This is a genomic window from Candidatus Melainabacteria bacterium (assembly GCA_003963305.1).
Classification (GTDB): Bacteria; Cyanobacteriota; Vampirovibrionia; order Obscuribacterales; family Obscuribacteraceae; genus PALSA-1081.
In genome coordinates this window covers 1-230,686 of record RXJR01000009.1, presented here as the reverse complement: position 1 = coordinate 230,686, position 230,686 = coordinate 1, and the positions used below count along the sequence as shown (strand labels likewise).

Below are 230,686 nucleotides of genomic sequence, written 5' to 3'. Positions count from 1 at the left end.
GCTGCTTGAGCACGTTGTGATCGATGGCCAGGACTTCACTTTCTTTAGAATCTTTTGTGTCGGCTCCGCTCGTCTCGTCCTTTTCACTTTCTGGCTTTATTCCGCGCATTCTGCTTATCGAGTTTTTGTAACTCAAAGCTTCCGGCGAATGCGGGAAATTGGGCCAGATGCTAATTAATGACGTCAGTCGAATGCGCTCCAGGTTATCTAGATCTGAGGGCAGCGGCTCAGCAGAACTCATATATTTGAAAGACCCATTCTTAACAGTAAGAAGCACTTTTAACGCTTCATAGGCAGTGTAGTTGCCGCCTCTTATCGACGCACCTACAACGAAGGTGCTTTGAAATATCCCCACTTCTCCTTCGATGTTTCTATCAGCGTCAACTATGCGAAGAATTCCGAAAGTGATGGATCTCTCCTTAAGAACAGACCACAACATTTCTCGAGGTGTGGTGCCGTTCTTCAAAACACCACTCAAGACACAATCAAAATTTCTGGGCTTCTTGACCATTTTCAAGGGACTCCTGCTTTCCTTACTCTTCTATCAAACACCGACCACCCGTAAAGGCGCCGTAAAGATGAGCTGTGTGATTAACAGGCACATTCATAAAAGAGCTGCCAGTGGGGTTTTTGAAGATTCGAAATTTTTGTTAAAACCGGCTAATAGATCACTCGCAAAAGCGATATCCAAGACCAGGTTCGGTGATCAAATGTCTGGGATTAGCCGGGTCGACCTCGAGTTTTCGGCGCAACTGCCCCATATAAACCCTCAAGTAATGACCTTCTTTGGCATAACCAGGTCCCCATACTTCTCGCAGCAATTGTTGCTGACTGACAAGCTTGCCAGGGTTCTGCACGAGTGCAAGCAGCAACTTATATTCGTTAGGAGTCAGGTGCACCTCTGCATCATTTAGAAAGACGAGACGCTTAGCCATGTCGATACGAATTTGACCGGCCGCAAAAATAGGTTCCCGCTGATCCATCTTCGCCAGGCTGGCATGCCTGAGTGCTACTTTAATTCGGGCAAGCAACTCATAAACCCCGAAAGGTTTGGTTAGATAATCGTCGGCACCAAGGTCAAAAGCTCTGACCTTATCCACTTCCTGATTGCGGGCAGAGAGAACGATCATAGGCACGTGAGACCATTCTCGGACTTTCCTGGCGACGTCGCTGCCATCCATATCGGGCAATCCCAGGTCAAGGATGATCAAGTCAGGCGTCTTATCTGCCACTAGATTCAATGCTTCCTGCCCGCGAGTCGCCTCAGCCACCTGATAGCCATTGGTAGTCAGGCTAACTCGCAGAAAGCGACGAATCTCGGGTTCATCCTCAACAATCAGAATCAACGGCAGAGACTCAACCACTATTGTGCACCTCTTCAGCGACAACAGTCGGCGGCATCTCACTGGCAGGCAATGTGAAAACAAAACGTGTGACATTAGCTTGCACACGCTCAGCCCAGATTTTGCCTCCATGGAAGTGAATGATGCTTCGACAAATAGTGAGACCCAAACCGATACCAGATATAGTGTCGTTCGACCCCGAACGATAAAACTTGTCGAAAATTTTCTCTTCTTCGCCTTCCTCAATGCCCATTCCGTGATTGAGCACCGACACCTTCACGACTGCGTCTTCGATTTCAGCAGTCATGACAATCTCAGTACCGGAGATGGCATATTTAGCGGCATTGTCCAGCAAGTTGACCAGAACTTGCTCAATCAACAAAGCATCCATAAGAATGAGCGGCAAATCGGCGGGAATCTTAGTGACAATTTTGAATGGCGCAAGTTGTTCTCGAGTGCGGCTTATCGCAGCACCAAAACACTCTTCGATGCTGTTCCATTCTTTATGCAACCTGACAGAACCTGATTCCAATCTGGTCATGTCGAGCAAGTTCAAAAGAAATCTATTCAGGCGATCTGCTTCGCCGAAAATGGAAGCGCCCAGCTCGCGACTCACTTCGACCGTGACAGCGCCGCTGTCATCTTTCAATACACTGGCCGCCCCCATTATGGCAGCCAGGGGAGTGCGAATGTCATGCGAGACGGAGCTGAGCAAAGCGTTTCTCATCTTGATAGTTTCCATCAGGACTTTTCTTTTTTCGGCAGTGTCCCAGTGTACAGAACGCTCAATAGCAAGAGCTGCTTGATTTGCCAGCGTTTCAAGTAATCGGGTGGAATGGCTGGTGATTGAATCAAGTTCAGAGCCAGTCACTGCAAGTACACCAACAATTGAAAGCGAACCCTTCAGAGGCAAGTAAATGCCCTGGCTGTGCGTCTCACTGGAGCCAATTTTGCACATCTGTTTCTGCTCCAGGCACATTTTGGCAGCGGCCAGTTGATCGGCGGAAGCCTTAGTATGTTTACAGGGTTTCAGAACTCCGTCGTCAGCGAGAACAAACAAAAGGGTCGGTCTGTCGAAACTCCGGGTGATGTGATTGCAAGCAATTGACGCAAGTCGTTCTGCATCATGAGTGTTCGCCAGATCGCAACTCATGTTGTAGATCAATTGAGTTTCAGCTTCTTTCTCGACAGCTTCCGTAAATTCACGTCTAGTTGCGGAAGACATTCGCGCAATGACAACAGTGACTACGACAACACCGGCAATAGTAAACAATGAATCTCGGTCGAGCAGCGTTAATTGCCCGCGTGCAGACAGGAATAAAGTGTCATAGGCGATGAGACTGAGAAGACATGTGCAATATGTAGCGGTCTCACTAAATCTGGTGGCAGCATAGACGATGCCTATCATGTAAACGATCAGCAAAGTAGCCGGCTGATGTACATATTCACTCATAATCGCAGCGATGGCGCTGCAAAGAATAACAAGCACCAAACCGTATATGAATTCTCTTGGATTTTGCCCGAAGAAACGCATCTTCCCAATAATGAGGTCCTGACCAACCTGTGCATACTACCACCAAGAAGTGAACAGGAGAGCAACCGCCTGTCGCTGGGTATAAAAGAGGAAGAGATCTCACAAGGTGCGCCGTGGACACAATTCAGACCGACGCTGGTTCGAATGCGACCAACAATGCGAGTGCAGATGCGACTGAGCATGAAGACCGTGCTGCCGCAAACGGCGCCCATTCATCAGGTTCTGCCCCAACGTTCCCGTCGGAACAGTTCGGACCAGGGGATTGCATCGATGAGCGCTACCAGATCGTCTCGGTGCTGGGACGAGGTGGCTGCGGCTGCGTCTATAAAGTAATTCAAGTTGCCCTGAAAAAAGAGTTTGCCTTGAAAACCCTTAACCCTCTCAGTACCTCAGAAGTGACTACACTTAGACTGCACAAAGAGGCTCAAGCAGCAAGCCGCCTGCAACATCCCAACCTGGTTCGAGCCGTCGACTTCGGAATGATCGGCGGCACTCAGCCGTATCTCGTCATGGACCTCGTGGAAGGTCCGACACTGAGCCAATACTTGAAACAGCATGGCAAGACATCGGTTAAGGAAGCGCTTCAACTTTTCCTCCCCCTGTGCAGCGCCCTCGCCTACGCACATGAGCAGGGCGTTGTTCACCGAGACCTTAAACCCAGCAACGTCATTTTGTCTGGTGATTCATCGGGTTCTATGCAGTTCGTCCCGAAGATCGTAGACTTCGGCATTGCAAAATTGAAGTCATCCGATGCCACGCACGCAATGACACTGACTGCAACGGGCGACATTTTCGGCACGCCGCTCTACATGAGCCCTGAACAGTGCATGGGAACGGGAGTGGATGGTCGGAGCGATATTTACGCTCTGGGCTGCATGTTATTTGAAACTGTGACTGGTGCACCACCGTTTGCAGGAACTAACGCACTCGAAATTATGATGCAACACAATACGGCCAAAATGCCTTCCCTGAAGGAAGCGTCTCTCGGAGAGTCGTACCCACCAGCTCTGGAGAAAGTAATTGGTCGGATGCTCGAGAAAAATCCCAGAGATCGCTATCAAGATTGCACCGCCGTAGCAAAAGATCTGGAAGCGGTTGCCCGGGGAGACTTCAAAGGCATCAGTGTCTCGCCCGAATCCATCGCACTGCGCCAGAATCGACAGTTGCAATTGTCTACATCGCTGGTGAGCGCCGCCATAGGTATTATATTCGGTGCAATTCTCACTTTTGCCGCGCAACAGTACTTAAGCCCGACATCCACGCGTGAACATGACACTAAGACAACTGAGTCGACAGGTACAGGTGTATTCGACCTGGATACAGGGTTTTCATACTATTCAACTATCGCCGGGACCAACAAAATCTTCAACTTCCCAAGCTCACAAAAGCACAGCCTGGGCAAGATTTACTGGTGGGAAGCGGGCAAATTGAGAAGCGTCGAAGCCAGAGGACGTCAAACAGTACCGCGCGACGCGAAACTCATTTTTTCCGTAGATGGAGTTATTCTGGTTGCTCCGAACATCTGGCCTTGTTTTCATCCACGCGAGTTTGACGGTATAGTTCTCGCTCCTCACACTTGCTATGTCGATCCAGATCCACTCAATCAGTCTTTACGCGCCATATCTGAGCAAGACAAATTGAGAATCTTGACTCTATCCGAAAAATTGATGACGGCAAAATCCTTCTACAGTTTCGGCGGCCTTACTCACCTTCGCTGGCTGACTCTGCGAAACATACTGATAGATAACGTCGATGGCCCACTTAGCGGGTCAAAATTAGCGGAATTGGAAAATCTTCAACAATTACAAGTACTACAACTAGAGAACATTGTCGGCATAACGCCTGCTCTCAAGAAGCTAGCAGGTGGAACTGGCATACGCCGGCTCTCGATCATCGAATGCAAGCTGAACACAGACGACATAGCACTTTTACCCGAATTGCATTCTCTAGAAGTCTTAAATATGCACTCTGATACCATTCAAGAAGCTGATTTCTGGCGAGCAGTCATGAAAATGCCTAACCTGAAGCAGCTGATTCTTGAGGCAAACTTGGTGGAGAAACTCAATCCTGAAGCACTTTCCAAATTGCACCTGACTCTCGTAACCGATGTCGCCAAGTTGCCACCCTCTGTTAAGAAAGCAATTGAGAGCAACCATGCAATCAAACTCATAGATGATCCCGATGCTGTTAAATCTGGGGGCGATCTCTTTGATCCACTTAAATCTGATCCCGATGCCGTCTTGAGTCCAAGCTGACTTACTATCAAGTAAGATGAAGTAATGAAACTTTCGTCCCGAAACCTCATTCTCGCTTCAACAGCCATCGTGTTCGCATATCAGACCGGTCTGGTCCACCAAGTATTCGCACAGGCACCGGGTGTGTTCAATATAGAAATCAAACGACAATCCAAGAAAGAAACGTTATCGCAGCAGCTCTCTGAGATCTCCCGATCCTCGAAAATCGTTTCATCGAAAGTCACCTCACCCTCTAATCCGAAGTTCACTTATAACGTACCCTTCATAAGTAGTTTCGCCGGACAAGCAAATCTCACCGTTGAAACCAGCCTCGATGAAGTAGACATGCCATCTCAGCTTTTAGATGCGTGCCTGCGATCGGCCGTCTGCGTGCCTTATGAAAGTTTGAAACCGCTACATCTGTTGCCCATCGGCACAGTTAACATAATAGGTCCGACAGCAATAGTTTTGAACTTCTATTCAGGCGCACCAGACAGATTTTCCATCGGCAACAGCTGGTTTTCAGATCGTACCGGACCATCCAGCGAGATTGTTCAACTAATCCACAGCAGCGCACCACCTGGTGCCGACGAAACAATACTGGCGAAAAATTTCCATATCGACGGCGGCATTTCTCCAAAATGGTTTCAGCGGTACTGCCTCAACAACAAGACCATTGATGGGCGTGCTGTGAAAGTCAATATTGAAATAGTCGATAACAAAATCAAGCGTTGCTCTCCACCGTACATCGAGCAGGCCTTTTTCGACTAAAATTTGCTGGGCATCATATTCAATACCACTACCATTGCAATCAATTCGACATTTGGTAATTGATAGGCAACACAAATCTATTTCTCATTCCAGAGAAAAATGGAACGCCTCTCAGCAAGCACCTCTATACATATAAATGTAGACGCTCGAATTGAACCTGGCGATTAAAGCAGCCCTGGTGTAAATACGAAAAGCAGGCGCCTATCGCATTTTTTGAGCCCGTTAATCAAGTAGATTCTGTTAAAACTTCCAAAGAATCAAAATCCAGAATTGCGGAAAAGCTCACCAGTTGGCAGAATCCACAGTTGCACTAGTAATTACCGCAGCAGTTAAACTAGCTTAACACGATGCGCACGACCGCTTGAGCGCACTTATACTCATTTAGCAGTCGTTGCCAAGCAACGTCCTGCACCTGGCGTAATCCGAGATATAAAGAGGTTTTCAAGAGCTCATTCAAGTGCCGTTAACGACAAGTTTCGGCAAATCTGAAGGAACTGTATAGAAACCCCGAAACTGAAAATTACGCACATATGATACTGCCGCGGAGATTGCTACTGAAAACTCTTCATCCTGATAAACGGTCCACCTCGTTGGACAGACAAGTAAGCAAATAAACATCGGATGAACTAAGAGATTTCTAATAAGCAGCGCAGTAGACGCGTTCGCGTCATTTATTGTCAGAAGCTAAAACGAGGAACCTATGGCTAAAGCAAAATCCGGAGACAATGAAGGCAGAGGAATGGGCGGAGTTCTCGTAGAAGATGAGAACATCGCAAAGCGCAACGAACTAGAAGAGCTGGATCTCACCGACGAAACCGATGCATTTACGATCATCGATGACGAAGAAGATCACCTCGATGATGACGATGAACCAGTAGAACTGCCTTCAAGCAGAGAAATCGCCACAGAAGATTCCGTTCGTTTGTATCTTCGCGAAATCGGTCGCATTCAACTGCTCAAACCAGACGAAGAAATTGAACTGGCTCGTAAAATTCTCCAGGGCGACATGATCGCTAAGAGAAAGCTGGTACAAGCCAACCTTCGCTTGGTTGTCTCAATCGCAAAGAAATATATTGGAAGAGGCCTGTCATTCCTGGACCTGATTCAAGAAGGCAACCTCGGCTTGATTCGTGCCTCTGAAAAGTTCGACCACGAGCGCGGCTACAAGTTCTCAACTTATGCCACCTGGTGGATCAGACAGGCTATCACCCGTGCACTGGCAGACAAATCGCGCACAATCCGCGTACCTGTGCACATGGTCGAAACAATCAACAAGCTGAAAAAAGTAACTCGTCAATTGGCGCAAGAACTCAACCGCAAGCCGACCGAGCAAGAACTCGCGAAGTCCATGGATGTTTCACTGGTCAAGTTGCACGAAATCATCAAGGCAGCCAAAGAACCGATTTCGCTGGAAACGCCGATCGGTAAGGAAGAAGATTCACGACTCGGCGATTTCATCGAAGATGCTGAAACAGACAGACCTGAAACAACCGTGACCCACGAGTTGCTCCGTCAGGATCTAGCTAAGATGCTGAACGAACTGACTCCACGTGAGCGTGATGTTCTCCGTCTGCGCTTCGGTCTGGACGATGGACGCCAGAGAACACTGGAAGAAGTCGGTCAACTGTTCGCAGTAACACGCGAGCGCGTAAGACAGATCGAGTTCAAGGCACTCAGAAAACTGAGACAGCCAGGAAGATCTTCTCGCCTGAGAGAATATCTCTAAACTTCTGACTTGTAACGGCCCGAGTTTATTTCAACTCGGGCCGTTTCTTCTTTTATGGAGGTCTTGACGAGTGGCTTTTTCGGACGATTATGCCTCGACATTTTCAAATGACGAAAGTGGAGACATTTTTGACGCACCAGATGTAGTGCAGCAGTCTCCAACTACGACAGAGCGCGTCGTCGACACTCAATCAGGCTTCCTGGTCGTAATCAAACGAGTCGATTCGAGGTTCTCACTTTCGGTCAAACGCAGAATAGGCACTCCTCCGGCCAGCAGTATTCTTTTGACTCCTGATGAATCCGTCAAATTATCCAAAATTCTAGGCAGCGCCGGTGCAGAGTTTCGCGCTTCGAGCCGCGTCGGTCTTCACTCAACAGCTGACTCAGAAAGGTGGTCGACCCCTGCTGAAGAAACCTTATCCAGGAATCTAGATGACTTAGAAGCAGGGTCCCCAAGGGCACCCCATACCCGCGCCTATACTGCCAGACGCCCACGTAGCTCCCGTCGCAGGCCCACCGCTCCCCTCAAACTGCCTTTCAAACTGATCGGTATCGTCGCCGCCTGCCTGGTTCTCATTCCAGTATTAGCGACAGTCGGATACAAATTTATGACTGTCAGGCACCCCGCTCCGGCCCAGGCTGAAGTAAAACCGGCGGTTGACGTGGCAGCAATAGAGGCAGAACGCATCAATAAGTTCGCGCGCACTTTCGTATCTGACATGTTGGATTTCAACCCTGCCAGTTACCGGGTCTCTCAAGTTCATGCAATGGCGAATATGTCGCCGGAACTGCTCGAAAATTATTGGAAAGAGACGCACTTTCCGCTCTCACCGGAACAACTGAAGTCAACGCCGCAGGGTATGACGCTCATGATCACAAAGGTTGAGCAAGAGCGCATCGACGAAGCATCCAGAAAAGTGGACATTTTTGCTGAGCTGGTCAGCCCCAACAGCAAGCTAAGCAACCCAGTGCACTTGCAACTGAAAATTGCCACGAGCGATGATGGTCAACTGCGGGTTCTGGAACAGAAGGACTTGAGCGCAAAGAAGTAAGGTACCAGGAAAGCTGCAATTAGCGATCCGGCCATATCGACGGCGACATCCTGTATCTGAGCGCTGCGTCCAGGCACGAACGACTGGTGCCACTCATCGGTTGAGGCATACAGCAAGCAAATCAGAAAGGCAAACATGCCCGGCACTACGAAGCTCGGACGACGGATGGTCATAGAAGCCCACCTGGTCAGCCAGAAGAGCATCGCGTATTCGAACATATGAGCACATTTGCGGATCGGTACGTTCATATCGCCCAGAACCTGTTCGGTCATCTCACCTGAGTTCGCCTGGTTGGAAAAGGCGAAGATAACCCCCATCCAGGCAACTACGAGAAACCAGCGAAATGCGGGCTTGGAGTAAAGCGAAGTAAGCGCACATGTTGTCATTGGTCGGGTCTCCGTATCCGCCGCCCCTTGCTGAGACGGTCGTGCCGGACTATCTCTTCTTGCGTCCCGAAACATGCGGATGTCCTTTCAAATAGAAGCGCCATGGTCTTTCTGCAGCCAGCTTGATGCCAATCCGGGTGGAAACCTCGATGTCGCTTTTGTTCACTTTATCGCCTTTGCAAATGAAAAGCTCGGATTGTAAATCGCACAAATCCAGCCCATTGTGAGACTTATCGATCCCCCAGAGCCGACAAAGTTTGCCGGGTCCTTCACCGCCCGTTACACCTATTGCTCGAATCAGAACCGCTGCCGGTGTGTTTTCGGGCTCTGTGACGACATTCAGGCAAAAATACATGCCGTATATAAAATAGACATAGGCGTGCCCGGGCAGCCCAAACATCACCCTGTTGCGCTCGGTTAATCCGCGAAAAGCATGACAGGCAGGGTCATCTTCAGTGTATGCCTCCACCTCGACAATGGGTGCCTGCAGGACCGAGCCGTCCGGCAAACGCCTGCAAAGTTTCGTGCCAAGCAGCTCTTTGGCAACTATCAAAGTCGGCCGCTTGTAAAAAGCTCGATCAAATAACCTGAACTTGTCCACCAGGGCTAATTTTAGCAAAATCGATATCAACCAGGTGACGATTGAGATGCGCATCAGCTATGCCTTGATACAAGATCGTGTATGCCGCGTCTCAGGTCAAGGAAATGCGGGAATGATGTAAGGGAGGGGTAGTGTTGAGAGCAACACCTTCCGTCTGTTAGACTCAAAATTGATGCGAACATACTTCAGCACTGAATTTTAGCCGTGACCGCAAGTAAAAATTCTCAAGAGCAAGTGCTTCCTGAAAAGGAAGAATTTTTTGACGCAATCAGGCGGCACATTTGCCAGGCTCTTGGGTTCGACTTTGTTTTCGTAGATTACGTGCGCGAGCCCGAAATCATCAACTTGATCTCGTTTTCGGCAGAAGATGAAGATACGGAAGCACGAGAATTTGTCGGCACACTGAGTGATGAGAATCAGCAACCCCTCACTGTAGCGAACACTCACGTGGCGCAGGATGTGAAGAAGACCCAGCGTCCGTGGATTGGCAAGGCTTACATGGCATCAGGCGCGGTGCCCGCTGAACCAGAGTCGGAGCTCGACGATGACGACGAAGATTCTGATGGATTGTCAGCTGAGAAAGAAGGTTACCCTTACTCAATCGTTCCGATTCTCCAAACACCGCATGGCAATGCCGGCACGGTGCGGGGATTGATTCGCGTTCTTTCGTTTGATCCGACGCGCGAAATTACTCAGCAAGATCTAGCCACTTTGAAATTGATGGGCGAACATCTCAGCACCAAGATGTCACAGTTTGCACCCAATAGCGACGCGCAACCAGCGGAAGCCAACCGGGTATCTTTCGACAGCGAATTTGTACTGATTGTTCACTCGAATCGCCTCGTGCGCAGAAGATATTCTCGAATTCTAGGCGAGAAATACCAGGTACTCGAAGCAGACAGTGCGGACAAAGCGACGGAAGCTCTGCAAAACAATCGCGTTGACTTGATAGTCCTGGATTCCGAGGTGAAAGGCAAATCAGGCTACGCATTCTGCCGTGTCCTCAAGGAATCAAATCAATTCAAACACGTGCCTGTGATCTTAGTCACTTCCGACACCAATCCCACAGCCAGAGTGGATGGACTCAACGTCGGTGCAGATGACTGCTTATCAGAATCTTGCTTCGACTCCGAGTTACTCGCCCGGGTCAAATCGTCAATGCGTCACCGCAAAACTGAACGCGAGCTGGCCATTCAATTACAACTGCTCGAAGATTATGCTCAGCGTCTGGAGCAAGCAACCGAGCATCTCTCACAAGACAAGCAACTGCAACTAAAGCGAAACAGAGAGCTGGAGCTGCTTCGGTGGGAATCTGACATTTTACGTTCGCAGGATACCTTGCTGCATCGCATCAGCAACACAATCAGACAATCATTCAACATAACCGAGAACTTGCACAAAATGCTGGAGGCTTTCTCCGGCTGGTTCAATTTGGATTGCTGCTTTGTTGTGCTGCCGAGCGATGATGAGCCGGAAGATTCAATCAGATCAGAATATTTCGCCGACGAAGAATATCAACTGATGCAGCAAGATGTTGATTTGAGAACACTGGAAGTGTTCAAACAGCATTTCCAGGGCGAACAGCTGCTTATGGCTAATGATGCCGCGCACGATCGCCGTCTCGAGCCATTCCGCAAAGATGCTTTGCCAAACTATCACTTCTTTTCGCTGTTCTTCGTTCCTATTACGTATGAGCAGAAACTGCTCGGGTTACTGGGTGGTTACAAATGCGAATCGCAAGCGAACTGGAACCGCGACAATGAAGCATTCCTGAAATCAGTGGCAGACCAGGTGGCGACCGGGGTTACCAACGCCAGACTGTATGCCCGAGTGCAACGTCAAGCCACTACAGATGGTTTGACCGGGCTGTATAACCACCGCACCGGTCAAGAGAAACTGGCTGAACAGCTGCGTCTGGCAGAAAGATATCAGCGCAACCTGGCCGTGGTCATGTTGGATGTGGACCACTTCAAATCAATCAACGATAACTATGGACACCCTGCCGGCGACTCCGTTTTGAAGGCAGTGGCTAAGCTCGTAAAGAGCAATTGCCGAGACGTCGACTTGCCGGTGAGATATGGCGGAGAAGAGTTTCTCGTCGTGCTTCCCGAAGTTAATCAGGAAGGGGCGGCTGTAGTGGCGGAACGTATCCGCAAGAGCCTTTCGCAGGAAATTATTCACCACGAAGACATTCAGATCTCCGTCACCGGAAGCTTTGGTATTGCCGCTTTTCCAGAAGACGCGCACAACCAGCAGCACTTGCTTGACCTGGCTGATAAGGCTCTGTACCTCTCGAAGCGGCTTGGTCGAAACCAGGTTCATACTGCCGGCGACTTGATGTTCGAAGAAATCAGTCCCAGCAAGCCGCCGGAACAGCCGCCTCGTGCCGATACACAGCGTAAGAACGAAGCTGAATCGTCGGCTGATGAGACGACAGAAAAGTCGGGGCAGGAAAAGGATGTTTCGCCACCAGCAGTGGTGACCAACTCCGGTCAATTCACCTTGCCTCAGAATACATATGCTGATTTCGTTCCTACAGCAGTGTCTGCGGCTGCAGAACAGAAAGAGGAACTGGTCCCTGAAGTTGTCGACATGGTCAAAGCACTGGCCACCGCCCTTTACTCCAAATCTGATTACAACAAGCAACATCATCTGGAGACGGCACGACTGAGCGAACTCCTGGCGAAAGTAATGGGACTCAGCCAGCAGCAAGTGGAGCAAATCAGAGTCGCCGGGCTCTTGCATGACGTTGGCACGCTGTCGATTCCGGCTGATTTGATCAATAAACCAGGCAAATATAACGCCGACGAGCGCGAAATTATCAATCAACATGCAGTACTCGGTGCGCAACTGCTCAGACCGATTCGTGCTCTGCGCGACATATGCGAAATCCTCGAAAACCACCACGAACGTTGGGATGGAACGGGATATCCTCGAGGACTAAAGGGAGAAGAGATACCGCTACCCGCCCGCATCGTATCAATCGTCGATTCTTATCACGCCATGATTTCGGATCGACCTTATCGACCGGCAATGACTCGCGAACAGGCGATTCAAACATTGAAAAATGGTGCCGGTCTTCAATGGGATCCTTTCCTGGTCGACATCTTTGTTGCCGTGCTTGCCAGCTTGAACGATCCACGCTCTGCTCCGCTCTCAGCACCGACGCCTGCGACTCCGCGAGTCGAAGCACTGACGAATGACCAGTCGAAACCAGCACCTCAAGCCGCATCGAATTCGGCTCAGTCACTGAGCGTGCCCACCACCGAACAATCAGCCGACAGCTCTGTCAACCAGTCGCCGCTTGAATCAGCTGAAACAGCCAGCCACACTGTTGAGAAAGTTGAGGATGACGGCAGCGAACAACCAGTCCTCAATGCTCGCCAACGCCTTCTGCAACACAGCCAACAGCACCAACCCTTGCAATTGGCGCAGCAGGACTCTTCGGCATCCGGAGATAGAACAGATGCGAGCGAAACGCCTTCTCGCCCTGCTTCCGATATTGACACCAGCGATAACTTAACGCCTGTGTCCGGAAACATTTCCGTGACTGCGCAAGTTTCATCAGGAAGAGAAATTGACGACCTCAAAGACGAAGAATTCGGGGAATCTGAAGATGAAGAACAGGACGATGACGATGACTATGAGGATGAGGCAAGCCCAGCTTCACTAAGTCCTACCACTCAAAGTGCTCAGCCTCAAGGCACTCCAAGCGCTTTAGAACAACTCCGACGAATACCGCCTGAACAACAAGCTGCTATCTTCCATCAGGCCAGTCAAAGAGCTAGCGAATTGCCGGCTCACGCACAGCAAGGTCTGGCGCCCCAGCGCTCAGACAGCCAGGCGCCTATGAACCCAGCTACTCCTGTGCAAGCAGCTCCCACGCACACAGCCCCTCAATCTGCTTCCGCCCAAGCTCCCACTCAAGCACCCGCTGCGGTGCCGCATGCGCCAGCGACTCCGGTAGTCCAGAACGCATCAGCTTTGTTCAGTCGGGCTCCCTACGATGCATCCGCACAACGTCCACAGCCTCTTCCACAGCAGCAGGCTCCCGGGCAGAACATCTCGCAGCCACCGCCGCAGCAACCCGCTCCCGGACAACACATCTCGCAGCCACTGCCGCAGCAGCCCGCTCCGGCGCAGCACATCTCGCAGCCACTGCCGCAGCAGCCCGCTCCGGCGCAGCACTCTCAGCCAATGCCGCAGCCACAAGCTCCTGCGCAGCACATCTCTCAGCCTCTGCCACAGCAACAAGCTTCGGGACAGCACATCTCCCAGCCTCTGCCGCAGCAACAAGCTTCGGGACAGCATATCTCCCAGCCCCTACCGCAGCAACAAGCTCCAGCGCAGCACATCTCTCAGCCCCTGCCGCAGCAACAATCTCCAGCGCAGCACATCTCTCAGCCTCTGCCGCAGCAACCGCAGCCGAACTCACAATTCTCGCAACAGCAACGTGCGTTCCCCTCTCCGACTCAGAACCAGCAGCAAACAGCACAGCAACCATCATCTGCAGCACAGCCGGTCACACCGAATACGGTGCCCCAACCTACTGCACCGCAGACGCCACAAACACACAACTTATTTCCTCATCTACAGCAGCTGCAAAACCAACCCGGGCAGAACCCAGCGGTTTGGCAGCAACCGTATGCATCGCAGTCGCCATACGCAAATCCAACTGAACAAAAACCAGCCAGTCAGCCGGCGCAGCAAGAACTGTCCGCACAACAGCCGACTGCCGAGCAAGACTCAGAGCAATTCTACGAAGAGCCTTAGACTGGGGTAACCATCGGCGTAATATGGTGTGCCACCAGGCGTTCCGCATATTGCTTCTCATCTAATTCTTTCTGCAATTGCAGCTGCTTGAGGTAGAGATCGCGCTGTTCCTTCGCGACTTTGGCTAGTTGTTCCTCTTCCTTTTTCAGGCGCTCAGCAGTTTCCTTTTCTTCTTTCTTGCGTTGCTCTTCCTTTCTTTTGCGCTCTTCCTCTAACTCGATCTCCTTGCGTTTGCTTTCTTCAGCTCGTCGTTTATCCGCTTCGGCAGCGGTTTCATTAGGGTTGGTACCAGAGCCCGGTCTGAAGATTGTATCCGCCGTCGGTCTTCCAGCAGATATCCATTTATCCGGATTCGTTGCCTTATCAACCGCCGAATCCGAGACTACATCGAGATCTTTGTCCTTCGGCCAATTATTATCCAAACGGAATGATCTTGTGCGATCTTTATTCAAGGATATATTCATCGCGTGTAATCCATGCCCGTCCGCCCCGCCGCCCGGCAGATAAGGAGCGTCTACGCAAATCTGAGCCGATTGCCCTGTCTTTCCTTGAAAGTCAGCAAGCTTGTTGCGCAGATCGTCGGTGCCACTAAATGTGGTGATATGCAGGTCGGGTGGAAAGCCCTTTCCTGCTGGCGGTCTGTCTGAACCAGCCAATTTCTGATGAACGAAGACAGCACCATCATGTCCGCCAAGAGCTTTATTGAGATGCGCAACATCCCACAATGCCGCGCCCGGATTGTCTTCCTTAAATACATAACCATTACCGGACTTCTTGAATAAGCCTTCGCCAGTCTTAGTTTTGACGCCATAATTCTCCGAATGTGCAGCCATGTACACGTAGCTAGCTTTACCGATGCCGTCTGCTGATGTAGGAAGGCCCGCCCGCTCCGATTTCAAATCGGCCATAGTCTGTCCAGCAAGCGCATCCCAGACATGTCCAGCCGCTCCGCGCTTGCCTTTATCGCCATGATACTGGGGATTGAAGGCAAGACTCGATTCAGCATCAGGTTTGAAGCTGGAGCTATCGACGTGCACAATTCTCGTTTTGCCATCCAATTGCTTGACTTGCGCAAAGCCATTGTTCACTACAGAAGCAGTCAATTCCGCCACTTCAGCCACGTCCCCAGCTTCGAGCTTTTGCTTTAATTCCGACTCCAGGACACAGCTGAAGTGATCGCCTTGAACAACGAATCGCGGCGGATCGGCAATCCGACAGGCCAAATCCTTAACTGTGTTTTTGCGACCGAAGATTGTCGAATAATCAATTTGACCGTCGAAAAGTTTGCCGTCCTTAACGCCATTCTTGTCCAAGATGTCGCACATGGCTTTGTTAATACGAGCCAGTTGCTCCGCCGGAGTACCCCTGAGATGGTCATCGCCGCCGGCTTTTATAGACTTCAATCTGTCCATGCTTTTCAGAGCAAGGTCCTCTGCCTCACTCTTCGTAAATCCAGCGTTCCTCAAAGTAGACGTGTAATCAGCAAGGGCCTGCTTTTCCGAAATGCCTTTGAACTGTTCCGAACAATCTTTACCAGATTCTGGACTGCCATTGTAATTCGCCACATCGGAACTCTTCGGAAATCCTAATTTCACGACTTTCTTCTCTGCTTCGTCAGGCGAGAGACCAGCGAAAGCCTGACGATAAGAATCGTCTCCATGACCAGCAACGAGAGTATCTCGTACCGAGTTCAGATCAGGCTTATCCAGAGCCTGGTGCTGCTGCACCTCTTGAACTTTTTTCGGTTCAGCTGGTGCATCATTGGACATGAAAAAACCTCACGTGGAATCCAGCACCGTCACACGATGTGACAGTAGCCGAAGCAGATCTGCTAACCCTCGCTGTTGTGTCCTGAAAGGTAATCGCGAGTAATTAAGATCCTAAATGCCAATTGTGTCTATTTAGTTGCGAACAATTGCTACACTCGGCAGCTATTCTATTTCAACTGAGCTATTCTGCCGCCTCAGTACTGGGTCGACTTTTCCCAGCTCGACTAGCTGCTTGAAGTTATCCATCCATTGCGGCAACACTTCGCCAAATTTAGCCATCAAGAACAAGTGCATAGCTTCAGCAAAAAAGCCTTCCGCATTGATACGGAATGTCACCAATGTAAATCTGGCGGCACTCTCAAGGTGATGTTCAAATTCATATCGCGAACCAAAGAGCTTGAACTCACTTCTATAGAATGTTCCAGGCTCAAATTCGGTAATTACCAGTGTGGCGTTAAGACCCGGTCCGAGATTTATTTTTCCTTTCGAATGAAGCGCCAGCGGCTCCTTGAAGCGAATGGATTTCATCCCCTTATCCCACTTGGTCCAATTTTCCCAGTCGACAAGTTTCTCCCAAACCTTCTCGATTGGGGCATTGATTAATACCTTGTGAACCGCTAATTTCGTCATAAATACTCAATTCAGGGATAGTATTTTGCATTGCAGCGATACTATTAGTCAATGGAAAGACGCCAATCTTAATGCAATGCAGACGATTTCAGGAGCTTAGAGATGAGAACGATCGACCTTCGAAGCGACACTGTAACAGTGCCCTCGCCAGAGATGAGAAACGCGATTTTCAATGCAGAGGTTGGTGACGACGTTTACGACGAAGACCCAACGGTTAATGCCCTGCAGGAACGCGTAGCAGAACTGCTAGGTAAAGAAAAAGCACTATTCGTCAGCAGCGGCACGATGGGCAACTTGATATCGCTGCTGGTGCACTGCGGTCGCGGCGATCAAGCCATCATCGGCGAATCAAGCCATATCAACTTATGGGAGCAAAACGGCGCTTCCGTCCTGGGTGGGATCAGTTTGAAAACGCTTCCGAATCTTGCAGATGGTTCGATTCACACTTCAGCGATTGAAGCTGCGATTAATCCGGACAATATTCACTGTGCAAGAACAAAATTGATTTGCCTGGAAAACACCTGGAACGGACACCCAATCAAGCTTGATTATATTGAAGAAGTGCGGGGAATCGCCGATCGTCATCATTTGAAACTACATCTCGACGGCGCCAGAATGTTCAACGCCTGCTTGGCACTGAATATAACACCAGCACAATTAGCAAAAAACTTCGATTCTGTCCAATTTTGCTTTTCAAAGGGGCTGGCTGCTCCGGCGGGATCAATGGTTTGTGGAAGCGAACAATTCGTAAGGGAAGCCAAACGCATGCGTAAATTGCTTGGCGGTGGTATGCGTCAGGTTGGTATTCTGGCCGCAGCGTGCCATGTGGCGCTGGATAAAATGATAGACCGCTTGCCTGAGGACCACGAAACAGCACTGCGGCTTGCCAATGGTTTATCCAAACTGCCGCATATCAAAGTCGATCCCACTCAGACTAAAACAAACATGGTCTTTTTCGACAGCGCCATCCCGCATATAAGCAGGACTGCGCTCCAGCAACAACTGCAAGAGAGCGGAGTTCTGGTCGGCATAGAGCAAAGACTCGGCATTAGAGCTGTCACACACTACGGCATCTCTAACGCCGACATAGATGAGGTGCTCAGCCGTATAGCGGCACTGGCTGAGCAGACCCTTTCACCGGCCTGAGCATGCCGAAACTCCATTACATATCGCCACCGCTAATTTTTCCAACTGAACCGTAAAAGACTCGTAAGAAGATTTTGGTTCGGAGGGACGTATGAACCGCTTTAATGTGGTGATTTTGAGCATTATTTTTCAACTGGGCGCCTCAGGTGCGGTCAATGCTCAGCAGAGTTCACCCACTGCCTGCTACATGGAATTACACAAGAAAGAACTAGCGGCAACCAGCTACACAGACTTGTATCAGGTTCGATCGCAAACATCGATTGCACATGACAAACCCATGTCAAAAGAAGAGTTGAATTTCATATTTCCCCTGTTCAAAGCCAGTCTGCCAAAAGAGGTAATAGTCACCAGCGAACAGGTGAACGGCACCAGCGCGATTCTCAAGGCTATCGCCAAACCACGTGACACAGCCAAGCAAAACCCCAGATACAAGGTCAGTGAATCCACAACTGGCGAAATCGAACTGACCCTTGAAAATGGTCAGTGGAAGATAGAACATGAGAAATGGGATTCCAAGATCGTAATGCGGTAGCTTGCTCAAAATCTCCAAGACCCCTGGGAAATAACCGCACAAGTTCCGATAATCTGGGTATATTAGAGAAAGGCGGAAACTCCGGAGACCGACGATGAACATATCGGCAGACATGATTGCAATGGTGCTAACTGCTGCCGGAGACCTCGCTGCGCGTGGAGAAAGCTATCGCGAAGCCGAAAAGCTCTACATGGATGCGTTGTTCTATGCCGAAGAGTGCTGGGGTCCCAAGAGCTTTCAGGTCGCCTCTTTATACGCATATCTCTCAGATATCACGTCCAAACTGGGCAAAACCACTGAATCTGCTCTCTTTATGAATCGCGTCGAAGAAATCAACCGCATCTATAAGAAAGCCCACTCAGAGCCCGCCATTATGGACCTGCTTCACTCGTTTTGAGCTGTCGCTTGCTTACTTACTGCACTTGACCTATGTACACCCCAAATGGAGGCAGAGTCAGGTGGCTCAAACTGGCGCTGCTCGATTTGCTCCTGGGTGAAGCCAATAAAGTCGTCGCCGAGTTCGAATTGATACCAAAAGGTTTCAGATCATATTTCATGACTTTCGTTTCTGGTGTCATATTCAGTGCCACTAAGATGCTCTTCTTCTCACCGCGGCGCACGTAAGACAAAACTTCCTTGTCATCGTCGACTGCCCTGTAATCACCGTTGATGAGGGCATCTTCAGTTCTACGCAAACGAATCAACTCTTTGTAGAAGTTCAGAATTGAATTCTTGTCGGCTTCTTCAGATACAACATTGTATGTCTTGTAACTGTCTGGACAAGGCAACCAGGAGCGAGGACCGCTGGTAAACCCGGCATTCTGAGAAGTATTCCACTGCATCGGAGTGCGCTCACCATCACGACCGATCTCGTCCGGCCATCCCAATTTTCCAATCGGGTCCTGAACAGCTTCTTTCGTTTTTGGATCGTTGTTCTCCATGCCTAGCTCTTCGCCATAGTACAGAAGCGGTGTGCCCCTAAGCGTCAACAGCATGGTGGCAGTCAACTTAGCGATATCATCGTTGTGAACTTTGTCCCCATATCTGACGTAATGGCGAATCTGATCGTGATTGCTAAACAGGTAAACAGGCCATCCTTTAGAAGGATTCTGATCCCATTCGGCAATGCGAGCGCGGAAGTCGGGTGCGGAAAGCTTATTAATGTAGGCAAAGAAGAAATTCATCGGCAGTTGAATTTCATCCATGTTCTTTCCGTACGTCGTGCACAAATCAGCAATATCGCGTCCACCTGTCTCTCCGATAAGCACGCGATTATCTGGATAGGAGTCCACAACCTTGCGCAACTCCTTGAGTACATCGTGAACTTCGGGCAAACGATCGTTGTGAATCCAATCAGTATTTTGATCGCCAAACTTGTTCTTGCCCGGTAAAACAGGATTATCAGGCAGGTCTGGTTCTTCGAATAAGGCCATGATCGCATCCAATCTAAATCCGGCAACGCCACGATCCAACCAGAATCTGGCTGCATCATACATAGCAGTGCGAACTTCCGGATTGCGCCAGTTCAAGTCTGGCTGCTCTGGATAGAACAAATGGTAATAGTACTGGTTAGTTTTGGGATCAAATTTCCACGCAGAGTGCCCGAAGATAGAAGTCCAATTGTTAGGCGGTGTGGAATCTCCTACTCCATCACGCCAGATGTACCAATCACGCTTCGGATTGTCTTTTGAAGAACTTGATTCTAAGAACCATGGATGTTTGTCGGAGGTATGATTCAGCACCATATCCATGATTATTTTGATGTTTCGCTTCTTAGCTTCTGCAACCAGTTCGTCGAAATCAGCCAGAGTTCCATATTCTGGCGCAATAGCAGTGTAGTCGGAGATGTCGTAGCCAAAATCTACCTGCGGCGACGGATAACAAGGAGTCAACCAGAGGGCGTCTACGCCAAGGCTCTTGAGATAGTCCAGTTTCGACGTGATTCCCTTAAGGTCACCAGTGCCGTCACCGTTGGAATCACAAAAACTGCGCGGATAGATCTCGTAAATAACAGCATGCTTCCACCAGGGATCTGCGCCTTGTTTGGTGTCGGCAGCAGACTCTACAGCGAACGAGCGAGAAGCGCAGCTCATACTCATTACAAGCGCAAGCAAACCTGCCAAAAACTGGCGTTTCATCAACGTTTCTCCTGACATGCACGGACCAGACATGATCTTAGCAGGATGTTTTTGACGGAATACATCGATTTTAGTGAGTCACTTTTCGAACACAATTATCATTTAACATCGAAACATCAACCTAAAAGTTGCGTGGCGTGAGCGGACAAACTCAGGTAATTTTGCGATGGATTTAATCAACTTTGCCGATTCGACAATCTACCAAAGCGCTGATGGACAGCTCATCGGCGATGGAATGATTTTCTCAGGATACAAGAACAGGCATCTGGGGGCGATCCACACATTTCAGCTCCCGCACGGCTGGCGCGTTGCCAGCACCTCATTTTCACACGGTGGAGAGTGGATGCTGACTACCTTCAGCCCGATAGCTAATCCCAAAATCGAACTACGTGTCTTTTGTCGCGGCGATAAGGTCTCGATCAGCGACGCCACTTACTTCAGCACCCTTCTAAAACAAGCGTCTCAACATGTTATCGCGTTGAAATCGGAACACATTGTAGCCCTGCGAAACGTACTCGGACCAACGGTAGGCGACAATCAATATGTCAATTTAAACCCGCCTAAAAGCAGATACGCAGCACGCTGCAACCTTTTGCAGGGACGCGTATTGAACGTACAACAAAGACCAGTGATGATGATCGAAGGCTTGTTCAACGCGCACAACGAAGAGGAAGTGACCAAGTTTCTCAACGTCTACATCAATGTCAACAAAGGCGGTCAGGAGTTGCAGGAAGTGTTTTTCCAGGCTCCTCTAATGGCGTATCAGTCTTATTACAGGCAGGTCAGGATTGCGCTTGAATCTATCAAGTGGTTTGATTCGCAGGCCTTAACAGGTTAGTGAGTGATGCACTCGGGACGAGTGCGTTCCATTTGCACTCGGGACGAGTGCGTTCCATTTGCACTCGGGACGAGTGCGTTCCATTTGCACTCGGGACGAGTGCGTTCCATGCTGTACGCGACGGATTATATTAGAGTTCCTGCTTGTTGGAGTCTTTCGACTTGCCGGCCTTGACTGGCTTTTCCAGCTCAGGGAAAGGATTGTTGGCAGTCAAATCAGCCAGAGACTTTTCGCCAATCTCTTTGTAGATCTTGCCTTTTTTGTAGTCCTTATGGTTCACGTTGCCATTGCAGCTCTTCATCATCGATTCGCCTTTTGCAATCAAATCTTTGGCGTGCTTGACGTTATCTTTGTACTTCCTCTGCATGCGCTTTTCGTCGGAAGTGTAATCACCTCCGGTCGGTCCTGGAGCCAGACCGGGAGAGTTTGATGAGTTTGAAGAAGGCTTCGACAACGAATTGCTCGAGTTATTACCGGTGTCGTCACCATCCACATTGCCAACCGCACCTGGAGGAGTAGCTGCACCCGACCCGAAAAAATTGCCTTGTGCCAGCGCCGGCGCGGTCATAGAGACTACGATTGCCAGGGCTGCGAGCAATTCAATCTTTCTCTTCATTGATTTTTCTCCCCATTACTTACCTGCGGCAAGCAGCATTGGTGGCTGCTTGATATGGAACTCCGTGGTCTTTTCGAAAGCAGCTGCCGCTTTGAGCACCAGTGCGTCTGATAATGTATTACCCAGAATCTGGATTCCTATCGGTAATCCATGGGCGCCAAATCCGGCCGGCACCGAGATACCTGGCAGTCCCGCCAGGTTCGCAGGAATTGTTGCTATATCTGCCAGGTACATAGCGAGAGGATCAGAAGTCTTCTCTCCCACCTTAAAAGCAACCGTAGGCGAAGTAGGGCAGATGACCAGATCGTACTGGCTGAACACTTTATTGAAGTCTTCCTTCATCAAGCGCCGCACCTGCTGAGCCTTTTTGTAGTAGGCATCGTAATAACCAGAGCTGAGCGCATAGGTTCCGAGCATGATTCTGCGTTTGACTTCAGGACCGAAGCCCTGAGAGCGCGTCTCCATGTACATCGATAGAATGTCCTGGGCATTTTCATCTCTGAAGCCGTACCTGACCCCATCATAACGCGACAGGTTCGCGCTTGCTTCGGCAGTGGCGATGATGTAATAGACCGGAAGAGCATTTTTGGCTGTGGGAATGGAGACTTCCTCAACCCTTGCACCAAGCTTTGTAAAAATCTCGGCAGTATCTTGAACAGTTTTTCTAACATCGGCATCAATGCCATCACCCTGCAATTCTTTGATGATGCCAATCTTTAAACCGCCAACGAGATCTTGTGCTGACCGCTCTCTCAGCCCCTGCGCATAATCGATTTCACCGAAGCCGTATTGCGACAGAGATGTCGAATCGCGTTTATCATGTCCGGCGATGACACTAAGGGTGATGGCAGCATCTTCAACACTGCGAGCAAACGGTCCAATTTGATCCAGGCTGGAAGCGAATGCCACCAGTCCAAAGCGAGAGACTGTGCCATATGTAGGCTTCATACCGACAACGCCGCACAGTGAAGCGGGTTGTCTTATCGAGCCGCCGGTATCAGAGCCTAACGAAACAACTGAGAAACCCGCCGATACAGCAGCAGCAGATCCACCCGAAGATCCGCCTGGCACATAGTCTTTGTTCCATGGATTGTAGGTCGGTTTCACCGATGAATTTTCTGTCGATGATCCCATCGCAAACTCATCCATGTTTGTTTTGCCGACGCATAGCGCTCCGGCTTCAAAGAGACGGCTTATTGCTGTTGCCTGATAAGGCGGTTCGAAGTCGGCAAGTATTTTGCTGGCGCATGTGGTCTTGTATCCAGGCACACACATGTTGTCTTTGATAGCGACGGGAATACCACCCAATAGGGGCAGTTCATCACCGCGCGCGATAGCAGCATCAACTTTCTTCGCTTGCTCTTCAGCTAACTCCGGCGTGAGCGTGATGAAAGCCTGAATATCTCCATCTTGCTTGGCGATGTGCTCTTGATGAGCGCGCAAGATTTCTACGCTCGAAACTGATTTATCTTTGAGAAGTTTGCGTAGCTCACTGATGCTTCTGCCGACTAGTTCACTCTTTGCCGCAGTCATGTGATAGCTAACTCTTAAATTTCTTGAACAACAAACAAGCGTTGTGGCCGCCAAATCCGAAACTGTTTGACAACGCCACATCAATGTTGACACCCTTGCGAGCGACATTGGCAACGTAATCCAGATCGCACTCAGGGTCTGGATTATCCAGATTTATGGTGGGCGGCAAAATAGAATCGTTTATTGCCATGATGCATACTGCTGCCTCAAGAGCACCAGCAGCACCGAGCAAGTGGCCTGTCATCGATTTGCTCGAACTGACTGCTAACTTGTGCTTTGTGGCATGCTCACCAAAAACCGATTTGATCGCTGTTGTTTCAGCGCGATCACCAAGAGGCGTCGAAGTGCCATGAGCATTGATGTAGTTAACATCTTCCGGTTTCATGCCGGCTTGCTTGAGAGCAGCCTGCATGGCACGTGCGGCACCGTTACCGTCAGCACAGGGCTGAACGATATCCCAGGCATCGCCCGTCATACCATAACCGACTAACTCAGCGAGAATCTTTGCGCCACGTTTCTGCGCGTGCGAAAGAGATTCCAAAATCAAAATGGCGCCGCCTTCACCCATTACAAAGCCATCTCTGTCTTTGTCAAAGGGACGGCTGGCTCTTTCAGGCTCGTTATTGCGAGTCGACAATGTGCGAGCGGAGGAGAACCCCGCCATACACAGGGCTGTAATAGGTGCTTCACTTCCACCTGCAAACATGACATCAGCGTCGCCACGCTCGATCATCATATAGGCATCACCGATGGAATTAGCCGAGGTCGCGCAAGCTGTGACAGTGCATGAGTTCGGACCCTTGGCATTATGCAGAATCGATACCCATCCGGCCGCCATATTGACGATCAACATCGGCACCGTAAATGGTGAACAACGATCCGGTCCGCGCTCCATCAAAACACGATACTGCTGCTCGATTGTTTCGAATCCACCAGCAGCAGATCCAACGACAACGCCGACGCGGGTCGGATCTTCTTGCTTCATGTCCAGTTTCGCGTCGTCCACAGCCAATTGAGCTGCCGCGACTGCAAACTGGATAAAGCGATCCGTGCGCCGAACCTGTTTTGGTTCTAAATATTTCGATGCATCAAAGTCGACGATTTCGGCGGCAATTTTGCACGCCGATTGCATCTCCTCTTTGACTCTGGCTGTGGTGACACGTTTGACTCCGGAACGGCCCTGTACGATGCCCTTCCAAAATTCTTCTATGCCAGTCCCTACTGCAGAGACTGCGCCAATACCTGTCACAACGACGCGTTCTTTTGTCATTCGTAGCTTGTTTAAGTCGAGCAGCGAACTGCGTTGACTTTCCTCGGAGAGATTCCCGAAGCCATCAAAATATGTGCCGCACCCGACCGTTCCATATCAACATGAAGTTGACCTTGGGAACGTTCGGAGATGTTAGATATGCGACGAAATGTATTTGACAGCTTCACCGACAGTGGTAATTTTTTCGGCATCCTCGTCCGGTATTTCCATACCGAATTCTTCTTCCAAAGCCATGACCAATTCGACTGTGTCGAGGGAATCTGCACCAAGGTCTTTGGTGAAACTGGCTTCCATCGTGACTTCGTCAGCATTCACATTCAATTGGGCAACGGCCACCTTCTTTACTCTCTCGAAGGCTTCCTTCTCATCCATATTTGTTCTATCCCCCTTAACCAAAACGCTAACAAGACGCGCTGGCCACACTTGTGTCAAGGCGAACTAGAATATCACGTCGCATCGAGAAAGGTCGTTTCATCGGTACATTCTTTGCTTTAAGGATGATCAATGCGAAAAACTGCCAAGCATGCACGCTCTCGTTAAGTAATGAATCGCAATCACTTGTGAATCTATACATACAGCAGATATTGGTTTGGCACCAGGGACGTCAAGAGAACGGAATTCAAGCGCGTCGTTCCGGACATCAATTTGGACCATCTTTTCTTAGATTTAATAGACAGGGTTGTCAATATCTTACTTCCAGTAAACGCAGGCAATCTCTACAAGAGCAAAAATCCAGGCAAACGGCACAGCTAAAGTGAGACCCAGATCCATCCCCCAGTTGATAGGTGTACCGTCAGACCAATCACAAAACCACAAAACCGCGTTTACAAAGGCGGTCATTCCCCAACCCATGATGCCCGCCATAGCGGTTAAAAGAAGCAGAATGAGCCACATGTCCATGATGCCACCACGTTTTTGAAACGACTGCGTTACGATCGGCATTATCAGCACTGAACATATAAAAGTTGTAGAAATTGCATGCCCAGAAAGAAATGAGGGGGAATCCTCGCGGCGAATCACCGCCACCGCATGCAGTGAACTACTGAGTCGATGTCAAAGAATGATTTTGAAATTAGAGAATGTCGGCGGGAACAGCAACGATGTCGAGTTCTTCACCAGCTTTAGCCGGCGCACTCCGTGCCGTCAGGGTCGTGCCGATGGATGCCACCATCACACTGCAAACAGCCATCCATTGCATCGGTGTGAGTATCTCGTGCAGCACAAACATACCTGACAGCGCGCCGACCGCTGGCTCCATGCTCAACAAGATGCTGAAGGTATTTTTCGGCAATTTTTTCATCGCCCACATTTCAAGACTGTAGGGAATGGCACTGGAGGCAAGACAGACGCCGAACCCGCCCAGAAGAACCCGCGGATCAGTGAGGTGCGGTCCGACCTTGATTACGCCCACCGGCAGAAGCACGAGCGCGGCGCAGACAACACCGAGCGCGGTCGCCTGACCGGAAGGCAGGTCGGCCATTTTCTTGCCAAGAATAATGTAGAAGGCCCAGAGCGCGGCGGCAGCAAATGCAAAGACAATACCGAGCGCATCCAGTGCCACCGAACCTGGTGACAGAGGCAGTAATAATGCCAGCCCGAGCGCCGCCAGAACTATCCAGACAAAGTCTATTGCCCGTCTCGATGAAACAATGGCCACAGTAAGTGGTCCCGTGAACTCAATGGCAATGGCAATTCCGAGAGGCAAACGCTGAATCGATTCGTAGAATATCGAATTCATGATGGCGAGCACGAGCCCATAAAGAGCGATCACCTTTATAGACTTGCGTGGGATGGGTTGCCGCCATGGTCTGAAGAAGGCCACCAGAACGACCGAGCCGAATATGACACGCACAGCGGCAGTGCCTGATGGTCCAATGATGGGGAAAAGCGACTTACCAAAAGACGTGCCGACGCACAATGAAATGATTGAGCCGAGAACCGCTAAGAGTGGAACTAAGTTGACCATTGGGATACCAGTTGATGTACGCAAGAATTCAAAGATGATTTGCACAAGAACCCAAAGTCTGAAGTCTTTGGGTTCTTGTGAGTTTTTACCAGGACGAGAGATTTTATGTGTACAAACCGCCGTTTACTTCAAGCACGGTGCCTGTTACGTAAGGTGCGTAGGCTGCAAAGAAAACAACAGCTCCGGCGATATCGTCTGGGGTGCCCATGCGACCGAGCGGAATACGCTCGACGTATTTTTTGATGTTTTCTTCGCCCAGGGCAGCCGTCATCGGAGTATCGATGAATCCTGGCGCAACAGCGTTGGATGTGATCTGTCTTGATGCATATTCAAGCGCGATCGTTTTAGTGAAGCCGATCAATCCAGCCTTGGCAGCAGCATAGTTGCACTGACCGAAGTTTCCATGCACGCCGGTTGTGCTGGCGATATTGATGATTCGTCCCGAGCGTTGTTTTGACATGACTTTGAGCACAGGCTTGGTGACCTTGAAAGCCGATGTCAAATTGGTGTCGATAACAGCTTGCCATTTGTCTTCGCCCATACGCATGAACAGGTCATCACGAGTAATGCCGGCATTGTTGACGAGCACATCGATGCGTCCCCACTTCTCCATCACCTGCGCAACCATTTTCTCAATGCTCGGCGTATCTGTGACGTTACAAGCAACGCCAATTACATCGCCTGATTTTGAAAGCTCGGCGCTCGTCTCTTTGCAAAGCTCTTCGTTGATATCGCTGATGACGATCTTGGCGCCCTCAGCCTGCAACGCAGCCGCAATCGCTCTGCCAATACCTCTTCCCGAACCTGTCACGATTGCGACTTTATCAGCCAACTTACTCATCTAATGTTCACCCTTTTCGTTTTGCTTCCAGTAGTACGTCCAACTAAATCCAGAGCGCCGCTAATTGCTGCGCTACACTTTCCAACCTTTCCTTTTCATTGATTTTGTTAAGCCAGCGCTCCGGCAACTTCGAAGCTCCGTGATAGGCACCCGAGAGAGCGCCGACAATAGTAGCGACAGTATCGGTATCGCCGCCTGACCGCGCCGCCGCACATATAGCCTCTTCCGGGTCATTGCGGAAAATCAGGAATATTCCCACCGCTGTCGGCACAAGCTCTGTGATGGTCGGCTCTACATTTATAAGGGAATACGGCAGGTCGTCCGGAGGATTGGCGTAATCCAAATCGGGCGCCACATCGTCCCAATTCTCAGCGAACCTCTCATCTACAGCCTGGGCCACCTGGAACTCATGTCCAACGTAAGCTCGCACCTGCTCGGCGTCTTCAAGCTTTCCGCCGGCTATGAAATAACGAATGCTATCAGCTATAACGGCGGCAGAAGCGACAGAACGCAGGTCGCCGTGACTCAACCTGGCTTGTTTGACGGCCACATCGAGCGGCTCATCGCTCTTTTCTCCGCCCGGCAGGGCACCGGCGGCAAAAACACGAGCTGCAACATTGGGATGCAATGCTTCCGCACCCGTTTCTGCCGGTTCGGCACTGTCCACCATCTTCCTCAAGCCAGTCAGACAGGCTGCGCCAGGCGAGGACTTGAGGAAAGCTTCAGACTCGAGTAAAGCGGCAAATCGTCTCTTCAGGTCAGCTTCATCCAGCCGCCCCCGACTGCCAATTAATGAATCAGCCAGAGCCAGACCGAGCAGGGAATCAGCAAGCAGCTCACCGGCTTTGTGCTCAGGCACGCCGCTCTTAGCCAGCGCGTCGGCGAAGTCGCGCACGCCGGTCACGCCGGAGCTTCGAAATCCCGAAATATCTCGATATTTCAAACCGACACTGGAACCGCCGAGAGAGTTTCCACAGGCGGCGCCGAAGATTAATCCTCTAATCCGATCATTAACTCTGTCGTCGGAATTAGAGGCTGTGGCGGCTGTTTGTGTGCTTTTTTCTTCCAAAATCCGCACCCACGGTAAAAGAAGTTTCCAATTATCTCAGAGCCTCATGGGACTTTCACCACTGAGTACGTAATCCTCCCAAGTGACTCGGCTGGTTTTATAAGTTAAATTCATGACATCGGTTCTCCTTGCAGCGAAAACGGAAATATGACGGGAGCGATGCACAATCGCTTGCCTTAACTCACCGTTACATACGCGCAGGTGGCCACGGAAATACTGGAGGAAGTCAAATGGGCGATAACGGGATCAAGGATGTAGTACAAAACCAACCTGCACACACGCCCGAAGCTCAGGATGCAAGCAATAAGCTTAGAGCAGACGCCACCAACAATGATATGAGTCTCGGAACGAAGGCACTGCGTGTCGGGCAGGTCACCTTAGAAGGTGCGGCCTACTCCATTCCCGGCGCTATTAACGCCATCAAACATGACCTGGACCCCGCCAACTGGCAGGAGACCGGAACTAAGGTACTGACCGCAGGAGCACTTGGTGTGGCCCTGCGCGTCGCGCTTCCGGAAGCAGGAGCCTTCAAGGCAATTGCAGGAACTGCACTGGGAATCTATTTCGCCAAAGACGCCGCAATTCCAGTTTTCGAAGCGTGGAAAAACGTTGCCACCAAGAGTGGTGACGACGTGATGATGAATTCCGCTGTGAGCATGGGCAACGGGCTTGGTCAATTCGCCGTTGATGGTTATTTGACAGGCAAAATCGCAGGCTTCACAGGACGCATGACTCCTGTGATGGGCGAAAAATTTGCACCTACACAATGGCGCGCGCTGGAAGGATGGAAGACAGAACATCTCGGCACCAGTTCAACAATCGGAGTCGGTCTGAGCAACCTGGTTGGCAAAGTCGACGGCACCATGCGCAGCTTCGGTGACAAGCTCAACCCGCCCAAGCCGACAACCGCAAACATGTCGCAAGAAGCAATCATGGAGGCTCTCACCTCGAGCGAGAAAGCACACGGTCGCCATGAATACAGCGAAAAAATCTATTCACAGGGAGTCGTTGGCAGCGACGGACACACGCATGGTCTGGACGGCACCGTTGAAACACTCCTTTCCGGAAGACATCCAAAAGAAGTACCTGCAGCCAAGCCCAATGTGATTGGCGACGCCCTGCAAACCGGTCCGATGGATCAGATCGCAGGCTGGAAGCAGCAACACGGCATCTTTGTGCCCGAACATCTGACTGAAGGCGCCAAGCCTGATGTTGTCGCGACAACAGATGCAGCCGTTAAGCCTGGAGCCGACGCGGCCGGCAACGGTGGAAAGAAGGTCTTCACCACAGCCGAAGCGATGACTGCCGAGAACATGACAAAGTTGGCAGGCGTCATCAAAACTCAGATAGCCAGCGTCAGCGATACTGCCAGTGCAGTCCGCGATGCAGTCGGAAGACCCACTGCAGTTGTTCACGCCGCCACCGAACAAAATTTCAAACCACTCGACCCCGGCTACCTGCTCGCCAGAAACGCAATGATGGAGCTGGCTAACCAGGTAGGCGACAATCCACGCAACTGGATGCAAGTCGAAGGACTGTTCAAGCGACTCTCAGACGCCACCAGCCAGGCACACAACTACAACAACGGTCCGGATGGTCAGCACATCGGACGTATGAACATCTACGCCGCAGAAAACCAGACCACTTATGTACGTAATATGATTCAAGCTGGTATCGACCCGATCAAAGCCATGGCGCAGAAGCCTCTGCCGGCGCTGGTCGAACTCAGCGATGACCAGATGGTAGTGGGACGCGATCCAAAGACTGGAAAAGTAATCACATCTCACCAGGGTCCACACACTGTCCGCGCTATCTACGGACCGAACGGAGAGCAGGTCTGGCCAATCGACCTGGTCAAGTACCCCGTACGCGATCTCGGCACGAGAGGACATCTCACTTCAGGCATCTACGGTCACGAGTTTGGTCACGATCAATTCGGTCAGTTAGGCAAACTCGATCCCCAGGTGAGAGACGCCAAGTTGGTGCAAGCGGCAGAGAAAGCTCTCGGTCCTAAAGCCGACGAAATGATCACTATTCCAAAAGCCAAGCCTGAACCAGGCGCACCACCTGCAGAACCAGTCGAAGCCGACATGCCGCCTCTGCCCGATCAAATGCCGATGAAGGAAATCGTCGTCAATCTGGCAAAAGCATGGGCAGACGAAACAGTGGCAGACTGGCTCGCCGCCGCAGAAACTGGTCAATCAGCCGCTCCATACTTCCAGGCATTGAGAAAGGGTGGACAACTCTACAACGGAACAGTGATGTCCGAGGGTATGCGCTCGCCGGAAAATCCGATGGGTATCGAAGCTCACCCGGTAGATAAAGTCAGACCACTGATTCAAGCTGCTTTGATTCGCAAGATGGCGATGAACAAAGACGGCACATCTGACCCTGCTTTGATGGCACACGCCGATGCACTGGATGCTTATTCGAAGAACGCAGGCAAGCCAGGCGACATCGTCATCGCCAGCGAAGACGTGCCCGGTCAATCGATCACCATTCCACTTGAATCGTTCAAGAAATTCTTGCCTGATCTGGTCAACCTGCAGGTAGACACGCCTCTTCCACGTCTGCAAGGACATACTTTCTTCGAAATTCTTCCTGACTTGAGAAAGAACTACGCGAAGATTGAAGGTCTCTCTGACACCTGGGCTGATGCAATCAACAGTGGCAAGACGCCTGATAACGTTCCGTTCGATATCAACAGCACGAAGATGACGCATGTATACGGAGCCGGTCAGCCAACAATGCTCAAATTGATCGCCGGTGGCATGGACCCGATGCAGGCTCAAGCCAAGGTCAACGAGTTCTCCGATTTCTTCGGCAACAAATACCTGGCCGGCGACCCGCACGTTGACCCGATCAAAACTCCTGTTCTGAAACAGTTGCAACTGGCTCCTGCAGCAACCATTGCCCGCTTCCCAGAAATGGCAAGCCACGGCATCGGTAAGGCAATCGCCAACCAATATCAACTCCGCGATTGGCTCGGCAAAAATTCGATTCCAATATCGGCAGCAGGTGGCAGCCTGGCAATTCAAGATTTGATGGGATTGCAAAAGAAGAAGGAAGAGATTCTCAACTCCGGTCAATAAGAGAGTAATTGCTCTGAAATCAGCCTGAAATTGCCTGGTAATCTCTTTGAGATTATTGAGAGATTTCACCGAAATTGCTTTGAGCTGCCGCTGTGGCTTCCATACGTCTTCTCTCAACCATCCGGTCTCGAGGAGCGATACAATTGACTGAGTCAATTTGGAATGAAATGCCAGTGAAACTCAAAGTTGAAAACATCAGCCTCATTTTTGCGGTCGTACTGATAGCAGCACAAAGTGTTGCGTCGAATGCACAAAACAAATCGTTTGCCTACAGGACGTCTAATGCTCAGGCGTTTTCGAATGCGCTGGGCGTTAACTGTGTGCCGGCCTATGTGATGCTAAACAAAGTAGCAAACCAGGGTATTTTCATTACCTCTGCGCCGACTGGTGATATCGGAAAGAAGATGAATCTGTCACCGGGTATGGTGCTTTTGACAATAGACAACTACTCGATGATTTCTGCCAAAGCTGTAGACAGCTGGCTGTCGCATCGAGCCAAACGAGGTCCGATTACCTTCACCTATGCCACCGACAACAACGGCTCGCCTCAGGTGCAAAGCGGTTCAGTGCAAGCTGAAGTGGCAACCGCAAGCACTGCATCATCTGGTTCAGCGGGCAGCACATCATCAGCTTCTGCAAATCGCCCAATTGCGAACAGAAACGTATTGTCGATTCCCTCCGCCGGTGGCAGCGTCAGTTCGCTCATGCTTTCCCTTCTCAACAGCAGTCGCGCTGGAGGGGGGCTCGGACCACTGCAAGCAGATCCTGTTCTCAGCCGTTTTGCTCAATCTTACGCGGACTACTTAGCAGCAAATGCAAGCAAGTACGATGTGCGCGACTCCAACAATAATCCGCATCAGGATTTAATGGGACGAGGCGCGATCGAACGTGCACAGCAAGCCGGTATAAGCAATTTTCTGAATGAAAATATTGGACGCAATGTGGGCAACAGCGGTATGGCAGGCATAAAGATTCTGCACCAACAAATGATGGATTCACCAGGGCATCGCCCGGCCATCATGGACGCGGAGGCGCACCTGGTCGGCATCGGCTCGACCTATGCAGGCAATCGACTTTTCCTCGTAGAAGAGTTCGGAAGGTAACAGCGTTCACTTCAACTTCATCTATGCCTCAAGCACAACTTGCGTACGTGTCTGGCACCGACTCGCGTTCTAAGCATCGGGCACCAACTTGTATCCGACCCCGTGGATGGTTTTTATAAGCTGAGGTGAACCTTCCACATCAATTTTCTTGCGCAATCGCTTCATGCAGCTGGTAAGGGCATCTACTGTAGCTTCACTGTCATTGACCCAGACCTTGCCCAATAGCATTTCTGAAGAGAAAACCCGATTCTGATTGCGCATCAAGAATTCAAGCAAACTAAATTCCTTTGGCAACAGCTGAATTTCCTCACCATTGCGCTTAACCAGGTAATTTCCGCGATCCAGTTCGAGACTTCCTGCGCGTAAGACGTCACCAAGGTAGTTAGGGCTGCGCCGCAACAATGCCGCTATGCGCACGGTCAGTTCGCGAGCATGAAATGGCTTGGTCAGATAATCATCGGCACCAGCCTTGAAACCACTTTCAATATCGACGATTGTATTTTTACCTGTCAACATCAAAACAGGCGCAGTTCCACCAGCCTGCCGATACTCCTGCAATATCTCAGGACCAGTCAAACTGGGCAGATTCCAGTCCAGAACAATCAAGTCATAATCATACGCTTTCAAGCGTGATAAGCCATCAGCACCATCGTCGACAGTTTCAACCAGGTGATGCTCACTGGTCAACCAGCGGTTAACAAGTTGCGATAACTCGGCATCATCTTCGACTATTAGGATTTTTGCCATTCCCGATTCCGAGCCACAGGAGTAATGCCAACCAGAATCTTATACCACAGGGGCGCGAGGCACACGGAACCAGAAAGTGCTGCCTTCTCCAACCTTCGACTCGACACCGATACGCCCGTCGTGAAGTTCAACCAGCGATCTGGCGATTGCCAGCCCCAGACCGGCGCCTTTAGACTGTTGCTCTTTCGATCCAGATTGTTTGAACCGCTCGAATATCTCAGCCTGCAGCTCAGGAGCGATGCCAGACCCCTGATCTGAGATCCTGATTTCAACTTGTGCAGGAAGTTCTTTCACGGCGATCAAAACGGAGCCGTTTTCGGGTGAAAACTTGATGGCATTTGTAATCAAATTGACAGCCACTTGAATCAGTCGTTCTCGATCAGCCGTGATTTTCGGATTGTCATGGCCCATGATGTCTACTTCTACACCGCGCTTTTTGGCAACGCCTTGCACAGCAATTACTGCCGGTTCTAAGACGCTGTCAACTTCTATGGCGCGACGGTCGAGAGTGATCGTACCCGACTCGAGTTTTTCCATCTCGAGCAAATCGCTAACGAGCGTAAACATGCGTTCAGTATTTTCTTCGGCAGCGGCAAGATGCTTTTTGCCGTCTTCGTCCAGTTTTCCGAAGTCTCCTTTGGCCAGCAGCGAATGAAACATCTGCAATGACGTCACAGGTGCGCGCAAATCATGGCTCACCATTTGCACAAACTCTTGCTTCAATTGCTCTATCTGAGCACGCTGTTGCTCGGCTTGATTCAGTGCGTCGGCCATCTGATGGAATGTCGAGTCGATACGTCCAATTTCGTCCGCTCCTGAAAGTGGCTCGTGCAGCGGCATTCCACTTGCCAATCGATATGTATTATCCATCAGCACATTAAGGCGCTTTGTTGTTCCGCGATTGAAATAACTTGCCAGCCCGACTGCCAGAATGATGTTGATCAAAAAACCGACCGCTAAAGTAGCGTTGATCTGTGCTCTGTATTGGCTCAGAACCGCCCTTCTCTCTTCCTGAATCACTTCCTGCTCGTCAACCAATTTGACAAGAGCCTTGTGAATTTCACCAATATATTTTTGCAACTGCATCCATTCCCGCAGTGCTTGCACCTGCTGATCACGCTCCATGAGGATTTTAGCGCGAAGAAAATGATCTTCTACTTTGGCCCGTAACTTAGTCAAATCTTGCATCTGGAGCCGTTCGTGCTCGTTATCCTTGCAAATGTTCTCGAGCACTTCGTATTGATGAACCATCCCTCGCGTCAATTCATCGAAGCTGGATTTGATATTGGGATTATTCTGAGATAAATGCCTGACGACGATACCGGTTTCGCGCTCGAGCATCAGACGCATCAATGCACTTAAATGGGCACTGACCTCACGAGCATGAGCCTCCTGAGCACGTTCACGCTCGGCTTGGTCGAGAAGCACGCCAAGACCAACGAGAAAAGCCAGCTCAAAGACCAGCGGCACCGCCACTAATATCATCGCTTTTTGTGGGAGGGTGAGTTTCATAAAATACTGGGTGCCTGTTGCTAGGGTATCACGCCCTCGCCCGGTAAAAATTTTGCCAGCCCATGCACTCTTCCGAGATTAATGTGCGTGGTCTAATTTTGACAAACTTTTGAACGAGCTTTGACAAAACGGCTCTCTAATATGACGGCATAAGTTTCGAAGTTGAAACGCAGCCCGGAATCCAGAGATAGAGACAAGGAGTCGTTGTAATGTCAGACAGATTGCAGATGAGTGACGCTCGGCAGGACAGCCCACAAGGTCAGGGAATCGCATATAGCGACGTAATGTCGGGTCCTCGGACCAGCAATCCTACGGAGCCTCATGGACCGATAACCCCACCTGTCGAACCCCCAGGTAAACCACCTGTGCCAGGGTCGAGCGCATCTTCAGATGCTTCAGCCAGTGCTGTCAGCAGCGGCAGTATCACAAATCGACAGGTATTCCTCAACTCCAACGCTTATGCACCGGGACTGGCTGGCGGCGGCGAATGCACAAAGAGCAAATCATCCGGTGTCAATATTCTGGGCTTGATTGGCGTCAGTGGCGGTGAATCCGGACCAGACCCAGACTGCATGGCCAAACGGCAGGAAGTAATAAAACAGCAGACCGTGTGCACTTCGGCAGTGAACGATGCAATGGTAGCAAGCAATATGATGGACAAAGTCTTGCAGGCTGGTCGCGAGTACAACACAAACCCTGCGGCTCGTCCTGTCTCGGAACTGGCAGGCGCGGTAGCCACTCAGTTCGCCGGCAGTTCTTTGAAGCAAGCAGGCGCGTGCGACTCAATAGCCCAGGTCTACACGGGCAAAGAGACGACACTGCAGTTGCCTTCACTGCAAATCGACCAGAGCGATGTCGAACGTACCCGACCAAAGCCGGTTGAAGCTCCAAAACCAGTACCTGCGCCCGCACCAGTCGTCGAGCAACAACGCACAATCGTCCACCACAAAGTGACACACCCAGTGGCAAAGAAACATGACGTAGATTGCGAAGTGAAAAAGAAGTAGCCATGTCTGCACATCACGAAACCCACATCTACAGTCAAAAAGCAGTCGAAAGTGACAGGAACAGCGCGAAAACCGCAGCGCAAAGCAACTTGCACAGCGAAGCGGTGAAGCACTTATCGGGACCAGCCGCAAAACATGCAAGCGACAAGCATGGGTCCGGCAGCGAGAAGTTTATGCCGACCAACGGTGACTACTGGGTAGTCAGAGGAGATAATCTCTACAAGATTGCCCAGCGGTCGCTATTGGCTCAAGGTAAAGACCGTCCTGATGGTCGTTCAATCTTCGCTGAAATCGACCGTATTGTGGAACTGAATCTCAAATATTATCCGAAACTGAGAGACCACCGACTGGAGCCGGGAATGATTCTGACGGTTGACGACAAAAAGCAACCAGCGAATGCAAAACCTGTTACCGAAGCGACCCAGCCCGACGCCCGGCAATCAGATTCACGTCAATCGGATGGACGACAATCCGACGCACGTCAATCGAGCAAAACACGAACCGATGCTGCGGCGACGGCTAACAATGATCCCAACAGTCCCTGCACTGAGCAAGTATGGAAATTCGCCGAGCCCGGAACCGTAACCACTGCACAAAAGTGTGATCTGGTTTTCGCCGGTGCGGATAGCAAAGTCGTCGTTCACCCTGGTGGACAGGCTCTTTTGCAAAAGGGAGCGAGCGGATTTGTATTCAAAGGCGGTCAAGCCACCGTAATGGAAGGTGCCACCGTCATTGATGCGGGCGGAGCCATCGAACTCAAGCCCGGCGCAAAATTCGTCAATATCGCCGCCCTGAGTCGTCAAGCCAACGAAACTCAATTTTAAGAAGACTACCCCTATGCTCAACTTCAAAATGACAAAAGTGCTTTCCGTAACTGCAATAGCGTTATGCGCGATTACACCGCTCCTCAACTGCCCGGCAGATGCTCAGAATTCCATCAGTACATATGGCACCGGCGCAGCAAGCTACGGTTACACCAGTAACGGTGGCACACAACTGGCGATGGTGACTCCAGTAGTCGACCCCAGCAATCTGCGTCTGACGGCCCAGAAGAACTACCAGTGCTCGCAATTTCGGGTGGCTCAACAGCTTTACAGTCAGGTCTGCCAGAGCGCCGGAGTTACAGCTGATGACTATTACTGGCTTGGTGAGAGCTACATGCATGCGTCAATGTTCAGCGAAGCCTCAGCGGCATTTCAGCAAGGCGTCAGACTCAACCCGGCTTCAGACTCGCTCAATCTAGGACTGGTGCAAAGTCTCATCGCCGCTCGCCAGAACACGCAAGCCCATGATGCCTGCCTGAAAGCAGCGAACACTGTAACTTCACCGCAAGCGCGCAAGCAACTCGAGGTGATGCTCAAGATTTCTTCCACGCCTTTTCCACCGGCAATGCAGCGGGACAATCGCCACTCTAACCACGTGGAGCGTTAAGCACAGATGAGAGCGCGGAATCAATCAGGTGTCATGGAACTGCCATTCGTTGTTTGGATCTTTCTTTTCGCGCTCACTTTTCCCCTGATCAATCTGGCAACAATCGGATTAAGACTGACATTTTTGTACACAGCCGCTCACACTGCCTGCCTGAGAGCTTGCCGCGGGCAAACTTTCCTGACAGCAGTTGAAAGCAAACCGTCTTGCGTGATGCTCGCCAATCAAGGTGTTGAAGACGTCACTAAAAAATTCACCGGCATCCATGTCTCTAAAATCACTACTCAAATATTGACCACAAACATTGACAGCGGCGCTCAAAGCCGCACTGTGAGCCCGCTTATCAAGCCTGCAGATGTGAGTAAAAACACTTACCAGATCGAAGTGGTGTTGGATTGTTCAGCCGACCCATTTCTTCCGATTCCGTCGCCCGTTCAAATCGCGGGAATTTCGGCTCCTCTGCATTTAACTCTCTCAGATCGTCAATACTGTGAAAGTCCTGATGGACTGAACATTTAAGTAGGATTCTCAAACCATGAATACGCTTTCGGTCGCGCCTCGAAAAACTCGATCTAACAAAGGGCAAGGAGTACTTGCTCTCGTATCGATTGTAGGGTTCTTTGTGATGCCGCTACTCGCGGTCTTCACCTTCGAGGTGGCGCGTCTCTATCTGGCCAAGCAAGAACTTCAAAATGCCTGTGACGCAGCATCACTAGCTGCAGTCGCGACTCTTGCCAGTTCGGACAACACCAATACAACTCTTGCGCACCAGAATTCCATCAAAGCAGCGCTGAAAATAATGCAAAGCAACTTCGTCCTCGGCAGCAAGCTAACGTCAACCGCACTCGCCAGCAACAGAGACGACAAAGCAGTCAACATCGGCGAATCCAAAGTATATTTCGAATTCCGCAACCCGATCACAAACGCGGTAGAAGATATCTCCAGCGCCAATGCCAAGGTGGTGCGCGTCTACGGCAGCCTTGTCACCACGCTGGCCTTTGGAAAATTCGTCGGCATCAATTCAATGTCCGTCAATGCCATCGCAACTGGTGCGGTGCCAAGATTCGACGTCTCGATTTGTTTCGACATATCAGGATCAATGGACGACCAGACTCCAATCTCTTGCGTTAAGAGGAAGTGGGACCCGACCTTGAATGGCGGCTCGATATCCTACGAGGTAATTTCAGGAAACAATGGCGTCGCCAACGGAAAGTTGTTCGACGTAGTCAAGCCAGACGTCACCGGCAGCAGCCTGAACGGCATTGCACCGCAGCTTCTGACCGAGTCTTACTGGAACGGCAAAATGTACTTCACCGAGTATCTGGCCAAAGCATATGGCGTGCCCGGCTTGCGCTCACTGAACGGCTATCCTGACGCCGGTCAACCTCCAGGCAACTACCCTCCGGGCACAGCCTTCACATGGGATGGCTATCCTGCCTTCACCGACATGGTGGTAAACATTGATGGCAACCAAACTTTCAGCTCATTCGAATATCAAGGTTACAGTTTTCCCAATCTCAATACGCTCATCGAAGCAGCGCGTGGAAATCTGGAAAATGACGCTGTCTTCAAGTCGAGCAAAGCAAACACTTCCGTCACTGTGAGCCCGCGCCCCGGCTATCAAAAAGCTTATCTGGACGCAGCAGCAAACAAGTTGCAGCCGATGAACGATGCAAAAAACGCACTGCTTACCTTCAACGACATCCTCAACACAGATGCAGATACACACTTCGGGCTGGTGTCATTCGACTCGGCTGTAGGCGCAGATCCTAACAGCACCGAAACATGGTATTCAGTCGATGACAGCTCGTCTTACGGACAGAAGCAGGGATTTCCACTTCCCCACGTCAAAGTGAGCAATGCAGCCGATCAAAACAATTATGATCTCGTCAATAAATCCATAAAATCCTGCGTTGCCATGGGATCCACAAATATCGGCGGCGCCATTCATGAAGCCGTTCAAGACATCAAAAACAAATCACGCCTGGGCAGCGTCAAAGCTATCGTCCTTTTCACCGATGGAGAGCCGACTCTGCCCTGCGGTCCGCTCGATACGAGCGACCCTCTACGAAACGCCCGCCTGGCTGCAGCAGAAGCGAGAGACGCCGGTATCGCAATCTACACAGTTGGATTAGCGCAAAATCCTGCCATCATTCCCCAGCAAGTAGCAATTTTGAACGACAAGAACAGCGACCCTTCCACTGGCGGTATCGCGGCTATAGCAGGGCATGGAGGTACCTTCACTGAAGTAACCAACAGCGCCGACTTGAGAAGCGCCTTCTCAAAAATAGCTCGCAACCTGGTCAGACTAATTGCACATGAGGCCTCAGATGTATAACCGCAGTTTCAAGCAAAAATCAGTCCAATCGTCGAGAACTGGTGCCTACAAGAGAAATAGAACCGGCTCTCTACTCGTCGAGCTGTCGTGCTGCTCGTTCATGATGTTGGTATTCGTCATACTGGCTGTACATCTCAGCGCCATTATATTTGGTGCCTATATGAATGATGTTGCATGCCGAGATGCTGCACGAGCAGCGGCACAGGGCGAAGATCTGGGTCAGGCGACTAAATTGGCACAGACTGTCTTGAAGGGTCACGAAACAGTTAGTTTCGTTGGCAAGCCCATTCTGCAAAGCCCTATTGTTTATCAAACATTCAATGGCGCTCCCGACCCGCAATCATCACCTTACGTGCAACTGACTACATCAACTGAAGTAACGTTGCCCTTTCAACCTCTGACGTTCTTCGGCACCGCACAATTTCAAGACGGAAAGCTGAAATTCTCGAACACCTATACTTTTCCGATTGTCCGATTGAAGTAACAGGGCGTGCTGCTGCGCAAATCAAGAGGAAATGTCTCTAGCTCTATTTCGATAGATATAGACGCCGGCAACAAATACAAATGAAATCCAATTGAGTTTAAGGAGAAAGAGTGAACGCCACGCAGCAATGCGTGGCGAACCTCTAGCGAAAACTTATAGAATCGGGCTGCTTACCGGTAGCAGGTGTTCCGTACTGAAAGCATTGAACACCGAAATTGTTTCGGAGTTGTTAATCAGACAGGTTGCGCCACTAGCGCCATTGCGGGACTGACCGTAGCCAAAAACTATGAATCCAGGCTCCAATTTTTGTCAGGTCTTAAAAACCCGAGAAGTTTTCCGCAAACTTTCGAGTAGCCGCCCACCAGAATGTCTGCTTATAATCTAAGTACAGACCTGTTTTCACCACCTGAAATCCAAAAGAGCAGCTAAATATGATTCTCGTGGTTCGCGCAAAGAGAGATATTCGCCCAGGAACAGTGATCACGCTGGAATTGCTGGACGAGTTCAAGATGCCCGACTCGGCGTACGACCCGAACGGCGTGCCGAGTACTGCCTTTGCGATCGGTAAAACCGCCGCCAATTTGATTCCACAGGGTCATCAAGTGCGCGTTTCCGACCTGCAAGCTGTGGAGCAGAAAACTTTTGGGCCAACGAAGTGGGAACAGCTCAAAACTGCCGCTGAAAAGGCAGTTGAGAATAGAGTCTACGTAGAGGCGGAACAATTCTGGCGTCAGGCACTCGACGAAGCTGATTACCAACTCAACAAATCTATGCGAGTCGTTTCTCTGGACGGACTTGGCGATCTCTACTGCTTGCAAAAACGCTACGCTGAAGCTGAAGTGGTGTATACAGAATCGTTAATCACCAAAATCGAGCTGGTAGGCGAAGAACATGCCGCCATTGCATTCGGGCTGAGCAAGCTGAGCAACGCAATGTATTACCAGGGCAAAATAACCGACGTCGAGACACTGCTGGCCAGGGCGTTGCCTATCTTGATGAAGAACTTTGGCAGATGGCACAACGAAACCATGTATGTGATCGCCAAGCTGGAGCGGATCTACGCCGATCAGGGTAAACCCTTCGAAACCCCGCCAGACCCAGACAAGTGGCTAACTGAAGCACAGAAGATTATCGAGACAGTCGAGGCGGAGAACGCGCCATTGCCTGTACTGATCTGTCCGGTCTGCCACCGCCAGTACAAGGGTCGCCAGTGCCTGCGTTGCACGCAGTTCGGCTCACTTGCCATGCTACCTGTGCCGCCCAACAGGCAATAGGTTATTATGAAATTCTGCTAGGTTTCGGAGTAAATTGATGCCCCGCAAGATCTTGCCATCCTTGGCATTAATGCTGACTACGGGTTTGACCACTACACAAGTATTTGCCCAGGGCGAATGGTATCGCCCCACCGAGCCGCCCGCGCAACTGAGGCAGGCACACGGCATCTATCAGCAAGCACTGCAAGCATTTTCGATGGGTGATGACAACGCCACCATCAACCTGTGCCGTCAAGCGGAAAACTATTCGCACGGCGACAAAAACATCTGTCATTTGATGGCGCTGGCATATGCACGCAGCGGTGACAACTACAATGCCATGCTCAAATTCCGCGCAGCTTTGCAACTCGATTACAACTTCGTGCCCTGCCGCAACAACTACGGCATATTCCTCAAAAAAACAGGCAAAGACACTGAAGCAATGCGCATGTTCGAGGAATGCAACAAAATCGACCCCAACTACCCTGATGCTTATTATCACCTGGGCGAAATTTATCGCGACAAAGGCGACTTAGATAAAGCAATCGACCTTTTCGAAACTGCGACGCGAAAAAATCCAAACTATGTTGATGCACAAAAAGACCTTGGTTTAGCCATCTATGAGCGCTACACATCTGGTCAGGGTGGCACCATAGATGATTCCATCGAAAAGCTGCAAACAGCAGAAAAGTTGATGCCGACAAATCCGATCATTCACTACCATCTCGGTAACATCTACTGTGCCGACGGCAAGCTCGATGAGGCGGAAGCTGAGTTTAGAACCGCTCTCAGCAATGACGTAAAATGCGCCCCTGCGCACTGGGAGTTGGCGCGCGTTCGCTACTACCGGGGCGATCCTAATCGCTGTCTCGATGAAATAAAACAGGCTTCGAAAATCAATCCGCTCTACACCGATACTAAGAAGTGGCCTCACGTAGACCCGCTCGCCATGCGAACAATGGCAGCAAAATCTCTGGAGTTCGAAGGCAGAAACATAGACAGCGTGGAAGCGTGGAAAGACGTCGCTGCCATGACGCGAAACAATGCAGACGTAGTCAAACACATTGCAGAAATGGAAAAGGCTCTGCGCGCCAATGCCAATAAGAAAAGAAAAGGCAATCAGTACGATCCAGAAGAAGTAAATGCGCTCGTGCGCAAGGGTCTCACGCAAGTCGATGACGGCGATATGGATGGCGCAAAACAAACATTCAATCGAGTTCTCGAACTAGACCCACAAAACTTCGACGCAACACAAAACCTGGGAGCAGTGCTGGAAGCGCAGGGCGACTTAAACGGCGCTTCTGCAAAGTATCAAGCAGCAATGGCACTGCAACCTAAATACGACGGCTGCATCTACAACTTCGCTTATCTTCTGGAGAAGATGGGATTACCTGCTGATGCAGGTTTAAAGTATCAGGAATTCCACGAAGTAGCTGGTCGCTATCCTTACGACCCCAAGCACATCGTTTCACTGCAGCAAGAGGAAGCGAGAAAAAGAGCTCGACAGGAGCAGATCAAGAAACGCGGATATTAGGTCATTGCAGTCTGTAACGGGCAGCTGAGCCGCAATCGGCAACAATGAGAATATAAAAACGTATTACATCAAATACTTGATATGATCTCATTGTTCATACTTCGGCAACCACGGCAGGCAAAATGAGCAAACCGGTTTCGACCCTCACGCTACAAAAGTACAAGTCCGAAAAACGAAAGATTGTTTGCTTAACAGCCTACGATTATTCGACCGCCCAGATACTCGATCGAGCAGGCGTAGACCTGATTCTCGTCGGTGACAGCCTGGCCATGGTGGCACTGGGCCACCGCACCACGCATGCTGTCACGATGGAGGAGATGCTGCATCACACCAAAGCTGTGACGAGAGGTGCGCAGACAGCTCTCGTGGTGGCAGACCTGCCCTTTATGAGCTACCAGGTCGATGTCACTCAGGCGATCACCAATGCCGGTCGATTTATCAAAGAAGCGAATGCTCAGGCGGTCAAACTGGAAGGCGCCACAAAGCTCAATCTCGAAATCGTAGAACGCCTGGTAGGAATGGGAATTCCGGTCATGGGACATCTCGGGTTCACCCCTCAGTCGGTGCACGGACTGGGAGGCACTCGCGTGCAGGGACGATCGGCTGAAGAAGGAGCCCGACTGTTTCACGAAGCCATGGCCCTGCAGAGAGCAGGCGCCTTCGCAGTAGTGCTGGAGATGGTACCGTCCATAGTGGCTAAAATGATTACCGATCGACTGACGATTCCTACAATCGGAATCGGCGCAGGCAACGACACAGACGGACAGATACTTGTTACGGATGACTTGCTGGGCAAATACACTGACTTCAAGCCACGCTTCGTTCGTCGTTACGCCAACCTGGCCGAAAGTTGCCAGGAAGCGATCATGAGCTATGCCAAAGATGTCACCAGCAAAGACTTTCCAAACAGCTCCGAATCATTCACGTTTCCGCCTGACGAAGAGTCTGAGTTGCGCAGCCTCATAGACGAAGAAGACCTTGTGCGCGGTGAATTCACCTGTTAGTGACAGGTGCCGGATGAGGGTGCACTGAACTTACCTGTTAATAACAGGTACCGCATGAGTGCGTGCTGCATCTACCTGCTAATGACACGTACCACATGAATGCGTGCTGCAAGAGCCGCAACCGCCACCGCCGCCGCCACCACTTGAAGCGCGTGACGTGCCCTGCCCTACATCAGGTGTAGTGCCGCCGGCACGAATCGTGGCATTCCAAATGCGATTCACCGATGATGAACCGCATGCGGTGCAGTTTTCCTTCTCGGAAACTTCACTCATCGATCGTTCCACACCGAAAACTTCTCGGCAGTCATGGCATCTGTATTCGTATAGTGGCATGGCGTGATTCCTCGATTTAGACTATTTTGCAGGTTCAGGCGACTGAGCCGCGTCAGGTTTCTTTTCAGCCGCACTATCATCAGCAGGCGGAGCGGATGGTTCTTTTTCCGTTACCGCTGAATCAACGGCAGGCGCTGATTCAACAGCAGGTGACGATTGAACAGCAGCTTTTCCCGCCTCACCGGCAGGTTTCTCAGGTGACTTATCACCAGTCTTGCTATCGGCTTTGTCTTCCTGCTGTTTGTCCTTCTTGTACTCCAGTTGCCCTGTGACCAGCGCACGGACGTCATTAACCATTATGACAACCATCAGCACAATCAGGCTGACAAAACCCCATTTAACGATTTCACCCTGAGCACGTTCGCCCATGGGACGACCGCGAATCGCCTCGAACGTCATAAACGCCAGGTGTCCGCCATCGAGAGCCGGCCAGGGCAACAAGTTGATGATGGCCAGGTCCATGCTGATCAGAATCGTGAAAAGGAATAACTGAGTCCAATCTTGTTGAGCGATATCCGCCCCAATCTTAATAACCGCAAAAACGCCATGCAGGTCACCCAGGCTCACTTTTGGGTGCCCCGGCGAGGCTTTGTCGCCACCGCCACTGAGCAAACCTTCGACCATCTGACCGAGTGCACTCATCATGCTGTAAGTCAGGGTACATAGTTTGACCAGAGCCTGGCGAGCGACCTCGAAGAAATTGCCCTCGACTTTCTTGTAAGTCGCCGGTCCTTTGCCCTCGAGCTGCATGCCGACCTTGCCTTTATCACTGGTCGTTACATCGATTGTGATCGGCTGGTAGTCGCGCATGATCTGCACGTGCACCAACTCACTGCGGTGAGCGCTCAGAGCCGCCACTGTTTCGTCAGTACTGGAAACCGGTTTACCGTTGATGGCAACAATAGTGTCGTTTACCTTGATGCCTGCTCTGGCAGCAATTGAATCTGCTGGAATCAGCTTAGTGACCACAGTCGGTTGAGACTGCACGCCTAAAGTCAGGAACATGACGAGCATGACAAGGTAAGCAAAGATGATATTAAAACCCACACCAGCAAAGGCTACCAGGGCTCTTTGCCAGATAGGAAACTTGCGAAAAGGCTTCAATGGAACGCCGAAGGCGTCTTCAGATGCGGCTGATTCATCGCCCAACTCAGGAATTGCCACGTAGCCGCCAAGCAGGCAGGCGTGAATGCGGAACTCGGTTCCCCACTTCTTACCAACCACCCAGTGCGGTCCGAAGGGCAATCCGAAACCAAAGACAGGGGTCTGGAACCCGAAAAACCTGGCAACTGAAAAGTGCCCGCACTCGTGCACGATAATGAGCGTGCTCAGAATTGCAAGCATGACAAAGACGGCAAATAACTGGACCAGCAAAAGTAACCTCAGATGCCGACTGAATCGGCCAAATAATCAACGGATACGTCTTTATAGTAATACGTAAGAATCTGAGCTGCATTATACCCATGTTCAGCGAGCGCCCGGGCGCCCCACTGTGACAGCCCAAGACCGTGACCATTGCCGCGTCCGAGGAATTCCAGAGTGTTGTCTTTGCAAACGATATTAAAGTTGGTACTGGGGAGCTTAAAGACTTTTCGCAGTGTCTCGCCCGAGATGGTTTTTGAGCCGTTGGCGCCCACCAGCACGGTGTCTTTGACTCTGTTGGAGGGAGTGCGCGAAACGATAGAAAAGGACGTCAGTGGACCAAGATCCGCGCCGATAGCTCGTGCCATGTCATCAACCTTAACTTTTCGATTCCAGGCGAAGTGCGGCGACATGTCGTCGTAGTCAGGAACCATGCGCAGGTAGGGTACAGGACGCCCCCAGACATGCTCGGCTACTTCAGTGCTACCACCACTGGTGCTGTGGAAAAAAGCTGAAACCGGCTTGCCTTCATGTTTCAGAATCAATCCTTCGGTCTCAGCAACAGCCCGGTTGGAGTTGGCATTTTCGCTGGAAACACCGTTGTAAACCTGATCGTCGATAGTGGCTCGCAGATCGTAGCCCTCTTTCGAATGCTTACCGATGTTGGCGATTGCATACGAACGGGCGGCCACTGCCTGAGCCTTCAAAGCCTCCAGCGGCCAACTTGACGGCATTTCGCCAGGCAGCACGGAAAGCAAGTAATCCTCGAGATCGACAATGTTAATGACGGTAATACCGCCGGCATCGCTAGCACCGTCAGGCGCACCCGGCTTGAGCCAGACTGCGCCACGGTAGAGCTTACCGTTCACAACAACGACCTGATTGCCCTTTTTATCATTGCGGGGCACAACCATGTAGCCGCTGACACCGTCAGCAGTATCAGAAGCGCTCTGCGACGGCAACAAAAACTTGTTGGTGTCGAGACGCGGAGCTGTCGGGAAATAGGCGACTTTGCTGATTGTAGAAGGCGGAGGCTGAGAGCTGGCTAGTTGAGCGCCATCAACGTTGTTGTTTTTACCGGTGAACGAAATATTTTTGGCGCTATCAATGTTCAAGGTCCACAGGCTCTGAGCCGGTAGAGTGGCAACCAGGGCACCAGTCGAGGCGTCACGAACCTGTGCTCCGTCGAGCGCTTCAATGTCGACCCGGCTGACCTTTATCGCCAGTCCAATTTTCACGAGCGTATGCTTCGACCTGGTCTGAGCAGGCACATAGCGGGCGTCTGAAACACTGTTGAGGGCAAGCGTGTCTGGCAGCAGATCAGCTGCCTCTGACTTAGCTGTCGCGAACATAGAAATCCAGATACATAGAGCGATCGAAAGTCCGCTAAAGCGCCACAGGTTGGTGGTCGGCTTAAGCTTTTTCTTGATGCCGGCAGCTTCAAGCCGCGACGCATTCCGCCAGCTGTTGGTTGCTGGAGGGAGTTCCGACTGGCTTGCCAATGCAGCTTCCTGAGCTTCTGCGTCAAGGTACGCACGCACGGCCGCAATACAAGCGGTGACCTCTGCCTCATCTCGCGATTCGGAGGAACGAACTGTCTCAGTGATTGATTTGGTGTTCAAGCCGCTCTGCAACATTGTGACATTATAGCTGTGAGTCTGCAGTAGCTAAAGTGATACCTGCGTAAGACCTAGGCTACCAGAGTTTTCACCTCTTTGTAAGGTGATTAAGTTGATTGCTATCGGACACTGATGGCGTATGTACTGGATATGTGAAGTCCCGAGTGCCGTTTTGACTCGGGACTTGTGAGTTTCGGGGCACTCGGGACGAGTGCGTTCCATGGTGCAGGCTGGTCCCGAGTGTGGCTCGGGGTCCTAGGCTTGGAAGACTGCGAGGAGCTGATCTCTTAGCGCTTCGAATTGCTTGGGCAGCTTGTTAGCCAGCTTCTCGAAGAACTCCTTATGTGACTCGACTTCGTTGCGCCACAGTTCCGTATCGACAGTCATCAATTTATTGAATTTGTCTTCCGTCACTGAATCACAACCAACCCAGTCCATATCTTGGAATCCTGGCATCCAACCCAGTTCGGTCTTTGTGGCATCAGCTTTCTGTTCTGTCCGGTTGAAAATCCACTTCAGAACGCGCAGATTCTCACCGAATCCAGGCCACATGAATTTGCCTTTCTCATCCACTCTGAACCAGTTTACGCAATAAATAGGTGGTGCTGATTCGAGTTGAGCGCCCATCTCCAGCCAGTGCGAGAAGTAATCGCCCATGTTGTAGCCACAGAATGGCAGCATTGCCATTGGGTCTCTGCGGACCTGTCCGACCTTGCCTATTGCGGCTGCAGTGGTTTCAGAACCGAGCGTGGCTGCCATATAGACGCCGGCATCCCAGCTCAACGACTCAACTACTAGCGGCACAGTTGTGGCACGACGACCACCAAAGACGAAAGCGCTAATAGGCACGCCAGCTGGGTCGTCCCAGTTGGGGTCGAGTGATGGGCAGCTCGTCGTCGATACTGTGAAACGGGCGTTCGGATGAGCCGCTGGTCGGCCACAACCTGGAGTCCATTCCTGCCCCTGCCAATCGGTCAGTACCGCAGGCGGTGTATCAGTCAGACCTTCCCACCAGACATCGCCTTCCGGAGTCAGTGCGACGTTGGTGAAGATGCAATTTTCTTTGAGGGTGGCGATAGCATTAGGATTCGTCTTTACGGAGGTGCCTGGGGCAACGCCGAAATATCCAGCTTCCGGATTTATGGCATAGAACTTGCCATCTTCACCAGGCTTGATCCAGGCGATATCATCACCGATCGTGGTGACTTTCCAGCCGCTCAATGGGGCCGGAGGAACAAGCATGGCCAGGTTGGTCTTGCCACAAGCGCTCGGAAATGCCGCAGCAATGTACTTCTTCACGCCTTCAGGAGACTCGAGACCGAGAATGAGCATGTGCTCAGCCAGCCAGCCTTCTTCGCGTGCCATTGTCGAGGCGATTCTCAAAGCAAAGCATTTTTTGCCAAGCAGAGCATTGCCACCATATCCGGAGCCGTATGACCAGATTTCGCGAGTTTCAGGGAAGTGACAGATGTACTTAACTTCAGGATTGCATGGCCAGGCTACGTCTTTCTCACCGACGGAGAGCGGCTTACCAACTGTGTGCATGCATGGAACGAACTCACCATTTTCACCGAGCACATCAATTACTGCTTTGCCCATGCGAGTCATGATGCGCATGCTCGCAACTACATATGGTGAATCGGTGATTTCTACTCCGATCTGAGCAATTTTCGAACCGAGCGGGCCCATGCTGAACGGAATGATGTACATTGTGCGTCCGCGCATGCAACCGTCGAACAGGTTGGTCAAAATTCCTTTTGCTTCAACTGGTGCCATCCAATTGTTTGTAGGACCGGCATCACTTTCCAGTTCCGAACATATGTAAGTGCTTTCTTCGACTCTGGCGACATCAGAGACATCAGAACGAGCTAAAAAACTGTTAGGACGCAACTCCGGATTAAGACGGAGTAACATTCCACTGTCGACCATCTCTTTGCAAAGAGTGTCGTACTCTTCTTTAGATCCATCACACCAGTGCACTTTGTCTGGTTTACACAGTGCAATTGCTTCCGATACCCACTTTGCTAATTTGAGATTTTTCACGTTGTATGTTGATTTAACAGACACGCCGGTCTGAGATGAGAGGGTGTTTATCATATTTTGTCGCGATCCTTGTCGGAAAGGTAGCTCGGTTTGAACATGCGAATCATAAGGCCATACTTCTTTACTTCGCTTATAAATTTTGCTTTTATTCACGGTTGCCCCGAGGCTGTCAAGCATCCATGGTTAGACTGTTTCCAGACTTGAATGAAGTAAATTTCGCGAACGAATAGACGCGCACGTCTCAATCAAATTTTTGCGTGGTAAGGATCACTCAGCATTTAAATTTCCTGACCGAAGCGCATTGGAGGATAAACGAAGTTGAATCAGACATCGGCAAAGGTGATATGTGGGTTGCTGGTGGTCATCTACGCAATTTTCATCCCGAAATTTTTCCTGGAGCAGTACAGCCTGGTCCAGAAGTTTAAACAGGCTCAGGAGTGGCCAACGGTTACCGGCACTGTCAAAAAAACTGATCGAATGGCCGAGCCGCGCCGCCAACACATGAACGGCTATACCGTTGCAGTCCAGTATGAATATGCGGTCAACGGTGCATCATTTTCCAATGTACAGGACACCTTTCTGACTGCCGGACAAATTTTCACCAACAAGTCATTCGATGAGAAAAGCAGCGCAGACCTCGCCAGCCGTTTTCCCGCTGGTAAAACGGTTCTCGTTCACTATAACAAGACCATGCCGGCCGATTCTTACATTGACGTCAATATTTCAACGGCAGCATTTCTGCCCTTCATCGCATTTGGCGCCGTGGGCCCTTTCTTGTTACTTATATATTTCGGGCTATTCGGCAAAGGCAGAATGCCAGTTTCTGCTAAGGAACAGGTCAATTGACGTGAGCTTAGCCCTTGAGAGCTTCTGCACCGCCGACGATTTCAAGCAATTCCTGAGTGATGCTTCCCTGACGCGCTTTGTTGTATACCAAACTGAGCGAAGCAATGAGGTCACGCGCATTGTTGGATGCGTCTGTCATCGCCTTCATTCGAGCGGCTAACTCAGCGGCCGATGCTTCCAGAAGAGTCTGATAGATCACGTTCTGCAAATATTTGGGCAGCAATTCTTTCTGCATCACTTCTTCGATTGATGGCTCGAACAATCTCTCAGGACGAAGCACTGAATGCTGAGCTTTTTCAGGAAGTTTGACCGGAATGAAATTGCTGTTGATGATTTCGGATCTCATCATCGAAATGAATTTAGTGCCGACGATTTCGATCTTATCGACCACCTTATCGCGGAAAAATTGCACGGCAGTGTCGGCAATCAATTCACTCTCTTGAATGCTCGGAACAGCAGGCAACAAAGTATAAGACTTCAGCTTTTCAATCTTGATCGATTTGAAGAAGCCTGCGGCTTTCAAACCAACAAGAATGAGCTTTACCTCTTTGCCTTCTTTCTGCAACTGCATTATGCGCTGCATCGCTTCACGAAAGACAGTCGTGTTGTAAGAACCGCACAACCCTCTGTCTGAGGATATGACGATCAGTCCAACCGACTTCACGTCTCTCGTCTGCAAGATGTCCATTCCCTGCAGATCGATCGGCGCTACTCCAGAAACAGCCTCTTGCAACATCTTAACGACAGCTGTAGTGAACGGCCTGGCGGCTTCCACTCTCATCTGTGCGCGACGCACTTTTGCCGCTGCGACAAGTCGCATGGCGCGAGTGATTTTTTGTGTAGCTTGAACGCTCTTGATCCTGTTTCGGATCGCCTTTAGATTTGGCATTTACCTGCTTCCCTGACTCGAACTAAGCCTTTTTGAAGAAAGTCTCTTTGAACTTGACGATTGCGTTGTAGAGGGCATCTTCGTCTTCTTTGCTCGGTTTGTCTCCGGCATTGAGTTTGGCTTCAACGTCTTTCGCCTGCGCAGAAAGATACTTGAACCATTCTTCTTTGAAGCGAGGAATGTCTTTCTGTTCTACATCGTCCAGCAAACCACGGTTGGCAGCGTAGAGAATAGATACTTGCTGAGCGAGAAGCAGCGGGTTGTACTGTGGCTGTTTCAGAACTTCAGTCAATTTCTGTCCGCGGCGAATCTGGTCTTGAGTAGCTTTGTCCAGGTCAGATGCGAACTGAGCGAAAGCTTCCAATTCGCGGAACTGAGCCAGGTCGAGTCTCAACTTACCTGCCACCAACTTCATCGCTTTAGTCTGAGCAGCACCACCGACTCGGCTTACTGAAATACCGGCGTTGATGGCTGGTCTGACACCGGCGTAGAACAAGTCAGTTTCAAGGAAGATCTGACCGTCAGTAATGGAAATTACGTTTGTCGGAATGTAAGCGGATACGTCACCAGCTTGTGTTTCGATAATCGGCAAAGCAGTGAGAGAGCCGGCACCAAGCTTGTCGCTCAATTTGGCGGCGCGCTCGAGCAAACGGCTGTGGAGATAGAAAACGTCTCCAGGGAACGCTTCACGACCTGGTGGGCGACGGAGCAGCAATGACATAGCGCGATAAGCAGCAGCATGCTTCGACAAGTCATCATATACACAGAGTGCATGCTGACCGCGTTGCATAAAGTACTCGCCGATTGCAGCCCCTGTATATGGTGCCAGGAATTGCATAGCTGGAGAAGATGTCGCAGGAGCGTCCACGATTACCGTGTACTCCATGGCGCCGTTATCTTCGAGAATCTTTTGAATACGACCGATGTTGCTTTCTTTCTGACCGATTGCTACGTAGATGCAAACTGGACGATTAGGCTGTGTCTTCTGGTTGATGATGGCATCAATGGCGATGGCAGTCTTTCCAGTCTGACGGTCGCCGATGATGAGCTCGCGCTGACCGCGGCCGATTGGAATCATGCCGTCGATAGCAGCGATACCTGTCATGAGAGGTTCATGTACTGATTTACGCTGAACAATACCTGGTGCCTTCACTTCGATCGGGCTGAATTCAGTTGCCTGAATTGGTCCCTTGCCGTCGAGAGGTTGACCGATCGGATTGACGATACGTCCGAGCATGCACTCACCAACTGGTGTCGATGCGATACGACCGGTCGTCTTAACCGACATGCCCTCATAGATTTTTCTGCCTTCACCGAGAATTACAACACCGACGTTGTCTTCTTCGAGGTTAAGAACCATTCCAGCGGTGCGGTCTTCGTCGTCGAACTCGACCAATTCACCAGCCATGGCTTTTTCCATGCCGTAGATACGGGCGATACCGTCGCCTACGCTGAGAACGCTTCCTACGTTGGAGACGTTCAGCGTCGAACGATACGTATCGAGCTGTTGCTTAAGGATGGAAGTGATTTCATCAGGGCGAATAGCCATTTTGTTCTAACCTCTTGTATTGATGCGGTCTCGTTGCGGTGGGAGTAAATCTAGACTGATAGTAGTGCTCGTTCGATGCTCTGTAATTTGCCTTTGAGACTACCGTCGATAACCTGGTCGCCCAGTCTCAAGACAACACCGCCTATGAGGGACGGATCAACTTTGACTTCGAGCTCCAGTTTCTTTCCGAGATGCTCAGTCAATCTCGCCTTGATATCGGCGACAGCTGAGTCACTCAATTTGTCGGCGCAAACGAGGCTTGCACCAACGATATTTTTGCGATTATTCAATGATTGACGAAATTGACGTTCGATTTCCGGAAGCAGATTCAAACGTCTCTTGTCGAGAAGAAGCTCTAAAAGACGCATAGTCAGGTCATTTACAGACTTGGAGAAAAGCGAGCTGAGCAACTCTCTTTTCTTTTCGCTCTGAATTCCCGGGTGTCCGAGAATCAGATCGAGATCAGGAACGTCAGTAGTGACTTGATTGATTGCCACCAATTCGCTGAGAATCTTGTCTGCCAGAGCATCGTTGCCGTCTCTCACGGCGAGTTCCAATACTGCATCGGCATATTGGCTGGCAACTGTAGCTAATTCTGTTTTCATTCCTCTTCCCTGCTTCCCAGTTGCCTAGTGCGTCTTCATTTGCAAACGATCTTCGTCTGAGAGACTGGATCGCTGCGATGTAGAACTATCAAGCTGCTCCATAAACTGATTGAGCAATTTACCTCTGATACTGTCGTTCATCATCGAAGGCAAAGCTTGTTCAGTCAGATGGATAGCCGCTTTTGCTGCGACGCCACGAAGTTCTGTGACCGCAACGGCACGTTCCGTGGAAATCTGATTTTGCAGTTTCAGCGTCAGATCAGCGAGATCTTTTTCTGTTTGCTTTTGACGTTGCACGCGCAGCTCTTCGGCTAGAGCCTGAGCATCAGTCTTCTTCTTAGCGACTTCCTGCTCGACGTTGGCGACTTTGGCTTCTTGCTCTTTCAAGAGCGCTTCAGCCTGCGCACGAGCCTCAGATGCTTCACGCAAAGCAGTAGTGATGCTTTCTTCGCGCTTAGCGAACATCGCAGGAGTTACTTTGTTCCAGAGAATGATCAACAAAACAACCAGCACCAGCCAGTTGATTACGTTGTTCTCGAAAAGATGTGCGAGCGCGGCATATCCCGACAACTGCTCGCCCGATTCAACTGCAAACAGAAACATTATCTAGCTTCCTCCAAGGCACGTTTAATGGTGCCTGAATCCAAACTGATGTGGGCGCTGTCGCCAATCAGTTTCTTAGTAATGCTTTCAACCAGCCCTTTCTCTTGCTCGACGAGCTCGTCTATCAAGACACCTCTTTCGGATGCAAGCTTTTCTCGGGCTGCTTGAATCTCTGCTTGACCCTTGTCGTACACCTTCTTCAGTTCGGCAGCACGAGTCTTCTCGGCTGCAGTGGTCGTTTCAGTGATCAACGCCTGCGCTTCAGCATTGGCTGTCTGAATGCGAGCGTGATACTGTGCCACCACTTCGTTTGCTTTCTCGCGAGCGGCGGCGGCGGCATCAATGTTGCCACGGATGATCGCTTGCCGGTCTGCGAGCGCCTTGCCAACAGGCTTCAGGACCATCTCATTGAGAAGGACCATGAAGCCTAAAAACATAACAACGAAAATCGGGCAGGTGAGATTTAAGTCAAACATATCTTGGATTCTACTGTTTTGTTGAGAAGACTTAGACTTTGGTGCCGTTCAGGTAAAGAAGAATGGCGACAACGAAAGCGAGCAGCCCAAGAGCTTCCATCAAAGCGGCGATGATGATGGCGTTTGCCAACAACTTACCAGCCATTTCAGGTTGACGAGCCATACCTTCGAGAGCACGAGCACCTGCAACGCCGATGCCGATTCCAGGACCGAAAACGCCTACAACAGCGATACCAGCGCCTACGAGGGATGCGCACTTCACCATAGTGGATGGGTCTACTGCAGCAGTGGCTGCTTGTGCAATGAGTTGGTGTTCCACAACGTTCTCCTTTGAACTCACAGAGTGACGACTTGAGCGCTGCGCATGCAAATGACGCTAGAGACAACTGCCTTGCGTTGTCACGCAAGTTGAGAGTCTCCCCTCAAGCCGCCTCAAATTATAACAAGTCAAACCAGCGCTATTGCGTTGTTTAAAGCGCATGTTGCCTTAATAAAAGCTGTATTTTCGTTAGCCGTGCATAGTCTACGCAGCCCAGACTGCCCGACATCTGCGAAAAGTGGTGGCGCTTTGAAACTGCGATGACCGATGCACGCGAGACGTTTGCGCTCCATGTACGATGCACGCGAGACGCGTGCGCTCCATGTTCGCGCGGTTCTTTAGTGGTGTTCCGCTACAGTCAGTCCGATATAAATCGATGTCAGAAGCGCAAATACGAAAGCCTGAATCACTCCGATGAAGAGCTCGAATCCCATGATCGCTGTCGGAACCAGGATCGGGCACATGAGCAAGAAAGCGCCGCGCATCAACTCGTCGGCGGTAATTACAACCATCAAACGAAGAGCGAGTGTGGAAGGGCGCACCACCATGTCCATAACTTCGATCGGCGCCATCGGTGTGAGGAAGAGGGTCTTGGCATACTTGCCACCATGCTTCCAGAAGCCGGAACCGAGATAGACAATCAAGGCAACAAGAGCTAACCCTGCCGTGACATTGATATCTGTAGTCGGTGACGCAATTTCAAACGCTTCTGCATGCGGTCCGGTCTCACCATTGAGCTTCGGCCAGCCCGGAATGATTTCTTCAAAGAGCTTGTAAGGACCAACTCCGAGGAAGTTTCCAGTTAACACAAAAATAAATATTGCTGCGATCAGAGGGAAGAAAGTCTTGTAGTGATGCCCAATCTGCCCATGTGCCAGGTCGTCGACGAAAGTGTACAGCCCCTCGACAATCGCCTGCATTTTTCCGCCCGGTCCGGCGACCTGCATGCTTCCTGCCACCATCGACCCGACACCGAGGATACCCAGCATACACAGTGCACTCAACCCGATCGTGTCGGCGTGGATGACGCCGATCGCATCTGTGGGAGTGCCGACGCCTAACTGATAAAGAAAAAGATTCTTGCCTAACATCTAGATGTGGTCCCGCCGAATGTCCGTTGATATATCCCAGGATCGTCTTTGCAGCCAAGCTGCGACTGAGGCTGCCTGACCAGGCCGCTTCGACCAGGAATGATACCAGATGCAAGTCGCAGCACATAAAGGCTATCAGAATCTATTTCGTTTCTGATGCCGCTGCACCAAACTAGTAAAACAACGCAACCTACTTGCTTGATTTGTCAGCAGCCAGGGCCTTCGCCACCATACGCCATAAACCAAGACACATACCGAGAAGCGATAGAACAATCGCCAACCAGGGAGCAGTATCCAACTTGCCGTCCAACCAGAAACCGCCCCAGGCGCCCAGACCGACCAGAACGGCGATAGCCAGCACCGACTCACCCGCACCTGCCAGCTGGTCTGCTATGTCCTTCGGAATCAGTGCCATGAATGCCTCAAATGTCCATAAAAACTGGGAAGTTCCCACCTGGCTCATCGCCCCACTACTATCGTAGGCGAAATTCGTTACTTTGTACGTTTTTCGTGACTGAGTGCGCTTTGCAAGCGTCGAATGGCACGGTTGCGCGATTCCAGCAGACGCCGGGTTATTTTCGCTGCCCAAAAGAGGATCAGAGCGCTCAATAGTGGGCATAAGAGAAGTTAGGGTTTGCTATGCTTATTTAACTAATGCTAACAACTGAGATCATCAGACCCTAGCGACCAAAGTCCACTTGGAAGGAGTTGTCAATCAATGTTCGAACGCCTCGGTAACTTGTTCAGGGCTATGTTCAACGCGATTTTGGGAAAGATGGAAGACCCCCAGATCATGCTGGAGCAAACCTATCAGGATTTGCAATCCAATTTGATTCAGGTGAGGCAGGCAGTGGCTCAGGCAATTGCCACCGAAAAGCAGCTCGAGCAGCAACTTCAGAAGAATAAAGACCAGGCTGAAACCTGGCAAAATCGCGCCGCAATGGCGGTTCAGCAGGGCAACGACGACCTGGCCAAACAAGCGCTACAACGCCGTCAACAGTATGTGCAGGCTGCCACTGACCTGGAAACACAGCTCAAGTCGCAGAGAGAGTCGACAGTGACGCTGCGTCAGAGACTGACCGACCTCGAAGCTGAAGTGCAGAAGGCTTACACCAAGAAACAAGTTCTTATTGCTCGTGACAAGGCAGCTCAAGCCACTTCGAAAGCCAATGAGATCTTGTCCAAAACGACCTCCTCAGGCGCCATGTCAGTTATTGAAAAGATGGAAACAAAAGTCCAGGAGCGCGAAGCCAAAGCTGCTGCCCTGGCTGAGCTGAGCACTGACAGTCTGGATAAACAATTCAAGAACTTTGAAGGAAAGTCAGACGTCGAGATGGAACTGCTCGCCTTGAAGCAATCTATGGGCAAGGCAGACAACAAAATCAGCGTTAAAGAGCCGGTTCTAATCGAAACCAAAGGTGATGGAGACATCACAGTTGACGCGAAATATGTGAAAGAAGAAGACGAAGTTTAGTCTTCTCCACGCAGATTCTCTTAATGGGCGCTGGTAACGGCGCCCATTTTGTTTGTATATTTACGCCATGAGCACTGCCCTGAAATTCGAGCTGGAAGCGGTTTGTCCCTGGTCTGGCGCACGAGCCGGACGATTCACGACACCACACGGTGTCGTCGAAACGCCAGTTTTCATGCCGGTTGGAACTAACGGTGCATTGAAAGCCGTAACTTTCGACCAGGTACGAAATTGCGATGCGCAAATCGTTCTGAGCAACTCCTACCATCTATATCTGCGACCGGGCCACGAATTGGTGCGAGAAGCCGGCGGTCTCCACAAGTTCATCAGCTGGGATAAACCGATTTTGACCGACTCAGGCGGATTTCAGGTATTCAGCCTGGACATGTTGCGCCGGATAACAGAAGACGGGGTTTTCTTCAAAGATCATCGTACCGGTCGAGAACACTTCATCGGACCGGCTAAATCGATGGAAATTCAAAACTACATCGGTGCCGATATCATCATGGCTTTCGATGATTGCGTGAAGAATCCCGCTACATACGATGAAGCGCTGGCATCAATGGAGCGTACACATAGATGGCTCGAGAAATGCGTCGAGCATCACGCCCGTAAAGACGACCAGGCTCTGTTCGGCATCGTGCAAGGCAGTATGTATGAAGAACTGCGCGCCCGATCTGTTGATGCTGTGACAGGCTTTGACCTGCCGGGATTTGCAATCGGAGGCGTGGCGGTCGGCGAAGATCGAAGCACTATAGAGCGCATCGTCAAATACACAACGCCGCTTCTGCCCACTGACAAACCTCGCTATCTGATGGGCGTAGGCACACCATGGGATATCTCTTATGCCATCAGATGCGGTATCGACATGTTCGACTGTGTTTCGCCGACTCGCCTGGCTAGACATGGCGCTGCCTTTACCAGGCAGGGACGCATCTCGCTGCGCACATCAAAGTACAACAAAGACTTCACCCCGCTTGAAGACGATTGCGAATGCTTCACATGCAAGATGCATACGAAGGCGTACCTGCACCATCTCTTCCGGGTCAGAGAGCAAGCGGGTGGAACATTACTGTCGATTCACAACATCCATCACTTGATTCGCCAGGCAGTCGAGTGCCGAGAGGCAATTTTGAATGGAACCTTCAAGGAATACTTCGAAAAACAGATCGTGCTGCACGAACAAGATCAAGAAGCCAGAGCCGCGGCACAAACGCGCTAGACTCTTTGCAACAGAACCTGATATTGATCGTCAAGAACTCTTAGATCTCGTATAAAAGTTTCAATGGAACAACTTTAGCCTCCGTGAAAGCTCAGAGAAAGTCTTTATATATAGATAGACCAAAGCGCAGGATATTTTTCACCCTCCCGATTGCCATCCTGACCGGAATGCTTTGCGCAGCGCAGGTTTACGGCGATTCTGCCGAAGCTGAAGCTGACAGAGAAATGAGCCAGGGGCACTTTCAGAACGCCTGCCGGCTATACAAACTGGCAATTGCCACCCATCGATCAGATGTCAGCATCTTGATTAAGGCAGCTCAGGCATACGAAGCAGCCGGCGATCTTGATGAAGCGATTCACCGGGCCCGGGAAGCCACTGTGTTCGAGCCCAATAACGCCGATGCTCGCCTCGCCCTGGCGCACTTTCTTGATGCCAATCGAGACGAAAAGGCTGCGATTATGCAGTTCGAAATGGCCCTGGACGTCAAAAACGCACCAGCAGAAACTCGAAAAGCAGCTTATGGACCACTTCTAAGACTGCTCAGGCACCAGAACCAGTTCGAGAAACTGGCCAAAACCGCTCGCCGAGGCGTTCATGAATTTCCGCAAGACTCGGATGCGCACTACAACCTAGCCTGGGCGCTTTCTCAATTACCTGAAGAGGACACAAAGAGTGCGGCCAAAATTAAGCGTGAAGGAATATCTGAATACCAGAAATCCATTTTGCTCGGAAACAAACGTGCCGCCGTGCATTTGAACCTGGCGATGTTGCTGGCTGATTCAGGCGACAAAAAATCGGCCGAACAGGAGTTGTCGACCTTTCTAAAACTCGCTCCAGCTGAAGCGAATCGCACTGAAGTAGCGACTTTGAAAAAGCAACTGAACGAGAAACAGAATGAAATGAACGAGAAACAGAATGAAATGAATGAGTGAACTGAATGAATAAATGCGGAAGTTGCACGAGTGCATGCAAGACCGCACAAGCAAATACAAAGCTTAAGTAGCAAATGCAAAGCTTAAGTAGCGAATGCGAAACTGAACGGCGCAAGACTAAACGAGAGCTGAGTGTTGCCACTGTATATAGTGGCAACGCAGACCAGATCTCGTTAATCAAAACATTACCTGGCTAACGGATACACCAAATACCTGCGCTAGGTTTTCTAACTTGACAACACTGCGTCTTTTCCAGTATTTTCATAGAACCCTTTAAAACCTTCGTACTACGGTCAAATATCAATTGAAACGTAAGGAAATTACACTTTCCGCGGTTCGACTGCCTCAGCCTGGCGGTTTGCTGCTTCGCTCAATGCGTTGCAGGCGCTGGCGAGATCAGGCAGGTTCGGCCGGTGTTGCTGAATTCGTCGTGGCCCTGGTCGTAATCGTCATGGTAGTTTTCTGCCTGATTGACCTTGTAGCAACGACAGCCAGCTATGCCGCAATAACTCTTGCCAGCCGGCAAGCAAGCTTCAAGGCAGCTACCGCCAATAGCATCGACAGTGCCTTGTTCGAGATGCAAAACGCCGTCACAGGGCTGGCAGATTCGGGTCTGGGACGTTTTGCTCACTTAAAACCGGTCGGAGGTTACAACGGCTGCGGCGCAGACCTCTTCATCAATGTCACTCAAATCGCCACAGGTAGCACATCGGTGATTGGACCCAACCTGGGCATTCAAAGACCTCCGGGCTCCAAACAAATCGAATCAGACGTCAACATATATGAGTGCGCAGCCCGTCTGACCTACGAAATGGGTCCATTGGTTCCGCTCACCGGCATTCCCTTGTTGAAAGACATTCCCGGCTGCGGCAGACCAGCGACCATTCAAGTCTCCACAAACATTGCCCTGGAACAGCCTGAACGACTGGCCATCGGCGCAGGCGCTGATCCGAATGCCGGCACCACCGCCCCTTCAGGAACAGGCATCGTACCCGGCAGTGGCACCAATAGCGGTGGCTTCCAACTGGGCGGCTGGAACTATCCACAACCGTTAATCTTCGTGCCCCTGGTCGGGCAAACGATATTGGAACAGAAAGACATGATCATTACGGGTCAGGGACCAGCACCATACTCACCAAACGACGACGATAACTGGTTCGATACGGGAATAGACGTCGGTCCTGATAATCGAGTTTCGGTGGCATGGAACTTTCACGCCATGGGAGCCTGGAGCCACGCGGGTCCCGGCGCCTTCCCACCCTACGATGCGGACGGCGCACCAACAGTATCGCCTAACTTCGGCATGCCGACAGGCGTAATGATCGGCCGAGTAACGAGAACAGGAGAGTTGTTCCGGGTCGGCAAAGACTTCCTCAACTACTCGCCGGTTGAAAGCGGTCGCCTCTACTTACGCTTGAACGATGGTCCTCTCGGCTTTTACAACAACTCAGGTCAACAGCAAGTGACCGTCTTTCTTACTAATTAGTCATGACCATGAAATACCCATGGGCACGAACTATCCGCAACAAGAACGGTGGTGGCATTCTTCCACTCTTGCTGGTAACGCTTGGAGGAATCGTTCTAGTTCTGGCCGTCTTTAGCTGGCGTTTCACATCAATGCTGGGCACCCACCAGGAACAAACAACGGCCACCCAAGCAGCCGCACTGGCAGCGGCTCGGGCTATGAGCAGTATAGTCGTCAACGATCCTCAGTTTGGCTACATCTCGCTCACTGATTCGGCAGCGAAGGGAAAAGGTCTCACCGCATCTGATGGCTATGCACTGCCGGTGCGCAGTTTTAACGACTTGCTTGCAACAATCAGACTGGACATGATCGTAGCTGATACTATTGGCGATCAGTCGATGAGACAGTTTGCCGATGCCGACTATCAATCTTTAATGGGTGCAAAGGACAGATTAATCCAGTCCCTGCAAGCGGCCGCAAATGGACATCAACAATTTGATCGTGAAGGTCAAGCGATTGATGTAATCGCGGAAGCTACAAACGCCTACAACGCCAATATTGTGAGGATGGGCGGTAACGGCGCGACGCTCATACCCGGTTCACTCAAGATTTCAATTGGTTGCATTCCCGGTTCTCGCACCAATACACAAACTCCTCTGCCGAGCACCTACGCATTTACGCCTGCCTCAGCACAAGAAAATAACTTCTATCGAGCCTACATCAACGTTCCTTATTCCGGAAAAGACTTCGTTTTTGCTGCCATTCACGACAGTATATTTCTGGTTGACCATTCCAAATTCCAACTCGATCCGGGTTTGCCCTACTTTGTGCCAAGCATAGTCCGAGCCGAAGCAGACGAACAGTATATGGGCAACAACACTCCGGGCTCAGAAGGGAAGCACGTGGTGCACGTCACAGCATGCGCACAATGTGGAACACCTCCTGAGCCGCATAACGCGCCGGGGGCGCTGTTCGTTTCCTTTCCCGATGGGAAATTGGGCGAACTGGGGAAAGTAGCAGACTTTAGAACAGATCCGATTTTAAACACAACAGCGCTGGCCATACGCACCACCACATCTGGTGACGATTACCCACAGGGAAAACTGGGCGGCACCACAGTCGGTTGGGCACCTTCTGCAGCTCAAATGTGGTCCAGGGTATTTTACGACTGGCTGCGTCGGGGCGGACCGGCAGTGAACGTCAAAGCGGTTGTAGATATGCAAACCGACGCCATCGCTCCATCGTTTGCCTCAAACGATCTTGGCTTTATCAATGTCTATACCTTTTATTCCACAGGCTCCAGCAAAGGGTGGATCAAGAAACGCTCGCTTGAAACGAATCCCAGAATCTATGGAGTCTTGAGCGATCAGCAAATCTGTGCCACTTCGCTGAAACCATTTCTGGCTACAAGCAGGGGTTATCCCTTCGACGTAACTTTCATCGACAACGTCTACCGCAGTGGCACCGCAAGCGGTGGCAAGCACGGCGGCGAGCCAATTGTTGACACGAGAATGAGCAATGCGATTTTAACGAGTTCCAGCCAAAATCCGCCCATCTTAGGATCACTGGGCTTGCCTCGTGGACGATACAACTCCTATACCTGGGATGGACGTTTCGGCGGCTCAGCATACTACTTCTTCAAACTAAATCTGATTCAACCACAGACATCGACGCCTAAACCACCTGGAGGGGCGAATGCACCACAACCAGGACAGCCCCAGAAAACAGCAGCGAACGCCGGTGAATTGAGACCAACTTACGCCAGCGACGGAATGGCAGGTGAGATAGCTTTTCACAAAGAGAAATTCATGACGCCGTGTCAGATAGACAAATTTATGACAACGGGATTCTGAACCAGAAAGTGCTGCCTGCGCCTTTTTCACTTTCGACCCCGATTGTGCCGCCGTGCGCTTCGATGATTCGCTTGCATATCGTCAGTCCAAGCCCGCTGCCCTTTTTTTTGCGTGCATCGTCCTTTTCGTCGACCTGTTTGAACCGCTCAAAAACGAGAGCGAGCTGATCTTTTGGAATGCCCCTTCCCTGGTCTACAACAGCGAAATATGCCTGCTCATTTTCTCGCCTGTACTCCAACGAAACCACCGTGTTCGACGGAGAAAACTTAATGGCATTGGAGAGAAGGTTGACCAAAACTTGAATAATCAGACCTTCGTCCACTTCTATTTCGTCGGTAGAATCAGCCACTGCAAGTTTGATGCAAGCGCGCTCAGCAAGAGAATCAACCGACTCGCAGCTGCGTTCAAAAAGCTTAGACACTTCAACCTTTTCGCGGAAGATTTTCATCTGCCCTTCCTCAAGGCGATCTATGTCAAGCAAGTTATTGATCAAATTGATCAAGCGGGCCATATCTGAGGCTGACATTTTAGAGCGCCTTGTTACCTGGTCGGGCATTTCGCCGAAATGATCCGAACTTAGAAGCTGAAGAAACACTTGAACGGACATGAGCGGACTGCGCAAGTCATGACTGATCATGGCGACGAAATCGCGTTTCATGCGCTCTATCTCGCGCTCCTTTGTCACATCATGAACGACGCAATAGAAACTCTGATTCTCAGCTGACCAGGCTCCAGTCCAGAGAACATCAGTTTGCTCAGGGCCTGCTAATTGGACATCACAGTGAATTTTTTCACCAGTGCTTAAAGCACGTTCGAGAGCCGTTCGAAATGTATCATGATGCTCCGCTTTAATAACATCAAATGCGGTGCTGCGCAGCACTTGCTCCTGCTCTCGTCCCCAGCCCGCGAACACCGATTTGCTCACCTGGGTAAACCGTCCACCGGAGTCAAGGGCACAGATGATATCAATAGCATTATCCAGGATAGCCCGCTCTTTCTCCCTGGCTTCAGCCAGAGCTTTAGCCATATCGTGGAAGGAAGAATCGAACGTGGCTATTTCGTCATTACCTTCAACACGTTCAAGCAGCGGTTTGCCCGCAGGCAAGCGCGAGACGTTTTCCATCATAGTGCGCAATCGGCGAGCAATGTCCTGGGAGTAGAAGAGCATGACACCGATGGCGATGGCGATGCTGAGAACTATTCCTGAATTAGTCAAGATTCTGAGCGAAGAGAATGCATCCGGAACATCTTTTGGCCGTAACGGTGTTCTGACCTGTTCTTTCTCTAGTATTGTCTTACGCGTCAACCACAAGTCTCTCCAGAGTTCCTTCACATCAGCATTGACAGCGACATCTCCGCCTTTGTGACCGAACTGATTGGCAGCGACTACTGAATCCAACTGCCCATGCAACTTTGCTGCCAGATCTGCCAGATGTCCATAATCCTTTTCATAACCGCTGACTGCAAACAGAGCGGAGTTCTCCTTTAGTTCTCTCCTGGTATCATCACGAACCGATCTGTAGACATCGAGAAATTCTTTATCGCCACTCACTGCGTATCCATTTGCGGACAGCGACGAAACAGAAAGAAGGACTCCAAGCCAGTTCAGATGCCCTATCACGAGAGTGTTGTGCATCTGCTTCTGATAGAGACTGACTGCCTTTGAAAGCAATCGATCGTAAGCGACAAAACAAGAGAGCTGCACCAGCAATGGCAATAGAATCAACAAAAGACCTTTTTTAGAGAGTGTCAATCGCATCTCAAAAACTCTCACAATCAGTGACGCTGATCTGCCCGACAAGTCGACCAACGTGCTCTAACACCAGCGTTGAGTAACTCAGTCGAGCTTGCATGCAACAGAATCCAACTTGTAACCCACGCCTTTGACTGTTGTGATGATGGATGGTCGTCCATCTATGTCTACTTTGCTTCTAAGCTTTGTAATATGCACCCGAACCGTCTCAGGCGATGTCTCAGATGCCGATGCCCAGACCCGATCAAGCAATGCGTCCGAACTGAAAATCTTATCGGGATAACGCATGAACAACTCCATCATCGCAAATTCCTTGGGCTGCAGCTTGATGGAAATGCCTTTGCGAACGATTGCGCAACTGTCGGGGTCAAGTGCAAAATCACCGACGCTGTGCCGTTCTTGCATGAGAGCAGCCGGTCTCCTCAACAGCGCTTTTAAACGCGCATTCAACTCACGCATATCAAATGGTTTGACGAGATAATCGTCTGCGCCGGAGTCCAGCCCCGCTTCTTTCTCCTCCACCGAACGACGCCCGCTCAGGATCAAAACAGGTGTAGTACCACCCTTGCCCCGAAATTCAGCCAGGATGTCGCGCCCGTCCATGTCGGGCAGCGTCAGGTCAAGGATGATCAGATCATATGGATACGAGGCCAGCAAGTCCAAGCCCTCTTGCCCGTATTCAACAGCCTCTACAATGTGCGACAGGCTCGTCAGGTAATCTGTGATTGTGAAACGAACACTATGGTCGTCTTCGATAACAAGGATCTTTGCCATGAACTGCGTCCGCTTGAGAATCCTGTGATTCCGTGCGCTGCCATAATAACGTATCTAGCAACGCGATGCCGCCACCGGGCAGATGACGGCAGTTATTTGATGTCCTTATAAAGAACGATAGGCGAAGGGCTGTTCATTGCGGCATTTTTAGCCACTTCAGCTGCCGATAAGAGCAGACTCAAATCAAGAAAATCCTCGGGTATTGAAGCAATACCAAAAGCAAAGGACAGCTTATCCATGTCCATTCCCGGAAGCAGTGGAGAGGCAGTCAGAGTCTTCATGATTCTGTTGGCAAAAACCGCAGCACCGCTCGTCTTGGTATTCGGCAAGAGCAGGGCATAATCGAATGTTTCATAATGAGCCATCATGTCGACGTGACGCTTGACGCGACTAATTCGGCGCACAGCTTCGCTGACAGCGGCTAACGGCAATGGCTCTCTGACCGGATCCAGGTTTCCGCTAGCCATTCTCATCTGAAAAACAACCACCGAAATCGGGCTGGCAGAGCGATATCCCCGGAAGTATTCTTGCTCAAGGAAATACAGGAACGCCGGATAAGTGAAAAGCCCCGTCTCAGGGCGGCGCAAACTCATCATCACGTTTTGAATGGCGCGCTTATCAATGCTCTTAGGTTCGAGCGCAGGACGCACCGATTTGGCAGCGCCTGTTCCCTGCGAGAGCGTGATCAGGTCGCAACGCATCATGTTGCACATTAGAGGAATCCACTGACTGCGCGGCAAGCGCAGCTTCTCCAGCAGATGCTGCACAGGCTTTCCGTCATCGATTGAACGATAGAATTTCTTTTGAAAAGTCATTGGAATCGGGGCACCGGACGCCACCATTGATTCGAATTCTTTTTCACTGAGATTTTGATATTTGCGAGAAACTAAGGTTTCAGGTCGCAGCCCGCTGTTACGCAAATAAGTAGCGTTGTCGATCAGCTGCATGCCTTGCAGGAGCAGGCTGTCGAGATTCTGTCGAATCGTGCGAGCATCGGTTGTCACCTTTGCTTCAAAAGAAAAATCGCCTTCTTTCCACGTCAAAATCTCGAAGATGCTCTCTTCGCCAACTGTGTCGTTAGTAAATGAATGGACTGGAATGCCGTCTTTGAAATAAACCTCAGCCCCCCGATTGTTGCTGACTATCTTCAGGCGCCCATTCATTTGAGCCATAAGAATAGATTGCAAAAGCGTCGGCATCTGCACATGAGCCAGGTCGCCAGTCAGGGCACTGGTGGGCTTCGGCATTAAAAGAGCGGCATTTTCCTGGGTTGGAGTAAGCGGCTCCTGTTTGGGCGCATTGAGAGCTTCCAACCGATAATAAGTGTCTTGACCGCTGCCGGATTCGCGCCAGGTGTCAGAAATCGGTTCGGCAGGGGTGCTTACAGAGTTGAAACCGTCACCGCACGACGAACAGACAAGGTTATAGACCAGCAAGACATCGCAACTGACGTAGTTCCAGAGCAACTGAGAGCGGCTACCACTGCCTGCATACATGCGCCATTCAGCGTCTCCGCCCCTCGGACTGCACTCGATGGAGAGGGAATATTCACTCAACCCGTCCATTGGAGTCCAGCAGATCTCAATGGTCGTGCCGCGATGCTCTAGAGCTCTTTGCAAATAGGCGTGAATGTCCGCCAAACCTGGCGTGCTGGGCAGCCTGGGGAGTGATTTTGTCGTCCCAGTTTTCTTTAACATGTCCGCGATGAAGCTAATCCCCCGCCGGGATGTACTAACGAGTTCTGATCATTTATTCCCGCCGAGGCAAAAGTTAACACCAAACCTCGTTTTCCCGTTTAAATGTCTGATAAATAGACAATTTCTGGATAGAATTGAAAACTAGATGCCAAGTATTTGCGGTGCCAATTTTTTTCGGCATAGCCGGTCGATATCTACTGAGCATCGGTCGCGAATTATTATGAGCCGGAGATGGCAAAACAATCATCGAATTCGTTCTTCCTGCACATAAAAAGTCCGTAATTCCCTGCTTCGAGGGCGGTTTCAGATTTGATACCAGATCGAATTTACACCATAAAGATATCCGACAAGTATGGATAGATCGACAAAACTATGCCTTTTTAGCTCTGATACCACCTTCAGGTATAGAACCGGCTGTGGTGACAAGGGCACACCAGACAGCTTACAATGCTGGTGTATTCAGAAGTTCGGGCGATCCAAAATTCTCCTGCACTTAAAAAATCTTGACACCACATCTAGTGTGTAGTCTAATGCGGGCTGGAAGTGCAGTAGCGGGAGTTCCTGTTGCGAATAAAAGAAATCGAGCTTGATAACTTCAAGTCATTCGGAAAGCACACTCTAGTTCCGCTGCTGGACGGCTTTACGACCATTTCTGGTCCGAACGGGTCCGGCAAGTCAAACATCATCGACAGTCTTTTGTTTGCCCTCGGTTTGTCCTCGACGAGGAGCATGCGAGCAGAAAGACTGCCCGATCTTCTAAACAATTTGAGCGGCAAGAACGAAGCGCGCGTTACAGTTCGCTTCCTTAATAGCGAAAATGAAACCCTCGAAGTCAGCCGCAGAATCAAGGTTAAAGAGAACAGCTATACCAGCACATATTGGTTGAACGGTAAGACTGCTACCCTTACCGAAATACATGAAGAGCTGATGAAATATAACGTCAGCCCGACAGGATTCAACGTAATCATGCAAGGTGACGTCACCGGTATCGTCACCATGAGCGCCACCGAACGCCGAAAAATCATCGACGAACTGGCCGGCGTGGCGGAGTTCGATCGACTGATCGGTCAGGCCGGCACGGAGTTGCAGGCAGTCGCTGAGAAAATCGAGCATCAAAAAATTATCCTTGCCGAAATTCTGACGCGCCTTGAAGTTTTGAAGACAGACCGAGATCAAGCCCTCAAGTATCTCGACCTGAAGACGCAGAAAGAGGCGGTCGAAAAAGACCTGGTTTTCGTTCGGGCTCAGGAAGTCGAAGAGAAGACAAATAAAGAACTGGCTCAAATTGAAAAACTGAATGCCAAAGAAGAAAAGTTGCAGGAAGAGCTGGAAGCAGCTGAAGTCGCGCTTTTCCAGATGCGTTCAGAGATGGGACGAATCGAGCAAGAGATTCGCGAGAAAGGTGGCAATGAGCAACTGCTATTGCGTCAGGAACTGGAGAACACCCGAGGTGACCTGACTCGTGAAGAGAACAAACTCTCCAACCTGACTGGCGTCATTGGTGAGAAATCCAAGCTGCTCAAAAGCGTTCAATCGCAAATAAAAACAATCGATAAGCATCTTGCAGATATCGAAAAGCAAAAGAAACAGCACAAGCAAGACCAGCAAACAGTGCATCTGGGCTTGCTCGAAAAACAGGGTGCTTTCAGTGCCGTAATGGCAGAAATCGAGGTGTTACGTCAGGAAAAAGACAAAACATCCGATAAAGTCACGACTATTCATACCGACTTGCAGCAGCTCAGAGATGAGCGCCATAAGCTGGAAGTAAGAAAAACGGAACTTTCGACTCGCCGCACAGCCATCGAGCAAGAGCTTGAAAAGCTGCGCAGTTCGGCAACTGAAGCTATAGGCAAAGCCGCAAACTCCAAAGGTGCCATCGCCTCTTATGAGCGCCGCGTAGTCGATCAGCAAGCGCTTGTAGCTGGAATCGATCGATCAATTCAACAGCTGGAAGCTGAACTCGAAGGCACCAGAGAAGAAATCGAATCGAAACGTCTGGCGCTGGAGCAGATGAACCGACGCCTGATCGAAGTCGAGACCACACGAGAAGTGGCAGGTGAAAGCGGCTATGGACGGGCAGTAGAAGCAATCGCAAATTCCGGACTGTCCGGCGTGCACGGCACAATCGGGCAGCTTGGAAAAGTAGACGACAGATATGTAGTGGCACTGGAAACCTGCATTGGTCCAAGATTGAGCCACGTCGTTGTAGATGACGATGAAATCGCGCAACGCTGCATCGAGTTCCTGAAGAAGAATCAGGCGGGTCGCGCCACTTTCGTGCCGCTCAACAAAATTGCAGCCCAGCCTCCAGGCTTGCTGCCAAGCCGCCCTGGCGTAATTGACTTCGCATACAACCTGATCGATTTCAATCCACGTTTCACCAAAGCGTTCCAATATGCATGCGGTCAGACGATCGTCATGGATGGTATGGAAAACGCCCGACGTCTGCTCAACCAGGCTCGCATGGTGACACTCGAAGGCGAACTGTTCGACAAATCGGGCAGTATGTCCGGTGGTCAGGACAACAAAAACAAGTTGCACTTCTCGTCGAAGGGCGAGACGGACCTGTCTGTCTTGAAACAAACGAGCAAAAATCTTGCCGATCAGATTCGCTATCTGCAAGATTCATTGAAAGAATTGCAGTCTAGCTTGAATGAAGAGCGCGACAAATCGACCGCTGCTCGCGCCGATCTCGGTAAGAAGCAGGCTGAATTGGAAGCGAAAATCAAAGAAGCCAAAGATCTCGATGAAGAGATTGAGAGCGTCAAGCCGAAACTGCGCACCAGTGGCGATGAAATCGATCAAATAGATCAAGAGCTTGCCAGCATCGAATTCCACTTGAAGGATCTGGTCAAACAAATCACCAATCTCGAAGACGCGCTCAACGAAGTGCGCGATCAGGGCGCCAGAACAGCCATTGAGAAGCTGATTCATGAATCGGAAGAGCTGCGCGCAGATCTCGAAACTGTCGACAAAGAATACAAAGACATTCAGAGATTGATTGACAAAGCCGAAACTGAAGAAAATCTGGAATTAGCCAATCATCAAACACTGACTGCACAACTGGCTGAAGTTTCAGCCGAGATTGACGAAATCCAGGCGCAGAAGCCTGCTTACGAAAGCACGATTGCCACCCTGCGGCAATCGATCACTGACATGGAAAAGCGTGTCAGCGAAATTTCAGACGAGCTGGAAAACCTTCGCGATACAAAAGAACAAATTCACGAACAAGTTACAGCGACCGAAGTCGAAAAAACGAAGGCAGACCAGGAGCTCAAGCGCGTTGCCGAGCAGCGCACGGCCCACAAGATGGCTCACTTCGATTTACAGCAAGAGTTGGAAACATTGCGTGCAGAAATCGCACGGGTGCTCGAAGAGAATCCAAATTACGAGCCGCCATCGGCTGGCACAGTCGAACAACTCAAGCATCAAGCCGACCGCCTCGACAAGCGTATGCGTGCACTCGAACCGGTCAACATGAAGGCTCTGGAAGAGTACAACCAGACTGACGAGCGGCAAAAGGAAATGTCCGAACAGCTCTCCACTCTCACCCATGAGAGTGAAGAAATTCAACAACGCATCTCTGGTTACGACGTAATGAAGCGCCAGGAATTCATGGTGGCATTCGACCAGATCAATCAGAACTTCCAGGATATCTTTGCCGAGCTCTCTCACGGTCACGGGAAATTGGAGCTGGAAAATCCAGCCGACCCGTTTGCGGGCGGTCTGGTTATACGCGCTCAACCACGAGACAAGAAGATGCAACGCATCGAGGCACTTTCAGGCGGAGAGAAATCACTGACCGCGCTCTCCTTCGTGTTTGCCTTCCAGAGATTTGCTCCAGCTCCGTTCTATGCTTTCGACGAAGTCGATATGATGCTCGACGGTTCAAACGCCGAGCGCCTGGCGCGCATGGTGAAGAGCCAGTCCAAGACCGCTCAATTCGTAGCTGTCAGTTTGCGCCGTCCGATGATCGAAAACGCCGATCACGCCATAGGTGTCTCACTGCGTGCAGACGGCTACTCCAGAGTCGTTGGAATCCGCGAAATCCACATTCCTGAAGAAGAGCAAAAGCCAGAGCCACAGCCTGTTAGCGTGTAGGTGATCATGGACGAGAAACCTAAAAAACCAAAAGCACGCAAACAGTCTGCGAAATTTCGAGTCAGTCACGGTTTGATTGACAATGAGTTGGGTCTTTTCGAAGGTGATGCAGCGCGGCATAGTGAGGAAGCAGCTCGCTTTGGCGGGAAGCCGGATGCCACTCGCATCGATCCAACCATGCTGGATGCGATCGAATCAGCGCCAGTCGAGCTAACAATCGCCGCACCGGTTGTTGCAACTGAAGTGAAATTTGCCGCCACCAATGCCGACCAGGCAGGTGGTATTGAAATTCTCATTAAGATGGCATCGTCCGGTGAAATCGATCCAAAAAATATAGACATTATCGATGTTACCGATAAATTCTTGAAAGCAATTGCTGCCGTTCCGAAAGAGAATTTACGGCAGAGCGGAAAGATTTTATTCCACGCCAGTGTCTTGCTGCGCATGAAAGCAGAGGCAATGCTGGCAGCGGCAGTGGCAGTGGATGCCGGTGATGACTTCGTAGATTTCGATGAGGACGACGGTTCACTGTCGTTCGATGGCAAGTCTGAACCGCGCCAGTTAACGTTGCTCGACCTCGAACGGGCACTTGTGCGCAAAGCCAACAACCGACAGAACCGCCAGCGTAAGGTCACACTCGATCAACTTATCGATGCCCTGCGTGAAGCAGAAAAGATCGAGAAGACCAGACAAGCTCGTGAACCGCGTCAACGCATTGAGCTAGCGGGACAGCACAGCGCAAATGATGTGGGCGATCTCTTAGATTTGGCTCACGATGAGGATATCGAAGATACTATCAGTCGCGTCGAAAGTATACTCACCAGCGCTATCGGTGAGGGTGAATTGGTGCAACTCCTGCGCATCATTCAACTACTCGGTGGACATGGTGATTGGGTAGACGCATTTTTAGCTGTTCTTTTCCTGTCAAATGCCGGTAAACTAACACTGGAACAGAGAGATTTCTATGGTCCTTTATATGTCGTTCGCGGCGACGCTCCCGTGGACTACGAAATTCCGGCGGAGCACGAAGTTCCTGTGGATCGCCAGGTCCCTCTAGACCCCGAAGTTCCTGTTGATCACGAAGCCCCTCTAGACCTCGAAGTTCCTGTTGATCACGAAGCCCCTCTAGACCTCGAAGTTCCTCTAGATCGCGACGGTCCTCTAGAACACGGAAGTCCTATTGATCAAGAAGTCCCTCTAAATTCGATCAATCCGCATACAGCCGCAGAGTCGATGAACGTAGTAAGTTGAGAACAGAGTCATGCTTAAGTCAAAAATCGAAGCAATATTATTTCTGACCGATAAGCCAATGAGAGCGCAGGCTATTGCGCGCATTGTCAACGAAGACGTGCAAGTCGTTCGCCAGGCGATTCTCGATCTCATCCACGATTATGAAGAGCGCGCCAGCGGGCTCGAAATCGCCGATGACAATGGATATATCATTCAAGTAAAAGATGAATATGCATCGATTATCGATGAATTTGTGCCGATGGAAATGCCGGTCAGCTTGATTCGCACGTTATCGGCAATTGCCATCAAGCAACCAGTGGCACAATCCGAAATCATCAAAATCAGAGGCGCCGGTGCATACGATCACATCAAAGAGCTGATGTCCCGCGAACTGATTATCAAAAAGGAAGAGGGGCGGTCGCCGACTCTGAGCACTACTAAAAAATTCCAGGAATATTTCCGACTATCGCACGATGCCAAGTCTTTGCGAACTCAGCTTCGAAAAGAAGAAAAAGAGTTGACGAAAGAAGCGGTGTCTGGTGACGAAGAGCAGGCTGGTGGTGTGGCGCCCAACATTCATCCAGAGGCGATCGAATCGAGTAAGGCTAAACAGCTCGAAGTTCTCTTCGATACGAGTCCGGATGCATCTTTAGTTTTTCGCCCGGAAGAGCTTGACGGCAGTATCGCACCGGCAGGCGCTGACGGTGACGGCGATATCACAGTGATGATGGATGATATTGGTGCTGACGGAGCAACAGGCACCGCAGACGATATCCCTTCGATAAATGTAAGCGTCAGTCCCGACCTCTCAAACAATACCGAAGGTGCTGCGGTTAGCAGAGCGAAATTCGACGCTAAACTTGATGGCACAGGCTCGTCCGAATTGACTGATAAAAATCCTGAGCCAGACTCAACAGACGAATGATCGCTGCAGTTCTTCCCGCTGCGGGAGCCGGGGAACGTTTCAAAGCCAAGCCGACTGATGCTGCCAAACAGTTCGTAGGACTGGAAGGTCGGCCGCTATATCTCTGGTCGTTATCAACTCTGGCCGCTCACCAGCAAATAGACGTTATCGCCCTGTGCGTACCGGAGATGTCACTGGATACGGTGCAAGCCGAAATCAAGCGATTACTTCCAGAGGCTCAGGCTTCGAAAGTAATCGTCACCGCTGGTGGTTTAACCAGGCAAAACTCCGTCCATAACGGACTCGAGCGACTGAGTCAGCTCAGCCAGCCGCCCACATTTGTCATGGTGCACGATGCTGCCAGACCCCTGCTCACGGAGAAACTGATAAATCAGGTCATTGAATCTGTAACCGCCAACGGTGCATGCACGGTTGCAATGCCAGTGACTGATACTATTAAACGCGCCAAAGACAATATTGTAGGCGATACACTGGACCGAAACGAGCTCGTGCAGATACAAACGCCACAGGCAGCCAAATTTGAATGGCTCCTCAATGCTCACCGAAAAGCCGCAGCGGATAATTTTGGCACCACTGACGATTCCACGATACTCGAGCACAGTGGACATAAAGTGCATATCGTCATGGGTTCGCCATATAATCTAAAAATTACAAATCCTGAAGACCTCTCTCTATGTCAGTCTCTGGCGTCTATGCTCTCGCAAGGAAGTTAGCAAGCAGCTCAGGGACAGAGAATTCACGTTATCGGTACTTGCTTATTGCTACGAATTGATTAGAATTGATGACAACATGCGTGCACCATCTGAGATGGCACTCCGATCGGTTGATAAAAGTAGGCGCAGGATATACGCAGCAGATACTTGCACCAGGCATAATTGCAAAGGACTACTATGGTAGACGAAAGTAAAAATGTTTCGACAGAAAAGCCAACCGTAAACAGCGGCCGCAACGCGAAGAAGGAAGTGGATTTATTCCCTGCCCTGAACGACCGAAAAGGAACACTGAGCACGCTGCGTACTCCACCGACAAAATTTGGTACTCAGATCTCAATTTTTGCTCCTGTCTCGTTTGAAGAAGCGATTGAAATTGTTGAATGCTTACGCGGACGCGCTGCCACCACAATTTCACTGGAGAACATGAAGAAGATCGACGCCAACCGGCTCGTTGATTTTGTCGCTGGTGCATCAGCAGCACTCGACGGCGATTTCCACAAACTGAGCGAGCAAGTCTACTTGTTCTGCCCGAGCAACATTAAGATCACCGCCCCCGGCAAGGAATTCGATAAGGTATCTGCTTCTGCCGCTGCCTCATCCTCCTCAACCGCGCTTGGTGGTTTCGGCGCACTTGATTTCCTCTATCCGACACCAACTCAGTACGACTCGTCAACGAGCAGTACATGGTCGACAATTCATTAGCATTTAATTAATGAATTCTCACCTGTTGCGGGTGGGTGTTAGACAACCGGCACTTCAAGTTTTTTAACAGCCGACTCAGTTATCCACTGGTATTATGTAAGAACAGAGCGCAGGACGGATTTCCCGTCAGGTGCCTTGTTTCCTCCTTACCTAATCCACCACAACTAGTTCATCCCTCCCACCTTACCAGGGAGGGATGTGCGTTTTAGGGGTGTTTTTTCGGCTCCGAAATGCTCGAATACTTGACACAAACTCAAGTTTGGACTAGGCAGGCGCATAGCCGTAAGAGCCTTGAGGTACCAGCCGACGTGCTACACAGCGTATATATCGCGCAAATGCTCATCAGTCCAGGCTCGTAGCCAGGTCCGTTCCGCAGTTTAGCCAATAAAAACACCGGAAAAGCCCGCTCTGTTTCGATCTCAGGACACGACTACCTCTGAGGTCCTTACTTGAATGTAATTAATTCCATGCGGGGCGACCCAGTACTGGTGGGCATCGTTTGTCATGTAATTAACTACCTTCGAGTAAGGGTTAGATTTTAGATGAGGCAACACGGTTGTAAGGGTTAGATTTTTAGACTGAGGCAACACGGTTGTAAGGGTTAGATTTTTAGACTGAGGCAACAGGGGAGCAAGGGAAGCCAAGAGCATGCCATTTAAGACCTGATTGCAGCCAAACGGAAAAACAGAAAGACCAGGACGTCTAAAGTCGACATAAGAACGAAGGTCGACATACGAATGAAGCTCGACACAAGAACGAAGGTCGACATACGAATGAAACTCGACACAAGGATGAAGGTCGAGACGCTAATGACAACTGATTAATTAATCAAGTGCATTAGGCAACTTGAACCCGTTCCAGAGTTGTAATGGGGACAATCAAATCCAACCAAATCAATCAATCACAAATCAATCAATTTTTGCCTCGATTCAACCTTATCGATTCCTCGTTAAATGAAAAGTAGCTGAATCGAATTGCTGGAGGAAATACCAATGACTTTCTCTGGTTTCAACATGAAAGACCTGGTGCCTGCAAATCTTCTACCAAAAGATCTGAGGACCAAGATCTACGAACACATGGGAAAAGATCCAGCCACTCTATCTATCGTCACTGAGCAGTTTGATCGGTACAACCAGGCAAATCTCCAGATTGCCATCGACGAGCTGACGACCAAAGATGGACGGACGTGCAGCATTCTTGGAATTCAAGGCGGATTTCTGAACAATCTTACCGGTACGTCACTGGCAGATCTTGTCGCATCACAGTCGGTGGCAAGCTTTGTTGGTCTGGGCGGCGCCAAAGAGGGCACTGTCCAATACCTGAATATGGAATTGGACGGCGGCAAGAAACTAGCCTGCGTGCAGGGCGGTCTCTACCTGATCAACGGCAATCCAAAGCTTGTGCTGCTGCTCAGACAAGGCTCAATGATGGACTTTGCCAACGCCGCTCCGATTGTCGTTGATGTTATGGCTGAAAACCGCGCCACCGCAGAAAAATTCATAAAAGACATTCAGCGGCTTATGGGTAAGAACAACATCTATCGCGGCAAAATGCTTTCAGTCATCGAAGGCAGCGCCAGTAGTGTAGGCAGCGGCGGTGGTGGCACGTTGAAGTTCCATACGGTGCCAGTGATCACGCGAGAACAAATCATATTGCCGGAAGGCTTGCTTAAACGCATTGAACGCCAGACCACGGAAGTCGGCAAGTATAGCGAGGCTTTGAAAAATGCCGGGCGCAAATTGAAACGAGGCATTCTTCTGCATGGCAAGCCGGGCACCGGTAAGACAATGACGGCGATGTATCTTGCATCCGCAATGAGAGAACGCACTGTGCTACTTGTGACGGGAAGAGGACAGGGGTTAATTAGCAGAACTTGCTTCTTTGCCCGATGGTTAGCACCGTCTATGGTGATCATTGAAGACGTCGACTTGATTGCTGAAGATCGAAGTCAGCAAGGCAACTGTAATCAGCACTTGCTTTTAGAGTTAATGAACGAAATGGACGGTCTATCCGACGATGTTGACGTTCTGTTTGTGCTCACCACTAATAGACCTGAGATATTGGAACCGGCTCTGGCTGCACGTCCGGGACGAATCGACCAGGCGTACGAAGTGCCGCTGCCCGACGCTGAATGCAGAAAACGTCTCTTTGAAGTCTACTCCAAAGGACTAACAGTAAAAGTAGATAACATGGACGTATTCATCAAACGTACCGCCGGGGCAAGTGGTGCATTTATCGGAGAACTTATGCGCAAAGCTGCGCTATTCGCTGCTCCAGATGGCGACCCAATTGTTGTTTCCGACCGTCACCTTGATGAAGCCATGCACGAAATGGTCGTTGCGGGAGGCAGTTTAACTAAGAGCCTGCTCGGATCGAAAGACATCGGTTTCGTACCCAGCGAGTTAAGCACCCGATGAGCCTGAACAAAAGGTCCACAACTACAATTGCAGCGGTAACGGCAGCCATCTGCGCGATCTTAGGGGCGCTTTACGCGATGCTCAATCGCAAAGCTGAAACACCCTTAAAAAAGATCCAACCAACACAAGGGCACTGGCAGCCACAACCACGCCCATCATATACAAGATCTTCAGGCTCATTCCCGCCACCGCCGCCGCCTCCCCCTCCACTGCCGCCGCCGCCGCCACCACCGCCAAGGCCGCCTGCGCCCTTTAATCGCAATTTCTAAGCTAGAGAAATTTTTGTTCCTAGCAGTTCAAGAAACTTACGGATCCAGTCGGGATGTCCGGGCCAGGCAGCGGCACTAACGAGATTTCCATCGACATGGGCGTTGGTAAAGTCTTTGTTCTGTTCGACAAATGTGCCACCGCATCCGGTTACCTCAGGTGACACGGCCGGGTAAGCCATGCATGACCTATTCTTGAGAACACCTGCTGCCGAAAGAATCTGCGCGGCATGACACACTGCCGCTACTGGTTTGTTTTCATCGAAAAAATGTCTGACGCAATCCAGAATCTTAGGATTCAATCTCAGATATTCGGGTGACCTTCCACCCGAAATGACCAACGCATCGTAATCACTTGCACGCAGATTGTCGAAATCGGCAGTAATCGCAAAATTGTGACCAGGCTTTTCTGTGTAAGTCTGGTCGCCTTCGAAGTCATGAATTGCCGTCTTTACCTTGTCGCCGCTCTTCTTACCAGGGCAGACGGTGTCTACGTGATGGCCGACCATCAGAAGCATTTGATATGGAACCATCGCCTCATAATCTTCGACAAAATCACCGACGAGTTGAAGAATTTTGGCCATCGCTGCGTTCACCCTCATTTGCCTTCGCTACATTGTAACTTAGAGACCCACTGCATCAGCTGCCCACGGCTTCAGCTACTCACCGCATCAGCTGCCACTGCATCAGCTGCCCACCGCATCAGCTACCCACCGCATCAGCTGCCCATCGCATCAGCGGCCCACTGCATCAGCTGCCTGGCGGCCAGCTCAACATCATCGCCGGAGACGGTTATCTCGTAAGGCGCGTTCTTCGCCAGATGACCATCGTACAAGGGATCGTAGTAGTCAGATAAAAGAGCTTTAATTGCTTGATCTAACTGACCGTTAAGTCCAAAAGCAGCAATCTCGTCGGTTCGTTTGTTTCCAAGGCGCACACGCAGGTTCTGCATCGCAGCAACCGCCTCAGCCTTTAATTCGTCAGTAAACACATTGGCGTACTCAGCCGTTATGCGTTCGACCCGACGCGCCATAGAACCAGTCACTTCAACTCTTCTGCCTGTGGCAATGCGGTCAATGAGAAAGTCGGGCAGAGCTATCCTGCCAATCTTGCGACTCTCGGCTTCGATAAAAACCGGACGGCTAGTAAATTGACGCAGCTTAAGCCACAACTCAGACTCGAAGTTCTTCTGAGTCGGCTGCACACTCAGCCCAAGCGCACCAAATACGGAGCCCCGATGATTCGCCAATTCTTCGAGATTTAAAACGTCTGCTCCCAGGTTTTCGAGAGCACGCAAAATTTCAGACTTACCAACGCCCGTACGACCGTGCAATATTACTGGAGTAAATGAATACTGAGCGCGCGCGAAGTCATTCATTACGACCTTACGCCAGCCCTTGAAACCGCCCGTAAGGCGCCAACAATCGATTCCAACAACCGTAAGAAAACTGGCAACCGTTTCACTGCGCAACCCGCCCCGCCAACAATGAACGACAATGTGCTGCCCTTGATTCTTCAATTCAAGAATTTTGTCCACGATATCGGGAATTTTTGGCGAGATGATCTTCAGCGCCTTTCGACGTGCCACCATTTCGCCTTCGACCGCATAAGTGGTGCCGATAAAAACGCGCTCGTCGTCCTCCAACAAAGGGATATTGACGGAGTGCGGTATGTACTCGGCTTTATGCTCGCACGGCGATCGAACATCGATGACCAGTGCATCTTTCAGGTCGAACAGTCGCTCGGGTGCGAGTTCACGCCAGGTCATTTTGGTTCGATGGTCTGCTTGGATTCCAACTTGGTTTCCGTAGACTCGAGTCTGCTTTCTCTGGTTTGAATCTTGCAATTTTTGTCGAATCTAGACTCGGCTGATTCCGTACTACCATCTCTGGATGCCGTACCACCATCTCTGGATTCCGTATTACCGGTAGAAGGCATCGAGACTTGATGCACCATTACATGCACCAGCGGACGGGACCGCATTTTCTCAGCGAAAAATCCTTCCAGTCCACCTTGAATAAAATGAGATAGTTCAGCTTCGGCAAGAGCATCGACAGTCGGCTTGACGTTCAAAATATTTCTCACTTCGCTCTGCACTTTGCTGACGAACTCGTCGGGCGCCATGCCGCGCGGAAAGATGACACCCTTCAAGCTGACATCGGGACCGGCGATAATCTCGCGCTTGCCATTCAACGTCAAAGCGACCGCGACAAGACCGTCAGCCGCGAGATGGCGCCGCTCGTCAACGATTTCTTCGTTGATGTGCCAGGCACGCGAAGAGTCTACAAGAATGATTCCAGACTTGATTCTGCCTGTGACGGCACCACGCTCGTCATCCAGTTCGAGCACATCTCCGTTATCCATGACGAAGCAATTGTCTTTCTCGACACCGCATTCTTGTGCCAGCTCAGAATGCAGGACAAGCATGCGATATTCACCATGCACAGGCATGAAAAATTTCGGTTTGCACAAGTTGATCATCAACTTCTGCTCTTCCCTGCAGGCGTGACCGGAGACGTGCACACCGGCATCGCGCCCGTAGATTACGTCGGCACCGCGCACAAACAGCGCGTTGATCGTGTTTGCAATCGAACGTTCGTTACCAGGAATAGGCGTGGCGGAAATGACGACCGTGTCACCCTGCATTATCTTGATCTGCTTATGCTCATCGTTAGCGATTCTAGTTAGCGCAGAAAGAGGTTCGCCCTGACTGCCTGTTGTAAGAATCACTACCTTATTTGGTGGCAACTTATTGATCTGATCGATGGGAATGAGCAATCCATCGGGGAAAGTCATGTATCCCAGTTCACGCGCAATGCTGGCGAGATTTAGCATGGAGCGCCCGAGAATCGATACTTTTCGATCGTACTTCATCGCCGCCTGCAAAACCTGCCTGATGCGATGAACATTGCTGGCAAATGTTGTGACTATGATTCGCTTTGGTGCGCTGGAGAACACTTCGTTGATTTTTTTCCACACTGTTTTCTCAGACGGAGTGAATCCCTCGCGCTCTGTATTTGTGCTGTCGCTCATCAAAAGAAGAACGCCTTCTTCCGCCGCTTTCGTCAAACTGGCTATATCGAAAAGTTCGCCATCAACCGGCGTGAAGTCGAACTTGAAATCACCGGTGTGAATCAACGTGCCAACCGGAGTATTGATAATCAAGCTGAATGAGTCGGCTATCGAATGTGTGCAGCGAATAAACTGCACCGTAAAACAACCAATCTTCACTTTCTGCCGCGGTCGCACTTTACGCATGACAGTTCGACTGTCCAGCCCGCCTTCTTTGAGCTTTCCTTCCAGAAGCCCGATGGCAAGCGAGGGTCCGTAAATGACAGGTATGCTCATCTCTTTCAAAATGAACGGAATACCGCCAATGTGGTCCTCATGTCCATGCGTGACGGCCAGACCTTTTATTCTGTCTTGATTTTCAACGAGGAAGGAAATATCGGGAAGGACGAGATCGACGCCGATCATGTCTTCGTTGGGAAATGCCAGACCGGCATCAACCAGCATGATGTCGTCGCCGTAGCAAATCGCAAGAGTGTTCTTGCCGATTTCGCCGAGACCGCCTATGGGAATAATCTTGAGTACGTTAGTGCCAAGCTCGACTTTCCCTGATTCTGTGTTCTCGACTGCCACCGCTGAACTCCTGATTAAACGACAGACTTTTGAGCGGTCAAATTCGCTGCTACGTCAGCTTCTTTCAAAAGTCGATCCATTACTTGCTTCTCCGCACTGGTCAGAGGAACTAGCGGCAACCGCAAATGTTCCGAACAAATGCCGAGCACCGAGAGCGCATACTTAACACATGTCGGGTTCGGTGCTGCAAACAAGCCTTTGAACACAGGCAAATATTTGTAGTGCTTCGCACGTGCCGCGTCGTGTCGCCCGGCAAAGAAATCTTCAATCATGGTGGAAATCTGCTGACCAATGATGTGGCTCGCGACACTGACGATTCCGGCACCACCAATGGAGAGGAACGGCAGGGTCAGGTAATCATCACCGGAATAGATTTTAAAGGTGTCTCGAGCCTTTCCAGCTATCTCTGCTGACTGTTCAACATTACCGGTCGAGTCTTTCAGTGCATGAATGTTGCTGTCATTGGCAATGATTTCGAGCATGGTATCGGGGCTGATGTTGATACCAGTCCTTCCGGGAATGTTATAGACAATTATCGGCAAGCTGGTCGACCGGGCGACCTCGTGAAAATGCCTGACCAGTCCGGACTGACTTGGCTTGTTGTAGTAGGGAGCGACGACCAGTAAACCATCGGCACCGAGCTTCTCAGCTTCCTGTGACGCCTTGATTGACTTAGCAGTGGCATTGTAACCAGTGCCCATGACGACCCTGGCTTTGCCGTCAACTGCTTCGATAACAGCTTTCAGTAAATCCCGCTTTTCGGAATCATCGAGTGTCGGGCTCTCGCCGGTGGTGCCGGCGACGACAAAAGTCGTTGTTCCGGTCGACAAAAGATGTTTTACAAGCTTCTCGGTTGCCTTGAAGTCAATGTTCGACTGCTCATCGAACGGTGTCACCATTGCTGTCATCACGCGCCCGAACATCGGAGCGTCAGTCTGGATCACTAGTCGTCCTCCCTGGATTCATGCAAGACCTAGTTGGCTACCGGCTGTCTCAATAAGTTGTGCTCAACAACATACTCGGCGATACGCACTGCATTCAGTGCGGCACCGATTCTCAAGTTGTCGGCAACGACCCACAAATTCAAACCGTTTTCTGACGAGGTATCGCGACGGATACGTCCGACGAACACTGGATCTTTACCAGCAGCTTCGAGCGGTGTCGGGTAGATGCCCTTTTCCGGCTCATCCCAGACTTCGATGATGGAACTATTTGCAAGCGCTTCCCGAGCCTGATGAGGGCTGACCGGATGCTCCAGATCAACCGTTACCGCTTCACTGTGGCTGATTGTGACAGGCACGCGAACAGCAGTACAGGTAACAGGGAGGTTCGGCAGTTCGAGAATCTTCTGTGACTCCTGCACGACCTTCATCTCTTCCTTGCTGTAACCATTGTCGAGGAACACATCAATGTGAGGAATCAAATTGAACGAAATCTGACGCTGGAAAACCTGCGGCGGATAGTCTTGATCGTTCATTAGCGCTCTGGTCTGATTTTCCAGTTCGTCCATGGCTTCCTTACCGGCGCCGCTGACGGATTGATAGGTGGAAACGATGACACGCTTCAATCCACCCAGTTCGTGCAATATCTTCAGAACCGGCACGAGTTGGGCAGTCGAACAGTTCGGATTGGCAATGATGCCTTTGTGAGTCTTGACGGCATGACCATTCACCTCAGGCACCACTAGTGGTACCGAAGGATCCATGCGGAAGGCGTTTGAGTTGTCGATGACGACAGCGCCCTGCTCAACTGCCTGAGGAGCGAGGTCTTTGATGATGTCCGAACCGGCGGAAGCGAGCACGATGTCGATGCCTTTGAATGCCTCCGGGCTCATCTCTTGAACAGGATACGACTTACCCTTGAATGCGATGGTCAAGTCTTTCGAGCGGGCGCTCGCCAAAAGTTTTAGTTCGCCGATCGGGAAGTTTCGCTCTTCCAAGACCCGCAACAGCTCCTGACCGACTCTACCGGTTGCCCCAACGATTGCTACGTTGATGGGTCGCACTGAGTTTTTCATCTATCCTGGTTCCTCTCTGTTGGACAATTCGAAGCGGAACAATTCCGCACTTTTCTATGGGGTATCAGTACCGTCAAAGTGACATCACTTCGCACCCAGCGGCACCACGCTTTTCATCAGTATGCCGTCCAGACCAACAACTAAGTGGTCGAGATCGCATACTGCTTTCAAAGCAAGCAAAATTCCTTTCGTAAAACAGCTCGTATTGAAGCTGTCGTGTGTAACCTTCAAAAGCTCACCATCAGAGCCGAAAAGCACTTCCTGATGCGAAATCAAACCCGGCAGTCGCAACGAATGCACACGAATGTTTGCGTCGTTCTTGGCGCCACGGGCTCCAGGCATCAATTCTTTTTCTTTTACGATTTGCGGATTGAAATTGCTTCCCGACTCAGACATCATCTGCAAAGTGTGCATGGCCGTGCCTGATGGAGCATCTACCTTCTTCGTGTGATGCATTTCCACAACTTCCACATTCTGAAAAATGCAGGCAGCTTGCCGGGCAAATTCCATCATCAAAACGGCACCAACTGAGAAGTTGGGCACCAGCATTGCACCGATTTTCAATTTAGCCGACAAGTCAGACAGCTCCTTCAAGCTTTCGGCGGAGATGCCGGATGTACCTATGACTGGGCGAATTCCCTGCTCGAGGGCACGCTTCGCATTCGCGACGGCGACCTCGGCGCGGGTGACGTCCAGAAGAACATCAGGCTTGCACCGGGCTACAGATTCCGAAAAATCGTTGCTGACAAGTATACCAGCGTTGGCTGCGTCTGCCATACCCAAGATTGAGCGCACGTCGGCGCCTACGTAGGGTGCCGATGCGCTGCCAAACGCGCCGACCAGCTCAAACTCAGGGTTTGAGAAGACTGCCTGAGCTCCGGTGCGCCCCATTCTGCCATTTATTCCGGCTATAACTACCTTTACAGTTTTGGTAGAAGTGCCCGATTCGCTCATTTTTACTCCGTTGCAACCTTGAAAAGAGGTCAATAGTAGTCAAACCTTGGCGGGCGTTTCAGCCACACAAGAGTTCCGCCCCGTTGAACCGAATCCGCCGGCTCCGCGAATCTCACTTGATGAAAGCTCGTCAACTTCTTCGACCTCAACGTACGGAATCGGCATAACAACGAGCTGCGCGATGCGCTCTCCCGGTTCGAATGTATAAGATTCGGCACCGTGATTGATAAGCAAAACAATTACTTCGCCACGATAATCAGAATCAATCGTGCCGACGCTGTTCGTGAGCGAGATTCCAGCCCTGGCAGCCAAGCCGGAACGCGGCACGACCTGACCCTGATGGCGCTCGGGAATTTCAATCTGGATGCCGGTTGGCATCTTCATGCGGTCACCCGGCTTCAACTCGACCGACTCGGATATCGCAGCAGAAAGGTCGAGACCCGCCGAACCCGGTGTGGCGTATGAAGGGAGCGCCTTACAGTGAGGGAGTCTCTTCACTTTCAATTTGACAACTTCGCTCATAATTCCTCCTCACTCGACAATCTGTTCATTCGATACTCGGTTCATTCGATACTCTGTTAAAGCGCCGCCTAACAAGCCAACTCGTAATCGGGCTGCAGCTCAGACCCCGGACCAACCACAATCATCGAAAGCAAATCGGGCTTGATCAGCCTGTTAGCAAGGTCTTTCACCTGTTGCCCCGTGACACGATCGATATCAGCAACAATCTCATCGACTTCCAATTGCCTTCCGTAGAAAAGCTCGCCATAAGCACTCCGGGCGCTGCGGTTGCGCATCGACTCCAGACCCAGCAGAAGCTCACTGCGCAATTGAATCTTGCCGCGATTGATTTCCTGCTCCGTAAAACCCTCGCTCTTCGTGCGCTGGAATTCTTCGGAAATCAGGTCCAGCACTGTGCCAACTTGTTTCGGACTGGCACCGGCGTAGACTCCGAACAATCCGTTGGCGCGATGACTTTCGCGGAAACTGTTGATTGTGTAAACCAATCCCCGCTTCTCACGCACCTCCTGGAACAGACGGGATGACATATTGCCGCCCAAACACAAATCGAGAATGGCGAAAACGTACCGATCCTGATCGGTGATACTGAGTCCATCGCTGACAATTGAGATGTGCGCCTGCTCGATATCGCGATGTTTTACGGCTCGGTAGCGCTTCATCTTCGGAGCACCAACTTTGTCGTGCCGCTTACCTGGCTTCATATCGGAAAGCGCAGTGGCGATCTGATCGATTACTTTTTGTTCGTCGAATTTACCCGCAATCGAAATAACAAGCCGCTCAGGTCGATAGAAACGGTCGACATGTTCGCGCACCACTTTCTCATCAAATCCCGAAACCGTCTCGACTGTTCCTGTAATAGGCAGCCCGAGTGGATGATTCGGCCAAATATTGAGAATCAGCGTCTCGTGAGCATAATCTTCCGGATCGTCGTCATACATTTTGATTTCTTCGAGAATGACCTGGCGTTCCAACTCAAAATCTTCTTTATCAAGATTGGCATCAACTATCATGTCGAGCAGCAAATCAACCGCAACATCCAACTGATCGCCCATGACCCGACCGTAGAAGCAAGTATTTTCCTTGCCGGTCGCAGCACCAAGACTGCCACCAACGTCTTCGATTTCCTGCGAAATTTCCTGCGCAGTTCGCTTCGAAGTTCCTTTGAAGAGCATGTGCTCCAGGCAATGCGAAACGCCATTGTTCTGCTCGGTTTCATCTTCCGAACCGACATCGACATAGACGCCAATCGACGCCGAATAAACTTCATCAACTACTTCTGTCAGGATACGAACTCCGTTGGGCAAAGTAGTTTTTCGAATCATTTTGTTTAAATATCCCTGCGATGCATCTATATGCGATCGCGCTATCTCTTGTATAGACCGGCTCTGCGGCACGCTACATTTTAACATTGCTGGGGGTCGGGAAGAGCGCTGCCCCACCACCCTTGGCAAGGCGGCAGGGCGAGCTCTTTCCGAGGAGGACGCGGAAAAGCTAGTGGGTGGCTGGATCTGGGATCGCGCCGACCGTGTTAATTGCGTTCAACAGTGGAAGATTCTTTTGCACTGCGTTAAATGCTTCGAATTTGGCAAAGTTGAAGCTGCGCAAGTCGTAATGCCAGGCTCCGTGCTCTTGAGCGACCAGCGAAGCGGCAATTTCCTTCTGGGCGGCGAACGGCAGTTTATGAACGTTTTGCGCAAGATATGCAGTCGCGTCATTGCTCAAAGACAATGCATATTGCGCATCAAACGGCTTTCCCTTTACAGCGTTGTCGATGTTGGCGGCAACGATGATGCGATCTGGATTAGCGAGTTGCATGATGCCCACAACCGCAAAAGCAGCAATCGAAGCGGCATACGCAAACATAGATCTTCGTCCCGTCAGCACAGTCGCCGAAAAGATAACGTAGAGCACAGCCATACATCCGATAAATGCCGATACATAGAACCGCAGCTCAGTTAGTCCATACTCTTGCTGATAGAGATTCATGCGCTGGAATGCAGAAAGCATAATCACAAACAAAAGAGCGATCTGAATTCCAGCCTGCACCGGAAAAACCTTATCGAACTTATCGCGGTGACGAGGCAGCAACCAATCTCCAACCAGCAGCATCGGCAGCACCAGGGCCGATACCGTTGCCAGCTCGAAAAATCCTTTGCGAGCATACTCAGCATATGACAGACCAGCAGTCGTTTCAACGACGTTGGAACCGCCGAAGAAATAGCGGAACTGCACCATCACAAATGATAGAAAGAGCAGATTCAACAAAGCAAGAACAACGTTCAACTCGAAGCGCCCGATCACAGGCTTGAGCTTCAGACTATCGTTATCATCCATCTGCATTTCGCCCTTAGAGTCATGATATTGCATGGTGGCAAGCAAGTCTGCACCTCTGTCAGCGGCGAACATGGGGCGCAAATATCCGGCAGTGCACCAGGTGAATCCAAGCAAAATCGCGGTGTGTACTGACAGGTCCGAAAAATTGAAGCGCAACCCCTTATTCAACAGACTGGCGAACGCGGCGTCAGCACTGATGAATAATCCGCAGAACAGCAGCAACAGTGGAATAGCGAAAGCGAAACCGCGAACAAGAGCTGGAACCTTGCTCCTCAGTTCGGGCGGCACAAGCTGACGCCATGGCAAATCAATCTTGATCAGATTCATGGCTTCAATGACAGCATCAATAACTGTGTTGAGAGAAGCGACGCCATACCTGAAGATTCCATGCGCCTGCACAACATTTCCTTTCAATGAAAAGGAAAGCATTACAAGACTGAAAAACATCAAATACATATCGATGCCGTGCAGAATTGCCGAATCACGCCACATATAGGCAAAAGCCGACAGATTAACCGGCACGAGCCACCACAAACACTTTCGATCGACGTCGCGCTTCTTGAACGCAGCAATGAATGAAACTGCCAGGCTCACCACCGACGACCACAGCAGCACACTCAGTCCGTTCGGCGTCGAGTGCACAATGCTGTCGTGGAAAAGCAAATCGCTTGCTAAACCCACCATCAAAGCCGCGATCAGTATATTAGTTGCAATTGCCATATCTCACTCCACATAAGATGAAACGCGAGAGAATCGAAAAATACCTTTCGTTTCTGCCCGCAATCGCATCGTCTTTATTCTCATGTCAGTCGCTTTCTCCGGGTGCACAAAGCTAGCGCAGGAGCTAGTCTTGCTCAGTGCGCGAAGCAAATTGTGCGTTCAGCGATCCGTGATACTGAGTTCAGCATACGCTCGGTTTTCAGATCGATCAATAACGTGGAAGCGGCAAAAACAGCTCGTAAAGACTAGAAACCGAGCGCACGCGGAGGACACACCCGGTCGTTTAACATCAAGTAAAGCCTGGGTAAAGTCAAGCGGTCGGAGGGAACATTTGCTTTACGTTTCAGGGCATGGAGAAGACGAATCGATTTAATGTAATGCGAGTCACAGAATGTCTGGCAGAAGCACCAGTCCCGTTTGTCCGTCGAATCACTCCGTCGACGCGAAGCAACCAAACGTGCAGGCACCAGATTCGGTGCTACAAGAAGCACAAAACGAAAACGCCAGACCAAAAGTCCGACGTTTCGTGTTTCAGGATTCAGTTCGTAGAAGAAATTATTGTGCTGAATCAGCTGAAGGAGCAGCAGGTGCCGGAGCTGGCGCTGGAGCACTGATGTTTACTTGCGGTGCTGGTGCTGGAGCGCTAGGTGCGGGCAAAATAGTTGTGTTTGTTTCAGTGTGAGTCATGCCGCCACCGAAGTAGTAGAGACCACCAGCGATAAGCGCAACGGCTAAAAGGATGCCGAGAATCATTCCTACAGCGGAACTTCCAGTGTCTTGTTGTTCGATGATAGTAGTCATTTCAAATCCCCTTAAAATGTATTGTTGTTTCTGTTTTGCCTTCCGAGCGCTCGACGGGGCAATTTTCGAGAAGGTTCCGGGAGACAGCCATAAGCTCGAGTGCATGTACGCGTGAACGCACGCATACGGGATCTGCACGGATTTACTGATCGATACAAATGGCGGAAGCGTTAGCCCAATCAACCATTGACAGCCACTGACAGCTCAACCATTAAGATACGACGAAGACTTTCGACGCCTGACCGGACAGCATCCCTTATAATGGCATTCCGGCGTTTTACGCATTTTGCCGATGTAGCTCAGCCGGTAGAGCAACGGTTTCGTAAACCGTAGGTCAGGGGTTCGAATCCCCTCATCGGCTAAGCTTTTCCGGATTTCGCAATTTCGTCTGGGCCCCTTCTGGGCCCCCTAAGAGAGAAATTTCCGTTCAATATAAGAAAGCTTCGGAAAGTTTTTTAACTCATCAATGCAGTCAGTTGTCCAAATTCAAATGGCGTTCAAAGGGTTTAAACTCTGACGAGAAGGTAAAACCACCTTCCTTATCTAGGTCCGCCAGCTGTCCTTGTTTTTTGGCAAACCGTGAGACCCACCCGTCAAAGGACTTTAGAGTTCGAGGATTGGCTGAGTCGATTGGCCGAGTCGGTCATTTAGCGCATCACTGAAACTTAATTTTGAATGGACTGCTTCGGAGTCCGATTCGTGATGGCACTCGAAGCAAATATCTGAATCAGATTCGAACTTTACGTCCAGAGGTTCTTCGCACGTGTAGCACGAGAAGTATTCAAATGGACGGGTTTTGATGGCATATGGGTGATAGGCGAGAAAAACGCATGTTATGGAGGAGGCACCGGCAGCTTTCAGTTGTTCTATGCAAGCGTTGATGGTGGCGCCTGTGGTGATTACGTCGTCGATAATTACAATGCGCTTGCCTTGAACGTCCTTCTGTACGCTGAAGACTTTGGCGACATTAGCTCGGCGGGATTGCAGGTTCAGGCCTTTTAAAGACGGGTAAGTTTTGACGCATCGCAAAATATCCGGCTGAATGGCGTCTGGATTAATGGTATCGGGACGAATGATATCGGATTTAAAAGTGTTTGATTCAACGGTGTCTGGCTGAATGATCGTGGAGTTTTGCTTGATGTTAGAGAGTAGATAGCCCAGGCGGTCACCAACTTCGGGACGGCTGGGTACTTGGGTTATAAGGTCGTAGGCACCGTCTGTGGCGACTTCTATTCCGGTAGTGAAGAGTTTTCCGAAGATATCGAGGTGAGGTAAATGGTGTCGTTTGAATTTCAAGATGCGCAGGCTGAGAGCATGTATTTGGTGTCGGGGATCGCCCGGTCCAAAGTATCTGCCCATAACAAAGATTGGGCAGTCAGGATATTCAAGGTTCGGTAGTTCAACTATTCGCGCTGTCAGGTCTTCTTCCGGCACTGGAGATGAATCTGAATTGGACGAGTTAGATGCGGATGGGGGCGATGACGGTGGGGTCGACAGAGATGGGGGTGATGGGGGTGTTTCGAGAACTGCTGGTGAAGAATAGTTGTAGGAAGATTCGATGATGCGATTTGGTGCAGATTCAATTTCGGCGACGAAGCCCTGGTCCTCTAGGGAGAGGCATTTTAGTAAGGCGTCGAGAGTGGTGACTACGTAATCGGGGCTCTCCTGGTAGAGCAGAAATCTCTCTTCCGCAGGCAGTGTCTGGTTAGTAAATACGACAGTTCCGATCAGCAGTGTTCTGGCAAGTTCCAGAGTGAGCCGGTCGCGGCATAAAAGCACGGTCGATGCGGGAGGTGTTTTGGACTCAATCATGATGCGTTTGAGCAGAGCGTTGTAGCGCAGATGTTCGGTAGTATTCTTCGGTCGGGTGGTGCGGTTTTCGAAGGCGTCGTGGGGGCGGTTGCTTCGAGTGACTAAAATCACCTTCAAGACGAGATCGAGGCATTGGACTATTTCCTGCAGCAGCTGAGGGTCTGTGCGAAAGTCGTCTGTGTCGATAATCAAAGTCTGGAGTTTGGTGACAGTGAAGAACATGTTGACCTCGATTGTGAAAGTGACGTGAAGACCTTAGATGTTGAATACAGGTTAGGTCAACGGGTGCGTCAGTCGACTGTGTAATTGTGCAGTCGAGTCACTTTCATTTTCGTAGGCTTCCCAAATTGAAGAGCGTCGGGCGTTAGATCAGCATTGCTAATTTGCGGCAAACTAGTTGGAGCGAGGCTGTCCGCTACAGGTAATTCACGTTCGCAATCATCAAAGGTTTGGAGATTTGGTTTCGACTTGAGAGACTGTGTAACTCATTTACCGATTTCTTGTTTTAATGCCCGAAACCGGTGCATTTAAGAAGTAAAGTACAATTGTTTGTGTTCTTGTTTCCGCTAGGTATTGTGGTGCTCGAGAAAGCTTTCATTCACGGTCAGTTTGAGCCTGAATTTTTATCAAAGCTCTCAAGATTAGTAAGCGTGATTGAGCCGGCGACTGCCCAAAACGCGAGCAGTGTTCCGAGCTTGTATGTTTTAGAGGTCTCGCTTGATACATTGGAAATGGTGGAGCTCTGTCGACGCATAAATCATGTTGCCAGCGCAGGTGTACTCATCGTGCTCAATCGAAAAACAGCATCCAAATATCACAATCAAATTAGGCGGAGCGGATTTACTGGAGCCATATCCAGCACGTGTTCCGAAGAGGAGCTAGCTACCGCTGTTTATAGGGTTGCCGCGGGTGTCAGCTTCATTGACCCAACTCTAGAACTAGCAGATTAGCGTGTGCAGCAAGAGAGCTTTTAATTAGTAACAGTACATTAAGTTCGCCAGCAGGCGAATTCGTCCAATACGTAGGCTCCTGGAGGTTTCTGATTCACTTAGCCCTGTCCCGCGCATTTTGTTTATGTTTCAGACTTGTAGAAGACGCAGCGCAAAAAATCAAATAGACATTGCAGAACTGCGATTAGCACGTACACGATGCAGCCGCCCAGCGCTTCGACCATTATCGTGAAAGTGAAGTCATCTATAAAATGCGGACCTCTGTCGAGGTCATCCGGTCTGTTTAGCCAGAACAAATACAGGTCTGTGCCAAACGAAAATACGCCAGCCAAGTACAGTCCAATTGCAGAGCTCAGCCACGGATGGTGGTGTCCTGCGAACCAAGAGTTTTGAACTACCGATTTTTGAGTATCGTTGGAAATAGGCATTCTTGTGTCCGAGTGTCTGAAGCCTTTGATTGAATTGACCAAACAATATGACGATGACCATTGCCAAATTGCTTTTCTGTCTAGCCTCAGACTCTTCAAGCTAAAACTGCTCTATTGAGCGACACCTTTTGATGCTAGACATGCGTAACGACCTTTTCTTTAGTATAGCGCCACAGCGTCAATGCTTCATTTTTCCCGAACTTCGCGATTCTGCTAAGCGGTCTCTTCCTGAGTCGATTGCCGATGTTCTGTTTCATTCGACAGCTTTGAGCGAAATGCCAGAAGGATACACCCAGCGATTACTATCTCAAAAAATATCTTCAACCCGATTCCGATGATCTCACAATTGCCACAACTCTGAATTCTATATGCGCGCGTTTTTTTCAGAGCTGGTCCGTCATGATTTAAAAAGTCTGTCGGAATAAACATGAAGTGGCATAGAGGATCTCCCTTTATCCACAAGCGCACATAATCGCGACCGAAACTATTCGTATAGGGAGGGAGCACCACAGTGACGAGGTTCTGATCAATAGTGTCTGCCCTCAGCATGTTCTGAAACTGACTGTAGGCAAATTCTGGACAACGATGCGTCTCGTCAGCAAGCCACTCACAGCAAAGCACTACTGCCGCAATGAGACACAGGACTGGTGCTAGTCTTTTTTCACGCACCACGCTATTCTGTGCTCCTTAATTTGTTTCTCTAACGTGCCTGCCGTGCTTATAAGCCTGCTTGCTTATATTTCGTCTTCCGCCCCAGGACTGTTTAGATTTGCAGCATTTGTACCACTGTCAGGTGACGGACGTTTTGGCACAGGAGAAGCGCGTAGTTCAGGTCCTTCGCCAGGTGATGAACGACGTATCACAAGCCATTTCAACAGTTCACCAGTTTGTATTTTAAGTGCTTCTTCGTCGTTGTCTTCTTCCATGGTTCACATTCCCGACAGTTTCATAACCTTGTATGTTCTTTGTCATCATTCTCTTAGTCTGAGTGCATGTCACTCAAGTTCAAACTCTTGAAGTTTTGCCAGTTCGTTTTCGTACTCTCTTTTATGGTCCAGGGCTTGTTTTTCCAAATCGTCGCATCCTTGCTGTCGAGCCATCGCAGCTCTATTTTTCCAAGCTTCAATTTGCCGTTTTATTATCTGTATTTTTGAGTCTTCTGGAATAGGCATTCTATCGACAAAGATTATCTGCGTCACGGCGCTCGGCTGACATTCACAGCTGACTGTTCCTTCATTATAGTGCCAGAGTACCCTTGCGTCATCTTTACCGGGCTTCCAATTGTGCTGGACGTTCTATTCTCGTCGATTAGTAGGATGCAATTTGCGCAGATCTCTCATCAGCTTTGTCGTTTCTCGTTTCTTCGCAGCAGTGCTCATGGACGGACTTCTCGAAAAGCGGATTATGTATGTTGAGTTCATCCATTGCATGCTCGAAAAGCTCATCATCCCTCGTGAATAAACGCCTTCTCGTTCTAGTTGCTTTATCTCAACAGTAAGAACGCCCTTGGATAGCGTTCAGCGGGTTTCAGTCCTGTTAAAAGTTGGACTAGAGCGGGGGCGTCGATCCTATGGTTGAGTAACGCAGTAAGGTCGCCGGGCTGTGAAGCAGTCAGAAGAGCAGAGTTTAGGACTGTCTCTTGCTGTGTTTTTTACCGACTGGTAACGGTTCAGCGCCACTTTGTCAGACGCTCTAGAGTGTTTGACGTGGTTCCATGAGTACGATTGGCGATGGGGTGTCTCACTTCCGCTTGCTTTTTAGAATCGAGAAAATTTTAGGTCCCCAACTAATAGTAAGCATAGTTGTAACAGCAGCCAATATTGCAGATATTGCGATTATGGCAATGGCAAATATTCCTCCGCCTGCACCCAAAAGATAAAGCTGAAAGTGACCAAAGCGAAAATAGTCACCCTGATGCAATCCGTGTGCCTGCATCTGAAGAAGAATGAACCAGCCGAAACCAACTCCCGAAACAAGAAAAACTAAAATGCCAATGATCGGCACGAGCCAATAGTTTATTGAAATTTTGGACTTTTCACTGTCTGTCACTTCTTGTATCAAGCGGCACCTTTTGGCGCTAGATATTCCCAGCCGATAATTCCTTAGTATAGTGCCACAGGCTCATTACGTCATCCATCCGGAGCTGCCGCTCGCAAATTGCTTCGCGTTGCTACAATCGCGCCGACGTCAGGTTGTTTTATTAACGATAAAGGAACCAGAATAACGACATTTGTTCCTCGGGACTGATGTCGCTGTGCACCGTGTGTGGTATCAAATTGGTCTTGCTAAATTGGCAGATTTTGCCACTGTTTTCACAAAGTTCGGCATACCTCTGCCGGCAAAAATCTATCAAGTGTTTCCAAGACGCTTGCTGATTTAACTGTAAGGCATCGAAGTAGTCTGATGCGCACTGAAGTGCACACCCTTGTTTGCAATTTGCATCTGCCCGGAAAAGGTAATTGCAGACTAGGTTTGGATCTAGTTCAATGGCACTGGAAAAATCTTCAACAGATCCTTTTTCGTCACCGATCTCTTCACGGAACAGACCCCGCGCGGTGTAGTTGTAGCTATAGGCTGGATTCAATCTGATTACTTCGTCTATATCGGCAATCGCTTGTCTTATATTGCCAATCTTGTAATTCGCGTAAGCTCGGTAACGGTAACCAAGGCTCATGTGGGAATTAGTTTTAATTGCGAGATTGTAATCGTCAAAGGCGCCAGCTACATCACCCAACGCGAACCGAATGTCGCCTCTTTTGCAGTAAGCAAAATCGTTGTTTGGATCAAGCCTTACAGCCATTCCAAACTCATGGAGCGCGGATGCGCGATTCCCTAGCGTCAAAAAGGTAATCCCGCGCAGGCAATAAACAACACTCGTCGGACAAAGTTTGATTGCTGTTTCCCAGTCAGTTAACGCTCCATTCTGGTCTCCCAAACTCAGCTTCACATTGCCGCGCGTCTGGAAATTGAGGCTGTTACTTCCGTCAAGGCGAATACTTTGATCGAGGTCTTCTAGCGCCGATTGGTTCTGCCCAATTCGATGCTTAGCCCAACCACGATTTCCATAGGCAGCAGCATCTCGCGAATCAAACTTAATGGACTGGTCTAAGTCTTTGATCGCGCTTACTAAATTGTTTTGGGTTATCGATATTCTGGCGCGTGTGTAATATGGACGAGATTCATTCGGATTGATTCTAATTGATTGATTGCAGTCAATCAGAGCCCCTTCTAAATCGTTCATATCTAAGCGGAGCTGGGCTCGGTTATAGTAAGCGGTTGAATAGTTTCGATCAAGGTTAATCGCTTTAGCGTAGTCAGATAAAGCACCCGATTTGTCTTGAAGCTTTTCGTGTAAAGTGGCTCTATTGTTGTAAGCGTAGGATGCTGTCGGGTCTAATTTTATTGCCTTGTCAAAATCGGCCATCGCTCCTTTAAAATCGCCAAGATCGGTCAGAGCGTTCCCTCGATTATTGAAGGCAGCGGCGTACTTAGAATTCAGCTGTGTAGCTCTGGTAAAATTGCTTACCGCCTGACGCAGCTCTTTGTGCCTGAGATTGTTTAATCCTCTGGCAAAATATACTTTTGCGAGCACGATCGAACTAGAGCCTGAAGAAGCATTCTTCGCCAAACAAGGACAGCCGACGACTAACGCCGCCAACAACAAAATTGATTTCAAGTGCCCTTTCATAAGAATGAGGATAGTCGAATTTGCTGAGATAGCCCAGCGTAATAACCGCATTTGAATTGCGAGGGTCTCTTTGCGGAGTCTCAGTAGTTGAGCTGAAAGCTACATCACCCAACGCGAGCTTTGTGAAATAATGGAAATACCAAGTGAGGTATTTGAGTGCTGAGAAACTTACTATGCGTGTGTACCTTGCTCAATGTTTGCTGCTGTTATGCACAGTCTCCTGGCGCTCCAGCTCAAAGCAATAGCTTCCTCGCAGCTGAGATTTGACCAGATTATTTAAGTGTTTTCGAGAAAGCACCAACTTGACTCGGGCTGTGTTCTGCATCGAGACCGGGTTATGAATCTTTGAAATCTAAGTTTTGTGGCTCGCTCGGATAACGACAGAATTCATCCGTCAATGGAACATCCCGCCCAACCTCTTCGAATTTCAGTCCGTCAATCCACAGCTGACCCTGTCCCAACAGTCTTGCCCCAATATTGATACCATAAGCGTCATCTGGAACATCGAGTGTCAATTCGCATTTGACCCATTCCATCGTTCCGGACACGAGTCGCTTACTCATGTTGTCTAGGGCTCGCAGCGGATTATTCTCCGGGAAGAGCGCAAACACTTCCATAAACAATCCGCAGCCATTCTGAGCATCTTTGCACCTCAGGAAACCCGAAAATCGGATTCGCTTTCCTCTGAATTTGTCAGCACTAATCTTTTGCATTATTGCGCCAAATTGTCCGGTTCCATCAATAGATCGAACAAATGCAGAACGATTTCCAACGTTTACGATCTGATCGTCGGTACCGATTTCATAGGCGTTGTATGGTTCCTGCCAGCATGCCCAGCCCTTTACTTCGCTCATTGCTTCCTCCTATTTTTCGCTCTTGATGCCGCTCCAGGAACCCAACGGTATAACGTAGCAAGCGGAATACCCAAATTTGTTGCCACCTCCCGTGGTAGCATGTATGATCGCTAATCCGCCAGCGGCGGTGAACTAAAGTTTAACGACTTGGAGGAGAAGAAACATTTGCTTCTTCTCCTCTTTTAGTGCACTAATTTCCAATCGGGCGCACGAAGCAAAGGACTTCTGATTCTGTATTTTTCAAGCTGTTCATTCTTGAAGGATAAATCGATCAAAAAGTGTTGATTCCACTTCGAACTAAGCTTGTATGTTCGTTGCAACCCTTGTTGAGCGTCAGATTTGGAGCCCCAAAGTTGGTCTGCCTGAGCTGGGGTAAGTTTCGTTAAGGGCGGGATTTCGCCATAGTCAATGCCTGATGGATTTAAGATTGCTGTTTTCTCGTTAGAAGAAATGGCTACGATCGCAACTATGCCATTTCCATCGGGTCGCAGCAATGGTACCACCCGGTTTGCGCTTCCCTGGCAAATGTACTCATCGGCACTGTTCATATGAACCGATTGACCAGTGGCAAGCTTATCTATAGCGTCACCAGATATAGCTGCATGTTTCAAATCCACAGAATTACTAGCCTTAACCTCCAGACAGCCAGCTGTTAAGAGCAGAACCAGCGTCGCTCCAAGAACGGAAAAATAATCCTCCACAACGCTTTCTCCTTGTAGCTTACTGAGTTGCTCCCATTATCACTGATACAAGTATGAACTTGAAAGTGAACCGGTTTAAACCACATTACAACAGAATTCTGCAAATAAACACAACAGCAATTATGGAGTGCATGGAGAATAACTTATTCGGCCGACATTGTTTGAAAGTGATTTGATTTCCGATCATGGCTAAAAGCCGCTCTTCGTTTGCCGCGTTGTGATTCGATTGACAGGAACAAAGCTAGTAGCGGAGATAGAATTGCTAAGTTCAAACCGTTGTCCACACAGCTGCGCGCAAAGAGCAACCAAAAGCCAGATTCTATTAGAGGCTCACTTAATTTAAGCATTTTGGGCTTTAATGCTTGATTGAGGGACGGGTTGTGATAGTTCCAGACCATTGAATTGATAAATCGTTGACCGTCAAAGTTGTAGCGCCACTCTCGATACCACTGCGGGCCAGAGAATGGTGGTTGAGCGCTTTCATCGAATTCAGGAGGGCACGGATAACAGTACGTCCAGACCATGATTCCAATGATGACGGCAAGTTCGGTGATCAACGTTATTTTGATATGTCGAAGCACTCTTTTAGCCCTCAAGGCAAGTCTGGCAGCATCTTAGAATTGAATCAGCGAGGTGCATTTGTCCATGAAACAGTTTGCCAACTGTTGTGGTTGTCTAATAGCTGGTAAAATCGCGGGGCTGTGGAATTGCGGGGCTGTGGAATTGCGGGGCGAGAGGTGGTGGGGGTTCAGGGTGGAGAAAGAATGTCAAAAAGTGCGAGGCAGCAATTGGATCGAGATGGTGAGCCGATGGAACCAGCTGTAAGACAATTTGAAAGGTCTGGAAGGCAGTTGAAATTGGCTGTAGGACAATTTAAAAGGTCTGGACTGCTGCTGAAACGGGCTGTAGGACAATGTGAAAGGTCTGGAAGGCTGTTGAAACGGGCAGTTTGTGGTGTCGCTGCGATTTTGGCGGTTGGAGTGTTGCCGCTGGAGTCGTTGGAGTCCTTGTTGTCGGTGCAGTTGATGCAGCCGGCCTATGCCTGGTATGACTTCGGTCATGAGGTGGTGGCGTGTATTGCCTGGAGGCAGTTGCGTCCGGAAACAAAAGCTAGAGCGATGCAGTTGTTGGAGAAGAATCCGTACTTTCAGAAGTGGGTAGATGCGGTACCGGCGGATGTAAGTGGTGATGAGAGAAACATGTGGATATTTGCGCAGGCTGCTACCTGGGCGGATGACATTAAGAAAGATCGTCATTATGTTGCAGATGGTGCGGAGAAAGGAAACAAGCCTGATGGTCCGCAATGTGCAGAGAATCTGGGCTATTCTGATTTCAAGTTGCATAAATACTGGCATTACAATGACACTCCGTTTACAAGTGACCATAGTAAATTGCCACCGTATGTAGAGCCGAATGCTCAGACGCAAATCAGGGCTTTCAGGGAGGTCCTGGGGGCTTCGGGGAAGTCTGATGATCTCAAATCTTACGACCTTGTCTGGCTTCTTCACCTGGTTGGAGATGTTCATCAGCCTCTTCATTGCGTTACTCGGGTGACGTCGGCGGATTTAAATGGAGATAAGGGTGGCAACGACTGTAAATTAAAGGGAGCGCCGGATAATCTGCATTCGGTTTGGGATGGTATCGTCGGCGATGACCGGGCGTTGAAGCCGGCGATTGAGTTTGCGAAGACTTTGCCTGATTTGAAAACTGGTGCTTCGAGGAAGTCGGACGAAAAAATTTGGATTAAGGAGTCATACAAGCTGGCTAAGAGTGCGGCTTATGCAAAGCCTGTCGGCAAGACAAATGGTCCGTGGCAGTTGACGGAGGCATACAAAGCCAGGGCGCGCAAGATTGGTCTGGAGCGGGTGGAGCTGGCTGGGGCGCGCTTGGCGAATTTGTTGAATAGTGAGTTGAAGTGAGTGAGTTGATTTGAAGTGAAGCGAAGTCGGTTGAGATGAAGCGCGTAGAAGTAGAGCGCTTGAAAAAAGTGCTGGAACTGAAGTGGGTTGAGCTGAGTTGAGTTGAGTTAAGGTTAAGCGCTTAGAAGTGGAGCGATTAAGGAAAGTGGTGGAACTGAAGAGGTTGATTGAGGTCTGAGAGTTCGGTGAAGCCTTCGGGCTGAAGAATGGGAATGAGGAAGTATGTTAGAACATCGAATCTCGTGTTTTTGCTTCTTTCTCATTCTGTTTGGAGGTTTGCAATTGGGAACGGACGCTGATGCTGCCAAAATCAAGCCATCAGTGCAAGCAAAGCAGAGTAAAGAGCAACTGTTCTTTCCATACAACTGGTGTCTAGCGTTCAAAATTGTGAGTATCAGTCCTCATACTTCGTATGACTTTCACGGCGACAATGCTGAATTCGATGTGAAAGTCAAGGTCGAACACGTTCTTCGAGACTCAACAAACACCACGGAAGCCGCGTCGTATAAAGAAGGACGCGCCGTGTATGAAACGGCTGTTCGTAACGGTGATGAAGTCACGTTCTGTTTGTCGAAGCACTCCAATACGGATTTGAAGCGATATATCGAATCATTGCAAGGAAAGACACAAGTGTGGGCTTTTTCCACCTGGTCGAAATTCAATAACGATAAGCGACTGCACTTTGACTTTGATGAGCGATATGAACCTTTCCACGGTCGTAGTTTCAGCGCCAAAAAATTGGCAGATTTGACTGCCGCTCTTACTAGCAAACCGTCGAGCGCGCTTGAGGCGAATCTTCCTATTGAACGATACTTGAAAGCGCGCTGGACGATAAGTCGCATCCGTGAATTTTGCCACAAGGAGAATCGTTTGATTCGATACGTTCCGCATCCCGATCCCAGTGGCATTCGAGATAACGGTTCCTGGTATCAAGGAATTCTCTATTCAACTCCCACTGTCGGTCAGGTCTTTTGGAGCGCAGATACCGTTAATGGGATTCCGATTAGCTATGGATTGGTTGCGAAGTATAAGTCTGATGTGTGGCAACTTGAATCGGAGAACTTCGATCTGAAGGCGTCGTTCACCGATGCTGATGTGCTGAAGAAGCGAATTTATGACACTCTTGAACTTGGTTTTGAGCAGTCGCATAAAGCTCATGCCCGTCCACCCAGGACGGAGAAGGAGCGGAGTATGGCGGTGCTTTATAGCTCGACGCCGCTTGCGATGCCCTCAAGCTGGCGTGAGTTTGTCATTGAAACTAATCCGAAAACAAGAAAAGCTGTAGCGCTTGATTGCAAAACTTCTGCCGGAAAGTTACGAGTCATTTTGGACTCGAACAAGGACATTACTAGTGTGCTAGTGGATGGGAAGCCGGATACAGAGTGGACCGTTTCTCTGGCGATGGCCAGGCGGGAAATATCGAGGCTGTACCATAACTGATCAAGCAAGCGGGCGGTTGCTTTGATTGTCGCAGTACCGTGAACCCCGGGGGTCAAGTCCCACCTCGACCATATAGTGGATATACGGGCGAAACAATTTTGGGGATACAGAATTCGAATCGGTTCAAGCTGAGTCGGATTCAAATTTGTCGGATATAAGTTGCTTTTGTGCACAACGACAGACTTTCGTATCGCAACAAGCTTCTCTCCATCAGCCGAAAGGCAATTATTGGAATCTAACTAATTGATCAAGCTAATTCGTACTTTATGTGTATCATGAGGAGCCGTTATAAACCAACCGATGTAATTTGCGCCTCTAGGATGACCGTTTGCTGCATATTCTTCACTACCGAGCTTAATCGCTTTGGCTATCGAAATGCCCAGTGCTGGATCAACCTCTTGAGGATTGTCTGTCGTAATAACTGTATTACCCAGCACATTTTCCATGGATTCGATTTTTGCGACGCCCTTATCACCCACGGTAAATTTCGCTTTTATCTTATACAAGGTTCCCGTATGAGATACATTCCAATGACTCTTAACAATCGATGAAAAAGAACGATCTAGCCGATCTTTTCCATGTGAACTCGAAGTATGTGCATCTGCTGATTTTCCAATCAAGCTCAGCATCAGCAAACCTGTAATAAATTCCACTTTGTTTCTCATAAAAGCTTCCGTGCTTTGTCTTTATTCTAGCCTGAGGTTGCTCTGACGCTTAGAGAAAAAAGAATCTTAAGCAAACGCAGCCTGTTGCTATCGCTCAGGGTGCGACGTTACACGCCCCGCTTGGAGAGGTGTTGCCCGGAATCGCGTAACTGGAATCCAGCTGATGCTTAACAAAGGCGATTTAGCACCCGAAATATTTTGAGTCTACTCCTAGGGTACTGAGCGCCCCGCCATTTTGCACAACGCCGTCGATCATGGGTCTAGCTCCCTGTTGCCCAACAACTGCGAGTGCAAAAAACTGAGCATAGCTTTCTGCGTAGACGGTAAACAAACCTTTTTCAAGGGTAAGCGAGAGTCTCAGAATTACTGAATCCTTGGCTGGAGCGTTCCGCTTCGAACCGGAAACCGATACGGATTTCTTGGCAGATTGACTTTTTTTGGAGGTTGCCTTAGGCATGTGCGCCGAAAATGATCATTGGGTAGGAGAAAAGATGATAGCTGAAAAGCCAAAAAAGGCCATGAAAGGGCGAACTAGGTCAGCCTAAAACAAATATTTTTAGCAGATTTCACAGAAGAAAGAATATCTGTTTACCGAAACACTGAAGAACCTGAACTGCAGCCAAAGCATGAGCGCAGAGGTAATTGCTGGGACAATGCCGTTGCGGAGAGTTTTTTCAGTTCTCTGAAAAAGGCACTGATTTATCAACAAAAGTTCGAGTCGAAGGAAGCTGCTCGTATAGCCATCTTTGAATATATCGAAATCTTTTACAATAGAATTCGATTACAGCACTCAAATATTGTTCACTGGACCAATTTGAGAAAAAGTAAAAAATGGTGGCATAGTACTTCTAAGATGTTGACTTATGCTTAATCTACCCTTTTTGGCATGGTATCGGTTTGCTCACTCCACCAAATAAGCTTGCTATTCGAACCGTTTGGAAAGCTGATGGCATAACGTAAATTCGATGGATAATTGTTTTTATCAAAGGGACTTGATTGTCGTATAAGATCACAAGCTTTTTTTTCCAAATCTGGACTAGCCGTGCTTTTCCAGATAGTCAGATCCGATATTTTGCCGTCGGGTGTTAGCAATATTCGACAATCGACCGTTTGGTTGCCAAAAATTTTCTGAAGCTCTTTCTCAACAGCGGGGGCAGTTTTAGGATAATCGTAATCCTTGACATTTTCAATCACGCCAAGTGTTTTCGCGATATGTGTTGCAATGCTATAGACGGTCTTCGTACTTTCACCGTATGCATTTGGCCATGGACCAGGTGTTAGTGTGAGTGGATAAGGCCACTTTTTTTTTTTAGTTTCACCGGGAGAAATATGACAAAAAGTCATAGTAATGAGACAGATCAAAATGCAGATTTTGAATAGCCTTGACATGATTGAATCACCCGCATAGATATGAATGGGAGGATGTAAACATCATCCTCCCATAATACAACCAAGTCCTACTTACTTAGTGGCATACACTCTGTGGTGGCGAAGTGTTAGTTCCATTAGCATAAGAGTTGCTATACAACCATAATATCCGTTCTTGAACAGACCATTTGCGACTTCGGTAAGAGGGAATCCAGAAATTTGACCAGAAAGACTCTTTATATATGTCTGCTGTGCAAATGTCTGGGCGTATAACTCCGCCCCTCGGGCGTTACCAACACCACCAAAGATGCCAGGCTGAGCCAGTGCGGCAATTTGTGTATTGGTTTTGTTGCATAGCATTGAAGAAAATAGAACTGCGAAAAAATGATAAGGGAGAAGTGAGAGTAAAAGCGATTGCGACGGGGTACCCTGAGAATATTGATTGGGGTGAAGAGACGGCTCAAGTTCACAAGCAAATGGGTGGCGGTCCGCCAAACTTTATGGTGACTTTTTCACTGCCCAAGGCAAAGGAAGCCTTGATAGTGAATCCAACTAATAACAGCGGAAAGCCTTTCGCTGGCGGAAGTGTCTGGGTGGAACTGTTCACTACGTTCAAGGATAATCGGCAGCCGGAGTTTGTCCGGCAGATTATGCAGACTCCTCAGAAGTAAGTTGCAAATCCAAGGCTAGTTGAATTAATAGAGTAAAGTTGCGCTCGATTGGATGGCTGTTGCTAGTAATCACACCGCTCTTTATCTGGATCAAGCAGCGTGTAAGCCCTGTTCCGACGCTTTGAAATTGAAACATGATTGTTCTCGCATGACACTCCCACATCAGGATTACCGTTTTTGTGTCATCATGAGATTGATGACTGCTAATTCGGAGGCACTGTGATGCCGAAAAAAACCGGAGATGAGGGTGGAGATTCGGCCCGAAGCAAACGAAGTCATTACTCAATTTGCAGAGTTATCGAAGTCGCACCTAATGGCTATCTGGTATATTTTCCAGCTTACAAATTAACGACAGTGCTTCGAACTCGAGCATCTTTACCTGTGGGCGGAGAAATTAGCGCGCCGTTTGTCCTCCTCAAATGTGGTGGCGCTTTGCTATCGGCTAGATTTAGTAAACCGGCTGGCACTTCGAATGTTCGTTGGGAAGAAAATTTAGATAAGCTCGACGCAGCGCATACCCCACGGCAACAACCAACATGATTGCGAGTATCAGAACGATTTGTTGGTAGTAAAATGCGATGTATTTGTTGCTATCGCTGCGCTTCTTCGCTTCTTCCACCGTCGGGCGCAATGTAGTCTGTGGCTTAGACTTGCTGTTTCATCGTTTCAGCTGTAAATCGTTTTTCCAGTTCACGATAGATATGATCGAGTTGCTCGTCGGTCATTTTTGCATTTGTCAACGCAGTACTTATATCTATTTTGCGCGACAGCGTAATCGTGATATGGATTGCCACAAAGACCGCCTGGTTTTGGTGGCTTCATTTTGGGCACGTATTGCCTCAAAATCGCTCGCGCCCCATCTGTGAAGATTGTGCTGCTAGAATCATGGAAACTAATGTATATATCCACACCTTTGAAGGGAGCGAAGTGACATGCAGAGGCTATTCAATCTTTCGGCAGAATTCGCCGATAAGTTGCAGCACATGTCTCCAGCGCAGCAAACCTATTTGAAAAGGATCGCTTGCTGTTACGCAATCAAAACGGCAGGAATTGATGATCAAGTAGTTTTACAAGCACTCGCCGAATTAAATGCAGGCAAGACACTGTCGCTGACTTGCAAGCAAGAACTCCAACAAAAGCTTGAGTATTACGACGAATGCTATTTCAATCTCAGCGAAACGGACTCGTCTGAAGATGCAGGCAAAGTAGAATTTCACAAAGCGAGAGCAATCTCCGCGCTCATCGAGGCAACCAAAGCTGATTCGTTCGATGCCGCCGCCGATGCTATCTACGAAGCGTCCATGACAAGCGACAATCAGGATGAACTGATTCAGCAATTTCTCAAAGGCGCCGGGCATTGAAGATTCGATTTGTTGATTTCGCTCGTTCCCCAATGCCTGAATTGTGTTTTTCAAACGGCTAGTGAGTTGATTGTATTTCTTCGTCAACTTCAACCGGCTGTGCCTTCATCAGGAGAATTAGTTGGTGAGAACGGCTATAAGCTGACATTCGCTATTGATGGCTCAACTGTATTGGCGCATTTGCTATAGAGATACTAAGCCTCGTGGTAGAAAAACCAGATAACCAAATAAAAGATAAAAGATAAAAGATAAAAGTTAGAGCGAACGTAACTTAAGGCATGGCGAGTAGCAATCGCGATGGGAGGAAAGTTTTTCTAACCAAATAATCGAAAACGAAGCCGCCTATGGTACTGCATACGGTGCTCACCGAATTGACTCACGTTCAAAAATGTCCAATCTTTGAAACACAAAATCGATTTGCTTTGCACGTTTAGGTGCCACGTTTGATCGATTCGATTTTTATCGTAGAATTTCTCTTCGGGCCAAAAACAAACAGCGCATTATATTCTCCTGCGTTCTGTGTAGAGGGCGCTGAATAATCATGACACCCTGCTTCCAAGGCTTTGACTACTGATAGTTCAACCAATTCGTCAACCTCGTGATTTTCACGAGCTAAATCCTGCATGGAAATACATTGGAAAATGCCGTTATGGAGTCGAAAGTCGACGGAAATCTTCATTGGAGTGCCACTTCGTGTTAAATGCCAGTGTTTTTTTACTGCTTTAGTAAAACTGCTGTCGGGATGACGGTCGACTACACTAACTTTTGACGAGCCGTTATTATGAGCTTTGGCATCCAATTGTTGACAGGTGGATACGAGAATAATTGAGAAAATTGCTGCGATTGTGCGCTTGTTCTTCATAACGATTGCTCCGGTATTCAGACCTATTCTAAAAGGAGGCAGCCGTATTTACAAACGGCTGCCTCCCTACGTGTCAGCTAGCAAAAGGTTACGGAGCCACGGCACAGCCGGGCGCAATGTAGTTTGTGGCTTAGACTCAGTGTTTCATCGTTTCGGCTGTAAATTGTTTTTCCAGTTCACGATAGATACGATCGAGTTGCTCATCGGTCATTTTTGCAGTTTTATTAACGCAGTACTTATATCTATTTTGCGCGACAGCGTAATCGCGATATGGATTGCCACAAAATCCTCCAGGAGGTGGCGGCTTCATTTTAGGCACGTATTGCCTCAAGATAGCTCGCGCCTCGCCAAATCGCTCTTCTTCAATAAATAAAGATGCGACCCTATCTTGAAAGGCTTGAGAATCCCATAAACTGAGCCTTTTTGACTTGGTTTGATAGAGACTCTCTAGTTCAGAGAATCGGTGCTGTTGCTGGTAAATGATCGAAAGTTGGTCAGTCAAATATGAATATATCCCAGAATTGAAGTATGGTTCATTCAAACTGATGGCCTGGTTGAGTGTGCTTTCGGCTTTATCGAATTGGCGGTCATGCATGTTTTGCGATACAGAGTCACACAACTTCTCGATCTCCCAGGCGTTTGGATTCGATACACCTTCTGACCAAGCGGGCACCTCAGGGTATCGTGGATACGAGCCAGTGATCGGCGCATTCGAGAATGGAATTCCCATAGAGCTCGGTTGATCGGATTTGCGACTGGTAAGAAAGATCGGGTCCGCCAACTCTGCCGTTTGCCCAGCTGAAATTGGGAGGCCGGCGCTGGAAGTAGTCAGAATCGGAGACAAGGCTAGCAAGAGCGCGATGATAGTCATATGAAATCATCGTCGCACAAATAAATGAAATAGAGAAGTGTTGTGCTGTTGAGGTAAGCACAGCCATGGTGAATTGAACTCACGGGTGATGATAGCGCCGCATACTCAGGAACAAAAGTGATCAAAAAGGTATCGGCTTTTGCCCAGGGCCCGGAATAATCCAAGTGAGGCAACCTAGTCGCCCACCTTTCCAATGAGGTTTTATGACTGGCTCCCAAGCTTTTCCGCAGCTCTCGCATCTGTATCTTGTTACTACTACTGTGTCAAAATCGACAGCTTGAACGTACACGCGATCAGCGGACCGGCATTTCCAGCAGAAATTGGTAGACAAACAGTAGGCGTAGGCGACGCCCAGCAAAACGCTTACTAATGCCGTCACAGCAGAAACCGCTGTGTAACCTGCAGATTGTTTCTTCATGCGCAATGCACTCCATTGAGATCAAGTTTGCCATAACAAGGAGTGAATGAACATACGGTTTTCCCTACGCTAAACGCCAGCCGTTATGTCGCTCAGTAGCCTGCACATTTTAGAACCAATTGAACGTATAAGACACAGATGCCACAGATAGATAAAGGGATCGTTTAGATTGGGCGTGAAAGAAAGTTTGGTGTTACAGTGAAGGTACATCGGCGCGTTGCCTGGTGCGAATAAAGCGAGTGCTTTGATTGTCGCAGGGCCGTGAACCTCGGGGAGGTGTCCGATGGCGGATAACGAAGTTGCAGTACAAAATTGGTCCAGGGCGACATTTCTTGCGTATCAAGAAATGTCGAGAGACAATATCGACGCTGCAAGAGAACATTATATAGATGCGTTGAATGCGGCGCTGGAGTTGAGAGACACGGCGCCTATACTCTATGCGCAGACGCAAGTGGCGTTTGCGGCTGTGTCCTTGATTTCAGAAGACAGTGAAACAGCGCTCTACTTTCTTGTAGATGTGCTGCCTATCTACAGGAAATACTACGTCAGCAATCACTGGCGTATGATCGAGCTTTATCATCTGCTCGCTAATGCGCACCACATGTGTGGGCTCTTCGACGATGCGCAGCAGTGGTATGAGTTGACTTTGAAGTTACTCGGGGGCTTCGGGGATGATCATCCGGATAAGCGTGTTGTACTTCAGAATTACAGGGCGCTGCTTGGGGAGCGAAAGGCAGTGGCATGAGTGATTAGAGACCGATGTGGGTGAATTCGTGGGCAAAACAAAATATTTGTTATAGTTCACGAATTCCCCACTAATTTTCGGGAAGATGGGGTTACTCAAGTACATCGGGAATGCGATGTCGGACGCGGGAAAGAATCAGAGATTTTTTGCGCGACGACCGTGATAAGCCTCAAAAGGAGGTCCGATGTCGGAGAAGAGTTCAAATTCTATATTTCGAAAGCTGTTGTCATTGAAGCAGACTTTCAACAAGCAACATTCCGCAGCGCAGTTGAGCAAGTCAGTTGACGAAATTGTGCGGAAAAACGATCTTCTTGTTAGCAAGTTAGAAGAGCAAATAAACTTGCTGGATGTGGAGAGTTTTCCAGCTACTACGCTTCCGGCGAAATATCGCTGGAGTCGATTGATCAAAGACCTGGACGCGCAGAGCGAGAGGTTGCATCATCTGGTTCATTTGATGCAGCACGATCGTGTGCGTACTGGGATGAACCTATTTACGTTCGATGTGTGGCCGTTGACCTTAAAAATCGCCTCCCGGCATCAGATAGAGACCGGGCGAGAGGGCGACTGGATTAGAGACATTACCGCGCTCTATCTTCTCTGTGAAAAGTTTGCAGATGAGGCGGAGTTGGCAGGAAGAGTAACTCAAGCAGAGCTAAACATCTCTGCACCACGTGTGCGACTGAACAGTGTGCCACTGGTGTTGGTGAAGCCTGCATTAAATGAGGATTTAGATGATGACAATAGCAACAATGGACGAATCGGCGAAAAGCGAGTCAGTTGACGGGGAGCAGGAGCAGGCGCAAGAAAAGCAGGAGCAGTCGCGAGAGAAGCAGGAGCAGTCGCAAGAGGATCAGCAGAAACAACAGCAGCAACAGCAACAGCAGCAGCAACAGCAGCAGCATTACGCAGGAATTCGACGGCGATTTATCAGGCGAGCGCAAGTTCTGGCAATTATTGGGCTGACGCTCGCATGGATGGTGGAGCTGCGTGGAGAGTCGGCCAGTGTTTATGACAGAGGCAGACGCAGGGACTTCGTGGCTGAGTCCATGCTCTGGGATTTGCAAAATGGTGGCACAGCCATCGGTGTTTTTCCGAGCAGCAGAGCCGTGATAGTAACTAGATGGACAGATGTTATTTACGGTGATCAACAAAAGTGGAGCAATGAAGACCAGTTGCGGGAAATCAATTGGATTGTGTTGATGTCTTTTACAGCCGGTGCTGCTTTTCTCTTCTTCACTCGCAAGGGGAAAGCGTGCTTAGAGAATTATATTGAAAATGGGCTACCTGGGTAGCTTCGGGTAGTTATATCGCAGCGAATAAATACAGGTAACAGAGACAGACAAACAGAAGTACGTCGGAGAACAGAGCGGAACGAAGTTTCGTTCAGGTGGATTTAACGCGGGCGGAAATTGACTCGCTAAGAGATTGGCAAGGAAAGAGGAGAGATGAAAATGAAAGCTTGGCAGAAAGTGGCTATAGCAGCCGTTATCGTACTGGGTGTGGCAAAAGTGACTGGAGCACTGCCTGGAGTGCACAGTGATACGGGAGAGCATGGCGGGGTGGAGCGTGGTGTGACGGCGTACGGTAATCCGGGGACGCTGGGCTCTTCGGGTGTATCGGGCAGTGGGGTGATGGTGCCGGGAAGCAATGTAATTGTGCCGGGCATGAATAGTGGTTATTCGTGTGACCTGGGTGAGTTGGGTAAGCCGATAGCTACCAAGAACAAAAAAGAATTCTGGGGGGATGACGATGTCTCTCAGAGTTTCAAGAGGACGTCTGACTTGATCCAGAATTCAGTTCAACGTTCATTGCGCGAGTCAGGAGTATCGCTTTAAGCGAAGAGAAGATAGAGGAATTGGCTGTGCAGGCTGATTCCTCTTGATTCATTTACAAGAGGATAGAAAACAGAGGAAAGTAGTTATGGCAGAGAAGAAATCAATTGAAAAGTGTTTTCAGATACTGGGGCTGGAGTTGAGTGCGAGTCTTGATGATGTAAAGTCAGCACATCGCTTTCTTGTGCAGACGTTCCATGAGGATAAATATCCGGCTGATTCGCCGATGCGTGCTAAGGCGAAAGAAAAAATGATTGAGCTCAACGACGCCTATGAGCGGTTGAAGAATTTCTTTGAGGAGAATCCTGAGGGTTATAAGAGAAAATCCGCTGGTCGTGATGGGCTGAATGGAGTTGGGGATCGGCATAGAGATAGATATGGAGATGAAGAAGCGGGCGCGGATGGCGGAGAAGAAATGGACTGGCAGGCCTGGCAGAGTCAACAGGAGACCAGGGCGGCTGGTGCAATTGAAGAGTGGCAGGCGGAAGAGCAGGAGCGCAGAGCCGCAGTAAAGCTTGATGAGGAGAGAACGCAGCGTAAGCACTGTGTGAATTTTGGCATGATTGGTGCCTGGCTCGTGCTGGGGTTGATGTGGATAGGACATTATGGCACCGGCGTAGAACATCGTTACACGGATATGTCGAGGGTTGAATACTTTAAGGATGCTCTCGCCTACAAAATACAGATGGGAACAGCCACCACAGGCGATGTGGAGCGGCTGAATCAGTCGAAAGACCGTTGGAATGTGGATGCTGAAAAGAACAATGGCAGCATGGTTGTGCTGGTTACTATGCTGCTGGGAATGAGCTACGTGAGTCTGTTTCCGAAGCCGAAACGATTGATTGCCAACTGGATAGAGACTGGGTCCTTGAGTGAACAGGGTGCGCTTCAGGGTGAGGCGAGTGTTGCAGCCTGAGAATGAAATTGATCTGAGAATGAGGTGAAGAGTATGAGTAACGGAATAAAGTTATCCACCAACAGTAAGTTGCGGTTGATAGCTGTTGTTCTTGGCTTGGGTTCGCTAACGATAGCTAATCAGGTGTTGGCGGTGTTGTCCGGCAGTGCTGAAGGTGGTTTGTTGGGTGCATTGGTGGTGGGTGTTGCGACATTCGCGTATGTTTGTTCAAAGGGGCAGGGCGCGACAGCAGAATACTTTTATCCGCATGCCGGGTTGTATAAGTTGACGGCGGTCAATGCGCTGGCGGTCGTCAAAAATGCATTGATGACAAAGCACTTTGACGACAGGCAGTGGCGTCAGGAAAACATTGATGCTGAGCTGGGTACGGCGTTGTTCGTATGTAAGTACGTAGACAAGCCAAACGAAAAGGTTGTTCTTGAGAGAAAGATACAGTTGAGCGTGCAGGTGCGTCGTGTAGAGGATGCTGTCAGTGTTCGGTTTGTGTACGAGCCCGTGAATATCGGGCCGTTGGAAAGAGTTCAACCAGCGGAGTTTTGTGCGCAGACGACGGCATTTCTCGAGTCCGAGTTGATGGCGGCGCAGGAAGTCGTTTTTGCGTGAGTCGGTCGGCTGGATTGAAAGTTTGTTGTGAACCCAGAGTGTGGACGCGAGCAGTGTGATGTGAGGTTTGTGAATGGCACTGTGCGAGGCGGGCTATGTGTGTGTGTGTGTGTCGGTCTGCGTGAGTGGAGCTGGTGAAGAATGGACGCGGAAATTTTTCGGAAGTATGAATACGACTTGTTTGTTGAAGATTCAATGTTTATTCAATACTCAAACGATCCCACGCGTTTGTATCCGCCACCGGGATATATCCCGATGCCAAAAGAGCAAATTTTGATTTCTCCCATGAACATTGAAGCTGAGAGGCTGGGGGTGGTAATTGAGGGTGTGGAATCTTACAAGTTCGACGGCAGAAGCGGCGAGAGCGAGCGCGCGCTGTTTGCTTCTGAGTATGAGATTGAGTTGGCTGCACGTGCTTATGAGAAGTTGTTTGCCAATCGTGAGTTCAGTTTGCATGGGTTGAAGGCGGAAGTACTAGAGAAGACATTAGAAGACTGGAAAGTGGAAATTGCGGAAGAGCGCAAGGTCGATGAGTTCGTTGATGGTCTGTTAGTAGATGGTTTTGAACGGGACGAGTTAGAGCCGGAGATGAACTGGAGCGGTCAGTTCGAAAGTACCGCTGAGGACAGAGCCTGGCAGACACTATTTGGTGGTCGAGAATTCAGAATCGACGAATTGCGACCTGAGATGCAAGTGCAGGAGTTGGCGAGGTGGCGGGCAGAGATTGTTCGTTTAAACAAAGAAGATCACCTTAACTCCAGGCTTGAGAATGTCAATGAGCGCAACAGTCTGGTGGACCAATTGGAGAAGGCTTTGCGGCTGGATTTAGAACCTGGTATCGAGCAGGGGCAAGAGTTGGGGCTGGAGCAGAGGGTTGAGCGCACCGAGAACGAGCAGACTGACTTTAACAAAATACTTTTCGGAGATGACTCGCCTTTTCTTCTTCAAGGCATTGAGCCGACAGCTGATTTCAAGATTCGATTGGATGGATGGGAGCAGATCGCTAGGGAGCAGAGCGGTATGGAGCAAAGCGGTAAGGATCAGCAGAGTGGTCTGGAGCAGAGTGGCAGAGAGCGGGAAAAAGAACACGAACAAGAACAAGGACAGGAGCAGGAGCGCAGAAGCGATGGGGAGCGCGACAGGTGATTCAAGGGTGAGAAGAAGGCTAAGGGAAACGGACAAGGGATGAGGGACAAGGGTAAGCGCAAGGGAGAAGAGATATGAAAGCTGTTCAAGGGCGACTTAGTGCTGTGATAGATGCGCCGCATGATTTGGTGGCGCAGATTGCCATCATGTCGCTGGCAGATAATGGTTATCCGCCGGGGTTGTTTAATTTGCTTGATGAGATAACGACGGGTAAGAGAAAAAGTCAGAAGGCTAGCGGGATAGGTTACGACCTGGACTTTTCGGTCAAGTTGTCCTGGCAGCCTGAGGGTGAGAGTGAGAGAGTGTGTACGAGAGAGTGTAAGAGAGAGAGTGAGGGTGAAAGCAAAACCAAAAGCAGAACCAAAAACAAAACCAGGCTGAGTGTATCGGTTGTAGAGAGGGAGGGGCACCTGACTGCGCGTGAGTGTCAGAGAGAGTGTTTTAAGATCATTGAGGGTATTGATAAGCGAGCTTCGGGTTTTACGGAGCTTGTTGAGCAAACTAAGCATCGCACTACATATGGTGATGCGCGCTGGGCGACTACAGAAGACCTGGCTGGAGCGAATTACCTTGGCACTTCGGTACATTCCAGTCAGTTGTTGCTTGGGCCTTACGGTGATAACAAATTTGTTGCTTTGCCGGCGGATGAGACGGAGCGGCATGCGCTCGTTTGTGGTCCGACGGGTTGTGGCAAAACGAGTACGCTTTTTGTGCCGAATTTGCTTGAGCGGACGGAGTGGAGTGCCATAGTCAGTGAGGCGACGGCTGGCACGGTGGAATCGAAAAATCCGGAGGAGGTGCCGACGGAAGGTCCTGACCTGTTTCGCAAGACGGCTGGTTATCGAGCCAAGATGGGTCACAAAATCTATTACTTCAATCCAGATGACCTGTCTTCGCACAGAATCAATCCGATTCAGGGTATTACTACAATCAAGCAATCGAGCCGTCTGGCGACTTTGCTGATCAAAAATACCAGTACTCGGATCGATACGACTGCTGATCCTTTCTGGGAGACGGCGGAGACGGCTCTGCTGACGTCGTTGATTATGTATGCAGCTGGCAATAAAGGTAATCTGGGCGATGTGCGTAATCTGCTGCGTGATGGTCCGAAGTCGCTGGCGAGCCAGTTGCAAAACAGTATTGTGGCGGAGGCGCAAGCGCGGTATGAAGAGTTTCTGCATTGGAGTACTGAGAATACGCGTAACAGCATCGTGATTGGTTTGATGCAGCGGCTGGAGCTGTGGACGCAACCGAGTATAGTGGCATTGACTGAAACAAATGATGTTGATTTTGAGGAGCTGCAAAATGAGCTCTTTACGTTTTACCTGTCGGTGCCTGCAGATAAGCCTGAGTTGAAGCCCTGTGCGGCGATTATATTTACCTATCTCTTGAATTTCATAGCTGTGAAGCCGCTGAAGCACAGGCTTTCGCTTTATTTGGATGAGTTTACGAACTTCGGTTATATAACAGACTTTCCTAACAAATTGTCTATTATCAGGCACAGGCACATACCAGCCATGCTTGGTTTGCAAGACTACAACCAGGCGGAAGAGATATACAAATCGACGGCAGCGACTCTTTTCAGTCAGCCTGCCACGCGCATATTCTTCAAGCCGCAGACTCTGGCGCAAGCAAAAATCATCAGTGAGTCGCTGGGCACCGAGAACGTTTATGAGCGATCTGTCAGTTCGAACTGTCAGATCAATGAAAAGGAGTTCGGCAGGGATCTGATGACACCGGGCGCGGTGCAGATGTTGAAAAAGGGCAGGGCAATAGTTTTCACCCCCAATACGAATCCGATCAACCTGGTGCGCTTCGAGCCGGGTACATACAGTGAGAAGTCGAGCATTGTGCCGCCGCCGAGGCGTGTTTTGAGTGTAGATGACTCGTTAATCAGGCAGTGTGAGGAGTGGCGAGAGCATCAGCGACAAGCCGAGGCTGGTTTTAAAGCTGAGATAGAGCAGCGTTTGCATCGTGCGGCGCAAGACCTGCAGGCGAGCATACGGCGCGGAACGAGCAGAGTGATTGGTGATCGAGTTGTTCCGATTCAGGGCGGTTCTGCACAAGCTAATGAGCCGAACACAGGCACTTCGGATGATATGAATTCAACCAGTACAGTTGCAGAAGGGAGTGGTGGAACAGAAGAATTTGCTGCTGGAGAGCAGAAAAAACAAAATGCGCCTGGACGTGGTCCTTTGCTTAACGAGCACGGGGATCGCATTCCGCGGGTATAGGGGGTGGAATTTTTGCTCTAAGCATAAACAGATACAGAAACTACTTAGGATTGAGTCTCTTCATGACTGATCATTTCGTTTTGTTCGTCGGTGCCGAGTAGTCCTTGAAAATCTGGTATGGAAAAATCGTTCAACCATATTTGAATCCCAGGATGCGTCGCAATCTCAGGAATTGATTTCGAACAAAAGGCTACAACGCTACTGAGATATTTATTTGCCGACTCTTTTAGTTCTTTTAAGGGCACCAGTGCAGAACGCTGATCTGACCTATCTAATGACGGATCTTCGATGTGCTTGAAAGTAAAAGTTTCTACTTTCACTATCCCATCTTTAGAATGAAATGCAAGATAGAATTCCGGTTGAAGCTGTGGAGCAAAGTATTCTTCCGTTGAAGAACCTCGTTCCAATCTGAAACCTGCTCTACCGTTCTGTGCTTCGACTGGTAATTACAAGTTCATTGCGAATACTAGTTCAACAGAAAAGGCATAGTTTTCCTCATAATTTTCAGATTCAAAGTCTACATCACCTTCGTAAATTTTATATCCTGAATGCTCTACTAAACTATTGAGGTGGCTGCGAATCATTCCTATTGCTCCACATAGTGCCTGGAATGTGTCTTCACCATAGGCCTGAAAAGGTTTCTTGTAACCATCCATGTAATAAACACAACAAGCTGTTTGATTTGCCAAGTATGGTTTTCCGATACCAAGCGTGACGGGGAACTTACGTCCAGTATCAGTAACGAATACCACCTTAGTTTCTGCGATTACAGTATCAGCATTGGCCTCACTGCTCATAACGGATACCCCTCTGTTCTGTGCCTTTTTTGTCAATATCTTCCCAAAGTTTACGCAGGAATTCCTGAAAATCCGCATCTAGCGCCCTGTTTTTCATTCTTCTAGCATAATCCCGATTGCAGTCCTTGATCCGACCTTTTAGCCAATCATTCAAATCTTGCCACTGAATTCTCTTACATTTTTTAGATTTTCTGTTCTGTTTTTGATTGTCTGGTCGTCTTAATACCTAAGCTATTCGTTCTGCTGTTTCTTCCGCATCTTCCAAACATTTTTCGCGCATGGCCTCGATTTCGTCAATAGTCATGGGTTCTTCACATCTACCGGAATCGTCGTTTCCACCACCACTTCTCGATGAGCTTTCTTCAATTGTTATTCTGAAAAGCAATCACGAAAGCGAAGTGGTGCTATGAACGGGTTATGAATGTGATCCTATGGAGCCTCAATAGTTTCCGCCAGTTTGGAAAGCTTAGGAGGAATAGCAACGTGGGCGGCCAGAGCCTAAAAGGGCAGAGGAGCAATTTTTATCGCTCAGAGGGAATGGGAAGATCTATGATGAAGTGATAAAAGACTTGAAAGAGCGTGTTGATGCGGATAACCGTATTGTAGAACTGCTAGATTTCTGGCAGAATGGAAAAAGGGATACTGTTCATTCATGCGCAATCTACATTTCAAGACATTTAGCCTGACTCTAGTGACCTTGGCAGTAATTGTAAGGGGTGCTTTTGATCCGACTTTGCAGGCTGTTGAGCTCAGCAAATCTGAGTTTGAGCAAATTGTAGTCTCACACAATGAACGAGTCGCCTATGTGGAGGTTGAAAAAGATGGCGCTGACTTTTGGGGAAGACGTTTTATCAAGGTGTGTTTGAAAGACAGACCGCAAGTTCGATTTGTAGTTCACTCGGCAAACTCATATGAACAGGATGTGGCAATGCTCCTTGCGCATCAGATTCACATACGAAATGTATGTCTGAACTTGGTACCAGCCTTTGAAATTTTGATGTTTTTATTAGGAACCATTTGCTTAGCTAGGTATTTTAGATTCAATCAAAAGCATGCTTTGCTTGAAAATTAAGTTCGTTATTTTTTGCAATTTAGTTTAATAATGTTTGCTATATCAGTCTCAGTTGGTCCTTGACTGAAGGTCGGCATGAGCACCTGAAATGCGCTTGCCTGGCTGGTCTCGGGCTGTATACGAATATCCGCACCCTATATCAAAATAAATGTTGTCCTAACAGCCGTGTGATACTGAGAGTGGTGCAAAAGAACTCGTACTTCTCTCAGTCCAATTGATATTAGTGTGAGGCAGCGTGCTTGAGTCAGGATGGTCGTTAGAATACGGTGTTCAGAATTTAGCCGGTGATTCGTCGGTATTAAATTCTGGCAAATCGATAATTTCTACAACGGTGGTACGGGCTTAGTATCCTTGCATATGAGGTCGCACTGTGTGATCAACATGACTATCATACACAGCCGTTATCATTCGACCCCTTTTGAGAATTATTGCAGAGCGAGCATTATCGCTTAATGAATGAATTTTGACGAAGCCTGTAAACATGCCGCCCTCCAGTCTAACAACAAGCCAATCCACGCCGCGGTCGCAGAGCTTGAATGTATCAGTAGTTGATAGGACCGGGCTGCATTTAGCCAACTCATCGTCAACAATTTTTAGTAAGGACATCTGAGTCAACTCGAATCGGAATATCGTTCAGAGAGGTGTTTCTTACGTGGTACAACAAAATGATGCAGGTCAGATCATACTCAATTCTGAGACGAATAAAACTCATCCGGGCATGGGATTTGTTTCAGACCAGGGCGAATTATTTAAAGGATTGATCTCGTTTAAATTGTACGTCTGCTTTAAAGATTCAAGTTTTGCGTACATTTCATCGTCCTCGTCCAACCAAACGCCGACAATAGCGAACTGCAATCTCTTATTATTGCAAAGAGATTGTTCTAGTGAGTCAATGACTAACTTACCGTGCTTATCAATTAGAGATTCAAGAGGTCCCGCCGCAACGAATGTAAGCGCCGATAGCGAGGGAGCTTCGTTAATCAATTCTACGACCAGATTCCAAGCTTCAACAGGATTGGATGCGACCGTATCCATCACATCCTCAAATGCCCAGAAGTGATCATCGCTAGATTTCTGTTGTTGATAATGATCAAAAAAGGCTCTGACAAGTTTGCTTGGTGGCATAATCAATCCCAAACTCAGGTGAATTGTTAATTCGGAAACGGTTCTTTCGATTGTTCTTTAATAAAGTCAGGAGGCATTCTGTGGAAAAAACCAGCTCCTTAGTAACTTTTGCTCAAGTTGTTGCTTATGGTAAGGATCAATTTCAAATTCGCAAAATACCTTAACTCTGGGACTGCGCTCGCGAGAGTTTTTGAGCCTAGCGTTCGCAGATACTGGTGTTCGGGTTTGATCACTACTATCATCGGCGCTCCCCACCGCTGTTTTCATGTTCCTTCCTCCACTAAATTGAACAGCAGCTTCAGTTCTGATTATACAGCCGCATACAAAAAAAATTCCTTCACATGCCAGTAATCCGGCTTTAGGCGAAGATTGCGGAGTGACAAAATTGCGGTACCTCGCCTAATCGACTTCCTTATAAACAAAGTGATACGTAGAGCCGGGCTTAAAGAGTCGCCAGTGTTCTACGTCAAAAGAAGTTATTGGTATCACTTCCAATGTGAGTGAATCAGAAAAATGAAGTTTGAAAGCTCCTGCATAATCAATTTCTATTCTGTCAACAAATAGGTTTTGAACATCAAACGAACTGAACAGTTCGTTGAAGCGCTGGTCACACAAGTTATTTGATAAGGTGCTGATGTTACTTTCTGAGTTGAATCTAGACTCCTCCAGCATATCGCCGGATGCAACCAATATCCGCTCAGTTGTTCGAATCCTCCAAGGACATTGAATATGCAAAGAGTAAGCTCCAACGATTCTGGTCGCCCCCTCCCACTCGACTGGAATCAAGTCACCAAAAGAGAGCATTATCATAGTCTCGATTCTACTTGCCTTCGAAAGTCGAAGACCTATTAGGGGCTCCAGCGCAACAGTGATCGGATCTTCGTATATATCAGTAGTTTCAATCTTGTTCAAGATATTTGAGGGCCCGTTCGCACAGTTGTTCATTTAGATAACCCGCGCCCTTTATACTATCGTGAAAACCTCTCCGCAAGTCTTTATCGGTACCAATTAACCACTGTTGCGACGCCTAGCGCCGCCGATGGAACTGTCTGCTGTTCTTGCTTATACAAAAAAACACCTGGATTTGCAGCTTTTCGGGTATTGACTTTTCGGCGCCTCATGGGAGCATGTGGTATGTAATCCACAGTTACAGTGTTGACGATGGTATTCAAAATTTCAATGTCTGCTTAAAAATGTTGGCGTCGACTGACCGTTCAAAGCGGCTTGAAGAGCCCATTCAAGGGAACCAAAGTTTGCTGATTGAATCTAATAAGAAGAGTCCGCTTGATTGAGATGAAAAGGCAACATTCGAGAAAATCTTGTGAATATGTGAATTGATGCTATCTCACAGCAGTTGGTCAAAACTTGGTTTAGTTTGTGCGGCATTTTGTGTGTACGCAGGGATACGTTACGGTGTACTTGTTCGGGAGTTTACGAGTCCTCCACTGAACGTATTTGAGTCTTGTATACTGACCGGCTGCTACGCAATTAATATGTCTTTGTTGATACTTTTCTTTTGGTCATTCGCAAAGCGGCGGAAGACTTTAATGACTTTTCTTATCTGCTGCATGCTCTGGCAGGCTTTTGTCGTGTTCAATTTAGCTTCACTGTTTGACAGGATTTTGCCAATTCTGTGACAGAGCACCTGCACAATTTAGAGTCGAGCTGGAAAATATCCAGGATTAGGCCAGTTAGCTCATACCTCCTCTGCAAAATGCGTACAGTTGTGCTTGCAGGCATCGTATTTTTTCTTTCTTGCTTTTGCTATTGCTTCATTCATATGCTTTTCTTGATCGTCGTCAATGTGCCGTGAATAGCATCTAAATAAGGGGTTGGCACCAGGGCTTCCATAGTAAAACCCCAATCACTATTCTCTGAGACACCAGGCTTACTGCTCCAAATTAGACAAGTAGTAGATTTCTCTCCATTGTCAGGAGTCCACTGAATCCATGAATGTCCTGGACCACACCATCCAGAACTTGGTCCCGTTTGGAAGGTGATTTTTGAGTTTAGCTGTGGCTCTATAATGAAGGAACAATCGACCGCAATTCGAATTGAATATGGACTCCACTGACGGGCCTTCGTGATTTGAAAAAAGTTCCTGCATGGCTGCTGTACATTTTGGTTATAGGTGTACTCTTTGCGGGAGCCACAGCTGTTCATTGGTGGTACGGAGAGCAACGGTTGAGAGATTGGTATCCGAGTATCACTAATTAGATTCGCTGCTGAAACTAACCCCAGTGATGTACAAGTTGCCACCTGGACAGAGCGTGTTGAAATATTCAAAGAGACTGTGGCAAGTCAATGCAAATGAAACTCAGCAAAACAATCAAACTGATCGTATCGATTAGCCTTGTGCTACTAATTGCCTGGCACTGGGCGGGATCTATTTTTGTTTCAGAGAAATGGAAAAAGTCGTTGAACGCTGTTAACAACGAAAAATCAATTGTTTGGTTGCTAAATGGAGGCGAGTCCGTACGTTTGAACATGGTTGACGATCTGCTGCGGCGGTACAAATTAGTTGGAATGACCCGAACGGATTTGGAAGCATTACTCGGTAAGCCACCCCCAACGGGATATTTTGCTAGCTATGATTATGTTTACTGGCTGGGTCCCGAACGAAGTTTTATCAGCATTGATTCAGAATGGCTCTGTATCAAATTCAAGGACGATATCGTTATCGACGCAAAAATATGTCAAGACTAGATGGAAGCCAGAAAAGAAGTTGAAGTGATTGTGGGAATGGGCAATACCGCAGCTTCAGGTATGGGAGTGGCATTACCAAAATGGCAGGCGCTGACGTCTGAGAGTTTGCATGGATTCGAGTTTACTGATATTGCGCATATCTTTGCAGTATTCTTCTTGAATAAAGCGTTCAATTTCTCTGCGCAATTCTGCTCTCTCTTCGGCCTCGGTAACGATAGATGGTGTAGACAAACGGTGTTTGTGATCTTGAGCGATGGCACTGTGCATCCTCAATGGGGCGACAATGAGAAGAAGGGCAACGGCACCAATCCATTTGAATCGCAAATTCAACCAACCTTCTGAACGGATTGAATGACGCTCAAGTACTGTTCTATGCTGTCAATTATAAGCAATTTCGAGCAAACGGCACAGTCGGTGTGAGGGTAGGAATGTGTTTCGATTTCCAAATCGCTCTTATAAAGGGCTCTTATTTCGTTGAGTAAGCTGCGTTCGATGGGATTGATGTTCTGCATAGCCACCTTCTTTGCGGTTTACTACATAACTATATGCAGCATGGCGCCGAACTGGAATGTGCAATTAGACAGACGCATCATAAGTTCGGAAAGGACCTGTTGGGGTATGTTTGCCTTAATCTATCGGGCCCGGGTACGAGTTTGAGGCAGCGCTCTTGAGCAAGGATGGTCGTCAGAATACCGGGTTCAGAGTTTCGCCAACAATTCGTCGGTATTCAATTCTGGCAAATCGATAATTTCGACAACGGTGCCGGGTGCTTCTAAATTCTGCCAGATCCTTACAAGTGAAGTCTCAGAGCAATCAACATGACTTTCATACACCGCCGTGATTATTCGACCCCTCTTTAATATTATTGCAGAGCGAGCATTATCGTTTAGTGAACGAATTTTGACGCAGCCTGTAAACATTGCGCCTTCCAGCATAACAACAAGCCAATCCACGTTGTAATCGCAGAGCTTGAAAGTATGAGTATTGATACGACCGGGCTGCATTTACCCAACTCATTGTCAACAACTTGTAGCAAGGACATCTGAGTCTACCCGGTTATCGTTCAGAGAGGTATTTCCGTGGATGAAGGCACCTGGTGGCTAGGACAGCTTTTGGGGCATTCTAACCAGTGACAAAGTTAGTCTTTGTCAGGAATCAGGATTTGTTTATGAGTGTCTGCAGTTAGAAAGACTTCGTTCTTTGCTCGATGAGCGCTGGTTTCGGAAAAAGCTTGGACATTTGTATTGTCAAATTGAATTTCCAGATTATATAGGCCTGGCTGTTCGGGAATTCTGATAGAAATTGATTCGATGAGGCTTTTCCCAGGTAGCAATACTAATTCCCGCTGGTCAAATTCGGCAGAATCAGAAATTACTGTAGATCCATTTTTGTCTTTCCATCGGTAATTTAGTTTGGCAGTTGCCACCTCATTATTGCAAATCAATGCATCGATTTGAGTAGGATCGTTTTTTAGATTCTTAGTGACATGTTTCAACCCATAGTCCCATAGTTTGGGGGCCACCAGTCTAATGGTAGAGCTAATGGCACCCTGGTTCGCAAAGCCAATTGACAGAAGACCACTGGCAGGAATATTTTTCGAATGCTTTTTATGCCATAAGTCAACTATATAGATCTGGTTCAAACTCGAGGCGGAGGCAAAATTACAAAATTGAGTGAAGGCTAAAAGCAACAAAACGAATATGGCTGACTGCCGCAATGAACTAATAAACTTGTAGAATTTATTTGGCATGACAGCAACATACAACGCCATTCGGACTATAGGCAAAGTCTTCTGGATTAAGATTGTGCTTTGTTTTCGCCAGCCACTTTTGGAAAAAGTCATAGACTGAATCATTTGGATTCTCACGGCGCCAACTCCAAAATTCTGTTATGGTATCGGATTCACCACCGCCGCCTAGCGGACTTAGATCATCACCCGGTTCCCAAAAAAGTTCGTCCTTCAGAACTCGTTTTGATTTTGGGTGACCCTCAGCGAAATAGTTATTCTCAGGCAAACCGGAGGGTAACAACGGCGGCATAAAAATCTCCATAAGGTACAGATTCTATCAGATAGAATTAAACGAGAAAAGGAGATGTTGGATGGATCGGCAGCGTTTTTGGAGCATTATCTCCGCTGTAAATCAGAATGATCTTTTGAACGATGATGAAGAATCAGCGTTAAAAAGTATTTGCGCGAGATTATCAACTGAGTCAACAGCGGAAATAGAGTCATTCGCTGATCATTTGGCCGAAGCTCTTCGTGATTTGGATACTTCCAAACATTTTTCATACAGCGCGGGTGCGAGCCCAGACAGTTTTCTTTACTCAAGATGCTTTGCGGTAGGAATGGGAGAAAAGTTCTATACATCTGTACTAAAATCACCATCCAAAATGCCAACTTCAGCTAAAGGGTTTGAATTACTACTTCAAGCGCCCGAAAAAGCTTGGTCAATGGCTGAAGGTACTGATCAAGATGATTGGAACTACGCTCCAAAAACAAGTGTTGCATCGGGAAGCAATCCAGACGGTTGGTTACAGATTTGCAAGCTAAGAACAATAACCTTCCGAGACTCGCAAGCCCTTAACAAGCCGCTACGTGAGCTACACTGCCTTGCGTCCCTTGCTCTGACTGCTGATGAAGTCGGAGCACTCTATACACGAGAGCTAGATAAGCTTACATTTGCCACTAAAAATCTGAGGCATTTGGTTTTGCATTTTCACGTCGATAGTAACGATACTCCTAGTACTGCAACTATAAATGACGATACCGAAATCTATCCCGTAGAAATAGATCCTAAGTGGTATGTCTTTGCATCCGAGCGTGACAGGAATCATTTTTTTGTACAGTCTATAACTAACATACTCAGTCAAATTTGTGAGCGAGATGACCTGGATATGGAAAAAGTAAAAGGTGTATGCTCAAGGCTTCTGAGGCGGCTATAAGTTAAGAGTGAACTCTATTCGCCATCACGGGATCGATGCACTCTGGTGGACTATACATCACAGATTGAATTCGTTGTGTAGGGTAGCGCCGCCCTATTTTGAGAGTAGGAGGCATTCGATTTAGCGGCTGTGATTTAAGCTGTCGTCGTCCCGGTTTTGTTCTTGTTGGTGTTGATCTTTGTCTGGACGAGAAGTGTTCTGCTGGAAGAAATTACGCTGGGCGCCGGCGGTGAATGTTTGTTGGATCTGTGTTTGCATGATCTGTTGCACTTCGCGTTGAAGAACTTGATCGAGGGAGATACGTTCGTTTTCGGGTTGTAGAGTTCTGCTGTCAGGTTCAGGTACGCGCATGCATCTCTAAAAACATTAGCGAGCTCAGGCACTGGCGTATTTTGTTGAGGTGAAGTCATTTTTCCGAAGTATTGCTGTTCTTAGTCTTTGTAATCCGCCAAACGGCTAACAAGATAACCAGGATGACTGTGGATACTACGATTGTGTTGATCTGTCCGTCGTTTTCCAACCTGGGTGAGCCGGTGTGAACAAGCCGAGGACCGCGCAAGCCAGGTTGATTGCAGCCACTATACAAAGAACATTCATTCACCCAGGGTCAGTTTGACGAAACTTTAGTTTGCCCGAATACTCTCGCACCCTACGAATGGATGATAGACGGTTACTACGATTAACGGCAGAGGTTAGCTCGAATAAATGCGAATATTTCCAGACTAACCAGCTCCTGTAGACCCTTCAATCAAATATTTGTTAAACCATCTGACTGCAAGGAACAACGTCAATGACAAAAAGCCGCCGCTCATCATGCACAAAAGACCATGGTCGAGTACGGCTTGCAGAACTACCAAAAACTGTGCTTTGCCCACCAATTCTGATGCCAGCTGTTGCGATGCTGCCGTGGTTCCGAGCAAGTCGAAGTGATGAATTTTGTAGAGCCCGAGCTGCAAAATCGGGTTAAGGGCGAAGATAGTTGAACATAGAAGTCCAGCGAATGCTCCACACATCACGAATATACTGATCAGTTTTGATTCGCTTTTGTTCATAAGACAGGCTCTGATCCATTTTACCCCGGTAGACCGCTAGCGTCGATCAACTGAAGAAGAGCCGTTTCGCCGATGCGCCAATCGGTTTCGAACCAATGGTGTCTAAAGTTGCAGATCAGTTGGCGGCTGCCTCTTCAAGGTAGTGAGTGAGGAGATTTGAGTTGTAAATTCGCAGTACAGTATGTGGAGTGGCATTACCAAAATGGCAGGCGCTGACGTCTGAGAGTTTGCATGGATTCGAGTTTACTGATATTGCGCATATCTTTGCAGTCGTCTTCTTGAATAAAGCGTTCAATTTCTCTGCGCAATTCTGCTCTCTCTTCGGCCTCGGTAACGGTAGATGGTGTAGACAAACCGTGTTTGTGATCTTGAGCGATGGCACTGTGCATCCTCAATGGGGCGAGATTGAGAAGAAAGGCAACGGCAACAATCCATCTGAATCGCAAATTCAACCAACCTTCTGAACGGATTGAATGACGCTCAAGTACTGTTCTATGCTGTCAATTATAAGCAAATTCGAGCAAACGGTACAGTCGGTGTGTGGGTAGGCATGTGTTTCGATTTCCAGATCCTAACGGCTGTGATTTAAGCTGTCGTCATCGCGGTTTTGTTCTTGCTGGTGTTGGTCCTTATCTGGACGAGAGGTCTCCTGCTGAAAGAAATTACGCTGGGCGCCGGCGGTGAATGTTTGTTGGATCTGTGTTTGCATGATCTGTTGCACTTCGCGCTGAAGAATTTGATCGAGAGAGACACGTTCGTTTTCAGTTTGTAGAGTTCTGCTGTCATAGTCGTATTCAGGGCTGTTATTTTCGCGAACGGCGAATGCACTGAGTTCACTTTGTTCTCTAAGCAGTTCTGGATCGTATGCGTTTCGCTCCCACGAATCAATATTCAGGTCGCCAAAATCCTTTTCCCAGTTAATTCCCTGTGGTGGCACTTCGGCTCCGAAGAGGACGTTGTTGATGTTATCCAGGCTTGATGAGTGAGTGTTGATGTTATTTCCGGGTTCCTGGGGTGCATCGTCCAGAGAGAACTGCTTCTCTGCCCACACATCAAGATTCCAGTGTTCATCGACGTCTTTATCCAGATCGAAATAGTGATCCAGTTCGTCAATCAGCATAGGACCCTGGATGTTCAGATCGATGTCTTTTTCTACGTCGAGGCTTTTGTCAAAGCTGTTGAGCAGGTCGTCGATATTCTGACGGTAAAAGTCTGATACTGAAGGGGAGTCGAGAATAGGTTCGGGTGTTTCGTGGTTCTGTTCTTGTTCGGGTTTCTGTTCTTGCTCAGATTTCTGCTCTCGTTCTGGCTCGCGATCCTGTTCCTGCTCCCGCTCGCGTTCCTGTTTCACTCTTTCAATTAATTCGAAGAACTTTGAAAGAAGGCTGCCCGCGGAGTTAGTGCCCATGCGACCTTCGTCTTGTCTCTGGCGCTCCAGTGCTTCTAATTCTTTGAATTTTTCCTCTGCGGCTTTATAAGCCTCTTCGTCCAGTCTTAATTGTTCTTCTCGCGATTGCTCTTCTTGACGAATTTGTTCGTCCAGTCTGGTTTGTTCATCGAGTCCAGATTGCTCCGTTCTGGATTGCTCTTCTTGACGAATCTGGTCGTCAAGCCGGTTTTGTTCATCCAGTCTTGTTTGCTCTTCGAGTCTTGATTGTTCTGCACGAGATTGTTCTTCAAGGCGAATTTGTTCGTTGACTCTGGTTTGTGCGTCGAGTCTTGATTGATCTGCACGAGCCTGGTCTTCCTGGCGAGTTTGTTCGTCTAGTCTGGTCTGTTCGTCGACTCTTGATTGTTCTTCGTCGGGTTTGTGTAAGTGAGCCGAGCCGCTAGTTTGTGACGGGTTGAAATTTGAAACTGTGTTTTGCATGTCTTGCTCTCCTTTCGAAAGCGATTGAAATTCATTTGTGTTTTCTCTGGCGAGCTTGATAGTTTCCTGGCGCCAGGCGCTGGCTGTTTCCAGACGTTCCTTGAAAGGCAAGTGGTCGAGATCGAGCGGTCTGTCGCCGTAGAGTCGTTTCCAGGCTGCATCGGCGCTATCCGGTTCCCAGGCAGTGCGGGCGAAGTGCGATGTCAGGTCTTTGAAGTCCATAGTCTTCAAGCTCCTAATTGGTTGAAAAATTTGTTGGTTTGCGAAAGACTCGTTGTGATGTCTTTTAAAAAGCTTTGGTCAGTACTTAGCGTTCGCGTTCGTCTTCGCGGCTATGTTCATGCTCATGCTCGGAAGTTTTTTCATGTTCGTGCGCGGGAGCGTTTTTATGTTCGTGCGCGGCATCGCGCTTTGTAGTGGGTAACTGAGTTTGATTGCCGCGGTCCGTGTTCAACGGAATGTCCAAGAAGTGTTCCGGGTGTAGCGGGTGTAGCGGGTGTTCCGGGTGTTTCGGATGTATCGGGTGTATCGGGTGAAGCGGGTGATCCCCGGTTTCCTGGTGTTCGCCTGGTTCGCGGTGGTCGCGGTGTTTGTGAGTGAATTCGTGAACGAGGTTGTCCAGCAATTGCTGGAAGCGAGAGGTAAAGCTTTCCGGGTATTTTGAGTCGTCTTTGTCGAACAGAAGTTGCAAGCGGCGCCATTCTTTTTGGCGTTTGAATGTATTCTCTGCGTCGAACCTGACTCGTTCGGTAGACCGGTCGCGTTCGGTCTGGTGTCTTTCTGCTTCCGAGTTTCGGTCGTGCTGTTCTTCTCGAATATGTTGATCGTGGTCCAGGTGATTTTGAATTACGGTGCCTGCATCTGGTGGCAGCTCCGCAGGGGAAGATGTGGTCGGTAAGGCGACAGTGACAAAGGAAGTGAAATCGGGATGGTCAGCAGGGGCTGCTTCAGAGGAATGAGAAGCAGAAGCATGAGAAGCAGAAGCATTGATAGGAGAAGCAGCAGCAGCGGCAATAGATGAAGCATCATGACTGGGAGTCTGAGTTTGAGTAGAACTAGCAGGATCTAGCTGGGGAGAGTAAATCAGGCTGTTCAGTAGGTTTTGCTGGTCCAGACCATGTGTTTGGGAGGTAAGGTCTTGATATTGTTCGAGATGTTTTTCGAGGTTTTCTTGATCCTGCTGGGCTTGTCTCAGCTGCTCCTGGAGCTGAGACTGGACAGCAAGGATTCTGTTCTCGCGCTCGGGGAGGGCGAGATTGCCGTCTGAGCGGACGGACTCAGTTTGAGTGTTCATTGTCTTTGGCTCCTTAAAACGGCGAATCACGGGGCGTTTTATTTGTGATTCGCAACGTTCGCGGATAAGCGTGTCGAGCCATTCAAGCTGGTCAATCAGACGTTTGCGTTGTTCAGGGTCCTCTTCTCCACTTTGATCTAGACAAGTGATTGTTTTTTGAACTTGATAGTGTTCGGTATCGAGTAAGTATCTTTCGTGCCACTCAAGCAGTCGTCCTCCAGTTTCGAAAACGTGCTGCTTAAAACTCTTAGGCGGACTGTTATCTGTTATCAGAGATTGCTTCAGGTCTTCGTCAAACTGTTTCTGTAGACGATCTGCCTCAGCGGTCCTTTCATAATAGTCGTTGCCGAATTGCTTTTTGTTGCCGATCCAGGTCCACATTTTTTTGTACTGTTCTTGCGGCAGTCTTTTGCATTGTCCTGACTGCAATGCAGCATCCAGCGCGAGCAAATCTTGCAGAGAGCTGTACTTTGTGTAGACTGTTTTGTTGCGTACGATGCGCTCTGAATCAGGAAGTGCATTGATCTGGAGCTCTTTCTTTAATGCAGCCATTTCCACTCGTTGCTGGTCGCACTGCTCGGATGTGAGTGGATTCTTGAGATCGTCCAGAAGCAATTCATAAAGTTGATCACCCTGGTCCCTTTTGTAACCATCGTGCATCGTGGTGTACATTTCTTTGTCGAGGACGCGCCCGTACTGGTAGCCGTAGCGCATCAGATAATGCAGTTCTTTATCGAGATAGCGCTCATAAGTGTGATAGCGCTCCAGGTAACGGTCGCCGGCCTGGCGCAATGCTTTATAGTGTCCCCGTGTAATGCGGACGGAGCGATCATTCTGGTCCCGTCCCATGATAATGACGTGGTTGTGAGTGTGGTCAGTGTTTTTGTGTTCAATGCCATAGTAAATCAGATCCTGTCCTTTAAGGCTCTGCAGCTCGCGCATCATATATCGTGTGTAAGCCTGCATGTCCACGCCTTCCAGCCCAGGTGATAACACCAGGCGAAATGCAACCACGCCGTTTTCACTTTGTTTATTGAGCTGGTCTACAACTTCGGTACCGCTGACGTTCTCGTGTGTATCGGAGAAGAAGAGTCGTTTTTTGCCGAGCGTAGAGTCGCGGTCTTCGCCGCCTCTTAATTGCAAGTAGCGGACGTGGGCGATAGCATGTTTGATACCGCCCTTTCCTTTAATATAGTTGCCCTTAACTACAGAGCGCATGTGGATCATGCCTCAGATTTTTCTGTTGTGTCACCGGTTCATGGGTGGCGTTTGAGTTTTTGGCTCCTGAGTTAACTGGCTCGAGGAAGCTCTTCATCCAGTAGTTCTTCTTCCAGTCCTTCCCGGATCATGTTGGCGATCTTGAGTTCGTCCGGCGGGATCTTACGCATAACTCGTGAGACTGCCATGCGATACATGTGGGACATTACTTTGTCTGCCTCAGAGGCAGGCAACATGCGGTAGAAGAGCATCATGGTCAAATTGGTATCAATAATGGTACGCACTTGCAGGCTGCAGATTCGATTGGTGCAATTTTTGATGACGCCAATTATTCTGTCTGTCGACTTCAAGATTACTCTGACTAACTGATCTTCTTTCTCGTTTGATGAAATTAGTTCATGGTTCTGGACGTACCATCTAACAGCGTCCCGGGCGACCTGACCCTTTGATTTGCCGAGTTCGTTGGCTAGTTTCGCAAGAGCGATTCGATCTGATTCCGCCAACGCTACCGACGATGCTTGGAATTTTTTGCTTGGAGGCATTTTCGTTCTCCTGATAGTGTCGATTAGCTTAATCCAGCATAGCACTACCGGCGGTGATAGTGGTGATTAAATTCCAAGTGGAAAAATGATAGTAGCGAAAAACAAGCAGGGTGGCGGGTTTCAGAGCCTCATCGTATTTTCCTTTATCCTGCCCTACAACTGGCACTTCGTGTTATCCAGTTTTCGGGATCGAATCGAGTCGCACTTTCGTGAAAAGAAAAACAGTGAAGAAGTTCCATGAGTCTTGATTCAATCAACGGCAAAAGAACAAGAGCAAAGACAATCAATGGTTAGAAATATTGAGAATCAGTGAGCGATGAATATAAACCCCGGGGCAACAAACCCGTCTTGAAAGCCCTGACGCCGCAGGCGTTTGTATAAAAAATTGCCAGTCCGACATTACTCAGAATTCATTGATCAGATCCAGTCTTACCAGTATGGTGCAGACATGAGGTCAACAGACCACCTAGCAAGCAAGGGAGTATCAAGCAATGACAAATGGCGTCAAATTCCAATAGCGTTCCGATCTCTTCGCTGCGTTCGGCAGATATTCCGAATTCGATCTGTTTTCTAAGCGAGTGATGGCGATTCAGCTCATTGCTATCAGGCAGCCTATTGCGGCGGTCTAGCGAGAAGCCATGTGGCGACGGATCAGTAGAAGTCAGAGTTGCTGAAATGTATCGGCAACGTTCGGCTAAAGAGCGGGCACTGAATATGGTGCAGCAGGGGCAATGTAAAAGAGCAGAGGTTCAAGCAGATCAATAGAGAGCAAAGGTAATCAAAATTGATGACATAGAATCTTGGTGCCTAGACCAGGTGCGGAAGCATCACCTTAGCCGGGAGGGGGAGGTGCGGGGGAGTATCGGGAAGTGGATTCGGGCGTAGGGGGGTGTGAGTGGAAGGAGTTGCGTAGTCGAAGGCGGATAGGTGTCAAGTCAAGAAAAGGACGAGAGGTGCGGGTGCAGTAGGAAGGACAAGGGCGGGATTTGGTGCTCCTGGAGTACCGAAAGGGATTGGGCGAGGGGTAGAGCCGGGCAGAGAGTGTGGGCGTTAAGTGTAACCAGGCAGTCGACAAAGTGTTTTGAAGTGAAGCACAGGCGTTGTTTTATCTGTTTGGATTGAACAGTTAGCAGCAGCAGCAGAATTATGAGTTGCCGGATTCGTGTTCATCTCAATGATTGGTAGTGAGAGCGATTGCTCGCTCTCACTACTTCAGTCAGGATATGCTGTAAGAATCTAGGATAAAGGAGAATTTTCAATGAAAAAGCTGCCGTTCGCTTTTCTTATGACCATGGTGAGCTTGCTCATTCCAGGAATGGCTATCGCTGTCACAAATTGTCCTGGATTGTCTAGAAACATGGGTTTGTACCCCTGGGCGCAATATTTAAAGACTATCACTCCGCGTGAGAAGCATTGGCTCAAGTTGTCTATGAAGAGAATCAATGTGCAACGTCGGCACTGTGAAACAAAATCTAGCGATCACGCCATGTACACCTTTAGGGTTGACTCATCTGGTCATGTGAGCGATATTGAGCGAATCTATGATGACTCTCCCCAAAACAAACTGGATTCTTTGAGTCTTCTTAGCCTCCCTTCCTTGCAGCTACCTACGAGTAAAAAAGCATTCGTACAATTGAAATTTGAGCAGTATCCAAAACTGGACATGAGAGTAGATTCGAAGGGATAAATGCTCATCTCGTCCAGCGTTGAGTGTTATTTATAATCCAGAGGACAGGTATTTCCCTATGGTTTATTCAATCGACGGGATTGTGGTTGGCTGGTCAACTGCTACCAGCTATCATGGCATTCAAATTGTAGTGTGGCAGGTTCTTAACGACGGTAAGATACCGCATGATCTGCTTGGCGCGTGTTCGAAATCTGATTTGCACTTTGAGCCAGCCAGTCAGAGTGCTGTAAGGTGAAAAAAGCGACGAAAGGTGACCTAAGCCACCTCTCGCACTTGTTTTTCGATTAGCGTCTGTTATGCAGTTTTCGCGGTTCGGCGGGCGCGTGTCGTTCGAAATTGAGCCGCTTCTTCCACGGGAGCCGTTTCGTGCACTGGAGCTGATTCGTGCACGGGAGCCGTTTCGTGCGCTGGAGCTGATTCGTGCACGGGGTCCGATTCCGGCACTGATGTTGATTGCGGTGGTGAGGTTTCGGCAGCTGAGGACTTGGGCGCAATTATTTCTAAGTGATTCAATTTAACCTTGACCTTTTGCCTCTCAATTGTTACTTCACCGATCGTCTGCTCCCAATAATTTGGCGCCAGTGAACCAAATACAGTGACCAGAGATCCTTTGCCGAATGTAGCCGATTGGACTTTGTCTGCAACTTCATTCCAGGCTTCGATGTCGAGCCACATTGGTTTCTTTGGCTGTTGACCGCGTCCAACCGGTTGACTGACAGCAATAGAGAACCTGGCGCGTCTATTCTTGCTTTCGAAAACTGTGAATTCAGGATTTTTGCCGACGTAGCCAGTCATGTGTACGCTATTTTCGAATTTGATGTCATTTGTCATTGCTTGATACTCCCTTGCTTGCTAGGTGGTCTGTTGACCTCATGTCGCAAACAAACTGGGAAGAGTGAATCTGACCAATGAATTGTGATTAATGTCGGACTGGCTACCTTTGTTCTAAACGCCGAAGGCGTCAGGGCGGCGAGATCTCGGGGGCGGACAGGTCTTCAGGTGTATCGAGCAAAGATATGCTGCGAATTCACGCGTACTGCCGGGATCTGATACCAGTACCAGGTGTGGTGATGCTGTGGTGTGATTTGGTGGTTCGGCGTTCGTATTTCTTACGCGATGAGACCGCATCGGTGGGAGAGTAGTTCTAAAACTGGGGCACACGTTTGGTTCGTATTTCTTATGCGGTGAGACCGCATCGGTGGGAGAGTAGTTTTAAAACAAGGGCACACGTTTGGCGCTTATTTCTTACGCGGTGAGACCGCACCGATGGAGTCTCCAAAACCAAACTGTGAAGTGGAGGTAAAAGGGAAGCCAGCTGAAGTGGAAGTTAAAAGGGAAGCCAGCTTATCACCAGCTTCCCCGATTGTTTTAAGTTAGATGTGGTGCTAATCGCTTAGCGCAGATCTTTCTAGCATAATGTAATCGTGAGCGGACGGTGCCCATCGAAATTTTGAGAATTGCCGCTATGCTTTTGTAATCGAAGCCTTCGGCTGTCAATAAAAGTATCTGTCTGTGATTGAGCGAGAGGCTTTGAAGAGTTTCGCAGAGCAGTCGTGTGGTCCCTGGGTCCGACATTTCTGGTTGATACGTGGTGAGCTCTTCGCAAATGGTCATCAGCATTTCATCGCTATCGTGTTCGACTAACTGATGTGCGTTTAACGTCTGTTTGACTTGCTTTCGAGAAAGAGAATAACAACAGTGGATCACCATTTTTCCAATGTATGCATTGCGGGTGTACCCGGTTGGAATTTTGTTTCTCTGAGCATAGACATGCATCATCGCTTCCTGCAAATAATCTTCGAAGTCTGGATGAGTGCCGAATCTGTTTCTCAAAATACCTGTAACTGTATTTTTCATTGATTGCGTATCTTGCCTGGTCCATACACTCTGCATATGTTGCCTCCTTCTGGCGAACTACGCCGGCCAAACGGAGAGGCGCGGGACAGAGTCATTGCAGTTAAGTGGAGGGCATCAGGTTGACGGCGGAAGCGCGCTTCTCCAGGCACGGAGGCGAGTTCGCCTGGGGGCAAGGCATAAGGTATGGATTGAGCAGGAAATGCAAAGAGAAATTTTTCAGGAAACATTCCTGGTCGGGGGGCGTCTGTAGGTTTAGTTGAAAGAAGCGATTCTCCGAATTATCAAACGATGTGTTCTTGCAGAGCGAGGCACCGGAGTGATAAGGACAGGCAAGGAGAAGTCAAATGCAGCGTTTCAACAAAAATACAAACGATAAAAACACAAGCGACAGCAATAAAGGTTCCGATGGCAGGGTAGTTCCTTTTGCAAAGCCCCAGTCGGAACTTCTCAGTCGCAAAGCTGCCGCAGAATATTTGCAGATTAAAGAGCAAACACTGGCCGTGTGGACATGCACGCAACGCTATGAACTACCGATCGTAAAGATTGGGCGACTGGTTCGATACAAGAAAAGCGATCTCGATAAGTTCATAGAGAGAAGAACAAAAGGTCTTGTTTCAAGCGAGTAAATCGTGGCTTGGGCAGACGTTTGTGCGGCTAATGCCGTGAATACTTCTGCGGAAGCTGGACATGCGCGTGCAGATGCTGAATTGTGCTTGCAGATGCTGAATTGTGCTTGCAGATGCTTGTGCTATCCAGAATGAAAAGGGTGAAGAGAAGCGAGCTTGGTTTGCGCAGGCAAACAGAGGACTGGTGTGAGTGATATGGAAGAGAACAGCAAGAAATCTAACTGGCGCAGGATTCAAGAGAGAAGTCAGAGCGTCGCTGATGCGCATCAAAGACTGGATGTGTTGTCTGATGCGCTGGATGCAATTGAAAATGAGCTTGGCAGGGTAGCGCCAGAGCTAATTTATCCTTACGAGAAATTGATTGAATTGCACCATGACCTTGGTGAATATGACAAAGTGGTGCGTCTTCTACCGGCATATTATCTAGTGCTGGAGATGAACTGTTACATGGACGATATTGAGCGTTTGCTTCTCGCCGTAGAAAAAATGCGCGAGCAGGGGTATTTGCACGAGGCGATGATGGCGTGTTGCAGGTTGGTGTATTTGTTGTATGAATCTGTGCAAGTAAAGAGTCAACTCATGGATGATGCCTGGTACCTGCTGGATGAGCTGCACAAGGAGCATCCAGATGTGAATGCAAAAAAGTTATTGAAAAATCTCAGTCGAAAGGCTTGAGCGAGATTGGCAGAAAACGGGTCAATCAAGAAGACATCGAGGAGTCAAGGTGAAGAGAATGGAATTGCAGAAAAATTACTTTCAGTATGAGTTGACCGATGGCGGATGGCAGCAGGTGTCAGAGCGGTCTTTGGCGAATGGCGCTCTCATGAATGAGGCTCATGAGAGTGAGTGTAAGCGCAGGTGTTTGAGTGATATTAAGCCAGAGGGTGCGAGTGAGTGTGATGGCGCTGGGAAGCCCGAGGACGCGAGTGAGCGCGAGGGTTTGAGTGCGGGTTTGAGTTTGAGTGAGCGTTTACTGACGATTCAAGTGACGGAGTACAGTCATGATGATAGGCCGGACATCTGGTACAAGCCGGAAATTGTGCATCTTTGTGGAGATGCGGCAAGCCGTGCCAGGGCGCGCGAGCAGTTCATCAAATATGGACTGCCAGCCATAATCAGGCAGACTTGCTGGGCTGATCTTGATGAGCTGCGGGCTTCTATTACAAAGGGCCTAGCGCAGGAAATTTAGATCGAGCGCGTCGGAATCTCTGTTTTCTTTTGCAGCGTGTGCGTTGCGTAACGGTAATCTCGAAAGAAATTTCGATGCATGAAAAATTTGAAAACGGTAAGGGTGCAGGGATATGGAATATGATTCATTGCAAGACAGTATTTTAGGGCGGCAGGGTAGCGATGGTGTCTCGGAGAGTGAGATTGCAGCGGCCGCCTGGCGCAAGTTGTTAGGCGATCTACCGAAGGATTTTTACGAGAGTGTTTCTTACGAAGGTCGAGCGGCAATCAGACAGGCGCTCGATCGAGAGATCAGGCTGATGTGCAGCGATAAACAAAAAGCGCAGGGCGAATTTGAAAAGTTAAGTGCAAGCGGTGGTACTTCCGGAGACCGGCTGCAAGAAGCAGAACATGCAAAAGTTGCCTGGGAGAATGTAACCAGTTTTGACACTTATAAAACCTATTGTTTGACTGCGGAAGCGCAAGCTCGGCAAGAGAGGTTTCATGATGCTGAAGTGAAGAAAGTTTGTGAGGAGGACATGGCATATCTTCCTGCTGTTCTGAAGAAGCACTACTGGGAGACAGACCTGGATTACCTACAAGAAGCGTATCACAAGTGGGTTGAATCGCGAGCTTACAGAGTATTTGCTGGACACCATTATCGGTACGCGGATATAAAACAGGAGCATCGAGACAAACTATTAGAAGAGTGGCAGTACGAAATGTCCAAGCTGAGAGAGCAGGAGATTGATATCGACCGAACGGATGATGCAGCGCTGAGTGAGTTAGATGATGGCGCACGGACAGCTGATGCTGGCTCCAGGGAGCCGTTCGATAGTGAACATGCAGAGGTACAAAATGACCGGCATGAAGGCGTAGACAGTCAAGTAATCAACAGTCGCACTTTTCAGGAGTCGACAGTTAGAGAACACAGCGACCGCAGTTATACGGTAGAAAGAGAAGCGGCATCTGGCTCCGGTGTGACTAGCAGCCAGGCGGAGTCCAGTCAGAGATTGACTGACATACAGGAACGTGTGGCGAACTGGTGGAACAGAGAGCACGGCAAAGCGCTGTTTGGAACGGAAGTTTATGTTGTTGATTATCCAAGAAGCGATGACTGGAATAGATGGACTGAAGATTTTGATCAAGAGTTGGAATTGGAATTCTTCATAGATGGTGCTGAGTTCAAGGAGCATAATATTGCATTGTTAGAGCATGGTGGTGATTTGAGCACTGGATCCACTGAGCATGATATCAACCGGCTTTTGTTTGACGATGCGATCAGTTTCGATCAGATTAATCGAGCAAACGGTTTGGAGGGTAATCACGATGCTGAACAAATGAGAGAGGACGATTTGCAAGTTGAGCGAAGTGATTGGAATGAGCGGGGGCGTTGAATTGGCCCTACGTAATATTTAGTGATGCTGATCATCGGCAGCTCATACCAATCTCCAAGGTATCACTTTGTCAGATTGATGTAGTTCTCAGTGTGTTTTTGCTGAGAGTGCGAACCGCCCTTCAAAACGCGCGGCGCCTCCTCCGGAAGTGGAGGTAAGCTCGTTGACGTTGTTGTAGCCGAATTGAGTGACGCTAGTGCTTTTGGCGAGAGAAATGGTTTCTGACGCGCCGCCACTGGTTGAAGTGGAAAAGGTCGTAGCGTTTACCGATTGAGAGCCAATGTTTAGAACAGCGCGGACTGCAGTGGCTGCAATACCGGCAGCGGATAAGTCAGTGTCAGCATTGACTGCTGATGCCAGGTATATTGCTGTTGACGGAATTAATCGATTTATTTGTATTCCGAAAATTCTCAATTTGGGGAAGGCAAGCGTAAAGGACAAATTTGTAACTGTGGCTAAGTCCAAAGTAGCACACACGTCAAAACATAAAATCGATGGAGCTACGAGGTGGTGGACGTCTGAATTTTCTCTCGGCTTTATATTTGGTTGAGATGAGCTCGAAATTCTCAAACTTATAAATGCAGTCATAGTTCGTCCAAAGCTCTGGATTTCTATTCAGCTCAGTCGTGATAGCGCACATCCATTCTTGCAGCTCAGGAAAGATGCTTTGTATGAAGGTTTGGTGAATTTGAGCCACTTCGTCCTTGAGCGCCGCTATTACCCTCAATGACCATAAATTCGTTGCTGAATCCCATCGAGTACTGACGAGAAGCACATCAGATGTATTTTCAAAGTACTCGAAATCTACAACAGCGGCACATTCTTGAAGGAATGAATCGGCAAATTTTGATATATCGAGTTTGTCGAGTGGATAAGCATAGTCGTTTGGAAGTTCGTCGTAGCGCCTAAAAGCTAATCGCATGGAGAAGGTCCTCGAAAAGGCTATTCAAATCAATTACTTCTTTCCCTGTCCGAAGAAGAGCTTCATCCCACTGCTTTTCGTCGTATCCAAATAGATTCAAGAAGTGATTGGTAATCTGCTCCATTGGGGCGCGCAGATGCTCAACTTGCAGACTGATGTAGCCGTCGGTCACGTCTGCCACAGACACATGGTTTACAAGTTTCTTGATCAAATTGTGAGGGATGCCCAGTTTTGCAGCAGCGGTTATAAACGTTCTTCTCAAGTCATGCAAGACAAAATCACATTCACTCCGGTCAATGACGTGTTCAAGGCAATGCTTGGGATCAACGAGATGCCCCTCACGTCCAGGAAAGACGAAATCCGACTTGCGCGGATCGAGCTTTCGACGACGCATAATCGCCACGAGAAACTCGCTCATGGGCAAGCTGTATTCGTTTTGATTCTTCGTGTTCTCGGCACGAATCGTCAGAGTCTTGCACTCAAAGTCGATATCGGTCCATCTAAGACTTGCCGCTTCATTTTTTCTCAGACCAGTCAGAATCAGGACCAGAAGGTAATCTCGAATCATTTTCTGTCTCAGCGATAAAACCGCCTGATACCAATCAGACAACTTGTGGTCGGGGATGATAACTCGCCTGACGCCGGTTCGATGCCAGACTCTGTTCTGCGAAAGAGTCACTACAGGATTGGACACGATCAACGGTGTTCCATCTTCGCTTTCGTAGTGGTGAATCGCAAATCGGAAAAGGCTATTCAAGTTACTCATAGCCATATTAGCCTGAGTTTTTCCAGATGATTTCTGCTGCGTCGTTCGTGTTAATTCTCGATGGCGAGCTAACACCATGTCTTTCGTGATGCTGGTGATTGGCAGCTCATACCAATCTCCAAGGCATCTCTTCGTCAGATTGATGTAGTTTCTCAGTGTGTTTTTGCTGAGACTGCGAACCTCCAGATACCTTGACTGTACCTGACTCAGAGTTGGAATGGCTTGTATTTGCTCATTCAAAGCATGGCGCTGCAAGAGCTTCCTGCAATCGTTTCGGGCTTGTTCAGGTGCCATCAGCTCGTACTTGCCCAGCGTCAGTCGCTTGAGCTTGCCATCAACCCTAACCTCGGCAATCCAGGACATCGACCCCTTGGTCACACGCAATCCAAATCCCTTCAAATCGTCATCTCGTATTATCTTTTGTCCCTGGCATGGACGACGCACATTTTCGTCGATGAATTTTGCTGTCAGACGTGGCAAGAAAACTACCCCACTAATGTAGACTGTGTGTATCGTTTTGAAGAACGAAAGGATAATGCCATCAACAGTACTATCCATGACGCTCTTGATTCGATCATGGCATTGGTGGAATGAGGTGTCTAATTGATTGCAGTTTTTAAATTTTGTGGTAAATCGTCACGTTTTCGCGCTGCCTAAAATGCAGTTATTATGCGGCTTTCAACGATTCTACACCCGCGGGAGCAGATCGAAAATTAGAGTCGACAACGCATAGCTGGAAAAGGCGTGTTGTGAGAGCTGCAGATTCTGAATCAAGGGTGCAGAATCTAAGCCCTGAGTCCTTACCCCTTATTCCGTTTGGAGAATTCTGATTCCCATGTCGATTTGATTTTGTTTGTTTCTTGCTCAAGCTCGAGCAAGCCTAATTGGCGGCACTGTTCAACCCGACGCGTCCACGTCGCGATGCGCCTCTCGATCACATTGATTTTGTCGATTGCCGATTTCTTGGTATTCGCTTTCGAAATTACACTCAATCTAGATTCTATTTCATGAGGCAAATCGTTTGTGCTTAAGCCAAGTTCTTTAAATAGCGGCTTGCTTTCACCATGTGTTATAAGGCTTATTAGCAAATGTTCAGTGCCAACGTGTTCCAAACCAACAGCTGTTTTAGCTGCGAGCTTTAGGATTTCGTTCACCTCTTTGTTAAACACTACTTCCTCAAATCTCTTGGTTTGATTGGTCTGCGTTCTTTTTCGTTGTGCTCGGTCCAACACCAACGCCTGAACGGCTGCTGCCAAAATTTTCTGGTCACCTAGAAGCAGCCCTATTCGTTCTTCGTCTTCAGAAACCAATCCCAAAAGCACATGTTCGGTGTCGATTAGATCCAGACCTAAGAAGTACGCTTCTTCATGAGCGAATTCTATAGAGTTGATTGCCGGTTCGGTAAATTGCTCAAACATAACTTTGATCCTTCCAGAGCCACTCTTCTATGTTAGTCCTTACGCTTCCAATCAATACGTCTAATCTTCTCCGCCTAGGCATTCATACATACAATTAATCCACTCAGGGGTCCAACGTCCTAACCCTTCGCACTCAAATGCACAGTCGTTCCAGCCTGGGGACCCTTGTTTTAGACATACGAACATACATCGCTTATATTCTGGAGTGCCCGGTCCGAACTTATTGCATCTTCTTGCACAATCATGCCATTCGTCATCATGGCAAATCAACAATCCCAATGGATCAGTCCACTTGATAGGAATATTTCCCACATAGCTGTAAAGGTTGATGCCACCTTTTTCCATTATAGGATCTCGATTTATCCATCGGGCGACAGCAGCTTTATATGCTCGAAAGAGAGCGAGGTTTAAGCCACTACGGGCATGAACATAATAGGCTGCGTATCCAAAATCTGAATCCACGGCAGCATTGGTCTTCGTTGACTGACCAAAGGGATCGAAAGCATAATCGGCGAGTATACTGCCACTGTTATCTGTCAACTCTACAACAGATAGGTGATGGTCGTGTGCATAGAAATACTTGGTTGCACTGTTGATTTGTCCTAGCTGGAAAAATTTCTTAATCAATGTGCCACTTGCATCTCTTTCTTCCATAGGCTGAAGGCGATGTGCCTTTAGACCGGCTCGAACGAATTGTTTTGTCGAAGTCACAGACCCAGCCGTAGTCTCAACAATCGAAATGTTTCTGCTCAGTCCGTCATATCCGAAAGTCGAATAATTATTCACCCCCGGATAAGTTATCTTGATCATCCTGTTTTCGGCGTCCCAGGAGTAAGTGTTGGTGCCATCATTGGTTAGGTTGCCATTCAGGTCATAAGTGAGCGATGAGTTTGCTCCGCCCTTAACTGAAACGGCATAATTGTTGGAAGTTGTGTTGTTGTTGCCATCTGTACCTGCAACTGTTGCCGTGTTGTTGCCGGAGGATAATGTTGCATTGCCATTAAAGTGCAGGCTGGAATCTAACGTAACTGGATTGGCGTTGACAGTTGCTGATTTGATTGCTTTGTTCGTATAGCCTTCAAAACGCGTGGCGCCGCCCCCAGATGTGGAGGTAAGCTCATTGACGTTGTTGTAGCCGAATTGAGTGACACTAGTGCTTTTGGCGAGAGAAATAGTTTCAGTCGCACCACCGCTGGTTGAAGTGGAATAAGTAGTGGTGTTTACCGATTGCGAGGTGATGTTTAGAACAGCGCCGACTGCAGTTGCCGTAATACCGGCAGCGGATAAATCAGTGTCGGCATTGATTGCTGATGCCAGACCGCTGCTGATGCTGGAAAGTGTGTTGCCGGACGCAGCTGTATATGTTTTGGTTTTAGAGCCGCCAGGCAGAGCAGCATCGTTGACGATGACAGAGACAGTATCTCCGACGGTTACCGCGCCGGACAGGGCCGCTGTTTGAGCACCATTAGCATTGATGCCGACGGTTATGGTTTCAGACGCACCAACGTTTGCTGTGCCTCTAAACGAAGTCGACTTTGTAGAAACGGAGTTAATCGTAATTATTTGATTCGCACTGGTTGAACTGACTCCCAGAGTCTGGAGGTTAGAATTACCATTTATGGCCGCGCTCAGTCCTGCTGTCATCGATGCAAGTGTGTCGCCTGATAAGACTGTGTATGAAACTGCCTGGGAGCCACCGCTCAAACCTGGGTCGTAGACCGTGACAGTAAGGACATCGCCCGTAGTTTTACTGCCAGCGATCATTACATGAGCCGGGGCATTTGGGCTGATGCCAAATACGATTGTTTCTGTAGCACCAGTGTTTTCGCTCTGAGTGTATGTGGTTGTGTTCGCTGATGTGGACGCGACACGAATTACTTGACCTGACGAAGTTGCCGTCATACCAAGAGTGGATAGGTTTGAATTGGCGTTAATTGCCGACGCCAGACCCGAGGCGATAGTGCTCAAATTATCACCCACCAGTACCGTATAGGATGCTGATGAGCTTCCACCACTGAGCGCTGGATCGTGCACTGTTATCGTCAACACGTCCCCGGTCGTTTTAGTGCCGCCGATGGAGGCTAATTCGAGCGTGTTTGTATTGATACCGATTGCAATGGTTTCTGTTGCTCCGCCACTGAGTGACGATGAGTAGGTTGTGATATTGGGTGAGACTGACTTGACGAACAAATTGCTTCCGTTTGACGTGGCATTGACACCAAGTGTCTGCAAATTTGTGTTCAGCGTTATGGCAGCGGCCAGTTGAGCAGCAGCCGATGTGAGTGTGTCCCCTGGTTGGACTGTGTACGACACGTTTTCAGGACTGGATAGACCTGAGTCGGTCACGGTCAGGGTGAGGACATCACTGGCAGTGATACTGCCGCCGAGTCGCACGGTTTTACTAGTGCTTTGCTGACTGGCAGTTCTGTTTGCGGCGCTATCGTAAGCATAATAATTCTGACTGCAATATGCAGGAGGCAGGTTTGTATTGCCGGATTGCGCAGTGATAAGTTGTCCGGCTAAATCATAGGCATAATGTCCGTTTTGATTGTTTCCAGCCTGTTGTTGTTGCCATTGTGTGATCTGACCAGCCGGGTCATAGCCGTAGCTGAATTGAGAAAGAGCAGTGCCATCGCTTTTCAAGTTACATATTTGTTGCAAACGCTGGTCACCCAGGTTGTCGTAATAGCTAAAATTAGTCACCTGGCTATTCGGGTAGGCGATTGCAGAGAGCCTTGTGGTGCCTTTTGAGCTACCGCTCTGGTCGTCCACATACGTGTAGTTGAACGTTCCGAGAGCATTTGCCTCGGATGTAATACGGTTCATGGCATCATAAGACCAAGTGATTGAATTGTTCGCGCCGTCTATTGAGCGATTTGTTGTTCTTCCCAGGGCGTCATATGAATAAGAAACTGCTGAATTTGGAATGACATTGTTAGTGACCGTGGACAATCTGCCACCACCTGTAGTGGGCGCCGCGTAAGGGTCTGTAACATAAGCATTGTAGCTGTAGCTATATGTTCCCCAGCCGTTTTGAATTGTTGAAAGACGATTGTAGTTGGCGTCATATGTGTAGTTAACTGTCGATGTGGGGTTAACTGCGTTGGTGTAGCTCTTCTGCGCGAGTGAATTATCCAGGTTGTAACTATAATTCGTTGTTTGATTGAGTGCATCAGTCTTTGATTTGAGGCGACTGGTGTTATTTTCATAGACGTAGTCGACGGTGGTGCTGTCCTGATACACCTTTTCGATCTGGCGCCCCTCTAAATCGTGGTGCCATGTGGTGATGTTGCCTGTCGGATCGGTCAGTGTAGCTAGCGAGCCACAATTGCACCAGGCATACTTTGTTTTACGGCCGAGTGCATCCATTTCAAACGCGATTTGACCCATAGAGTTGTATGAGTCTTGCGTCCAACGTCCGATGCGGTCTTTTCTCAAAATCGCATCCAGCTTATTCCAGACCGTCTGTTCAGTTGTGCCGTCTGGATAAGCTGTGAGAGTGGGGCGGTTGAGCGCATCGTAGCTAAAGGTAAGCGTATAACCTTCAGAGTCCGTGCTCGTAAGCAATCTCCCATATGAATCGTAAGTAAAGCTGCTTACGTCCTTGTTTCCAGATAATGGACCGTCAGTTTGTGTTAAATAACCGTTGCCATCGTAAGCGCGTGTCCAGACGTTGCTATTTGCATCAGTGACTTGAGTCAATTCGCCGAAGCTGTTGTATGCGTACTGAGTATGCTGTCCTGAGCCGTCAATATACAAATTGGGCAGATGTTTGTCGTTGTTGAACTCCCACTTTCCAATCAGGTCGTTGTTACCAGAGCGTGTTTGCCGTATTTCCAACAGATCAATGCTGTTTGCGGCATATAGATAGGAGAAGGTTCTTCCAACAGGGTCTGTTGACTTAGTCACCTTGCCGAATTTGTTATATGTATAGAAATAATTCTGCGTGTTGCCGTCGTCCATTTGACGAGAGATTTGAATAGGGTTATTGCTTGTGCCGACAAAGTTGCCGCTCTGTCCCTCGGTTAAATAGTCGATCCCGCTTTCAAGCGGAGGCTTGATGAAACTTATGACCGGGCTGGTCAGACCGGTTGCCGGGTCCAATAGAAACTTGGTAGTAGTGCAGTGACTGTAGACTTTATTGTCGGGGTCATTTGGATACAATGCAGTCGCCTCACGATCCCAGTAATAACTAGACTTGGTCTCGGATGCCCAATTTTCTAAAACAGCGCTGCTGCCGTCTGGGAATGTGAATCGCAGTCCGACAGCAGGTGGTTGCAAAATATCTTGTGGTGGCACGTACTGATAGAAGGAAGTTGTGCCATAAGGAGTTGTGAGCGCGCTTATAAACGACGTTCCGCTGTCGGTTGTGAACGTGGAAAGGTTTGAGACGACATCGGTGATCGAAGTCATCACGGAGGCGGTTGAGTCATAGGCAAATGAAACGAAGCGACTGAACGGATCTGTTATGCGAGAAATTTTGTAATAGCCGACATTGCCGATCGTATTTGATACGTACGTGAATGATGTGACTTGACTGAGGGCGTCCGTGACAGAGGTGAGGCGGAAATTCGCATCATATTGGATGACAGTCGAATTTCCATGCCGGTCAATGACCTGAGTCATGAAGATTCGCCCGGTGCCATCTGGTTGGTTGAAGACTTCAACTTCGCCGCTTGGAAGAAGGCGCCTGTATACGCCGTCATCAGCGATCGTCAAAATCGCCTGGGAGCTGACGTTAGGTGGGTATGGGTTGCTAACGTTGTCAGGTAAAGTGTAAGGGAAACGTTCGGCGCCACCGCCGCGCACCATTACTGTGGCATTTTGAGAGGCATCTACAGTTAGATAAGAAATCCAGTTGTATGCCCAGTCCGGACCGAAATTGGCAAAAGTAAAATTAGCGGGCTGGTTTATCTCCAGGTATTTGTAGACTAATGTTGTATCCATGACCGGTCCGACGGGCGGATTGTAGCTCATGGGAGTATCAACCATGTTCAGCGTGGCGTTGAGCGTTTGAGCATATGGTTGAGGCATGCCTTTGCATGGTGGCAGTTTGGGGCAAACTGCTCCAGGGGTAGTGGCAGGGCAGCAAGGGCCTTGCTCAGGATTGCGTCCTCCCGAATTTCCTTTGCCCCAGACATTCTTTGCCTCGTCTTCGGAAACTGGCTGCCATCCTTTCGGAAGCTGGCCTGCCGGTACGAGGAAGTAGCCATCTGAGCCCGCTTCCAGAGCCTGGGCCGACACCCAGGCATTTGAGTTGATATCGAACGTTGAATCTTGTAGTTGATATCGCCGTCTATTCAAGGATGTGATTGCGCAAAAATGGTCTGTGTTCCAGTGCATAACAGCCGGGACAATAAATTCAGCTCCTGCAGTTCTCTTTGCTGCTTGCAGGTGCAGACCGACTTTGTCAGCAAGCTCTTTGCACTGCTGAAGGTTCGTTCCGCGAATGGTAGATTTTGTTGCCTTAACAATAGGGCTCTGGCCGAGCTGTTTTCCCCTGTACAGGAGTGCGTTCACGGCAGAAGGTCCGCACAAAAATGCGTTGCCTGGGTCGTAGGTCATTTTCATGAGACCCTCGCGCGCAGCGGTTACTTTCTGCTCGTTTGAGCCCTGCATACCGCGTCCCTTGATCGCAGCAAACAGTTCCTTCAGTTCGTCCATACGACCCAGACGCGCGTCAAGCTGAAGCAGCTCGGCAACCGCGCGATCAGCCATGAGTTTTTGCTGCTGACGTTTTTGTGTTTTGGATAATTCCCAGGCCGAGTTGAAAAACCTGAGCGCATCTTTCAAATAACCGGTCTCAAAACGGTTCAATCCCATGTTTAATTCGAGCGCAGCGAGCCAGCGCGATTCAGGGAACTTCGAGATGAAGCTGGTCAGGTCAGAGATGTCTTCTCTGCTTTCCTTATGCAAAAAATCAGTCAGCGCCTTTGCCAGTGCAGTATTTTCACCTTCCACAGGTTGAATCTCGAGTGGTATCAGTGGTTCTGCAAAGATTCGCGCCGTCGAAAGTTCGAGGTCAGACGGTGCACTGGAAAACCCCAGTGTTGGTTTTACTATAGTGATCTTGCGACTACCTTTATGCACTGATACCGAACGGCTCGGCTTGTTCTCCTTTGCTTGTTGATCGAGAATTGCCTGCACCGCTGGCGGTATTGGCAAGTCGTGGTGGACGAGCGTGCCTGCAACCGCCGTCTGCAAGGGACTTGTGAAAGTCAGCAAAGTCAGCATTAGCCAGCTTGTGGCGCGGCGGATTTGTTGTGTGAATAAAGAGTATCGAGCTTGCATGATGTGAGTCTCTGGTTATTGAGTAGTCGTAGGCAGTTGCAGATTCAGCTGCAGTGGTGGTCCGCCAGCGGAAGGCGCGGGCCACTGGTTGGCATCGAGAGTGTAGGTATTTGACGTGACGCTGCTTTGAGCACCAGTGCTGTTCTGGACAGCCAGGGCCTTGACAGTTTGTGTGAAGTAGACGCTAACTGGTCCTGTGTAGAGCGTGGAGGCGGTGGTTGGTGTAGTACCGTCTGTGGTGTAATAGATTTTCGTATCGTCTTGAGCGCTTATTGCCACTTGCAGGGGGGCCGGGAAAGATCCCGTCGCCGGAACGATTGTTGGTGCAAGTGCGCTGGTCAGAGTTGAGGACTGATACTTGGTGTTCAAGTAGGCGAGCAAAGCGGCCCGGTCCGCGCTCGACAGGGCATGGTCGTAAACGAGGACCTCCGCAAGACCGCCTTTGAAGCTTGAGCTGGCGTTGTAGTTCGTAAATATGCTGTTTATCGAGCGAGTTAGGTTGTTGGCATTCGGCAGTGCGCCTGAGGCAGTGACACCATTGCCCTGAATGTATCCGGTCGTTCCTCCCTGCTGCGCTTCGAGGATTTCAAATACGCTGGCAGGGAGTGCGTTTGTCGCACTGAGTGTGTGATTTGTGCTGCCTGTGTACAAGTTGAACGTAGCGGTTGTGGCAGCGGTGGTGGAGAGAACGCTGATATTGTCACTGGTGGCACCGTTGCCCAGGTCTAAAATGTATGCAGGAACCGAGCTATTCAGGGACTTCGTGACAAGGAAAATGTTTGCGCCGGTCGAAAAGTTCCTGAATCCAAAGGGCAGAGTGAGTGTGCCTGTAGCAGGTGGTGGTGAGACAAGGTCGTGATTGAATATTGCAGGTAAACCATTTATGGCATTGGCTGACAAGAATGGTGCGCTGCTGCCTGGCAGAGCGTGATTGTTGTTTCCTGAGAAGTCCGTCCATTGAGAGAGATAGTTAAATGGCGAGGAGCCCGTGGTTTGCACACCGTAGTCACTCTTCAGCCACAGTTGCAGACCTGTCTGAGGAACAGATTTCGTGTTGGCATCAATGTTGAAGTAAGCTGTTGCGACCGGGCTGGTTGAATAACTCAGTACGGCAATAGCCTTCAAGATAGTGTTTGAGTTCAAAGTGAGTGGAGTTGAGTAGACAGTGGAGCCGGTCGTTGGGGTGCTACCGTCTGTGGTGTAATAGATAGTTGCACCAGGGTCGGCTGTGATTGTCACAACCTGTGAGGCTGCGTAAGCGCCTGTACCAGGGCTGAACTGCGGTGGCATGGAAGTAATGGCATACTTGGCGGCTAGATACGATTCAACTGTCGCTCTTTGTGCAGGTGTGATAGCTGATTTGTAGATGATTACTTCAGCCATCTGTCCGCTAAAAAAGAGGGCCTTGGCGAAGTCCGTTCCGAAGAAGTTGCCTGATCGGGAAATATTGGTGATGTTATTTAAGAGACCCTGTCCGCCAAGCACCCCGTTTGTATAGAGGAAGGCTGCGCCGGTGCCGTCATGCAATGCCTCAAGGATCTGGTATTGCCCGGCCGTTACGCCGCTCGCGGAAGTGACATGGCTCGCGCTGGAACCGTTGTATGAATACAGGTTTGTGCCATTTGCTGTCGTTTCTGAGAAATAAAGGTTATTGCTGGTTGAGCCGTTGCCAAAGTCGAAGAAGCGAGCGTTGTTCACAATTGAAGTGGGCTTGGTGACGATGAATGCGGTTGCACCGGCGGTGAAGTCAGCCAGTCCCGCAGGTGATTGCAAGAACTGTGTGGCGCCATCGAATGCCAGGGCCGGCAGACTGTTAACTACGTTAGTGACGAGCGTGGGGCGTTTAGCATTATTGCTCTGGCTGGCTGTGTTGCCACTACCGGACATATCGGTCCAGTCTGTGACATTTGAGCCTGAGGTGCGGACGCCGAAGTCCGATTTCAACCAGACAGCCATGTTCGTGCGAGATACGTTGGCAGTGCTCGAGTCAATTTGAATGAAGGAGGATGCGACCGTGCTGCTTTGTGCTCCGTAGGCTGCGATTGCCTGGACCTGAGCAGAGCTGCTGACAGTGAACGGGATATAATACGGTGTCGAACTGGTTGTTGGTGTGGTACCGTTGGTGGTGTAGTACACCTGGCTGCCGGTCGGGATTGTGATCGTGACGGTTTGTGGACCGGATGAAAATACCTGGTTGTTCGGGCTGATTGTAGGGGCGGTGGGGGCAGAGTTAATGCCGTATTTATTCAGAAGGTATGTTTCAACAGCTGCACGACCATTTGCATCAAGGGCAGTGTTGTAGACTAGAATTTCTGCGATACTGCCTGTGAACCAGTCCGTACCGGAGGAGGCGGCGCCAATAATATTTGTTGTACGAGTGACGTTATTTGGATTTGTCACTGTTCCGGCGGCAGTCACAGTACCGTTCGTGAAAAGGGTTCCACCATTGGAACTTTGCAAATACTCAAGCACCTGGAAGGTGTTTGCGGTAAGCCCTGATGATGACGATACACCGCTGGAAGTGCTGCCGTTATATGAGATAAAGGAAGTGCCTTTATTGGGCCCGCTCACAAATTCGCTGACTGTGAGGTTGTTATTGTTTGCGACGCCCGAGCCAAAATCTAACAGTCTCTTGGCATTAACAATTGACGACGGATTTGCCACGATGTAGATGGTCGCACCGCCTGTAAAGTTAGCCATGCCGGACGGTAACTGTACGTAGTCGGATGAGCCATCGAAGCTTATAGCGGGAAAACCGTTGACAGCATTGGTGACGAAGCTTGGCTGTTTGGTAGATGTAGCCTGGCTCGCGCTATTGCCAGCTCCGGAGAAATCAGTCCAGTTGGTGACGCTAGAACCACTTGTTATGACCCCAAAATCGGCCTTAAGCCAGGTGATCAGTCCCGATTTGGGGACAGTGGCTGTACTTGTATCGATCTGGATTGTGACGCTGGATACGGTACTTGTTGTGTAGTTTGAGCCCGCCGATATGGCTTTAACTGTTGTGGTGCCATAGATTGGGAATCCTCCCGAGTTTGGATCGTAAAGGGTCGAGGAAGTAGTGGGAGTGGTTCCGTCTGTGGTGTAATATATCGGCTGGTTGAGATCCTGGCTCAGCACCATCGTCTGAGTGCTACCGTAGACTCCGGCAGGAAGCGAGAAGGTTGGCGCATCTAGCGTCGGAGATGGGTTGACGTTGTATTTTGCATGTAGATAGGATTCGACGGCGGCGCGTTCGTAACCAGTGAGCTGTCGGTTGTACAAAATTACTTCTGCCATCTGCCCGTTGTATGAATTCGCAGCCGTCTTTGCAGCATCTATGCCAATGTAATTTGTTGTGCGTGAAGTATTGGCAATATTGAATACGGTGCCTGAGGCATCAAGTGCATTGTTTGTAAAAATGCTTGCGCTTCCGGAGCCGGAGACTACTTCCAGAAGTTGATATGAGCCGGCCGTGATCTTATTTGCGGTCGAATTGAGCGAGCTTGAAGAAGCTCCGCTGTAGACAAAGAAATTTGCTGAAGATGCTGGTGAAGTAGACTCTGACAGATAAACATTGTTGCTGGCTGTACCGTTGCCGAAGTCGAAAAAGCGAGCGTTGTTAACGATAGAGGATGGCTTGGTGACAACAAAAGCAGTTGAGCCGGCAGTAAAGTCGGCTAGACCCGTAGGTAGCTGCAGGTATTGTGACGAGCCGCTGAAAGCGACGGCAGGCAGGCTGTTGACTGCGTTCGTGACGAGCGACGGTCTGTTCGCGCCGGTATTCTGTGTGGCATGATTGTCATTAGCGGAAAAGTCAGACCATTGAGTCACATTTGAACTACTGGTCAGAACTCCGGCGTCCCCCATTAGCCACAGGTTGATACCACTACGTGGTACTGCAGCTGCCTTTGAGTCGACCTGGATATATATACTGGAGACTGCACTTGTGCCAAATGATTGTACTGCAATCGCCTTGAGAGTAGTGGCGCTTGATATTGTGAAGGGACCTGTATATGGCGTGGAGCCCGTTGTTGGGGTGCTACCGTCTGTGGTGTAATAGATACTTGCGCCTGGGTCTGCTACGATTCCTACCGTCGGGCCCAAGGAGTAGACTCCTGTGCCTGGAGTGAAACGTGGTGCTGCGACTTTCAGACCGTAGCGGGCAAAAAGGTAGCCTTCGACATCTGCGCGATCGGACGCTGATAGCTGAGTGTTGTACACCAGGATTTCAGCAACTTTGCCGTGTAGAAAACCAGTGGAGAATGTAGAATTTTCACCAATAGCGTTAAAGCCGCGTGTGATGTTAGGTATGGTCTGTACGCTGCCCTGGACGACTTGCACGCCATTGTTGTATATCGTTGCGGTCGTAGAAGTGTTCTGCGTAAATTCCAGAAGCGAGGGAGTGTTGGCTACCAAAACTCCCGTCGGTGAGGTGATGGTGCCTCCGGTGCTACCGTTGAAGGCGTTGTAAGAGACGCTTCCGGCAGCGGCAGCAACGGTCGCGGCGATAATGTTGTTATTGCTGGAAGCTGTTGTAGCAAAATCGAAGAAAACATCGCTAGCCGTAACCGTATTGGGTTGAGTGACTAAGAAAATTGTGGCACCAGATGAGAAATTTGAGAATCCCGAGGGCAGGTTAAGAAACTGCGACGAACCACTAAAGTTGATGGCAGGCAGTCCGTTGATTGCACTCGCGGCAAGTGTAGGACGATTTGCAGATACGCTCTGTGTTGCATTCATGTTATTGCCAGAGACGTCCGTCCATTGCGTGACGTTTGAGCCACTGGTCGATACAGCCAGGTCTGACTTTAACCAGAGCTGGAGGTTGGTTTTCTTGACGTTACTTGAGGCCGGATCGATCTGAATAATCGCAGAAGAGACGCTGCTGCTGGTGAAAAACTGAGGTGTCATCCAGGCAATTGCTTGAACGGTAGAGGTGCTGCTGATGTTGAATGGTCCACTGTATAGATTCGACGATGTTGTTGGAGTGGTTCCGTTGGTGGTGTAATAAATGGCAGCGCCGGGATCAGCAGTGAGCGTAACGGGAGTCGTGGTCGAGTAAACTCCTGTACCCGGGGTAATGGTTGGTGCGCTAAGTGTGGGTGCGCTGCCTATCCCGTATTTGCTCAGGAAGTAGCTTTCCAGTGCAATGCGTTGAGTGGTCGTAAGAGGTGCGGAATAAACGAGCATCTCGCAGATTTGCCCGTTGAAAAAAGTATTGTTAGCGAAGTTTGTGCCGATGAAATTGCCGCTGCGATTAATGTTGGTGATATTGTTGATCGCGCCGGTAGCTTTTTGCACCCCGTTTGAATAGATCGTAGCTGTGGCCGAACCACTGTGCACAGCTTCGAGCAAAGAGAATGTACCGGCACTGAGAGCTCCGGAAGCAGGCAGGCTGCTAGAGGTGCTGCCGTTGTAGACAAGCAAGTTTGCCGTTGTTGAGGCAGTCTCAGATATGGCTACATTATTGCTGGTGGCACCATTACCAAAATCGAAGATACGGACGTTGGTTGTTACGCTGGTCGGCTTGGTGACGATGAATATACTTGCGCCTGAGTTGAAATTGGCAAAGCCCGGTCCAAGCGCGAGAAACTGTGATGATCCATTGAAATTAATCGCAGGTAAGCCATTCAGTGCAGATGTGACCAGGGTAGGCTGCTTAGCACTCGTAGACTGTGAGGCATTATTGCCATTGCCTGACTGGTCGACAATCTGCGAAACACTGGTGCCACTGTATGTGACACCGCTGTCGGCTCTAAACCATGCCGCTAGGTTGGCGCTGCGCTGCGGCACGTTCACCATGAAATTCTCGTTAGTAAAAACGGCAGTGCTAAGTGTGCCAGAGACTGCACTGGTGACGCCGAAACCAATATAAAAGGCACCAGGCAGGCTGAACTGGCAAGTGCCAACCTCAGACCAATTTATGCCATCGCTGGATTGATATCCGGCAATTGATCCTTGACTTCTCACCAGCCGAAGATATATAGGCGCGGCAATAGACGGTCCCAGTGTGGTTGTGCTGCTTGCTCCATCGGCGGTGCGATATGTGAAGTTAACACCATTACCGGGTGTTACACCGACCATCGCCATAGCACCATTCGAGGTCAGTGTGTCCTTGATCATCAGACCGGCATTGGCGTAATTGCTGGTATTTGTTTGCGATGACACTTTCGCAATCAGCTCAACATTGCCGCTGGTCGGGGTGCTCACAAAGGTGAAATTGTCGGCGGTGCCGCCGATGCCATTACCGGCACCAGCGATGGTGAATGTACCGGAGCTGAAGCTGTATGTGCCTGTGGCTCCGGTGCTGCCAAGGTCGGTCTTCGTCCAGGTAACGGCTTGAGCACTAGCACTTGATTGGACAAACAGTGTTAAAAGTAACGCCAGCACAGCAGGAATCAGTAAATTGATTCTGCTAATGAGCTGTTCGAATTGATGACCAAAGATTGCCTGCATACGCAGTGCTCTGTCGGAAGCCATTGCGCTTCTCCTTGAAAATTGGAATATTATGGAAACGTTCAAAACTCCGACAAAGACACGGAAAAAATGAATGCCACTGTTTTGGTGTGAAGGCTCGGACTCTCGGCGTTGACGGCCGCACAGGGTCGTAGCCAATGCCAGCGAATTGGCTTTGGAGTTGAGTTACCCGTCAATTCATAAGACTACGCAAATGAAGCTAGTGCGCCCACAAGTAAACTTGTAGGTTATGAGTCGCCAGGCCGAGAGTTGTGTATTTTGCCGGGATGCACTGACTGCCCTCCCTTACACTGAGCCTTTCTGGGATTCCTGAGCTGCCTTATAGCGAAATTCATTCGCCCGGTCAGCTCGTATGCAACAAACTTGATCTCTATTGCACACTTTTATCCTAGCATAACTATGTTTGTTTGCGCAATAGTCCTGACAAGAGAAAACACTGATTAGAAGCGGGTTGAGCAACGTTTGTCAAAAGTTGCTTCTTTTGATTACGGCCGTAGAGCGTGTACCCATGCTGGTTTTGGTGCGTACACTTCAACCTTGCGATTGGAAAAACCTATACGAAATTATATGGAGACTTATATCAGCATTAATGTTGCGCCACCGAAGATGGTGCGTTCAAAAAAATCCAAATAAAACGATGCCTCGTCGCGTAACGAGGCATCTTAATTTATTCGCTGCTACCAGAATCGATATTGCTCTAGATTATTTCACGTCAGACTGGAGAAGAATTCAAGTATGTTGACTCCAATAGGAGTTCCCCAGCCCGTAACCGCATCCCATCCGAGAGTTGATTCATAGCCAGAGACTTTATCGACTGAGTTGTTGCCGGAGGTGATGTCGTTAAACAGCCTGTTGTTCGGTTTTGTGTAAACGGGAACATTGAGAAAACCAATAGACTTGTTCAATCGCGCATTTATTCTAGCTGCCAGACCGGCATAAAGTGGTGACACTGCGCTCGTACCTCCAACGACAGTCCACGAACCATGAACGACTACGGCATAACCTGTGTATGGATCTGCGACAGCAGAGACGTCCGGGAGACCTCGGCCGTTGAAACCAGGTTCTGGACCAGGTGGAAGATTCAGGTTCGCTTGATAGTCCGGGCGCGGGAAGAAATTGCTGATGCCACCACCAGTGGCGCTTCCATCTCCATCGTTCCAGACCTTTTCAGATCTGACACCGGCAGTTACAGTCAGCGATGTACCACCGCAGGCGATGGCAAATGGGCTGGAGGCAGGGAAGTCCACATGCGCTTTTCCGTCATAGACGTTATCGTTGGCGCCGTCGTCACCGGCAGCACAAAAAACGGAGATGCCCATGGCCGCGGCCGACTTGAAAGCTTCGTTCATGGCAAGCATTTGCTGTTCGGTCCACTGTCTCTCAGCTGCTCCCCAGCTAATTGAGATGATGGAAGGTTTGTTGATCTCGTCGTGGATGGCTGCGAGCACAGCTTTGAGAAAACTTTGATCGTCGTTGGGGGCGAAGTAAACCACGATCTTGGAGCCTGGGGCCACTGCTCCAGCTACTTGAATATCGAGGGCAACTTCCGTGTCTGCACCTCTATTTATGAAAGGCAGATTTTTGCCGCCATTGACCGAGACGCTGGAGACCTGGGGCACCGGTAAGTTCAATGAGGAGAAGAATTTTTTGATATCTGATTTTAGATAGCCGCCTCCCAGTTCAATCAAAGCGATTGTCTGCCCTCGTCCATCCGACACAGGAAAGTCGTAGATTGCAGCCAATTGTTCGCCATCAAAGGCATCAGGTTTTGACAGGGGATTGACTATACCTGCATAACGCAGATGAGAGATAGCCTGGGGGCGATTGTCCAGTCCAAACACGCCTGTGATAATCTCTGACAGTTCGGTTGGAATAAAAATTGGACCGACTCTGCAACGACTCACTTCTCCATGTCTTTGTGTCTCGAAGACCTGCACTTTGAAGGCATTAAAGAGAGCATCGGAGCTTCCTTTCAGTCCCACTGTGCGTTTTCCTGATTCAATCTCTGTCACTTCGAGCCCAAAATGTTCGGCAAAGGACAGAACTGTATTCAGGTCTTTTGGAGAGGCTCCATACTCTTCTTCAAACTCCAGAAGTGGCAGAACCTGGTTTTGCTTGATCAAACTGAGAGCGTCGAGCTTTTTCTTGCGCCGGATCTGTACGGTAATTTCGATGTCCCGTATCATTTCGACGGCGTTCATTCTGGTGCCGAAGAAGAGTCTGCGAACGCTTCCTGGTAGTATTGTGAATTCTTGAAATGGCATATTCTGTTTTCGAGCAAAAAGCTTGCTCGCCTCCTGAAAAAATTGTTCGGTGCATCACCGCAGTTGCTGGATAAATCATGCGTTTACCTCTGACCGCTTTCTGCAATGTTTTGATTTGTGGATTGAGTATTTGAAAGGTTTGTGAATGGCTGATAGCGCGGTGACAGTGCTTGCCATTCAATCAGTGTCTTTGTATGAGCATCTGTGTGAAGTAAATCAGAGAGCATCTGCTCGAATTTGTTGGGCATTTCAACTTTTATCATTCTCTCGCCGAGTTGACGCAACATCTTCATGTTATTGGGCGAGGCTTTATCGAGTAATGCATTCTGAGATGGCAGGATGGTATCAAATCGATAGTATGTAAGCTCGGGCGATCGCGACAGCTGCAGCAGTTCATAGTCCGTTTTGGCGTCAGAGCCGTCCATACAAATGTCGATAGTCGGTTTGATCCAGTCTACGGGCCGCCAGTGTATGGCACTAGTATACTTGTAGGGTTGCTCGCACCGTCCTGTCCCCAGTGACAACACCCAGAATTTGTCACCCGGTGCAGCGTAGCGAAGGCATTCAACCAGTGCAGTCATAGTTGGATTATTGGAGACAAGTCCGCCGTCAATAAAGCCCAGCGGACCCTCGGGGGTGTTTAATCTGGCAGGGATGAAATACGTTGGTGCAGCAGATGTGGCGCGGGCGATGTCTTTCATAAGATATTGCCCGCAGTTATTTTTGTCCCAGCTTTTAAAGAACACTGTTGTTCTTTGCTCCAGGCAGTAAGCTGGCACCATAACGTTTGTCAGGGATTGACCGAGTTTCGTGACGCCGAAGTATTTGGCCAGGCTGCGTTCGATAGCTTGTGCATCGTGCTTTGCGCCGCCGAAAGCCCATTCTTCGATCTCCTGGAAAGGTCTTTTTGCAAATATCTTTGGACCTTCATGGAAGTAGAGGTCGATGATGTCGTCGGCGCGGTAACGTGGAGTAGATTTGCCGTCTGTAGTTGTTTCAGGCGTGCCCAGGGCCAGCGCCGTGATTGCACCGCTGGAGGTGCCTGCGATGAAATCGAAAAGATCTGATATATGTTTGCCGGTGCCATACTCAATCTGTTCCAGTAACACTGCTGGAATGATGCCGCGGATGCCACCGCCGTCTATGGAAAGTATTCTCCAGGTCTTCGACATATCACTTAAGCAAGTTGCCAACCTCCAGGATTGGTTTGTTCAAGCTATGAGAAGATTACAGTGGGGACGCGGCAAGGCTACGTTGATACCAATTGACTGTTGCTTGTACTGCAACAGTGATGTTGCAGACAATCGACAAGATCGAGAATCAATGCGCATTAACACGAGCCATTCAGCGTTCACTTCATAGCTTGATGTAATGGAATTTTGACGGTGGCTGTTCTAATGAATCAGCCTATGGAACGAAAAAATTGATAGATGGTCTCATAGCCACTCCTTTGTATCCCAGCCTGACTAACGGATACGGAAAGGATCAGACTTCAAACTGAAACAAGTCGATATTTCAGTTGAAATGCAATCAAGCCTAATTGCATGAAATCAACATAACAGAATCGTTACAACCGCGCAATAGAGGATCTGGCTTGGGGAGGGGATTATAGTGTATCGCTATATGAGTTTATGGGTTTTCCAGTAATAAAATGGAATCGTATATGGTGCCTTGTTGAATTTTGACACTCAGATTAGCGCCGCTTAATCCCTTGTGCGTCCTGCCTTTTGGGGCTTTGCTTTGAAGAAATTACTGTTTAGGATCGACTGGTGATTTGCCTAAGAAAGTCATAGGATCAGTGAAAACCGTTATGGGCACGGGGATAAGCATGTAGCCTTTTGTATACATGAGCCGAATCGGAAGCGTGCTCTACCAGAGAAGATTTTACTCGCGACACTTATAACCGCATCAGTACACGGGTTTAACATGGCATTAACACTATTGTTTTCCCGGAAAAAAGATCAGGAAATTGCATGTTGTGCTTGTGATGAAAGTGTTTTGCTATGAGCAGTGTTCGGAGCACTCCTGGAACAGTTACGTTTTGAGGGGCTTCGAGACTGGTATTAATAACGCCAGAGTATTGTTTATTGAGGTGAACTTGGTATTTATTTCCATTGGTCGAATCTTCTTAAATAGGAAATTTTTCCATGAGCCTGCGCTATTGTCAGTGTGACCACGATTGGAGCTGATGCTTAAAACCTTTTGGTGAGGACTGTCATCATTATATTGAGAGACGATTCAGAGAGCTATCGCGGAATGTCTGTGATCCTTGAATGTCAATTGTCACTTCTGTCTGAGTTGTAGTCGAGCCTGAATGCGATCCATATGGTTCCATCTGGGAATTTGAGGTTGGCTGGCATCGGCAAAAACGGAACGGATTTGCGGATAGCCTCTAGTGCTGCATCGTCCACTTCTTGATTGCTCGAACTTTTGGTGAGCTTGAGATTTTGGATTTGACCATTCTGTTTCAGTTCAAAAGTGACTTCCACAGAGTTTGACTTGTGACTGTGAACAACATGCCATCTGGACTTTACTTTGTTTTTTATGGCGTACATTAATGGCGCATATTCTCCCAAATTGCGCTCCTCTGCACTGAGAAGCCTTTTGTAGACTCCTCGTTTCAGAAGTGTTGCTTCATGATTCTGGTGCCGTAACTTGTCCAACAAAGACTGGTAGCGTTGGTGAATCTTTTCTGAGTGCTGACTTATTTGTTGGTCCGCTTCGATTGCTGCCAGTGCGTCTTCGTAGGGCTTAGTACCGACGCCATGATTTTTAGCCTGTGAAATTTCGTTCTTGATCTGACTTTGCAAATTGGTTACCGAGTCATTGTTCGAGGTTGATTGCTGGCTGCTCGATATCTGAGGAGACCACAGTAAAAATGTGGCAGCTACCAGAGGCGGCAACCAGAGCGGCAGGCTGGAGAGAAGAAGCTTTGGTTTGACTCGTGCCGTGATCAATGTTTTAGGGTATTTCATATTTCATTGGTGAATCATGTCATTCTACATGGAGAATTCGATGTTGGATAAAGTCGACGTGGTTCCTTGAGAGTAACCGGAATGTTTTAGTTTCGTGTGGTTCAAGTGAATCAATCAAAACAGCTTTAGGTTCTTTATGGTTCAAGTGAATTGAACAAATCAGCTTCAGGTTCTTGTGGTCTAAGTGAATTGCGCAGCGTTTCAGAGCTTGTTTTTGCTACAATCTGACGTTCAACATACGAGGTACTATCATTGGGTCCATTGATTCCAGACAACGCTTCAGCTGAAAATTACTACTTTGAGAGCCATCCGAGAGCGAAAGAGCTACTGAACGACAAAATATTTTGGCAACCTGGTCTTGAGAATGGTCCGACCCGCGGCGATACGGGTTTTGATGGATTGCACGATTTTTGGGAATGGAGACCAAATAACTTGAATCAATCAGTGCTTGATTTTGTCCGTCTTCAGTTGCACGAATCTTACGGATTGAGTAGGGAACGAATTGATCAGATTTCAAACGAAGTTTCAATGCCGTTTCCTGAGCAACTTGAATACGATTCAAATTTATACGACGACTACTTACTTGCGGTTACGTTTGCGCAATTCATGGCAGAAGGATGTGTTGAATCTCAACTTAAGAAAGCGGCACTGCAGGTGGTAAAACGGCAAACGGATCCGAGTGTGGTAAGGCGTCGTTACGGTGAATCAAATGAACCGCCATATCCTGAGGAATTCTCTAAGGTAGTAGAGGCTTTGAATCAAATGAATATTTGCTAGACCTTAATATGACTAAAATTTGCACTCAACATTTGACAGGCAACATGGTTCGGAAATTAATGACCAACCAAATAATCGTAAATGCCAAGCCTCAAATTGTTTGGGACTGCTTAATCAGAGCTAGCCAGTGGCATACATGGATAAACATGAACGATCCACCCGCTCAAATAAGTGGGGGAAAGGAAGTCCTTTCTGAATCAGCCTCATTTAAATGGTACCGAGCGTCACTTAGACTGAAATCTAAAGTTATAGAGTTTCAGGATGGTAACGGTATTGTTTGGAAGACTTCTCTGTTTGGTTTGGGCACTTCATATATGCACTGGACTTTAGAAGCCGTCAATTCAGAGCAAACCAAACTGATTTTGGAAGAAGTACAGACTGGATTGTTTCCACTTATCTTTCTAAATGATCGAAATTCTGTTCTTGTATTCAATTCTGTATGGCTTACCTGTTTAAAGAGGAAAGTTGAGAACGAATTGGCTTCGCGAAGTAAGGCGGAGCCGATATAATTTGTACGTGACATTGCATTGCTATCCTGGTCGACTCGAAATAATGTTTTTCTCGATTTCATATCACCTGGAAAGCCAATGGAGAACGCAATTTGCGAGTCTTTCGGTGGACGTTTTCGTGACGAATGTCTCAACGAATCTCAACGAAAATTGGCTTCTAAATCTTGATTACGCTCGTGCCACCATTGAGGATTGGCGCGATGTCTACAATCGTTTTCGACCCCACGAATTACTCGGTAATTTAACACTCAAGGAGTTTGCACGTTTCCTCAACAAGAAGGAAGTTTCTGCTTGACGTGGTACAACTTTTTGGTGCAGGTCATAGCGTCACTACGATTTGGTGAGGGCGCACAAAATCTCCCTCTCCTTTGAAAGTTCACAACTCTGATTTACGTTTAAAGGCTGATTGAAGCGATTCGATTGTGGTCTCGTTAATTTCAATAATGTTGTTTATCAGAAGTGGTTCAAGGTTGATGGATAGACGCTTCGGTACCGGCGGATTCTGTCTAAGAAAATCTGCGCGCGGTGATATAACGAGCGATGAATTTTTCAATTCAATCTTGCCCAGAAAACGATACACGTTTGAAAAATTTGTGTAATCGAAAAAGAATTTGCAAGTCGTTTTGCCTGAAGTAGTAACTTTCAGGAATATTTTTCCGCCGCCAGGATAAATGCCACCCGGTTGAGCTAGAAATTCTGCGGTCGTCTGAATGCTAGAAATTTTTCGGTAAACAGCAAAGTAAGAATCATAATTATCTCGAATGTACTTGTTAGCCTCATCCAAAATAGTTTTAGTCGCTGATGACTGATCACTGACGGACCAGACGCTATCGTAGATTATTCTATTAAATGCCTTCAAGAGCTCGTTAATGTTTTGTGGCAATTCTCCAAACGTCACGTCAACGTACCGGTAAAAGTCCGTTATGGGTCGTATTTGCTCAACTATCAAATTGTCTCTCGAATCACTCTTAGAATTGCGCTTCCGGCAGTCAATATAAATGTGACTAAAGTTGGTTAAGTGGAGTCCAAGCTCTCGAAGTTTCAGGGTCCACATCTCGAAATATTGAATTATCTTGATGTACATTGAACTTGACGGTTCAAATATAGTCTCATCACCATAAAATCGCATGTCTATCAAGAATCTTTGCTTAGAAGTCATCTCAAACCTCAATGAAACTCTAGTGTCATGGTTAACTTTCTGCAGATTGGCGATGCGAGAGTTACGGTTTCCGCTCTCTTTAAGGGAGCCAGAATTCTTACGGGTGAGCGTGGTAATTCACGTATGAAATTGGCTACCGAGACATTGTTCGAGGTTGATTGCTGGCTGCTCGATATCTGAGGAGACCACATTAAAAATGTGGCAGCTACCAGAGGCGGCAACCAGAGCGGCAGGCTGGAGAGAAGAAGCTTTGGTTTGACTCGTGCCGTGATCAATGTTTTACGGTATTTCATATTTCATTGGTGAATCATGTCATTCTACATGGAGAATTCGATGTTGGATAAAGTCGACGTGGTTGGTGAATCAAGCAAATCAACTTCAGGTGGTCTAAGTGAATTGCACAAATCCGCTTTCAGCAGTTGTTGTTGTTGTTGTTGTTGTTGTTCTTCTTCTTGTTAGCGCTAGGGATGGGACTAAGGCAATTCTTCAGACTTTTGTATGAGACAACTGCGATATCGTGCGGGTTTTGTATTTCGTGGACATTCAACTTTCAACACATTTTGCGTAAACTCTTCATTGACGTGCGGTTTGGGCTTGTAGATTATATCCGACGCGTGAGTTTTGATTGTTTGAGCATATTGGGTTCACGTGAGATATGCCTGGCTAGCTGAATGTGCTTCACGACACTTAAATGCAAGGTGTGACTTTTTTCCGGCAACTTGTTTCTCTGGTATCAGGCAGGGTTTGCGGTTCCTGGTTCTATTGCAGGCATCATTCGAGAATTAGGATTTGTAGAATCTGAATGTCATGAGCAAATATTTGTGCATTCTTAAATGCTAGTGCGGACTCTGCGCTTCCAGTCTTGTAACGTATTTTCGTAACACCTTGTTGTTTTGTTGCGGCACCGCTGATGGTTTTTATGAGTTCGTGCCCGGTTTTAGTTTTGAGGTATGTTAGCGGAGTTGGCTTAGCAGGCACAGGAGCCTTTTGGTCTCTATCAATGGAGGCGTCTATTGCAGTATCTTTGAGTCTCAATTCAGTAACACGAACATTTCTTGGACTTCGGCGCACAGCGACCTTTCGAAATCAACAACATGAATACATTCAGTCAACCTGGTTGATCAGGATGGCTACGAGGTTGTGCGTCGCAGCTGTTACTCGAATTGAACGGCTCAAAAATTGAAGGACCCGAAAGTAGAAAGTAGAAAGTAGAAGTATGTTCGTCGTATCTTCGTGTCTTCGTGTCTTCTCGCACTAACTTCGCACTGCTTGCGGTGGACTCCTTAGAGTTCTTACACTGGACTACTCGGAATTCTTGCGCTGGACTCTTGCAGGTGTGCGCGGAGGATCCGGGAAGCGATGTGCGGGGCGAAGTACGGAGAGAAGTACGTCAACCAAATCAATGAAATGAAGAAAGGATCTACACATGATCAATCCATTCAGGTGGCGGCTGGCTCCTCAGGATCCATCGCCTGATAGTAAGACGACTGATTCGTATTTTGAGAAGCTGGTGAAGTATATTCCTGCTGATATCGTGGCAGCGTATGTGACGATCGCCGGCTTGCTCAGTGAGCACAACAATCAACCTCTCTGGCTGACCTGGGGCGTTTTTGGTGCGCTTCTGGCCATGACACCTCTTTATGTGTGTTTCATAAAGACTGACCCGCCGGGTTTTGCGCCGAGCAAAATGTTCCACTGGCTGACTGCGTGTCTGGCCTTCACGGCATGGGTGTTTGCGCTCGGGGGTCCGTTCGCCGCCACCTTCACCTGGTACCAGCCGTACCTTGGATCAGTCTGTCTGATCCTCGTAACTTTGATAATTCCTGTTATCGAAGGTTCGTGTTACAAGAATTCCCCTGCTAAGCGAGCGGGGGGCAGCGAATAGAATAGTTCGCATTCGTCCAATAGAAAGGAACGGAAAAATGAAACGTCTACTAGTAGTCGCGCTGGTGGCTTCGACGCTGTTGTCTGGATGTGCCAGCTTCAACCCGCCGGCCAATACCCACGAGCTGACGGTCGGCAAGGCTTACTGGATCGACACTGATGCGACCAGGCGTGGCATCGTTGTTTTGCCGCGCGCCGATGGCAAAGGTATGCAGGTTTGTTCGGAGCCGTCGCCCGATGTTGCGCTCCAGACTGTGACGCAGCTCATGGCGCAGGTTTCTCTAAGCAATCCGCAGGTGGATGCTAAGACGCAGCTCGAGTTTTCCACTGCAGTTATCGATTTGAGCAAGCGTTCGCAGACGCTGCAGTTCTTGAGGGAGACTCTGTTCCGTCTTTGTGAGCAGTCTCTCAATAACAATCTTTCGTCTGACCAGGTGATGCAGCTTTATGAGTTGGCTGTTAAGACGGCGCTCGTGATGGCGCAGAGCGAGCTGGCAAAACAGCAGGGGCAGTTGGTCAAACAGCAGGCGGACCTGTCACGCTTGCTGGCAGATCCGGCCGTGCGCAAGATGTGGAGTGAGATGACTGCCGGATCCAGGTAGCAGGCGACCTTAGTATTACGGGTGGAGATGACCACCCTGGTTGGATAGAAATGTCCAATGTTCAATGTGGACCTTCCTGTTAAAGAGGACACTAAGGGCTAGCACTGTTTCTGGTGCTTCGCCGAACGGTACAAAAGAGGACGAGAAGATGTCTGCCAACAATGGAATCTACATTCTCAAGACCAAGGCTACTAACGGTGCTTTCGAGTATCGTGTGCGGGAAGTGCATGCCATCGAGAACCTGTTTGATGGCAACAACGGCAACCTTCCCCGTGAAAAAGAACTGTGCTCGCTGTTCGGTGCAAGCGAGATCCTCAAGGAGGACTTCGATGCATTTTCTGTGGCTAATGATTTGTTAGTCGAGCTGGAAGAGCAGGGGCTGGAAGTGGAGTTCGGGGTGCTTGTTCTGGAACTCGACTCTGTGTTTCCTGCCTGCGCTTGATGTCTTGATGTGAGATCAAAGATCAAAGTGGGTGCGCAGTCCTGCGTGCCTTAGATGAAACTGGCTTAAATGCCAAAGATTGAAAGATGGAGAACGAATATGGAAAACGTGATCAGCACTGCCGACGTCAATGGACTTCTGGTTGATGGACTTCTGGTTGATGGAGAGATCCTGTCCGGGACGGTGAAAAAGCCGTTCATTCAGGATGGAAAGCTGATGGGTGCGATCCTTTCTTTTGAGGGGCGCGGCGAGACTGCGCTCTTGCATCGGAAGCAGATGTTGGGCGGCAACAAGAACGATCGGCTGGCCAACTTCAAGCTGGGGGATGTGCTGACGGTCAAGTTGCTGGTAAGTGGCGAGCGTCCGAACCGTCGCACCTGGGCCAGTGAAGTCGGTATCGACGACACGGTTATCGTGGAGCGTCTGAGCGCGGACAAGCCGAAGGGGCTCTTCGGGAAGGTGGTCAATGCCACGGACTATGGTGTCTTCGTGGAGTTGCAGTGTGGCATGGCGGCGGGACGGCGTGGTTTGATCCACTCCCGGAATCTGTGCCGGGGTGGGTCGCCTTCTCTGGGCGCGTTCACCTCATTCGTTCCCGGAGCAGAGATTGAGGTTGATGTGTTGGGTGCTCTGGTCGACGACAAGGGCGGTCTTCGTATCGACCTGGCGCCTTCGGTGCGCGCCTGAGTTTGCTTCGTTAGTGCCAGGTAGCGAAGAGCAGTCAATCACTAAGTAGAGGGAGCGCGGTAGATTGCGCTCCCTCGCTCTGTGATATCTGCGATAGGGCAAAACTGGTGTAACATCTGCGAAATATTGACAAGCGGTGTTTCTTAACAAAGGCTGCAATGCCACTGTATATGATGCCTAACAAGAAATTGTCTGGTATTGTATACGGTATCGCGCAGCTTGCGTCAACCTTGCGTAACTTCGGCTAGATGTTGATACTTACAGGGTCTTTTATGTCCGTACGTTTCACCGAGTCTGTTCCTTCTTACCAAGTCCTGTGCGAACTCTTTCATTGCAAACCAATCTCTTTCGGGAGGTTGGTTCGATCTATTGTTCCTCGGTTGCGGCTTAGTTGCTGCTTTCTGGACCAGAAGATAGTTGATAGGCAGGATTGTAATTATGCAGACGGACAGTGAGAACGCATATGGGCATAGTAAGTACGCAGACGGGATAGTGAGTGCGTATGCCCATAGGACGGTCTTAGTAGACTGCGGCTAGAAGACAAATTTTCAGTCTCACTTTTAAGGAATGTGCCCGACACAAGAACAAGCTGATTGCATAGATGATGCAGTTCTCAGAGGGGGCTGTTGCATTTATGGCAAGAAGAGCTGATTGCGTAAGTGAGGCAGTTCTCAGAGAGGGCTGTCGCATTTATATGGCAAGAAAAGCTGATTGCGTAAGTGAGGCAGTTCTCAGAGAGAGCTGTCGCATTTATATGACAGGCAGCTAACTGTTCGTGTGTCAGGAATTCCTTTCCATCGAAAACCTTCGGGCGATGTTCCCGAATGCAAAAGGAAATCAGAACATGCCAACTACAAGATACGTCGACGAGGTCGGCGGAAACGATGCCAACTCCGGTTTGACTTTCGCGCTGCGGAAGAAAACCCTGGCTGGTATTGCCAGTGCCGGTGTGGCCGCTGGCGACACGATCCGAGTGATGGGCCGGGCGCCTACCGCTTCGGGCATCAATGCCACGTTCACCAATCTGTCCAGTGCGGTGACGCTGGCCAGTGCTCTGACGCAGAGTGTCTACACCAGTGGTGCAGCCTGGTCGCCCAAGACCAATGTCACCAGTACGGGCAGCCAGTCAGGCAAGTTGAGCGCCACCAGTGCGGTCAACGTGGTCATAGCGGCTGCTTTCACGACCGGTGTGGCGGCTTTCTTCGCCACCGGTGCGCTCAACCTGAGCACCTACCAGCAGCTGTCCTTCTGGGTGAAGCCGAGTGTGGCAGTGGCGACCGGGGTGCTTCGGCTCGACCTGTGCAGTGACACGGCCGGTGCGACGCCTGTCAACCAGCTGACTCTGCCTGCGCTTGCTGCCGGGCAGTGGAACCTGGTCACTATCGACAGCGGTGCCAACTTCGGCGCCAGCATCCAGAGCATCCGGCTCTTCGCCATCAGCGATCCGGGCGCGGTGACTCTCACCCTTGATGACATCGTCGCCTGTAAGGCGTCTTCGGCGGTGAACTGTCTCACCCTGAACAGCCTGATCTCGTCTGACAATGCCACCTGGTATGGTATCAAGTCGATCAACGGCACTGCTGTCGTACTCGATACGGGTGGTGCGGGGTCGGCGGTGACTGCCAAGGGTATCTGGTCGGGCACGACCGGTTCGGTGGCACTCTCGATTCTGCAGCCTCTGAGCAGGAGCGCGGCAGGCGTTGGTGGTCTTGCCATCACCGACACTTTCAACAGTGCAACGAGCGGCACGGCCGGCAGCCCGATCATTATTTCGGGCGGCTGGGATACGACCGGCATGACCACCCAGAACGGTCTGTCTGTGTTCGACGGTGTGGCTGCCGGGGCAACGGCTGGTCTGGTGGTTGGGTGTGACTATGTCACGCTCGATCGTATTGGTTTCACCAGGTTTACCACGCCTATCAATTTGAACGGTTCGACGAAGAAGGGTTACACCCTTTCCAACTTTACTATTTCGGATTGTGGCGGTCTTTTCACAATGCCTGCGCATGCAGTCACGTTCAATGCGGTGAATGTGCTCAACTCGCCGGGCAGTCTGAGCATTCCTCAGACCACCAACTACAACACTGATGCCGTGGCTTACAGCCTGGCTTTCGTGAAGATGATCGGCAATACTAGCGGTGACGGTATCGTTGTCCCTGCCAACGTGGGATCGCCTGCAATCAGCATCCACGATTGCTCGGTGATCGGCTCGACCACAGGCAACACCAATGGCTTCAACATCTCCAGCCCCTGCATCTTCTATAACAACACTGCCAATGATAACGCTTCGGGCAGTGCTGCGGTCGGCTTCCTTTTCCAGAACATGAATGGTTTCGTGGGCTATAACCTGCAGGCTCGGAACAACTCGGGCGCGCAGGTGCAGTTGAACAATGCTTACGTGGAGATCTTCACGCTCGATACCAACTTCAACCTGGGCACTCAGGTGAAGTTCACGAGCGGCAGCGAAGGTGAAGCGATCATCTACAGCTGGACGCAGAATGGCACGGCGCCGAAGGTGGCTCTTGGTGATCCTGCGACCGGGGAGACTTCGGGCAATGTGGTCATCGCTCATCGTGAAGGCGGGCTCGTGGCGAACAACAGCATCTACAGCGACTACGGCACGATCACGACGACTGGCGTCACCGGTCAGAGTGGTGGCAGTGGCTGGAAGCTCTCGCCGAACGCGAATGCTTTTGCCAGTTCGCCTTTGCGGCTGAATGTGGGCAAGGTGCCCTGTGCTGCCGGTGTGCCGACGACGATCAAATACTATGCGCAGCTCAGTGCGGCGTCTGGTATCAGTGCGCAGCTGAAGATCGCAGGCGGCCGCTATCCGGGTGTCGGTTCGCCCGGTACGGATATTGTGGCTGCAGTTGCCGGTACGGCGTGGACGCAGTATTCGCTCACCTTTACGCCGACTGAAAACTGTGTGGTCGACGTTTTCTTCGAGGCCTGGGGCAGCTCGAGCCTGACGGCGAGTGTCAGTGGTCCGGTGACGATCACTCAGTAAACCCCTGGCATAGAAAGGAAGAAAACAATGACTACAGCAACATTCGACTTGTGGCAGGCCTACCAGGGCGCGCCATTTATCTGGGGCTCGGTGCAGGACACGACAGTCCTGGCCTTCAATTATCAGGGCGCACCGTTCCTGACCAAGAACGAGCCTCCTGCTTCGGTGCAGTACAGCTACGACAAGCTTGGTCGTCTGACTCAGACTTCCTTCGTGCCAAGCGGCACGAATGTTGCCACCGTATACGATGCGGCGGGCAACAGGAAGTCCGTGGTGACAACGCAAGGTCTGGGCGGGCTGTAGAAGCCAATTCAGACAGCAGTTAAGTGAGGCTAGTTCCTTAAGTACAGGATACGAGCCTCGCCCTAGCTACACACATCAACTGAACATGAAAGGACTAAAAATGATACCGGATAACAATGAAAACCCGGAGAGCAAAGAGATTGAGGCAGGTACGAACGTGCCGCTCTTGTCTGACATTCATCAAACCACTGAGGATACCGCAATGCCAGATCAAGTAGAAGCTGCTGGAGATCAAACCGCGGTGGTTTCAGGGGGGGCTTCTGCGCCCTTCAGCCAGGTCCGTGAAGTGTCCATGCCGGGTTGGACTCCCGAGGAGGCGAAGCGTATCCTCAGCACTCGTCCTGTGCCGCGTACGACTTTCACCACAGAACAACTGAACGGTCGCAGCGCTATTGCTCCTGCTTTCCTTGATTCAGGAGTGGTGCAAGGACCTGATTCAATTGCCGAACTTGCTCGGGCTCTCAACAATGATCCGAACCTGATTTACCAGTTCGTTCACGACAACATCAGCTACTATCCGGCCTTTGGCGTGTCGAAAGGTCCATTTGGCGCCCTGCTTGACGGTGCGGGCTCTGCATTCGACCAGGCAATGCTCATGGTCGCTTTGTTGCGGCAGGCTGGCTATACGGCAAACTACGTGCTTGGACAGATCACATTAAGTGCAGCGCAGGTGGCTTCCTGGCTCGGCTGCGCCACTGATGCAGCGAATGCGAATCGTGCTAACGATATCTTCTGGAACGGAGGTCAGCCCACCACCTACAATATCAATGGTGATGGCAGCCTCAACACGATCACGCTCTTGCACTGCTGGGTGCAGGTGGACATCGGCGGCACCTTGTATGTTTATGACCCGGCCTTTAAGGCTCACACCTACAAAACAGGTATTAACCTGCAGACTGCTACCGGCTACGTGCAGGCCGACCTGATCAACGCCATGACGACCGGTGCGACCATCGATCCGAATGGCGATTTCGTTCAGAACCTCAATCACGCGGCGATGAACACTAAGCTCGCAACGTATGCGTCCAATCTGGTCAATTACATCAAGACCAACATTCCTGATGCCACCATGGACGATGTCGTAGGTGGTAGGCAGATTGTGCCGGCGACCATTCCGCTGTTCCAAACAGCGCTACCTTACGAGACCGTGGGGGATGTGCCGACGATCTGGACGGGTGATATTCCGGACAGCTACAAGATTTCAATTACGTTGAGTTTTGCCAACGTTTTTGGTTTGACTTTTACATCGGACCAGGTTTATGGACGTCGCTTACACATTTATGCGGAAGCAAGTGGTTTTGCCCAGCTAGCTCTGGACGGAGTGATTCTTGCAACGGCGACAAATCAGTTTAATGGGACGAACATTTCTATTGTGCATAACGCATATCCCAACGGCGCCAGTAACAACGCGTTCTACAACGCCGGTTCCTTTGGTTATATCGAGCTTGGATTCGGTAAACCAGGACGTGGAATGGCAGATCATCATCGAAGCCTGATGCAACAGGCTATTGCCAGTGGACTGCCTCTGACCGCTGAGGCCGTTTATGGTGAGGCAAAAGCTGTTGCGGGGGCGGATTATTATGCGCAGAGTTGCAAAGGTATTCTTCTTGCTCTAGCAACGATGAACACTGGTGGCGGTTATTCTGCAATTTTCCACAATTTTGTGGGATTGATTCATTACGATCCGAACTATCCAGACTTTAGCTTCGACCTGGGATCTCTAGTTTTAAGCAATCTGTTGATGAACAACAGTTTGCCTTCTGCCCAGCCAGGCCTGAGTTTTGCCGGTGTTCACAACTCTAGCCTGGAAGCTCTTGTTTTACGCCAGGACATTAACTCGGGACTTTCCGCTAATACGTACGTGCCTGCGGCGAGCCAGTTGGGCTACAAAATCTTCTATACGACTCAGGCTAACCTTGCCAACGTTAAGAGTCAATTGGTTCTGTGGAACCAATATGCAGTTGGATTGCTTAATCCGCAACAGCTCCTGTCACAACACGGTGATTTGACTTTCGATCACTGGCAGGGCGATGCATGGATGCAACTTTACCCTGGCAACGGCGCCGGATTTATTTCAGGTGGACTGCGTGGTGGCTACAACACCCAGCTTGATACCATTACCAGTATCATTAATGGCATCCTTGGTGGACCGCGGAAGCCGAAGCCTGGGCAGGGTGAAAAGATTGGCGATCCAATTGATGTATTTTCCGGCGCGTTCAGCTTGAACAAGACTGACCTTTCGTTGGGCAGTGGTGACTTCCCATACACGCTAGCTTTCGATTCGCTCTATGACTCCTCAAACCGGTTCAACGATGGAGTACTAGGGTTGGGGTGGACCCACAATTACAAATGGAATGTTGCAGTCAGCAGTGACGGAAATAAAGGGCTTGGAGATGACTCGCCTATTGAAGCTGCAGCCGCGATTGTTTCAGTGCTTGCAACCACTGACATTGCAGCAACGTTCTCGGGCGGATATACAACTGTGGCAGCGGCTGCCATAGCACTGTCTGAATACTGGCTGATTGGACAAATGGCCCAGAATACTGTGGTCTTAAAGACGCCGACAACCGAAGAGATCTTCTACAAGCTGCCAGATGGTTCCTATCATTCTCCACTTGGATTGACGGGTTCCCTGACGTTGAGTGGTGGTCTCTATTCATACAAGACGCCCGATCAGGTGACCTACAATTTCAATAGTGCAGGTGACGTTTCGACTATTGTCTATCCGTTCGGAGTCACGGTCACTCTCAACTACACCGCAGGGGTACTGACCAGCGTCACCAACGGAATGGGGCGCACGCTGACCCTCAACTATACCAGTGGCAGGTTGACTTCGGTGACAGATGGCACCGGCCGTAGTGTCAGTTATTCTGTCGATGTGAACAAGAATCTGACGCAATTCACTGACGCGAACGGCAAGCTCACAACGTATGCTTATGGACAGCCTGGGCTGATGACACAGATGTTTGCGCCGCAGAATCCTGCGTCTACGCTTTTCACCAATGTCTACGATACGCTCGGGCGTATTCAGACGCAGTCTGATGCGCTCAGTAATCTGTCTGTTTACCGGTTTGCGGGTGCACGTACCCAGCAGACAGACCCTGTGGGAAATAACAAGGTTTGGTATTTCAATGGGTTTGGCGATATCGTCGCCTCGATCGATGCGCTCGGCAATAAGACAGCCAGAGTATACGACGGTCGTCGTCGTCTTACGTCTATTAGCTATCCCGAGGGCAATACCCTGTCGTATACGTACGACAACATGAACAATGTTTTGACGGCTACCGCATCTCCGAAACCCGGATCGCCGTTGGCAAACATCGTCAATACTTTTACCTATGATGCAACCTATAACAAGGTGCACACAGCGCAGGATGGTCGGAGCAACGTTACAACTTATAATTACGATCCTGCTACTGGAAATTTGCTTACAATCCAGAGACCGGTGATAGGTGGACAAACACCGACTGTCACCTATACATACAATGGTCGGGGACAGGTTCTGACGCGGACTGACGAAACAAACATCGTCACCCAGTACAACTATGATGCAACCACTGAAAAGCTTCTTTCGAAAGTGGTTGACTTTGGCATTGCGCCGCATCTCAACCTGACGACTCAGTATGGATATAACGGTGTTGGTGATGTCACAAGCATCATCGATGCGCGGTCACATACGACCACTTTCCTGGTTGATGTATTGCGTCGTACCTATCAGCAGACTGAAACGGCGCCATTTAACTACGTCACTAAATGGACATGGGACGACAACAGTCAACCAATCAAGGTGGAAAAACAGACGGATGACGTGCTCAATCCGTGGCAAACTACTTCGATTACCTACTCGCTGTCCGGTAAGCGTAAGACTGTGATCGATCCGTCCGGCAACGTCTTTACGCTAACTTATGATCTGGCAGACCGGCTTTCTCAGATTACCGATGCCGAGAATCGTAGCTATTCGATTGCTTACGATGCTCGGGACCTGGTCTACACGATTACCGACCCGACTAACGTAATGTCCGAAACTCGTACTTACACGGTCAACGGACGGCTTTACCAGCTCACGGATGCCCGCGGTAACGTAACAACGTTCACTTACGACGGCTTCGATCGCAATGATAAGGAGACTTTCCCGGACAACAGCTTCTTGCAGAATCAGTCGTATGACGCCAACGGTAACATTCTCACTGTAGTGACCCGGTCCGGCAATACGATCGTCAATACCTTCGATGTGTTGAACCGGCTTGCAACTCGGACACCGCAGGGACAGGCTCAGGTGACCCTGACTTACGACCTGGCCGGGCGCCTGACGAAGGGCAATAAACCGGTCGTCGCCGGGGATCCGTCTACTGGTGATTTCCAGTATTTCTATGATACAGCCGGTCGTGCTTTCAAGGAGCAGTACCCAGACTCTAAAACTGTTGTTCACGTGCTGGACAACAACGGCAATATCACAAAGACTACCTATCCGGATGCTTACTTTGTGGATCGTGTCTACGATGAACTGGATCGACTCACTGATATCAAGCTGAATGGCGCGGTTGGTGCAAGCGCGGTAGTTTTCCAGTATGACTCCTTGAGCCGACGTAAAACGATGACGTTCAGCAATGGCGTTGTCACAAATCTCGGCTACGAGATTGATGACGACGCAGCCACTCTGACACATGCGTTTAACGGGTCCAATGTCAGCTTCACTTATGGTTCGAATAAAGTTCATCAGCTGACCAGTCAGAGCGTTAGCGATAGTTTGTTCGTGTGGCATCCGGCTGCTGTAGGTAGCTCGAGCTATGGTCCTGCAAATGGGGTCAACCAGTATCCGAACATTGCGGGCGTGGCACAGAGCTACAATACCAATGGCTGTTTGACTGGTGATGGAACCTGGACCTTTGGATACGACACAGAGAATCACTTGATCTCTGCCACCAAAACCGGTGTCAGTGCATCATACGTGTACGATCCGCTGCATCGACAGGCTCAGAAAGTGGTCGGTTCGGCAAAAACGCGCTTCATCTATTCTGGTTGGCAGCGCATCGCTGATTATGACGGGGTTGCAGGCACTCTGCAAAACCGATATGTGTACGGTCCTGGTTTGGATGACCCGATGGTCCAGGTGTCGAGCGCGGGCGTTGTCACTTTCTTCCATCAGGGACGCCAGGGGTCTGTAGTGGCAATCACGAACAGCTCAGGCGTTGTTTCTAATCGCTATGCATACTCGCCATTTGGTGAAAGCGCCAACATGGCAGGGACAACTATCGGGTTCCAGGGACAGCGATATGATGCGGAGACTGGGTTGTATTACTTCAAGTCTCGCTATTACTCGCCGGTCACTGGAAGATTCTTACAACCGGACGTTATTGGGTACGACGGGGGGGATAACCTCTATTCTTTCGTTTCGAACGATCCCATGCGGCTAAACGATCCTTATGGACTAACAGGAACTGCTCCAGGCACGATATTCGGAGCTGTACAGAGCACGATGCTTGTGCCAGGAAAACCAGGACCTTTGGTTCACCCGCCGACAGGAATGCCGGAAGGTACACCGCTCGAGCCCGAGCCGGGCGTGTCGGTTCCTCCATACTTTATTCCTTGGTATTACACTCCGAAACCTGACGGTGAAGGTAAAAGGGTGCGTACTACAGATGAAGGATCATCCGGTCCAAAAATTCACAAGCAGAATCCTTCACCCAGTCCTAACCCACCGGATGACAAGAATGGAACTGAGAAAGAGAATGAAAAGAAAAATAAAGGCAATCCTGATAATAGACCGGATCCAAAAACAGAAGGGAGATTGGCAAAAGCAATTGAAGACGCGCAAAGAGCTAGAGATATTCGAGACGGTGCACAAGACTCGATGGACCAGTGGGAGGGTGATTTGACCGAAAATGACCGAAGCGAAATACGCCGTGCAATTAATGAGAAATCACCCAGCGAGTTTCAAAAATGGATGAATGGTAAATACCTGAATCCCATGCCCAACCGTATCAACTACAATTAACCTATAACCAACGACAATGTGTTTACCTTAAGCGAGAGGGAAACCTCTCGCTTCCATAAAGGACTCATTAATAATGAAATATACTGATTTTACTGTTGCAATGGGAATTCCTATTGCTGACACTAATTTGCTACATTTGATTGGTGAACAATCTGATGATGATGATGAGCTTCCGAAACCCGAAGGTCTGACTTATTACATTTTTCGAAGAACTGGTGTCGAAATCATTGCGCGTGGTGCCTCTAGGAACGTCTCAACGGTTATTTTGTATGGTCCAGAATACGCCACCAACTATGATGTTTTCTTAGGTGAATTGCCAGATTCAATTGCTTTCGGTGAATCGGCGAATGATATCAAATCTAAGCTGGGTCCGAGCGATTCGCAAGTGTTAACTGATAAACCAGGCGTAGACGAAAGGTTGTTTTTGAGACTGCGTTACAAGCGAACTGGGCATCTTTTAGATCTAGTATTCAATCAGCATGAATCACTTTTTCTTGTCCGACTACTTGCTGTGCCCCAGCCCGCAAGAATTTAACTGAAAGATTGCTCCCAATTGCTTTCTAACAATGCTGCTACTTTATTGAAGTGCTATTCAATTTTTCTCTAAAATCGAATATTTTCGATTTTTAGATATTGGTTCTTTTCTCGACTACACCGTTGGCGATCGCGGTCAAATTCATCGTGAGTTGGAATGAAAAATGCGTTCTACAATTCCTTTGCGCAAACGCAACGAGTCATTTGGTTTGAATCTACAAGACGCCGAATAAAAGGTTTTGAACAGCTATAATAAGCGTATTCCAATTGTATTTTTCGAACGAGTCAATTTTTTTGAAGTTGTAGACGGTAGAGAAATGAATGTTTCGACCACCCTTATGAGTTTGGCGTGTGCTGCGGGATCTGATCGATTGACACTCGCCAACCTTATGCGAAATAGTTTGATTGTACTCATTCTGATTTTTGCGATTACTGGATGTACTAAGCAAAAACACGCCCCCGTAAGGAACCAGAACAACGCGCAGGTTGCTGCTTACCCTGTTGAGAGTGGACTTCTAACAAGAGGTAGTTCGCCAAAGTCATTGAAGGTTTTGTTCATTGGAAACAGCATTCTATACTGGCATAACGTACCGAAGATATTTGCAGACTTAACGGGAGCAATAGATCCACAAAAGCGTGCCAAAGTCGCGTATGTAGTTGGCAACAATTATTCATTGAAGGATCATTGGGATGCAAATGCAGCACGAAAGTTCATTCGCGAATTTGGACCCTGGGATTTTGTAATACTTCAAGATCAGACCAATACCGAATTTTCCGAGACCGCCGAGGAGAACGAATATATAGAAGCATTTGTCAAGGAAGTTAGATCGGTTCATGCAAATCCGCTGCTTTTTCAAACGTATGTAGACGATGATCAGTGGGCCGAAGAGTCTAAAGCAAATTATGAGGACCTTGCTCGCCGTGACATGGTCAAATTACTGCCGGTCGGAACAATTTGGAACCATCTAAGAATCAGTAATAGGCAGTCACTTAAGTTGTACGATTTAGATGGACATCATCCTTCAATGCAGGGAAGTTTTCTGATTGCTCTCGCGACACTTGTTGCGACGGATAGAAGCATCTCAGCTGCAATGTTCAATCGCATTAATTACGAAAACATCGACTTATTTTCACTACGTGTCATAAGTAATGCTGTCTTAAGTTTTGGCAGATAACAATTGCTGTTTTCGCACTAACAGATTGGTTCTAGTATAGAAGTGGATGTTTAGTTAATAACCATCCACTTCGCAACACGCAGTATACTGCTGTATCAGGATGATTCTTAAGGACAGCTATGGGGCAAAATTCTACAGATTATTTGATTGTGCTGAACTGCGATGACCATGCAGACAAACATAATGTGGATAGAGAGCGCGCATTGGTTTGGCATGCCTTTTCTCAGCTGTTTTTAGATTGCAATTGGTCTGATGAAGAGCTCAGCTGTATCGGTGATCAGATTTCAAAAACACGGTTCTCGTTACAGGAGTTAAGCTTCATTTTGACAGATGAAGTTTGGCCGGTTTGCGCAGCTAACAAGCTCATGTTGTTCGGGGGTGAAGGTGCACTTGGTTTTGAAATTGATTGGTTAATACGGCAATGCAGCGACCGGCACAAAAAGAATAGTTATCGTTTGCCGAGCGATAGTAATTTAAATGACCTACCTTGGACGTTGCACATTAAGGCACCATTATTCTTCGAATCTTACTTAATGCTTTGCAGAGTTAAGAGAATTAGAAGCGCCAGCAGCTAAATAGCAGAATCTAGCGAGGACAAAGTTGTGGGCGGCGCACCTGCGATTGCTATTCGGTGCAAATTGTGCTTCGCCACTCTGTTATTTTGTTGTTGTCCATAGGCTAATTCGAATTAGTAATTCGATAATTTAGACTATTTCTCTCTTCTTTTCTTATTTACTATTCTAGTTTTTTGTCTTTGAGTCTAAATAGCCTAAATTGTTCTTTTTTAGATATAAGCGACATTGGAATAGTGGTTAGCCCTTACATGCCAGAAAGCTGACAGGACCCGGGGCGTTGGAGGAGTTGTGTCAAGTTTGATAGAGTAGTAGAACGATTTTGGCTGATTTATTAGGGATCCGGCGTAGAGAGCATGACTATCAGCATTGATGAGCGGAAAGAAAGAGCGCGGACGTTCAGAATCAAGTCTGATATGTCTTTTTTCAGTGCGCAGATTGAGATGGAGAAAGAGCTCTATCGTGGTGTCTGTAACAGGGCGTGGTATGCGGTAATGCAGATTGTCACAGCGGCAACTTATGAGGATATGACTGACGAGCCCGGTCAGGACAGAGCGAACTGGTCTCATGAGCGGCAAAGTATCATGTTTCGCAATTTTGTGAAAAAGCATAAGGTCTGGGATAAGCACAAGGCGCTGGCGACCGAGATTGACATAATGCGGGAGCGCCGTAATGATGCAGATTATATTGCTCCAACCGAAAGGTATTTCAGTCGTAGTGATGCGGCAAAATCACTGGAGATAGCGGGAAAAGTGAGGAATGTAGTATTTGAGCTGATTGGTGATCGCTGGGATGCACATGGACAACTAGGTTTAGCAGACGTGGGACTTGTGGAGCAGCAGGAAGGACCTTTATGACAAAATTGGTGCAGGCAGACCAGGTGCAAAATGACCCAGCGAACGCAACGGAAGCGGAGCGCAAGGTCATTGCTGCTTTACTGGAGAAGGCGCAGAAAGTGGTTCCCTCTGCGAAGATCAGATATGTAGAGCGTGAGCGCGATGACGTGAGTGTGTTGCTTGTGGTCAGTTTGTCTACGGCCGGAGTCGATGACTCTGAGAACTTCGCGCTTTATTCCCTGGCGCATGAGTTAGAAGAAGCTGAGAGCATCAATTTTGTAGTGACTCAGAGCAGTACGCCCACGTATGGCAATCAACTGCTGAAGCTTCGGGACTTTCTACCGGCTGAGAAAATCTCGGTGGATGCTAAAGAGCCAGCTGCTTTTAAGAATCCTCTCTGGAGAAGGGCTCATGAGCCATATAGAGGGATTTTGTTGTACGGGCTGCCGATGTGTGTGCTGACAGTTTTGTTTATGAATTACGCATATGTGCCGTCATTGATCTGGGCTCAGCACAATTTCCCGCAGTTTTTTCCGGGTGGTAGTGTACCTGCAAAATATGAGCGTAAAGTTGATGCTGTGAACCGGAGTGTTGATCAATCACTAGAGGAGATCGGGAGAGAGCTTGGCAAGATTGATGAGCTGAAGTTGACTGATGAGCAAATTCGGAATCTTCGGGCAGAAAAAGCTTTGCTGGAGAAGGTGCGGATCCAGCTGCACGGTAGTGCGGAGATTAGATAGCATCGGCTGTAATTAGGTTGCGGATCAGGGCAGGCGCATGGGGGCATGCGATAATATCGTGTGTCTGGGACAAGAATTGTAGGAGTGGAAATGAATAAGATAATTGCATTGATGTTTGTTTTTGTTATGGGCACTACATGTGGTGCTTTTGCGAAAGAAGTAAGAGTCAAAGGCTATACAAAGAAAGACGGTACGAAAGTAGAAGGCTACACGCGCACAGTCAAAGATAAAGCGCCTGCCGATACCGTTGAAGTGAAGGGTTACACAAAGAAAGACGGTACCAAAGTGGCTGGTTATACGCGCAAGAAGGCGAAATAATCCTGCACTAAGATGTTCGGTATGGTTTTGGCACGGCAATACATATGAAACTCCCGACGAGAATTCCAATTGCGAGAATAGAGAATTCGTATACTCGCAATATTGGAACGTTTAACAACGGCGAAATGTTTATGGGTTTCGTTGTCGCCGACTTCGACAATCATATGTCGATGCCACTTCCTGCTGACTGGTCGCCTTACAAGAAATGGTATTCGATACTCCATCTCTTCGATTCGGAGGGGTATCATGTTGAGACAAAGCACTGGTTTGCTGGTCGCACTTCGGACGGAGAAGGGAAGGTTATTGAACTTGCGAAAGATAGACTGGATACTTTTATCTCGGAATTGAGTGGCGTTCAGTTTAGAGATATTTCTGTATGTCTGTTCAAAACTACAATAGATGATTGCACTTTTGGGCTAGTTGCGAATCACAATGCAGGGTACGTGCAGCTTTTGCCTAATGATTTCATATTTTCTCCACCGTGGAATGGGGAGTTCGATACTTAGAAGCAATACGTGCGTACTGCGCGTATTGCCTGAGAGAGAGGGCAGGAATGGTGTTGAATGAGTCATAAGAAATTCGCGGGCATGCCGGTGAAAGTGGGTTTTACTATCGTCAAGCATGACGGCTGTCTCTGGCATCTCGTCAATATTGATGAGAGCAAAAGGTATCACTGGCTGGAAGTCGTCGAGAACAAAGATGGGACTTACTGCTGCACACATCCGAATCGGACGATGATCAGCGATTCGCCGTTGAAGGATGAAGGCTAGTCTAAAGGCACTAAGTCGCCGAACCGATGATGTGTCTAGTTCGTTTAATGCAGCCGGTGGAATCTTCCGGCTTCAGTTTCAAAATCCGCGCTGTAAGATGGCTTGTCAATTCGACGAAAGCGAGATCTCTTTTTGCATAGCATCTTGTAGGAACATGCCCAAAGTGGATAGTTCTGTTTCGCAGATGAACGAGCCGAAAATGCTGTACATTAATAAAGAGCCGAGATGAGTATAGCCAGTGAAAAAGCACCTATACAATTTTTTGATTGTCTTCTCCTTGAGCAGCTCAGCAGTATTCGCGGGGCACCACAATTCTGCAAGTTTCCTGTCTTATACATCCGAAGTAGAACATAAAGCGATCCTAGATTTGAGTCCTTGGTTTGATGATTTTGAGCAGACACTTCGAACACAGCCCCATTATCATAAGTTCGTTTCCGCCATCGCCGAAAGTTTTAAACAAAATGAGAACGTGCTGTGCACCTTCACTGTGGAGCGGGATGGAATAGCTAGAAATTTGTCTGTGTTAGAAAATTCAAGTTCCAAAGCTGTAGATAGAGAGTTAATATCCCTAATTCAAACCAGTCACTTTTCCAATATTCCAAACAATTTACCTTCTGAGCGCGGAGTTGAAATTGAATTTTGGAAAGCCGATGGCAAAGTATACATGTGGAGTCGTTTAAATCGTGCAACATGTAATGAGAAAATTTTGCTAGTAGACTACGCAGGAAACAGCACTTCAAAAACGCTCGACGCCTGGAACAATAGCAAACGGTTTAGGAACGGTTCCGACGCCGAGTTAGCTCTTTAAATGTCTTAGTTCTAAATCGCACGACATTGAACAACAACTCGGTCGTTTCCATTTTTTCTTAACCCGCAGCTTCTTTTGAGGCTTTTATTCTTGCCTGTTTACTGCCGAAATAGTCATTTTCCTATTGTCAACGAATGCCGATTTCTCTCTGTCACGAATCAAGTCCAGTCGGAAAAATTCTTTCCTTCTGATTGCCTGTAAATTTTGTCACGGTGCCGTTCGGATGCGTAAATGTGCGAATGGTGTCGTCTGCATTGCTTGTTAGGCGCAAGCCTGATGGGCGTTTGACGATCCAGGTACCATCGGGTTCGAAAGTGTACAGTCTGCCGCCCGGCAATTCGATCATGCGAGTGCCTGTGGGGAGATTCATTGTCAGCACACCGCCTAGTCTCTTCTCAGTAAAAATGTACTCGCCGTTGCCGGTTGGGATATGGCGTTGAATCAAGCCATTGTCGAATTCTTTGTACACGGTGCCGTCGGCTTTTGTGGTCACGAGGCTGTCGCCGATTCTGGTTTGAAAAGTGCCTTCGCCGAGATCCGTCATGACCATGTTTTTGCCGGCCAGAGTTTTTTCAGCTATCTGAGCAAGTTTGCCTTCAGCCAGGCGTGTTCCTAAAGTGAATCCGGGCCCTAATGTGGTGGAGCATAAGAGGAGTTCGAAGGCAGGTTTGCCCAGTTCGTGAGCGAAGGTTCGTTTCGCATTCAGTTCTTGAGTTGGATCGTTCCAGGCTGACTTGCAAGCATCGAACAACCGGGCGTTTCGGGCCCAGGCTTCCTTGCGTGGTGTGTCGTCTTCGAGCAGCATGGAGCCGACTGTTATCGCGAGCGCGGGCAGAACGACTTCAGGAGCGGCTGTGCACACAGCAGCTGTTGCTGTGGTCATGAGCATGTCTTTGGCCACTGTGCCGCACAGGCTGGCTGGATCCTGGGCGCGTCGCCAGATTTCATTGAATGTACCTTCCCCGGTGCCATTACATACGATGCTTGCTTCACGGCTAACTTTGTCTACGAATGTGTCCTGACTCACTTGGTTTACCTCGTGGTTATCTATTTGTGGTGATGTGTTTTGTGTGGTGACTTGCTGTGTGTGGCGATGAGTGTTGCGATGTGCGATGTGCTATGTGCGGCGATGTGCTTAGGAGGCGCGATGTGCTCAGCGTGTGTTGAGCACGGCTATGCTTTGAGCGTGACGATATGCTCAGAGCGCGTATCAGTTCATGTACTTTGAAGAGAATTTACTGAGGATTTTTGGCAAAATCAGGGCATGGTTGGTCGATCTTGGAAGGCTATCTGCAGAATCTTCAGGAGATACACGCACAGGCGTTCGCTTATGAACTTGTGGGCATGCTGGGAGCACGTCCGATGAGCGATCAGATCATGGACAACGGATTCTTCTTCTGCGTAAAGGCATGGGCTTCGCAAGAATTACTGGGCAACGCTCAGCCTGCCACAACGCCAGTGAGTCCAAGTGCGGCGTGCAATATTGCGCCATAGAGCCATAGAATGGATTAACTTAGGCAGTGCAAGCGGGTTTGCTTGCACTGCTTTTAAATACCTTGTCGTCTAAATTGTTGTACTGGCAAACTCTGCTTTCCAATTCTTTGCCGCGTTAATCGTCCTAATGAGCACACAACATTAGTTGCACCAGTCTCATCTTTACTTAACTTAGCTTTTATACCGAACTGATCTTTATGAGGTAAATTGTTTGGTGGTTCATCGAATGGCGCACTATCCCTGATTAATTGAACTCCTTTTTCCAGCAAGTCTTTTGACCCTGTGGAATCAACCGCTAAGATGTTGTTGCAACTGCCATTTTTATCCACTGAAAAGCTAATCGTTATTCTGCTGTCAACATTTGGTGCGCATTTTAAAAGAGCGGATGCGCTTTGAAAGTGTCTCGAACTTTTTATACGGCTTTCAACTTTAGTCAGCCATGGCTTAAGTTCGTTCTTTGCTTCGATTAAATCAGGCGCATCGTCATTAGGAGGCATCTGACTGCCGTGCGCTGGACACGCAGTCAAGGCAAGAAGCATTAGTAAAACTGCTCTGCTATTTTTCATTCGTAAGAACCGTCCTTATTGTCAGTTATTGATGCAAGTGTTCTCTGACATTATTGTAGCTTGCGGTGGTTCCTACCCGGCAGAGTTAAGACAATTCGAGTGATGTGGCGTCGATCGACTGTTTGGAAGGCATCCAGATCTTCTGAAACGTTTGGACGTCAGATTGGAGGAGCTGGCCGCTGGCTACAGAGCGGAAGTCTTGAGCACATGTCGTGTTTTAAATGAGGCGTTGCCACCTGCTCAATATCGCTGATTTTGCAGATTGCCGTTTATAGTTAGATGCAGTTGTTTGCTGCAATCTACAAACATTTGAAGGAGGGGAGATTGAGCGGGTTTGAATCAAATATTCAATCCTACATGACGCGCAGGCAACCACCTATTAATGGCGCCGTTCCCCTTGGGTAAACCGATCTCAGACTTCACAAATTCACCACTAATTTTTTGGTATTATTGAGTTACTAAATTGCACATCGGTGAATCGATGTCGTTTGCGGGAAAAATCAGTGATTTTTGCGCATCGACCGAGTAGAACGACTGAGAGGTCAATCCGATGTTTAGAATATCTGAGTTATTTAATAGTTTGATTTGCTTGACGCGTTTTTTTGGCGTGGTGAAAGCTTCTGATATGGATGATCAGATCGCCAGAATGCTGCGCAAGAAAGACGCCGTTAAGGGTCTGTTAGAAAAGAAAATCGCTGAACTGGCGAAGTCGGACTTCTACAGAGACGCTGCCAGAAAGAGTGAACTGGAGAATTTGCTGGGACATCTGGATGCCTGGGCAGAAGCATTGCAGCTGGTGCAAGCGCGCATGCATGCACAGCGTTTTGGCATGGCAGCAACACATTTCGATGATCAGCTCTGGCCTCTGACGGTGAAGCTATCAACCAGGTATCAGTTCGTTACAGGAATATTTGGCGAGTGGCTTTATGACACCAACAGTCTTTATATGCTCATGCCCGAATATGTTGAGCGGTGCATGGCGAGCCGTGAGGGAGCTGTTTCGAGTGTGTCGGGGGTGGAAAAACGGCTGGAGAACTTGCGCATCAGTGAGATGGGCGAGCTGAAACTCTGCCAGGATTGTGGGCAGCCGATGATTCCGTGTCAGGATTGTGGTGCCTGGGTTAAGCCGTGCTTCCTGAGAATGGGAATGAGGCACGTCTGTGATGCTGGTCGTGGGGATGGGGTTCGCGGGAATGTTGTTCGTGGTGATGGTGTTCGCGGTGAGCACAGTGATGCTGCACGCAATTAATCAGGTGTGTGATAGAAGAAGAGAGGACGGATGCTGAGGTATCCTCCTTCGGATGTAAGTGAGGATGCTCAGGGGCGTCGGAGTTAGTGACTAAGACAGTAAGTGGAGATCACAATCAAGAGGTTTGTTATGAGTGAAGGTAATCAGTTAACTCAGAGCTGCAGCAGTTCTGATAAGGAGTGGGAACATGTTTGTCCGGAATCAACTATTATCCCTGAGAAATATTTGAATCAATTGCGTGATCTGGGTCTCTGGTTTACTGCTGCGCCGCACTGTTTCAATCATGGTGTGTGTATCTACAAGCCGATAGAGGCTGGTGGCAATGGTTTTGCCGCATTCGCAGTGACCGATACGGTTAGATTGCTGGAGGAGAATGGCGAGCTGGTGACTGAGAGATTGAACCCTAAATCAGATGCGGCTGTGCTGGTCTTTCATCAAAATCTGGATGAGACGTGGGTTGTTTATGGAGTGGATTGTGTTGGTGGCATGGGACCGGCAGATTTCTATAATGTGTGGGATTCGGCTGAAGAGGCAATTGCTGATATCAAAGATTTTTACTTCGGTGATCCAGCGCGAATGAAGGCGAAAGCGCGGGTGCAGGGAAGAGCTTGAATGGAAGAGCTGATCCAGACTTGAAAAATGGTATGTTTTGAGAGAAACAGCGCTATAGAAACGAAGTTGACGCGCGGAATCGCAGGTGGCACCCATGCACAAACTGGAAAAGTGTGATAAGCCTGAGCAAATTATGTAATGAGAAAAGGGTGCGTGAGGATTGAAGTGAAGAATTCGATTGTCTGGAGATGTGTCTTCGGTGCGTTCGGTTCTTTCGTCTTCTTAGTCGGGAGCAACTGTTCAGTTGCTTTGGGGTCCGGTGGTGAGGGGGATCATCACCGTAAAGTCACAGTGCAGGTAAAAGAACGTGTTACCGATGCAGATTTTGTAAAAGATATACCAAAATTTCGAGCGGCGCTGTTAGATGCGGAGAGGGCGAGACCAAGAAACAAGAAATTGGTAGCCAAAAGGTGTTACGAGCTGGCTCGCTTGCTGGTTCATGATCGCAGTCCGGGAAGTTTCGCTGAGCAAGAAAGATTGTATAAACGTGCGTTAAGTCTGACTGACGAGAGAGCAACAGAATATGCAACTTATGAGGCAGCGTGGAGTGATTGTTCGCAAAGTACAGCGCATCGTTATGCGTTGAAGAAGCTAAGGCTGGCTAAAGACGAGAAGACGAAGATGTTTTGTTGCATGAACCTGGCCTGCGAGGCCATGCAACATAAGCAGTCTAGCCTTAGTCTTCATTGGACCCAAGAGGCATTCGATCATTACCTCAGAACAGATGAATTCGTTTCTTGTTTCTTTCCCTTTGGGCTTATCTATTTCGATTGCCTGGTGAAAGATGGTCATGCAGAAGAACTGGAGAGGTTTCTTAAGTCGTCACTGGGTAAAGTTGAAGAACTGCGTCCAAATGATCGGATGAGAATAGCTGGTATGAACTACCTGGTATTTGCGTTCTTAGCAGGACAAAACAGGGATGATGAATGCAAAAGTTTTCTGGAGAAAGCCTTGCAGTGCGACCTGACAACAGGTTTCAGTCGCTATAGTGGAACTTGCTCGCTATTACCTGAAGTGCCGTGCGATGGGGCCACGATGGCTGCACGAGTTATTGTTGTTTGTACAAAAGTGGGTAAGGACAACCCACAATTAGCCAGAGAGTTATTGAACAAATTGTTGGCGTCGCAGGAGAAAGTACTGGCGAGTGATTCGCTTGGTGTGAGTTTAACTAAGCAAGCGTTGCGGGAGTGCAAGTAATTATGCTGAAGTGTTCAATGAGCGGACCTATCCGGCATATTTGCCTGCAATTTCAACACATTTAGCAAGAACCGTCCTTCAGCCTCGGGTCCAAGAATATGAGCCTGACTTCCATACGATTGCGGTCTTAATGCGTAGAATGCACATTGATGCTTTCAGTATTTTTGTCAATACTATGGGAGGTATAGAAGGGTAACCATTTCCGGTAACACGCCCTGCTACCTCTTTGTAAAAAACTGGTTTGAGAGAATGCACAAGTCCATATTGAACAAGGTTGCGCCGGTCGTTGAATGTATAGCTCCGTGTTCTGTGTTTCTTGAGGGTAGGCTAATCGCACTTTCTATCAAACCGACAGACAGAGGGCTTAGTGCATTGATTGGTTCACTGATATTGTCGCTTTTATTGGTCAACACCATGGCAGCTCAGGCGGAAGTGGAGCAATCTCCAGCACCTGTCCGAGGTGTTCACTGTGATTTTGAGCGCGTCAACAAGTTCTCGAAATTCAATAAGATCAGGTTGGCAATTATGTCTGCTGATGGCATTGTGGTGCACTCCGATCTGGCGGGGCGTTATAACGCAAGCCGGGCGCTCGTTACAGGCACGGTATCGTATATGGTGTCAATAGATGTAAATGGGAAAATCTTGTCGATGAGATTAGCAGATAGCTCCGGTAATGAAAGAAATGATGCAATAGCAGCCAGACTGATCAGAGCTGTCTCCCCATTAAAGACGGAGCCGCCGTACGAAGGGGCTTTGAAGATATTATTTCAGCATGATGGTGACCTGGTTAAGGTGTTGCCGATGTCATCGCCTACTGTGTCCGGTGCCATCAAAAGCTGTGTGCCTCCCTTTCCTGTTCTCGTGCCGCTGAATCAACAAGATTACGAGCGGGCATTGAGTCCTGAAGACGCAGGATGGATTCAACGGACAACTGCTGAAATTATGCATCAGCTAAATAACCGGAACCTCAACGTGGTAGGTACGCGCTGTTTAATGGAGATTTCATCCGCGGGAACCATCGTTGCGCCCGTTTACTTTTCGTCTCCACTGCCTGAAGAGAGACACAGTAAATACGTGTCAGCATTTCTGAGCTTATCGTCGCTGCCCAAATTCAGTTCAGGAAATAGCCGCTATGTTCTTGTTGGCTTTGACGACAGAGGGCAAATCACGTCTTTTCGCCTGCCGCGATAGCTGGACAGGTTCGAGTTGATGAGAAGCGCTATCGAAGTACGATAGTCAAATTTGACTCAGTGAAGTAAGTGTATATTCGTGTTCGAGGAGGAAACGAGTACGGCGCTCCTTTTCGAATCAAATTCAGTGCAATTTGATCAGTTTGCAGATTACCGGATGAGCTCTCTACTCTTGTCATTGTTGGATTTCCCTGTTCATTTACTAAGAACGAGCAGGTGACTGGGGCTGTCACCCATTGGCCATAAGTGTTTGTTTTCGAAATGCGACCCTGAGGCGATTTGCTAAAACAACCACTGCTTTTCATTATCGACCACTTCGCCTCGAACTTAGGACCAGGTTGATCCCAGCTTCCGTGATGCGGCGGAAACTCACAATGCGCGTCCAGCTTCTTCTCTTCACCGTACACCAGTTGAAGAGGAACAGTGACCATCACTACCAAGCAAAGCATTCTGACTTCAGCTGACGCTAAGGCAATGTATATGGAGGTTCTATTGCTCACTGGAAGCAATTCTCGAAGGAAGGTTGACTCTGACTATTCTGGCATAAAGGTGCGATAACACAAGTGTGCGGGTTGGTTTTATATTGACGAGTTTGTTTTTGTACTGCTCCCATGTTTAATCGCTTGCAACGTAGCAAGCAGTTCAAATAGTGTTTGACAGTAGCTCAAGAGCCATGAGTAATTTTGTAGGCTGGTGATCTTAGCCGGAGAGTGTTGTGCGGTGATGATCACTAAAGGAAGACTGGCTGCAATCTTGTTGTTGTTCCCGTGGATAGGGCCAACTTTTTGGTTTGGTTTGTTTTATAGCGATGCATGGCAGCGTTGTTTCTATTGGCTTTTCTGTGTGATCGTATTCTGGACGATTTTTCATTTTCTCGATGTGCCTGACCCAGCACCAAGAGTGCTTTACAGGGGGACTTCGGAGGTGTCCAGTCAGAATGATTGCGAATAAGCCAGTTCGTCCTTGCGCCGAAATAGCTTCATGCAGGGCACAGACTCAGATCGGAGAATCAGTTCCTCCACCTCATAGCCGAAATGTTGTAGACATGTTTAGTGCATTGACCGCAAAAGCAAACTGAGTCTGGAAGAGCGACGCGAGTAGGGCAGTATGATTACGTATTGCGTTATCAAAATTAGTCTTTAAGCTAAGAATTACATTCACCTTTTGAGGCTATTACCATGATTTTGGGAATGCTTGGAGTTACCTGTTTACTATGGGCCGGCGCGTGGTTTATCTACAAATCTACAACTGTCAATCTAGTTTTTTTGCAACTTGACTCTGGTGGTTGGCTGTTGTTCAGTCTAATCGTCAGTACTGGCATAATGTCATATTTTCTGCGAAAATTCTTGGCCGACAAAAACAACAAGACTATCCAGTTGCAATTAAATTCTTGTTTCTGCCTTCTTCTGACATGCAATATTTTACAGTGGGATCTAAATCACTCAGGTTGGGGCATTGGAGAGAATGGGGCGCAACCATTACCAGGCTTGCTCGGTGTACAGGAACCTCTATGTGTAGACTTTCTATACTCGCCTCCGAGAATTTCTGACCGTCTCCGATCATGTTTCCGCACCAGTCCTGAAAACTCGTCGCTATGGTCCGATTACAAAGCGGGCAGAAGATAGATAGAAGATAGAACTGGGGTGCGTATTCATACGCGCTCCAAAAATCGAATCTAAGTCAGAACACCACTGACTGGCAGTGTGGTTTTGTTGGCGCAAGGAGCTTTAGGAAAACCGGTTGATCTGCGACGATGGTGCCAACACAGCAGAAGATCGAGAAATGGTGCATCGAATACAACACCGAAAGACCGCACAGCGCGCTGAACTATCAAACGCGGCTGGAATTTAGAAACTCACACCTGGAGGCAGCTGTCTAAGTTTCTAATTGGCTCGAATTTTGGGGAGCAGGTCAGTTAAGGTCTAAATCTATCTGAGTTAGTCGGCAGATTTAATCGTGATGATGATATTAAATTCGCCCAGAATCAACCCCGGTGTTTTGGGTATCTTCGATAGAGTGATGTTTTGAGACTAGCAATGGGCTGTCTTTTTACTTGAACTAACGTGTCTTTCAAAATTCCAGTCAAGTCGGTCGATAGTAGTCTAACGGTCTTCTCCGCCAACTCACTGCCTTTTTCGCTGGCTGAATATAACCACAGCTCACTTGTGGGAGACCCTGCATGATCAATCAGGACCATCTGATCCTCAACAAGCTTGTAAATGTCGTCTTTTATAGCATCGCAATGTGCACCATACGGGTATAGCCTGAAAGAATAAGTTGTTGATAGAAAAAATGTCTTCACTTCATTCTGTAGAAGAAAGATTACGAGCATAAGTTCATCGATAGACAAGCCTTTCCCCGCGGCTAAAGCAATCAAAAGTAGATAGCGTCGCTCAAGTCCGGGAATCGGCGTTACCGCATCATTTGCTGTATTTTCGGGGATTAGAGCCAAATCTTTAGTAAAACTACGAGATGCTGGAGGCTTCCACGGTGGAAATTTTTCGGCATCACTTAATATACAGTCCTCAATTGCATCTTTTGTGATTTGAAACCGTGTCAATCTTTCTCGAACTCGTTCGCTATACCAATAGTCTGAATGAGGAAAGTCCTGCCACCGTACTTGATCCTCAAATGGCGATTGAGCAGGACGAGGTAGTCGTAAAGTACCGTCTAAAAGCCATCTCCAAGACCAGTAAAGATGAACTGCTAGTTCCAAAGTAAAGATTTCTTTTGCATTGACTCTCAGCTCGTCGAACTTTTTGTGATCGAATTTAAATTTCTTGAATTGTTCATATAACTCTTCGGTTGGATGGTAATTCGGGTCAAGTAATTGGACCCAACCGCCTTTAGCTTGCACCAATTCGCGCAATTCTGAATTATCGTAGGGTATTGAGGGTAGATTCTTATTTATCATGTGCAGGCGGAAAGGAAAGTGTCTTTTATTCATTTTCCGTTCATTGGCTCTCACTGTCAAATTCTATGTCTAACACTTAACGCGCGAACTGTTCCCTGCTGGCATCGACAGCGAAGGCGATTATCAAATAAAGAAAAACACCTAAACTTGTTGGACCCGCAGACGCGGCAATTACTTGCATTTTCTCAACGTTCCAGATTGCTGCACACATACTTAGCACTACCAATAGTGCACTGAATCCGTAACTTGCGCTAGTCATGCCCTAATAGGAATTGGTATCGACATTCTAATAATAGGTGGTACCTTCATCGGTACGAAAGCACGACAGCCACCGTCACAGGCTCCATCACTGCTGTGACGTCGCCTCGATTACAATGCAGAATGCCAATTGAAGCGGCGGCAGAAGACGATTTCTTACACGGTTGCGGGCGGCGATACGACAACGACGATTGCCACCGCATTGAAGAACGCTATCAATGCTGATTCTTCGCTGCAAGCAGTTGGCGTACAAGCTACTTCCACTGCAAATGTGGTGACGCTTCTGCCGTTCACTTATTACAATGGCAGCTCAAGTGGAACAGAGACGGTTTCAATCTCAAACGCCAGCCGCGGCTCGGCTGCCATCACAATCGGAAGCACGGTAACAACCGGGGATATTGTTGCGATTACGGTCTATAACGGAAGTTTGCCGATGGGGCAGGAGGTGGTCAGCTATTCAGTCCTTGGCGGTGATACGCCAACAAGCATTGCCACCGCTCTTAAAAATGCAATCAATGCAGATGTCAATCTGCAAGCGGCAAAACTGACTGCAATCTCAACTGCTGCGAAAGTGACATTGCTCGCCTACACCAACTACACGGCTACTACAAGTGGCGGGGCCACTGAGACTTTAACTTTTGCTGCTCAAAAATCGAGGAACCACATCACTGACAATTGGCGGTACGCCAACAGCAGGCGATGTGCTCACCGTCACCAGCTTGAATGGAGTGTTCGCAGGTGGGCAGCATTCGGTATCATATACAGTTCTATCCACAGACACGCTGGCTACGATAGCGGCGGGATTAGCGACAGCATTTAATGCCGACACAACGTTTTTGGCGCAGGGTCTTAGCATAGACAATAGCGCGACAATGAATTGGTCGCAAAATTTTGTCGACGATCAGCTTGTGCCAGCAGGAGTCAGTCAGGTGGCTGTAACGGCGGTAGATGGCAGCAACAATTCTAAGACTAATGGTTATGCTGAGTCCGTCAATAATGGGTTGAGCTCTACACTTACTTATGACTTGAACGGCAATATGACTAGCGATGGCACCAATAGATATTCTTGGGATGCTGAGAATCGGTTGATCAAGATTACTTATCCAGGGTCTGGGAATAATAGCCAGTTTACATTCGACGGAAACGGGATTTGCGCAAAGATTGTTGAGGTCTCTGGTGGTTCAACGACGAGCACAAAGCAATTTGTTTGGTGCGGCGGTGCTCGATGTGAAGAAAGGGATGGCGCTGGGAGCACAACGAAGAAATTCTTCTCTAACGGACAGACAATCAGCGGATCAAAATATTTCTACACTAAGGATCAACTTGGATCAATTCGCGAGATGACAGACACCAGTGGCGTGATACAGGCACAGTATGCGTTCGATCCATTTGGACGAGTGACCCAGATCGCGTCCGCACAGAGTTCAGATCTACGGTATGCTGGATATTATGGACATAGTCCAAGTGGGCTGAACCTGACGACATATCGAGCCTACAATGCTGCGCTTGGCAGATGGATTAGTCGAGATCCAATAGGGGAGACTGGAGATAACAACCTGTTTGCCTATGCTTACAATCTCCCCACGAGCGTTATCGATCCTAGTGGACTTCAAGGAAATGTCATATCTGCGCCTCCTTCCGGAATGGGTACCTATATTATGGATAGCTTTGAAGGGATGACTGGCGCGCCTTCCGGAGTATTCGGTCCTGGATGTATTTCAGTCGTGGACTTCTATCTTGGTCTTGGTCCTGGTGTGGTACCGGAATCGGTCTACAAAAAGAATTGTTTCTGGGGTAAAGGCTCCGATCCGACTCCAGCGATTAAAAAGGCCAAATGCACTCCACCTTGCCCGAAGGGTACTCATAAAGTTATCTGGTGCAAGCAAGGGACTTGGGGGACTTTAGGAATAAATCCGAATCCTCCTGGAAGCCCAGTCGCAAGTCCCGGCTCAGGCTGGAACAATGCGGGTAGTAGTAATTTCAATTACGCGGTGTACTTCCCCTCAACATCAACGTTTATTGGTGCCAACGTGGGCGGCGGCGCTGGCTATGCTTCAACATCAATGCAATTCGGAAGCGAATTTGGCTCATCAATGTGCTGTGCATCATGTGTAAAAAATAAGTTGCGACTAGTTGACGAAGGATAGAGCCATGGCTATTTACGCGAGAGCATTCATTGTTTCTTTTGCCGTAGTGACTTTTGCGGTGCTTACTCAAAATGCCCAATGCGGACAATCAATCGACTCAAAAAGCAATCCTTCGGAACCGAAGAGTGTCGTCGTTTTCGCGACGAGAGCAATCTCTAAAGGAACAGTTATTGTTGATGCAGATTTGCGAGAATCGGTTATCAATTCACGTGGGTTCCGGGAGAGCGATATTCCTGGTCGCAACTCCATTACCGGTCGTCGATCACGGTATGCAATGACAAAGGGGCAAATAATTCTTGAACGCGATTTATTGCCGAGCCACGCAAAGCCTAAGAATGCAGAGCAAAGCAAACATTCTGCTAATTTCGTTCAAGCCAAAAGAGCTATTCGTGCTGGGTCGATCATTGCACGTTCGGATTTGACTGAAGGTTCGGTAAAAACCACCGATTCATCAACCTGGGTCCGAAACGAGAATCAGGTAGTAGGAATGCAGGCAAAGTTCGACATAGTCGCAGGACAGCTCTTAACTACTGATGTGCTCATAGCAAAATCCGCGCCATTCAAAGCGAGATAGAAGATAGAACTCGGCTATTGTTTGATTCCATCGACACCGTTCATCTGAGTAATCGCAAACATCTTTCGCAGACCATCAATGATAACCAAAGCACTCTGACCATGATTGCACCCGCTACGCAAAATCTGTTCTGTTTCGATTTTTTTCGCAAGCAGTACGAAACTGCTCCCCTGTTTGACGAAGGTTTTCTCTGTCTTTCATATCGGATGCTTCTTGATCTTCACTGGTACAAACTTTGCCCGCATTATCATCGTTCCCGCTCCTACAGTTTAATGGAAGATCATATTGGTGAACAAGCGACAAACTGATTTGCCGGAGGAAGAGTTTGACTGACGACATGATGAGGCTAATCATTACAAAAACAGATCTGCGTATTTGTTGTTCAGACGAGTTTCTTCTGCTTTGATTTCGTCGCGTGTGGCAGATGGATGATTCTCTTGGAAAATGACCCAATCTTTGTAACGGTTGATGAGTCTTTCGTCCTTTATGTAGTGCGTGAAGTGATTGTAGCTGGAGAGTTCTGCTAAAGCAGGGTCTATGAGATTCTTGTCGATGGCTTTGAGATTGTCGGCGGAGAAGATTTCGGTTGGGGTGAAGGCATCAGGATAGCGCTCCAGAATAGAGGTGGGGATGGAATGTGTGAGGAGTGCTTTGCCGCGCAAATGTGGATGTTCTTTGAAATAAAAGTGAGCCAGGTTTTTTTTTGCGCTGACAATGAGGTTTTGCGTCATTCTGGTGTGATCGACAGTGTAGTGGTGGTAAAAAGAGTATTCGCTGTTCCAGGCGTCGGATTTAAGTGGCTGCGGAAAGGGTGCTGAAGTAAGTGCGGCGTCAAAGCATGCAAAGTCTGCTTCGATTGAGCCGCTGGAACGTATAAAGCAGAGGAACAGGGGATCCGTGCAGCCTCTTCTATCAATGTAAATTGAGATGCAAACTGGCTTACTGGTGTGCCCAGGGTAAGAGATGAGAGAATCAGAAAGTCTCTTATTAATGGCGACCTGGTATGGATCCGCGGGTTGCTTGGTCCTTTTGTGATGCCCCGCTGCCAGGGGCGGTCCAGGGGGGCTGGGTACAACGGGTGCACCGGTAAGTCCCTGTGCAATGGTGCGGGTAGCGAGAGCAGGGGTGACTAAAAGCAGAATAATCAGCCCTTTATACGCGATCGGAGATGGTCTTTTCGTTGGCATCGGTTGTTTGTCTACAACGGAACTAGAGTCGACAGTGCTACAGTAGTTCAACTTGGTGTGGGGTGTAAGGGGTAATCCCCCACTGGGTTGGGGAGACGCATTGATTTAAGTGAAAAACTATGGAAGCTGAATAGATTACAATTCAGACTAGACAACCCGACTGTGCTTACTGTACAGGTCCTGGATAGTTAAACCGTTTGGTTGGAACTCAGCCTTTGAGACAAGAGAATCTTCATAGCACATATGATTAAGCGCTGGCATACTTGTAGCGAGCTTGACGGTACCAAATATGGTTTGGTAAGAGAAATATCGAGGCTGTTGGTGTCAACTGGTGCTGTGGTTTTGTTGGCGCAAGGAGCTTTAGGAAAACCGGTCGATCTGCCGATGATGGTGCCTAATCATCCCGGACCAGAAGCTTGTGTTGGTTTTATGGAAGGGCGCTGGGTTGCGAAGCGCCCTGCTCACGAAAAAATGATTGAAGAATGGAGTGCAGCTGGGACCAAACAGCATTACAAAGGCGATTACACGTGTACGCGTGAGCTATGGAGGCGCGGTAAGCTGGTTTCTTCCTTAACGATGTATGTGAGAGGTGGGAGATTCGGTTCACATGTGGTGATACCAAAAACAATGCCATACGACCATGATGAGACCGCTATGATAGAACCCTTATGGGGAAGAGGCGATGAAAAATCTTACGTAACCGAAATTAGCACAAACGATGGTAAACGGTACACTTACACCCAGTTTGACACTAACCGTCTGACTCTGACAATTGATGACATGAGGAATAAAACAAGCGAGATGATTGAGTTCAAGAGAATTGGTAAGCCAAGGCATGTAGTCAGTCAAAGAGCGATCTGATCGAGGAATTAATTTGGTCACCGGTATGATTGAGTTATTTACATAGCGTCAAGGAAAGACTGGATCTATCTTGAGTGGTTGGGTTGCGAGTTTGATGCGGATAGTTTTGATGCTCGGCTTGGAAATGGGCAAATTAGAATCATGGAGTTGAATATAATCGAAGACTTCGCTCACATGGGGGCGTCGAAACTGGAAGAGCGGGGCAAGTAGGTCCGCATCGAGTGTTCGGCATCGAGTAGTTGGCACCTAGTTCAGACTCAGGCACACGTCTTTGCTTGTGGTTGTATTCACGAATTCGCCACTAATTTTCTGGTATTATTGAGTTATTAAATTGCACATCGGCGTTCGATGCCTGTGGCGGGAAAAGATAACAAATCTTTTGCGCTGAGGCCGAAGAGACAGACCCTGAGAGGTGTTTCCGATGAGTGCAAGCGACAAGAAAAGTTTCAGAAATTTAGAGCAAATTACGTCCGGATTTTCCATCCCGGCTCGCATGAATGCGAAAGCGGCGTTCCACCTTGATCCGGCTGGTGAGATAGAACGAGCGAAGAAAGAGGGGCGGATGCCGAAGTGGCCGCTGCGGATGTAAGCGACAGTGCCGAAGTGGCTATTGCGGATGTAAGTGACGGTAATCGAGGGCCTCGGAGAGTGTGACGATGACTGAGAATCTAGATGAGCGAGAGTACCCGGAGCGTATTGAGCGGGAGTACCAGGAGCTTAATGAACGGGAGTATCAGGAGCGTAATGAGCGCCTGGCTGGTTATGGCTTTTTCAATTACTTCGGACTGGAGAATGGTTGGAAGTATCAGAGGCACTTCGGGCAAAATTCGTTCGAAAAATTCTGGCATGCTTCTGCCGAAGAGAAGGCTTCGATGAGGAGGCAGGCTGGTATCATTGAAGCGGAAAAGCCAGCGCAACAAGACCTGGACAAGATGATAAATCTGGGTCAATTAAATCGCTCCGTGTCGAGCGGGACCGAGTTGGGGCTTGAGTTGCAGGCTTATCGAAAAGTTTTCGAGCATGAGACATTCAACCGTGAAGATTTGCGGGAGGACTTGTACTGGATAGAAGAGCAGCGTTACATGAAAGAAGTTGACTTCGTCAATGAGAATTTCGAGCGGTTTTATCCGGGCGCTGACAGATTTGCATTTGAGGTGGACACGGGAACAGAGCTTGATTTTCAGATGTTGGTTGAAGAAAGGCTTGGATACAATGAGCGTCCAATTTTGATCGATCAGATGAAGCCTGAGGCGCAGGCGCGGTACATCAAAGAGTGGCAAGTTGCGTTGGAGAAATTGCATTTACAGAAAGAGCAGTTACAGAAAGAGACTGGGAAAGAGTTTGTAAAAGAGGCTGGGAAAGAGGCTGTGAAAGAGGCTGTGAAAGAGCCTGTGAAAGAGGCTGTGAAAGAGCATGGTGCGGCTGGGCATGAGATCGAACTGAATGGTGTTTTGAAGCAGTTGGTGGCGATGCAGAATCTGCTGGCAGATAAGTTTTCTGCGCCCGTGCTTGAAGGCTATGAGCGTTTTTTGCAAAGCGTCTCCTCGGAGATTGAGAGACGTGGGTATAAGATGGAGAGATTTTCAGATCTTGAAGAATACGATGATTTTCAAAAGCATATGCGTGAAAGTGTGAGTATCAAGACGATAAATCATCAAGATAAAGAAAGCAGTTTTGAGCGCATCATATTTGGTGACGATCATGCACGTTCTGGTGAGTCGATGGAGCTAGCGCATGAGGAAGGAGATTTTATGGTCAGGTTTCAGGAGTTGTTTCCAGACCTGGAAGATCGGGGTTCGAATCTCCCTGCTGGGCAGGGGCTTTCTGGGGAGCAGCGGGCAGAGGAACGGCGGGAATGGGATGAGCGTTCCAGGTGAGGTGTGGGATGGGGGTAGGAGATGGGGAAGTACGAGGTGGTGGTTCAGCGTTGAGGCTAGCTAGCGCTGCGAAGTTGTTTCGTGATCAGGCTTTCTCTGGTTTAGGAGTTTAGGTTTCCGGTTCCAGGTTGACTATCAAGGCATGTTGGTTTTAGTCGACATGCAGGGCGGGGGAGGATCTGTGGTTTACGTTTTTGCAGCGCTGCGGAGATTTCGGGAAGCGAGGCAGCACAACTGGTTGGGGTCATTGTTGCAGGTGGTTTGAGGGGGCTGAGTTAGTTAATTCAAACAGGCGCTTTCGGTCGATCAGGATGACTAAAGTCGACATGGGAAAGTCAAAGTGAGCAGCCCACTGATGATTCCGAGCCCTAAAAAATTTGTGTGCTCATCCGTATGAATGATGTTGCATTCTTTTGCAGCTCAAATAATGGAAATATAAATCTGTTGTGGAGGCGCGACCCCGCCATGGATACAAACAATATTTCTTCAGGGCACTTTGACTGCAAACGTTTTCTAGAAAAGATTATTCGGATTTGCACACATAAGAATGCGCCTGTTACCGTAGTCGAACATCTGGAGAAGCGCTGCATCTGTGCCGGTTGTATTGACCCGCTCTCTCGTGCCCATTCGGAATCGGCAAGACAATTTCGGCAGCACGATCGTGAGCTGGTTCATAAGTGGTTAACTGAAAGTGCGTACAATGACAGTGGTAATCCGCAGATTTATGTTGCACGAGAGGTGCAACTTGAGGGCTTCGCGGAGGCATACCTGGAGAAGCTTGAGGAAGGCTGGTGTCAGGCTGAGAAGCGGTAGTGGAGTGGTGGTTTTAACCATCGATCGATTGGTTAATCCATTTGAAGTTAGCTGCTGCCGCTGACAATAGTTAATCCGCTTCGTTGATGTTCATTCTGAGTGCAGCAGTGAATAGATCTAGACCTGATGCTTGCAGGGCTAGATACCAGATCTCTTCGTTCCGCCCATCATTATCTTTCAAGAATCGGTCGCTGTAGTCGCTGTCCCTGATCGGTTCCCACCAGCACAGTATTTGATTTTTGATTTTTACTTTGTCTTGTTTCGGATCCTGGTCTCGATTAGTCCAGACAGTCTCGACGCTCCGCTTAACAACTGGTTTGATGTATTGATAAATAATCGGGTCTGTTGCGGCGGCCAGGTAACGCACTAAGACACCAGGACCGGTGCAATAATTATCGTTGAAATTGCCGACATTTGAATCGTAGTCCTCTGGAACTGGCAGGGTGACATACTCTCGAAACGATCCATCGCAAACCAGAGTGTTTGAGCTGTTGCCCGAATTTGGCATGAATCCTTCTCTGACTGGAAGAAATAACGCATTGATTGGAGTCGATAGGTGAGGAAAAATCGTCAGACACTTGTACAGGCAATAAAGATAAACTCCTTGGTCCGCCGTCCAGCCACGCGAAGCGTCATGACACCATTTTTCTGAATGTGCCCATGGGTTGACTGTTTCTCGGATTAGATTTTTGGTATTGAGTAAAATACTTTCGTTATCATATTTTTGATTTGAGACAGTGATAAACCAATTGAGGGTTTCTTCAATAGCCTCCTTGTATTTCAACTTTTCTGCCTGTGCGCTGCCTGGAGTTATCTCGTAGAGTCCAATTGACAACGCCCAGTAGCCAACGTTAGTGACAGTGTTAGGAACATAAGTGATCGATTTATCGCTTAGATATTTTTCTACGGAGTCGTGATTCCAGGCGCAGTAGCCACCACCGAGGCTGGGTAATACTTTCTTCAACGCAGTATCGGTGCAATTATTGTAATACTGCAAATTTTCGTCGGCGCTTTTTCTTAAAACGTTCCAGCACTCTTTTGCTCCCGCTAGAAATTGGTCAACATCCTCGTCTGTAAAACCAAGTATTGCCGCATGGCTTGGTTTTCCATTGGAAGCAGGACGACAAGCATTTACCAGCGCATTTCCCCACCAGCCGTAATCGTCTCGCCAATGATCGGGATAAAGCAAATGAGCATAGACGTAATCAAAGCTGTCGCGAATGCGTCTCTTTTCGTCCTTTTGATTTGTCTGCACCAGGTAGTTAATGACGCAATCGACAGTATTTCCTGTTTTCCAATAGTCCTTCTTTAGAAAGCCCCTTTGGGACTTAGCCTGGTCAATACCGTAATCCCAGACTTCGCATAATCTGACAAAAGTTTCGTCCGCTTTTTCTCTTACCGTGTTCGTGTTCATAGTAATCCTCATTTGGCTTTGTCATTGGGTGCAACTACAACGGTAGTTGGCACCATTCGGTTCGGAATTCTTGCTCATCTTCTGGGATGTCTTTAAAAGGTGAATTTTCGCCTGGTGCTTGCTCGCCGCCGTCGTCGCTGATAACGAGAAACTCGGCCAGATCATCGAATATGACAATAGCCTCCGGATTAAGACCTGTTTCAATGTTTAGTTTTGTGGGTTCATGGCCGGGCCCACTCCAACTGAAAAATTCAAAGTCGCTGACCGTATCAAACGAACCGCTTGTAATTATGTATTGATTACGGGTTTCAGAGTAATCAATGCTTCGGATACCACGTCCGCCAAGATCTAAGCGGATCGGTTTTTCAAATTGTGGATGAGCACCACTTCTAATGACTTCGTGAGGGTTGATAAACGGGATCAGCAGCGCCTGATTGTCCGGAATAGGGTTGCGAAAGCCAAGAAGCAGACCGTCTTCAAAAGCCGCCAGTCCCTCGATATTGATTGAGCCGAGGCATTTTGCGGCTAGCTTAGGATCTGGTTGAGGATCGAGTCTCTCCAGAGTTAACTTCTGGAACCAGTGATAGCGGAGTAGTTCGACAATCAGTCCGGTATAGGCGGTGCCATATTGTCTGACTTCGACGTTCTCACCGTCATCGATGATTTCTGTGGCAAAAAACTGATGGCGTTTCCATTTCAATTCACCAGCTCCGTTTCTGGCATGTGAACCGATCCAGTAGACAAGATTATTAAGCCTGGCTGACCCTTCAATATCTGCCTCATGTTTTGGATTCTTTATGCCAAGCAGCTTGTTAAAATCGATTTCGATTTGTGGCGGACCTGCGTTCATAGCATCGTAGACCTTGAAGACATTGAATTCGTCTCCGGCGACGATGAATCTTTTGTTCAGCAGTGGCTCGGCCGCTGAAGCATCGGACATGCCGGAGTGTTTAATAATCTTCGCTGTTTGTTGCATAGGTTTAGACAACTCCTCCCAAATGAAAAGTGTACGGTCGGCTGCGGCAACGCTGGCGAGTTCAGGCTATTCCAGGTGCTTCGGGGAATTTATAGGTTCTGGGCTATTTCAAGGTAAGTTCGGCCGCGTTCAGTGACTTTTAGTCTCTCGCGCAAGTCATTGTGGCTGCCTCGTAATTCTGCAATTTTCAGAGCGGCATTCTCTTTGGGCTCGATAAAACCAAGGTGTCGAAGCCGCCGCAATTCGTTCTCGCAACCACCGGAGACGTTGCAAGGATAAGGCTTTTCGCCGCTGAGTCGATCGAGATGAACTCGTTCGAAGTGCGTAAGTAGATGTTGAGAGAGAAAGGAAAGAATTTCCTCGACACTGCGATCGAGCTTCTCCTGTTTTTTGTTCAGCGCTTTTTGAGTTGTCTCAACCTCCAAGACTGACTTCTGGAGTTCAAAAATGATTCCCTTATCGTTAAACTCCAGTTTCTGAATGCGATTGACTAATCCCGAGTTAAGAAGAAGAATGCCGCAAAATATTATTGCCTCTGGTGTTTTCAAAGAGTGTTCTTTGAAGGTCCCACAAAGGTAAAATCCCAGATACGCCATACCAACGATGCTTAGAATCAATCTGAATGCATCAAAGCGTTTCTTCGACAGACATTCTTCTTTTTGACCAGTTTCAGTTTCGGCAATGGTCGGCTGAGTTTCCAATCTGTTTACCTACTTCAAGCTACATTTGCACGAAGTGGGACGCTGGCATAATTAGCCAGCGTCCCTCGTCTTCTACTTGCGGCGTTTTCTTATGGGTGTTCTGTGCAGAAGCTCGCTGGCTGAGTCGGACTCAAACTGGTCAGCTGCGTGGATGGCACGGGGCAGTTCGAAACCGTCCAAGAGAGCTTCCAGCTGCTTTGTTGAAACCAGATATGGTGCCCACTCAGGCGTGACGTCGAATTCAAATGGTGTGCTTGACAGATCCTGCTCCAGGACGAAAGCATATGCTTTCAGTTGCCCATCTTCGGCTGAAATTACCAGTTTCCAGAAAGATTGGGGAATCTGGACCTCGATATCGCCACGGTCAGTTACACCGTGGAAAACCTGATCGTCGTCTTTCAGGACAGGTCCGGCAAACAAAGACAATCGCTCTGCTTTATTTTGTTCAGCAACGTAGTTTTCTAGTTTGCCCCAGATTCCGTCCAGGTTGCTGCGATTGTAGTTGGCGACTTGAGGCGAGCAGTTAGTGGTGTGGAAAGTGTCTCCATTGGCACGGATTATCTGTTGTATACCGGTGCCCCAGCAAACGTCTTCTCTTCGGACAATATGTCCTTTGTCGAATGCAGAACGGTCTTTGTTATAGAAGACATCAGGAAGTTGATGATCCTGTGGAATGCGCGGGTCTGTGTACCATTTTTCCTGATCGTTTTTACCCAGTCCGGTCAGTTCTTTGCGGGATGGTTTGTCACCGTTCGGCTGACGCATTTTTACTGAAGCGTCAAGGTTCGAGGCAGTAAACATTGCCAGTCTGCGTTTTTTATTCATGACGACTGAAAAGTGCTCGTACGGGATGACGTACTCGTCATTGTCCATCTTGGAGACCAAGCTCGTTTTCTTCACTACCGGCAAAGGTACGTTTACATCCAGGAAGTCTTCGTCATAGCCCTTTCTGTTGCTATATTTTGTATCATGCTGTGGTTCGACCATCTTTTCTACGCCGAATAATTCAGCGTCAGCTCTGGAAACTGTGGGAGCACCAGACGGTTGATTCGACAAATAGGTCAGTGTTGGGCCCCATGGCGGTGCTGTTTCTATTGATACTACGATCCGCACAGGAACAACAATTTCAGGTGTTTGACTGCCATAGCGACCTGGTTGAGCAGCTGTTGAAACTGCTGGTTGGATAGTGGTCGTTATTTCTCTTTCTTGCACTTTAGTTTCCTGATTGCCTTGACCGTTCGAGGATTTATTCTGTAGCGATTCTGCCATCACATCTCCTTTGATAGTTCCATCTATGATTTGAATCAGTTCATCGATCAATACGTCTTTCTTTAGCTGCCGAATGGCATCGCATAATGAACTGACACGCAGTCCCTCGTTAGCTATCCACTCAATTTCAGATTCCTGCCTTCCTTCAATTGAATCTACCTGTGAGCCGTCGCGCAGGACATATTTGTCACCAACTTTTTTGGGTACGCCAGAATGATGCAGAGCGATCATTTGAAACTGGTCGTTGAATGCAGGCGCTCCGGATGAGCCGGGGGCGGTATCACTCTGATACCACAAGAAATTATCTTGTTTTTCTATCAGTCGGTTTTCACGCAGAGCAAACTGTCGTGGCCCGCCGCTTGGATGCTGGATGATAGTTATCCACTCTTCGGGACTGAGCTTGTTTGGGACTGGATTGAGGCGATGATAACCATATCGACTGAGAGAGGCGGCAGAGTCTGTCGATTTAGTCGATACAGCAACAATCGCGAAGTCCAGGACTTTATTTGAGACGAAGTAACGTTTCGGATCGAGAACAAAATCGTAGTATTGTTCGAAATTGCGCCCGGAGTAATCGAGGCGATAGTTGAATTGGGCTAAGCAGCCTTCTGCATCGATTGCGTCATTAAAAACATGCCAGTTGGTAAGCAACAGATTTGGTGAGATCATTACACCGGTGGCTTTTCCATTCTGCAGATCTAATCGACAGACAGGTTGAGCAGCCATTTTGGCTCTGTCCAACCAATTTTCATCGACGAGATCGTTAGTGCCAAGAATCCTTTCGTATTCGACTTTTCCAAACGTGAAACCTGTTTCTACGAAAGCTCCAAGACGGTCTTTTGTAGCTTTGTCTGGTGGCTGCGATGACAGAGGCAGAGTTAAGGTCGCTGTCTTAGATGAAGCTGTCTGTGCAATCTCATCTTCTTTTGTTGCCCCATTGTCGCCACCGCGGCGTATTGAAGACAATGTGGCTCCGGCGACAAGCGCTCTGTCTGGGAGATGAGCAGCCAGGCTCTTTGGCGCTCGATTGGCTGTGTCGTTCAATATATCTTCCGGTACTATCATTTATTTCCCTCGCTTCAAGTACTGCATGGCTGCTGATTAGCTGGTTTGTTCAATGTTTAACAGGTAGTGACTGCAATGCATTTTTGAGATCGTCGGCAGCCAGTCCAAAAAGACATTCGGGGGCAGTGCGAGGCGAATCTATCGACATTGGAGTCGGGGTCGGGTTCGGGTTCGGGTTCTGACTTGCAAGAGAATTCGGGGGAAATTGACGGCTGCGTTTGATGCGGGAGATGATCGCGTTCATGGTATGAATGTCAGAGCCAAACCCGTCATGGCGATTAGCGGCGGAACGAGCGTCTTCCGGTTCGGCTTTGGGGTTGGGAGATTCGATTATGGTCGGATTTAGTCCTGGAAAATTCTCCAGGTAGGTGTCAAAGAACTTCTTCATCCCAATAATTGGGGTTTCGCGTTTGCCTTCAAATGAGTTCGAGACCAGGTAGAGAAATGATTTTGTATAGGGTGTTGGATAACAGTTATCGCCGCGTTCGCAATCTTCACTTAAGTGGAACTGGACATAAGACCTGACTTTGTTCTCTTTTACGTGCCGATAAACGAGTCGCTCGAAATCTTTAACAGTCAGAGCAGGTGCAAGAAAATAGAGGGAGTCGACAGTCAATTCTTCTGCTGTCAGTAACTGCAAAAGGTATGATTGAAAAATGGCACCTGCACTGTGCCCGATCAGGTGAAAACGAAGGCGTTTCCGTATGGAGTCCGGCAGATCATTCAATATGGCAATCAGTTTTGACAGTCCGCCATCGGCAGTGGTGCTAGCTTTCATTGCGTTTGACTTGAGGTCGTTCCACATCTGCGAGCCGGGCGTGGCGAGAATTGTCTCCACGCGTCTGTTCCACATCTCGCCAGAGAGGTTGTAGGCTGCGGCGCCGGCTCCTTGTTTTGTAAGCCAGTCAGAATAGATCTCATCAACTGTGCGTAGTTTTGCCGTCTCCCACATAAAGAAGATGGGAAATATTTGTTCTGCGAAGAGCTTGGGAATCCAACTCTTGGCTAGAGTTGCACCTTTCTCCTGGGAAATCAGACCCTCGTGTGCAAACAAACCTATATCAATGGGGGCTGTCTCCGTCAGTTTCCATTGAGTAATTGCATCTGGCAGGTAGCGAGTTAGAAGCTCTCGCACGTCACTTTCGCTGGTGTGGAAGAAGCCTGTTCCAGTCAACTTGCCATCCGAACCTAAATCCAGGATGTATGGATTGATGATTTGAGTTGCTATTGCATCGTTTGCCGAAAGCGCGGAGGCGCCCGCTGCAACTTGCAGTCTTTCGTAGGAAAGCCCTGAGTGGATCTGTTGGGCATCTTTGCTGACATTGACACCGAGCTGTGCCACCCACGCATCCATGCCGTTTGCTAGCCAATCCGGATATGAAATTCTGGCGAAGCCTTTGCAGCCCCAATTTTTGCCCCAGGAGTTGAGGAACCAGAATCCAACCTGGTCATATCCGACTATGAGAAATGCATGTCCGCCGATGATTTGAGCTTGCGGCTCGTAAGTTATAAATCCGTATTCTGAGACAGTGGACCATCCGTGGTGAACCAGGGCCGAGACAAAGATCATGCCCAACTCGGTTTCATTGAGAGCAGCGTGCATATCGGAGAGTTCGGTGTGTGCGACTCTAAAATAAGCCCCCAGCGGTCGTGAGAAGGCATCCTGCTGCCAGGCTAACTGGGGAGGTTCTAAATTCTGCCCCCAAAGCCTTTCCGATACAGCGCCGTTCGTAAACCAGGCTTTCATGGCGGCCCTGGCAGTCGACCCGCTGTCCAGGTCCTTACCTGGTATGTCGTCGTACAGACGTGCATAGTAGTAGAGCATTTGCGCTGAGATGCTTTCTTGTTGAAGCTCCTCGCTGATTCGTCCCGGTTGCTTGAAAAGGACTTCGATCATTGATGAAAGTGCAAAGCCTGTGCATGCCTGGCTGTCGCCCTGGTCCTTAACAAGTTCGTTGAATATGGGATTGCTGAATGGGCGATCGTTGAGTGACGGCAGCAAAAGTTTGAGCGTGGGATTGTAGATCCTGTCTCTTAAATCAGGCGCATCGGGTCTTACGTTCAGGTTTGTTACGGGAAGTGCTGTCACAGTTTTGCCCTGCACGGAACTGCGAGCGCTGTTTCGACGCGCTCGCACAATTACTTCACTTCGGATGCCTGGCGCAAAACTCGTTAGTCTGCACTTTCAAAATTCTTTCATATATTTGTCTTCATGTCGTGCATAGGCAACGTTAAAAATTCTGGTCATCGTGACATTTAAATCCGACATCGCAGGCGTTGCTTCGATTTGCGGCGATCTTAAATTTGAAAGTGATGATTGTTCTTCGTGGATTGTGAGTTGGTTGATTCTTGAACAAATCTGATTGATTGATTGATTGATGCAGTGCGACACGAAAGTGGCGCGATGTCGGGAAGGCTCTGATAAAGAGCTGTGTAAGCGGAGAAAATAATGGTGTGACACCTGATGCATCCACTTTGAATCACTACCAGGAGTGATCGGAAGATCACACTAAAGTGTGATCTTCTGTGTGAATGATGATTTTGCACCAATTGCGCTGGGCGAATATGCGAAACGAAGCACAGCGAACTCGCAATCAAGCTTCATTTAGCCTCATGCCTTGGTGGCTACTTCCACGGCGTTTAGCTGTTTCGTTGAAGCAAGAGGAACTATGTGGGAATAAGAATTGATATGACCAAGAAGTTTTGGAGGAGAAATTTGTTGTTGACTAAAAAATGTGTATCGAACTTCTGTCATATCAGTTTTGTTCATGCTATTACATTGTCACTATTCTGTTTGTTGATTATCGTTTCTCCGATTATGGCGCAAGTGCAAAGACCTGATAGTGTAAGAAAAGGTGACGGTGGCGACATTATTGCGCCACCTGATGGGAGGAAACGCCCCAAATTTCCCAGGGAAGGAAAGGGGATAAAGGGGGAGACTGGCGAGAAGCATACGAATCATTCTTCCAGTTCTGGAAGTTCAAAGGAGCGCAGCAAGGGAAAGTAGTTCTCACTGCTCTGTCGGCGGGGACCCAAGTCGATTTGGAACGTTTCGACATTTCTAATGTAGAGCGTTGTAGCATTTTTGAGACGAGGCACAATTGGTTGAGAATGCGAAAAAATCAGTCGTGGAGAGGTTGGGACTTTTTTGTTTTCAATTTTTAGAGGCTAAGCTTAAAAGTCGACGGAAGGCACAGTTCACCTTCGTTTTTAGTCTTGCGACAATACTAATCGTTTCAATTGTGTTTGTCAGTTTTATGAGTGAGCCGGATCTCAATTGGCAAAACCATTCTGAGATTGTTCTGAAATCTCGATTTGATCAAATGTTAGAGAGAAAGAGAAAGCCGTTATTTCCTTTCGAATTTCAAAGCGTTGAATTGTTTGCATTAGACGCTTCTGAGGAGAGTAAGCTCTCGTCCGACCCAAATATTCAATATCGTCGCATTCTTGCCGGCGACTATGAGGAACCAATCAAGAATCTGAGAATTCTATATCAGCATTCGACTCGGGAAAATAAATTTTGGATATGCATGAGTCTTTGCGAAGCGAATGTGCACTCAGGAAACTACGCAATGGCTGAACAGTACGCAAGAGAAGGGCTTACACTTTTGACACAGCTAGATGCCAAACACAGGCGAGACAACGATGCCATGGTACGAGCTGCAGCTGCTTATACTTATCTGGGCGAGGCCTCTTTATTTCAAAGAGACTACAAAAGAGCGGAAAAGTATTTCGAACAGGCCAAACATCATTTGTCTGGTTTAAGTTATAAAGATCAGATCTATGCGGCAGAGACTAACTTCTATCAAGGCCTGACTCAGTTTCTTTTAGAGCGCCCCGCTACGGCGAAGTCACTTTTCTACAGATGTATGCAGCCATTAGACCAACACGTTTCGAGCGACAAGCAAGTAGAAAACGCAATTTGCGAAAATGCTTCTGTATGTCAGTTTTGGCTAGCGCTTCTTTATCAGCAAAATGGTAATCTCAAGCAAGCTTTGGAAAGTTATGAGAGGTTAGATTCTATGCGGCAATCTCACCCGCACCAGGTTGATTCAATTGTTGATATTGAACTGATAGAGCGGTGCAGAGAATCGCTAGGTCCCAAGTGGAGACATCTCTTCTTCTTTCGACCACTTCTAGATTTCATTGCTAATGGTAGAAAGATTTGGGTTGGGAAATAGAGTGAATAAATCAGAACAAGCTGGGGCTTAGTAGAGGTCTCGGCGCATAAGACTATTGCTTTACCGTTCTATTCTTCTTAGTCAGACTAGGAGATAACAATAAGTCAGCGATCGCTGCTGTGACAGGAAGATTAGCGTCTGATTCCAAAAACAGAAATTGACCCGAAGGATTGATTTCAAGAAAAAACAGTTCGCCGCCACTATCCTCTCTGAGATCGATAGAACCTGTGTGTAAACCCAATCTAGACAATAACATTTTTAGTTTTGCCTCGACAGCTTTGTGCAGCTTTGTGGGTTCGTAGGTGCAGAGCGGGTCAAGTCTCCAGTCTATGAGTTCTTCGTGTTGAGTAAGTACATTGACCGAGAAAACTTTAGAGTTAGCTATAAAGACTCTGATATCGCGTCCCCGTTCGATGCATTCCTGAAAGATAACCGGAGCCATTATCAATTCCTCAGGCTGTAGCTGGTCATCAACCAGACGGGTCTCACCCAAGTGCGTGGGACATGGCGTGAGGGATTTGTATATACAGCGCTTTGACCTAGCCTTGCAAGAATCCCGAAATTGGATCATGGCTTTATAGTCATTGGTAATAATAGTTCTAGGAATTTGTAGACCAATTTGTCTCGCAACTGCCAGTTGATAAGGCTTGAGATTTGCTAATGTCTCTCGCGCTGGGTCATTGAAAATGGGACACCCAGCACTATGGAGGCTGCCAAAGAGAGCAGAGCGTTTTTCTGCGACTACGAATTTCTGCACGTTATAATCAGGGGACGCAGTTGTCGGTGAATGTGCTCGTCGCCACCAGATCGAAGTTGGGTCGATTCGATGTCCTTTCCATTCTAATAAGTGCGAATTACAGTTTATGTCGTAACTGAATAGTTCATTGTTCAGCCAACGCGAGTCGACTATTAAAGCCTTTTGCCCGCGTTGCTGAATTCTTTCAGCCACTGCTAGAGCGTGTACATCGTTCTGGGGCGCAATAATTAGAACGCTAGCCATCTGCTATATCGGCCGCATGATCAGTGTTTAATTCAGCAGATGGATCCTCCAGTGAATCAGTCGAAATTTGGCTAATACCGAATTTTGATGATTTGGTTTCCACACTGGTGGCAACCATTGTTGCCGCCTTAGTATCATAGGCAGTGTCAAAGGTCCGCGCATTTGGTGCCGCGCGTTTTTCATCAGCGCTGTAATCAGTGGTTATGTCAATCGACGTTTCTTGAGCATAATCGGTTGTAATTACTGGCTTTCCCATGTCTTGAGTGTTTGTGTCATGAGCCGTCTGGTAACTTGTTGTCTCTTTTGAGTCGTAGCCAGTTGTGCTGTTGTAAAGCACCTGGTCGTCTAGCACCTTGCTGGGCGATAGATTTCCCAGACCCGCTTGCTCCATGGTTTGGCGGCGCGCTGAATCTCGAGATTGTATTTGGTTTTCTGGAACGGAGTACGCTTTCGCTGCGCTTTGCGAGGACATGACTGTAGGTTTTTTTGAATCGGTTTCCAAGTTCTCTGCTGGATCTTTGCTTATGCGGAGGATATTACAGTCTTTTAGAATGGTTAACTTCACGGGTATTGCATTATCTGGGGCGGAGACAGTTAGGCTGTTGTCAAATTCAACAGCTGCAATATCGTTTTTGCGAATTAGATATTGCTCTTCGCCGCGTCGCACAAGCAAAACGTTTTGTCCATGTCCTAGAACCAGGGCTGTTAGTGTGATGGTACTGGAAAGCGCTTGCCTACCTGAATACTGCAAATCTTGATGTAATGCTTCTTCTAGATTGGTAACTAAGTATTTCGTTGTAAGCTCGTCTATTTTCATCATCGTATCCCATAATGCGGACTCAGCTATTGTTCCGAAGCGAGCCTTTTACTGATATGTAAATATTACTTTGTGTGCTTCTTCGTTGCTGAAGGTCAGTGTAGTAAAAGAGTTGCTAAAGTCGCTGTATCGCAAGTAGTTCGCCACACGTTTGCAGGCAACGGTGACCTCTTTCAAGGTATCAGCGAGTTGTTTGGCCACCGGAGCCTTGGGGTCTGTCAGGCTGTTTTGTGAAGCTTCGATTGAATTTTTAAGTGCTTGTAGATCGTCATTTAGTAAACGCAACCCGGCGCTGAAGATTGGAATGCCTCGATCGACGGCAGTGATTAGAAGCTGCGCAATACGCGCAAGGTCGTTACTTGATACCTCTGATTTCAATTCAACGATCTGGCGGTGCGCGTTTATAATGGCTCCGTCCGAAATATATGGAAAGAAATTGGAAAGATTGTCACACCAGTCTAGAGGCATACGTGTCCAGGCGGATGTTCGTGTAAGTAGATAAGCAGCAGCCAGAGCGGCGCCCAAGTCTAACATCTTATCCTTGAACATTTGTTGAGCTTCTTCTATTACAGGGCCGCTAACCTTCTGTGCTGATTCTATGTCTCCTAATTTCATGTAACTGAGAAGGGCTTGAGCTCTTTTGTTTTGCAGGTTGACACCAATGGTGACTTGATCAATTGAGGTGATATCTGGCGTTGCCCAGTAAAGATCAAGTGACAGTACATCATGTTGCTCCCGTCTGGACAGCGGTGGCAACATGACTGACTTTACAGATCCGCCGATGCGTAATTCTGCAACTGTTGATCTATCAAAATTTTGTCCCCCAAATGAAAGAATGAGATGAAAGGCATCACTAATCTGTTGGACGCTCATGTCCGATTTGTACAGTAAGATGGATTTGTTGCTGAATTGGGGGTAGAAAAATTGCCAGTCCATTTTTGACGCATTTGCCGCTTTTGCAATTGGGTCGCTGCCAGAAAACTTTTCAAGCAAGGTGGTGTATTGCTTCAGATTGAGCGAATGACCTAAGAGTGTTTGGCTGCCGAGCCACTCATGTGGTGAATTATCGTATGGAACCAAAAGGGTTGTTTGTTTGTCAGTTTCAATTTGAAAAGGCTGCATCAATGTCTTACCAGACGGCAGCCTGACAGTAAACAGATAATTGCCTGGCGGTGTTTGCGTTGAATCGATATTAATTGAGGTATCTGATGCTCGAGTGTCCATGGTGATCGAACCATCAGCAATCTGCTCAAGGGCTTGATTGATGATCTTATAGTGAACCGGATAGCCCTTCCAATCCGATGGAACCTGGCTGAAATCGAGTTTCATTTGTGAAATCATGATAGGTCAAGCGTCCTGTCTTCTTTGGGGGGGAAAACGTAGATTTCTTCTCTGGGGAGTTCCCGGCTTTTGTCCAAGAAGGTGGTTTCTAAGATATATGAGGCGGCGGGAACGTTCAATTGCCATGCGTCGGGTGCGGGCGGCACTCTTTGTTGCTCAGTGCCAAGCAGGCTGTTTGTGATTTTGAAGATTAGCTTCGGCAAAGTTGTCATTGGTTTACAGCTCAAAGTGAGTCTGACGGTAGGAGGGCTGTCCAGAGTGTAGAGAACACTGTTTTCAGTGAGCCTATCGCCGCCGCTGATGCAGATCTGATTATTGACAGGATCCGAGTTTAGCAACTCTTTCATATCCGCAATAAGCTTGCCCGTAGTTACTTTCCAGATCCCATTGTCCTTAGTGGCAGCAGATCTGAAGCAGTCAATCAAAGTTTTGGTAAAACGTGTGGCCGAACCATCTGTGGGCGCCCAGGCAGTAGTTGTGCTAAGGGTAGAGTATAGAATCGGTGCTTCTCTTTGGCTTTTATCTGTGATTAATGGCGCAAGCAGTGTTATGCCTTCTATATTCTCTCTTGCAGTTGCCGTGCTAGGTACGGTGCGACAGCTATCGACGAAATAGAGTTGAGTAGTCGGTTTAGCCTGTTTCATGCCGCTATAAAAATAGTTGAAATTGAAACTATTTTCGAAAAGTAAATCACGGTCCTCACCGAAGTCTTCTAAGAGAAGGTGTACGTCACCTTTTTCAAAGCCATGCCCGCAGAAATAAAAAAGAGCGATATTATTTTTCATCTGTGCTTCCAGTTCCGCAGAAGCTTTGATTTCAGTGCCGTTTCCATCTACTCGCGTGCCGTTTAAACGTCTGAACCAACTTTTAAATGCCGGCTTCAGGGATCTTGAATCGGCTCGACCATCAACAGTCGTTTTGCTTCCATCCTTGAGTGTCAGTTCGATTTTTTCAGGGCTGGAGACGAGCAATTCGATTGAACCCAACGGGGTTTGACTTTTATAATCGTGTATGAGCCAGTTGGCCAGGGCAATAGCAGAGATAGGCGCGGCTTTCAGTTGTCCCATGGCGAACGGTAATTTAGGCCCGGGGGAGCTGCCATCTTCCAGAAAGGTGTAAGACTCGACTGCGATGATGAACGCATGAAGTTTCGGACCTGGAGAATTGTCGACTATGACTGAGCTCATTACTTGGCTCCAGCAGCCGCAGGAAGCAAATCTGCTATGCGGATACCTAGGCGGTCATAGAAAGAGAACCGTTCAAAATAGCCGCCGTGTGCACCAGTTACACCAAATCCAGTATCATATTCAAAATCTTCTACATCATCGAAAATTGCTGACGCGTTATAGCCGAAGATATCGTTTTTGTCAAAACAATTGATCCATTTTCTGATAATGGTCGGTTTAGAGATTCTAGAATCTTTTCCAATCTGCTGGGGTAGTTTTACTCCAGAAAACATGTCTATCTCTTGAAACATTGAAAATTGAGAACCGACAGTGATCAGAAGATCAATATCAAATCTTGGATTCACGTATGACAAAAAATCTGTGCAGAGGTCGTACATGATGTTGCCACCCATGCTGTGCGCCATGACAATCAGATAAGGATCGTCTTTGGTCTTGGCATTATTGCCATCAATTAATGCTTGAAGAACGATGCTCGGGATTACATCTGAAACCAGACCATTGCGAATCGCCACTGGATCCACAGGCGCCGCTGGTTTTCGGCGCGCTTTGTCTTTATCAATCCAGCGGTTTTTGAAATAGACGAATGCATCACCTAGAAAAAGAGTTGCTTGTTCTTGCAATTTCTCTCGGGCCAGAGTGAGGATTGCTTGACTGGTTCTGTCATCTACACTGTTGCCGATTCTAGCGGCTGTTTCCTTCAGTCGTTCCCAAACGTTTCCGAATCCCATAGCGGCCGCCCCGGGATGAGCATTGGACTTTTCTACTTCCCTGCTTAGTCTATAGATAAAGGTATCGTCGTCATCAACTTCTGTCAGCCAGTTTGGGAATTCATTTTCTTTGGCGAAACGCCCCACAGCACTGCCAGCTGGCGTGAATTCTTTCAAATCAGCTTCGGTTGCCCCCTCTCGCACTAGTTGCAGCATCAAGACGTCCAGGGCCGCTGTAATACCATTCTTTCTAGCTATTTTGAGAATGATAGCTTTGTCGTTGGCAGTGAAATCAATCTTCGAATTGACAGTATCAGCTATAGCGTTTTCTGCTGCTCCCATGGCTGCGAACTTGTCCCCATACCTTGGCATTGAACGGTTCTGCCATCGAGGCGTTGCTCCCTCACCGCCCCAGTATGGGTCAAAAAAGGCCAGTTGTTTCGTTTGACTAAAGGCCAACTTTGGAAATGTGACTTGTGATAAGAATTTGTGGCGGGCATTGACGCCTTTGTCGTAAGCGTCGCCGGCTCTTGTATTGACTCCGTGAACGAAAACAAATGGCATGATAAATCTCCGCCTGATTGATAGGTGAGCTGAGCGTTGAGGCAGAACGCCAAAGCGCGATAAAAGCGATGGTGTTTACGGGATGCCTTGAGCCCTGGCAATCAGAAGCGGCAAAATCTGAGTATTAGTTGCTGAGCACTTAAGTAATAATTTCACAACAAACGCATGAATGGAAGTAAGTGTCAGCTTAAATTTTCAAGGTGGGTGTCGCCAAATTAGACTCGAAGTCCAGGAGTTCATATCGAGGCAAGCAACCCTAATTTTGTACTGACACCGAGCGTGATACTGGAATTCGATGGATTCAGAGTTAGAGCAATTTTGACAATGAATGAACATGAGCGATTTTCATTGATTTCGGTTGTGCGTGGATCGTGGGTGATTTCACCTTGCTTCTCACTGGTTTTCTATGAACCGATCACTTGATTGTGTCGACTATATCTGAATAAGAGTATTGATGCGAATAACGGCTGACTCGGTTAGACTTCAGTATGTTTCTTTGGCGACAGGCCCGTTGTTTTATTCGTCGTTCCTTGGGAAGAGAACGAAGTAGATGTTGTTTTAGTCGAAATTCCACGCTCACGAAGCTCAAAGTTAAGAGGACAGACATGATATGGCTCAATTCCTGATTAGAAAAAATGCCAGCGGACATTACTGGTTTGTATTGAAAGCAAATAACCACAAAATTGTTCTACAGTCGCAGATGTACGAAACAGATGCAGGCGCGCGGAAAGGCATCGCCGCCATAAAACGCGATGCCGCTGACGCAGTCATCGTTGATGAAACCCATAAGCATTCTGATAGAGAAACAAATCTCGACAACTACGTAGATTAAGGGCAGCATTTTACCGGGCTGGAGATCGGACTAAACTTATAGCGGCATCGCCTACCAAGGCTTGAATAAGTCAGTGACGAATTTTGGTTTCTATACAAAGAAAAAATGCAAATAGCCGGCAAAGACTCCGCCCTGTTGGTAAATTCGCTGTCCTATTAGCCGTAGATCGCTCTTTCCTTAATTTGCTTCTTGAATCACTTTAGAGATCGCACGTTCGATCAAACGATCAAACGTGCGATCAAACTTGCGCAATAGAAATCACCATTTTGAGTGATGGGGATCACGCTTGAGGATTAATCAATTGTGTTGATAGGATCCAAGTAACAGGACTTGTAAAAGTGAAAGATTGAGAGTGACGCGTTCTTGTTATATAATCGGTCACGGAGTCTTCTGTTCTTGTCCTGCTCAAGCGGCTTTGATATCGCTTGCTTTTGGCTTGGTTGAACTGATTAAGTTAGATTGTTGCTTCCTGATGTTCGAGAGCGACCTGATAGCTGTCGTTATCAGTCGCTATCAATTGATTTGAAGTTTTGGTAGCGGCAAAGATATTTTTGGGAGCGTCAATTGGCACGCTTGGAACCAAACAAACTGGGTGTGATGAGCGGCTTAAGCACAAGCTTAAGCGAGGTTGGGAGGCGTTTTTAAAAGGCGTCAAACATTTCGGCAGATTGGAGAGACTATATGAAAGTAACAGGTTTGAGTTCGAAGTGTAATGCAAAATTCGTAAAAGAACCTTTCTTTCAGGAGGGTAAGTCTGGCGCAGGCAGGAAAAATACGCATGGATTGCGGTCTGCAGTCAAGTGTGGGGTATTGTTTACTGGTGTGGTTTCAACACTGACCGGTTGCCAGTTGGACCAATTCAAAAGTAATCTCGCCGTTTACGATGCTGCCAATCAGACACTCACAGAAGCACTGACGGCATACTTTATAAATGCGAATGATGCGCATAGAATGCTCTATTTCCAGGATCTGAAAATTCATCCTGATGCGTTTGTGATGACGGAAAACTCGGCTGTTGAAGTACAAATTGGTCAAAGTGGTGTAAAGGGTCAAAGTGGAGTAACCGATGATCAGTCAGTGTTCGTGCAGAGTAGTAAAAATGATGCAAGTGATGGAGATACTAGTGATAAGGATGTTGTTGAAGTGCAAGCGGGAGAGAAGGGATACATCACATTGTTGATGACTGGCAAATTGAAAGATGAGGAGAAATCAAAAGCTGATAAAGGTAAACGGATTGCCAGGCAAACTGGTTTGTGCAGTCTTTACAGTGATGAAGCCATCAAAGCTCATCTTCATGCCATCAATATTGTCTCTCAATACAGTAAAGCGCTGGCATCCATCTCCACTACATCAGCTGTAGATGACGCTAAGAATCAACTGGCGTCACTGAAGGACAATGTCACCAAAGTGGCCGGCGAGATAGACAAATTAAAAGGAAACGGTTCATCAGTGGCAGCAATTGCCGGTCCCGTGTCGGGAATCGCACAAATAGTTGGTAATTGGGCAATCGATAAAATGCAGCTAGAAGATATCAAAAAATCCATCAGGATTTGTCATGGCCCGATGCAAGAACTTATACTTGGATTGGCTAGTTCTGTTGATGCTTCGTCGGTCAGTATCAAAACAGCGACTGGATTTGTAGAAAGTGATTTTCAAAAGTTGATCAATCGTCATCTGACAACAGCTCTCTCTTCGCAGGAATCAAGCGCAAGAGGTGATGACGATGCTCTAGTCAAACTGCTTAAAGACGGCGATCTAAGACAGAGTATGCTTGCCGATTTTGCAACCAGTCGGTTGCAGGTGGACAGAGCACGGGCGGTCTCGGGAGCGGAAGTATTTAAAAGGCTGGCAGCAGTAGAAAATGATTTAAATGTCTTAGCCCAGAAGAAAGGACGAACAAAAAAGGATGAAGAGAGCTGGACGAAACTGGACAGTGATTTAAGGCTTTATGTGGAAGCCGCAAATGAGTTCAAAAGAAATGTTGATAACAGCAATTCGCTGTTCAAAGCTGAGGTGAAGTGATGACTTACTTATTGGCCGGGGTGCAAAAGTACGAAGATATTGAGGGCGACAATAAACAACAGATGTTGCACAGATTGGAGTGGTGCTTTGATTTTTGCAAAGCAATTTCGGATAACATCGACGTGCCTGAGGAGATGCAAGACCGCTATCAAGAACGCGCAGAACGAGCAAATGAGCGTATCCAAGCGCTTTCAAGAGAAATAATCGAAGAAAATTCAGACAAGGTGAATGAAGCATCGAGTGAATTGGCAGAAAGTGTGGGACAGATTAACGAAATGATGCAACAACTTGTGAATTTAGCAAAGGCACTCGAGGTACTTAACCAGGTTTTGACGATCGTCGATCAGTCTTTGGCTATTGCAGCTTCTTTAGCTCCTTAGATGTTGCTCTGAATGTATCTTAGTTATTTTTGTTAGATCTGATAAGTTGATGATTTTGAATACCTGAATATGTTCGTCAGTGGATGAGCACTTCTAATGATTGATGTGCTTCTTACTACGGTAACTTTGGTTGCAGGCTCTGGTTCAGGTAAGGATAAAAGAAGTAAGCGTACTGAGTATCCAGTCGCTGGCATTCTTTCATGATGTCCAGGCGAGTGGTTTTATTTCTGGGGTGGGATTTGTAGAAGGCGTTCCATGCCAGGCGCATTTGGCTGCGATGCAATAGGGCTCGGCCGCTTCCGCAGATGCCTCGCAGGTTGCGAATATCCGTGACCACTTCTGCGCTGGAAAATAAGCCGGGGTAATTGTTCAGCACTGACTGTTCTATAGCATGGTGCACCTCGATGATACTGGCATAGGGAGCCAGCTGCGGGTACTGTCTGAAAAATATGTCTCGATAATTTTGTGTAGTTGGAGTAAAGGTGCGTTTCTTCAGGTCCAGAGTCCATGATGTTGTTGCCATAAAGTGTGGAGCCGGGCAATCTTGATCGCCTGTGTCAGTTTTGTGTGGCAGTGGCAGTGGAACAGGTTCGTCGTCATCGTCCGATTTTTCTTCTTTCTTCGGTTGTGGTTGAGGTTGTAATGGAATGACGGCTGGTTTCTTTTTCTCCTTCACCTCTTTGTCAATCAGTGGCTGAAGAGTTCTGAGCAGTGCGGCGGCAGCGTAGAGCAGTTCCTTAGCCTTGCGCATAAGTTCATTGCCCTGTTGTACTTTCTGGGCATTGTGCCAATCCTGATAGTCAGTGGCACCTTGCTGTATCAACTGTTCGGCAGACTTGAAGTCTTGTAGGACTTCGGACGTGCAACTGACTTCTGAAATAATTTCATAATCGGAATCAAGTCTTTGTCTGTTTCTTTCGAGAGTTTGAAGTCCTTGTGGTCCGATCAGGCAAGTGGACAAAATGTGATAAACGTCTGAGATGGCTGTTTCGATTTTATATGCGTCAGAATTATCCTGTACGAGACGGCGGGTGTTCGTGGGAGCGGCGGGCGTTGTGACCGGATTAGTGCCGGGAGTTGTGACCGGATTAGTGCCGGTAGTTGGATTCTTACTAGTGCCGGGATTAGTAACGGTATCCCGATTAGTAATTATGTTCTGAGTTTTGACTTGATCAGTAACTTTTGTTTGGGGTTCAGCGGCGAGTGAGGCAGTGCCTGTAAGTTGTTGAAGGAGGATACCGCCGATTAGCAGGCGGGACGTGGTTTTCTCTGGGAGTTGCGGGCGTTTAATCAAGTCAATATGCTCGGGAAATAATCGGATTTGGGAACGGCATTACTGGCGACACCAGGCGATGCCGTTCCAGGGATCGGCAACCGCTTCGGTTTGGGAAGCGGACTGGAGATAAATGTTGAAGTCGACTGCAGGCGGGTCGACTGCGGGCGGGTCATCTGTTTGCGCATCGGGATTGAACATTTGCACAATCGTCACATTGTAGATATCCGGCTTGACTGTTAAGCAGAATCGGAGCTTGCCGGGGCTATCTATTCTTTCGTCTTCAAACTGTGCCACCATGGACAGTGTTTCGTAGTTAACCAGGTAAAGTGTACCTGATGTTTGAATGGGTCCTGTGATCGAGCGAAAGCCCTGGGCGGCTTCGCGAGATCTGTCATCATCGTCGCTGATGCGGACCCTCCAGATTCCTTCGAACCCTGTTTCCCAGATAAGTAGTTGCCTGAGTGTCATAGCCTCGCGGAACCGCTCGACTATCTGTTCGTAGGTCCAGTCCCTGTCGATGAATCCCTGGTATGCAACCGGGTCGACCAGCGCCAGCATGCCGGTGTCGTCTGTGATTTTACCGCTCCAGAGTAGTGTCAATGTCATGTCCGTCCTTGGGTACTTCGGCATTTTATCAAGGCTGGGCCTGTAGAGTCTGAAAACAGGAGTGTTTACGACCGGGCTAACAGGCAAGCACCTAAAAGTCTGTCAGCTCACGAAATTACAGAATCGTCAGAATCGTCGGCGTGTCGAATTTAATCGACATCGACAATCGACGACACTTTTTTAATCTTGCTTTTAATCTGAGCGGCAAAAGTGAAGGTCGTCAACTGGCGACATTGCCATGACGTCGATGGAGACGTCCACGGGACGCCTGTTGAGCGTTAATCAAAGCTTGTCTTTGATCGCTCATCGAGATGGTTATGACGATCACTCTTTGTGATTACTTGCGGTCACACTAAATAGCTAAATGGCAACTCCGTTTTATAGACTGATTTTAGTCAAACTGGTCCAGGAGTAAGACAGAAAGCCATTTTGCAAGTACCGAGAATTCAGGCAAAACCGCGAAGATAAAATTATGCGATTTATTGGACTGTCACGAATTTTCTGCAAGGACTCTTCTGCTAAACTTTCGCGAATTCACTCAGCGGTGGGGAAGCGCTCATGCATTGGACGAGCGGAATTATTTATTCAGTGCTCAGGACTGTAATAAGTCGGTTTGCGATCATTTTTGTCAGCGGGATCGCTGCTTGCACTTGTTTGCTGATCGGAGTGACAGCAGCTGAGGCGCAGGTGTTTACTGTCGCCGACATAGGCTACACCCCAACACCTGGTACCTTCGCTCTCAATACAGGCGTCACACCGCCTACTTACTCCACCGGGGGCTCGGGGTCCGGCATAGCTGACAAGCTGACATTTGCCAGGACGACAAGTTCAGGCAACACAGAGATTCGCGGACGCATTACAAGCCAGAGCAGTGCGACGAGCGGTGCGTATACGGGCTTGATGATACGCGAGTCGGATATCAGCCAGAGCTGTGCTATGGCATCAGTCGGTGTAACTGTCAGCGGCACAGTCTCATTTCAGTACCGTCCGACTATCAATGCATCTGTCACCACCGTTACAGGACCGACGGTGACTTTGCCGGTCTATGTGCGACTGGCAAAAAACGGCGACACGATCAGCGCCTATTATTCACAATCAGATCCGCAGAATATGACGTTGCTCGGCAGTTACACGCAAACCAATGCCATGCCGAATCTGTATTACACAGGCTTCACCTCGTACAGCACTACGTCAGCCTTGAATACCGGGGTAATGGACTACGTTTCTTTGATGACTTCGGTGCCGCAACAAAGCAGTAACTTGAAATTATGGTTAAGGGGAGATTTAGGAATCACGTCTTCGGCAGGGGCAATTTCCAGCTGGGCAGATTCCAGTTCGTTTGGGCACAATGCCACCCAGACGACTGCCGGGCTGAAACCGACTCTGGTGACGGGTGTTCTGAATAACGGCGTACAACCGGCGGTGAATTTCAGTGGTTCTCAGTACCTGAACCTGGCGGCAAATTATGCAGACCTGAACAATGGTGCTTCGATCTTTGTTGTGGTGAAACCATCGAGCACGTCGGCGACTGGCACTCCGGTGTCTTTTTCAAATACGTCTAATGCGGATGCAATTTTTGCGCAGACGGTCGGCACGCAGGGTTCTCTTTCGTCATTTGCCGGAACCACGGGCAGTACCGTGACTACAACCACCAACCCACTTTCTACATCCCAATATAAATTGCTAGAGGAGACGCTGGTGCCAGGCGTAACAGCAGGCACAGCCGTTGGCACGATTTTTGTGAACGGCAGTCAGATAGTTCAAAGCACGACGATGCAGAATCTTGCCAACACGACGCGAAACACCTGCAATATCGGAGCTGGAGTGGGAGCGACAAACATCTTTAGCGGTAGCATTGCAGAGATTCTTGTCTACAACAATGTCAGCAATGCTCAAAGAGGCATGGTTGAGGCTTACATCCTGAGTAAGTATGGAGTAGGCGTGGCGCCGACTCTAGACACTCCAACACTATCTATTACGAATGCAGTTGTTGCTCCAGGTCAAACTGTGACTGCAACACAGGACCAAAATGCGACAGTATTTTTCACCACCAGCGGCGGGACTGTTCCAAATTCTACTTCTCAATGGTTCGGCACCAATCCGATTGTGCTGAATAACATTCAAACTGTGAAGGCAGTGGCGATAGCGCCTAACTTCAACAACAGTCCCGTGTTGACGTCGACATTTACAGTCGATCCGACCACCGCCGGTGTGCCAAGAAATGGGCTGTCGCTCTGGCTAAGATCTGACCAGGGCGTGGTCGGAAGTGGCAGTGTTTCGGAGTGGGACGATTGTTCCGGCTCGGGAAACAATGCTACGCAGACAGTTTCTGGCAACAGACCAACATTCAGCACAAATTCGGTGAACGGATTACCGGCAATTACATTTGGTGCGTCTCAGTTCTTTGCCCTACCAGCGGGCTTTTCAGATTTCACAGCTGGAGCTTCAATTTTTGCGATCTTGAAACCGACTTCTGTTACAGCCGGTGCGAGAATTCTTGACCTGGGCAATGGTGCGACCGCAAACAATCTGCAACTACAAGAGCCGTCCACGAATGGCGCCGCGCTGTATACATACAATGGCTCGTCGCCTCTGAGTGTTACGGCGTCAAGTGCGCTGACGCTGAATCAATTTCAGCTGCTAGAAGCCGTTCATAACGGCGCGGCATCGGGCACTATCTATACGAATTCGATGCAACAGGCGCAGGGGTCACTAAATAATCTGCTCAATGTGACGAGGTCGAATAATTTTCTTGGTCAGGGAAGCGGCGGTGGCAACAATTACATAGGTCAAATTGCCGAACTGATGCTGTTTAATCGGGGCGTCACGGCTGCCGAGCGCGCAGCGATTGAGGCGTACTTGATCAACCGGAACCAGGTTCTGAATGCTAACTCGGCGCCTGCGCCTGTCTTCAGCATTGGAACATCGACACTGACAGCACCGGCAACGGTGGCTATTGAAGGACCATCAGACTCAATTTTCTTCATAACCCAGGACGGAAGCACTCCAACGACTAGCTCGCCCGTTTATTCGGGTCCGGTTCTTATCAAATTCACGCAAACACTGAAAGCAATAGCCGTAAACAAAGGTGTGCAAAGTGCTGTCACTTCGGCGACGTATACGCTCGACTCTACGAACTATCCGGCACCGGGTGCCACCAGCACTCCCTTGCAGCTTGATTTGCAACTGCCAAACCAGAGCATTCCTCAAGATAACAATCAGCGCTAGTCAACACAAAAGAGACAACGAATAATGAGATACGCAGTACCTGGGGCAACAGCAGTCAAACGCTATATCGCATCAATGATGTCGATTGCGCTGTTCTCTTCAAGTGTGTTGACACCGGCTGCATTTGCCGAGCACTGTTCGACGGTGCCGTCCCCGATGACGGTCAAAGTCAATCGCGTTGATGGATCGCATTCAACGGAGCAGAAGCAGCCAACTCTGACTAACACACCGGTGCATGTTAAAACCGGTCCACGTGAAGTCAGACATTTCACCCCGCGACTGTCGTTTTCAGAACATCCAACGGATCTGGAGATCTCTGCGGCGCACGTATTGCCTGAGTCGCTTGCAGCGATGAGCGGTGCAAAGATCACAGGTGAAAACGAGGCGCTGGCAAAATCACTGCTTGCATTTCACCAGAGGAAAAACCCGGAAGACTTAAGCGACCTACAGAAATTTATCGATGCATATCCAAACTCGCGCTGGCGTGCGGCAGTCGAGCTGAATATGGCACTTCTGGACTATGACACCGCAAATATTTCAAAAGCGCTCAACTTGCTTGAAGCGGCCTGGAATCGCAGTAAAGATGAAACAGGTGCTGCACAACGTGCTGTCGCTAATCGCTCCGTGTCTCTTCTGTGCCAGTTAATTGCGCATGTAGGCCGCACTAAAGAATTGGCGGATCTGCTGCAGCAAGTGGACAAGCGCGGATTCTTCGGTTCGGACGAACAGCTGATGGAGGATGCCAGGCTGGAACTGGGTCTGATGCGGACTCAGCCCGAAAAGTCATTCAAATGCGGACCATACGCAATAGATGCCATCCTCTCTAAGGATAAACCTTGCCTGCAACGCACGAAACTAATAGAAGATGCGAACTCAAGTAGTGCGGGAACGAATATGGTGCAAGTGCAAGAGCTTGCCGCCAAATCTGGACTGAAATTACAGCTGGCAAAGAGAACTGGTAATGCACCGCTTGTGGTGCCTTCAATCATGCACTGGCGGCTGAACCACTTTTGCGCGCTGACGAAGAAAGACGGCGATCGCTATGAACTGAAGGATCCGACTTTTGGTCGCACTGGCTCAATGGTGGCATCAGAGAAAACCCTGACCGCCGAGAGTGACGGGTATTTCTTGTTACCAGCCGGTCAACTGCCAGCCGGTTGGAACGCAGTCAGCACCGAAGAAGGTGCCAAGGTCTGGGGTAAGGGTGTTGCTCTGGATCACGGACGGGATCCGATGCATCCACCAACGCCTGTATGTCCTTCGTGCGATCTTGGTGGCGGTGGTGGCGGCATGGCTCAAACGCAGTTGTGGTATCCCCAGAATTGCGTCAACATCTTCGATACGCCGCTTAGTTATGATTCACCGCTAGGACGAGTGGAATTTCGTCTCAACTACAATCAGGATGAGACGAACCAACCCGGCACGTTTACTTTCACGAACTTCGGGCCAAACTGGAAGTACTCGCACGGAGGCTATTTAACAGTAGGAACCGGTTCTGTCTTGACAGTTCGTTTGCCGGATGGTGGCAGCGAAGTGGCAGCCTTGAGCGGCGGAGTTTACCCGCCAAATCCGCTCACTCAAGCAGTCATGGTCAACACCGGCAGCGCCTATGAGCGCCGCTTGCCTGACGGATCTGTGCAGGTTTTCGACCAGCAGGACACCAACGGCAACTGGTTCATGACCAAGGAGATAAATGCGCAGGGCAACTCCATCCTTGTGCAGTACGATGCGAACTTTCGCATCACGACAGTTACCGACTATATAGGGCAGGTGTCAACCTTCAGCTATGTATCGAACACAGTAGGGAATTCGGGTTTCTACAAAGTTTCGACAATCACGGACCCGTTCGGGCGCAGCTGCAGCTTCACTTATGACAGCAGCAATACCAACCTGATCGCAATAACAGACGTAATCAACCTGACCAGCAAGTTTATCTACGACACGAGTTCGACGTTCATCACGTCGATGAATACGCCATATGGAACGACGAGTTTCATGCGCTACACTCCGGGTTCTGTTAGCGGCATTCCTGCTGCAGGGCTGCGCGTTACTTATCCTGACCAGACGACCAGCGTGCTGGAGGGCTGGCTGGCTGAACCGAAATTGTCTTACTTCTGGAATAGAGAAGCTACGACACTCTATCCTTCGGACCCCGTTAACAAGAATTACACGCATTGCCAGATTATGCGCTGGGTATTTGATCCATCAAACACACAGATCGGTCAAGCACCGCAGTATATGCAAAATCCGCTTGAATCAGGCATCACAAATTATTTCTATCCCAATCAGTCCAGTCAAAACTATCAGGGATCCATAGACAAACCCAGCCAGGTAACCCGCTCAGTCGGTCCGCAAACGGACGTCGCCACCGTCAGCGGCACTATTAATACTGGTGATCTTGTTGGCGTGAGCTTCAACTCCGCCCACACGACCACCTACACGGTCGCAGCTGGGGATAATTTGAATTCGATTGCCAGCAATCTTGCCAACGCAATCAACAATGATTCATGGACGCAGGTTCGCCGTGTGAATGCTATCGCAGTTGGAACAGCCATATATCTAAACTCGGACAATTCACAAGCTGCCGGTGGCATGCAGTTCCAGGAGTGGAACAATGGAACCAGCGAACGCGTTGCCGTCAAATCGGCGCAGAAACAGACCTCGACGGTCACCGTCAGTGGTTCAACCACCACAGGCGATACTGTTACCATTCGCTTTTATGGTGCGGTGGACATAAATTACGTCGTCGCTGCCGGCGACACTTTAGCCAGTGTGGCAACGGGACTGGCAAACAATATCAACGCCAATAGCACTGCTGCCGCACATTACATCACGGCTACTGCCAGCGGCACAGCAGTGAGAATCACCTCTTATGAATGGGTTACAACAAACCCGCAAGTATTTAATGGATCTACTGAAGTTCTGACTTTGTCTGCGGTAAGGAATGGAGCCAATCAGACTACTGATTATCAATACAACTCGATCGGCAAAGTCACTCAGATGATTGACCCAGCTAATCGAACTTTTACGTATCAATATGCCGGTAACAATATTGACCTGACCCAGATTACTGAGACACAAAACGGAAACAACTTCTTTATTGGTGGCTGGACCTATGATTCGCATCACCGCCCGCTTACATATACGGATGGCTCGGGGCGCGTCACGCAGTACACGTATAACAGCCTGGAGCAGCTCCTCACGGTGACAGACGCCAACAGCAATGTCACAACTATGACCTATACAGGCACCAGTAGTGCCACCATTGGGGGAACAAAGACCACAGGCAACATTCTGACGATCACCGTGCATGATACCGGGCTGGCAGGCGGACAGAAAGCAATCAATTATACAGTCTTGGCTGGCGACACGCTCTCGACAATAGCGACAGGACTAGCTGCGGCAATCACGGCCGATTCAAGTCTCTCTGCAATCGGGGTCTCAGCATCGGCGGCCGGCACGGTAATTACCCTTAAATCGAATTCTGTCAACGTGACGACGTACACGCAGTCGACCAGCGGAGGAGCGACAGAAACGATCACGCTGGGTGCAAACACTTACGGCTATCTGACAAAGATTGACGGACCTCTCCCTGGTAGCAATGACGTGACCACCTTTGCGTACGACAGCTATGGAAGATTAGCGCAAACAACGGATTCCGAAGGCTATACCGTTATATCAACATTTGACAATGCCAATCGGTTGACTCAAACAACTTATCCAGATGGATCTACCGAGCAGATTGCTTACGACCGACTCGATGCTGTATTGCAGAAAGATCGCATCGGGCGATGGACGCAGGACGCATATGACAATATGCAGCGGCACGCGTATCAGATCGATCCGCTTGGAAGAAAGACAGTCTATACCTGGTGCAATTGTGGTTCGCTCGCCGCACTGACTGACCCTGCCGGGCATCAAACTCAGTGGCACCATGATCTTGAAGGTCATCCGATCACAAAAACTTATGCCGATGGAACGGTCGTTAATTACAACTACGATCAATACGCTGCCAGGCTTCGAACCAAAACGGACGCGCTTAACCAGAAGACCGTCTACATGTTCAATCAGGACGACACGCAAAACGTAGTTGGCTATCGCAATGCCGTGAATGCGACAGCGCCAGTTCTGTATACCTGGGATACAAACTACAAACGTCTCTCCAGCGTCAAAAAGCCGGACTGGGGCACGTATACGTACACCTACAATAATTACATAGTTCCGCTTGGCACGCCCATTACTGGCGGTGGCATGCTTGCGCTCGTGCACAATGATGTGATTCCTAATTCGGATATTTCCTACACCTACGACAATTTGGGTCGCACCACAAATCGCTCCATTAATGGTGCCAGCAACTCGATCACCTGGTCGTACGATGCCATGAGCAGAATCACTGCAGAGGCAAACGCGCTCGGTACCTTCAATTATGCCTACGTGGACAATGTCACCGGTTCATCGAAGGGAACCACCCGGCTCGCCTCGATCTCTTATCCAAACAGTCAGGTCACCAATTTTTCGTGGTACCCGAACGTCGGCGATCAGAGATTGCAACAGATCTCGAATTTGAACCCGACCGGCGGTATGCTCTCGCAGTTCAATTATCAATATGATTCAGCCGGAGAGATTACGCAGTGGCAGCAGCAGCAAAATGGCGGCAACCTTTTCTACAACCTGGGGTACGACGCCGCAGGACAATTGACTAGTGCTCAGGCTGGCTCTGGTTCACCGCAAGCCCCTTTTGCTAAGGAGTTTTATTACGCCTACGATGCCGGTTCGAATCGCACCGCTGTGCAAATGAACAGCGTCAGCACCGCGCGCATCGGCGGCACCAAAACAACCGGCAACGTTCTGACGATTACAGCTTTCGACCCGGCTCTCAGCGGCGGTTCTAAAGCTGTCTCGTATACTGTCTTAGCGGCAGACACGCTGGCGACGATTGCTCAGGGCTTAGCCACCGCAATCAATAATGATTCGTCTTTGCGCACAGCTGGTATCACCGCCAATGCCAACGGCACGAACACATATGTCAACATAAAGTCAGCCTCGAACAACATCACCACATACACATCGTCAGTGACCGGAACAGAGACGATCAGTTTTGGAATATTCAAAAACGGGCTGGAAAACATCGTAATCGGCGGCTCAAAAACGACCGGTGACGTGATCACGATAACAGTCAAAGACCCAGCACTGAGCGGTGGGCAACAGTCAGTCACCTACACGACTCTGGCTGGAGACACGCTAGCGACGATTGCCACCGGGGTGAAAAATGCCATTAACGCCAGTGCTGCCCTGACTACGTTAGGAGTGACTGCAACATCCGCCGCAGCGGTTGTCTCGGTCACCTCCAATTCAACTAACGTGACCAGTTACACATCATCAGTGAGCGGCGCGGCTACAGAGCAGATATCATTGCTCGTCAACCCGAACCAGAATCAGCTTGCCACCATAGGGGGAACCAAGACGACAGGGGACGTGATAACTCTGACAGCTTTTGATGCGGGATTGCCTTCCGGCAAGCAAGCTGTTTCGTACACGACACTTGCAGGCGACACCTTAACGACGATTGCAACCGGAGTCGCTGCTGCTGTCAACGGCAACACAAACTTGCAAAACAGCGGCATCAGCGCCAGCGCAAGTGGAGTAGTTGTAACTCTACAGTCTAAGTCTCCTAATCAGACAACCTACCGTCAGAGCTTCAACAGCACTGCCACAGAAAGCATGCTGATTGCTCCAGCCAAGTATGGCTGGCAAGTAATTGCCATAGGCGGCACAAAAACCACGGGCAATGTGCTCACGGTCACCGTATACGATGCTGGTCTGGGAACAAATCCTAGATCCGTCAGCTATACCGTTGTTGCGGCTGACACGCTGACGTCGATCGCGACAAACCTGGCAGCAGCGATAAATGCCGACTCAACCTTGTCTGGTCTCGGCATCACAGCAACGGCAAATTCTACTGTCGTCAGCTTGAAGTCTCTGTCTCCCAACCTGACCACCTACGCAACATCAAAGAGCGCCGGTTCAACTGAAACCCTTTCTCTGGGCACGGGCATTGGTGTCATGCAATCGACCTATAACAGCGTCAACGAACTGACCAGCCTTGCTGCAGGAGGCGCGACTTTCTTCAAAGGAGACACGGACAAACCAGTATCATCAGCGACTCTGGCAACGCCGATTCTGGATGTTCGCTCCACGCTGCCAGCGATTAGCACCTCTTTCACTGCAAGTACAAATAAGACTCCGACAGAGACATTCACTGTCGCTTATACGCCAAGCGTTTGGGTTTTCGGACCAGACCAGGTCTACACGGTGGGTGGAACGCCAACTGCTGGCGACGTGCTAACCCTGACAGTCTCTGATGTGCGATTGCAAAACGGCTCAGAATCGGCTTCTTACACAGTACAACCGGGCGACAATTTAAACGCGATTGCGGCAGGACTGGATACTGCTTTATTTCAAAATGCCAATATTGCAGCACTCTACAATAATCTTGTAATCAGCGGCACGCAATATGGCTTGGGCGCTTTTCAGACTAATGGTAACCAGCCCGATCCATTTACAGCTTCTGCCGCGGTCAGCTCGGTCGGCACTGAGAGCATAACTCTTGCTCAAGCTGCAGATGAGAGCACGACTGCCACCGTGACTGGCACAGTGACTGCTGGCGATGTCGCTTCGATTGTGGTGCAAAATCCTAGTCTGACGGGCGGACAGAAGACTATTTCGTACACCGTGGCTGGTGGAGACACAACGACGACGATTGCCACCGCACTGAAAAATGCTGTCAATGCGGATGCATCGCTGCAAGCGATTGGGCTGCAGGCTACTTCGGCAGCAAACGTGGTTACGCTTCTGCCCTTTACTTATTACACTGGCAGCTCAAGCGGAACGGAGACGGTCTCAGTCTCAAACGCCAGTCGCGGCTCAGCTGCAATCGCCATCGGAGGCACAGTCACGACCGGCAATACCGTGACCATTACGCCGCACAACCCGGCTCTTTCAGGCGGGCTGAAAAATATCACGTACACGGTTGTCGCCGGAGACACGCTAACCAGCATCGCAAAATCGCTGGCGGCGCTGATCAATGCCGATGCAACGTTAAAAGGTATCGGTGTTAGCGTCAATAATGCCGCTACACTCGCCTGGTCACAGAGTTTCTCCGGCAACGCGTTACTGCCGTCTGGTTCAAGCCTCGCATCGGTTACCGCTGTAGACGGAAGCAGCAACACGAAAACAAACCCGTACGCGATGTCCGTGAACAGCGCCACTAGCTCAAATCTTACTTATGATTTGAACGGCAACATGACCTCGGACGGCACCAATACTTACTCTTGGGATGCCGAGAACCGGATGATTAAGATCACTTATCCGGGAGTGAATAACTATTCGACTTTTGGATATGACGGGCTCAGCCGGAGTACTTCGATTGTGGAGACGATTGCAGGCTCAGTGACTAGCACTAAGCAGTTTGTTTGGGCTGGTGATAAATTGCGAGCAAACTCTGCGTGTGAAGAGCGCGATAGCACTGGGTCTTTGACCAAAAGATTTTTCAACCGCGGACAGTTGAATTTGACGAGTTCATATTTCTATAACAAGGATCACCTGGGTTCTACTAGGGAATTGACTGACACCTCTGCAAATATCCAGGCCCAATATCTTTATGCGCCTTTCGGTCAGAGCATTACGCTTAAAGAAGCAATCCCAGCAACTTATGCATTCGCACGATATTACATTCATGTGCGCAGTGGATTGTCGATTCCATTGCATCGGCTGTACAGTGCCAATTTTGCGAGATTCCTAAGCCGAGATCCTGTAGATGAGATTGGTGGGTCTCAAAATCTCTATGCTTACGTAAATAACAGACCACTGAATATGCTGGATCCCACTGGCCTAGCACCGGATTGCTGCTGGAATCATCCGTTGCCCCCGACCGGGCCTGATTCACCCTGTATGAAGTACGGACAGGAGCAATTCCTTGGGGTGTCTGAACAATGCGTTTGTATTTGTAGTGGTGATAACGATTGGGCCAATAATGTTAGAGGCTGCCTCTGGTGTCGCAGAAATGCCGGGGATAACAACGATTTCAACAGGCACGCATGGTGCGTCGGGGGGCATCCAAATATTGGAGGAATTGCCACAGTTTTTGGATGCGGATCCACGTGTGCCTTCACTCAAGCAGCTTATTGAATAATGAGTCGTGTCCAGAGTGTTGAATCAACTGAGCTGATCTGTTTCGGGTTTGTGGGTGATAAACAGACATGTGACTAGGCTACCTAGAACGAGCAACCCAATCACGCCCCCCAACCCGAAGACGCATCCACTAACATAGATGAGTCCCATCGCGAGTGGCAATGCCATAAGCAAACAACAAGCTCTTAAAACCAACCTGGTTACTTTTCCCATATTTGACATCTTAGCACCTGTGCGGGGCTTTTAAATACAGTCGATTGCTTACTATCGACAAACCTTGCAGTGTGCCAGCCTAAACAATCGGACTTTGCGGTAATTGGTGACCTCACTGGCTTTCGCTGTGAGGCGCCCCGGGCTCTACATAGCGTCACATCGGTTCCGACTTGTTCGACAGAATGGTTTTGAGGCTGGAAACTTTTTTAGTATGCTAAATAGCCTGCTCAATCGTTACGGCGGTGTTGTTACGGGAGCCGGTGAGTTGGGGGGCTTGAATATAACTGTCGTATTTAAGCTTTAGTAAACAGAGGACCAATTGTGTTTGAAACCGGAACGGAACAATACAAATTGAGCAGACAACTTGCACATTTTCGCAAGTCAAAACCGATGTCCGAAAGCACTACAGAGTTTGAAAACCTTGGGCACGAAAAGCAGCGGCGACTGAGCAACTTGATAGCCGTGCAACCCGGTGAAAAGCTTCTGATTGCTTCGCTTTATCAAGACAATTGGCTCCTACTTTCATCGAGACGCATATTTTACGGGACTGGAAATGAATGCATCTTCGCATTACGTTATTCAGAAATACTGGAATGCGGTTGGTTTGTTGGTGATGAAGAATTTTCCGATCAAGACATTGATGGTATTCCACTCAAGGCGTGCCCAAAGTTGAAGATTCTGACTCGCACTGGAGACAAGTATACGATGCTATTGGAGCCAGGAGCAGCGCACAATTTGGTGTGGAACAATATCAGATTCCGTGTTCGACTAGAGGTTATACATGAGCAAAGATAATGACGAAGCGTAGCCATCAGGATCTGATCCAAACGGCATCTACTTCCGTTTTTAAAGTGTGTCTGAAGAAAACCTTTTCCTGTACTCAGATATTCTTTTGTCAATGCCAGCAAGTATTGCAGCATTTTTGCTCCGATTCGGCAAATTTCATCTTTTCCAATTGATACCATCGACACTCGTTATAAAGTTTACTGTAAAGTTTGAAAAGTTCTTAGAGTATTAGCACGCGAAGAGTCACCGAAATCGATACCACTTCGTGATCAAGATCACTTATCCGGGGACGAATAATTATTCGACATTTGGCTATGACGGACTGAGCCGGAACGTTTCGATTGTGGAAACGACGGCTGGAAGTGTTACGAGTACCAAACAGTTTGTTTGGGCGTCGGATAGGAAACGACCCTTTCAGCCAAGTGAAGAGAGAGACGGCTCAGGCGCGTTGACGAAAAAATTCTTCGCTAGAGGGCAAATGAACAGTGTCACTAAGTATTTCTACGACAGTGATCACCTCGGTTCCGTTCGAGAGATGACGGACAACACAGGGGGTGTCCAAGCTGAGTATGTTTTTGATCCTTACGGGCGAATGACGAAGCTGAGCGAGACGGTCGCATCTGATTTCGGATACGCGGGGTATTACAGTCACCTCAGAAGTGGCCTAAGTTTAGCTACATTCAGAGCCTTTAGCGCCGGACTGGGAAGGTGGATCAGCAGAGATCCGATAGGAGAAGATGGAGGAATAAATCAATATCAATATGTCGTAAATAATTCAATCAATCGTTCTGACCGCTCAGGTTTGGCGCCTGGCGGCGGCGCTGGCTTAGCTGCACCGAACCCTATGCTTCCTCCTTCACTTGTTGAACCTCCACCGAGCGCGCCAGACAGTCCTCAATTTCCAATACCTTATCCATTGCCTCCCATAAATGATCCGACAGGCGGCCCCTTCCTTCCAGCACCGCTACCTGCCCTTTTTGATCCGTTTTTTGTTCCTGGGCGCCCGTTGTTTTGCTTACAGCGGCTTCTTGCAACTCCTATGTATGGAACAATGGATAGTGTTTATGGTCCTCCTCCAAATACGATTCCATCTAGCGGAAACCCAACTTTGCCACCGATCTTGATTACGCCGTAATGACACAAAGCAAGTCGATAAGGTTCATGGCAGTAAAATTACTGAAGATTGTTTGTATAGTCAGCACTCTGTTAATGCTTTGTCTTCCATGGCACAGCTCACGCTCGGCAGATTCTGCAATCGTTGAGATGTGTCCATATAGCTTATCCATAACTGAAGCCGACATTGCTCATGGGCGAGAGCAAGTCGAGAAATTTTTGAAAGATAGACCAAGGGCGGCTCCTTTGCTAAGAAGACGGCAAGCAGTTTACAACTGGATCGTCCGACAGTTTGCTGGTGAATATGTTGGTTCAAGGATTTTTTGGAGAGACTCAAATTTTCTTAGTAGTGATGAAAACTTTTTGTCCTCGTACACGCTGGGAGCACCAGGTCAGCCTCCAACTGTCACAGTGTTGAAAACAACAAATGACGGGAGGCTGCTAGATGGGGAGCTTATTTGCGCGCGCGTTATATTCGAGTTGTTTAATGTTCGCAATGGAAAAGCTTTCAATCAGGCTAAGCTTGCCGCAAAGACAAGGAAACTGACCAAAAGTGATTTCGTGTTGGAAATTGCACGGCTAGAATATGAGGCGGAGCAGCACACGGTCCACTTCTACGACTCTTACTGGGCTCGGCCGAAACCAGAACCTAAAGCCAGTACTTTTCGCCAAAGTTATTGGTACAAGCCTTTGCCGCCGAATTTTGAGGTTTGGATCAGTCAGTTCAGCAACAAAGCGGCTTACCCATGGTCAACTTACGGAATTAAATACGATCTATTGATGAACAGATGAAGTTAGTATTCGTCAAATTCTCTTCACCTATCTATGCGATCTCGATTTAAATTTTCGAGTTTTGTTGACCTGCTCCCCAATGTTCTTCAGATATTAAGACGTTTGTCTCTTCACTTTTTTGAGACGCTTGCTCAACGCCATTCAGCTGTTGGGGGTCAAACACCTGAGGCTGCCAATCGACCAAACCTGACCTCAATGTCGGAATCTTATGAAGTGTTGCCAGCCAACATGATGTTGTCCGGGCGCACACGGTTTCCCCAAATAGCATCAAGATGGTGGAAGCGCCTGGCGCTGTATTAAACGCGACTGTCAGCGGTTTTCACTGCTACCTGCTTGTGCACTTAATGTGTGCGAGTCAGTTCTCAGCGTGAAGCAAAACCCTTCGGGAGCTTCGAATGATGCCGCTTTGCGTGATCGAATATTTTTCAATTTGTCGACATAGTGACGACACGACTTTCCAAACTACCCCATAAATGGAAAGGAAGGCAAAATGCCGAAACTGACTCAAAAGTTTGTAAATGAGATTCCATATCCTGAACGGGGACAGGTAATCTTTCGCGACGACAAACTACCTGGCTTTGGATTGAGAGTTTACGCCGGGTAGTAAGACATATGTTGTCGAAGCGAGAATCCATGGTGTTGCCAGCAGACTCACGCTCGGCAAACACGGTCTTCTGAGCGTAGTAACGGCAAGGAAGAAAGCACGCAGGCTGCAAGCTATGATGGCTGCTGGTAAAGATCCCATTTATGAGCGCCAAAAGAAGAAGGTTTCTGGCGTAACGCTTCAGGAAGTCCTCGATCAATACCTCGCAGTACGAAATCTCCGACCGAACACAATTCATTCGTACCGGTACATGGTCTCCCGCTGCCTGGGAGACTGGTTAGATTTGCCGGTTGTGTCTATCACAAGAGAAATGGTTGAGCAGCGACATATTGAGCTGCGCAAGCGGACCAGGCAAGGTAGCTCAGGAGAAGCACAGGCGAATACGGTGATGCATATACTTGGCGCACTTTTGAACTTCGCTGCTGCAAAATTATGAGGTTGAAGGAAACCCGATTATTTTGCAAAATCCGGTCAGGAGACTCTCGCAGAACCGGCGATGGTATCAAGAGCGGAGGCGCCAAACTGTAGTGCCCGATCATAAATTGCCCGCTTGGTACCATGCAGTAACCAAACTCAGCAACCAGAGTATAAGGGACTATTTGCTTCTTCTATTATTTACAGGACTTAGGCGTAAGGAAGCTGCCATGATGTGACCCCGATGTTAGGTCCAAAAAGAAGTTTACAGCTGACAGCCGACAAATCTAGACTAAGCGCTAGAAAGGACGTCAGCATGAAGAAAAGCCGATTCACAGAAGAGCAGATCATAGCCATTCTAAAGGAGTCCGAGGCCGGGATTGGGAATTCCGAGCTCTGCAGAAAGCACGGGATCTCGGAGCAAACATTTTACAACTGGCGCTCGAAATATGGTGGCATGCAGGTCAGTGAAGTCAAAAAGATGAAATCACTGGAAGAAGAAAA

The 230,686-nt window shown here is 48.8% G+C and carries 188 protein-coding genes, 1 tRNA gene and 1 pseudogene (1 of these 190 cut by a window edge); 94 read left to right on the top strand and 96 right to left on the bottom strand.

Features of this window, described 5'->3' with window-relative positions; genetic code table 11:
- The 3 genes from EKK48_11050 to EKK48_11040 all read right to left on the bottom strand — a co-directional run.
- A protein-coding gene (locus EKK48_11050) for a hypothetical protein (protein RTL42520.1) crosses the window boundary here: on the bottom strand, window positions 1-511 show its 5' portion. Its footprint begins 104 nt before the window's first position; only the first 511 of its 615 coding nucleotides appear in the window; its start codon is at window positions 509-511; its stop codon lies beyond the left edge, outside the window.
- Between the two features lie 157 nt (window positions 512-668).
- A complete protein-coding gene (locus EKK48_11045; protein RTL42519.1) occupies window positions 669-1,439 on the bottom strand; it encodes a response regulator in 771 nt (256 codons plus the stop codon).
- The gene (locus EKK48_11040; protein ID RTL42518.1) at window positions 1,357-2,877 is read right to left on the bottom strand and encodes a DUF4118 domain-containing protein; all 1,521 of its coding nucleotides are present in this window, start codon (window positions 2,875-2,877) and stop codon (window positions 1,357-1,359) included. The genes EKK48_11045 and EKK48_11040 overlap by 83 nt, the downstream gene beginning before the upstream one ends.
- Window positions 2,878-2,990: 113 nt before the next feature.
- On the opposite strand from EKK48_11040, the gene EKK48_11035 reads away from it, so the two are divergent.
- From EKK48_11035 to EKK48_11020, 4 genes are all read left to right on the top strand, one after another.
- The gene (locus tag EKK48_11035) at window positions 2,991-5,132 is read left to right on the top strand and encodes a serine/threonine protein kinase (protein RTL42517.1); all 2,142 of its coding nucleotides are present in this window, start codon (window positions 2,991-2,993) and stop codon (window positions 5,130-5,132) included.
- 24 nt (window positions 5,133-5,156) lie between these two features.
- Window positions 5,157-5,882, top strand: coding sequence for a hypothetical protein (locus EKK48_11030; protein RTL42516.1), 726 nt, complete (start codon window positions 5,157-5,159; stop codon window positions 5,880-5,882).
- A 700-nt stretch (window positions 5,883-6,582) separates the two neighbouring features.
- Window positions 6,583-7,608, top strand: coding sequence for an RNA polymerase sigma factor RpoD (gene rpoD, locus EKK48_11025; protein RTL42515.1), 1,026 nt, complete (start codon window positions 6,583-6,585; stop codon window positions 7,606-7,608).
- 70 nt (window positions 7,609-7,678) lie between these two features.
- Window positions 7,679-8,659: a hypothetical protein gene (locus tag EKK48_11020; GenBank protein RTL42514.1), complete on the top strand. Its 981-nt coding sequence runs from the start codon at window positions 7,679-7,681 to the stop codon at window positions 8,657-8,659.
- Here the strand turns inward: EKK48_11020 and EKK48_11015 are convergent.
- Window positions 8,614-9,120 carry a hypothetical protein gene (locus EKK48_11015; GenBank protein ID RTL42513.1) on the bottom strand — a complete coding sequence of 169 codons (507 nt, stop codon included), beginning with the start codon at window positions 9,118-9,120 and terminating at the stop codon, window positions 8,614-8,616. The genes EKK48_11020 and EKK48_11015 overlap by 46 nt on opposite strands.
- Window positions 9,095-9,700, bottom strand: a complete 606-nt coding sequence (locus EKK48_11010; GenBank protein ID RTL42512.1) for a DNA-3-methyladenine glycosylase — start codon at window positions 9,698-9,700, stop codon at window positions 9,095-9,097. The genes EKK48_11015 and EKK48_11010 overlap by 26 nt, the downstream gene beginning before the upstream one ends.
- A gap of 150 nt (window positions 9,701-9,850) precedes the next feature.
- Between EKK48_11010 and EKK48_11005 the strand changes: the two genes are divergently transcribed.
- Window positions 9,851-14,419 (top strand): diguanylate cyclase, encoded by a 4,569-nt coding sequence (locus tag EKK48_11005; GenBank protein ID RTL42511.1) that lies wholly within the window; start codon window positions 9,851-9,853, stop codon window positions 14,417-14,419.
- Here EKK48_11005 and EKK48_11000 read toward each other — a convergent pair.
- A complete protein-coding gene (locus tag EKK48_11000; protein ID RTL42510.1) occupies window positions 14,416-16,188 on the bottom strand; it encodes a hypothetical protein in 1,773 nt (590 codons plus the stop codon). The two genes, EKK48_11005 and EKK48_11000, sit on opposite strands and share 4 nt — an antisense overlap.
- A gap of 162 nt (window positions 16,189-16,350) precedes the next feature.
- Window positions 16,351-16,818, bottom strand: coding sequence for a hypothetical protein (locus tag EKK48_10995; protein RTL42509.1), 468 nt, complete (start codon window positions 16,816-16,818; stop codon window positions 16,351-16,353).
- 102 nt (window positions 16,819-16,920) lie between these two features.
- Between EKK48_10995 and EKK48_10990 the strand changes: the two genes are divergently transcribed.
- From EKK48_10990 to EKK48_10980, 3 genes are all read left to right on the top strand, one after another.
- Window positions 16,921-17,964, top strand: a complete 1,044-nt coding sequence (locus EKK48_10990; protein RTL42508.1) for a low-specificity L-threonine aldolase — start codon at window positions 16,921-16,923, stop codon at window positions 17,962-17,964.
- A gap of 91 nt (window positions 17,965-18,055) precedes the next feature.
- Window positions 18,056-18,496 carry a hypothetical protein gene (locus tag EKK48_10985; GenBank protein ID RTL42507.1) on the top strand — a complete coding sequence of 147 codons (441 nt, stop codon included), beginning with the start codon at window positions 18,056-18,058 and terminating at the stop codon, window positions 18,494-18,496.
- Window positions 18,497-18,590: 94 nt separating this feature from the next.
- Window positions 18,591-18,893, top strand: a complete 303-nt coding sequence (locus EKK48_10980) for a hypothetical protein (GenBank protein ID RTL42506.1) — start codon at window positions 18,591-18,593, stop codon at window positions 18,891-18,893.
- A gap of 16 nt (window positions 18,894-18,909) precedes the next feature.
- On the opposite strand, the gene EKK48_10975 is transcribed toward EKK48_10980, so the two are convergent.
- Window positions 18,910-20,634, bottom strand: coding sequence for an alpha-glucosidase (locus EKK48_10975; GenBank protein ID RTL42505.1), 1,725 nt, complete (start codon window positions 20,632-20,634; stop codon window positions 18,910-18,912).
- 166 nt (window positions 20,635-20,800) lie between these two features.
- Here EKK48_10975 and EKK48_10970 point away from each other — a divergent pair, with 166 nt between their 5' ends.
- On the top strand, window positions 20,801-21,472 hold the full coding sequence (locus EKK48_10970) for a hypothetical protein (protein ID RTL42504.1): 672 nt from the start codon (window positions 20,801-20,803) through the stop codon (window positions 21,470-21,472).
- A 130-nt stretch (window positions 21,473-21,602) separates the two neighbouring features.
- On the opposite strand, the gene EKK48_10965 is transcribed toward EKK48_10970, so the two are convergent.
- From EKK48_10965 to EKK48_10930, 8 genes are all read right to left on the bottom strand, one after another.
- Entirely contained in the window at window positions 21,603-22,088 is a 486-nt protein-coding gene (locus EKK48_10965; GenBank protein RTL42503.1) for a hypothetical protein, read from the bottom strand.
- Between the two features lie 15 nt (window positions 22,089-22,103).
- Window positions 22,104-23,621: an Asp-tRNA(Asn)/Glu-tRNA(Gln) amidotransferase subunit GatA gene (gene gatA / locus EKK48_10960; protein ID RTL42502.1), complete on the bottom strand. Its 1,518-nt coding sequence runs from the start codon at window positions 23,619-23,621 to the stop codon at window positions 22,104-22,106.
- Window positions 23,622-23,628: 7 nt separating this feature from the next.
- Window positions 23,629-24,891, bottom strand: coding sequence for a beta-ketoacyl-[acyl-carrier-protein] synthase II (fabF, locus tag EKK48_10955; GenBank protein ID RTL42501.1), 1,263 nt, complete (start codon window positions 24,889-24,891; stop codon window positions 23,629-23,631).
- A gap of 132 nt (window positions 24,892-25,023) precedes the next feature.
- Window positions 25,024-25,263 (bottom strand): acyl carrier protein, encoded by a 240-nt coding sequence (gene acpP, locus EKK48_10950; GenBank protein RTL42500.1) that lies wholly within the window; start codon window positions 25,261-25,263, stop codon window positions 25,024-25,026.
- A 318-nt stretch (window positions 25,264-25,581) separates the two neighbouring features.
- Window positions 25,582-25,833, bottom strand: a complete 252-nt coding sequence (locus EKK48_10945; GenBank protein RTL42499.1) for a hypothetical protein — start codon at window positions 25,831-25,833, stop codon at window positions 25,582-25,584.
- Between the two features lie 130 nt (window positions 25,834-25,963).
- A complete protein-coding gene (locus tag EKK48_10940; protein RTL42498.1) occupies window positions 25,964-26,857 on the bottom strand; it encodes a DMT family transporter in 894 nt (297 codons plus the stop codon).
- Between the two features lie 103 nt (window positions 26,858-26,960).
- Window positions 26,961-27,698 (bottom strand): 3-oxoacyl-[acyl-carrier-protein] reductase, encoded by a 738-nt coding sequence (fabG, locus tag EKK48_10935; GenBank protein ID RTL42497.1) that lies wholly within the window; start codon window positions 27,696-27,698, stop codon window positions 26,961-26,963.
- 43 nt (window positions 27,699-27,741) lie between these two features.
- The gene (locus EKK48_10930) at window positions 27,742-28,776 is read right to left on the bottom strand and encodes a hypothetical protein (GenBank protein ID RTL42496.1); all 1,035 of its coding nucleotides are present in this window, start codon (window positions 28,774-28,776) and stop codon (window positions 27,742-27,744) included.
- A gap of 221 nt (window positions 28,777-28,997) precedes the next feature.
- Between EKK48_10930 and EKK48_10925 the strand changes: the two genes are divergently transcribed.
- Entirely contained in the window at window positions 28,998-31,859 is a 2,862-nt protein-coding gene (locus tag EKK48_10925; protein RTL42495.1) for a hypothetical protein, read from the top strand.
- Between the two features lie 143 nt (window positions 31,860-32,002).
- Complete coding sequence (locus EKK48_10920; GenBank protein ID RTL42494.1) at window positions 32,003-32,962, top strand: CAP domain-containing protein; 960 nt, start codon at window positions 32,003-32,005, stop codon at window positions 32,960-32,962.
- 69 nt (window positions 32,963-33,031) lie between these two features.
- Here EKK48_10920 and EKK48_10915 read toward each other — a convergent pair whose 3' ends face one another.
- Together EKK48_10915 and EKK48_10910 are read right to left on the bottom strand one after the other, a co-directional pair.
- Window positions 33,032-33,709, bottom strand: a complete 678-nt coding sequence (locus tag EKK48_10915; GenBank protein ID RTL42493.1) for a response regulator transcription factor — start codon at window positions 33,707-33,709, stop codon at window positions 33,032-33,034.
- A gap of 39 nt (window positions 33,710-33,748) precedes the next feature.
- Window positions 33,749-35,221, bottom strand: coding sequence for a HAMP domain-containing histidine kinase (locus EKK48_10910; GenBank protein ID RTL42492.1), 1,473 nt, complete (start codon window positions 35,219-35,221; stop codon window positions 33,749-33,751).
- Between the two features lie 209 nt (window positions 35,222-35,430).
- Between EKK48_10910 and EKK48_10905 the strand changes: the two genes are divergently transcribed.
- The 9 genes from EKK48_10905 (at window position 35,431) to panB (ending at window position 44,269) form a co-directional block, all read left to right on the top strand.
- Window positions 35,431-36,228, top strand: coding sequence for a hypothetical protein (locus tag EKK48_10905; GenBank protein RTL42491.1), 798 nt, complete (start codon window positions 35,431-35,433; stop codon window positions 36,226-36,228).
- A 2-nt stretch (window positions 36,229-36,230) separates the two neighbouring features.
- Complete coding sequence (locus EKK48_10900) at window positions 36,231-37,052, top strand: LysM domain-containing protein (GenBank protein ID RTL42490.1); 822 nt, start codon at window positions 36,231-36,233, stop codon at window positions 37,050-37,052.
- Between the two features lie 13 nt (window positions 37,053-37,065).
- A complete protein-coding gene (locus EKK48_10895) occupies window positions 37,066-37,659 on the top strand; it encodes a hypothetical protein (GenBank protein ID RTL42489.1) in 594 nt (197 codons plus the stop codon).
- A 6-nt stretch (window positions 37,660-37,665) separates the two neighbouring features.
- On the top strand, window positions 37,666-38,175 hold the full coding sequence (locus tag EKK48_10890; GenBank protein RTL42488.1) for a hypothetical protein: 510 nt from the start codon (window positions 37,666-37,668) through the stop codon (window positions 38,173-38,175).
- Window positions 38,176-38,191: 16 nt separating this feature from the next.
- Window positions 38,192-39,994 (top strand): VWA domain-containing protein, encoded by a 1,803-nt coding sequence (locus tag EKK48_10885; protein RTL42487.1) that lies wholly within the window; start codon window positions 38,192-38,194, stop codon window positions 39,992-39,994.
- Window positions 39,987-40,478, top strand: a complete 492-nt coding sequence (locus tag EKK48_10880) for a hypothetical protein (protein ID RTL42486.1) — start codon at window positions 39,987-39,989, stop codon at window positions 40,476-40,478. The genes EKK48_10885 and EKK48_10880 overlap by 8 nt, the downstream gene beginning before the upstream one ends.
- A gap of 431 nt (window positions 40,479-40,909) precedes the next feature.
- Entirely contained in the window at window positions 40,910-41,752 is an 843-nt protein-coding gene (locus EKK48_10875; protein RTL42485.1) for a tetratricopeptide repeat protein, read from the top strand.
- A gap of 37 nt (window positions 41,753-41,789) precedes the next feature.
- Entirely contained in the window at window positions 41,790-43,265 is a 1,476-nt protein-coding gene (locus EKK48_10870; GenBank protein ID RTL42484.1) for a tetratricopeptide repeat protein, read from the top strand.
- 122 nt (window positions 43,266-43,387) lie between these two features.
- A complete protein-coding gene (gene panB, locus EKK48_10865) occupies window positions 43,388-44,269 on the top strand; it encodes a 3-methyl-2-oxobutanoate hydroxymethyltransferase (GenBank protein ID RTL42483.1) in 882 nt (293 codons plus the stop codon).
- Between the two features lie 78 nt (window positions 44,270-44,347).
- Here the strand turns inward: panB and EKK48_10860 are convergent, their stop codons facing one another.
- The 4 genes from EKK48_10860 to EKK48_10845 form a co-directional block, all read right to left on the bottom strand.
- The gene (locus tag EKK48_10860; protein RTL42482.1) at window positions 44,348-44,602 is read right to left on the bottom strand and encodes a zinc ribbon domain-containing protein; all 255 of its coding nucleotides are present in this window, start codon (window positions 44,600-44,602) and stop codon (window positions 44,348-44,350) included.
- Window positions 44,603-44,623: 21 nt separating this feature from the next.
- Window positions 44,624-45,976, bottom strand: coding sequence for a PDZ domain-containing protein (locus EKK48_10855; GenBank protein RTL42481.1), 1,353 nt, complete (start codon window positions 45,974-45,976; stop codon window positions 44,624-44,626).
- 8 nt (window positions 45,977-45,984) lie between these two features.
- Window positions 45,985-47,601 (bottom strand): SpoIID/LytB domain-containing protein, encoded by a 1,617-nt coding sequence (locus EKK48_10850; GenBank protein ID RTL42480.1) that lies wholly within the window; start codon window positions 47,599-47,601, stop codon window positions 45,985-45,987.
- Window positions 47,602-47,838: 237 nt separating this feature from the next.
- Window positions 47,839-49,680: a phosphoenolpyruvate carboxykinase (GTP) gene (locus EKK48_10845; protein RTL42479.1), complete on the bottom strand. Its 1,842-nt coding sequence runs from the start codon at window positions 49,678-49,680 to the stop codon at window positions 47,839-47,841.
- A 264-nt stretch (window positions 49,681-49,944) separates the two neighbouring features.
- On the opposite strand from EKK48_10845, the gene EKK48_10840 reads away from it, so the two are divergent.
- Window positions 49,945-50,472 carry a DUF3592 domain-containing protein gene (locus EKK48_10840; GenBank protein ID RTL42478.1) on the top strand — a complete coding sequence of 176 codons (528 nt, stop codon included), beginning with the start codon at window positions 49,945-49,947 and terminating at the stop codon, window positions 50,470-50,472.
- Window positions 50,473-50,479: 7 nt separating this feature from the next.
- Here the strand turns inward: EKK48_10840 and atpG are convergent, their stop codons facing one another.
- The 8 genes from atpG to EKK48_10800 form a co-directional block, all read right to left on the bottom strand.
- A complete protein-coding gene (gene atpG / locus EKK48_10835; GenBank protein ID RTL42477.1) occupies window positions 50,480-51,361 on the bottom strand; it encodes an ATP synthase F1 subunit gamma in 882 nt (293 codons plus the stop codon).
- 22 nt (window positions 51,362-51,383) lie between these two features.
- Complete coding sequence (locus tag EKK48_10830; protein RTL42476.1) at window positions 51,384-52,910, bottom strand: F0F1 ATP synthase subunit alpha; 1,527 nt, start codon at window positions 52,908-52,910, stop codon at window positions 51,384-51,386.
- Window positions 52,911-52,960: 50 nt separating this feature from the next.
- Window positions 52,961-53,515, bottom strand: a complete 555-nt coding sequence (gene atpH, locus EKK48_10825; protein RTL42475.1) for an ATP synthase F1 subunit delta — start codon at window positions 53,513-53,515, stop codon at window positions 52,961-52,963.
- Window positions 53,516-53,539: 24 nt separating this feature from the next.
- Window positions 53,540-54,118 carry a hypothetical protein gene (locus tag EKK48_10820; GenBank protein RTL42474.1) on the bottom strand — a complete coding sequence of 193 codons (579 nt, stop codon included), beginning with the start codon at window positions 54,116-54,118 and terminating at the stop codon, window positions 53,540-53,542.
- Window positions 54,118-54,594: a hypothetical protein gene (locus tag EKK48_10815; GenBank protein RTL42473.1), complete on the bottom strand. Its 477-nt coding sequence runs from the start codon at window positions 54,592-54,594 to the stop codon at window positions 54,118-54,120. Before EKK48_10815 ends, EKK48_10820 begins: the two co-directional genes overlap by 1 nt.
- 31 nt (window positions 54,595-54,625) lie before the next feature.
- Complete coding sequence (gene atpE / locus EKK48_10810) at window positions 54,626-54,859, bottom strand: ATP synthase F0 subunit C (GenBank protein ID RTL42795.1); 234 nt, start codon at window positions 54,857-54,859, stop codon at window positions 54,626-54,628.
- Window positions 54,860-55,251: 392 nt separating this feature from the next.
- Entirely contained in the window at window positions 55,252-56,004 is a 753-nt protein-coding gene (locus tag EKK48_10805) for a F0F1 ATP synthase subunit A (protein RTL42472.1), read from the bottom strand.
- Window positions 56,005-56,194: 190 nt separating this feature from the next.
- Window positions 56,195-56,419, bottom strand: a complete 225-nt coding sequence (locus EKK48_10800; protein RTL42471.1) for an AtpZ/AtpI family protein — start codon at window positions 56,417-56,419, stop codon at window positions 56,195-56,197.
- A gap of 303 nt (window positions 56,420-56,722) precedes the next feature.
- Here EKK48_10800 and EKK48_10795 point away from each other — a divergent pair, with 303 nt between their 5' ends.
- The 5 genes from EKK48_10795 (at window position 56,723) to EKK48_10775 (ending at window position 62,947) form a co-directional block, all read left to right on the top strand.
- On the top strand, window positions 56,723-57,478 hold the full coding sequence (locus EKK48_10795) for a PspA/IM30 family protein (GenBank protein ID RTL42470.1): 756 nt from the start codon (window positions 56,723-56,725) through the stop codon (window positions 57,476-57,478).
- Between the two features lie 67 nt (window positions 57,479-57,545).
- A complete protein-coding gene (locus EKK48_10790) occupies window positions 57,546-58,697 on the top strand; it encodes a tRNA guanosine(34) transglycosylase Tgt (protein ID RTL42469.1) in 1,152 nt (383 codons plus the stop codon).
- An 83-nt stretch (window positions 58,698-58,780) separates the two neighbouring features.
- The gene (locus EKK48_10785) at window positions 58,781-59,629 is read left to right on the top strand and encodes a hypothetical protein (protein ID RTL42468.1); all 849 of its coding nucleotides are present in this window, start codon (window positions 58,781-58,783) and stop codon (window positions 59,627-59,629) included.
- Between the two features lie 304 nt (window positions 59,630-59,933).
- The gene (locus tag EKK48_10780) at window positions 59,934-61,115 is read left to right on the top strand and encodes a hypothetical protein (GenBank protein RTL42467.1); all 1,182 of its coding nucleotides are present in this window, start codon (window positions 59,934-59,936) and stop codon (window positions 61,113-61,115) included.
- Window positions 61,116-61,117: 2 nt separating this feature from the next.
- Window positions 61,118-62,947, top strand: a complete 1,830-nt coding sequence (locus EKK48_10775; GenBank protein ID RTL42466.1) for a hypothetical protein — start codon at window positions 61,118-61,120, stop codon at window positions 62,945-62,947.
- On the opposite strand, the gene EKK48_10770 is transcribed toward EKK48_10775, so the two are convergent.
- From EKK48_10770 to EKK48_10760, 3 genes are all read right to left on the bottom strand, one after another.
- A complete protein-coding gene (locus EKK48_10770) occupies window positions 62,928-64,706 on the bottom strand; it encodes a PAS domain S-box protein (protein RTL42465.1) in 1,779 nt (592 codons plus the stop codon). The genes EKK48_10775 and EKK48_10770 overlap by 20 nt on opposite strands.
- A 78-nt stretch (window positions 64,707-64,784) precedes the next feature.
- The gene (locus tag EKK48_10765) at window positions 64,785-65,474 is read right to left on the bottom strand and encodes a response regulator transcription factor (protein ID RTL42464.1); all 690 of its coding nucleotides are present in this window, start codon (window positions 65,472-65,474) and stop codon (window positions 64,785-64,787) included.
- A gap of 92 nt (window positions 65,475-65,566) precedes the next feature.
- Complete coding sequence (locus EKK48_10760) at window positions 65,567-67,171, bottom strand: DUF4388 domain-containing protein (GenBank protein ID RTL42463.1); 1,605 nt, start codon at window positions 67,169-67,171, stop codon at window positions 65,567-65,569.
- A gap of 561 nt (window positions 67,172-67,732) precedes the next feature.
- Here EKK48_10760 and smc point away from each other — a divergent pair.
- The 6 genes from smc (at window position 67,733) to EKK48_10730 (ending at window position 77,259) form a co-directional block, all read left to right on the top strand.
- Complete coding sequence (gene smc, locus EKK48_10755) at window positions 67,733-71,272, top strand: chromosome segregation protein SMC (protein RTL42462.1); 3,540 nt, start codon at window positions 67,733-67,735, stop codon at window positions 71,270-71,272.
- Window positions 71,273-71,278: 6 nt separating this feature from the next.
- Complete coding sequence (locus EKK48_10750) at window positions 71,279-72,523, top strand: hypothetical protein (protein ID RTL42461.1); 1,245 nt, start codon at window positions 71,279-71,281, stop codon at window positions 72,521-72,523.
- 10 nt (window positions 72,524-72,533) lie between these two features.
- On the top strand, window positions 72,534-73,427 hold the full coding sequence (gene scpB, locus EKK48_10745; protein RTL42460.1) for an SMC-Scp complex subunit ScpB: 894 nt from the start codon (window positions 72,534-72,536) through the stop codon (window positions 73,425-73,427).
- A complete protein-coding gene (gene ispD, locus EKK48_10740; protein RTL42459.1) occupies window positions 73,424-74,140 on the top strand; it encodes a 2-C-methyl-D-erythritol 4-phosphate cytidylyltransferase in 717 nt (238 codons plus the stop codon). Before scpB ends, ispD begins: the two co-directional genes overlap by 4 nt.
- Window positions 74,141-74,317: 177 nt before the next feature.
- Entirely contained in the window at window positions 74,318-74,842 is a 525-nt protein-coding gene (locus tag EKK48_10735) for a DUF552 domain-containing protein (GenBank protein RTL42458.1), read from the top strand.
- A 992-nt stretch (window positions 74,843-75,834) separates the two neighbouring features.
- Window positions 75,835-77,259 (top strand): ATP-binding protein, encoded by a 1,425-nt coding sequence (locus EKK48_10730; GenBank protein ID RTL42457.1) that lies wholly within the window; start codon window positions 75,835-75,837, stop codon window positions 77,257-77,259.
- A gap of 70 nt (window positions 77,260-77,329) precedes the next feature.
- Here EKK48_10730 and EKK48_10725 read toward each other — a convergent pair whose 3' ends face one another.
- The 11 genes and pseudogenes from EKK48_10725 to EKK48_10675 form a co-directional block, all read right to left on the bottom strand.
- On the bottom strand, window positions 77,330-77,521 hold the full coding sequence (locus EKK48_10725; protein ID RTL42456.1) for a hypothetical protein: 192 nt from the start codon (window positions 77,519-77,521) through the stop codon (window positions 77,330-77,332).
- Window positions 77,522-77,524: 3 nt separating this feature from the next.
- On the bottom strand, window positions 77,525-78,109 hold the full coding sequence (locus EKK48_10720) for a DJ-1/PfpI family protein (GenBank protein ID RTL42455.1): 585 nt from the start codon (window positions 78,107-78,109) through the stop codon (window positions 77,525-77,527).
- Window positions 78,110-78,243: 134 nt separating this feature from the next.
- Complete coding sequence (gene mnmH / locus EKK48_10715; GenBank protein ID RTL42454.1) at window positions 78,244-79,293, bottom strand: tRNA 2-selenouridine(34) synthase MnmH; 1,050 nt, start codon at window positions 79,291-79,293, stop codon at window positions 78,244-78,246.
- A complete protein-coding gene (locus tag EKK48_10710; protein ID RTL42453.1) occupies window positions 79,290-81,182 on the bottom strand; it encodes a ribonuclease J in 1,893 nt (630 codons plus the stop codon). Before EKK48_10710 ends, mnmH begins: the two co-directional genes overlap by 4 nt.
- Entirely contained in the window at window positions 81,182-82,090 is a 909-nt protein-coding gene (dapA, locus tag EKK48_10705; GenBank protein RTL42794.1) for a 4-hydroxy-tetrahydrodipicolinate synthase, read from the bottom strand. The genes EKK48_10710 and dapA overlap by 1 nt, the downstream gene beginning before the upstream one ends.
- Before the next feature lie 50 nt (window positions 82,091-82,140).
- Window positions 82,141-83,172: an aspartate-semialdehyde dehydrogenase gene (locus tag EKK48_10700; protein RTL42793.1), complete on the bottom strand. Its 1,032-nt coding sequence runs from the start codon at window positions 83,170-83,172 to the stop codon at window positions 82,141-82,143.
- 96 nt (window positions 83,173-83,268) lie between these two features.
- Window positions 83,269-84,138, bottom strand: coding sequence for a 4-hydroxy-tetrahydrodipicolinate reductase (locus EKK48_10695; protein ID RTL42452.1), 870 nt, complete (start codon window positions 84,136-84,138; stop codon window positions 83,269-83,271).
- Window positions 84,139-84,177: 39 nt separating this feature from the next.
- A complete protein-coding gene (locus EKK48_10690; protein RTL42451.1) occupies window positions 84,178-84,660 on the bottom strand; it encodes a dUTP diphosphatase in 483 nt (160 codons plus the stop codon).
- Window positions 84,661-84,728: 68 nt separating this feature from the next.
- Complete coding sequence (locus tag EKK48_10685; GenBank protein RTL42450.1) at window positions 84,729-86,069, bottom strand: insulinase family protein; 1,341 nt, start codon at window positions 86,067-86,069, stop codon at window positions 84,729-84,731.
- Window positions 86,070-86,151: 82 nt separating this feature from the next.
- Entirely contained in the window at window positions 86,152-87,714 is a 1,563-nt protein-coding gene (locus EKK48_10680) for a DUF4173 domain-containing protein (GenBank protein ID RTL42449.1), read from the bottom strand.
- A gap of 573 nt (window positions 87,715-88,287) precedes the next feature.
- Window positions 88,288-88,368: pseudogene (locus EKK48_10675) on the bottom strand (calcium-binding protein).
- 435 nt (window positions 88,369-88,803) lie between these two features.
- Here EKK48_10675 and EKK48_10670 point away from each other — a divergent pair.
- Window positions 88,804-88,876 (top strand) — tRNA-Thr (locus tag EKK48_10670).
- A gap of 242 nt (window positions 88,877-89,118) precedes the next feature.
- On the opposite strand, the gene EKK48_10665 is transcribed toward EKK48_10670, so the two are convergent.
- The 8 genes from EKK48_10665 to EKK48_10630 all read right to left on the bottom strand — a co-directional run bounded on the left by EKK48_10665 (window position 89,119) and on the right by EKK48_10630 (window position 96,948).
- Window positions 89,119-90,549: a ComF family protein gene (locus EKK48_10665; protein ID RTL42448.1), complete on the bottom strand. Its 1,431-nt coding sequence runs from the start codon at window positions 90,547-90,549 to the stop codon at window positions 89,119-89,121.
- 850 nt (window positions 90,550-91,399) lie between these two features.
- The gene (locus tag EKK48_10660) at window positions 91,400-91,705 is read right to left on the bottom strand and encodes a hypothetical protein (protein RTL42447.1); all 306 of its coding nucleotides are present in this window, start codon (window positions 91,703-91,705) and stop codon (window positions 91,400-91,402) included.
- 734 nt (window positions 91,706-92,439) lie between these two features.
- The gene (locus EKK48_10655) at window positions 92,440-92,631 is read right to left on the bottom strand and encodes a hypothetical protein (GenBank protein RTL42446.1); all 192 of its coding nucleotides are present in this window, start codon (window positions 92,629-92,631) and stop codon (window positions 92,440-92,442) included.
- Window positions 92,632-92,700: 69 nt separating this feature from the next.
- A complete protein-coding gene (locus EKK48_10650; GenBank protein ID RTL42445.1) occupies window positions 92,701-92,904 on the bottom strand; it encodes a hypothetical protein in 204 nt (67 codons plus the stop codon).
- 541 nt (window positions 92,905-93,445) lie between these two features.
- Window positions 93,446-93,766, bottom strand: coding sequence for a hypothetical protein (locus EKK48_10645; protein ID RTL42444.1), 321 nt, complete (start codon window positions 93,764-93,766; stop codon window positions 93,446-93,448).
- A 139-nt stretch (window positions 93,767-93,905) separates the two neighbouring features.
- Complete coding sequence (locus EKK48_10640) at window positions 93,906-95,444, bottom strand: tetratricopeptide repeat protein (GenBank protein RTL42443.1); 1,539 nt, start codon at window positions 95,442-95,444, stop codon at window positions 93,906-93,908.
- Window positions 95,445-95,728: 284 nt separating this feature from the next.
- Complete coding sequence (locus EKK48_10635; GenBank protein ID RTL42442.1) at window positions 95,729-96,247, bottom strand: hypothetical protein; 519 nt, start codon at window positions 96,245-96,247, stop codon at window positions 95,729-95,731.
- Window positions 96,248-96,429: 182 nt separating this feature from the next.
- Window positions 96,430-96,948, bottom strand: coding sequence for a hypothetical protein (locus EKK48_10630; GenBank protein RTL42441.1), 519 nt, complete (start codon window positions 96,946-96,948; stop codon window positions 96,430-96,432).
- A gap of 764 nt (window positions 96,949-97,712) precedes the next feature.
- On the opposite strand from EKK48_10630, the gene EKK48_10625 reads away from it, so the two are divergent.
- On the top strand, window positions 97,713-98,867 hold the full coding sequence (locus tag EKK48_10625) for a S1/P1 nuclease (protein RTL42440.1): 1,155 nt from the start codon (window positions 97,713-97,715) through the stop codon (window positions 98,865-98,867).
- Window positions 98,868-99,089: 222 nt separating this feature from the next.
- On the top strand, window positions 99,090-100,307 hold the full coding sequence (locus tag EKK48_10620; GenBank protein RTL42439.1) for a hypothetical protein: 1,218 nt from the start codon (window positions 99,090-99,092) through the stop codon (window positions 100,305-100,307).
- 239 nt (window positions 100,308-100,546) lie between these two features.
- Here the strand turns inward: EKK48_10620 and EKK48_10615 are convergent, their stop codons facing one another.
- Window positions 100,547-100,972 (bottom strand): hypothetical protein, encoded by a 426-nt coding sequence (locus EKK48_10615; protein RTL42438.1) that lies wholly within the window; start codon window positions 100,970-100,972, stop codon window positions 100,547-100,549.
- A gap of 550 nt (window positions 100,973-101,522) precedes the next feature.
- Here EKK48_10615 and EKK48_10610 point away from each other — a divergent pair.
- Window positions 101,523-101,843, top strand: a complete 321-nt coding sequence (locus EKK48_10610; GenBank protein ID RTL42792.1) for a hypothetical protein — start codon at window positions 101,523-101,525, stop codon at window positions 101,841-101,843.
- On the opposite strand, the gene EKK48_10605 is transcribed toward EKK48_10610, so the two are convergent.
- Window positions 101,840-102,361, bottom strand: a complete 522-nt coding sequence (locus EKK48_10605; GenBank protein RTL42437.1) for a hypothetical protein — start codon at window positions 102,359-102,361, stop codon at window positions 101,840-101,842. The genes EKK48_10610 and EKK48_10605 overlap by 4 nt on opposite strands.
- A gap of 338 nt (window positions 102,362-102,699) precedes the next feature.
- Between EKK48_10605 and EKK48_10600 the strand changes: the two genes are divergently transcribed.
- Window positions 102,700-103,011, top strand: coding sequence for a hypothetical protein (locus EKK48_10600; protein ID RTL42436.1), 312 nt, complete (start codon window positions 102,700-102,702; stop codon window positions 103,009-103,011).
- Between the two features lie 932 nt (window positions 103,012-103,943).
- Window positions 103,944-104,372: a hypothetical protein gene (locus tag EKK48_10595; protein ID RTL42435.1), complete on the top strand. Its 429-nt coding sequence runs from the start codon at window positions 103,944-103,946 to the stop codon at window positions 104,370-104,372.
- 430 nt (window positions 104,373-104,802) lie between these two features.
- Here the strand turns inward: EKK48_10595 and EKK48_10590 are convergent, their stop codons facing one another.
- On the bottom strand, window positions 104,803-105,234 hold the full coding sequence (locus EKK48_10590) for a hypothetical protein (GenBank protein RTL42434.1): 432 nt from the start codon (window positions 105,232-105,234) through the stop codon (window positions 104,803-104,805).
- A 136-nt stretch (window positions 105,235-105,370) separates the two neighbouring features.
- A complete protein-coding gene (locus EKK48_10585; GenBank protein ID RTL42433.1) occupies window positions 105,371-106,105 on the bottom strand; it encodes a hypothetical protein in 735 nt (244 codons plus the stop codon).
- Between the two features lie 701 nt (window positions 106,106-106,806).
- Between EKK48_10585 and EKK48_10580 the strand changes: the two genes are divergently transcribed.
- The 8 genes from EKK48_10580 to EKK48_10545 all read left to right on the top strand — a co-directional run bounded on the left by EKK48_10580 (window position 106,807) and on the right by EKK48_10545 (window position 113,999).
- The gene (locus EKK48_10580) at window positions 106,807-107,268 is read left to right on the top strand and encodes a tetratricopeptide repeat protein (GenBank protein RTL42432.1); all 462 of its coding nucleotides are present in this window, start codon (window positions 106,807-106,809) and stop codon (window positions 107,266-107,268) included.
- A 184-nt stretch (window positions 107,269-107,452) separates the two neighbouring features.
- Window positions 107,453-108,049 (top strand): hypothetical protein, encoded by a 597-nt coding sequence (locus EKK48_10575; protein RTL42431.1) that lies wholly within the window; start codon window positions 107,453-107,455, stop codon window positions 108,047-108,049.
- Window positions 108,050-108,302: 253 nt separating this feature from the next.
- Entirely contained in the window at window positions 108,303-108,560 is a 258-nt protein-coding gene (locus EKK48_10570; GenBank protein ID RTL42430.1) for a hypothetical protein, read from the top strand.
- Window positions 108,561-108,719: 159 nt separating this feature from the next.
- Complete coding sequence (locus EKK48_10565) at window positions 108,720-109,103, top strand: hypothetical protein (GenBank protein RTL42429.1); 384 nt, start codon at window positions 108,720-108,722, stop codon at window positions 109,101-109,103.
- 85 nt (window positions 109,104-109,188) lie between these two features.
- Window positions 109,189-110,016, top strand: a complete 828-nt coding sequence (locus tag EKK48_10560) for a J domain-containing protein (GenBank protein ID RTL42428.1) — start codon at window positions 109,189-109,191, stop codon at window positions 110,014-110,016.
- 33 nt (window positions 110,017-110,049) lie between these two features.
- Complete coding sequence (locus tag EKK48_10555; protein RTL42427.1) at window positions 110,050-110,619, top strand: hypothetical protein; 570 nt, start codon at window positions 110,050-110,052, stop codon at window positions 110,617-110,619.
- 141 nt (window positions 110,620-110,760) lie between these two features.
- A complete protein-coding gene (locus tag EKK48_10550; GenBank protein RTL42426.1) occupies window positions 110,761-111,765 on the top strand; it encodes a hypothetical protein in 1,005 nt (334 codons plus the stop codon).
- Between the two features lie 74 nt (window positions 111,766-111,839).
- The gene (locus EKK48_10545; protein ID RTL42425.1) at window positions 111,840-113,999 is read left to right on the top strand and encodes a type IV secretory system conjugative DNA transfer family protein; all 2,160 of its coding nucleotides are present in this window, start codon (window positions 111,840-111,842) and stop codon (window positions 113,997-113,999) included.
- Between the two features lie 44 nt (window positions 114,000-114,043).
- Here the strand turns inward: EKK48_10545 and EKK48_10540 are convergent, their stop codons facing one another.
- Both EKK48_10540 and EKK48_10535 read right to left on the bottom strand, forming a co-directional pair.
- Complete coding sequence (locus tag EKK48_10540; GenBank protein ID RTL42424.1) at window positions 114,044-114,406, bottom strand: hypothetical protein; 363 nt, start codon at window positions 114,404-114,406, stop codon at window positions 114,044-114,046.
- A gap of 39 nt (window positions 114,407-114,445) precedes the next feature.
- Window positions 114,446-114,796, bottom strand: coding sequence for a hypothetical protein (locus EKK48_10535; GenBank protein ID RTL42423.1), 351 nt, complete (start codon window positions 114,794-114,796; stop codon window positions 114,446-114,448).
- A 652-nt stretch (window positions 114,797-115,448) separates the two neighbouring features.
- On the opposite strand from EKK48_10535, the gene EKK48_10530 reads away from it, so the two are divergent.
- The gene (locus EKK48_10530; protein ID RTL42422.1) at window positions 115,449-115,868 is read left to right on the top strand and encodes a hypothetical protein; all 420 of its coding nucleotides are present in this window, start codon (window positions 115,449-115,451) and stop codon (window positions 115,866-115,868) included.
- Window positions 115,869-116,576: 708 nt separating this feature from the next.
- On the opposite strand, the gene EKK48_10525 is transcribed toward EKK48_10530, so the two are convergent.
- Together EKK48_10525 and EKK48_10520 are read right to left on the bottom strand one after the other, a co-directional pair.
- Window positions 116,577-116,993, bottom strand: a complete 417-nt coding sequence (locus EKK48_10525; GenBank protein ID RTL42421.1) for a hypothetical protein — start codon at window positions 116,991-116,993, stop codon at window positions 116,577-116,579.
- 399 nt (window positions 116,994-117,392) lie between these two features.
- A complete protein-coding gene (locus EKK48_10520; GenBank protein RTL42420.1) occupies window positions 117,393-117,905 on the bottom strand; it encodes a hypothetical protein in 513 nt (170 codons plus the stop codon).
- A 1,398-nt stretch (window positions 117,906-119,303) separates the two neighbouring features.
- Between EKK48_10520 and EKK48_10515 the strand changes: the two genes are divergently transcribed.
- Window positions 119,304-119,699 (top strand): hypothetical protein, encoded by a 396-nt coding sequence (locus EKK48_10515; protein RTL42419.1) that lies wholly within the window; start codon window positions 119,304-119,306, stop codon window positions 119,697-119,699.
- On the top strand, window positions 119,700-120,041 hold the full coding sequence (locus EKK48_10510) for a hypothetical protein (protein ID RTL42418.1): 342 nt from the start codon (window positions 119,700-119,702) through the stop codon (window positions 120,039-120,041).
- A 356-nt stretch (window positions 120,042-120,397) separates the two neighbouring features.
- Here the strand turns inward: EKK48_10510 and EKK48_10505 are convergent, their stop codons facing one another.
- Both EKK48_10505 and EKK48_10500 read right to left on the bottom strand, forming a co-directional pair.
- Window positions 120,398-120,703 carry a hypothetical protein gene (locus EKK48_10505; protein ID RTL42417.1) on the bottom strand — a complete coding sequence of 102 codons (306 nt, stop codon included), beginning with the start codon at window positions 120,701-120,703 and terminating at the stop codon, window positions 120,398-120,400.
- A gap of 134 nt (window positions 120,704-120,837) precedes the next feature.
- Window positions 120,838-121,542 (bottom strand): hypothetical protein, encoded by a 705-nt coding sequence (locus EKK48_10500; protein ID RTL42416.1) that lies wholly within the window; start codon window positions 121,540-121,542, stop codon window positions 120,838-120,840.
- Window positions 121,543-121,799: 257 nt separating this feature from the next.
- Between EKK48_10500 and EKK48_10495 the strand changes: the two genes are divergently transcribed.
- Window positions 121,800-122,642 carry a DUF4240 domain-containing protein gene (locus tag EKK48_10495; GenBank protein RTL42415.1) on the top strand — a complete coding sequence of 281 codons (843 nt, stop codon included), beginning with the start codon at window positions 121,800-121,802 and terminating at the stop codon, window positions 122,640-122,642.
- A 722-nt stretch (window positions 122,643-123,364) separates the two neighbouring features.
- Here the strand turns inward: EKK48_10495 and EKK48_10490 are convergent.
- From EKK48_10490 to EKK48_10470, 5 genes are all read right to left on the bottom strand, one after another.
- The gene (locus tag EKK48_10490; GenBank protein RTL42414.1) at window positions 123,365-123,694 is read right to left on the bottom strand and encodes a hypothetical protein; all 330 of its coding nucleotides are present in this window, start codon (window positions 123,692-123,694) and stop codon (window positions 123,365-123,367) included.
- Window positions 123,695-123,888: 194 nt separating this feature from the next.
- Window positions 123,889-124,140, bottom strand: coding sequence for a hypothetical protein (locus tag EKK48_10485; GenBank protein RTL42413.1), 252 nt, complete (start codon window positions 124,138-124,140; stop codon window positions 123,889-123,891).
- A gap of 125 nt (window positions 124,141-124,265) precedes the next feature.
- On the bottom strand, window positions 124,266-125,786 hold the full coding sequence (locus tag EKK48_10480; GenBank protein RTL42412.1) for a hypothetical protein: 1,521 nt from the start codon (window positions 125,784-125,786) through the stop codon (window positions 124,266-124,268).
- An 85-nt stretch (window positions 125,787-125,871) separates the two neighbouring features.
- Entirely contained in the window at window positions 125,872-128,076 is a 2,205-nt protein-coding gene (locus EKK48_10475) for a hypothetical protein (GenBank protein ID RTL42411.1), read from the bottom strand.
- 71 nt (window positions 128,077-128,147) lie between these two features.
- The gene (locus EKK48_10470) at window positions 128,148-128,618 is read right to left on the bottom strand and encodes a hypothetical protein (protein ID RTL42410.1); all 471 of its coding nucleotides are present in this window, start codon (window positions 128,616-128,618) and stop codon (window positions 128,148-128,150) included.
- A gap of 1,258 nt (window positions 128,619-129,876) precedes the next feature.
- Here EKK48_10470 and EKK48_10465 point away from each other — a divergent pair.
- Window positions 129,877-130,305, top strand: a complete 429-nt coding sequence (locus tag EKK48_10465) for a hypothetical protein (GenBank protein RTL42409.1) — start codon at window positions 129,877-129,879, stop codon at window positions 130,303-130,305.
- 294 nt (window positions 130,306-130,599) lie between these two features.
- Here the strand turns inward: EKK48_10465 and ssb are convergent, their stop codons facing one another.
- Window positions 130,600-131,136 carry a single-stranded DNA-binding protein gene (gene ssb, locus EKK48_10460; protein ID RTL42408.1) on the bottom strand — a complete coding sequence of 179 codons (537 nt, stop codon included), beginning with the start codon at window positions 131,134-131,136 and terminating at the stop codon, window positions 130,600-130,602.
- A 537-nt stretch (window positions 131,137-131,673) separates the two neighbouring features.
- The gene (locus EKK48_10455) at window positions 131,674-132,198 is read right to left on the bottom strand and encodes an RNA polymerase sigma factor (GenBank protein ID RTL42407.1); all 525 of its coding nucleotides are present in this window, start codon (window positions 132,196-132,198) and stop codon (window positions 131,674-131,676) included.
- A gap of 308 nt (window positions 132,199-132,506) precedes the next feature.
- Between EKK48_10455 and EKK48_10450 the strand changes: the two genes are divergently transcribed.
- The 4 genes from EKK48_10450 (at window position 132,507) to EKK48_10435 (ending at window position 135,352) form a co-directional block, all read left to right on the top strand.
- The gene (locus EKK48_10450; GenBank protein ID RTL42406.1) at window positions 132,507-132,788 is read left to right on the top strand and encodes a DNA-binding protein; all 282 of its coding nucleotides are present in this window, start codon (window positions 132,507-132,509) and stop codon (window positions 132,786-132,788) included.
- A 195-nt stretch (window positions 132,789-132,983) separates the two neighbouring features.
- On the top strand, window positions 132,984-133,463 hold the full coding sequence (locus tag EKK48_10445; GenBank protein RTL42405.1) for a hypothetical protein: 480 nt from the start codon (window positions 132,984-132,986) through the stop codon (window positions 133,461-133,463).
- 49 nt (window positions 133,464-133,512) lie between these two features.
- Complete coding sequence (locus EKK48_10440) at window positions 133,513-133,977, top strand: hypothetical protein (GenBank protein ID RTL42404.1); 465 nt, start codon at window positions 133,513-133,515, stop codon at window positions 133,975-133,977.
- A 112-nt stretch (window positions 133,978-134,089) separates the two neighbouring features.
- The gene (locus EKK48_10435) at window positions 134,090-135,352 is read left to right on the top strand and encodes a hypothetical protein (GenBank protein RTL42403.1); all 1,263 of its coding nucleotides are present in this window, start codon (window positions 134,090-134,092) and stop codon (window positions 135,350-135,352) included.
- An 87-nt stretch (window positions 135,353-135,439) separates the two neighbouring features.
- Here EKK48_10435 and EKK48_10430 read toward each other — a convergent pair whose 3' ends face one another.
- From EKK48_10430 to EKK48_10390, 9 genes are all read right to left on the bottom strand, one after another.
- The gene (locus tag EKK48_10430) at window positions 135,440-135,817 is read right to left on the bottom strand and encodes a hypothetical protein (protein RTL42402.1); all 378 of its coding nucleotides are present in this window, start codon (window positions 135,815-135,817) and stop codon (window positions 135,440-135,442) included.
- A gap of 13 nt (window positions 135,818-135,830) precedes the next feature.
- Window positions 135,831-136,274, bottom strand: a complete 444-nt coding sequence (locus EKK48_10425; protein ID RTL42401.1) for a hypothetical protein — start codon at window positions 136,272-136,274, stop codon at window positions 135,831-135,833.
- The gene (locus tag EKK48_10420) at window positions 136,258-137,598 is read right to left on the bottom strand and encodes a DUF4102 domain-containing protein (GenBank protein ID RTL42400.1); all 1,341 of its coding nucleotides are present in this window, start codon (window positions 137,596-137,598) and stop codon (window positions 136,258-136,260) included. The genes EKK48_10425 and EKK48_10420 overlap by 17 nt, the downstream gene beginning before the upstream one ends.
- A gap of 242 nt (window positions 137,599-137,840) precedes the next feature.
- Window positions 137,841-138,458 carry a hypothetical protein gene (locus EKK48_10415; protein ID RTL42399.1) on the bottom strand — a complete coding sequence of 206 codons (618 nt, stop codon included), beginning with the start codon at window positions 138,456-138,458 and terminating at the stop codon, window positions 137,841-137,843.
- A 60-nt stretch (window positions 138,459-138,518) separates the two neighbouring features.
- Window positions 138,519-144,749, bottom strand: a complete 6,231-nt coding sequence (locus EKK48_10410) for a hypothetical protein (GenBank protein ID RTL42398.1) — start codon at window positions 144,747-144,749, stop codon at window positions 138,519-138,521.
- A gap of 15 nt (window positions 144,750-144,764) precedes the next feature.
- Window positions 144,765-151,211, bottom strand: a complete 6,447-nt coding sequence (locus EKK48_10405; GenBank protein ID RTL42397.1) for a hypothetical protein — start codon at window positions 151,209-151,211, stop codon at window positions 144,765-144,767.
- 704 nt (window positions 151,212-151,915) lie between these two features.
- Window positions 151,916-153,472: a peptidase S53 gene (locus tag EKK48_10400; protein ID RTL42396.1), complete on the bottom strand. Its 1,557-nt coding sequence runs from the start codon at window positions 153,470-153,472 to the stop codon at window positions 151,916-151,918.
- A gap of 83 nt (window positions 153,473-153,555) precedes the next feature.
- Entirely contained in the window at window positions 153,556-154,644 is a 1,089-nt protein-coding gene (locus EKK48_10395; protein ID RTL42395.1) for a patatin, read from the bottom strand.
- Between the two features lie 1,104 nt (window positions 154,645-155,748).
- Window positions 155,749-156,447 carry a cell envelope integrity protein TolA gene (locus EKK48_10390; GenBank protein ID RTL42394.1) on the bottom strand — a complete coding sequence of 233 codons (699 nt, stop codon included), beginning with the start codon at window positions 156,445-156,447 and terminating at the stop codon, window positions 155,749-155,751.
- Window positions 156,448-156,699: 252 nt separating this feature from the next.
- Here EKK48_10390 and EKK48_10385 point away from each other — a divergent pair, with 252 nt between their 5' ends.
- Together EKK48_10385 and EKK48_10380 are read left to right on the top strand one after the other, a co-directional pair.
- Window positions 156,700-157,224, top strand: coding sequence for a hypothetical protein (locus tag EKK48_10385; protein ID RTL42393.1), 525 nt, complete (start codon window positions 156,700-156,702; stop codon window positions 157,222-157,224).
- Window positions 157,225-157,776: 552 nt separating this feature from the next.
- Entirely contained in the window at window positions 157,777-158,028 is a 252-nt protein-coding gene (locus EKK48_10380) for a hypothetical protein (GenBank protein ID RTL42392.1), read from the top strand.
- Window positions 158,029-158,109: 81 nt separating this feature from the next.
- Here EKK48_10380 and EKK48_10375 read toward each other — a convergent pair whose 3' ends face one another.
- Window positions 158,110-158,892, bottom strand: coding sequence for a hypothetical protein (locus EKK48_10375; GenBank protein ID RTL42391.1), 783 nt, complete (start codon window positions 158,890-158,892; stop codon window positions 158,110-158,112).
- Window positions 158,893-160,318: 1,426 nt separating this feature from the next.
- Here EKK48_10375 and EKK48_10370 point away from each other — a divergent pair.
- The 16 genes from EKK48_10370 (at window position 160,319) to EKK48_10295 (ending at window position 177,565) form a co-directional block, all read left to right on the top strand.
- Window positions 160,319-160,777 carry a hypothetical protein gene (locus EKK48_10370; protein ID RTL42390.1) on the top strand — a complete coding sequence of 153 codons (459 nt, stop codon included), beginning with the start codon at window positions 160,319-160,321 and terminating at the stop codon, window positions 160,775-160,777.
- Window positions 160,778-160,814: 37 nt separating this feature from the next.
- Window positions 160,815-161,378, top strand: coding sequence for a hypothetical protein (locus EKK48_10365; GenBank protein ID RTL42389.1), 564 nt, complete (start codon window positions 160,815-160,817; stop codon window positions 161,376-161,378).
- Between the two features lie 148 nt (window positions 161,379-161,526).
- A complete protein-coding gene (locus tag EKK48_10360) occupies window positions 161,527-161,820 on the top strand; it encodes a hypothetical protein (GenBank protein RTL42388.1) in 294 nt (97 codons plus the stop codon).
- A gap of 99 nt (window positions 161,821-161,919) precedes the next feature.
- Window positions 161,920-162,507, top strand: coding sequence for a hypothetical protein (locus EKK48_10355; protein RTL42387.1), 588 nt, complete (start codon window positions 161,920-161,922; stop codon window positions 162,505-162,507).
- A gap of 844 nt (window positions 162,508-163,351) precedes the next feature.
- Window positions 163,352-165,514 (top strand): hypothetical protein, encoded by a 2,163-nt coding sequence (locus EKK48_10350; protein RTL42386.1) that lies wholly within the window; start codon window positions 163,352-163,354, stop codon window positions 165,512-165,514.
- A gap of 27 nt (window positions 165,515-165,541) precedes the next feature.
- Window positions 165,542-165,817 carry a hypothetical protein gene (locus tag EKK48_10345; protein ID RTL42385.1) on the top strand — a complete coding sequence of 92 codons (276 nt, stop codon included), beginning with the start codon at window positions 165,542-165,544 and terminating at the stop codon, window positions 165,815-165,817.
- 85 nt (window positions 165,818-165,902) lie between these two features.
- Entirely contained in the window at window positions 165,903-171,812 is a 5,910-nt protein-coding gene (locus tag EKK48_10340; GenBank protein RTL42384.1) for a hypothetical protein, read from the top strand.
- Between the two features lie 73 nt (window positions 171,813-171,885).
- Window positions 171,886-172,347, top strand: a complete 462-nt coding sequence (locus tag EKK48_10335) for a hypothetical protein (GenBank protein RTL42383.1) — start codon at window positions 171,886-171,888, stop codon at window positions 172,345-172,347.
- 238 nt (window positions 172,348-172,585) lie between these two features.
- Window positions 172,586-173,521, top strand: coding sequence for a hypothetical protein (locus EKK48_10330; GenBank protein RTL42382.1), 936 nt, complete (start codon window positions 172,586-172,588; stop codon window positions 173,519-173,521).
- Window positions 173,522-173,640: 119 nt separating this feature from the next.
- A complete protein-coding gene (locus EKK48_10325) occupies window positions 173,641-174,096 on the top strand; it encodes a hypothetical protein (protein RTL42381.1) in 456 nt (151 codons plus the stop codon).
- Window positions 174,097-174,449: 353 nt separating this feature from the next.
- Window positions 174,450-174,950, top strand: a complete 501-nt coding sequence (locus EKK48_10320) for a HEPN domain-containing protein (protein ID RTL42380.1) — start codon at window positions 174,450-174,452, stop codon at window positions 174,948-174,950.
- On the top strand, window positions 174,947-175,669 hold the full coding sequence (locus EKK48_10315; protein RTL42379.1) for a hypothetical protein: 723 nt from the start codon (window positions 174,947-174,949) through the stop codon (window positions 175,667-175,669). Before EKK48_10320 ends, EKK48_10315 begins: the two co-directional genes overlap by 4 nt.
- Window positions 175,670-175,759: 90 nt before the next feature.
- On the top strand, window positions 175,760-175,987 hold the full coding sequence (locus tag EKK48_10310; GenBank protein RTL42378.1) for a hypothetical protein: 228 nt from the start codon (window positions 175,760-175,762) through the stop codon (window positions 175,985-175,987).
- 44 nt (window positions 175,988-176,031) lie between these two features.
- Entirely contained in the window at window positions 176,032-176,493 is a 462-nt protein-coding gene (locus EKK48_10305) for a hypothetical protein (protein ID RTL42377.1), read from the top strand.
- Between the two features lie 57 nt (window positions 176,494-176,550).
- Window positions 176,551-176,757 carry a hypothetical protein gene (locus EKK48_10300; protein ID RTL42376.1) on the top strand — a complete coding sequence of 69 codons (207 nt, stop codon included), beginning with the start codon at window positions 176,551-176,553 and terminating at the stop codon, window positions 176,755-176,757.
- A 238-nt stretch (window positions 176,758-176,995) separates the two neighbouring features.
- Window positions 176,996-177,565 carry a hypothetical protein gene (locus EKK48_10295; protein RTL42375.1) on the top strand — a complete coding sequence of 190 codons (570 nt, stop codon included), beginning with the start codon at window positions 176,996-176,998 and terminating at the stop codon, window positions 177,563-177,565.
- Between the two features lie 151 nt (window positions 177,566-177,716).
- On the opposite strand, the gene EKK48_10290 is transcribed toward EKK48_10295, so the two are convergent.
- Complete coding sequence (locus EKK48_10290; GenBank protein ID RTL42374.1) at window positions 177,717-178,592, bottom strand: hypothetical protein; 876 nt, start codon at window positions 178,590-178,592, stop codon at window positions 177,717-177,719.
- 221 nt (window positions 178,593-178,813) lie between these two features.
- Between EKK48_10290 and EKK48_10285 the strand changes: the two genes are divergently transcribed.
- Window positions 178,814-179,059, top strand: a complete 246-nt coding sequence (locus EKK48_10285) for a hypothetical protein (protein RTL42373.1) — start codon at window positions 178,814-178,816, stop codon at window positions 179,057-179,059.
- Between the two features lie 53 nt (window positions 179,060-179,112).
- Here the strand turns inward: EKK48_10285 and EKK48_10280 are convergent, their stop codons facing one another.
- Entirely contained in the window at window positions 179,113-179,625 is a 513-nt protein-coding gene (locus EKK48_10280) for a hypothetical protein (GenBank protein ID RTL42372.1), read from the bottom strand.
- Window positions 179,626-180,175: 550 nt separating this feature from the next.
- Here EKK48_10280 and EKK48_10275 point away from each other — a divergent pair.
- The 4 genes from EKK48_10275 to EKK48_10260 all read left to right on the top strand — a co-directional run bounded on the left by EKK48_10275 (window position 180,176) and on the right by EKK48_10260 (window position 183,874).
- Entirely contained in the window at window positions 180,176-180,874 is a 699-nt protein-coding gene (locus tag EKK48_10275; protein ID RTL42371.1) for a hypothetical protein, read from the top strand.
- A gap of 129 nt (window positions 180,875-181,003) precedes the next feature.
- On the top strand, window positions 181,004-181,486 hold the full coding sequence (locus EKK48_10270; GenBank protein ID RTL42370.1) for a hypothetical protein: 483 nt from the start codon (window positions 181,004-181,006) through the stop codon (window positions 181,484-181,486).
- Between the two features lie 165 nt (window positions 181,487-181,651).
- A complete protein-coding gene (locus EKK48_10265; GenBank protein ID RTL42369.1) occupies window positions 181,652-182,683 on the top strand; it encodes a hypothetical protein in 1,032 nt (343 codons plus the stop codon).
- A gap of 249 nt (window positions 182,684-182,932) precedes the next feature.
- A complete protein-coding gene (locus EKK48_10260) occupies window positions 182,933-183,874 on the top strand; it encodes a hypothetical protein (GenBank protein RTL42368.1) in 942 nt (313 codons plus the stop codon).
- A 28-nt stretch (window positions 183,875-183,902) separates the two neighbouring features.
- On the opposite strand, the gene EKK48_10255 is transcribed toward EKK48_10260, so the two are convergent.
- Complete coding sequence (locus EKK48_10255) at window positions 183,903-184,322, bottom strand: hypothetical protein (protein RTL42367.1); 420 nt, start codon at window positions 184,320-184,322, stop codon at window positions 183,903-183,905.
- A 1,304-nt stretch (window positions 184,323-185,626) separates the two neighbouring features.
- Here EKK48_10255 and EKK48_10250 point away from each other — a divergent pair.
- Complete coding sequence (locus tag EKK48_10250; GenBank protein RTL42366.1) at window positions 185,627-185,752, top strand: hypothetical protein; 126 nt, start codon at window positions 185,627-185,629, stop codon at window positions 185,750-185,752.
- Window positions 185,753-185,857: 105 nt separating this feature from the next.
- On the opposite strand, the gene EKK48_10245 is transcribed toward EKK48_10250, so the two are convergent.
- Entirely contained in the window at window positions 185,858-186,820 is a 963-nt protein-coding gene (locus EKK48_10245; GenBank protein RTL42365.1) for a hypothetical protein, read from the bottom strand.
- 355 nt (window positions 186,821-187,175) lie between these two features.
- Here EKK48_10245 and EKK48_10240 point away from each other — a divergent pair, with 355 nt between their 5' ends.
- The 3 genes from EKK48_10240 to EKK48_10230 are packed head-to-tail and all read left to right on the top strand — an operon-like array spanning window position 187,176 to window position 189,766.
- Window positions 187,176-187,865, top strand: coding sequence for a hypothetical protein (locus EKK48_10240; protein RTL42364.1), 690 nt, complete (start codon window positions 187,176-187,178; stop codon window positions 187,863-187,865).
- 52 nt (window positions 187,866-187,917) lie between these two features.
- A complete protein-coding gene (locus EKK48_10235; GenBank protein RTL42363.1) occupies window positions 187,918-189,192 on the top strand; it encodes a hypothetical protein in 1,275 nt (424 codons plus the stop codon).
- 4 nt (window positions 189,193-189,196) lie between these two features.
- The gene (locus tag EKK48_10230; GenBank protein ID RTL42362.1) at window positions 189,197-189,766 is read left to right on the top strand and encodes a hypothetical protein; all 570 of its coding nucleotides are present in this window, start codon (window positions 189,197-189,199) and stop codon (window positions 189,764-189,766) included.
- Window positions 189,767-190,119: 353 nt separating this feature from the next.
- On the opposite strand, the gene EKK48_10225 is transcribed toward EKK48_10230, so the two are convergent.
- The gene (locus EKK48_10225) at window positions 190,120-190,953 is read right to left on the bottom strand and encodes a hypothetical protein (protein RTL42361.1); all 834 of its coding nucleotides are present in this window, start codon (window positions 190,951-190,953) and stop codon (window positions 190,120-190,122) included.
- Between the two features lie 321 nt (window positions 190,954-191,274).
- On the opposite strand from EKK48_10225, the gene EKK48_10220 reads away from it, so the two are divergent.
- The 3 genes from EKK48_10220 to EKK48_10210 all read left to right on the top strand — a co-directional run bounded on the left by EKK48_10220 (window position 191,275) and on the right by EKK48_10210 (window position 194,504).
- On the top strand, window positions 191,275-191,814 hold the full coding sequence (locus EKK48_10220) for a hypothetical protein (protein RTL42360.1): 540 nt from the start codon (window positions 191,275-191,277) through the stop codon (window positions 191,812-191,814).
- Window positions 191,815-192,470: 656 nt separating this feature from the next.
- Window positions 192,471-193,691 (top strand): hypothetical protein, encoded by a 1,221-nt coding sequence (locus EKK48_10215; protein ID RTL42359.1) that lies wholly within the window; start codon window positions 192,471-192,473, stop codon window positions 193,689-193,691.
- 465 nt (window positions 193,692-194,156) lie between these two features.
- Window positions 194,157-194,504: a hypothetical protein gene (locus tag EKK48_10210; GenBank protein ID RTL42358.1), complete on the top strand. Its 348-nt coding sequence runs from the start codon at window positions 194,157-194,159 to the stop codon at window positions 194,502-194,504.
- A 70-nt stretch (window positions 194,505-194,574) separates the two neighbouring features.
- On the opposite strand, the gene EKK48_10205 is transcribed toward EKK48_10210, so the two are convergent.
- From EKK48_10205 to EKK48_10185, 5 genes are all read right to left on the bottom strand, one after another.
- A complete protein-coding gene (locus EKK48_10205) occupies window positions 194,575-195,918 on the bottom strand; it encodes a hypothetical protein (GenBank protein ID RTL42357.1) in 1,344 nt (447 codons plus the stop codon).
- Window positions 195,919-195,952: 34 nt separating this feature from the next.
- Window positions 195,953-196,894: a DUF3616 domain-containing protein gene (locus EKK48_10200; protein RTL42356.1), complete on the bottom strand. Its 942-nt coding sequence runs from the start codon at window positions 196,892-196,894 to the stop codon at window positions 195,953-195,955.
- Between the two features lie 89 nt (window positions 196,895-196,983).
- Window positions 196,984-197,595, bottom strand: coding sequence for a hypothetical protein (locus tag EKK48_10195; GenBank protein RTL42355.1), 612 nt, complete (start codon window positions 197,593-197,595; stop codon window positions 196,984-196,986).
- Between the two features lie 72 nt (window positions 197,596-197,667).
- On the bottom strand, window positions 197,668-199,929 hold the full coding sequence (locus tag EKK48_10190; GenBank protein RTL42354.1) for a hypothetical protein: 2,262 nt from the start codon (window positions 199,927-199,929) through the stop codon (window positions 197,668-197,670).
- Between the two features lie 49 nt (window positions 199,930-199,978).
- The gene (locus tag EKK48_10185) at window positions 199,979-202,018 is read right to left on the bottom strand and encodes a hypothetical protein (GenBank protein RTL42353.1); all 2,040 of its coding nucleotides are present in this window, start codon (window positions 202,016-202,018) and stop codon (window positions 199,979-199,981) included.
- A 1,012-nt stretch (window positions 202,019-203,030) separates the two neighbouring features.
- Between EKK48_10185 and EKK48_10180 the strand changes: the two genes are divergently transcribed.
- Window positions 203,031-204,110, top strand: coding sequence for a hypothetical protein (locus EKK48_10180; protein RTL42352.1), 1,080 nt, complete (start codon window positions 203,031-203,033; stop codon window positions 204,108-204,110).
- A 52-nt stretch (window positions 204,111-204,162) separates the two neighbouring features.
- On the opposite strand, the gene EKK48_10175 is transcribed toward EKK48_10180, so the two are convergent.
- The 5 genes from EKK48_10175 to EKK48_10155 form a co-directional block, all read right to left on the bottom strand.
- Complete coding sequence (locus EKK48_10175; protein RTL42351.1) at window positions 204,163-204,552, bottom strand: hypothetical protein; 390 nt, start codon at window positions 204,550-204,552, stop codon at window positions 204,163-204,165.
- A 550-nt stretch (window positions 204,553-205,102) separates the two neighbouring features.
- Window positions 205,103-205,930: a hypothetical protein gene (locus EKK48_10170; GenBank protein ID RTL42350.1), complete on the bottom strand. Its 828-nt coding sequence runs from the start codon at window positions 205,928-205,930 to the stop codon at window positions 205,103-205,105.
- 45 nt (window positions 205,931-205,975) lie between these two features.
- Window positions 205,976-207,049 carry a hypothetical protein gene (locus EKK48_10165; protein ID RTL42349.1) on the bottom strand — a complete coding sequence of 358 codons (1,074 nt, stop codon included), beginning with the start codon at window positions 207,047-207,049 and terminating at the stop codon, window positions 205,976-205,978.
- Between the two features lie 215 nt (window positions 207,050-207,264).
- The gene (locus EKK48_10160; GenBank protein RTL42348.1) at window positions 207,265-208,455 is read right to left on the bottom strand and encodes a caspase family protein; all 1,191 of its coding nucleotides are present in this window, start codon (window positions 208,453-208,455) and stop codon (window positions 207,265-207,267) included.
- Window positions 208,455-209,726 carry a hypothetical protein gene (locus EKK48_10155; protein RTL42347.1) on the bottom strand — a complete coding sequence of 424 codons (1,272 nt, stop codon included), beginning with the start codon at window positions 209,724-209,726 and terminating at the stop codon, window positions 208,455-208,457. Before EKK48_10155 ends, EKK48_10160 begins: the two co-directional genes overlap by 1 nt.
- A gap of 610 nt (window positions 209,727-210,336) precedes the next feature.
- Here EKK48_10155 and EKK48_10150 point away from each other — a divergent pair.
- The 3 genes from EKK48_10150 (at window position 210,337) to EKK48_10140 (ending at window position 212,960) form a co-directional block, all read left to right on the top strand.
- Window positions 210,337-210,558, top strand: a complete 222-nt coding sequence (locus EKK48_10150) for a DUF1508 domain-containing protein (GenBank protein RTL42346.1) — start codon at window positions 210,337-210,339, stop codon at window positions 210,556-210,558.
- A 681-nt stretch (window positions 210,559-211,239) separates the two neighbouring features.
- Complete coding sequence (locus EKK48_10145; protein ID RTL42345.1) at window positions 211,240-212,580, top strand: hypothetical protein; 1,341 nt, start codon at window positions 211,240-211,242, stop codon at window positions 212,578-212,580.
- Entirely contained in the window at window positions 212,580-212,960 is a 381-nt protein-coding gene (locus EKK48_10140; protein ID RTL42344.1) for a hypothetical protein, read from the top strand. Before EKK48_10145 ends, EKK48_10140 begins: the two co-directional genes overlap by 1 nt.
- 115 nt (window positions 212,961-213,075) lie before the next feature.
- On the opposite strand, the gene EKK48_10135 is transcribed toward EKK48_10140, so the two are convergent.
- Both EKK48_10135 and EKK48_10130 read right to left on the bottom strand, forming a co-directional pair.
- Entirely contained in the window at window positions 213,076-214,254 is a 1,179-nt protein-coding gene (locus tag EKK48_10135) for a hypothetical protein (GenBank protein RTL42343.1), read from the bottom strand.
- A gap of 39 nt (window positions 214,255-214,293) precedes the next feature.
- Complete coding sequence (locus tag EKK48_10130) at window positions 214,294-214,842, bottom strand: hypothetical protein (protein ID RTL42342.1); 549 nt, start codon at window positions 214,840-214,842, stop codon at window positions 214,294-214,296.
- Window positions 214,843-215,400: 558 nt separating this feature from the next.
- Here EKK48_10130 and EKK48_10125 point away from each other — a divergent pair.
- The 5 genes from EKK48_10125 to EKK48_10105 form a co-directional block, all read left to right on the top strand.
- Window positions 215,401-218,070 carry a hypothetical protein gene (locus tag EKK48_10125; GenBank protein RTL42341.1) on the top strand — a complete coding sequence of 890 codons (2,670 nt, stop codon included), beginning with the start codon at window positions 215,401-215,403 and terminating at the stop codon, window positions 218,068-218,070.
- A 24-nt stretch (window positions 218,071-218,094) separates the two neighbouring features.
- Window positions 218,095-226,257, top strand: coding sequence for a LysM peptidoglycan-binding domain-containing protein (locus EKK48_10120; GenBank protein RTL42340.1), 8,163 nt, complete (start codon window positions 218,095-218,097; stop codon window positions 226,255-226,257).
- A gap of 1,480 nt (window positions 226,258-227,737) precedes the next feature.
- A complete protein-coding gene (locus EKK48_10115) occupies window positions 227,738-228,394 on the top strand; it encodes an RHS repeat-associated core domain-containing protein (protein RTL42791.1) in 657 nt (218 codons plus the stop codon).
- A 1,399-nt stretch (window positions 228,395-229,793) separates the two neighbouring features.
- Window positions 229,794-230,204, top strand: coding sequence for a DUF4102 domain-containing protein (locus EKK48_10110; protein RTL42339.1), 411 nt, complete (start codon window positions 229,794-229,796; stop codon window positions 230,202-230,204).
- Between the two features lie 294 nt (window positions 230,205-230,498).
- On the top strand, window positions 230,499-230,686 hold a 188-nt coding region (locus EKK48_10105), incomplete at its 3' end, for a transposase (GenBank protein ID RTL42338.1).

Excerpts from the sequence above, each read along its gene's own strand:
- fabG (RTL42497.1), bottom strand. The coding sequence starts at position 27,698 with ATGAGTAAGTTGGCTGATAAAGTCGCAATCGTGACAGGTTCGGGAAGA.
- EKK48_10875 (RTL42485.1), top strand. The coding sequence starts at position 40,910 with ATGATTCTCGTGGTTCGCGCAAAGAGAGATATTCGCCCAGGAACAGTG.
- EKK48_10475 (RTL42411.1), bottom strand. The coding sequence starts at position 128,076 with ATGCGCTCTGTAGTTAAGGGCAACTATATTAAAGGAAAGGGCGGTATC.
- EKK48_10490 (RTL42414.1), bottom strand. The coding sequence starts at position 123,694 with ATGAACAAAAGCGAATCAAAACTGATCAGTATATTCGTGATGTGTGGA.
- EKK48_10415 (RTL42399.1), bottom strand. The coding sequence starts at position 138,458 with ATGTTTGAGCAATTTACCGAACCGGCAATCAACTCTATAGAATTCGCT.
- EKK48_10170 (RTL42350.1), bottom strand. The coding sequence starts at position 205,930 with ATGATGAAAATAGACGAGCTTACAACGAAATACTTAGTTACCAATCTA.
- EKK48_10970 (RTL42504.1), top strand. The coding sequence starts at position 20,801 with ATGGATTTAATCAACTTTGCCGATTCGACAATCTACCAAAGCGCTGAT.
- EKK48_10355 (RTL42387.1), top strand. The coding sequence starts at position 161,920 with ATGGAAAACGTGATCAGCACTGCCGACGTCAATGGACTTCTGGTTGAT.
- EKK48_10880 (RTL42486.1), top strand. The coding sequence starts at position 39,987 with ATGTATAACCGCAGTTTCAAGCAAAAATCAGTCCAATCGTCGAGAACT.
- EKK48_10410 (RTL42398.1), bottom strand. The coding sequence starts at position 144,749 with ATGCAAGCTCGATACTCTTTATTCACACAACAAATCCGCCGCGCCACA.
- EKK48_10165 (RTL42349.1), bottom strand. The coding sequence starts at position 207,049 with ATGCAGCCTTTTCAAATTGAAACTGACAAACAAACAACCCTTTTGGTT.
- EKK48_10125 (RTL42341.1), top strand. The coding sequence starts at position 215,401 with ATGCATTGGACGAGCGGAATTATTTATTCAGTGCTCAGGACTGTAATA.
- EKK48_10870 (RTL42484.1), top strand. The coding sequence starts at position 41,790 with ATGCCCCGCAAGATCTTGCCATCCTTGGCATTAATGCTGACTACGGGT.
- EKK48_10515 (RTL42419.1), top strand. The coding sequence starts at position 119,304 with ATGAAACTCAGCAAAACAATCAAACTGATCGTATCGATTAGCCTTGTG.
- EKK48_10190 (RTL42354.1), bottom strand. The coding sequence starts at position 199,929 with ATGATAGTACCGGAAGATATATTGAACGACACAGCCAATCGAGCGCCA.
- EKK48_10985 (RTL42507.1), top strand. The coding sequence starts at position 18,056 with ATGAACCGCTTTAATGTGGTGATTTTGAGCATTATTTTTCAACTGGGC.
- EKK48_10615 (RTL42438.1), bottom strand. The coding sequence starts at position 100,972 with ATGAGAAACAAAGTGGAATTTATTACAGGTTTGCTGATGCTGAGCTTG.
- EKK48_10160 (RTL42348.1), bottom strand. The coding sequence starts at position 208,455 with ATGAGCTCAGTCATAGTCGACAATTCTCCAGGTCCGAAACTTCATGCG.
- EKK48_10315 (RTL42379.1), top strand. The coding sequence starts at position 174,947 with ATGACAAAATTGGTGCAGGCAGACCAGGTGCAAAATGACCCAGCGAAC.
- EKK48_10495 (RTL42415.1), top strand. The coding sequence starts at position 121,800 with ATGGATCGGCAGCGTTTTTGGAGCATTATCTCCGCTGTAAATCAGAAT.
- EKK48_10590 (RTL42434.1), bottom strand. The coding sequence starts at position 105,234 with ATGAAGAACAAGCGCACAATCGCAGCAATTTTCTCAATTATTCTCGTA.
- EKK48_10325 (RTL42381.1), top strand. The coding sequence starts at position 173,641 with ATGGGGCAAAATTCTACAGATTATTTGATTGTGCTGAACTGCGATGAC.
- EKK48_11015 (RTL42513.1), bottom strand. The coding sequence starts at position 9,120 with ATGTTTCGGGACGCAAGAAGAGATAGTCCGGCACGACCGTCTCAGCAA.
- EKK48_10370 (RTL42390.1), top strand. The coding sequence starts at position 160,319 with ATGATCAATCCATTCAGGTGGCGGCTGGCTCCTCAGGATCCATCGCCT.
- EKK48_10500 (RTL42416.1), bottom strand. The coding sequence starts at position 121,542 with ATGACTTTTTCCAAAAGTGGCTGGCGAAAACAAAGCACAATCTTAATC.
- EKK48_10795 (RTL42470.1), top strand. The coding sequence starts at position 56,723 with ATGTTCGAACGCCTCGGTAACTTGTTCAGGGCTATGTTCAACGCGATT.
- EKK48_10250 (RTL42366.1), top strand. The coding sequence starts at position 185,627 with ATGGTGCCAACACAGCAGAAGATCGAGAAATGGTGCATCGAATACAAC.
- EKK48_10155 (RTL42347.1), bottom strand. The coding sequence starts at position 209,726 with ATGCCATTTGTTTTCGTTCACGGAGTCAATACAAGAGCCGGCGACGCT.
- ssb (RTL42408.1), bottom strand. The coding sequence starts at position 131,136 with ATGACAAATGACATCAAATTCGAAAATAGCGTACACATGACTGGCTAC.
- fabF (RTL42501.1), bottom strand. The coding sequence starts at position 24,891 with ATGACAAAAGAACGCGTCGTTGTGACAGGTATTGGCGCAGTCTCTGCA.
- EKK48_10280 (RTL42372.1), bottom strand. The coding sequence starts at position 179,625 with ATGAAAAATAGCAGAGCAGTTTTACTAATGCTTCTTGCCTTGACTGCG.
- EKK48_10215 (RTL42359.1), top strand. The coding sequence starts at position 192,471 with ATGACTGAGAATCTAGATGAGCGAGAGTACCCGGAGCGTATTGAGCGG.
- EKK48_10890 (RTL42488.1), top strand. The coding sequence starts at position 37,666 with ATGAGAGCGCGGAATCAATCAGGTGTCATGGAACTGCCATTCGTTGTT.
- EKK48_10685 (RTL42450.1), bottom strand. The coding sequence starts at position 86,069 with ATGTTAAAATGTAGCGTGCCGCAGAGCCGGTCTATACAAGAGATAGCG.
- EKK48_10235 (RTL42363.1), top strand. The coding sequence starts at position 187,918 with ATGAATTGGTCGCAAAATTTTGTCGACGATCAGCTTGTGCCAGCAGGA.
- EKK48_10505 (RTL42417.1), bottom strand. The coding sequence starts at position 120,703 with ATGCAGCCCGGTCGTATCAATACTCATACTTTCAAGCTCTGCGATTAC.
- rpoD (RTL42515.1), top strand. The coding sequence starts at position 6,583 with ATGGCTAAAGCAAAATCCGGAGACAATGAAGGCAGAGGAATGGGCGGA.
- EKK48_10455 (RTL42407.1), bottom strand. The coding sequence starts at position 132,198 with ATGCAGAGTGTATGGACCAGGCAAGATACGCAATCAATGAAAAATACA.
- EKK48_10405 (RTL42397.1), bottom strand. The coding sequence starts at position 151,211 with ATGGCTTCCGACAGAGCACTGCGTATGCAGGCAATCTTTGGTCATCAA.
- EKK48_10420 (RTL42400.1), bottom strand. The coding sequence starts at position 137,598 with ATGGATAGTACTGTTGATGGCATTATCCTTTCGTTCTTCAAAACGATA.
- EKK48_10445 (RTL42405.1), top strand. The coding sequence starts at position 132,984 with ATGGAAGAGAACAGCAAGAAATCTAACTGGCGCAGGATTCAAGAGAGA.
- EKK48_10205 (RTL42357.1), bottom strand. The coding sequence starts at position 195,918 with ATGAACACGAACACGGTAAGAGAAAAAGCGGACGAAACTTTTGTCAGA.
- EKK48_10345 (RTL42385.1), top strand. The coding sequence starts at position 165,542 with ATGACTACAGCAACATTCGACTTGTGGCAGGCCTACCAGGGCGCGCCA.
- EKK48_10380 (RTL42392.1), top strand. The coding sequence starts at position 157,777 with ATGTTTTTCTCGATTTCATATCACCTGGAAAGCCAATGGAGAACGCAA.
- EKK48_10275 (RTL42371.1), top strand. The coding sequence starts at position 180,176 with ATGTTTAGAATATCTGAGTTATTTAATAGTTTGATTTGCTTGACGCGT.
- EKK48_10575 (RTL42431.1), top strand. The coding sequence starts at position 107,453 with ATGTCGGAGAAGAGTTCAAATTCTATATTTCGAAAGCTGTTGTCATTG.
- EKK48_11045 (RTL42519.1), bottom strand. The coding sequence starts at position 1,439 with ATGTCACACGTTTTGTTTTCACATTGCCTGCCAGTGAGATGCCGCCGA.
- EKK48_10360 (RTL42388.1), top strand. The coding sequence starts at position 161,527 with ATGTCTGCCAACAATGGAATCTACATTCTCAAGACCAAGGCTACTAAC.
- EKK48_10390 (RTL42394.1), bottom strand. The coding sequence starts at position 156,447 with ATGAAATACCCTAAAACATTGATCACGGCACGAGTCAAACCAAAGCTT.
- EKK48_10145 (RTL42345.1), top strand. The coding sequence starts at position 211,240 with ATGAAAGTAACAGGTTTGAGTTCGAAGTGTAATGCAAAATTCGTAAAA.
- EKK48_10120 (RTL42340.1), top strand. The coding sequence starts at position 218,095 with ATGAGATACGCAGTACCTGGGGCAACAGCAGTCAAACGCTATATCGCA.
- EKK48_10550 (RTL42426.1), top strand. The coding sequence starts at position 110,761 with ATGGACGCGGAAATTTTTCGGAAGTATGAATACGACTTGTTTGTTGAA.
- EKK48_10925 (RTL42495.1), top strand. The coding sequence starts at position 28,998 with ATGGGCGATAACGGGATCAAGGATGTAGTACAAAACCAACCTGCACAC.
- EKK48_10425 (RTL42401.1), bottom strand. The coding sequence starts at position 136,274 with ATGCGATTAGCTTTTAGGCGCTACGACGAACTTCCAAACGACTATGCT.
- EKK48_10595 (RTL42435.1), top strand. The coding sequence starts at position 103,944 with ATGCAGAGGCTATTCAATCTTTCGGCAGAATTCGCCGATAAGTTGCAG.
- EKK48_10510 (RTL42418.1), top strand. The coding sequence starts at position 119,700 with ATGGAAGCCAGAAAAGAAGTTGAAGTGATTGTGGGAATGGGCAATACC.
- EKK48_10305 (RTL42377.1), top strand. The coding sequence starts at position 176,032 with ATGAAACTCCCGACGAGAATTCCAATTGCGAGAATAGAGAATTCGTAT.
- EKK48_10130 (RTL42342.1), bottom strand. The coding sequence starts at position 214,842 with ATGACATTGACACTACTCTGGAGCGGTAAAATCACAGACGACACCGGC.
- EKK48_10905 (RTL42491.1), top strand. The coding sequence starts at position 35,431 with ATGTCAGACAGATTGCAGATGAGTGACGCTCGGCAGGACAGCCCACAA.
- panB (RTL42483.1), top strand. The coding sequence starts at position 43,388 with ATGAGCAAACCGGTTTCGACCCTCACGCTACAAAAGTACAAGTCCGAA.
- EKK48_10450 (RTL42406.1), top strand. The coding sequence starts at position 132,507 with ATGCAGCGTTTCAACAAAAATACAAACGATAAAAACACAAGCGACAGC.
- EKK48_10225 (RTL42361.1), bottom strand. The coding sequence starts at position 190,953 with ATGCCAACGAAAAGACCATCTCCGATCGCGTATAAAGGGCTGATTATT.
- dapA (RTL42794.1), bottom strand. The coding sequence starts at position 82,090 with ATGTTCGGGCGCGTGATGACAGCAATGGTGACACCGTTCGATGAGCAG.
- EKK48_10690 (RTL42451.1), bottom strand. The coding sequence starts at position 84,660 with ATGAGCGAAGTTGTCAAATTGAAAGTGAAGAGACTCCCTCACTGTAAG.
- EKK48_10900 (RTL42490.1), top strand. The coding sequence starts at position 36,231 with ATGTCTGCACATCACGAAACCCACATCTACAGTCAAAAAGCAGTCGAA.
- EKK48_10320 (RTL42380.1), top strand. The coding sequence starts at position 174,450 with ATGACTATCAGCATTGATGAGCGGAAAGAAAGAGCGCGGACGTTCAGA.
- EKK48_10980 (RTL42506.1), top strand. The coding sequence starts at position 18,591 with ATGAACATATCGGCAGACATGATTGCAATGGTGCTAACTGCTGCCGGA.
- EKK48_10860 (RTL42482.1), bottom strand. The coding sequence starts at position 44,602 with ATGCCACTATACGAATACAGATGCCATGACTGCCGAGAAGTTTTCGGT.
- EKK48_10775 (RTL42466.1), top strand. The coding sequence starts at position 61,118 with ATGACCATGAAATACCCATGGGCACGAACTATCCGCAACAAGAACGGT.
- EKK48_10535 (RTL42423.1), bottom strand. The coding sequence starts at position 114,796 with ATGAGCAGTGAGGCCAATGCTGATACTGTAATCGCAGAAACTAAGGTG.
- EKK48_10750 (RTL42461.1), top strand. The coding sequence starts at position 71,279 with ATGGACGAGAAACCTAAAAAACCAAAAGCACGCAAACAGTCTGCGAAA.
- atpH (RTL42475.1), bottom strand. The coding sequence starts at position 53,515 with ATGAAAACAGAATTAGCTACAGTTGCCAGCCAATATGCCGATGCAGTA.
- EKK48_10720 (RTL42455.1), bottom strand. The coding sequence starts at position 78,109 with ATGGCCAAAATTCTTCAACTCGTCGGTGATTTTGTCGAAGATTATGAG.
- EKK48_10115 (RTL42791.1), top strand. The coding sequence starts at position 227,738 with ATGAACAGTGTCACTAAGTATTTCTACGACAGTGATCACCTCGGTTCC.
- ispD (RTL42459.1), top strand. The coding sequence starts at position 73,424 with ATGATCGCTGCAGTTCTTCCCGCTGCGGGAGCCGGGGAACGTTTCAAA.
- EKK48_10375 (RTL42391.1), bottom strand. The coding sequence starts at position 158,892 with ATGACTTCTAAGCAAAGATTCTTGATAGACATGCGATTTTATGGTGAT.
- EKK48_10560 (RTL42428.1), top strand. The coding sequence starts at position 109,189 with ATGGCAGAGAAGAAATCAATTGAAAAGTGTTTTCAGATACTGGGGCTG.
- EKK48_11010 (RTL42512.1), bottom strand. The coding sequence starts at position 9,700 with ATGCGCATCTCAATCGTCACCTGGTTGATATCGATTTTGCTAAAATTA.
- EKK48_10620 (RTL42439.1), top strand. The coding sequence starts at position 99,090 with ATGTTAGAACATCGAATCTCGTGTTTTTGCTTCTTTCTCATTCTGTTT.
- EKK48_10230 (RTL42362.1), top strand. The coding sequence starts at position 189,197 with ATGGCTATTTACGCGAGAGCATTCATTGTTTCTTTTGCCGTAGTGACT.
- EKK48_10580 (RTL42432.1), top strand. The coding sequence starts at position 106,807 with ATGGCGGATAACGAAGTTGCAGTACAAAATTGGTCCAGGGCGACATTT.
- EKK48_10770 (RTL42465.1), bottom strand. The coding sequence starts at position 64,706 with ATGCGATTGACACTCTCTAAAAAAGGTCTTTTGTTGATTCTATTGCCA.
- EKK48_10895 (RTL42489.1), top strand. The coding sequence starts at position 37,066 with ATGCTCAACTTCAAAATGACAAAAGTGCTTTCCGTAACTGCAATAGCG.
- EKK48_10735 (RTL42458.1), top strand. The coding sequence starts at position 74,318 with ATGGTAGACGAAAGTAAAAATGTTTCGACAGAAAAGCCAACCGTAAAC.
- EKK48_10665 (RTL42448.1), bottom strand. The coding sequence starts at position 90,549 with ATGTTCTTCACTGTCACCAAACTCCAGACTTTGATTATCGACACAGAC.
- EKK48_10975 (RTL42505.1), bottom strand. The coding sequence starts at position 20,634 with ATGAAACGCCAGTTTTTGGCAGGTTTGCTTGCGCTTGTAATGAGTATG.
- EKK48_10805 (RTL42472.1), bottom strand. The coding sequence starts at position 56,004 with ATGTTAGGCAAGAATCTTTTTCTTTATCAGTTAGGCGTCGGCACTCCC.
- EKK48_10545 (RTL42425.1), top strand. The coding sequence starts at position 111,840 with ATGAAAGCTGTTCAAGGGCGACTTAGTGCTGTGATAGATGCGCCGCAT.
- EKK48_10815 (RTL42473.1), bottom strand. The coding sequence starts at position 54,594 with ATGTTTGACTTAAATCTCACCTGCCCGATTTTCGTTGTTATGTTTTTA.
- EKK48_10850 (RTL42480.1), bottom strand. The coding sequence starts at position 47,601 with ATGTTGCAGAGCGGCTTGAACACCAAATCAATCACTGAGACAGTTCGT.
- EKK48_10310 (RTL42378.1), top strand. The coding sequence starts at position 175,760 with ATGAATAAGATAATTGCATTGATGTTTGTTTTTGTTATGGGCACTACA.
- EKK48_10565 (RTL42429.1), top strand. The coding sequence starts at position 108,720 with ATGAAAGCTTGGCAGAAAGTGGCTATAGCAGCCGTTATCGTACTGGGT.
- EKK48_10400 (RTL42396.1), bottom strand. The coding sequence starts at position 153,472 with ATGCCATTTCAAGAATTCACAATACTACCAGGAAGCGTTCGCAGACTC.
- EKK48_11030 (RTL42516.1), top strand. The coding sequence starts at position 5,157 with ATGAAACTTTCGTCCCGAAACCTCATTCTCGCTTCAACAGCCATCGTG.
- EKK48_10140 (RTL42344.1), top strand. The coding sequence starts at position 212,580 with ATGACTTACTTATTGGCCGGGGTGCAAAAGTACGAAGATATTGAGGGC.
- EKK48_10695 (RTL42452.1), bottom strand. The coding sequence starts at position 84,138 with ATGAGCGAATCGGGCACTTCTACCAAAACTGTAAAGGTAGTTATAGCC.
- EKK48_11000 (RTL42510.1), bottom strand. The coding sequence starts at position 16,188 with ATGTCCAATGATGCACCAGCTGAACCGAAAAAAGTTCAAGAGGTGCAG.
- EKK48_10820 (RTL42474.1), bottom strand. The coding sequence starts at position 54,118 with ATGTTTCTGTTTGCAGTTGAATCGGGCGAGCAGTTGTCGGGATATGCC.
- EKK48_10245 (RTL42365.1), bottom strand. The coding sequence starts at position 186,820 with ATGAATAAAAGACACTTTCCTTTCCGCCTGCACATGATAAATAAGAAT.
- EKK48_10765 (RTL42464.1), bottom strand. The coding sequence starts at position 65,474 with ATGGCAAAGATCCTTGTTATCGAAGACGACCATAGTGTTCGTTTCACA.
- EKK48_10790 (RTL42469.1), top strand. The coding sequence starts at position 57,546 with ATGAGCACTGCCCTGAAATTCGAGCTGGAAGCGGTTTGTCCCTGGTCT.
- EKK48_10480 (RTL42412.1), bottom strand. The coding sequence starts at position 125,786 with ATGGACTTCAAAGACCTGACATCGCACTTCGCCCGCACTGCCTGGGAA.
- EKK48_10940 (RTL42498.1), bottom strand. The coding sequence starts at position 26,857 with ATGGTCAACTTAGTTCCACTCTTAGCGGTTCTCGGCTCAATCATTTCA.
- atpG (RTL42477.1), bottom strand. The coding sequence starts at position 51,361 with ATGCCAAATCTAAAGGCGATCCGAAACAGGATCAAGAGCGTTCAAGCT.
- EKK48_10945 (RTL42499.1), bottom strand. The coding sequence starts at position 25,833 with ATGCCGATCGTAACGCAGTCGTTTCAAAAACGTGGTGGCATCATGGAC.
- EKK48_10175 (RTL42351.1), bottom strand. The coding sequence starts at position 204,552 with ATGGCTCCGGTTATCTTTCAGGAATGCATCGAACGGGGACGCGATATC.
- EKK48_10340 (RTL42384.1), top strand. The coding sequence starts at position 165,903 with ATGAAAGGACTAAAAATGATACCGGATAACAATGAAAACCCGGAGAGC.
- mnmH (RTL42454.1), bottom strand. The coding sequence starts at position 79,293 with ATGACCTGGCGTGAACTCGCACCCGAGCGACTGTTCGACCTGAAAGAT.
- EKK48_10655 (RTL42446.1), bottom strand. The coding sequence starts at position 92,631 with ATGGAAGAAGACAACGACGAAGAAGCACTTAAAATACAAACTGGTGAA.
- EKK48_10585 (RTL42433.1), bottom strand. The coding sequence starts at position 106,105 with ATGACTATCATCGCGCTCTTGCTAGCCTTGTCTCCGATTCTGACTACT.
- EKK48_10635 (RTL42442.1), bottom strand. The coding sequence starts at position 96,247 with ATGAGCGAAGTAAAGGGCTGGGCATGCTGGCAGGAACCATACAACGCC.
- EKK48_10845 (RTL42479.1), bottom strand. The coding sequence starts at position 49,680 with ATGATAAACACCCTCTCATCTCAGACCGGCGTGTCTGTTAAATCAACA.
- EKK48_10660 (RTL42447.1), bottom strand. The coding sequence starts at position 91,705 with ATGCCTATTTCCAACGATACTCAAAAATCGGTAGTTCAAAACTCTTGG.
- atpE (RTL42795.1), bottom strand. The coding sequence starts at position 54,859 with ATGGTGAAGTGCGCATCCCTCGTAGGCGCTGGTATCGCTGTTGTAGGC.
- gatA (RTL42502.1), bottom strand. The coding sequence starts at position 23,621 with ATGACTGCGGCAAAGAGTGAACTAGTCGGCAGAAGCATCAGTGAGCTA.
- EKK48_10270 (RTL42370.1), top strand. The coding sequence starts at position 181,004 with ATGAGTGAAGGTAATCAGTTAACTCAGAGCTGCAGCAGTTCTGATAAG.
- EKK48_10260 (RTL42368.1), top strand. The coding sequence starts at position 182,933 with ATGCACAAGTCCATATTGAACAAGGTTGCGCCGGTCGTTGAATGTATA.
- EKK48_10830 (RTL42476.1), bottom strand. The coding sequence starts at position 52,910 with ATGGCTATTCGCCCTGATGAAATCACTTCCATCCTTAAGCAACAGCTC.
- EKK48_10150 (RTL42346.1), top strand. The coding sequence starts at position 210,337 with ATGGCTCAATTCCTGATTAGAAAAAATGCCAGCGGACATTACTGGTTT.
- EKK48_10335 (RTL42383.1), top strand. The coding sequence starts at position 171,886 with ATGAAATATACTGATTTTACTGTTGCAATGGGAATTCCTATTGCTGAC.
- EKK48_10640 (RTL42443.1), bottom strand. The coding sequence starts at position 95,444 with ATGCGGTTATTACGCTGGGCTATCTCAGCAAATTCGACTATCCTCATT.
- EKK48_10995 (RTL42509.1), bottom strand. The coding sequence starts at position 16,818 with ATGACGAAATTAGCGGTTCACAAGGTATTAATCAATGCCCCAATCGAG.
- EKK48_10300 (RTL42376.1), top strand. The coding sequence starts at position 176,551 with ATGAGTCATAAGAAATTCGCGGGCATGCCGGTGAAAGTGGGTTTTACT.
- EKK48_10800 (RTL42471.1), bottom strand. The coding sequence starts at position 56,419 with ATGGCACTGATTCCGAAGGACATAGCAGACCAGCTGGCAGGTGCGGGT.
- EKK48_10530 (RTL42422.1), top strand. The coding sequence starts at position 115,449 with ATGCGCAATCTACATTTCAAGACATTTAGCCTGACTCTAGTGACCTTG.
- EKK48_10915 (RTL42493.1), bottom strand. The coding sequence starts at position 33,709 with ATGGCAAAAATCCTAATAGTCGAAGATGATGCCGAGTTATCGCAACTT.
- EKK48_10470 (RTL42410.1), bottom strand. The coding sequence starts at position 128,618 with ATGCCTCCAAGCAAAAAATTCCAAGCATCGTCGGTAGCGTTGGCGGAA.
- scpB (RTL42460.1), top strand. The coding sequence starts at position 72,534 with ATGCTTAAGTCAAAAATCGAAGCAATATTATTTCTGACCGATAAGCCA.
- EKK48_10680 (RTL42449.1), bottom strand. The coding sequence starts at position 87,714 with ATGGCAATTGCAACTAATATACTGATCGCGGCTTTGATGGTGGGTTTA.
- EKK48_10200 (RTL42356.1), bottom strand. The coding sequence starts at position 196,894 with ATGCAACAAACAGCGAAGATTATTAAACACTCCGGCATGTCCGATGCT.
- EKK48_10965 (RTL42503.1), bottom strand. The coding sequence starts at position 22,088 with ATGAAGAGAAAGATTGAATTGCTCGCAGCCCTGGCAATCGTAGTCTCT.
- EKK48_10350 (RTL42386.1), top strand. The coding sequence starts at position 163,352 with ATGCCAACTACAAGATACGTCGACGAGGTCGGCGGAAACGATGCCAAC.
- EKK48_10730 (RTL42457.1), top strand. The coding sequence starts at position 75,835 with ATGACTTTCTCTGGTTTCAACATGAAAGACCTGGTGCCTGCAAATCTT.
- EKK48_10435 (RTL42403.1), top strand. The coding sequence starts at position 134,090 with ATGGAATATGATTCATTGCAAGACAGTATTTTAGGGCGGCAGGGTAGC.
- EKK48_10910 (RTL42492.1), bottom strand. The coding sequence starts at position 35,221 with ATGAAACTCACCCTCCCACAAAAAGCGATGATATTAGTGGCGGTGCCG.
- EKK48_10465 (RTL42409.1), top strand. The coding sequence starts at position 129,877 with ATGAAAAAGCTGCCGTTCGCTTTTCTTATGACCATGGTGAGCTTGCTC.
- EKK48_10625 (RTL42440.1), top strand. The coding sequence starts at position 97,713 with ATGTCAAAAAGTGCGAGGCAGCAATTGGATCGAGATGGTGAGCCGATG.
- EKK48_10760 (RTL42463.1), bottom strand. The coding sequence starts at position 67,171 with ATGTTAAAGAAAACTGGGACGACAAAATCACTCCCCAGGCTGCCCAGC.
- acpP (RTL42500.1), bottom strand. The coding sequence starts at position 25,263 with ATGGATGAGAAGGAAGCCTTCGAGAGAGTAAAGAAGGTGGCCGTTGCC.
- EKK48_10210 (RTL42358.1), top strand. The coding sequence starts at position 194,157 with ATGGATACAAACAATATTTCTTCAGGGCACTTTGACTGCAAACGTTTT.
- EKK48_10605 (RTL42437.1), bottom strand. The coding sequence starts at position 102,361 with ATGTCAAGGCTATTCAAAATCTGCATTTTGATCTGTCTCATTACTATG.
- EKK48_10990 (RTL42508.1), top strand. The coding sequence starts at position 16,921 with ATGAGAACGATCGACCTTCGAAGCGACACTGTAACAGTGCCCTCGCCA.
- EKK48_10885 (RTL42487.1), top strand. The coding sequence starts at position 38,192 with ATGAATACGCTTTCGGTCGCGCCTCGAAAAACTCGATCTAACAAAGGG.
- EKK48_10555 (RTL42427.1), top strand. The coding sequence starts at position 110,050 with ATGAGTAACGGAATAAAGTTATCCACCAACAGTAAGTTGCGGTTGATA.
- EKK48_11040 (RTL42518.1), bottom strand. The coding sequence starts at position 2,877 with ATGCGTTTCTTCGGGCAAAATCCAAGAGAATTCATATACGGTTTGGTG.
- EKK48_10255 (RTL42367.1), bottom strand. The coding sequence starts at position 184,322 with ATGCTTTGCTTGGTAGTGATGGTCACTGTTCCTCTTCAACTGGTGTAC.
- EKK48_10525 (RTL42421.1), bottom strand. The coding sequence starts at position 116,993 with ATGCCACCAAGCAAACTTGTCAGAGCCTTTTTTGATCATTATCAACAA.
- EKK48_10365 (RTL42389.1), top strand. The coding sequence starts at position 160,815 with ATGAAACGTCTACTAGTAGTCGCGCTGGTGGCTTCGACGCTGTTGTCT.
- EKK48_10395 (RTL42395.1), bottom strand. The coding sequence starts at position 154,644 with ATGTCGAAGACCTGGAGAATACTTTCCATAGACGGCGGTGGCATCCGC.